This is a genomic window from Stieleria magnilauensis (assembly GCA_007753675.1).
GTDB classification, from domain to species: Bacteria; Planctomycetota; Planctomycetia; order Pirellulales; family Pirellulaceae; genus Stieleria; species Stieleria magnilauensis.
The window spans coordinates 9,453,052-9,683,737 of record CP036432.1; the positions used below are offsets into that span (position 1 = coordinate 9,453,052).

160 protein-coding genes (2 of these 160 running past the window's edge) are annotated in these 230,686 nt (G+C 59.4%); 101 read left to right on the plus strand and 59 right to left on the minus strand.

All coding sequences use genetic code 11. From position 1 onward, the window contains the following. From TBK1r_RS33935 to TBK1r_RS33945, 3 genes are all read left to right on the plus strand, one after another. A protein-coding gene (locus TBK1r_RS33935; protein ID WP_145220139.1) for a cadherin-like domain-containing protein crosses the window boundary here: on the plus strand, nt 1–1,593 show its 3' portion. The gene continues 2,724 nt to the left of window position 1, outside the view; only the last 1,593 of its 4,317 coding nucleotides appear in the window; its start codon lies off the left edge, out of view; the stop codon is at nt 1,591–1,593. A gap of 126 nt (nt 1,594–1,719) precedes the next feature. Next, complete coding sequence (locus tag TBK1r_RS33940; RefSeq protein ID WP_145220140.1) at nt 1,720–2,106, plus strand: hypothetical protein; 387 nt, start codon at nt 1,720–1,722, stop codon at nt 2,104–2,106. Nucleotides 2,107–2,254: 148 nt separating this feature from the next. Next, nucleotides 2,255–3,676, plus strand: a complete 1,422-nt coding sequence (locus TBK1r_RS33945; RefSeq protein WP_145220142.1) for a VWA domain-containing protein — start codon at nt 2,255–2,257, stop codon at nt 3,674–3,676. 125 nt (nt 3,677–3,801) lie between these two features. On the opposite strand, the gene TBK1r_RS33950 is transcribed toward TBK1r_RS33945, so the two are convergent. The 4 genes from TBK1r_RS33950 to TBK1r_RS33965 form a co-directional block, all read right to left on the minus strand. After that, nucleotides 3,802–4,839 (minus strand): hypothetical protein, encoded by a 1,038-nt coding sequence (locus TBK1r_RS33950; protein WP_145220144.1) that lies wholly within the window; start codon nt 4,837–4,839, stop codon nt 3,802–3,804. Beyond that, a complete protein-coding gene (locus TBK1r_RS33955) occupies nt 4,839–5,978 on the minus strand; it encodes a hypothetical protein (protein ID WP_145220147.1) in 1,140 nt (379 codons plus the stop codon). Before TBK1r_RS33955 ends, TBK1r_RS33950 begins: the two co-directional genes overlap by 1 nt. A 203-nt stretch (nt 5,979–6,181) precedes the next feature. Next, on the minus strand, nt 6,182–6,529 hold the full coding sequence (locus TBK1r_RS33960; protein ID WP_145220149.1) for a hypothetical protein: 348 nt from the start codon (nt 6,527–6,529) through the stop codon (nt 6,182–6,184). A 75-nt stretch (nt 6,530–6,604) separates the two neighbouring features. Next, nucleotides 6,605–7,654: a YheT family hydrolase gene (locus tag TBK1r_RS33965; protein ID WP_145220151.1), complete on the minus strand. Its 1,050-nt coding sequence runs from the start codon at nt 7,652–7,654 to the stop codon at nt 6,605–6,607. A gap of 33 nt (nt 7,655–7,687) precedes the next feature. On the opposite strand from TBK1r_RS33965, the gene thpR reads away from it, so the two are divergent. The 10 genes from thpR (at nt 7,688) to TBK1r_RS34015 (ending at nt 16,403) form a co-directional block, all read left to right on the plus strand. Further along, a complete protein-coding gene (thpR, locus tag TBK1r_RS33970; RefSeq protein WP_145220153.1) occupies nt 7,688–8,260 on the plus strand; it encodes an RNA 2',3'-cyclic phosphodiesterase in 573 nt (190 codons plus the stop codon). 43 nt (nt 8,261–8,303) lie between these two features. Further along, nucleotides 8,304–8,522 (plus strand): hypothetical protein, encoded by a 219-nt coding sequence (locus TBK1r_RS33975; protein ID WP_145220155.1) that lies wholly within the window; start codon nt 8,304–8,306, stop codon nt 8,520–8,522. A 115-nt stretch (nt 8,523–8,637) separates the two neighbouring features. Beyond that, entirely contained in the window at nt 8,638–10,638 is a 2,001-nt protein-coding gene (locus tag TBK1r_RS33980) for a LamG-like jellyroll fold domain-containing protein (RefSeq protein ID WP_145220157.1), read from the plus strand. A gap of 393 nt (nt 10,639–11,031) precedes the next feature. Further along, complete coding sequence (locus TBK1r_RS33985; RefSeq protein WP_145220159.1) at nt 11,032–11,973, plus strand: type II secretion system F family protein; 942 nt, start codon at nt 11,032–11,034, stop codon at nt 11,971–11,973. Next, nucleotides 11,970–13,040: a type II secretion system F family protein gene (locus TBK1r_RS33990; protein ID WP_145220161.1), complete on the plus strand. Its 1,071-nt coding sequence runs from the start codon at nt 11,970–11,972 to the stop codon at nt 13,038–13,040. The genes TBK1r_RS33985 and TBK1r_RS33990 overlap by 4 nt, the downstream gene beginning before the upstream one ends. A gap of 8 nt (nt 13,041–13,048) precedes the next feature. Continuing rightward, nucleotides 13,049–14,125, plus strand: a complete 1,077-nt coding sequence (locus tag TBK1r_RS33995; protein WP_145220162.1) for a type II secretion system F family protein — start codon at nt 13,049–13,051, stop codon at nt 14,123–14,125. Between the two features lie 13 nt (nt 14,126–14,138). Beyond that, on the plus strand, nt 14,139–14,657 hold the full coding sequence (locus TBK1r_RS34000) for a hypothetical protein (RefSeq protein WP_145220164.1): 519 nt from the start codon (nt 14,139–14,141) through the stop codon (nt 14,655–14,657). Next, nucleotides 14,654–15,187 (plus strand): PulJ/GspJ family protein, encoded by a 534-nt coding sequence (locus TBK1r_RS34005; RefSeq protein WP_145220166.1) that lies wholly within the window; start codon nt 14,654–14,656, stop codon nt 15,185–15,187. The genes TBK1r_RS34000 and TBK1r_RS34005 overlap by 4 nt, the downstream gene beginning before the upstream one ends. Beyond that, on the plus strand, nt 15,184–15,564 hold the full coding sequence (locus tag TBK1r_RS34010; protein WP_145220168.1) for a hypothetical protein: 381 nt from the start codon (nt 15,184–15,186) through the stop codon (nt 15,562–15,564). Before TBK1r_RS34005 ends, TBK1r_RS34010 begins: the two co-directional genes overlap by 4 nt. Further along, nucleotides 15,561–16,403: a DUF1559 domain-containing protein gene (locus TBK1r_RS34015; RefSeq protein WP_145220170.1), complete on the plus strand. Its 843-nt coding sequence runs from the start codon at nt 15,561–15,563 to the stop codon at nt 16,401–16,403. Before TBK1r_RS34010 ends, TBK1r_RS34015 begins: the two co-directional genes overlap by 4 nt. Here TBK1r_RS34015 and TBK1r_RS34020 read toward each other — a convergent pair. Together TBK1r_RS34020 and pyk are read right to left on the minus strand one after the other, a co-directional pair. Then, nucleotides 16,400–17,362: an oxidoreductase family protein gene (locus TBK1r_RS34020; protein ID WP_145220172.1), complete on the minus strand. Its 963-nt coding sequence runs from the start codon at nt 17,360–17,362 to the stop codon at nt 16,400–16,402. The two genes, TBK1r_RS34015 and TBK1r_RS34020, sit on opposite strands and share 4 nt — an antisense overlap. Further along, nucleotides 17,359–18,789, minus strand: coding sequence for a pyruvate kinase (gene pyk / locus TBK1r_RS34025; protein WP_145220174.1), 1,431 nt, complete (start codon nt 18,787–18,789; stop codon nt 17,359–17,361). The genes TBK1r_RS34020 and pyk overlap by 4 nt, the downstream gene beginning before the upstream one ends. Before the next feature lie 208 nt (nt 18,790–18,997). Between pyk and TBK1r_RS34030 the strand changes: the two genes are divergently transcribed. From TBK1r_RS34030 to xylA, 4 genes are all read left to right on the plus strand, one after another. Beyond that, a complete protein-coding gene (locus tag TBK1r_RS34030) occupies nt 18,998–19,822 on the plus strand; it encodes an SDR family NAD(P)-dependent oxidoreductase (protein ID WP_145220176.1) in 825 nt (274 codons plus the stop codon). 249 nt (nt 19,823–20,071) lie between these two features. After that, nucleotides 20,072–22,708, plus strand: coding sequence for a secretin N-terminal domain-containing protein (locus TBK1r_RS34035; protein WP_419580665.1), 2,637 nt, complete (start codon nt 20,072–20,074; stop codon nt 22,706–22,708). 35 nt (nt 22,709–22,743) lie between these two features. Next, nucleotides 22,744–24,693 (plus strand): proprotein convertase P-domain-containing protein, encoded by a 1,950-nt coding sequence (locus tag TBK1r_RS34040; RefSeq protein ID WP_419580666.1) that lies wholly within the window; start codon nt 22,744–22,746, stop codon nt 24,691–24,693. Between the two features lie 243 nt (nt 24,694–24,936). Next, nucleotides 24,937–26,256, plus strand: coding sequence for a xylose isomerase (gene xylA / locus TBK1r_RS34045; protein ID WP_145220178.1), 1,320 nt, complete (start codon nt 24,937–24,939; stop codon nt 26,254–26,256). Between the two features lie 48 nt (nt 26,257–26,304). Here xylA and TBK1r_RS34050 read toward each other — a convergent pair whose 3' ends face one another. Continuing rightward, nucleotides 26,305–27,285 carry an ROK family protein gene (locus tag TBK1r_RS34050; protein ID WP_145220180.1) on the minus strand — a complete coding sequence of 327 codons (981 nt, stop codon included), beginning with the start codon at nt 27,283–27,285 and terminating at the stop codon, nt 26,305–26,307. 201 nt (nt 27,286–27,486) lie between these two features. On the opposite strand from TBK1r_RS34050, the gene TBK1r_RS34055 reads away from it, so the two are divergent. The 5 genes from TBK1r_RS34055 to TBK1r_RS34075 are packed head-to-tail and all read left to right on the plus strand — an operon-like array spanning nt 27,487 to nt 33,641. Further along, nucleotides 27,487–28,086, plus strand: a complete 600-nt coding sequence (locus TBK1r_RS34055; RefSeq protein ID WP_145220182.1) for an RNA polymerase sigma factor — start codon at nt 27,487–27,489, stop codon at nt 28,084–28,086. Nucleotides 28,087–28,136: 50 nt separating this feature from the next. Continuing rightward, nucleotides 28,137–28,772, plus strand: coding sequence for a hypothetical protein (locus TBK1r_RS34060; RefSeq protein ID WP_145220184.1), 636 nt, complete (start codon nt 28,137–28,139; stop codon nt 28,770–28,772). Next, nucleotides 28,765–29,382 (plus strand): hypothetical protein, encoded by a 618-nt coding sequence (locus TBK1r_RS34065; RefSeq protein WP_145220186.1) that lies wholly within the window; start codon nt 28,765–28,767, stop codon nt 29,380–29,382. The genes TBK1r_RS34060 and TBK1r_RS34065 overlap by 8 nt, the downstream gene beginning before the upstream one ends. Nucleotides 29,383–29,427: 45 nt before the next feature. Further along, nucleotides 29,428–32,292 (plus strand): DUF1549 and DUF1553 domain-containing protein, encoded by a 2,865-nt coding sequence (locus TBK1r_RS34070; protein ID WP_145220188.1) that lies wholly within the window; start codon nt 29,428–29,430, stop codon nt 32,290–32,292. Between the two features lie 44 nt (nt 32,293–32,336). Then, a complete protein-coding gene (locus tag TBK1r_RS34075) occupies nt 32,337–33,641 on the plus strand; it encodes a DUF1501 domain-containing protein (RefSeq protein ID WP_145220190.1) in 1,305 nt (434 codons plus the stop codon). Nucleotides 33,642–33,937: 296 nt separating this feature from the next. Here the strand turns inward: TBK1r_RS34075 and TBK1r_RS34080 are convergent, their stop codons facing one another. The 4 genes from TBK1r_RS34080 to TBK1r_RS34095 form a co-directional block, all read right to left on the minus strand. After that, entirely contained in the window at nt 33,938–34,666 is a 729-nt protein-coding gene (locus TBK1r_RS34080) for a hypothetical protein (RefSeq protein ID WP_145220192.1), read from the minus strand. A 508-nt stretch (nt 34,667–35,174) separates the two neighbouring features. Next, nucleotides 35,175–37,826, minus strand: a complete 2,652-nt coding sequence (gene glnD, locus TBK1r_RS34085; RefSeq protein WP_419580667.1) for a [protein-PII] uridylyltransferase — start codon at nt 37,824–37,826, stop codon at nt 35,175–35,177. A gap of 158 nt (nt 37,827–37,984) precedes the next feature. Beyond that, on the minus strand, nt 37,985–38,323 hold the full coding sequence (locus tag TBK1r_RS34090; protein ID WP_095739105.1) for a P-II family nitrogen regulator: 339 nt from the start codon (nt 38,321–38,323) through the stop codon (nt 37,985–37,987). Between the two features lie 176 nt (nt 38,324–38,499). After that, on the minus strand, nt 38,500–39,060 hold the full coding sequence (locus TBK1r_RS34095) for a cob(I)yrinic acid a,c-diamide adenosyltransferase (RefSeq protein WP_095739104.1): 561 nt from the start codon (nt 39,058–39,060) through the stop codon (nt 38,500–38,502). A 104-nt stretch (nt 39,061–39,164) separates the two neighbouring features. Between TBK1r_RS34095 and TBK1r_RS34100 the strand changes: the two genes are divergently transcribed. Then, nucleotides 39,165–39,638: a bis(5'-nucleosyl)-tetraphosphatase gene (locus tag TBK1r_RS34100; RefSeq protein ID WP_145220197.1), complete on the plus strand. Its 474-nt coding sequence runs from the start codon at nt 39,165–39,167 to the stop codon at nt 39,636–39,638. Between the two features lie 102 nt (nt 39,639–39,740). Here TBK1r_RS34100 and TBK1r_RS34105 read toward each other — a convergent pair whose 3' ends face one another. Then, on the minus strand, nt 39,741–41,426 hold the full coding sequence (locus TBK1r_RS34105; RefSeq protein ID WP_145220199.1) for a transglutaminase-like domain-containing protein: 1,686 nt from the start codon (nt 41,424–41,426) through the stop codon (nt 39,741–39,743). A 371-nt stretch (nt 41,427–41,797) separates the two neighbouring features. Here TBK1r_RS34105 and TBK1r_RS34110 point away from each other — a divergent pair, with 371 nt between their 5' ends. Next, complete coding sequence (locus TBK1r_RS34110) at nt 41,798–42,502, plus strand: hypothetical protein (RefSeq protein ID WP_095739101.1); 705 nt, start codon at nt 41,798–41,800, stop codon at nt 42,500–42,502. 60 nt (nt 42,503–42,562) lie between these two features. Continuing rightward, nucleotides 42,563–43,090, plus strand: a complete 528-nt coding sequence (locus TBK1r_RS34115) for an NADPH-dependent FMN reductase (protein WP_145220201.1) — start codon at nt 42,563–42,565, stop codon at nt 43,088–43,090. 98 nt (nt 43,091–43,188) lie between these two features. Here TBK1r_RS34115 and nadD read toward each other — a convergent pair whose 3' ends face one another. Continuing rightward, the gene (gene nadD / locus TBK1r_RS34120) at nt 43,189–43,797 is read right to left on the minus strand and encodes a nicotinate (nicotinamide) nucleotide adenylyltransferase (protein ID WP_419580668.1); all 609 of its coding nucleotides are present in this window, start codon (nt 43,795–43,797) and stop codon (nt 43,189–43,191) included. 210 nt (nt 43,798–44,007) lie between these two features. On the opposite strand from nadD, the gene priA reads away from it, so the two are divergent. Further along, nucleotides 44,008–46,590, plus strand: a complete 2,583-nt coding sequence (priA, locus tag TBK1r_RS34125) for a replication restart helicase PriA (RefSeq protein ID WP_419580669.1) — start codon at nt 44,008–44,010, stop codon at nt 46,588–46,590. An 8-nt stretch (nt 46,591–46,598) separates the two neighbouring features. Here priA and TBK1r_RS34130 read toward each other — a convergent pair whose 3' ends face one another. Next, nucleotides 46,599–47,108, minus strand: coding sequence for an SET domain-containing protein (locus tag TBK1r_RS34130; protein WP_145220205.1), 510 nt, complete (start codon nt 47,106–47,108; stop codon nt 46,599–46,601). Between the two features lie 380 nt (nt 47,109–47,488). Between TBK1r_RS34130 and TBK1r_RS34135 the strand changes: the two genes are divergently transcribed. The 7 genes from TBK1r_RS34135 (at nt 47,489) to TBK1r_RS34165 (ending at nt 55,535) form a co-directional block, all read left to right on the plus strand. Further along, nucleotides 47,489–48,235, plus strand: coding sequence for an SDR family oxidoreductase (locus tag TBK1r_RS34135; protein ID WP_145220207.1), 747 nt, complete (start codon nt 47,489–47,491; stop codon nt 48,233–48,235). 118 nt (nt 48,236–48,353) lie between these two features. After that, entirely contained in the window at nt 48,354–49,295 is a 942-nt protein-coding gene (locus TBK1r_RS34140) for a PP2C family protein-serine/threonine phosphatase (protein ID WP_145220209.1), read from the plus strand. A 23-nt stretch (nt 49,296–49,318) separates the two neighbouring features. Beyond that, nucleotides 49,319–50,407 carry a DMT family transporter gene (locus TBK1r_RS34145; protein WP_145220211.1) on the plus strand — a complete coding sequence of 363 codons (1,089 nt, stop codon included), beginning with the start codon at nt 49,319–49,321 and terminating at the stop codon, nt 50,405–50,407. A 173-nt stretch (nt 50,408–50,580) separates the two neighbouring features. Further along, entirely contained in the window at nt 50,581–51,153 is a 573-nt protein-coding gene (locus tag TBK1r_RS34150) for a hypothetical protein (RefSeq protein ID WP_145220213.1), read from the plus strand. Nucleotides 51,154–51,588: 435 nt separating this feature from the next. Continuing rightward, nucleotides 51,589–52,167: a hypothetical protein gene (locus TBK1r_RS34155; protein ID WP_145220215.1), complete on the plus strand. Its 579-nt coding sequence runs from the start codon at nt 51,589–51,591 to the stop codon at nt 52,165–52,167. 255 nt (nt 52,168–52,422) lie between these two features. Then, nucleotides 52,423–53,679: a tetratricopeptide repeat protein gene (locus TBK1r_RS34160; protein ID WP_145220217.1), complete on the plus strand. Its 1,257-nt coding sequence runs from the start codon at nt 52,423–52,425 to the stop codon at nt 53,677–53,679. A 497-nt stretch (nt 53,680–54,176) separates the two neighbouring features. Then, nucleotides 54,177–55,535, plus strand: coding sequence for a S1C family serine protease (locus TBK1r_RS34165; RefSeq protein ID WP_145220219.1), 1,359 nt, complete (start codon nt 54,177–54,179; stop codon nt 55,533–55,535). Between the two features lie 308 nt (nt 55,536–55,843). Here the strand turns inward: TBK1r_RS34165 and TBK1r_RS34170 are convergent, their stop codons facing one another. Further along, nucleotides 55,844–57,187 (minus strand): outer membrane protein assembly factor BamB family protein, encoded by a 1,344-nt coding sequence (locus tag TBK1r_RS34170; protein ID WP_419580670.1) that lies wholly within the window; start codon nt 57,185–57,187, stop codon nt 55,844–55,846. Between the two features lie 330 nt (nt 57,188–57,517). Here TBK1r_RS34170 and TBK1r_RS34175 point away from each other — a divergent pair, with 330 nt between their 5' ends. After that, nucleotides 57,518–57,697, plus strand: coding sequence for a hypothetical protein (locus TBK1r_RS34175; protein ID WP_145220221.1), 180 nt, complete (start codon nt 57,518–57,520; stop codon nt 57,695–57,697). A 156-nt stretch (nt 57,698–57,853) separates the two neighbouring features. On the opposite strand, the gene TBK1r_RS34180 is transcribed toward TBK1r_RS34175, so the two are convergent. The 3 genes from TBK1r_RS34180 to TBK1r_RS34190 all read right to left on the minus strand — a co-directional run bounded on the left by TBK1r_RS34180 (nt 57,854) and on the right by TBK1r_RS34190 (nt 65,890). Further along, the gene (locus tag TBK1r_RS34180) at nt 57,854–59,140 is read right to left on the minus strand and encodes a DUF1559 domain-containing protein (protein ID WP_145220223.1); all 1,287 of its coding nucleotides are present in this window, start codon (nt 59,138–59,140) and stop codon (nt 57,854–57,856) included. 254 nt (nt 59,141–59,394) lie between these two features. Next, nucleotides 59,395–62,457: a CRTAC1 family protein gene (locus TBK1r_RS34185; RefSeq protein ID WP_145220225.1), complete on the minus strand. Its 3,063-nt coding sequence runs from the start codon at nt 62,455–62,457 to the stop codon at nt 59,395–59,397. A gap of 352 nt (nt 62,458–62,809) precedes the next feature. Further along, nucleotides 62,810–65,890 (minus strand): TolC family protein, encoded by a 3,081-nt coding sequence (locus TBK1r_RS34190; protein ID WP_419580671.1) that lies wholly within the window; start codon nt 65,888–65,890, stop codon nt 62,810–62,812. Nucleotides 65,891–66,318: 428 nt separating this feature from the next. On the opposite strand from TBK1r_RS34190, the gene nrfH reads away from it, so the two are divergent. From nrfH to TBK1r_RS34205, 3 genes are all read left to right on the plus strand, one after another. Next, complete coding sequence (nrfH, locus tag TBK1r_RS34195; protein WP_145220229.1) at nt 66,319–66,852, plus strand: cytochrome c nitrite reductase small subunit; 534 nt, start codon at nt 66,319–66,321, stop codon at nt 66,850–66,852. Nucleotides 66,853–66,907: 55 nt separating this feature from the next. After that, nucleotides 66,908–68,452, plus strand: coding sequence for an ammonia-forming cytochrome c nitrite reductase subunit c552 (locus tag TBK1r_RS34200; protein WP_145223294.1), 1,545 nt, complete (start codon nt 66,908–66,910; stop codon nt 68,450–68,452). 276 nt (nt 68,453–68,728) lie between these two features. After that, the gene (locus TBK1r_RS34205; protein ID WP_145220231.1) at nt 68,729–70,075 is read left to right on the plus strand and encodes a hypothetical protein; all 1,347 of its coding nucleotides are present in this window, start codon (nt 68,729–68,731) and stop codon (nt 70,073–70,075) included. A 101-nt stretch (nt 70,076–70,176) separates the two neighbouring features. Here the strand turns inward: TBK1r_RS34205 and TBK1r_RS34210 are convergent, their stop codons facing one another. From TBK1r_RS34210 to TBK1r_RS34225, 4 genes are all read right to left on the minus strand, one after another. Then, nucleotides 70,177–70,755, minus strand: coding sequence for a GDYXXLXY domain-containing protein (locus TBK1r_RS34210; protein WP_145220233.1), 579 nt, complete (start codon nt 70,753–70,755; stop codon nt 70,177–70,179). Beyond that, entirely contained in the window at nt 70,748–72,133 is a 1,386-nt protein-coding gene (locus TBK1r_RS34215; RefSeq protein WP_145220235.1) for a DUF2157 domain-containing protein, read from the minus strand. Before TBK1r_RS34215 ends, TBK1r_RS34210 begins: the two co-directional genes overlap by 8 nt. A gap of 978 nt (nt 72,134–73,111) precedes the next feature. Beyond that, nucleotides 73,112–74,434: an ABC transporter permease gene (locus TBK1r_RS34220; RefSeq protein ID WP_145220237.1), complete on the minus strand. Its 1,323-nt coding sequence runs from the start codon at nt 74,432–74,434 to the stop codon at nt 73,112–73,114. Beyond that, complete coding sequence (locus tag TBK1r_RS34225) at nt 74,434–76,185, minus strand: efflux RND transporter periplasmic adaptor subunit (RefSeq protein WP_419580672.1); 1,752 nt, start codon at nt 76,183–76,185, stop codon at nt 74,434–74,436. Before TBK1r_RS34225 ends, TBK1r_RS34220 begins: the two co-directional genes overlap by 1 nt. Before the next feature lie 609 nt (nt 76,186–76,794). On the opposite strand from TBK1r_RS34225, the gene TBK1r_RS34230 reads away from it, so the two are divergent. From TBK1r_RS34230 to TBK1r_RS34330, 21 genes are all read left to right on the plus strand, one after another. Beyond that, complete coding sequence (locus TBK1r_RS34230; RefSeq protein ID WP_145220241.1) at nt 76,795–77,691, plus strand: response regulator; 897 nt, start codon at nt 76,795–76,797, stop codon at nt 77,689–77,691. Nucleotides 77,692–77,701: 10 nt separating this feature from the next. Continuing rightward, nucleotides 77,702–80,725 (plus strand): response regulator, encoded by a 3,024-nt coding sequence (locus TBK1r_RS34235; protein ID WP_145220243.1) that lies wholly within the window; start codon nt 77,702–77,704, stop codon nt 80,723–80,725. A gap of 385 nt (nt 80,726–81,110) precedes the next feature. Then, nucleotides 81,111–82,523, plus strand: coding sequence for a serine/threonine-protein kinase (locus TBK1r_RS34240; RefSeq protein ID WP_419580673.1), 1,413 nt, complete (start codon nt 81,111–81,113; stop codon nt 82,521–82,523). Between the two features lie 273 nt (nt 82,524–82,796). Further along, nucleotides 82,797–84,494: a cation:proton antiporter domain-containing protein gene (locus TBK1r_RS34245; RefSeq protein ID WP_145220247.1), complete on the plus strand. Its 1,698-nt coding sequence runs from the start codon at nt 82,797–82,799 to the stop codon at nt 84,492–84,494. Between the two features lie 345 nt (nt 84,495–84,839). Further along, on the plus strand, nt 84,840–87,077 hold the full coding sequence (locus TBK1r_RS34250; RefSeq protein ID WP_145220249.1) for a DUF1549 and DUF1553 domain-containing protein: 2,238 nt from the start codon (nt 84,840–84,842) through the stop codon (nt 87,075–87,077). Between the two features lie 11 nt (nt 87,078–87,088). Beyond that, nucleotides 87,089–88,429 (plus strand): DUF1501 domain-containing protein, encoded by a 1,341-nt coding sequence (locus tag TBK1r_RS34255; protein WP_145220251.1) that lies wholly within the window; start codon nt 87,089–87,091, stop codon nt 88,427–88,429. 245 nt (nt 88,430–88,674) lie between these two features. Further along, nucleotides 88,675–90,420: a PPC domain-containing protein gene (locus TBK1r_RS34260; RefSeq protein WP_419580674.1), complete on the plus strand. Its 1,746-nt coding sequence runs from the start codon at nt 88,675–88,677 to the stop codon at nt 90,418–90,420. Next, nucleotides 90,417–93,395 carry a c-type cytochrome domain-containing protein gene (locus TBK1r_RS34265; protein WP_145220253.1) on the plus strand — a complete coding sequence of 993 codons (2,979 nt, stop codon included), beginning with the start codon at nt 90,417–90,419 and terminating at the stop codon, nt 93,393–93,395. The genes TBK1r_RS34260 and TBK1r_RS34265 overlap by 4 nt, the downstream gene beginning before the upstream one ends. 173 nt (nt 93,396–93,568) lie before the next feature. Continuing rightward, on the plus strand, nt 93,569–95,278 hold the full coding sequence (locus tag TBK1r_RS34270; protein WP_419580133.1) for an IS1182 family transposase: 1,710 nt from the start codon (nt 93,569–93,571) through the stop codon (nt 95,276–95,278). Between the two features lie 491 nt (nt 95,279–95,769). Continuing rightward, a complete protein-coding gene (locus tag TBK1r_RS34275) occupies nt 95,770–98,019 on the plus strand; it encodes a DUF1549 domain-containing protein (RefSeq protein WP_145220257.1) in 2,250 nt (749 codons plus the stop codon). A gap of 178 nt (nt 98,020–98,197) precedes the next feature. Next, nucleotides 98,198–100,237: a PPC domain-containing protein gene (locus TBK1r_RS34280; protein WP_145220259.1), complete on the plus strand. Its 2,040-nt coding sequence runs from the start codon at nt 98,198–98,200 to the stop codon at nt 100,235–100,237. Then, entirely contained in the window at nt 100,234–101,670 is a 1,437-nt protein-coding gene (locus TBK1r_RS34285) for a DUF1501 domain-containing protein (RefSeq protein ID WP_145220261.1), read from the plus strand. The genes TBK1r_RS34280 and TBK1r_RS34285 overlap by 4 nt, the downstream gene beginning before the upstream one ends. 45 nt (nt 101,671–101,715) lie before the next feature. Next, nucleotides 101,716–103,026, plus strand: coding sequence for a Gfo/Idh/MocA family protein (locus TBK1r_RS34290; protein ID WP_145220263.1), 1,311 nt, complete (start codon nt 101,716–101,718; stop codon nt 103,024–103,026). Continuing rightward, on the plus strand, nt 103,026–104,111 hold the full coding sequence (locus tag TBK1r_RS34295; protein WP_419580675.1) for a Gfo/Idh/MocA family protein: 1,086 nt from the start codon (nt 103,026–103,028) through the stop codon (nt 104,109–104,111). Before TBK1r_RS34290 ends, TBK1r_RS34295 begins: the two co-directional genes overlap by 1 nt. A gap of 91 nt (nt 104,112–104,202) precedes the next feature. Then, nucleotides 104,203–104,919, plus strand: a complete 717-nt coding sequence (locus TBK1r_RS34300) for a hypothetical protein (RefSeq protein WP_145220265.1) — start codon at nt 104,203–104,205, stop codon at nt 104,917–104,919. Nucleotides 104,920–105,117: 198 nt separating this feature from the next. After that, nucleotides 105,118–107,463, plus strand: coding sequence for an alpha/beta hydrolase family protein (locus TBK1r_RS34305; protein ID WP_419580676.1), 2,346 nt, complete (start codon nt 105,118–105,120; stop codon nt 107,461–107,463). Between the two features lie 168 nt (nt 107,464–107,631). Continuing rightward, nucleotides 107,632–109,008: a BNR-4 repeat-containing protein gene (locus TBK1r_RS34310; RefSeq protein WP_419580677.1), complete on the plus strand. Its 1,377-nt coding sequence runs from the start codon at nt 107,632–107,634 to the stop codon at nt 109,006–109,008. 781 nt (nt 109,009–109,789) lie between these two features. Further along, nucleotides 109,790–111,232, plus strand: coding sequence for an arylsulfatase (locus TBK1r_RS34315; RefSeq protein ID WP_419580678.1), 1,443 nt, complete (start codon nt 109,790–109,792; stop codon nt 111,230–111,232). Nucleotides 111,233–111,320: 88 nt separating this feature from the next. Continuing rightward, a complete protein-coding gene (locus TBK1r_RS34320; protein WP_145220271.1) occupies nt 111,321–112,874 on the plus strand; it encodes a N,N-dimethylformamidase beta subunit family domain-containing protein in 1,554 nt (517 codons plus the stop codon). A gap of 304 nt (nt 112,875–113,178) precedes the next feature. Continuing rightward, nucleotides 113,179–114,501: a TlpA family protein disulfide reductase gene (locus tag TBK1r_RS34325; RefSeq protein ID WP_145220273.1), complete on the plus strand. Its 1,323-nt coding sequence runs from the start codon at nt 113,179–113,181 to the stop codon at nt 114,499–114,501. A 46-nt stretch (nt 114,502–114,547) separates the two neighbouring features. Next, complete coding sequence (locus TBK1r_RS34330) at nt 114,548–115,714, plus strand: serine/threonine-protein kinase (RefSeq protein WP_419580679.1); 1,167 nt, start codon at nt 114,548–114,550, stop codon at nt 115,712–115,714. Nucleotides 115,715–115,778: 64 nt separating this feature from the next. On the opposite strand, the gene TBK1r_RS34335 is transcribed toward TBK1r_RS34330, so the two are convergent. Next, a complete protein-coding gene (locus TBK1r_RS34335; RefSeq protein ID WP_145220277.1) occupies nt 115,779–116,030 on the minus strand; it encodes a hypothetical protein in 252 nt (83 codons plus the stop codon). A gap of 378 nt (nt 116,031–116,408) precedes the next feature. Here TBK1r_RS34335 and TBK1r_RS34340 point away from each other — a divergent pair, with 378 nt between their 5' ends. Beyond that, nucleotides 116,409–117,623, plus strand: a complete 1,215-nt coding sequence (locus TBK1r_RS34340; protein ID WP_372897986.1) for a threonine/serine exporter family protein — start codon at nt 116,409–116,411, stop codon at nt 117,621–117,623. A 509-nt stretch (nt 117,624–118,132) separates the two neighbouring features. On the opposite strand, the gene TBK1r_RS34345 is transcribed toward TBK1r_RS34340, so the two are convergent. After that, nucleotides 118,133–119,044: a transposase gene (locus tag TBK1r_RS34345; RefSeq protein WP_419580680.1), complete on the minus strand. Its 912-nt coding sequence runs from the start codon at nt 119,042–119,044 to the stop codon at nt 118,133–118,135. 54 nt (nt 119,045–119,098) lie between these two features. Here TBK1r_RS34345 and TBK1r_RS34350 point away from each other — a divergent pair, with 54 nt between their 5' ends. Together TBK1r_RS34350 and TBK1r_RS34355 are read left to right on the plus strand one after the other, a co-directional pair. Then, complete coding sequence (locus tag TBK1r_RS34350; RefSeq protein WP_145220283.1) at nt 119,099–119,416, plus strand: transposase; 318 nt, start codon at nt 119,099–119,101, stop codon at nt 119,414–119,416. A gap of 47 nt (nt 119,417–119,463) precedes the next feature. Beyond that, nucleotides 119,464–120,384: an IS3 family transposase gene (locus TBK1r_RS34355; RefSeq protein WP_145220285.1), complete on the plus strand. Its 921-nt coding sequence runs from the start codon at nt 119,464–119,466 to the stop codon at nt 120,382–120,384. Between the two features lie 163 nt (nt 120,385–120,547). Here TBK1r_RS34355 and TBK1r_RS34360 read toward each other — a convergent pair whose 3' ends face one another. Then, entirely contained in the window at nt 120,548–121,291 is a 744-nt protein-coding gene (locus tag TBK1r_RS34360; protein WP_145220287.1) for an IS110 family transposase, read from the minus strand. A gap of 395 nt (nt 121,292–121,686) precedes the next feature. Next, nucleotides 121,687–125,118: a mechanosensitive ion channel domain-containing protein gene (locus TBK1r_RS34365; protein ID WP_145220289.1), complete on the minus strand. Its 3,432-nt coding sequence runs from the start codon at nt 125,116–125,118 to the stop codon at nt 121,687–121,689. Nucleotides 125,119–125,323: 205 nt separating this feature from the next. On the opposite strand from TBK1r_RS34365, the gene TBK1r_RS34370 reads away from it, so the two are divergent. From TBK1r_RS34370 to TBK1r_RS34400, 7 genes are all read left to right on the plus strand, one after another. Continuing rightward, the gene (locus tag TBK1r_RS34370; RefSeq protein ID WP_419580682.1) at nt 125,324–128,842 is read left to right on the plus strand and encodes a mechanosensitive ion channel domain-containing protein; all 3,519 of its coding nucleotides are present in this window, start codon (nt 125,324–125,326) and stop codon (nt 128,840–128,842) included. 338 nt (nt 128,843–129,180) lie between these two features. Continuing rightward, nucleotides 129,181–130,413: a protein phosphatase 2C domain-containing protein gene (locus TBK1r_RS34375; protein WP_145220293.1), complete on the plus strand. Its 1,233-nt coding sequence runs from the start codon at nt 129,181–129,183 to the stop codon at nt 130,411–130,413. Continuing rightward, on the plus strand, nt 130,410–131,513 hold the full coding sequence (locus TBK1r_RS34380) for a transporter substrate-binding domain-containing protein (RefSeq protein WP_145220295.1): 1,104 nt from the start codon (nt 130,410–130,412) through the stop codon (nt 131,511–131,513). The genes TBK1r_RS34375 and TBK1r_RS34380 overlap by 4 nt, the downstream gene beginning before the upstream one ends. Then, nucleotides 131,510–132,655, plus strand: coding sequence for a transporter substrate-binding domain-containing protein (locus tag TBK1r_RS34385; protein ID WP_145220297.1), 1,146 nt, complete (start codon nt 131,510–131,512; stop codon nt 132,653–132,655). Before TBK1r_RS34380 ends, TBK1r_RS34385 begins: the two co-directional genes overlap by 4 nt. 80 nt (nt 132,656–132,735) lie before the next feature. Further along, the gene (gene corA / locus TBK1r_RS34390) at nt 132,736–133,818 is read left to right on the plus strand and encodes a magnesium/cobalt transporter CorA (RefSeq protein WP_372897825.1); all 1,083 of its coding nucleotides are present in this window, start codon (nt 132,736–132,738) and stop codon (nt 133,816–133,818) included. Between the two features lie 163 nt (nt 133,819–133,981). Continuing rightward, the gene (mgtE, locus tag TBK1r_RS34395) at nt 133,982–135,409 is read left to right on the plus strand and encodes a magnesium transporter (protein WP_419580683.1); all 1,428 of its coding nucleotides are present in this window, start codon (nt 133,982–133,984) and stop codon (nt 135,407–135,409) included. 284 nt (nt 135,410–135,693) lie between these two features. Continuing rightward, a complete protein-coding gene (locus tag TBK1r_RS34400) occupies nt 135,694–135,867 on the plus strand; it encodes a GNAT family N-acetyltransferase (protein WP_145220301.1) in 174 nt (57 codons plus the stop codon). 53 nt (nt 135,868–135,920) lie between these two features. Here TBK1r_RS34400 and TBK1r_RS34405 read toward each other — a convergent pair whose 3' ends face one another. The 4 genes from TBK1r_RS34405 to TBK1r_RS34420 form a co-directional block, all read right to left on the minus strand. Then, entirely contained in the window at nt 135,921–139,169 is a 3,249-nt protein-coding gene (locus tag TBK1r_RS34405) for a serine/threonine-protein kinase (RefSeq protein WP_145220303.1), read from the minus strand. Beyond that, nucleotides 139,147–139,740, minus strand: a complete 594-nt coding sequence (locus TBK1r_RS34410) for an RNA polymerase sigma factor (protein ID WP_419580684.1) — start codon at nt 139,738–139,740, stop codon at nt 139,147–139,149. The genes TBK1r_RS34405 and TBK1r_RS34410 overlap by 23 nt, the downstream gene beginning before the upstream one ends. Before the next feature lie 101 nt (nt 139,741–139,841). After that, complete coding sequence (locus TBK1r_RS34415; protein ID WP_145220305.1) at nt 139,842–140,594, minus strand: PP2C family protein-serine/threonine phosphatase; 753 nt, start codon at nt 140,592–140,594, stop codon at nt 139,842–139,844. 99 nt (nt 140,595–140,693) lie between these two features. Further along, a complete protein-coding gene (locus TBK1r_RS34420) occupies nt 140,694–141,539 on the minus strand; it encodes a serine/threonine-protein kinase (protein WP_145220307.1) in 846 nt (281 codons plus the stop codon). Nucleotides 141,540–141,792: 253 nt separating this feature from the next. Here TBK1r_RS34420 and TBK1r_RS34425 point away from each other — a divergent pair, with 253 nt between their 5' ends. The 4 genes from TBK1r_RS34425 (at nt 141,793) to TBK1r_RS34440 (ending at nt 150,597) form a co-directional block, all read left to right on the plus strand. Then, complete coding sequence (locus tag TBK1r_RS34425) at nt 141,793–142,863, plus strand: succinylglutamate desuccinylase/aspartoacylase family protein (protein WP_145220309.1); 1,071 nt, start codon at nt 141,793–141,795, stop codon at nt 142,861–142,863. Between the two features lie 24 nt (nt 142,864–142,887). After that, complete coding sequence (rimK, locus tag TBK1r_RS34430) at nt 142,888–144,117, plus strand: 30S ribosomal protein S6--L-glutamate ligase (protein ID WP_145220311.1); 1,230 nt, start codon at nt 142,888–142,890, stop codon at nt 144,115–144,117. Nucleotides 144,118–144,627: 510 nt separating this feature from the next. After that, complete coding sequence (locus TBK1r_RS34435; RefSeq protein WP_145220313.1) at nt 144,628–148,995, plus strand: PVC-type heme-binding CxxCH protein; 4,368 nt, start codon at nt 144,628–144,630, stop codon at nt 148,993–148,995. Between the two features lie 189 nt (nt 148,996–149,184). Next, nucleotides 149,185–150,597 carry a sulfatase family protein gene (locus TBK1r_RS34440; protein WP_145220315.1) on the plus strand — a complete coding sequence of 471 codons (1,413 nt, stop codon included), beginning with the start codon at nt 149,185–149,187 and terminating at the stop codon, nt 150,595–150,597. Between the two features lie 79 nt (nt 150,598–150,676). Here the strand turns inward: TBK1r_RS34440 and TBK1r_RS34445 are convergent, their stop codons facing one another. The 4 genes from TBK1r_RS34445 to TBK1r_RS34460 form a co-directional block, all read right to left on the minus strand. Continuing rightward, the gene (locus TBK1r_RS34445; protein WP_145220317.1) at nt 150,677–152,014 is read right to left on the minus strand and encodes an amidohydrolase family protein; all 1,338 of its coding nucleotides are present in this window, start codon (nt 152,012–152,014) and stop codon (nt 150,677–150,679) included. Continuing rightward, complete coding sequence (locus TBK1r_RS34450) at nt 152,011–155,304, minus strand: amidohydrolase family protein (RefSeq protein ID WP_145220319.1); 3,294 nt, start codon at nt 155,302–155,304, stop codon at nt 152,011–152,013. The genes TBK1r_RS34445 and TBK1r_RS34450 overlap by 4 nt, the downstream gene beginning before the upstream one ends. A gap of 102 nt (nt 155,305–155,406) precedes the next feature. After that, a complete protein-coding gene (locus tag TBK1r_RS34455) occupies nt 155,407–156,684 on the minus strand; it encodes a transaldolase family protein (RefSeq protein WP_145220321.1) in 1,278 nt (425 codons plus the stop codon). A gap of 75 nt (nt 156,685–156,759) precedes the next feature. Then, a complete protein-coding gene (locus TBK1r_RS34460) occupies nt 156,760–157,374 on the minus strand; it encodes a DedA family protein (protein ID WP_145220323.1) in 615 nt (204 codons plus the stop codon). A gap of 440 nt (nt 157,375–157,814) precedes the next feature. On the opposite strand from TBK1r_RS34460, the gene TBK1r_RS34465 reads away from it, so the two are divergent. Together TBK1r_RS34465 and TBK1r_RS34470 are read left to right on the plus strand one after the other, a co-directional pair. Beyond that, nucleotides 157,815–158,765 carry a hypothetical protein gene (locus TBK1r_RS34465; RefSeq protein ID WP_372894400.1) on the plus strand — a complete coding sequence of 317 codons (951 nt, stop codon included), beginning with the start codon at nt 157,815–157,817 and terminating at the stop codon, nt 158,763–158,765. Between the two features lie 155 nt (nt 158,766–158,920). Next, nucleotides 158,921–161,065, plus strand: a complete 2,145-nt coding sequence (locus TBK1r_RS34470) for a WD40 repeat domain-containing protein (RefSeq protein WP_145220327.1) — start codon at nt 158,921–158,923, stop codon at nt 161,063–161,065. A gap of 42 nt (nt 161,066–161,107) precedes the next feature. Here the strand turns inward: TBK1r_RS34470 and TBK1r_RS34475 are convergent, their stop codons facing one another. After that, nucleotides 161,108–162,610, minus strand: coding sequence for a CoA-acylating methylmalonate-semialdehyde dehydrogenase (locus TBK1r_RS34475; RefSeq protein WP_145220329.1), 1,503 nt, complete (start codon nt 162,608–162,610; stop codon nt 161,108–161,110). Nucleotides 162,611–162,852: 242 nt separating this feature from the next. Between TBK1r_RS34475 and TBK1r_RS34480 the strand changes: the two genes are divergently transcribed. The 4 genes from TBK1r_RS34480 to preA all read left to right on the plus strand — a co-directional run bounded on the left by TBK1r_RS34480 (nt 162,853) and on the right by preA (nt 167,779). Next, nucleotides 162,853–163,725 carry a nitrilase-related carbon-nitrogen hydrolase gene (locus TBK1r_RS34480; RefSeq protein ID WP_145220331.1) on the plus strand — a complete coding sequence of 291 codons (873 nt, stop codon included), beginning with the start codon at nt 162,853–162,855 and terminating at the stop codon, nt 163,723–163,725. Between the two features lie 62 nt (nt 163,726–163,787). Next, nucleotides 163,788–165,197 carry a uracil-xanthine permease family protein gene (locus tag TBK1r_RS34485; RefSeq protein ID WP_145220333.1) on the plus strand — a complete coding sequence of 470 codons (1,410 nt, stop codon included), beginning with the start codon at nt 163,788–163,790 and terminating at the stop codon, nt 165,195–165,197. Beyond that, complete coding sequence (locus TBK1r_RS34490) at nt 165,197–166,579, plus strand: aspartate aminotransferase family protein (RefSeq protein ID WP_145220335.1); 1,383 nt, start codon at nt 165,197–165,199, stop codon at nt 166,577–166,579. The genes TBK1r_RS34485 and TBK1r_RS34490 overlap by 1 nt, the downstream gene beginning before the upstream one ends. Before the next feature lie 72 nt (nt 166,580–166,651). Beyond that, nucleotides 166,652–167,779, plus strand: coding sequence for an NAD-dependent dihydropyrimidine dehydrogenase subunit PreA (gene preA, locus TBK1r_RS34495; protein WP_145220337.1), 1,128 nt, complete (start codon nt 166,652–166,654; stop codon nt 167,777–167,779). Nucleotides 167,780–167,864: 85 nt separating this feature from the next. On the opposite strand, the gene TBK1r_RS34500 is transcribed toward preA, so the two are convergent. Further along, entirely contained in the window at nt 167,865–169,535 is a 1,671-nt protein-coding gene (locus TBK1r_RS34500) for a sigma-70 family RNA polymerase sigma factor (RefSeq protein ID WP_145220339.1), read from the minus strand. Between the two features lie 835 nt (nt 169,536–170,370). On the opposite strand from TBK1r_RS34500, the gene TBK1r_RS34505 reads away from it, so the two are divergent. Beyond that, the gene (locus TBK1r_RS34505) at nt 170,371–171,888 is read left to right on the plus strand and encodes a hypothetical protein (protein WP_145220341.1); all 1,518 of its coding nucleotides are present in this window, start codon (nt 170,371–170,373) and stop codon (nt 171,886–171,888) included. A 59-nt stretch (nt 171,889–171,947) separates the two neighbouring features. After that, nucleotides 171,948–172,997, plus strand: coding sequence for a hypothetical protein (locus TBK1r_RS34510; RefSeq protein ID WP_372897502.1), 1,050 nt, complete (start codon nt 171,948–171,950; stop codon nt 172,995–172,997). Here the strand turns inward: TBK1r_RS34510 and TBK1r_RS34515 are convergent. The 5 genes from TBK1r_RS34515 to TBK1r_RS34535 form a co-directional block, all read right to left on the minus strand. Beyond that, nucleotides 172,967–174,370, minus strand: a complete 1,404-nt coding sequence (locus tag TBK1r_RS34515) for a sulfatase (RefSeq protein WP_419580685.1) — start codon at nt 174,368–174,370, stop codon at nt 172,967–172,969. The genes TBK1r_RS34510 and TBK1r_RS34515 overlap by 31 nt on opposite strands. A gap of 120 nt (nt 174,371–174,490) precedes the next feature. Next, the gene (locus TBK1r_RS34520; protein WP_145220345.1) at nt 174,491–176,530 is read right to left on the minus strand and encodes a putative bifunctional diguanylate cyclase/phosphodiesterase; all 2,040 of its coding nucleotides are present in this window, start codon (nt 176,528–176,530) and stop codon (nt 174,491–174,493) included. Nucleotides 176,531–176,552: 22 nt separating this feature from the next. Further along, the gene (locus tag TBK1r_RS34525; RefSeq protein WP_145220347.1) at nt 176,553–178,835 is read right to left on the minus strand and encodes a sensor histidine kinase; all 2,283 of its coding nucleotides are present in this window, start codon (nt 178,833–178,835) and stop codon (nt 176,553–176,555) included. A 204-nt stretch (nt 178,836–179,039) separates the two neighbouring features. Further along, entirely contained in the window at nt 179,040–181,226 is a 2,187-nt protein-coding gene (locus TBK1r_RS34530) for a serine/threonine-protein kinase (RefSeq protein WP_145220349.1), read from the minus strand. Nucleotides 181,227–181,487: 261 nt separating this feature from the next. Then, a complete protein-coding gene (locus TBK1r_RS34535; protein WP_145220351.1) occupies nt 181,488–182,126 on the minus strand; it encodes a sigma-70 family RNA polymerase sigma factor in 639 nt (212 codons plus the stop codon). Nucleotides 182,127–182,273: 147 nt separating this feature from the next. On the opposite strand from TBK1r_RS34535, the gene TBK1r_RS34540 reads away from it, so the two are divergent. Beyond that, nucleotides 182,274–183,152, plus strand: a complete 879-nt coding sequence (locus tag TBK1r_RS34540; RefSeq protein WP_419580686.1) for a TlpA family protein disulfide reductase — start codon at nt 182,274–182,276, stop codon at nt 183,150–183,152. A gap of 56 nt (nt 183,153–183,208) precedes the next feature. Here TBK1r_RS34540 and TBK1r_RS34545 read toward each other — a convergent pair whose 3' ends face one another. Together TBK1r_RS34545 and TBK1r_RS34550 are read right to left on the minus strand one after the other, a co-directional pair. Beyond that, complete coding sequence (locus tag TBK1r_RS34545; protein WP_145220355.1) at nt 183,209–184,027, minus strand: hypothetical protein; 819 nt, start codon at nt 184,025–184,027, stop codon at nt 183,209–183,211. After that, the gene (locus TBK1r_RS34550; protein ID WP_145220357.1) at nt 184,024–186,219 is read right to left on the minus strand and encodes a vWA domain-containing protein; all 2,196 of its coding nucleotides are present in this window, start codon (nt 186,217–186,219) and stop codon (nt 184,024–184,026) included. The genes TBK1r_RS34545 and TBK1r_RS34550 overlap by 4 nt, the downstream gene beginning before the upstream one ends. Before the next feature lie 437 nt (nt 186,220–186,656). Here TBK1r_RS34550 and TBK1r_RS34555 point away from each other — a divergent pair, with 437 nt between their 5' ends. From TBK1r_RS34555 to TBK1r_RS34565, 3 genes are read left to right on the plus strand one after another with little or no spacing between them, the layout of a single operon-like run. Further along, complete coding sequence (locus tag TBK1r_RS34555) at nt 186,657–187,262, plus strand: RNA polymerase sigma factor (protein WP_145220359.1); 606 nt, start codon at nt 186,657–186,659, stop codon at nt 187,260–187,262. Next, a complete protein-coding gene (locus tag TBK1r_RS34560) occupies nt 187,259–188,752 on the plus strand; it encodes a protein kinase domain-containing protein (RefSeq protein WP_145220361.1) in 1,494 nt (497 codons plus the stop codon). Before TBK1r_RS34555 ends, TBK1r_RS34560 begins: the two co-directional genes overlap by 4 nt. Before the next feature lie 4 nt (nt 188,753–188,756). Next, entirely contained in the window at nt 188,757–190,286 is a 1,530-nt protein-coding gene (locus TBK1r_RS34565) for a tetratricopeptide repeat protein (protein ID WP_145220364.1), read from the plus strand. A 74-nt stretch (nt 190,287–190,360) separates the two neighbouring features. On the opposite strand, the gene TBK1r_RS34570 is transcribed toward TBK1r_RS34565, so the two are convergent. From TBK1r_RS34570 to TBK1r_RS34585, 4 genes are read right to left on the minus strand one after another with little or no spacing between them, the layout of a single operon-like run. Beyond that, the gene (locus tag TBK1r_RS34570) at nt 190,361–192,166 is read right to left on the minus strand and encodes an asparagine synthetase B family protein (RefSeq protein WP_145220365.1); all 1,806 of its coding nucleotides are present in this window, start codon (nt 192,164–192,166) and stop codon (nt 190,361–190,363) included. Nucleotides 192,167–192,170: 4 nt separating this feature from the next. Beyond that, a complete protein-coding gene (locus tag TBK1r_RS34575) occupies nt 192,171–192,629 on the minus strand; it encodes a tetratricopeptide repeat protein (RefSeq protein ID WP_145220367.1) in 459 nt (152 codons plus the stop codon). 6 nt (nt 192,630–192,635) lie between these two features. Then, nucleotides 192,636–193,607, minus strand: a complete 972-nt coding sequence (locus TBK1r_RS34580) for a hypothetical protein (protein WP_145220369.1) — start codon at nt 193,605–193,607, stop codon at nt 192,636–192,638. Next, nucleotides 193,604–194,338, minus strand: coding sequence for an AraC family ligand binding domain-containing protein (locus tag TBK1r_RS34585; RefSeq protein WP_145220371.1), 735 nt, complete (start codon nt 194,336–194,338; stop codon nt 193,604–193,606). Before TBK1r_RS34585 ends, TBK1r_RS34580 begins: the two co-directional genes overlap by 4 nt. 295 nt (nt 194,339–194,633) lie before the next feature. Between TBK1r_RS34585 and TBK1r_RS34590 the strand changes: the two genes are divergently transcribed. From TBK1r_RS34590 to TBK1r_RS34620, 7 genes are all read left to right on the plus strand, one after another. Beyond that, nucleotides 194,634–195,254 (plus strand): RedB, encoded by a 621-nt coding sequence (locus tag TBK1r_RS34590; RefSeq protein ID WP_145220373.1) that lies wholly within the window; start codon nt 194,634–194,636, stop codon nt 195,252–195,254. Then, nucleotides 195,251–197,254 carry an ATP-binding protein gene (locus TBK1r_RS34595; protein ID WP_419580687.1) on the plus strand — a complete coding sequence of 668 codons (2,004 nt, stop codon included), beginning with the start codon at nt 195,251–195,253 and terminating at the stop codon, nt 197,252–197,254. Before TBK1r_RS34590 ends, TBK1r_RS34595 begins: the two co-directional genes overlap by 4 nt. Further along, nucleotides 197,251–199,035, plus strand: a complete 1,785-nt coding sequence (locus TBK1r_RS34600) for a hybrid sensor histidine kinase/response regulator (RefSeq protein ID WP_145220377.1) — start codon at nt 197,251–197,253, stop codon at nt 199,033–199,035. The genes TBK1r_RS34595 and TBK1r_RS34600 overlap by 4 nt, the downstream gene beginning before the upstream one ends. Then, the gene (locus tag TBK1r_RS34605; protein WP_145220379.1) at nt 199,032–200,243 is read left to right on the plus strand and encodes a response regulator; all 1,212 of its coding nucleotides are present in this window, start codon (nt 199,032–199,034) and stop codon (nt 200,241–200,243) included. The genes TBK1r_RS34600 and TBK1r_RS34605 overlap by 4 nt, the downstream gene beginning before the upstream one ends. Continuing rightward, the gene (locus tag TBK1r_RS34610; RefSeq protein ID WP_145220381.1) at nt 200,240–201,460 is read left to right on the plus strand and encodes a response regulator; all 1,221 of its coding nucleotides are present in this window, start codon (nt 200,240–200,242) and stop codon (nt 201,458–201,460) included. Before TBK1r_RS34605 ends, TBK1r_RS34610 begins: the two co-directional genes overlap by 4 nt. Before the next feature lie 302 nt (nt 201,461–201,762). Next, nucleotides 201,763–203,973, plus strand: a complete 2,211-nt coding sequence (locus TBK1r_RS34615) for a PSD1 and planctomycete cytochrome C domain-containing protein (RefSeq protein WP_145220383.1) — start codon at nt 201,763–201,765, stop codon at nt 203,971–203,973. A gap of 2 nt (nt 203,974–203,975) precedes the next feature. Next, the gene (locus TBK1r_RS34620) at nt 203,976–205,397 is read left to right on the plus strand and encodes a DUF1501 domain-containing protein (RefSeq protein ID WP_145220385.1); all 1,422 of its coding nucleotides are present in this window, start codon (nt 203,976–203,978) and stop codon (nt 205,395–205,397) included. Between the two features lie 70 nt (nt 205,398–205,467). On the opposite strand, the gene TBK1r_RS34625 is transcribed toward TBK1r_RS34620, so the two are convergent. Both TBK1r_RS34625 and TBK1r_RS34630 read right to left on the minus strand, forming a co-directional pair. Then, nucleotides 205,468–205,944 (minus strand): 6-pyruvoyl trahydropterin synthase family protein, encoded by a 477-nt coding sequence (locus tag TBK1r_RS34625; protein ID WP_145220387.1) that lies wholly within the window; start codon nt 205,942–205,944, stop codon nt 205,468–205,470. A gap of 172 nt (nt 205,945–206,116) precedes the next feature. Further along, the gene (locus TBK1r_RS34630) at nt 206,117–207,646 is read right to left on the minus strand and encodes a Do family serine endopeptidase (RefSeq protein ID WP_372896170.1); all 1,530 of its coding nucleotides are present in this window, start codon (nt 207,644–207,646) and stop codon (nt 206,117–206,119) included. 485 nt (nt 207,647–208,131) lie between these two features. Between TBK1r_RS34630 and glgC the strand changes: the two genes are divergently transcribed. Continuing rightward, nucleotides 208,132–209,421, plus strand: a complete 1,290-nt coding sequence (gene glgC, locus TBK1r_RS34635; RefSeq protein WP_145223306.1) for a glucose-1-phosphate adenylyltransferase — start codon at nt 208,132–208,134, stop codon at nt 209,419–209,421. 177 nt (nt 209,422–209,598) lie between these two features. After that, entirely contained in the window at nt 209,599–211,020 is a 1,422-nt protein-coding gene (locus TBK1r_RS34640) for a POT family MFS transporter (RefSeq protein WP_372896168.1), read from the plus strand. A 150-nt stretch (nt 211,021–211,170) separates the two neighbouring features. Here TBK1r_RS34640 and TBK1r_RS34645 read toward each other — a convergent pair whose 3' ends face one another. Continuing rightward, complete coding sequence (locus TBK1r_RS34645) at nt 211,171–211,776, minus strand: carbon storage regulator (protein ID WP_145220389.1); 606 nt, start codon at nt 211,774–211,776, stop codon at nt 211,171–211,173. A gap of 207 nt (nt 211,777–211,983) precedes the next feature. On the opposite strand from TBK1r_RS34645, the gene TBK1r_RS34650 reads away from it, so the two are divergent. Beyond that, nucleotides 211,984–212,718, plus strand: a complete 735-nt coding sequence (locus tag TBK1r_RS34650) for a DUF2306 domain-containing protein (RefSeq protein WP_419580688.1) — start codon at nt 211,984–211,986, stop codon at nt 212,716–212,718. Then, nucleotides 212,715–213,905, plus strand: a complete 1,191-nt coding sequence (locus tag TBK1r_RS34655) for a DUF1559 domain-containing protein (protein WP_145220393.1) — start codon at nt 212,715–212,717, stop codon at nt 213,903–213,905. Before TBK1r_RS34650 ends, TBK1r_RS34655 begins: the two co-directional genes overlap by 4 nt. 36 nt (nt 213,906–213,941) lie before the next feature. On the opposite strand, the gene TBK1r_RS34660 is transcribed toward TBK1r_RS34655, so the two are convergent. Next, the gene (locus tag TBK1r_RS34660) at nt 213,942–214,778 is read right to left on the minus strand and encodes a hypothetical protein (protein ID WP_145220395.1); all 837 of its coding nucleotides are present in this window, start codon (nt 214,776–214,778) and stop codon (nt 213,942–213,944) included. 214 nt (nt 214,779–214,992) lie between these two features. Here TBK1r_RS34660 and TBK1r_RS34665 point away from each other — a divergent pair, with 214 nt between their 5' ends. Continuing rightward, on the plus strand, nt 214,993–216,900 hold the full coding sequence (locus TBK1r_RS34665) for a mucoidy inhibitor MuiA family protein (protein ID WP_419580689.1): 1,908 nt from the start codon (nt 214,993–214,995) through the stop codon (nt 216,898–216,900). Nucleotides 216,901–217,062: 162 nt separating this feature from the next. On the opposite strand, the gene TBK1r_RS34670 is transcribed toward TBK1r_RS34665, so the two are convergent. From TBK1r_RS34670 to TBK1r_RS34680, 3 genes are all read right to left on the minus strand, one after another. After that, nucleotides 217,063–218,181, minus strand: coding sequence for a carboxylate-amine ligase (locus TBK1r_RS34670; protein WP_145220399.1), 1,119 nt, complete (start codon nt 218,179–218,181; stop codon nt 217,063–217,065). Next, nucleotides 218,181–219,458 (minus strand): M20 metallopeptidase family protein, encoded by a 1,278-nt coding sequence (locus TBK1r_RS34675; RefSeq protein ID WP_145220401.1) that lies wholly within the window; start codon nt 219,456–219,458, stop codon nt 218,181–218,183. The genes TBK1r_RS34670 and TBK1r_RS34675 overlap by 1 nt, the downstream gene beginning before the upstream one ends. Before the next feature lie 196 nt (nt 219,459–219,654). Continuing rightward, nucleotides 219,655–220,983, minus strand: coding sequence for an NAD(P)/FAD-dependent oxidoreductase (locus TBK1r_RS34680; RefSeq protein ID WP_419580690.1), 1,329 nt, complete (start codon nt 220,981–220,983; stop codon nt 219,655–219,657). Nucleotides 220,984–221,211: 228 nt separating this feature from the next. Between TBK1r_RS34680 and TBK1r_RS34685 the strand changes: the two genes are divergently transcribed. From TBK1r_RS34685 to TBK1r_RS34705, 5 genes are all read left to right on the plus strand, one after another. Beyond that, nucleotides 221,212–222,270: an NAD-dependent epimerase/dehydratase family protein gene (locus TBK1r_RS34685; RefSeq protein WP_145220405.1), complete on the plus strand. Its 1,059-nt coding sequence runs from the start codon at nt 221,212–221,214 to the stop codon at nt 222,268–222,270. 199 nt (nt 222,271–222,469) lie between these two features. After that, entirely contained in the window at nt 222,470–222,907 is a 438-nt protein-coding gene (locus tag TBK1r_RS34690) for a PilZ domain-containing protein (protein ID WP_145220407.1), read from the plus strand. Between the two features lie 302 nt (nt 222,908–223,209). Then, a complete protein-coding gene (locus TBK1r_RS34695; protein WP_145220409.1) occupies nt 223,210–223,911 on the plus strand; it encodes a 3-keto-disaccharide hydrolase in 702 nt (233 codons plus the stop codon). A 47-nt stretch (nt 223,912–223,958) separates the two neighbouring features. Then, entirely contained in the window at nt 223,959–224,624 is a 666-nt protein-coding gene (locus TBK1r_RS34700; RefSeq protein WP_145220411.1) for a sigma-70 family RNA polymerase sigma factor, read from the plus strand. Further along, on the plus strand, nt 224,621–226,261 hold the full coding sequence (locus tag TBK1r_RS34705) for a serine/threonine-protein kinase (RefSeq protein ID WP_145220413.1): 1,641 nt from the start codon (nt 224,621–224,623) through the stop codon (nt 226,259–226,261). The genes TBK1r_RS34700 and TBK1r_RS34705 overlap by 4 nt, the downstream gene beginning before the upstream one ends. Nucleotides 226,262–226,371: 110 nt before the next feature. Here the strand turns inward: TBK1r_RS34705 and TBK1r_RS34710 are convergent, their stop codons facing one another. From TBK1r_RS34710 to TBK1r_RS34730, 5 genes are all read right to left on the minus strand, one after another. After that, nucleotides 226,372–227,058, minus strand: coding sequence for a DUF6174 domain-containing protein (locus TBK1r_RS34710; RefSeq protein WP_145220415.1), 687 nt, complete (start codon nt 227,056–227,058; stop codon nt 226,372–226,374). Nucleotides 227,059–227,259: 201 nt separating this feature from the next. Beyond that, on the minus strand, nt 227,260–228,315 hold the full coding sequence (locus TBK1r_RS34715) for an ABC transporter ATP-binding protein (protein WP_145220417.1): 1,056 nt from the start codon (nt 228,313–228,315) through the stop codon (nt 227,260–227,262). Then, entirely contained in the window at nt 228,308–229,297 is a 990-nt protein-coding gene (locus TBK1r_RS34720) for an ABC transporter ATP-binding protein (RefSeq protein ID WP_145220419.1), read from the minus strand. The genes TBK1r_RS34715 and TBK1r_RS34720 overlap by 8 nt, the downstream gene beginning before the upstream one ends. 4 nt (nt 229,298–229,301) lie before the next feature. Then, nucleotides 229,302–230,528: an ABC transporter permease gene (locus TBK1r_RS34725; protein WP_145220421.1), complete on the minus strand. Its 1,227-nt coding sequence runs from the start codon at nt 230,526–230,528 to the stop codon at nt 229,302–229,304. Next, nucleotides 230,525–230,686, minus strand: the final stretch of a protein-coding gene (locus tag TBK1r_RS34730; protein ID WP_145220423.1) for an ABC transporter permease. 768 nt of this gene lie beyond the right edge of the window; the window shows 162 of its 930 coding nt (coding positions 769–930); its start codon lies beyond the right edge, outside the window; the stop codon is at nt 230,525–230,527. The genes TBK1r_RS34725 and TBK1r_RS34730 overlap by 4 nt, the downstream gene beginning before the upstream one ends.

The following is a 230,686-nucleotide window of genomic DNA, read 5'->3' on the forward strand; positions in this document are numbered from 1 at the left end:
ACCGACACGCTGATCGCCCAAAGCTTGGTCTTCAGCAGCAATTCAACCGCCTTCACCCTGGTCAACGACACCTCGCTGACCTTTGATCCGAACTTCTTCAACGGATTGGGCGCAACGGAAAACGAAGTCGTGGTCGTCAACTACGACGTCGCTGATGGCAACGGTGGCACCGCCGCCCAAACGGTCACGGTTACGGTCACCGGCGTCAACGACGCACCGGTCGTCGCCGGGGCAATCGACGAGACGTTCTCCGAAGACGCCGGCACCCAATCGCTCTCGCTGCTGCTTGGTGCCAGCGACCCCGACACCAACGACGTGCTTTCGGTTGACAACGTCACGGTGTCCGGTGACGACAGCGGCATCACGCGAACCGGTGCCGACCTGAGCATCAACACCGCCGCCTACGGCAGCCTGGAAGAAGGCGAATCGGTGCAAATCCTGTTCACCTATCAGGTCACCGACGGAAACGCCAGCGTCAACCAAACGGCGACCATCACGATCACCGGCGGTGCCGACACGCCGGTTCCCGGCCCGGACATCAGCATCACGCTGGACGAAAACGCCCCCGGCCAATCGGTCAACCTGCTCGAAGGATCGACCGATCCCAACAATGACCCGCTGTTCATCATCGATGCCAATTTCCGCAGCGGTGATTCAAGAGGTGTGACGGTTGATGTCGCGACCAGTCGACTGCTGATCGATCCGTCTGCTTATGCCGACCTGGAAGACGGCGAGACCGAAGTCATCATCCTCGATTACCGTGTCAGCGATGACAACGGCAACTCGGCTCCCCGCGTCGCAACGGTGACAATCATCGGCCAGACGCTTGTGCCATCGTCGATCTCCGGCCAGCTGTTCATCGACCATCTCGAGAACCGCGAAGCCGTCCGCGGCGGTGCCGCGCCGATTTACAACGGGGTCAGAGACGCGGGCGAAAAAGCCCTGGCCGGCGTGACCATTCGACTGATCGAAGTCACCTCGTCGGGCGAAATGCAAATCGCGACGGTACTGACCGACATGCAGGGCGCGTACTCGTTCACCGGCGTGCTGCCGGGAACCTACTTCGTCGAATACGACATCCCGGACTCGGTCCATTTCAGCGGTAGCACGCGTGGCCAGGTCGTGATCAGCGAAGCCGGCGGCGAAACGGCGTCCGGCCCCGCACTCAACGCGACCGGCTTGATCGGTGTTCAACAACGTTTGGACTTGCTGGCCAAGAGCTACATCGATGCCGGCATCATCGACACCAGCAACCTGACCCAAGGCTTGGCCGGCGGCTCCGTCCAGCTCAACGCCGACGGCAGCATGCAGATGTTGGTCGCCGGTGAAGGCTTCGATCCCGAATTCGCCGAACTCGTCCTCAACGAAGCCCGTGACGCAGCTCTGCTGACGATCATCGACTCCGTGGACGGCAAAGTGAAGTCCGCGCGGTTGACCCTGGACCAATTCGTCGTCACCAGCGACGGACGCGGCGTGCGATTCTTCGGCACGGTAAACGACTTTGACTTCGTCGAGACCAGCGAAGAATTGGTCCAAGAGGAATTCGAAGATTATCGCAATGCGATCGACCGAGCGATGGCGACGGGCTTCTGACCCCAGGCCCCGACAACGTTCCAAAAACGAAACCGCTGGTGACAATTCACCAGCGGTTTTTTTATGCTTTCCTCTCGCTCTGGGATGTAATGCCTCCGCCCCCGATTTTCCGGTCACTTCTCCACCGTGCATACCATTCGCCTCCGCCGACCCTGGCTGCGCTCGGCCGACCCGCTATCTCCGCCTGACAAGGTGGATGTCCCCGACACCACACCACTGGCGGTGACCGGCGGCGACCGGGTGACCTATCGGCGCGTCTTCAACCGCCCGACCGGGTTGACGCCGACCGACGTGGTCTGGCTGTCGATTCCGCAATACGCGGCCGATTCGATCGAAGTCCGGATCAATGACACCCTGATCGTCCGATCGACCACCGGCGATCCGATTCGCGTCGATATCACCGCACAGCTGCAGACGTCCAATCAATTGGCCGTCACCCTGAAACCGAGCGGGTCGTCCCCCGCGGCACTGGACGGCCAGGTGACGCTGCAAATCGAATCGCCGCAATCCTAGCGCTGGTCGATGGGAAACGCGTTGCCCCAGGGAGCAGGTTCTGCTGCGCAGCCGCTTTGCCGTGGGGTGACCGGGGCGTTAGGATGGACACGTTCGCAGCGCGTCCTTTGTTTGCTTTTGGTAATCCTTTTCAACGGAGAACCTTGCCATGCCACCCGGTCCAGCGACTTCGATTCGCCCCACCGTGTGTCGCAGTGTGTGTCGCAGTGTGTCTCGGGCCGGCCTCTGGCCACTGGCCGTCATCGTTTTGCTGTCGGCGATGTTTGCGTCGTTTCCGCAGCCATCCGCCGCGGCCGATCGCAACGAGGCCCGCTTTCGTCGATTGCTGACCGGTCGTCATGACGAAGCGCGTGTCGCGGCGCTGCGGTCGGTCCCGAGCGACTTTCAAAGCCGCCTGTACGCGCTACCGATCGTCGTCGACGCCTTGGAAATCCTTTGCAAAGACGCCCGATTCGACCGGGCGGTCAAACAGGGCCAGCCGGAACTGCCCGGAGGCGTGCGATTGATGATCGACTTCATCGGAACGGTCGATCGCCCCGAGGCAACCGAAACGCTCGTCGACCTGCTCGATTGCAGTCGTCTGACCTGGGCGATGGCATCGATTCAAACCCTCTGCAAAAACCAACACCACGCCGCCATCGATGACGTCATCGGCCTGATCGGTTCAGAGGCCTTTGATGCCAGCTACGGATTCCGGTTCACACTCGCACGCGGACTGAAGGAGATGAAACATCCCGACGCGTGGGAGGGTCTCGCCAAACTCTTCGAACACGTCGATGGACAATTGGCACATCGGCTGGACCAAGAGTTTCAACACGTCACCAGCGAAGATTTCGATGGCGACGAGGAACGCTACCAGGCCTGGCGAGGTCTGGTCGGATTAACCCCCAAACCGGAGTCTTCCCAAGTAGACGCCTTGGCCAAGGCATCCGAGATTCTCCGCCAAGACGGGCAACCGGAGCTGTCGATCCCGCAGCAGATGGGATTGCAACCGGCCAAATCAGCCGCCTCCTACGCGCGGGAAAAACGATTGAAGCCGTCGCACTATTATGGAATCAACATTTATGCCAAGCGATTGCTGTTTTTGATCGATCGCAGCGGCAGCATGAAGACGGTGGTGGGCGGCCATGCCAGGATCCAACGCGCTAAAATGGAATTGATCACCGCGATCAATGGCCTGGACGAACAATGCCAGTTCGGCATCCTGGTGTTCGACAACGATGTCCGTGCTTGGCGCGAAGAATTGGTCGAAGCGAACGAGACGAACAAACGCAATGCGATCCGATTTGTCGAATACTTATCCGCCGGACGGAGCACCAACACCTATGCCGCGCTGCGTCGATCGCTCAGCTTTGACCCGCAACTCGAAGCCGTCTTCCTGCTGACCGACGGCGAACCGACGTACGGACCAATCGTGAATCCCTCGGCAATCCTGCTGGACATCCTTCGTCGCAATGAAGTCCACAACGTGACGATCAACACGATCGCGATCGCCGTCGAACCATTGATGGCGACGTTCCTGAGAAACCTGAGCGAACCGAGCAACGGGGAATTCCGAGAGGTCAGGTGAGGCGAGACGGCAGAAGAAGAAGCTAGAAGCCTATCCCACTTGTTTCTCGTTCCTTGCCCCCATCGTCTTGCCCCCATCGTCTTGCCCCCATCGTCTTGCCCCTCCGCCTCACCCAGCATTCCGCCTCACTTCTTCTCCACCACCGAACCCTCGATCGTCTCCGGCTCCTTCAACGTCGCGGCCGTCAGCAGTTTTTCTCGCTGATGGGTGTGCCACAATTTCAGTGACAGAAACAGGGTGGCGAAGGTGACGACAAACGCGATCACGGTCAGAAACAGCGGTTGCAGATAATTGACCGAGACGTGGGCGATGGCTTCACCCCCGGCCTTCATCGTCCGCCCGGCGATGCCGGCCTTGCTGACCACGATCGGGTTTCCCTCGGCATCGAAAACGATTTCATCCCCGCCGAGAATACGTTCCGACTCGGCCAGAATGATCGTGGTGGTCGCGGCGGTAAACAGCGTCTTGCCGGGATTGTCGGCGGCGAACCGCCCCATGAAGCCGACCATCCGCTCGGCATCATTTCGCAACAGCGACAACACGCCGTTGCGTGGCGTGGTCGGCAGCGCCGCCAGATCATCGGCATGTCGGCCGACGACGATGGCTTGATCGCTCGTCAGTTTGGTCGCCAGTTCCGCCCCGTCGTCACCCAACACGCGGGCCAGCATCCCTCCCACGCCCGGATGTTTCAATTCACTTCGCAGTGCCGAGACGCCCACGCGGCCGACGGTCTGGGCCAGTTCGCGCCCGGCGGGCCCGGCCGACAGACGTGCCAAGGCCGCCCGCACCTGGGACTCGGGCAATTCGTCCAGCGCGGCCAACAGCGGCGTTAACTCGGGGGCATTGTCCAGCGCCGTGAGCGCTTCGGGGCCATACTTGCTGGCCAACCGACCGACCTGTTCGGCCGTCTCTTGGCCGCCTTCACGTACGGCCGCGGCGCCGACGCGCTCGGCCATTTCACGTCCGCCTTGGCGAGCCAGAAATTCGGTCGCCTCCTCGGTGCCTTCTTTCCCAAAGTACTTCAGGATCGCGCGGGCAACCGACGTACCCGACAGGACGCCCAACGGTGATCCCGCCCGGGCGACGGGCGCGGGCTCGATCGCGACCAGGGCGGTCAGAATCCCGATCAACGCGAGTGTCAAACGGCGACTGGCATTCATCATCACAACGATTCTCCGTCGACAATTTGCTGATAGAAACGATCACGATAGGCGTCGCGCAATTGGCCACATAGTTTAGGCAGGGCATCCTGAAGACCGATTCCCGGCCGCGCGGCGCCGTCGGTTGCTTGGTTTGTCGTCGCATCGCCATTCAACACCCCACCGGAAATCAAGGTCGCCTCCAGATCGTTCAGGTAGATGTGCATCTGGCCGGTTAATTCCGTTTCAAACCGTTCGGTCATCCACCAGTCGATCACCAGACCGATCGCTAACCCGGCCCCGAAACCGACCACGGCACCGACCGGCCCCCCGATCGATCCGCCGCCGGCACCGGTCGCCGAAGCCCCCACCGTCGCGCTCGCACCGGCCGCCGAGCTGATCGCCACCGAGGGTGCGAAGCGGACCAGCAAGCCGGTGACGACCGATCGAGCGGCAAACGCACCGACCTCGCCGAGCACCAGGGCGCCGAGCATGTTTTCCACACTCGTCGTTCCCTGACCGGCCGCGTAACGGCCCAGCTCGGTCGACAATTCTCGGAAAAAGGCGTCGTGTTGTTCCAATTGCACTCCCGGCAAGTCGGACGTCGTCAGCGCCGCCTGGACGCGCGTCAGCATCAAGGTCTGATTGGCGTCGACATCACGACGAAATTGCAGCAGCGCGGTGGAGATGTCATCGAGCAGCGTTTCTTCGGAAAACAAATGCGATTCAAATTTGTCCTGCACGTACGCTTCGACGCGGCCGTCGCTCGTCCACCAGCCGCCGGGCATGCGTTTCAGCACGCCCAGTCGTGTGGAGATGCTGGTCATGTCTTCGACAAACGGCTCGACCCCGGCATGGTACCGCTTGAGTGTCCGATCGATCCGCTGCAGGCAACGATCGGCTGCCAACCGATTTTGGTCATCGATTTCGGCAATCAATGGGATGACTTCGGCGTCATAGAACCGCGCCCGCGCGACGCGTCGTGCCGTCTGCGAACTCAGTGCGGCATCCCGAGTCGATTCGGAGGAGTGCGGCATCGATTGCGGTGATGCCTGTGTCGCAAGTCGCTCCGCCTGGGGCTGAAGCGTCACGCCCAGTGTGATCAAGGCGACTGCGGTGGCGACCGTCAGCGGCACCTTCAAGGGCGTACGGCTGGGAAGCATCTGAGCTGCCGTTTCTGATCGTCGCCGAACCAACGTTTCATCTCCCCCGTTTCAAAACAGGTCCGCCAGACGGCCTGTCGGTTTCTTCGCTTGTTCCCCCATGGGGCGCGATCACACGAGTCTCCAGCCGACGCGGGTATCAACAATCCGAACAGGACGTTGGCCCATCCGCCCGCTGCGTCATGAGCGTCACGGACGCCAGCCTACGATGCCCAGAATTTCCACTTGGACCGCTTCGGGGTCGGCCGCTTGGGATGCACGCCCAAAACGCCCCACTGCTGCGTCTCGCCGACCTTGATATCGGCCACTCTCAACAACGACGCTTCCTTGAGTTTCCGGATCAATCGATTATTTCTGTCGGTCTGGACCACCTGAACACGATTTTTGAATTGAGCCATCGCCGACATGATCGCGGACAAAGCCTGCCTGGCAGATGTCGGTTCCCCGAAATCTTCGATCACAAACACCGACTCATTTTTGGGACGTCCCACGGTATCCGCGAAACGCCAGCGGTCGCCCTCCTGGTCCCAGCCGTGGTAATCACCAGCCATTGATTTGCCTCAGTCCCAAACGACCCGAAACTCAACTCTCTCAGTCAGTAGCTTACACGAAGAACGGCAGCACAATCAAAGTCGATTCAGCCAAGCAATCAAACAATCATCCATCCAATACGATCGCTGGCGGCCGACAAATCCCGCATGCCCCCCGGTTGCGGTCAGCAACACGCGTGTTCGATCGGGCCAGCGTGCATTGGTGAAACAATCCGCCGGGACGATCGGATCGTCCTTTGCCGCCAGAACCAAGGTTTTGACGGGATTGGACGCGGTCACATGCGTCGCCCCACACTGTCGGTAATACTCCAAAGCCCCCTGGAAACCACTCAGCGGAGCGGTCAGCCGATCATCCAGCTCGAGCAGCGTTTTGGGGCGACCGAGCGAAGCGATTTTCTGGAAATGCTCGCGCTCGCGGACCGCCGGCGCGATCCGTTCAAACAGGGTGCGAATGAAGTAGTAGTTGTACAACCGTCTGGAGAGCCGCTCCATGTTTTCGCTGCAGCGGACCAAATCAATGGGTGGGGCGACCACCGCGATTCGCTCCAGCCGATCAAACCACTCCGGCCGGGCGTCCAACCCCGCACCGACCCGACCGGCCAGACGCAGCAGCTGGTTCCCGCCCAATGAGACGCCCACCGCGGCCAGCGGTGAATCCGGATGCCGTCGTGCAACAAAATCCAGCGCGGCCAACACGTCTTCGCTGCGGCCGGCGTGACTCAAGCCCCGCGACAAATCCCGCGCCGCACCGCAACCGCGCATGTCCACGCGGTAAACCGTCCACCCCAACCGCACGAACCGGCCGGCCAAACGAATCATGTACGGGGAACCGTGACAACCGCTGAGCCCGTGGAACAACACCACGGTGCGACCGCCCAACGTGCGATCTGCCAACGGCCCCGTCCGACCGATATCCGATGCCGCCGATCGCCCACCATCGACCGCCCCACCATCGACCGCTGCGTTCTCATGCAGCACAATGGCGTCCCCGTCCGGCAACTCCACCACGTGGTTTGCGTCAGCGGCGATCTGTTGCCCAGGTGCCCGAAGCGATGCGAGCGTTTGCAAATGCCCGCCGCGGATCAACAGGTCGGGCTTAAACGGTGGGGGCACAAAGTTTTTCATTTCCCGATCAGTGTAAAGAAACGCGTTGGATTCATGCAAACGATCCGATCCTTCATCTCCATTCCGGTCCCCGCCGCCGTCACTTCCGCCGCCGGAAAGATCATGAAACGGCTCAAACCGCTCGACGACAGCTTCAAGTGGGTGCCGATCGAAAATTTTCACTTAACCCTGAAGTTCCTCGGCGAAGTCGACAACGTCGAAGTCCCCGCGGTTTGCAAAGCGATTCGTCGCGTGACCGACAAACTCGAACCCTTTGAATTAGGGTTTGCCGGGACCGGCGGTTTTCCCAATGCCGAAAAACCACGTATCGTCTTCATCGGGGTGGACGACCCGACCGGAAACCTGGTCCAACTGGTCGCCGGACTGGAAAAGCAACTCGCCGACCTGGGGTTCAAACCCGAACCACGCGATTACACACCGCACCTGACCCTCGGACGCACCCGCAGCAATTCCAGGCGGGGCGGCGATGCGTTGGTCGAGGCGATGAAGGATCTGGCCGACATCCAGATCGGCGAAATGGTGGTCGATGAAGTTCACCTGATGGCCAGCTTTCTCGACAAGTCTGGGCCGACGTATCAAGTCATGGACACGATCGAGTTGGAATAGCCGTCGTTTGCCGCCATCGGCCCGGCCAGACTAAACTGGTGGCATGAGCACCGTACCCGATCCCGATGCCTCGCCGCCGATCGCACCGCCGGCCGCCAACCGTGCCGGAGCAACTTCACCGGCCGCGCAAGCGTTAATCGCGCCGTCGTCACCGCCCCATCCGCCGCGGAATCTCACCGTCAGCGAACGCGTCGCCGACGTGCTGGCCGAAGTCTTTCAAGTGCTCAACGGACCCGATGAATCGAATGAAGGTTCCGTTTAGTTTCTGCCGTAGGCGTTTCCCTTGATCGGATTCGCGTTCTAATCCTCACTCGACTCCGACGCGCATCGGAGACGATTGCCCTCTCCGTGAACTCCCCCCTGTTTCGACCGAGTCCATGAATCTTGTAACCCGCCTTTCGCTGATCGTTGCCACGACACTGTTCCTTCCGTTGATCGCGTCGGCGCACGAAGGCGCCGCTGACCATCGCCACGACCACGATCGTCCGCCGAGTGTCTTGACGACCCGATCGGCGGCGAAAGTCATCGCGCCGTCGGTCGCCGAAGACGGGTTTCAATTCATCGTCTACGGCGACCGAACCGGAGGCGTTCCCGCCGGTTTGAAAGTCCTCGAGCAAGCCGTCGCCGATACCAATCTGCTGGACCCCGATCTGGTCATGACCGTCGGCGATCTGATCCAAGGTTACAACGAAACGCCCGAGTGGCTTGAGCAAGCCGACGAATACAAACAGATCATGAATCGTCTGAAGATGCGTTGGTTCCCGGTGGCGGGAAACCACGACATCTACTGGCGCGGCGACAACCCCGCACCTCCGGGACACCATGAATCCAACTACGAAAACCACTTCGGTCCGCTCTGGTATTCCTTTCGCCACAAGAACGCCGGCTTCATCGTGCTGTACAGCGACGAAGGCGACCCGGCGACCAACTTGAAAGCGTTCAACGCCGGGCGTCTGCAACAGATGAGCCAGCAACAACTCGACTTTCTCGATCAGGCGTTGAAGGATCTCTCCGGCCAGGATCACGTGTTCGTGTTCTTGCATCATCCGCGTTGGATCGGCGGCGGCTACACCGGATCCAACTGGGACACCGTCCATCAACGCTTGGCCGACGCGGGCAATGTTTCCGCCGTCTTCGCCGGACACATCCACAAGATGCGTTACGACGGCGTCAAGGACGGCATCGAGTACTACGCCTTGGCGACCACCGGCGGCCACATCCCCAACGATCTGCCGATCCCCGGCGCGGGCCATCTGCATCACTTCAACGTCGTCACCGTGCGTCCCAAACGCATCACCGTCTCGTCGCTGCCGGTCGGCGCGGTGTTTGACCCCAAGCAATTCACGCCAGAGTTTTTGAAAGAGATTGAACGGGCCCAATCGATTCGACCGAAACAACTTTCCGACGACGTGATGCTCTCGTTCGACGGATCGGCCAACGGAGTCGTCAAGCTGCAACTCGATAACCCCGCCGAGCACCCCGTCGAGTTGACGATCCTGATGGCTCGACAATCGCTGGAAAGCCAATGGTCATCGACGCTCGATCATCAACACCTGGCGCTGCAATCGGGTGAAACGAAGACCGTGGAATTCGTGATCCGTCGCGGTCCCAACGCCGGCGTCGCAACCAGCAACCCGGCGGTTACGATCGCCAAACGCTACCTCGGCGAGAACGTCGCGGTCGACTTGCCCGAGGCAGAGTTTCCGATCGGACTGCAATTGAGCGAGGTTCCGGCTGACTTTTTTGCCTCGTCGCCCAATCAATCGCTGCTGGTCAGCGACGAAGCCTCTGCGATCGCGATCCGCGACGATGCCTTCGAGCTGCCCTCCGGACCCTTCACAATCGAAACCTGGATCAAACCGACACGGCAAGACGGCTTTGACGCGATCATCGCAAAAACACAAAGCTCTGAGTACGCGTTTTTCTCCGACCACGGAATCGTCCAATTCGACGTGCACCTGGGCGGCCGCTACGTCTCGGCGATCAGCCAAGACGCCTTGCCGCTGAACCAGTGGTCGCACCTTGCCGGCGTTTACGACGGAAACAACGTGATCCTGTACATCAACGGCAAACGGGTTGCATCCAAGCCTGCCAAGGGGAAACGCAAACCGAACGCGCTGCCGTTGTTTCTCGGTGCCGATCCCGATCACGCCGGCAATCCGACTCGATCGTTTACCGGCCAACTGGACGAATTCCGACTGTCGACAGGGGTCCGCTATGATGACGATTTCACGCCAACGAAGCGACACGAGCCCGACGCAACGACCGTGCTGCTGCACCACTTCGATCGCACCGTCGGACCGTTCCTGCTCGATCACAGTGCGTCGGCCGCCAACGGATTGCTGGGCCAAACCAGCAAACTCGTCCCGGTGCAGTAGAACGCGTTCCAACCACCAAGTGGGGTAAGCATCCTGCTTGCCATCCCCGCCGGCTCTGCCGGCCGGCTCGGCTGGCGAGGAGTCGTAGGGCATGCTGTGCATGCCGAGGAGGCGTAGGGCATGCTGTGCATGCCGATTGCAATGAGACCGGATGAGCCCCAGCGAATCCGGGCGTAACCCCAGGCTCTGTTGTTGATGCCCTTCGGGCAAACGCTGCGGAATGATTTCTGCAGCATATGCCTCTGCGCCCGATCCTGCCCGGCAACAAGGTCTTGCCCACTCCAACGTCCGACCGACATTCACGATTTTCTTTCAATCGATCAGACAAATTCGCGACGCCGGCGCATCAGCCTTTTGCCCTGATGATCCCTTCCGCCGCCGCCAAGCCATTTCATGTCTGAATCAACCGCTGCGCGACTGCTCTCTCTCAACCAGCAAGCGATCGCCATTGTTGGCCTGAACATTCCGTTGGACTTTGGACTCGGGAGCGAGACGGCGGAACGGCTTCGTGAACTCAACGAACGGCTGCTCGTCGATGTCGGACGCGACCTTTCGCCCGACGCGTTGCTGGAAAAGCATGACGTGCCGGAGCGTTATCGGGCGATCGCGCGAATGTTGCTGGCGTCCGACGATCCGGTGCCGGTGTTCGAGTCGATCGCGATCCAACAGCTTGATCGTGAAGCGACGGCCGGCCCGCTCCGCCAAGCGATTAAAGAACCACTTGTCGTCGCCGGGCTCGCCTACCTCGGGATGATCATCTTCTGCACGCTTTCGGTTCCGTCGATCGAAACTCAATACACCCAACAAGGGCTGACCCCCAGCGGTGTGACAGGGTGGTTGATTGCGATCCGTGGTGCCATGCCGTATTGGATCATCGGCTTTCCGATCCTGATGATCGCCTGCTGGTGGATCTGGCGCAAACTGGTCAACGGCCCGCTGCTGTCACTCTTTCCCGGCGGTACCGCCTACTCGCGTTGGCTTGCGGCCGAATCACAATCGCGGCGATTGGCAGTGCTGATCACGTCGGGCGTCGACCAAGAAACGGCGCTCTCGCTGGCCAGCACCAGTGTTTCTCCGCAGCTCCCGATCCGACCGATCGCCGAAAACATCGTCCGCAACGGAGCCCCACAGTCTCAAGCGAGAGCGTTGAGCCGTCTGGCCGGGTTTTACCATTTTTTGGCCGGCGACCGTCGCCAAACCTTCGTGACAAAACTGCCCGCCTTTATCGGTTTGCTGTTCGCCGGATTGATCGTGCTCGGCTATGGCTTGGCCACGTTTCTGCCCTGGATCGCGATCTTGCAAACTGAGGGTGCCATGGAGGTGTTGAACCGATGAAGATTGAATCCAAAGGCGACGACCCACGCGGCGAAACGACATTGGTTCCGATGAAGTCGCTGTACGAGCGCATCGAACGGGTGCGAAACACCCGCAAGGACTTGCCGGCGCAACTGCGAAACATCGCCCAAGAGATCCCGAGTGCTTGGACACGCAACACACTGCGTCAGCTCGCCACCGCCCTCGACGAAGGCGCGACTCCCGCGCAGCTTGTCGCCCGGTTCCCGGAGCATTGTTGGCTGCTCACGCTCCAATCGTCGGCGGCGACGACCGATGCGTTGACCGCGATGCTCGAACAGTCCGCCTTCCAGCACAGCCTGCGGACCAAAAAGATCCGCACCATCGCCTATCCGCTGATCCTGATGCTGATCGCGATCGCCTTGCTGATGGCAGTGATCGTCTTCCTGGTCCCGACTTTTGATGAAATGTACCGGGAGTTCGGGTTGCGACTGCCGGCCCCGACCGAGGCGTTGATCAATCTCTCGCGAGGGATCGATGCCCATCCCCTGCTGGCCTTCATCCTGCTGTGCACGTTTCTGTCCGGTGTGGCGGGTCTGTTGTGGGTCTGGATCGGCGACACTTCCGTCAAACGAAAGCTGTTCGGCACGTCGGTGCACGGCCCGATGATGAGACAATCGCTGGCCAAGGTTGCATTGCAAGTCGCGGAACTGGTCGACGAAGGGATCGAACTGGACCGGGCGCTCAAGATCGCCGCCGAATCCAATGCCGACGTGGCAATGCGGAGCCTGATCGGCGACCTTGCGATCCAAGCCGGCCACGACGCAAGCCTGTTGCATCGGACCCGTTCCGCGTTGATCTTTCCGCCGAACTTTCTGTTTGCACTCAACCCCGCCCTTCCGTCCGCCCATCCCGTCCCCTCGCCGCCCAACACAACGATGCTTCGCGAACTGGCCGCCAGCTATCGTGACTTGTCGATGCGTCGCAAGGATTGGGTCGCGTTCATCCTCGGACAATTCACCGTCATCGGTGTCGGTCTGATGATCGGCTTTCTCGTCCTCGCGTTGTTTTCGCCAATGGTCAGTCTGGTCTCGTCTCTCTCCTCCTGATCGATCACATGTTCAATTTTCTCTCCGGACTGCTCCAATCGATGCTTCCCAGTGGGCTGGTCGGCAATTCGACGCGCAGCAAACAGAACGCACTGCTTCGAATTCTGGCACTGTCCCACTCGCAACGTTTGGATCCGAAAACGTTGATTCGGAATTTGGCGGCCGAGCATCCCGGTCGCTACGGCAAGAAGCTGATGATGCTTCAACGATGGATCGCCGCGGACAGTTCGATGAGCGCCGCACTGGCGCACACGCCGGGTGTCTTGGATGAAGACGACACGTTGGCCATTCAATGTGCGATCGAAACCCAGACGCTCAATGAAACGTTTGTGTTCCTGCTGGAACGTAGCGATGACGCTGGCCAAGCCGCGGCCGGTGAAATCATCCGCGGCATGCTCGGTTACGTCCTCGGCGTGCTCTGTTTTGCGATCCTGGTCGCTTCGTTCTTGATGATTTTCATCGTCCCCACCTTCGAGCAGATTTTCGAAGAATTTGCGATGGAATTGCCGCCGCTGATGCTCGCACTGGTCCATTTCAGCGACACCTTCGCGGCGGTGGTTCCGATCGCATTGCTGGTCGTCTTGGGTGCCTGCATCCTGATGCTCTTTGAAGACGTGCGGCGTGGAATTCGACTCTCACCCCTGGGACGACTGCTGCCGACGATCGCCGAACGACGATCCGCCGGTCTGCTGCGATTGCTGGCCGTGCCCACCCGACAAGGCACACCGATCGCGCCGACACTGACCGCCGCGGCCCAGTTTCACCCCGACCGCCGAACCCGAAAACGTCTGCTCCGCGCCCGCACCGATGCCCAGACCGATGCGGACATCTGGATTCAATTGGCCAACCAAGGTTTGATCCACAAGAACCAGGCCGACAAGATCAACAAAATCCAATCGCCGCCACTCCGCGGTTGGACTCTCGACACGTTGGCCGTCAAGCAACGCAGACATGCCTACCAAAAAGCCGAATCGATGGCCCGCGTGCTGCAACACATTCCGATCATTGTTCTAGGACTGTTTGTCGGTTGGATCACGATCGCCGTTATGCAAACCCTGACCAGCTTGGTCACTTCACTCGCCTAATCCACCCCTTTCCATGCTCCACCCACTCCACCCACGATTACGTGACCGACGCAACGCTCTCGTGTTGCTCGAAACGCTGATCGCCGCCGGCGTCACCCTGGTGATGCTCTCGGTCGCCGTCCCGATGGTGATCCGTTCGGCACGGATTTGGAAACAAACCCGCCACCAACAGCTTGCCGCCGATGAACTGTCCGGACAACTGGACCGACTGATCGCGATGCCGGCTGAACCCAGACGCCAAGCGATCGAACAGCTGACGGTGTCACCGGCAATCGCAGACGTTCTGCATGACGCGACGATCGAAGGAACCCTTGTCGACGACGACGACGGGAAACGCATCGAATTGTCGCTGCAGTGGACTCGCGCCGGTGAACCGCTGCCGGTCACCCTGGTCGCCTGGATCGATCCCCTGCCGACCAGCTCCGCGGAATCTTCCAGCCCCAACGAGGCAAACTCAGACGAGGCAAACTCTGACGAGGCTGAACGTGCCGACGCTGAACCTGCCGAGAACGATCAGGAGGCCGACCAATGAAGTCGCTGACCCGATCTCGAACCGCACGCCGCGGATTCACGCTCCGTGAGCTCAGCATCGCAATCGCCATCGGCAGCTCGGTGATGATGGTTGCCGTCGGCTTGGTCCACCAAGCGTTTGATTGGTCGACACTGGCGCGACATCGACGCTTGGACGACCAGACGTTTTTCCAGCTCAGCCGTCAACTCCGCAACGATCTGCACATCGCCAATCAAGCGGAGCTGGATTCCGGCGACACGGCCGGCCAGTCCCTGCGGCTTTCCGTCAACGAAAACGAGGTGGTTTACACCCTCACGGACGTTACCGTCACCCGCACCGAGCGTAGCGGTGATGACGTTGTTCGAAACGAAGTCTATCGATTCAAACGTCCGCGGACGCTCGTGTTGACGCGATCGGAAACGGACAACCAGATTCAACTGGACGTCAAAACGATCACGCCCTTCGCCGAGTCCGAAACTCCCCTTTGGCGATCGCTGCGGATGTCGATTGGCTTGCGACTACGCCATCAAAACGGAGACATCGCATCATGAGGATTCAGCCAAGACGGCGACGGCGTGGCGCGTTGATGATCTGTGTCCTCGCCTGCCTGATCGTGGTCGGGTCACTGATCGGCCTGATCGCCAAAGACGCATTGGCCGCCCGGCGTGAAACCCGAACCCGGCTGCAAATGCATCAAACCGAGCGATTGCTGGACGCCGGAATCCTGCGGGCGGCGATGCAATCGAAACGAAACCGCGATTACAGCGGCGAAACCTGGCAACCGCGGTTGTCGTTTGCCGGACGCGACGCCGCGGCAACGGTCACGATTGCTGTCGACGACGACCAGACAACCGTGACCGCCAAACTCGGAACCGCCCCCAACATCACCTCCCAATCCTACGTTTACTCATCGAGCGAAGTCCAATGAAACGAAACGCATTTACCCTGGTCGAATTACTGGTCGTGATCGCGATCATTGGCGTGCTGGTCGGCTTGCTGTTGCCGGCCGTCCAAGCCGCACGTGAAGCCGCACGGCGCATGTCCTGCTCCAACAACATGGTGCAAATCGCTCTTTCGGTCCATCATTACGAATTCTCGATGGAGCATCTGCCCGACGGCGTGACCGACGACCAGGGCCCGATTCGCAATGAAGAGAATGCCGGCAACCACATCGGATGGATGACACGCATCTTGCCCTACATCGAACAGCAAGCCGCGTTTACGAAACTGGATTTCAACAAGAGCGCCTACAGCCCTGAAAACGCTGAAGTGCGTAGCTACAGCATCCCCGCCTATCGATGCCCGTCCAATCCAATGGTTTTCGGCCGCGATAGGACGAACCCAGTCGGCACCTCGGACTACGCCGGCTGTTATCACGACGTCGAAGCCCCCATCGATGCCGACAACAACGGCATCTTTTTCCTCAACAGCGCTCTCCGCTTCGCCCAAATCACCGACGGGTCAAGCAACACGATCATGGTCGGCGAACACCTCGGCGACAAAGACGCCTTGGGCTGGATCACCGGAACACGTGCAACCTTGCGCAACACCGGGGAATTTGTTGACAGGACCTACAGCGACCTGATGGACCAAGAACTGGGCGCCTTGGAAGTCGGCGGCTTTGACAGCTACCACGCCGGCGGAGGAAACTTCGCCATGGCCGATGGTTCGGTCATCTTCCTGACTCACGGCATCGACGAACAGGTCTACCGCTACCTCGGCAACCGTTCCGATGGCGAGTTGATCGACGAAACCGATCGCTATTAACCCAAGACGCGTTCGACCATGCGTCGGCTGTAACCGGTCAGCTTGGGATGCGTCGCGCACCAGCCGCACAAAAACCGATGAAAGTCGGCCCAAGCCCAAGGGAACAGCGACCGCCATTCCCGCTCCAGGTCGTCGGCGGTCGATGCATCGAGCCGTGAATGCAACACGTCGAAATAGACGTCCAAACATTCCGCCTCGCGACGGTCACATTGCTCGTCGCTCAAACAGCTGCCCATCAGGTACGCCACGTCCTTCATCCCGCAACCGCCGCCGACGTATTGAAAGTCCACCGCGGCGACGCTGTCGTGAAGATCGCCGAAACAAAAGTTGGCGACTTTGGCGTCCCCGTGCACCAGGGTCTGGAAACGACACGCTGACAACCGGGCATCGATCTTGGCGGCCGCGTTCTTGAGCGGACCGGCTTGCATCGCAGACCATTCGTCCGGCCGGGTTTCCAAATGCCAGTACGTTCCGGTTTCCCACAACCCGCTCGGGACTCGCCCCAGGAACGTCGCGTGAAAATTCGCCAGCCAACCGAGACACGCATGGAGCTGCGCATCGGTCAGCCGCCCGCAACGACTCGGGAAACCGGCCGCGTCCAGATCTTCCAACACCAAGACTCGGCCGCCGGCGAACGACTCGATCGCGTAGCATGCCGGGACGCGACAGCGTGAATCGCACGCGCGACTCCAATCGCGATACCAATTCGTTTCGACTTCGTAAGACCGCAACTTTCGCGAGTGCGAAACATCACCGGACCAGCCCCGTGGATTGGCAACGCCGAAGCCCGGCGGGGCGATGTGTTTGACGATCACCGATGACGGCACGTCGTCGCCGCGCAGCGTCATCCGCAGGATTTGCCCATAGCCACTCCACAGCGACTGGATCGACTCGGTGGCACTCACGCCGTCGGCGCCCAACATCCGACAGACGAACGACTGAAGTTCCTGTTCGTTCATTCCACTGTATGAACGACAACAGAATTGTGCGCATTCTCGGTCACGCCGCTGCCGCTGACAAACACGATGCGATCACCGGTCTTGAGATAGCCCTTGCCTTTGGCCCAATCACACACCTCGGCGCGGATCATCGCGGGATGTTCCATCTGTGACACCTTACGCGGTTTGATGCCCCAAAACAGGTTGATCCGTCGCAGGGTTGCCGGACAGTCGCTGACGCCCAGGGTCGGAATCAAGCTGCGCGATTTACTTTTGACCCAGGCCGTCCCGCCGCTCTTGGTGGCGATGATGATCATCGCGGCACCGATCGCTTCGGCGATATTGGTCGCTGCGTAGGTAACCGCCGTGGTGATCGGATGCACGCGGTTGCTGATCGCGCGATCGGACATGTCATGCCGCAGCGATTTCTCGGTGAACTGCATGATGCGACTCATCATTTGCACCGCTTTGACTGGATGGTCCCCCACCGCCGTTTCACCGCTCAGCATGCACGCGTCGGCACCATCCAGAATCGCGTTGGCCACGTCGCTCGCTTCGGCACGCGTCGGTCGCGCGCTGTGGTGCATCGATTCCAACATCTGTGTCGCGACGATAACGGGTTTGATTTTCTCCTTGCAAACATCAATGATCCGCTTTTGCGCCAGCGGGGTTTCGGCGACATCGATTTCGACGCCCAAGTCACCGCGCGCGACCATGATCCCGTCGGCAGCATCGACGATCTCTTCCAGATTCTCCATCGCTTCGGGTTTTTCGATCTTGGCGATCACCAACGCCTCACAATCATGCGCCGACAAAACACTCTTGAGCGAGTAGACGTCTTCGGCGGTACGCACAAACGAAAGACTGATAAAATCGATCTCGTGATCCGCCGCCCAGATCGCGTTCTTGATGTCCTTGCGTTGCAGTGCCGAGACAGACAATTTGACACCGGGCAGGTTGATCCCCTGTCGGCTTCGAACTTCGCCGGCCGCCGTCACCCGACAGACCGCCCGCGAGCGGTCGACCGAAACAACCTCCAACGCCACCAATCCGTCGGCCAACATGACGCGATTGCCGGGACGCAATTCGTCGATCAGCTTGGGGTAGCTCGCCGTGACTTCGTGTGCCGCGGTGGGCTCGCCTTCACGGAGAAACGTCAGCTCCATCCCGACATCACACTGCAGGGGGTCACAGAACAATTCCCCCAAACGAATCTTGGGACCGGCCAGGTCCAACAAAATTCCAACGGGAGTCCCCGTTTGCTTGGACGCCTGCCGGATCGCCACGACTTTCTTCTCGTGATCGGCAATCTCCCCATGAGCGGTATTGATGCGAAAGACGTCCACGCCGGCGGTGATCAACTCGGCAAGCTGCTCGGGCGAATCACAGGCCGGGCCGACGGTGGCGACGATCTTGGTGCAGGACTGATGAAGCGTCGGACTGGGCATGGTCAATGTTGGTGCGTGAGTAGCGTTTCCGTCCCGGAGTGTGACATTTTGTAGCGTCCCAAGCCGCATCTGCAAAGAAAGCGCGCCGCGGGGTCACTGTCGATCACCGTTACTTTGCCTACAATGGGCCGATCACTCCCATACACCGAATGGCCGTGATCACGTCACGTTCTGGCCGCCCTTCCCTCCCCTGCCCTCCCCCGCCCTCTTGCCCGAATCACCCCCAATCGCTGACGTCTCGACCGTGCTCGTCACCGGCGGCTCGGCCGGTTTGGGACAGGTCATCGCGGCGACATTCGCCGACGCCGGATACCGGGTCATCCTCGTCGGGCGATCGAGCGAGCGACTCGATGCGGCAAAGCAACAACTGGACACGAAACCGGGGCGAAGCATTGTCACTCTGGCCGGTGACGTCAGCCTTCGCGATGACTGTGTACGAATCGCAACCACCATCGACGATCAATTCGGACGTCTCGACGTGCTGGTCAATTGCGTCGGTGCCAGTGACCGCGGACTCGCCGGCGAGCTGACGGCGGATCGCTTGCATGAGCTGATCGATCAAAACGTCGTCACCACCCTGCTCTGCTGCCAAGCGTTTGCCCCGCTGTTGGAATCATCACGCGGCAGCATCGTCAACATCGGATCGCTGGCCGGCAAAGTCGGCGCCCGATACCTGGGAGGCTACAACGCGGCCAAACACGCGTTGGCCGGGTTGACGCAACAATTGCGTCTGGAGTGGCGGGACAAGGGGATCCACGTCGCTTTGGTCAGCCCCGGTCCGATTCGCCGTGACGATGCCGGCACACGTTACCGCGATCGCACCGATGCAACGCTCCCGGCAAGTGCCGCCGCGCCCGGCGGGGGAACCAAAGTCAAAGGCTTGCCGCCCGAGACGGTTGCCCGCGCCGTGCTCGCCTGTGGCCAAAAACGGCGAACCGATGTCATCCTGCCGGGCTATCTGCGACTGTTGATCGTGTTGGGAAACGCCTTTCCGCGATTGGGAGACTGGCTGCTGCTCAAGTTCACAAGCTGAACCCCTGTATCAGTTTGTGTCGATTTGATCACGTCCATCGCTTCCGTTTTCGCGACTGCACGCGGGCACGACCAGTTCTCTCGCCTGCCGACCAGTTCAAGATTGACTTCGTCGGCAGCTTCACTACCCTTTATACTATCCCGCCTCTGCTGCGATCGGCCCCCACCGGTCCCCCGCCAGCATCCTGCCCCCCTCCATAACGCTCGACTCGCAAGACACGGGCGTTTCCTACGACTAACGAGTTGCCGAATGAATCGATCACGGCATGCCCGCTTGCTCCCCCCGGGCCAACGCGTCTTTCGCTTTGTCATGGCCGGCCTGCTCGCCAGCCCGCTCCTTTCGATGGCTTCGCTGTCTGCGCAGGAGCAGCCGGCACCGCAACCAGAACTGGCGGACACGCAACCGGTTAACGATCCACAGCCGACCTCGGCCGACGCCCCCGAGGCGGAAGTCCGGTTCGCCTTCGCGGGCGTTCCCTGGCGGGAAGTGATTGACTGGATCGCCGACGAAGCCGACCTGGCGTTACACATCGACGGCGTTCCCGCCGGCAGCTTCACCTACAGCGACCCTTCGTCGTTCACGCATCAAGAGGCGATCGATCGCATCAACTTGTTCCTGCTGCCCCAGGGTTACACCTTGGTGCGAAGTGGGAACCTGCTCTCGGTCATCAACCTCAGCGATCCGCGCAGTCTTCAACAGCTCGACGCGCTGGCGGAATTAATTCGCGCCGACGAGTTGCCTGAACGAAACAACCACGACGTCGTCAAATGCCTGTTCCCGCTCGGCGCCCTCTCGGCCGAGGAGGCGGTGGAAGAATTAGGCGCGATCAAGTTGATGATGACACCGGCGGTCTTCAAAAAGACCAATCAGTTGATGGTCACCGACACGGTCGCCAAGCTAAAAAATGTCAAAGCCATCCTGGATTCCTTTGAACCCTCCAAGCTGGACAACGGCACGATCGTCAAGAGCTTTCCGCTGCAGTACGTCGACGCGGAAGACGTCTTGTTGGTTGCTCGCCCCCACCTGGGGCTGGCTACCGGCGAAATGATCGGGATCGACGTCAGTCTGTCGGCGGACTTGGAAGGCAAGAACATCTTCGTGACCGGTATCGAAGACAAAGTCAAACTGATCGAAAAGCTGGTCGAATCGATCGACGTTCCAACGCCTTCGCTCACCGATTCGGAGACCGATGCAAAGTTCCAGACGCATGTCGTCGCCGGCGGAAATGTCGATCTGGCGTACGACGTGTTGCAAACCCTGCTGGCCGGCAAGGATGTCCGGATCTCCAAGGACAACACCGCCGGAACGATCGTCGCACTCGCACCGCCGTCGATTCAAGAAGAGATCGCGATGACGGTCCAGCAGATGGCCGCCGATGAAGCCCAGTTCGAGGTCATCCAGCTCAAGACCGTCGACCCCTACGTGGCGATCGCCCTGATCGAACAGATGCTCGACCTGACACTGGAATTGGATACCCGTGATCGTCGAGACCGCGATCGAGACGAACAGCCCGTGCAGCCACCGAAAATCGACGCCGACCCGGAGAACCGACGACTGTTTGTTCGCGGCCGCCCCGGACAAATCGCTGAGATCAAACAGATCGTCGAAGGTATCGATCAAAAACAAGACGCGATGGCGTCCAACGAAAGCATCCGCTTGCTCTCCCTGACCGGCAATCATGCCAAGCAATCCCTGATGCTGGCGGCTCGATTCTGGCGACTGCCCAATCCGATCGTCTTCTTTGAATCCGACGAATCGATGAACAACGCGCGGCGGGAACGAGTGGCCTTCGATGCCGACGACCGATCGCCGGACCAACGCGACGACTTTCTGGATGCCCTGGAAAGCAAAACGCCCGCCCAGTTCGTGTCGGTCTCCGATCGCGGTCGATTGCTGCAGACCCCGTCACCCGACGTCACCAAGGCGGCGATCGAATGCCAATTGACGACGCGTGGTCTGTTGATCCAATGCGACGACATCGACGTCCTGAACCAGTTCCAAGATCACCTGGAAACCCTCGCCGGGCCGGGCACCTCCATCCCCGCCGAACCGGTCGTGTTTTATCTGAAATTCACCCGCCCCGAAGATGCCATTCGGATGCTGGCCGAATTGCTCGATGGCGGCCAAGCCGTTGCCAGCAGCAGCGACACCCTGGTCAACGCATCGATCACCTCCCCGAGCAGCTCCTTTCTGGGCAGCCTGGTGACCAACCGCGAAGGCACGATCACGTTGATCGCGGGGACCGCGACGGTGGTCGCCGATTCACGACTGAATCGGTTGATCGTTCAAGGCACCGTGGAGGATGTCGAGCTGATCGAGAACTACCTGCAAATCATCGAAAAAGACAGCAGCATCACTTCGATCGAGACCTACGGCACCTCGCACATCATCGAGCTGGAAAACTCGAAAGCCGTCGAGGTCGAAGCGGCAATCCGGCAGGCGTTCGCCGGACGGGTCGCGGCGGCCACCGCAGCTCCCGGTGCCCCCGGCAGCGGCGCGTCCAGAGCCGACGCGGCTCGCAATGAACCACAGGAATCGGCCAAAGACAAAAAGTCCGACGCGAAGAAACCGGCCCCCAAACCCGCGGCACAACAGGCTCGCGACTTGGAGCCGAAAATGACACTGGCCGTTCACGAGCCCAGCAATTCGCTGATCGTGACCGCACCCGATCCGTTGTTCAAAGAAGTCGAAGCGTTGGTCAAGACAATCGACGTCCGCGGCGAACAAATGATCCAGGTCATCACGCCGAGTAACAGCGAAGTGCTGGAAACCGTGCTGCAAGAGATTTTCCTGGGCCAGTCCGATGGCCGATCCCGATCGACTTCGCGAACGGCACCACGGACGACTTCGTCCCGTTCGCCGTACTCGACCAACGGTAAAAACTAGTGACCCCGCAACGCCCTTCGTTGACGAGTCGAACGATGATCCGTTTCAGTTTCTTCCGCCGTTTCCAGGCCTGGTTCGGGCTCGACCAGACATCAGCCGGCTTGCGCCTGCTCGCACCTGCGATGTGCCTGGCCGTCGGGATGGTCGCTACAGGCTTCGGCACCACCACGGTGCTCGCCCAATCCGGTCTGCGGGAATCCCTGGACCTGCTCGACCGAAACGAGAATGGATACATCGAACCCGATGAGATCACAACGCTTTCCAGGCCTTACCTGGAACGCATCGCCGAAGCCCGACGGATGTCCCTGGACCGCCCCAATCGGATCGAAAATTGGCAGGAAGCCGCTCGCATTTACCACGCGCTGAAAAATGGCGTCGCGGGTGAACGGGTCCGCGCCAGCGACGATCGAGCAGTGAAAAGCTTTCGGCCGCGAGACGAAGATCCGGTCGTGCCGGAGTTCGGTCTGCCGCAAGTCAAGTATCCCTATCAATTTCGGGACCTTGAAGAAGCGGACGAAACCCTGGAACGCTACGACCGCGACCGCGACGGCTACCTGAGCCGTTACGAAGCCTCCCGCGCCCGCTGGACACACCGCGATCCCTTCAGCATGGACCTGAACAACGACGATCAACTCAGCCGGCTCGAACTCGCTCAACGGTACGCCCGGCGGCGAATGCTGAGCAACGATTCCAGCGAGTTGATCCAACAACGCCGCCGCACCGGCAGCGGCGTTCGCCCCAGCGAAAAAGAAAGCGAAGACGACCGGCGGCGGCGCGAACGTTCGGAATGGTGGAGAACCGGTGGCGACCGCTTTTGGCTGACCGCCGCCGTGCTGGGACGCTTCGACGACAATCGCAACGGTCGGTTGGAGATGGAAGAGACGGTCGAACTCGGGATTCCCGCCGGCGCCGTCGACGCCGATCAAAACGGCGAACTGTCACGCGACGAATTGTTCGCCTACTTCAGCAACCTGCAGGATCAAACCGGCGATCAAGTCGAAGGCCTGCCCGGCTGGTTCTACGAATTGGATACCAACCGCGACAAACAAGTCGACCTGACCGAGTTCGCAACCGAACTGACCGACGCCCGCGTTGCAGAGTTTGTTGCGTTGGACAGCAATCAAGACGGCCTGCTCGCTCCGCAGGAAGTGATGGCGTCGAAGTCGATGATGGGCGGCGTGTTTGAAAATACGGACGCCGACATTTTGCCACCCAAGAAAACCATCGTTTCAGAAATCGACATCACCGAAAACTTCCTGATCGCAGACCTGAACCTGCAACTGTCGCTGACGCACACCAACGTTTCCAGCTTGGACGGGTACCTGACCGGGCCCGACGGAACGCGGATCGAATTGTTCACCGAAATCGGCGGACGCGACGATCACTTCGACCGCACCGTCTTCGACGACCAGGCATCGACACCGATCGTCAAAGCCCGACCACCCTTCGAAGGCTCCTTCCAACCGGAAGGCTTGACCAAACGACAGCCCAGCCTCAGTGCCTTCAACGGCAAGACCATTCACGGCGTTTGGCAGCTGACCATCCGCTGCTCCCGCAGCGATCGCTTCGGCATGCTGCACCGCTGGTCGCTGATCGCCCGACCGGACGAAGAATCATTGCTCAATCGGCCGGAGCTGGCCGCTTCCCTCCCCGCCGCCCCGGCCGACGTAGCGGCCGATCCGGATTCCACACCCACGTCGGCTGCGCCGGCGTCTCGGCCGGATTCACCATCGACCGCCTACGCCGGAACCGAATTCTCCAAACAGGACTTTTCGATCGGCAAAGAATTTAAAAAGCCCGCCGCCGATTTCTGGACGCCCGAACGGAAAGCCGAGTATGCCCAAAAGCTCCGCAAGCCGTCGTCGGAAGAGTGGGAAAAGATGAGCGATGACGACAAACGCAAGTTCATGGCCACCCGCACCGAAGCGATCAAGCAATACAAGAACGCCCTCGGCAAGCCCGGCGGCGAAGCGAAAGATCGCTGACCCCAGCGGGACGCGCCAGCGACCGGCGCGTGTTGCCTCACGCGCAGCCATCGCGCGCCACCGGCTCACGCCACGTGCTAGAATGCCGGCGGGATTGAGATCCTTTCCCACCCGAATGAGTCTGCGTCTCAACTTCCGGGCTTATCGGCTTGTTTGGGAACGTCAAGGTTTCAAAACTGGGCGTTTCTCATTCCCGATCGTTCCCTGACGATTCTTTCCCAACACCCTACTCCCCCTAACGTCATGTCAGCGTTCCCCGACATCTCGACCGTTCAATACGAAGGCCCCCAGAGCGACAACCCCCTCGCGTTTCGTTGGTACAACCCCGAAGAGGTCGTGGAAGGCAAAACGATGAAGGACCACTTCCGGTTCTCGATCGTTTACTGGCACACGTTCCGCGGCACCGGCAGCGACCCGTTCGGCCCGGGCACGGCGGTTCGCCCCTGGGACGATGGCACCGAGTCGGTCGAAAACGCTCAGAACCGGGCACGTGTCGCATTCGAGTTGTTCGAAAAGCTGCAGGCCCCCTACTATGCGTTTCACGACCGCGATGTCGCCCCCGAAGGCGCTTCGCTGGCGGAGACCAATGCGAACTTTGACGCGGTTGCCGATGTGCTCGAAGAGGAGCAGGAGCGCAGCGGCGTGAAGCTGCTGTGGGGCACCGCGAACATGTTTTCCAACCCCCGCTTCATGCACGGTGCCGCGACGACCTGCAACGCCGACGTGTTCGCCTACGCCGCGGCACAAGTCAAGAAAGCGATGGAAGTCACGCATCGACTCGGCGGCGAAAACTATGTGTTCTGGGGCGGCCGAGAAGGTTATCAGAACCTTTACAACACCGACATGAAGCGTGAACTGGACCATCTGGCCAAGTTCTTTCACATAGCCGTCGACTACGCCAAGGAGATCGGCTTCACGGGACAATTCCTGATCGAGCCGAAACCGAAAGAGCCGACCAAGCATCAATACGACAGCGATGCGGCCGCCTGCATGAACTTCCTGCGTGCCTATGACCTGACCGATCACTTCAAGCTGAACCTGGAAACCAACCACGCGACGCTGGCCGGCCACACCATGATGCACGAAATCGATTATGCCGGTGCCCAAGGCGCCTTGGGCAGCATCGATGCGAACACCGGCGACCTGCTGCTCGGTTGGGACACCGACCAGTTCGCGACCGATTACTACCTGACGACCCAGATGATGTACTACATCCTCAAGCACGGCGGACTCGGTAGCGGCGGCGTGAACTTTGACGCCAAAGTCCGTCGCGAATCCTTTGAACCGATCGATCTGTTCTACGCCCACGTCGGCTCCATGGACGCCTACGCCAAGGGGCTCAAGATCGCCGCGGCCATCCGCGCCGACAACGCACTGGAAGGATTCATCAGCGAGCGTTACAGCAGTTTCGACAGCGGCATCGGAGCAAAGATCGAAGCCGGCGAAGTCACCTTCGCCGACTTGGAAACCTACATGCTGGAAAAAGGCGACGCAGAACCAAACGTCAGCGGACGCCAAGAATTGCTCGAAAGCGTCATCAACCGCTACATCGATCGCGTTTAAAACAGTTTCAGGTTTCAGGTTTCAGGTTTGAAACTTGAAACTTGAAACTTATTCCCCAACCTTCCGCCGAGCCCATGCGGCGGCGCCTTTCACTCCGGCGTCGTCGCCGAGTTTGGCGGCGACGACTTTGAAGCGATCTTTGTAGACGCTCATCACGTTTTTGCGCGCCGTCTTGGTGACCGTTCCGACGATCAGATCCTCCATCGCCTCGACCATTCCCCCACCGAGCACGATGGTGTCGGGACAGAGCAGGTGAATGATGTTGACGACGGAGATGCCGATCGACTCGGACGCGTCCTCGACGAGCCGCCGAATGACTTTGTCACCCGCTTCGATCGCATCGGCTAACGCGCCACTGCGGATATCGGACAGATCGGTGCCGACGTTTTTGGCCAGTGACGGCGCGTCTCCGCGGAACGCCGCCTTGGCCGCTTCGGCAGCGATCGACAATCGACTCGCTTCGGCTTCCAACGTCCCCGGCAATTCGTAGCCGCTGCTGCGCGTGCCGCTGCTGATGCGGGTGTGACCGATCTCCATGCAGCTGACCCCTGCCCCCTGCAAAATCGTGCCTTCGTACACGCACGCACCGCCGACGCCGGTCCCGGGAAAAATCCCCACGGCACAACGCGACCCGGTGGCAGCCCCAAACTGATACTCGCCGTACAAGCCGGCATCGACATCATTGAGCACGACCACGGGACAATCGAATTTCTTGTGCAGGAACTGCTCAATGTCGACGTCGTCCCAGCCCAAATTCGGTGTCGTCAGAATCCGGCCCTTGTCCAGATCAATCGGCCCGGGACATCCGATCCCGATCCCCCGAATCTGCTTGCTCTTCAAATCGTTTTCATCGATCAAACGCTCGATCGTCGATCCGATCCTGGCGATGCCGCTATCGCTGCCGTCACGACCTCGCGTTTTTCGGCGACGGCGGCCTAACACATTCCACCCGTCGTCGTAGGCGATCGCCAGCATTTTGGTGCCGCCAAGGTCAAATCCGATCCAGATGTCGTTTGATTTCTCTGCCATGATCACTCCAGCATGTCTCACTACGTTCGGCTAAGCTACATCTTCCCACCACGCACCGGATCGCGTCAGTAGGGCGGGCGAATTTTCTTTCCGGCATCGACCGATTTGGTGAGGAATTCGCCGAGAAAAAATCAAAATCCTGTCGAATCCGTGAAATAAATCGACAGCGGTGCGCAATGAAAGTCGCGGCAAGCGCAGAACATGAGCAACCTTCCCGCCGACGATGGAGACGCCTCCCCCGAATCCTCTCCCGATGCACCGGGAGCCTTGCAGCCCGGTGACGGTGCGACCGAGGGGGGCAGTCAACACGCCTGGCGTGAGGTGTTCAAGGAAGCCGAAGCGGGGTTGCGACGTTTCCTCGCCGGAAAGCTGCCCCAAGCGGCCGACGTCGAAGACTGCTTGCAGACCGTGATGGTCGCGATGCTCAGCAACGACTCCCAGATCCCACACGCGGCACGACGAGCCTGGTTGTTCCGGGTCGCCGCAAACGAAGCCGCCCGGTGGTGGCGAAACAAATCGACGACCGACCGAGTGCTGGAAAAGCACGCCCATGCGAGCTTTCGCATCGACACCGAACCCCCATCCGATCTTGAGACCCAAGAGACACTGCGACACGTTCATCAAGCGATCGAAAAACTGCCCGAACACACCCAGCAAGTGATCCGACTGCGGCTTGCCGAAGGAATGACCTTTCAAGCCATCGCCGATCGACTCGACCAACCCCTGGGAACCGTCCTGACGCGAATGCGTCGCGCGATGCAGCAATTGCGAAATGAACTCGATGACGATGCCGCCCCGTGATCCCAACCGTTCCATTGACCCTCGCAGCCCTGACCTGAAGGGCATTCTCCATGACATCCGACACGAAACCCTCCCCGCAAGAACCCCTGCTGCGTCAGCGCTGCGCGGATTACCTGTTGGGTGAGATGACGCCGCATCAAGCCGCCCGCTTCGAATCCGAATTTGATTCTCCAGCCGTGGCGCAAGCGTTGATCCGAGAAAGCGAACTCCTGTGCCTCCTCGCCCACGCCCAAGTCGCGCCAGCCGCGCACACGACCAGCGACATCGCCGGCCCGGCCCCACGATCACTTCCGCTTCCACTTCCCTCCCCCGCCACCGCACACCGGACCGCGACACTGCAACGAATCACCCTCGTGATCGCGGCGTTGGCGGCAACCATATTGGTGATTTCACTCGCTTCGATGCATCTCCGCGAGAATCAAGTCAATCGCAGTGCGACGGCGCTGATTTTGGAACCGGCAACGACCAACACTTCATTCGAGTTTGAATTGGCAAAAACCTGGGTCCAGCCGGCCGTCGACTGGGACACGGCCGGTTGGTCAGCCGGCGTGGTGGAATCAACTGATCCAATCGAAGAAGACAACTTGCCGGCCGAGTTCGGCGAAGCGGTCAACGACGAAACCTTTTCATGGATGGTGGTCGCCCTCGAAGCCGCCATCGGTGAGGAAGACCGCAACGATGGTTAGACCCCTTTCATTCCTGTCCGCACTGGGCCTGCTCGGCGTTCTTTGCATCGCTTTCTCCGCCGGCAGCGGGCACGTCGCCGCCGCCGATGATCCTTCCCTGTCAAAGGCCGCGAAAAAGGCGCCGCCACGCAAACTGGATCCAGAACAAGAGCGCGGCGTGCTGCAGATGGTCCATGATCACCTGCCCGAAATCAACGTCTTGCTCGATCAACTGCGTGAAAAAGAACCCCGCCAATATGACGCCGCCATCATGAACCTGGCCAAGTCGTCGCGGCGATTGCAGGCTGCCCAAAAACGCGGTGAGACCGCTTTTGAGCTGGAAGTCCAAGTCGTCCAAGCACAATCTGCGATCAATCTGTTGGTCGCCAAACTAAAAGTCCGCGACAACAAGGCCGATCGAGCGGCGTTGCGAGAGGCGACCAAACGCTTGGAACTGGCCGAATTCGCGCGTGCCAAACACGACGTCGATCAAATGCGATCGCGGCTCGACAAACTTCAAGAACAACTGCAAGTCGCCGAAAAACGACTCGGTGAAAAACAGTCCCAACAGGACAAGAACATTGAACGGGCATTCCAAATTTATTTGCGAAAGTCCGGTCGAAAAGAGTAACCCACAACCTCTCCCCACCCTCTCCCACCGACTTCCCAGAATCTTATGAAACAGCTTTCAACACGCCTGTTTGTTTGCTGCCTCGCAGCCGCCGCGATTCCCGTGGTCGGATTTCGCGTGGTGACGGCGGAGCCGATTGCACCCGTTCGTTCCGACCAAACCGCGGAGGCTGCCGCCATCCCGGCACCTTCGATCCAATCCCGTTTCTCTGACGAGGATATCGACGAAGTCCCCGATTTCCAAAAACACGTGATGCCCTTGCTGGGCCGACTGGGATGCAACGGCCGAGCCTGTCACGGCTCGTTCCAAGGCCGCGGTGATTTTCAGTTGTCGTTGTTCGGCTACGACTTTTCCGGTGACCACGAAGCGCTGATGGCCGAAAACACCGGCCGCGTCGATGTCGATGACGTGGAAGAAAGTCTGATCCTTGCCAAACCGACCGACGCCGACATGCACGAAGGTGGCAAGCGTTTTGAAAAAGGCCAGTGGCAGTATCGCGTGCTGCGGAACTGGATCGCCGACGGTGCACGATTCGACAAAGAATCCTTTCAACAACTCAAGAAACTGCAAATCGAACCGTCGGAAATTCGTTTCGGCGACACCGCAGAAAACGTCCAGCTGACCGCCATCGCCCACTGGGCCGACGGAACCGTCGAAGACGTCACCGCACTGTGCCGCTTCAGCAGCAACGACGATTCGATCGCAGCGATCGACGCCGAGGGTCACATCCAATCCGGCGACGCCGGCGACACCCACGTGGTCGTCTACTATGACAACGCCGTCGTGCCGGTTCCGGTGCTGCGTCCGATCTCGGCGCCGACGACCGACGCCGCCGAATCGATCGCGCAGCGCACACCGAATCGGGGCGAACCGACCCAACCGATCGATGTGCTCGTCAAGCAAAAGCTGGACAAACTCGGGATCGTTACTTCGGACCTCTGCACCGACGCGGAATTCATCCGCCGCGCGGCGCTGGACATCACCGGCGTCCTGCCTTCGGGAGAACGCGTCGAAGCCTTCCTGGCCGACGACACAGCCGATAAACGCCAGCGACTGGTCGAGGAACTGTTGCAATCGCCGGCCTACGGCGCCTGGTGGGCCACTCGACTGAGTGACTGGACCGGCAACAACGCCGAACAACTCAACAACGTCCTGCCGGTCCAGAACGTCGGCACCAAACTGTGGTTCAACTGGCTGCGAAAACGCCTTCAAGACAACATGCCCTATGATGAAATCATCGAAGGTATCGTCAGCGCCGAATCGCTCGAAGACGGCGAAAGCTATCTCGAGTACTGCCGCGAGATGACCGAAATCTGCGGCGGCGACTTCGACCGATACGCCGAGCGCGAAAGCATGCCGCTGTTTTGGGCACGCCGCAACTTTCAAAAACCCGAAGACCGAGCGATCGGATTCGCCTACACCTTCCTGGGCGTTCGGATCGAATGCGCCCAATGCCACAAACACCCCTTCGATCAGTGGTCCAAGCAAGACTTCGACGACTTCTCGACACTGTTCGGCGTGGTCCGAGCCGGAAACGCCAACCAAGTCTCTCCCGATTCCAAGAAGGCTCGCGAAGAGTTGATGGAAAAACTGACCGGCGGCGAAAAACTAAACGGCGGTGACTTGCGTCGCAAAATTCAACAGGCCGCCCGATCCGGTGAAGTCGTCCCGTTCGGTGAACTGTACATCACCGCCCGAGGCATGACCGACGGCCAAAAGAAACAACGGGCCGCCGCCAAGAAGAAAGGACGCAAGCTGCCGCCGGTTCGTGTCCCGACCGGAAAAATCCTCGGCGTCGAACAAAAAGTCGACCTCGACGAAGACCCGCGGCCGGCACTGATGCAATGGTTGCGTGATGAATCCAATCCGTACTTCGCCAAAGCGATCGTCAATCGCGTTTGGAGCAACTACTTTGGCATCGGCATCGTCGATCCGACCGACGACATGAACTTGGCCAATCCGCCCAGCAATGCCGCCCTGTTGGATCACCTGGCGAGCGAATTCATCGCCCACGATTTCGATCTGAAATGGTTGCATCGCGAGATCGTCACCAGCGACACCTACCAACGCAGTTCCGCGACAAATTCCACCAACGCCGCCGATCGCAAAAACTTTTCCCATCATCTTCCCCGACGCCTGCCCGCCGAAGTCGTTTACGACATGGTGGTCCTGGCAACCGGATCGACGCAGAAAGCAGATCAGATGCGCGGCGAGCTGGATCAAATGGCGATCGCCGATGGAAAAGCAAGACGGCGAAACAATTCCGATTTTGCGCTGGAAGTCTTCGGCCAATCGATCCGAGAGAGCAATTGCGACTGTGATCGCAGCGACGCGCCGAGCCTGTTGCAATCGATCTACTTGCGAAACGATGCGGAGATGTATGGCCGTATCGCCGCCCGCGACGGCTGGGTCGCCGAAGCCTGCAAGGAACTCGGAATCGCCGCGCCCCGTGCCGGCGCCGGTGCCGACCCCCGCGCCGCAGCAGCACAGCGTGCCGCCGATTCGATGCGGCGGCAAATCATCGACCGCATCCGGCAATTCAACAAGCTGCCCGAGGCTCGTCGTGAACAAACCCAAAAGCGGATCGTCCAGCAATACAACAGCGTCGCCAAAAAGTTGCGTAAGGACTACCACGTGCCCTCCTTCGAGGAACTGGTCGCCGCCCCGAATACTTGGACCGAGTTGACGCCGCCCGTTGCGACCGAAGGGTCCGACGGGGTGATCGAGTCGGACCGATCGCTCGAAAAAGTCGTCCGTCAGGCCTACCTGCGAACGCTCAGTCGTTACCCCGACGACGAGGAACAACAAGTTGCGATCGACTACATCAACGAGTCGGAAAACAAAACCAACGGGATCGAGGGCTTGATGTGGGCACTCGTGAACACCAAAGAATTCATCATCAGCCACTGACCCACCCCGCACCCAATCCCCCACTCACTCTCCGGATCCCAAACATGAAACTCCATAAAACCTGCGATGGCGTTCGACGACGCGATGTTCTGAAGATCGGCACCCTGTCGGTCGGCGGCCTGACGCTGGCCGGTTACAACCAACTGGCCGCCGCCGGCCAAGTCGCTCCCGGCCATGCCGATCGAGCGATCTTCATCGAGTTGCCCGGTGGCCCGTCGCACATGGACACCTTTGACTTGAAACCCAACGCACCGGACACGCATCGCGGTGCCTTCAAACCGATTTCGACCAACGTTCCCGGCATTCAAATCTCCGAGCACTTGCCGAAACTGGCCCAGTGCATGGACAAGTTCGCCATCCTTCGCGGCGTCAGCCACACCTTGGCCGCACACCGCCTCGGTCGCGAATACGTCAACACCGGCAGCAAACCGATTCCCGCGTTGGAATATCCCAGCTTTGCCGCCGTGATGTCCAAAGAACAACCCGCCGATCCCGATATCCCCAGCGCCGTCGCGGTCCCCAGAGCCAGCCAGGGTCCCGGCTTCCTGGGCATCCGCTATTCGGCGCTGGAAACCAATTCCTCGCCCAGCTTCGGAAGACCCTTCAACGTCCGCGGCATCTCGCTTCCCGGAGGCATCGGCGTCGACGAAGTGAAACGCCGGCAATCGCTGCTGCAGAAACTCGATCGACGCTTCGCCGACCTGGAAAAGAACGACCAACTGCTCGATGGGCTCGATCAGTTCGGCGATCAAGCGTACTCGATGATCACCTCCTCACGCGCCCGATCGGCATTTGACATCAGCAAGGAACCGGAAAGCTTTGCCCGCCAGTTCGGCGAAGACTCCTTCGGCCAAAGCTGCATGCTCGCGCTGCGGCTGGTCGAATCGGGCGTGCGGTTCGTCACCGTCCAACTGGGCGGCTGGGACACGCACACCGATAACTTCACCAAGCTCAAGACCCAGAACCTGCCGAAACTGGACGCCGGCCTGAGCGGGTTGCTGACCGGACTGGAACAACGCGGGTTGCTCGGCTCGACCGCCGTCTACGTGACCGGTGAATTCGGCCGGACCCCAAAGATCAACACGCGATCGGCCGAAGGCGGACGCGACCACTATCCCCGCTGCATGTTCATGCTGATGGCCGGTGGCGGCGTGCGGGGCGGCCAGGTGATCGGGGAAAGCGATGACACCGCCTCCGGGCCCCGGCACGAAGGCATCTCGCCCGATGACGTCGCGGCCAGCTTCTATCACAACCTGGGAATCGATCCCACATTGGAATACGACAGCACCACCGGTCGTCCGATCACCCTCGTCCGCGACGGTTCGATCATCCAGGACCTGTTCGCGTAAAAAAACAAGCCCGACGTGCGAACACGTCGGGCTTGCGGGTCGGGTGACTGGGCTGCATTGCTCCTCCGAACAAGATGACTCTTGCGGAAAGGAGAAGGGCCATGGTGAAGCCCTCCCTGCCTCACCATGGCCCATCAGTGCTGGAACGATGGCACCGATCGTTCCACCCTCCCAATCCATGGTACCTGGAGTATCGGCTAACGCACCGCGATTCCTGTAGCGGTTTCGCGGCGTCGTCCGATTTTTTTCTTTGTCCAGGTCAGGCGATTTGCTAGCAAACTAAATTCGGCCTGCCGTCACTGCGTGACGCCGCCGGACCATTCGGCCGGCACGGGGCCACAATCGGTCGGCGCCGCCGCGCAACCTCCGCTGCTGCAACCGTTGTCACAACCGCTGTTGCAGCCGTGCGACTTGCCGTGGATCGACAGATCGATGTGCGGCTTGCACTGGTTTCGAAAACCATTCCACACGTTGACGTTACAGGCGTTGGATCGCCAGTATTGGTAGAACGTCGACGTCGGCAATTGAGGCGTCATGTAGGGCTGACAAGCTCCGGGTTGGATAAAATCGCGGTGTTTCAAGCCGGCCAATCGGCAGTGCTTGCCACAGCTGGGGCTGCATTGGTGGCAGCATGCGCTGGCCTGGACTGCCGCGGCGGATGCCTGCTGGTCCACGATCGGCTCCGCAATCGGCTCTGCGATCGGCGGTGTCGGCAGCGGCTCCGAGTCGGCCGGCATTGCCAGCGCTTCGGCTGCGGGCGTCGTGGTCAATTCCGTCGCGTCGGCCACCGCGTCGCTCGATTCAGCGATCGCTTGGACGGTTTCGTCGACCAAGGTGGTCGCCACGTCTCGGATCGGGGCGGGCTGTGCCGCGGCGGGCAAGGCTGCGGCGGGAGCGTTGTCAAAGTTGACTTCGGCCAACAACGCGTCGAAGTCACTTTTCGCTTGGGCTTGTCCGGCCAACGAGAGGGACCCGGCAAGCATGGCGGTCAGGACGAACCGTCCTAAGGGGGTGCGAGTACGCATGAGAAACATCCATGTGATTGGTAGAGAGGGAGACGAACGACATGTCGCTCGCGGCGATCGCCGGCGCAGCATCCATGCCTCTGCGGTTCTATCACTGTAAGCTTTCCCGCGCTTCGGCCTGGACGCAAATCGTCAGCGAGAAAACTTTGGCAATCGCCTCCCCCCCGGGTCCTTCAACCGCATCGACTCGATCGCCTTTCGCAGTCGTTAAAGCAGCAACGGTGCGTCGGTGTTACCGGACCGTCAGAACCCCACCTGGCAACGCTGTGAAGCATTTTATAGCGGTAGGGCGCGAGCCCTCCGGTGTTTGGGAAACGTCGAGGGACCGGAGGGCTTGCGCCCTGCCGCTAACACCTCATTTTAAAGCGGTAGGGCGCAAGCCCTCCGGTGTTTCGGGAAACGATGAGGGACCGGAGGGCTTGCGTCCTGCCGCTAACACCTCGTCAAACGCAGGGAATCAATGCTCACAGCGTTGCCCACCTGGTCAACCGCCGAATCGACTGCACCTTCAGTGTTCCGGTGAATCGTTTTCATCCGGTGAGATCACCGCGAGCACGGCCGCTCGCACTTCGGCTTGACGCTCTTTGTTATCCACTTGATGGCCATCGGCTTCGGTCAAATAGAACACATCGGCGACCTGATCCAAGTGCGTATCGATCTTGGCGAAGTGCAACACCAGATTCAGGCCCGAAAGCGCCGAGGCGACGCGATAGAGCAAACCAGATTGGTCGTAGGCGAACAGCGACAAGATGGTGAACCGATCCAAGGTCTCGTTATCCAGGTCGACTTTGGTCGGCAGCACGTTGACCGTCTTTGAATCATCTTTCTTGCCGACCGACCACTTCCGCTTGCGTGGCGGCAGTGGTTTTTCCGGCGAATCGAGCAACTGTTTCACGCGCGAGGACACCGTCTGGATCCGTTTGGGCGGAGGCTGATCGGGGTACTCGGGATCGTCGACCCAGAACTCATCCCAGACGATGTTCTCCAACGTCACGATTTCAGCGCGGAGGATCCCGATCCCGCAGGACATGAATGCGCCCGCGACCCTGGCAAAGATGCCGACGCGAGTGTCGTCCTGGTGAAAGATGACGACGTACCGCATCGCCGAGGCGATCGGATCGTACTGGGCGAAGCAAAGTGTCCGTTCGCCCGCATCCAAGGCCGCGGCGACGTGAATCAGCTGTGTCGCCAGATCCTCGGGCTTTTCCCGACGCAGCATCGACAACGGGATCTGCTTGAGCAACGCTAAACTGGTCGCGGCGGAACGCTCGTCTCCCAAGTACTCGCGGACCTGGTGCCGAATCTCGTCAGTCATCTCCTCTTGATCGGCGTCCAGATCACCGGTCTCGAAATACCGCCGGGTGCGCAAATAGAGATCCTCGATCAGCTTCATCTTCCAATCGGTCAAGACACCCGGACCGACGGCCGCCAGATCGGCGACCGCATGGATGATCAGCAGTTCCAGTCGGCGGATCGATCCGACTTCCTTGGCAAAGGAGATGACAATTTCGGGATCGTTTAAATCGTGTCGGAATGCGACCGTGTTGACCGCCAGGTGCTTGAGGACCAGCCATTCCAGAATCTCGATGCTGCTGGCGTCCAAATCCAATCGCTCGCCGGTCTTTCGGGCGATCCTCGCACCGACGACGGAATGGTCTTCCTCGTATCCTTTTCCGATGTCGTGAATCAGCAACGCCAGGTGCAACAGCGTTTTGTCTTTCAATCGTCGATAGCGGCGTCCCATCGCGGTCGGGTCATCGGCAAAATCGGTCGCCGCTTCGACGGCGCGAATGCAATGCGCGTCGACGGTGTACTTGTGATAGGCGTTGAATTGCAACAACCCGCGTGTTCGCTTGAACTCCGGGATCAACTGATCCAGGATTCGTAACTCGTGCAATCGCTGCAGCAACGGCGCTAACCGCCCGCCGCGACTGAGCAGCGACAGGAAGGCGCCGATCGATTCGGCATCCGGAGCTGCCGGTTGACGTTCCTGCATGGCCTTGCGAATCGTTTGCCAGGTGTGGTGCCCGATCCGCCGATTGTTGTGATTGGCCAAACTCATGAAACGCAAGATCCGCGGCAGACTCAAGGCGAACTCTCGCAACTGAGACGCCTCGACCCAGATGTGCGTCGGCCCCATCAGGACGTCGGCCCCGATTCGCTTGGCCCGAATCCGTTCGATGATCTGACCGATCAGCGGACGGCTGCGGTTGTCATCGGCAAAGAACCGGGCGGCATAGCGGACATCCCGCGTGACATCAAAGTACTGCTGCATGAACGCTTCGACCGGCAGCACCCCTTCACGCCCCTTGTAACCCCACGCGTTGGCGATCACAACTTGCGTCGTCCGATCCAGCACGTCCTGCGCCCGGCCTTCACGAAAATGCAATTCGTTCCGCAACCGGATCAGAAAGTCATAGGCCCGCCGCAGCATGCGGTAATCTTCATCGGTCAGCGTCCCGAGTTTCAACAGCCGTTCCAAATCCACTTCGCCGTACCTGGCGAAGCCGATCCAGCGAATCATTTGGATGTCGCGCAACCCGCCGCGTGATTTCTTCAAATTCGGCGTCAACAGATAGTTGGTGTCACCCCACTTGTTGCGTTCTTCGCGTCGCGCTTCGATCAGATCGCGAACCAGACGTCCGCCGCGACGGACCGCTCCGTGTCGCAGCGATTGGAAGAAACGCTTGAACACCTTCAAGCTGCCGGCAAGGAATCGCGATTCGGTCAGCGAGGTAAAGATGACCGGGTCGGACCAGGACAACGAACAGGCTTCGCGGGGCGTCCGCAACGAGAACCCGACGTCCAGCCCGATGTCGACCAAATCGCGCGTCAGCGATTGGGCCAGCTTTTCGGCGACCGCGGTTGAGCGCCCGCGGACAATCAGCATCAGATCGGCATCCGAATACGGCGCCAGATCGCGACGGCCGAAACCACCGTGGGCGACCAACGCGACCCCCGCCGGCGTTTCTCCACCAAAATGATCGGCACAAGCCTGATTCCATACTTCCAGCACCAAGTCGTCATAGAGGTCGCTGACGAGCGTGGAAACCTGGGTGCCGCGGGACCCGGCGTCATGCTGACGGCGGCATCGCTCACGTCCCTCGCGTAGGATCGCGCGGCCGCGTAGAACAACATCCGAGAGCGAAGAACCAGCCATCACGAACACGCCGCCTAGGGTCCAAGAATGCCGGCGTCGGAGGGTTCGCCGAGATTGGGGTGAGCGAAATCAGTCCTCCCCAGGGCCGGCGACCCCGGCCACGGAGCTGGAACCCGAAATGCACCGCAGGAGAATCGCCTGGCAGGCCGCACCCGCGTTTAGAGTGCTTCTTCGCCCCGCTCACCGGTTCGGATACGGATCGAATCTTCCAGATTGGTGACGAAGATTTTGCCGTCACCGATTTGCCCGGTTTGGGCGGTTTGCAAAATCGTGTCGACGACCGTTTGCAGGTTCTCGTCGGTACAAACCACCTCGATCTTGACTTTGGGGACAAAATCGATCGCGTATTCCGTGCCCCGATAAATCTCCGTGTGGCCTTTTTGCCGACCGAATCCTCGTACCTCGCTGACCGTCATCCCGTGGATGCCCTGGTCCGTCAACGCGTTTTTGACATCTTCCAATTTGAAGTGCCGAACGATGCCTTCAACTTTTTTCACGTTTATGCCTCGGAGGATGCGGCTGGAAATCCAGTCCCATAGGGTGAACTGAGGTCGTACTCGTGCCGCCAAGTGAATCCCGGCAGCCTACTGTCGGTTGCATTGTACACTCGTCGGCCGAACTCCATCCAGCGGGTATCAACCCAGAGCCGGCATCACCCGATGCCGGCTGATCGTCAAACCGGCCGCTGCCAGGGCACGTCGGCGATCCCCGCCTGCGAATTCACTTCACGTGAGAGCACAAACAGATAATCGCTGAGCCGATTCAGGTAGACGATCACCGCATCAGAAATCTTGACCCCCTGCTGATCGCCCAGCGTCACCACGCGGCGTTCGGCGCGGCGACAGACCGCCCGGGCCAGATGCAACATCGATGCGGCCTGGGTCCCGCCCGGCAGAATAAACTGCTTCAGGGGACTCAGCCCGCTCTCGTGCTCGTCGATCCACGCTTCGATGCGGGCGACATGGGTCGTCCCGATCACCCGCAGGTCGTGCTCGTCGGGGTTCGGAGTCGCCAGCTCGGCTCCGATCGAGAACAGCTCCCGCTGAATCAGCTCCAGCTGCTCATCGACGCCTTCACTCACCCCGCCCTCGCCGAGCGAACGCACACAGCCCAACGCCGCATTGAGTTCGTCCACCGTTCCGTAGGCCTCGATCCGCGCATCGTCTTTGGAGACCCGAGGCCCCCCGAACAGACCCGTGCTCCCGGCGTCACCGGTTCGCGTATAGATTTTCATGTCCCACCCGCTCAAGTTCGTTCTAATCCTGTCGCCGTTCTTTTTAAGGCGATTCGCCCCGGCGACAAGTCCGCTGTGTCAAAGAAACCGCAAAACCGAAATCCATGACAGACCCCATCGCATCACCGACCAAACGGGCCGCCGGCATGTTGCTGGTCACGCGAGCTCAGCCGAGACAATTCTTGCTGATGCGTCATCACGACCGCTGGGACTTGCCCAAAGGACATTGCGATCCCGGTGAATCCGATCTGCAAACGGCGATCCGCGAAACCGAAGAAGAAACGGGGATCTCCACCGACTCCGTTCAGATCGACCCCGACTTCCGTTTCGAATTGAGCTATCCGGTTCAATACAAACGCCACGGCGACCAAGTCTTTCACAAGACCGTCGTCTACCTGCTCGGCTGGGTTGACGCGATCTTTACACCGACCCTGACCGAACACCCGGGATTTCAATGGTTCCCCTGGAACCCGCCCCACCGCATCCAAATCCAAACGATCGATCCGCTGCTGGAAGCCGTCGCAATCCATTTGGAGCAACAACAGCAGGACAATCCAAGCTTGAGTGGGGAGGGGTAGGAAAATTTTGGAGGTAGGAAGATTGGCCTCATCGAAGGGATGGTGCATCTCACCATTTTCTTCCCTCCGAAATCTTCTTACCTGTTTCCCGCGACGGCTCCGTCAGTCTCCGTAACTGGCACCGCGGATTTCGACGTTGATCTCACCCAGCCGGCGAAAGACCTGCGCGAGTACCACATTCAAATCGGCGTCCCCGGCCGGTCGGCTGAGAGACAATTGATCGGCGCGGTTGATCTGGGACGTCATCGGATCGATCGAAACCCATCGCCCTTCGATCGACGCCACCACCCAGGCGGCCAGATGCATCGTGACGCGATTCTCGGTGGAACTTTCCGTCGCTTCGGAACGCGAGAGTCCAAACACGACTCGGGCGGGGATTTGTCTGGCACGCAACAAGGCCGCAATCAACACGGCGTGATCCATCTGTCCGCCCTGACCGCTGCGAATGATCGCCGACGCCGGCCGCAGCTCTCCTTGGGGGATCAGCGACAAATCATTCTGCGCCAGACGCGCCAATTGCTCCGCCAAGTCCCGGATCGGTAACTCGCCGATCGCACCGGCCATGCGGGTCACCGACGGATGCCCGAGATCGATCCACTTCGTCGCGGCGGTATCGATCGGTTCGGCGACCGAACGGTCCGCGTCAAATCCCGTCGGCGTTTTCGCCCGCGTCGAAACCATCACCTGCACCACATCGCCGCTGCGTTTTACCGATTGCCCGGCAACGGCCGGCAGCGGCAACACGTTCGCTTGGTCAGCATCGGCTGGGCGGGTTTCGACAGAATCGTCCGCGGAGGTCGATCGCGATGGGTCGCTGACGACAAACGCAACCTCCGTGGGATCGGCATCCGCCCGTAGCGAGCCGGTCACACTGAACTGGACTCGCCGATCGTCAGGCCGACGGAAGAGTTCCTCGGCCGACGCCCGATCGGTCCGAAACGATTCCAGCCGCAATCCGAGGTGCAATGTTTTCTGGATCACGCCCTGCTCGTCGATCCAGACGACCAGCGAATCGACCGGTTGACCGTCCTGAAACGTCGACACATCCACTTCGCGAAGCGTTCGATAGGTGCCGTCGAACATCGGAACCGACGCGTCGCCGGTGCAATGCAATTCGATCACCCCGACCGATTGCAGCGCAGGCATCAGGACTGGCAAGCGGCGGGTCTGGCCCGTTTCGATCCCACGTCGCCGCAGCGTCTGTTCCAAGGCGAACAACCCCCGCGTCTCGGCCGGCCAATCGAGTTGACGTGTTTCCTGTCCCGAGCCGCTCGACAATTCAATTGCAAGCTTCTGCGGACCGCGTGTCCCGCGTGCGGTCGACGAGATCGGGCCGGCGTGAACTTCGCTTTGGAAACTTTCCAGCGCACCGTCAACCGACTCGACACTCGTCAGCGTGATTCGGCGAACAAAGGACGCCTTGCCGGTTCGAAACACCAAACGCTCGATGCGACTGTATTCCACTTCGGTCGCAGCGGCGAACTGCTCGCCGTCGATCCGCGCGGCCGCTTTGATTTCGCTCACGCCCACGACTTGGCTGCCGAATCGGTAGACGTACCACGCGTTCCAGTCCCCCTCGAACGACTCTTGCAAGGGTTGATCCTCGCTGGCGACCGCATCAGCATCCGACGCGACGGAGTCCTCCGGCTCGGCGGTCGGCGCAGCGGGTGGCCCGATCGGCGGCCGCGGCGGAATCAAGTCACCGCACCCCGAGGCGACGCACAGAGACGCGACGCACAGACAACCGAACAGACGGACCAACCAGGGCAAATTCAAGACACGTGTCATCGGATTTCACTGAAAAAGAACAGATCGCGACGAGTCATCGCTGCCCTGCACTATATCCGGCGATCGCTCCCTATGGCAAAGACGCAACATCAATTGCCCCGGGTCCACATCGAGCGCCTTGAAATGTTGCCTCTGGACAACGCCTTCCGCCCTTGCGAAGGAGTTCGATCGCAGGGGTCGATCCGGTTGATCCGCCTGATCCGAACATGCCTCAACGATTTCATGGGGCGGGATTTCCGGATTGGCGAAACGATGCGCCCGGTCCATCACATGACCTAGCGTTGGCTGTAGACCGAGCGGCAGCTTGCTTTCGCCCGATCTCCAACATTCCCGTGAACAATCCCCCCGCGCCAAGAACCGGACCGCCTGACATGGGCTTTTTGAAACGCATCCTCCGTAACAACACCGTCGAAGACACAGGGTCGATCTTCACACCGGGCAGCTTTGAAGCGTTGACGGAGGAGGAACTGCAAACGCATATGGGCATCGACACCTACGGTGCCTTTGACCTGACCGATGCGATTCGCCCCTCGTACGATCTGCAAGTCGTGCCACGCCAGGGATTCCGATTTGACGAATACGTCGACGACAACAGTCAAATCCGCACGCCGGTCATCATGGCGGCCGCGACGCGGCATCGAATCATGGACCTGTTCCTGGATCTGATCGACCGGCTCGGCCCCGTCGTCGATGTGGTGCTGGAAACCAGCCACCACTTCGCCCCGCATCAGCAAGATCTCTATCGCGAGCACATCGATGTGCCCGTCCTGAAAAGCATTCTGCTCGATCACGAAGACCTGCTGCTCAACGACGGTTGCACCGGAATCGCAGTGATCAACCCGGGACGACGGCAAGAGGTCCAACTGGACGAACACAAGTTGATGATCATCTACGGGCGACCACTGGAACAATTTGAACAAACGCTGATTTCGGCGGACGTCTATCCGGATGAAAACATCAAGTTCATCACCGAAGCGGAACATGTCCACAGCAGCAGCGAAGCCTATTTCGACAAGTTCAACACGCTGAAACACCGCCTGGGCATGGACAGCGACGACTTGTCGGGTTGCTGCTAGCGGCCTCCCTGAACTAGGATTCGCGAAGTCATCCGCCTCGCCCCCCAGGACTTCGCCATCATGATCTTGGTCTTGAGCGCCAGTTTGAACCCTGGCAGTCGCAGCCGTATTCTTGCCAACGCCTGCCGAGAGCGACTCGAAGCCGCTCATCGAGACGTCGCCTGGTTCGACCTCTCCGCAACGCCGCTGCCGTTCTGCGACGGTGCGGCCGCTTATGGTCATCCCAAAGTTGTGGATCTGGGACACCTGATCGAAACGGCCGATGCGATCTTCATCGCGTCCCCGGTGTACAACTTCGATGTCAATGCGGCGATCAAGAATGCCGTCGAGCTGACGGGGAAAAAATGGACCGGCAAGGTCGTCGCGATGATGCTGGCCGCCGGTGGCGCCGGCAGCTACATGAGCGCGATGGGGCTGGCCAACAGCTTGATGCTGGATTTCCGCTGCCACATCGTGCCCCGGTTCGTCTACGCGACCGGTGAATCCTTCGAAGGCGATCGACTGGCCGACGATGACATCCAGTCACGCGTCGAGTTGCTGGTCACCGAAACCCTGCGTCTGGCCGACGCCCTGGCGTCAAGCGAGTAGACGTCCCTCCAGTTGGTCTCCAGCCTTCAGACGCTCTCCACTCGCTGCTCCGCAGCGAGACCAAACGGCTCAAGCCTGCACACCAGCGCCGCTGCGACCTACTTCCGATAAACCCCGTTGGCCTCGATATAAACCTCGACCGGTCGGGGAACACGATGGCGAATGCTACTCCCCTGCCCTGCCCTGTTGCGAATCTCGCTGCTCGAGATTTCGATCAGCGGCATCTTGATCACACAGCGACGAAACCGCTCGATCCGGTCGTCACCGACCAGCCCTTCGAGCACGGAAAAATCGATCTCCCCTTCTCCACCGCGACGCACCACCGCCAACGTCACACGCGACAACAACTCCGCCGGCTGATGCCAGCGACGCATCGAAGCCAGTGAATCGCTACCGATGATCAAAAATAACTCCGCACCGACATGCTCACGTTCCAATTCCGCGATCGTGTCGACGGTGTAGCTGACCCCCGCACGGTGCAGTTCCCGCTGGTCCACGGCGTGCCCCGGACGCCCCGCGATGGCGAGACGCAGCATTTCCACCCGCTGCTCGTTCGTGGCGACTGGACCGCCGGGCTTCAACGGCTGGGTCGCCGTAGGGATCCACAGCAATCGATCCAAGTCCAGGGCTTCGGTCGCCGACTCGGCGATCCACAAATGACCCACGTGAACCGGATCGAATGAGCCGCCGAAAATTCCAATTCGCATCTCCGGGGTCCTGTGGATCATCGCCGACGGAAGTGTGTTCAAGGTGCTGAACCCTGGCTGTGGGATGGCGATGGAGCTCGGGCCGTATCCCTCACCGGCGAGGGAGGATTCAAAATTGTCGCGTTCGGATTCCCGTTTGACCACCCGTGTCAGCCCGTGGGAAACGATTCCTGAAAAGACCCGACGATCCAAAATCTTCAGGAATGCTCTATGCTGACAGGCGAAGCTTCACATCCCGACATCTCCGCCGGCCCGATCCCCATGCCGTCCGCCGTTCCACCCCAGCGACCTTCCGACACGCACCGGACCGACACACGCTCCTCCAATACCGACGCTGCCCAAACCGACGACGCCCAAACCGACGACGCCCAAACTGACGACGCCGCGGACGTCGCCGGCAGTTTGTCCGCGCCGGGGTTCTTTGACACCAGCGACGACGCGATCGACGACCTAACCAAGAGCGACGGCAAACGCGCTGGCAACCCCGATGCGCAGCACGTGACGCAAGGCCAGCTGTTTGAAACCGATCCCCCACCCTGGGAATTGACCGTCGACGAAGACGTGGCGGTGGCCAGCGTTGTCTTCCGTGATGCCCCCTACGGCCCCTACGACTACCGGATCCCGCCGGAACTGCGGGACCGATTGCATCCCGGGATGCGGGTCCACGTGCCGCTGGGCCGCCGAAAACGGCCGACAGTCGGTTGGTGCATCGAAACCAAAATGGGCAACAAGACCGGCAAGACACTCAGCGACGTCGCCGAAGTGCTCGACGATGCGCCGCTGTGCGATCGGCCGTTGGTGCGTTTGGTGACTTGGATGAGTCACTACTACCAGTCGCCGGCCGGACAGGTCTTCGACGCGTTGATCCCCTCCAGTGTTCGCGCCAGCGCGGGCACGCGCGAGCGGACCTACCTGTCGCCCTCCCCCGCCAGTGCCGACGAATCGGTCGTCGACGCCTTGCCGGCCAAACAGCAACGCGCGTTGCGGCTGTTGATCGCCGCGGGGAAACCGATGACGTCCTCGCAATTGATGGTCCACGCCGAATGCACCGCCGGGCCGATCAACGCGCTGCGCAAAAAAGGGCTGCTCGACGAAGACACACGCCGTGAGATGGCGACGTCGATGCCGACCCGCTGGCAAACGAGCGACGGAGAAAAAACCGAATCGCATGAACTGACCGACGACCAATCCAACGCGCTCGGGCGGATCACCGCGGCCCTCGATTCGGCCGCCGCCAAGACCCTGCTGTTGCACGGCGTGACCGGCAGCGGAAAAACCGAGGTCTACATCCGCGCGATCGAACATGTCGTCAAATTCGGCCGCGCGGCGATCGTGCTGGTGCCGGAAATCAGCCTGACACCGCAAACGCGGGGACGCTTCGAACGACGTTTCGCTTCGGTCGCCGTGCTGCACAGTCAAATGACGCCGGCCGAACGCCATTTCCAGTGGCAGCGCATTCGTCGTGGCGAAGTCCAAGTCGTGGTCGGCCCCCGCAGCGCCGTCTTTGCCCCGCTGCCGCGTCTGGGACTGATCATCTTGGACGAAGAACACGACGGGTCGTTCAAACAGGACAGCCAACCGCGTTACCACGCACGCAAAGTGGCCTATGCCCGCGCCCAATCCTTACAAATCCCGCTGTTGCTCGGCAGTGCAACACCCTCGTTGGAATCGTGGTACGCGACCCAGTCCGGTCACGCCGAACTGATCTCCATGCCGTCTCGCGTGGGCAATCGCCCCATGCCGGATGTCCAACTGGTTGACCTGCGCATCAAAGACGAACGCTCGCGGGGCGGCGCGATCAGCCGACAATTGCATCTGGCCGTCACCGAAACCCTGCGAGAAAAAGGGCAAGTCATCTTGCTGCTCAATCGCCGCGGCTTTGCGACGACGATCCAGTGCCCGTCTTGCGGACACGTCGTCGCCTGCCCCGATTGCGAAATGCCGCTAACCCATCACCGCGATGGAGGCAAAGCCGTCTGCCACTACTGCGATTACACGATCGCCACACCGCCCTGGTGCCCGGAGTGTCGGTTTGACGGAATCCGATACGGCGGACTGGGCACGCAAAAACTGGAAGTCGAAGTCAAGGCTCGGTTCCCCGAGGCTCGCGTCGCACGGATGGACAGCGACACGATGCGCCGTCCGGGCAGCCACCAAAAAGTCCTCTCCGCATTTCGCAGCGGCGAACTGGACCTGTTGCTCGGCACCCAGATGATCGCCAAGGGCTTGGACTTTCCCAACGTCCTGTTGGTCGGCGTGATCAACGCCGACGCCGCGTTGCACTTTCCCGATTTCCGCGCCGGCGAACGCACCTTTCAATTGGTGACCCAAGTCGCCGGTCGAACCGGACGCGGCAACCGCGGCGGACGCGTGATCGTGCAAACGTTTTCGCCCGAACACATGGCCATTCAAGCCGCCTCGCGTCACGATTACCTGCAATTCGCCCAGGCCGAGATCGCCAACCGGCGGAAATTCAATTACCCACCGCTGGGAAGCGTCGCCCGGATCATCATCCGCGGGGCCGTCGAAGACGTCACCGAAGCCACCGCCAACTCCTTGATGCTGCGATTGGAATCGGCGCGCGAACGGCTCGGCGCCGAAGTCCGCTTGCTCGGGCCGGCCCCCCCACCGATCGCCAAACTCCGCGGCAAGTATCGCTTTCACCTGCTGTTGCAATCACTCGACCCGTTGCAGTTGGGCGCGACGATTCGGATGGCGACCAAGACGTTCAAGATCCCCGAGAAAGATGACGTGCAATACGTGATCGACATCGACCCGATGGACATGCTGTAGCCGATCGACTACTTGGCCTTCTTCTTCCGCGCGGTCAATTTCTTCATCTTCTTCACCTCGTCCTTGCCGACGACCCAGCCACGACAATCCCGCGATCCGCATCGGCAGCGGGGAATCCAGTACTGGGCTTCCCACTGGTAATCGAAACAGATCTCGGTTCCCGGCTCGATGTTGCATCGAGCGATCAGCCCGTTGGTCGTGTCGGTGACCTGCACCATGTCACAATTGGGACTACAGGAGTGATTGATAAACGCCCCGGGGATGGTCGGTTCCAAATACCAATCATCCTCCAAGTGCATGGCGTAGGTTGATCCGTCGTATTCATCCGCCGGAATCAATTGCCCCTTGATCTCCATGACCAGCTCGCCGGGAAGAAACTGACGTGATGCGAACACGCCACAACCCAGTTTTCCGCCGTGGTCATACACGTACACATCACGGTCTTCGTATTGCCGATACCCGTAATCCTGATCGACAGCGAATTGAAGTTTCTTACGTCGCTTCTTTGACAGTTCCATCTCTCGTCCAAATCAAACCAATACAATCTTGAAAACCACGCAACTGGATTGCGTCGCAACCCTACTCCGTCGCGACAAGATACCGATTTGCTCGCCGCCGGGTGAGTCGTAAACCGCGAGGCCGCAGTGGAAAACCTTGCCGGTCGATAAAGCGGATCATTACGCCAACAACTAACTCTAGCACGCACTCTGGCAAGCGCATCGGCAAGTACATTGGTAAGCACGGTACGCGTTCATTCAGCCGACGGCGTCCGCGACGTGCGACCTTTTTTTGCCGGCCGATGTAAGACCCGCACAACGATCCGGTAGTCCCCTGTATTGACGACGACCGGCCATCGCAGACGACTTCTCAACCAATCACCGCCTTCTGGGAGACCCCCATGTCAATCGACGTTCGAAATCAAACCGTCTTGATTACCGGTGCCAATCGCGGCATCGGAAAAGTGATCTTGGAAACCGCGATCGAGCAGGGCGCCGAGAAAGTCTATGCGGCCGTGCGCGACGTCAACCCGGTCGCCGATCTGGTGGACAAACACGGCGACAAGGTTGTCCCGATCGTCATCGACCTGCAAGTGCCGCAAACGATTGCGGACGCCGCGAGTGTTGCGACCGACGTCACCATCGTGATCAACAACGCAGGGATTGCCCGGACCAATGATCTGCTCTCACCGCAAGCCTTCAGCGATTATGAAGCCGAACACAAGACCAACGTGCTCGGACTGCTGCACGTCGCTCAAGCGTTCGCGCCGGTGCTGAAATCCAACGGAGGCGGGGCGTTGGTGCAGCTCAACTCGGTCGCGTCGATCAAATCCTTCGCGGACTTTGCCACCTATTCGGCGTCCAAAGCGGCCAGTTATTCGCTGACCCAGGCGTTGCGTGAAAAGCTGGCCCTGCAACGGACCGCGGTGGTCAGCGTTCACCCGGGTCCGATCAAGACCGAGATGGCCGAGGCCGTCGGTCTGGCCGACGTCGCCGAATCACCCGCCCTGGTCGCCGAGGCCATTTTTGCGGCGCTCCGCGAGGACCAGTTCCATGTGTTTCCCGATTCGATGGCAAAACAATTCGAGTCCGGTTATGCAGGGTTTGCGAAAGCATTCGTCGAAGCCGAGTTGAGCGAACAAGCCTGATCGATGGTCGCGCTGGACACAGAAACTTAATTCTTGCCCGCCGAATCGCTTCCAATTGGGTCAACCTCGTTACAATTCTGGCTGTTGTCAACGTTCGTCCTCGGCGAAGGTCCTGGAGATGCTCGATTCGGAATTCGAATTCACTCAATCCGAGACATTCGGATTGACCGATGTCGGAAAGAAACGCACCGTCAATCAGGACCAGTTCTTGATCGCAGAGCTGAGCAAATCGATGCTCGTCTCCGCGTCGAGCCTGGCGGAGATCGATGTCGGTCGTTTTTTTGGCGGCATCCAAGGCCAGGTGTTGCTGGTCGCCGACGGCATGGGCGGGCACGCAGCCGGTGAAAAAGCCAGCAGCATCGTGCTGCAACACTTGATCGGTCGACTGCTCAACAGCGTCCACTGGTTCTTCCAGTCCGACACCGGGTCGGAAGAAGAGTTCGTCAATGGCTTGCGGAATCTGCTGCGTGACGCGCACAGCCGCGTCCTCGCTGAATCTCGCGAAAATCACGCGGCGGCCGGAATGGGGACCACGCTGACGATGGCCTACATCCACTGGCCCGCGATGTACGTCGTGCACGCCGGCGACAGTCGCTGTTACCTGATTCGTGACGGCGTCGCTCGGCAAATCACCACCGACCACACGCTGGCGCGACAAATGGTCGAGGCCGGCGGGATGAAGCCCGAAGACGAAGCGACCAGTCGCTGGAGTAACATCCTGTGGAACGTCGTCGGAGGCCACGCCCAACGAAGCCTGTTGGCCGAAGTGCATCGCGTCGATTTATGCGAAAACGATTCCATCGTCCTGTGCAGCGACGGTTTGTATCGCTACGTGGACGGCGATCAGATCTCGGCGATGCTCACCCAGCAACCCAACGCCTCCCTGCTGTGCAAACAATTGGTAGAGCTTGCCAACGACCGTGGCGGCGAAGATAACATCACCGTGGTGGTTTCCCATCCGACACCCAAGAAACGGTTGGCCGCCAACGGATCGCTGATCGCAGGCGACGCCGCCCAGAAAAAGACGATGCCCGTCGCCGAGAACGACCAGGACAGCTAAGGACCAATCCACTGCCTTCCGTTTTGCCTTCCCCCCGTCGGATTTCATGGCAGGGCCCCGTCTGTGGAATCGCCTCCGCCGTCCTCTACACCCTGACCAATATCGCGCTGCGGAATTGTGTCGACGTCGATGCCTACCTCGTCTCCGCCGTCAAAGCCGCACCGACCGTGGTCGTCCTGGGCCCACTCGTCGGATGGCTGTCGATTCGCCCGGCGTCAAACCGCCCGGCTCGAAACAACCCCGCGCCCGACCGCACCTCGGCGAACCACCCGTCACCTGCCACTCCCTCCCGATCGGCCTTCCGCCGGTTGCCCCAATTCATCCTGGCCTCCTTCCTGGCACAGTTCTTTGGCAACGCCGCGTTCCAAAAGGCGCTCGAGCGGATCGGGTTGGCCGCATCGGTCCCCATCACGCTCGGCGTGCTGATCGTCGGCGGGGCGATTCTCGGCGCGGTCTTGTTGAAAGAACCGGTCGGCCGACGCAAAGTGATCGCCATGCTCACCTTGATCGTCGCCGTCGTGGTGCTGTCCCTGCCCGATCGCCCCGTCAACGAACCGCTCAACGATTCCCTCAGCGCGAACACCGAAACGATCGCCGCGGCTGAGCCAGACCTGCCCGAGCCTGCCCTGCCCGAGCCAGACCTGCCCGAGCCGATCGATCTGGTCGTCGGATCGCTCTGGGCGGCGGTTTCTGGATTGGCCTACGCGTTCTTCGGCGTCACGATGCGGCAGACGCTGCAGACCGGAGTCCCGGCCCGAAATCTGATGCTGATCAGCGGGGTCACCGGCAGCGTGGCGCTGTGGGGGTTCTGTTTTGCGACCCTGGGTCCCGCGGCAATCTTGTCGACCAGTCCGTCACAATGGATGCTGATGGTCACCGCGGGATGCTTGAACTTTTCCGCCTTTGTCGCCATCACCACGTCGCTTCGCCTGCTGCCGGTCGTTGCGGTGAACTTGATCAATGCGTCTCAGGTTGCCATGGCGGGCGTGGCCGGCGTGATCCTTTTCGATGAACCGATCACGACCCGACTTGCCGTCGGCATCGCCCTGACCTTTGTCGGCCTGATCATCCTGGCCCGCCGCACGCGGGCCCCGATCGTGATCACCGATTAGCCACAAAAAAATGGCAATCCGCAGTACCTTGGACGGCGCGAACGGTTTAAGAGTCAGATCGCTCACCAGACATCCGTTTCGATCGGCAGGCCACAACACCTCCCGCTCGCCGTCGTGAACGCGATCTCCCCCCACTCCCCTTTCTCTTTGAATCCCCCACGAAAGAGTTTGCGATGAAGAAAACTGCGTTGAAGAAAACTGCGTTGAAGAACACACTGCTCGGTCTGACTTGCGCCCTCGTCTTGAGCACCGCCTCGATCGCCGAGGACGCACCTGAAAAGAAACGAAAAAACAACACCGCTGCCCGCAAAGCACCGGCCGCCAATGTTTTGAATCAACTCAAAGACGTCGGCCTGACCGAGGAGCAAACGACCGAAATTCAATCGCTGGCCAAGAAAACCGCCGCCGAAACGCAGGCCGCACTGAAAGAAGCCGGCATCACTCCGGAAATCATGAAAAAACGTGCCGCGGCGCAAAAAGAACTCAAAGAGAGTGGCAAGAAGCCCGCCGAAATTTCCGCGGCCATCAACGAGAAACTCGGCCTGACGAAGGACCAAATCGCCGTGCTGAAGAAGTCCAACGCCAGGCGCGCCTCGCTGCTCAAGAACGCCGTCGCCCTGCTGACCGAGGACCAAAAAGCAAAACTGCCCGAGCGTCTGGTCAAAATGGCGAGCCGTGGCGACGACGCCAGAGGAAAGGCTAAAGGAAAAGCCAAGAGCAAGAAAAAGAAGACCGAAGACAACTAACCCACCCGCGGTACCGCACGCTCAATCGCACTGCCGGGTTGGCACTGCCGGGCTGGCACTGCGGGGCTGGCACTGCGGGGCTGGCACTGCGGGGCTGCTCGGCAGAACCTGATTCAACCGACACGACAGCGGCCCTGCCAGGCAGGGTCGCCGTTTCGTTTTGCCGTCACGGCTGTTTTACGTCGAGATCCGTTCACCGGCCCGACCGACGTTCAAGCGAGCTGTACCGGTTATGCCGTCGCCGAATCGCCAGGCAAAGAGTGGTGCGTGGGGATGCCGATGAGATTGCTGCGAGCGAACGGTTTGTCGTTCCGGAAAATCATGGAACCGGTGTCCCGAACGATTGCGAGCCTTGATTTAAAACCCCCGCGGTCGGAAACGCACCGCCAACCGTCATTTGCAATCTCCCCAACCGGCGGAAGGAACTGCCTTATCATGCGATGCACTAGCTTTTATGGACGTTTGCTGATCGTTGCTGCCCTCATGTCGGTCACCACGACATCGGTCAGCGCGAAATGGAACGATCACTGGAACAGTTTTTGGCACAAGGTCGGTGTCGGGTACGAACGCAACAATGCGTGGCCCGATCCCTTCAATGAAATGGATGCCATGGCCGTGATCACCCCGTTCGAAGCGATGAAGCAGAACGGTTGGATCTTGCACAATACGATCGGGCCGCATCAATTCCGCGATGGAGACGGTGCCTTGAAGACGTCGGGGCAAGAGACCGTGGCCTGGATCGCCCGCCAAGCGCCCGCCTCACGCCGCCAGGTCTATGTCGTGCGCGCGGCGACGACCGAAGAAACCGAAGCACGGGTGGCGTCGGTGCGCGAAATCCTGTCGCAGTTTGAGGGCGTGGGCCCGCTGCCGACGGTCGCCGTCACCGACCGCGTCCCCCCGACCGCGTCGGGTGCCTGGGCGACGAAAGTCAACCGCGCCTGGTTGGAAGAACTCGCTCCGCCGAAACTGCCCTCCAGCAGCGCTGCGGGCACCTCTGCCGTCACACAACAGTAGGCAGCACCTCGCAGTCGCACGAGACTCGCTGTTGGGCAGCCACTGCCAACCGAGTTGACTCCCAATCGATACCCACTGGCGGTTTCCCCTCAAGGGAAACCGCCTTTTTTCGTCGAATCCGGCTTACACGGCGGACCGAATTGAAGTCAGTTTGACAATCGGTCGATCCCTACAATCGGTGCCATCGGACTCGCGTTGACACCGCCGCCGCTTCGCCCTACTCGTTGACTCCAGTGTCACGGGAGAAACTAAGACGTGACTGAACAAACCAAAACGCTTCGAAATCGACGCCGTCATCAACTTTCATCGGCGCTCGTCGCTTCACTGGTGATCGGCTGTGCCGCCACGACAACCGGGTGCTCCAGTTCCCTCGGCACCCGAGTCGCTTCCTTGAATCCGTTTTCGAGCACTCCGGCCAGTCCCAGCGTCGACGAGAGTGGATCGAGCTGGCTTAGCGGCCCCAAGACCGTTGGCACCTCGCTTGCCAGCGGTGCCAAAGGCGCCGCCTCCAAATCGCGCACAACGGTCGCAAGTTGGTTCGGACGCAGCGACAAGTCCGATCGCGATGTCACCGAAGGCGACGCCACCGACCCGACCAGCCTGACGCACAAAGCCGAAGTGACTCCGGAAGTCTTTGTCGCCAACGGACGACTGTGGGAATCGACCGGCAATTACGAGAAAGCCATGGAAAGCTATGCCAAGGCGCTCGAAAAACGACCCGACGACGCAGCCGCGTTGGCCAACATCGCGCGACTGCATTTCCGTCAGGAAAACCACCAGAAAGCCGCCGAATACTTCGGCAAGGCGATCGAACAGAATGGTAACGACGCCGGGCTGTACAACGATCTGGGACTAACGCTCAGCAAACTTGGCAACTACAGCGCCGCGGCGACCACCATCGAACAGGCACTCCGGCTCTCGCCCGGCTCCTCGCGATACGCCAACAACCTGGCGAGTGTGAAATTCCAGGCCGGCGATCCCGCAGGTGCCCTGGAAGTCCTCGTCCAAAACAATAAACCCGCCGTGGCCCACTTCAATATGGCCTACCTGCACTACAAGCATGGCCAGAAAGCCGAATCGACACGGCACCTCAATCAGGCGCTCGCTTACGAGCCCCAAGCCGCATCCGACGCGGCCACCAAACGCGCCGTCGAACGCTCGCGCGAACTGCTGGCCCAAATCGGAAACGTTCCCGGGGTCACCCCCGGAGTCGCGATGGCCACCGCCGCTCGACCCTCTGCAAACACGCCCGCGGACACCGCGGTCCAACAGGCGGCTCAAGGCTTCACACCCGGAACCGAAATCCCCGGTTTCCAAAATGCCGTCCAACCCGCTTCCACCGCCAATACCAACGTCAGTTTTGGGAACGCGTCGTACAAAACGCCCGCCCCCAACAACAACGTCAATCAGACGTCCGCCTCCGTCCCCGCAACGGCCACCACGCCGACGGCCGGCGGCCAAGGTTCGTCCGAAAAATTCGCTCTGCCGCCGAACTTCGCGATGCCCCAGTAACGCGATAACTCAGTAACGCGATCGCATCGCGTGTCTCGCCATCCCGCCATCTCGGCGGGATGCGTCGATGAACCACTCGGCGGCAAACCGCGACGTGTGTTCCTCGTCCGCCGTCTCGATCGAGTGCTCCGTGTCACCTTGTGTTTCGGGTAGGCGGTAGTGGACGAGGCGACGAGTCCTCTGCCAATACGCCCACTGCAGAGGACTCGTCGCCTCGTCCAGTACGGCAATACCTGTGCGTGGGACTCGTCGCCTCGTCCACTACGGCAATACCTGTGCGTGGGACTCGTCGCCTCGTCCACTACCTGAAAATTGAGCCGAGACGGAAGCCTCACGGTGACTCCGACCGGAGGGCTCGCGCCAGCGCGAGCGGCACCTCCGCTCGACTTGATCGATGCGGTCGATCCCGAGAGAATTGATCGGTGGCGAATTGCAACCCGGCGATCCTCTCGATCGCCCCTCACCGGTCCCTGGAATCAAATCGGAGTACTCTTCCCGTGAATCGAACACAGATGTCTGTCGTCATTGCGTTGGTCTTGGCGTTTCCCCTGGCATCGCGGTCCGCTGGACAATCGCTCGTCGATTTTCGCGACGCCGTCCGCACGAGCGAGCCTTCGTTGTTGACCGTGATCGTCGACTCGGCCGACGCCATTGCCGATCCCAACGCCGCCGATGACGTGGCCGAAGCCGCGCCGCCGAGGGGTCGGCGGATTGAGATCCTGCGTCCCGACGGCCAGCCGCTCAATCGGTTTCGCGATGGTCAAGCTCGAGGGTTGGTCAACGCCCGACCCGGCAAAACCACCAGTGCGGCCTTCGCCGTCGGTGACTCGATGGTCGTGGCCTTCGTCGGCGGCCCGGTGAATTCCGTGACCGTCCAAAACGCCGGCGGTGATGAATCCGAGGGCACCGTGGTGGCGCTGGACTACGTCACCGGGCTGGCTGCGATCAAAACCGAACTGGCACCCGAGTCCGGATTGATCGTCAGCGCCGCCGAAACCGAACCGGGCATGCCGGTCCTCGCCGCTTGGATCGCCGACCGAGGCCTGGTAACCGATTCGGGCATGGTCTCAACACGCGCCATACCAACCGGGTCGGGCGTGGGGACGACGCCGACCCTTGATTTCGGAGCGGGCCGACAAATGATCGGTGCCCCCGTGCTCGATGCGACCGGCATCGTCGTCGGTGTGCTCGTGCCCAGCCGCAACGGCGGTCTGGTTTGCGCACGCTCGACACATCTTCTCAGACTGGTCGAAGCGGCAAACGCCCCCGAACCACACGATCTGAAACGCGGCCTGATCGGCATCCAATTTGAAGGCAGCGGTCCGCTTGTGCAACAAGTCAGCCCGGGCTCAGCGGCTGAACAAGCCGGTATCGAAGCTGGCGACTTGATCCAACAGATCGACACGATGGCGATCCGCGACGCCGCTGAGGTTGTCGCCGCAGTCGCTGACGCTCGCGCCGGCGAGACACTGCAAATCGTCGTCCTTCGTGGCGATCAAACATTGACGCTGCCGGTCACGCTGACCGAACACCCCGATCAGCGGATCGCCCAAAACATCCCTGACGGCGGCGCGTTTCCGGCCCAACAGGCCTTTGAACTCCGAGACGGACAACTGTTCCCGTTGGACATTGCCCCCGGCGCCCCTCCGCTCCCACCGGCGATGCGACGGTTCAGGATGGACGAACTTTTCCGAGAGTTCCAAGCGCCCGACGGACCGCTGTGGAGAATCCCACGGCAAGGGGAAGCGGAGGGGGATGGATTCCAATCAGAACGCGGCGACGTCGAGGAAACGCTCAAAGAACTGCAACGTCAAATGGAACGGCTGAATCAAAAACTCGACCGGGAAAATGATTGAGCGGCGGATGATCCGCTTCCAGCCTTTGCCCATGACAAATGGCGTGTATATCAGTGTGATGAACGAAAGGGGGTAAGAAGATTTTGGAGGCAGGAAAATGACAAACCCGGTTGGTTCCTACCCTAAAAATCTTCCTACCTATCACGACTACAGCACCATCAACCGTGTTAGGCAACGCTGTGAAGCATTTTTTAGCCGTAGGGCGCGAGCCCTCCGGTGTTGCGGGAACGATGCGGGACCGGAGGGCTTGCACCCTACCGCTAACACCTCGTCAAACGCAGGAAACAAATGCTTCACAGCGTTGCGTGTTAGGGTTTCGCCTGCAGCGACGCACAAACCAGCTCCTTGTCATTGCGGGCATAGATCATGCCATCGGCGATCGCCGGATGCGACCAAACCACGCCGCCGCGACGCCTGAGTTGTTGCAGCGTCGGTGCGATCAATTGGGAACGTGATCGGATCTCGATCCCGTCGCGCGACAGCGTGGCGAACAGCAATTCGCCCTGGTCGTTCAGCATGATTTCGTCGTCACCATTGCGAATCGTGTGCACGGTCGCCCAGCGATTGATCGGAACCACCGACCGGTCTTCCCAAATTCGATCGCCGGTCTTCAGATCCAAACAACGAAACTCGCCATAACTGTCGGCCCCATAGATCGCATCGCCCTTGATGATCGGACCTGAAATCATCGCATGCAGGGCGTCGGTGTTTTTTTCATCTTGGCCGATGCGATGCCAGAGCTTCGTCGCGCTCGGGGCACTGAGATCCAGCTTGATCAGCATGGACCCGTCGTAGAACGACGACACGAACAGATGATCACCGCTGACGACCGGCGTGGGCACACCGATCGGCATGTTGCGCGGTTTCATATCAATCGACCAAAACGTTTCACCGCTGCGTGGATCAAGCCCGCTGACACTTTCGCCGGTCCAGCAGACGACGACGTCCTGGTCGCCTTGGCGGATCATGATCGGCGCGCTGTAGCCGGCTTTCTCATCCAAGGCTTTCCAGCGCTCTTTTCCGCTGGCCAGATCAAACGCGACCAAACAGGCGCCGTCGCGCCCGCCGGTCACCTGAATGACCAAGTCCTCGAACACCAACGGCGCCGCCGTGATGCCCCAATCCGGCATTCGAATCTGATAGTGCTGATCCAGATCGCGGCTCCAAATGACGTCGCCAGTTTTGGCATCGAGACAATTCAGTCGCCCCATGCCACCGACGACGATCGCTTTGGATCCGTGCACCGTCACTGCGGCCCGCGGCCCCGATGCTTCGTAACCGATTTTGTAGCGAACCGGATCGCTGTGCTGCCAAATCAGTTTGCCGGTGGCGGCATCAAAACACAGCACCCGCTCACGGACCTCGGGGGCTTCTCCCTGTCGATCGGTCAAGAAGACCGCCCCATCGCTGATCGTCGGGCCACTGTATCCAGGCCCAACCGGAACCGACCAACGCAGCGGCACCTGGCCGCCAGGCAATTGCCGCACCAGCGACGGGTCGTCAATCGTCGCATCACGCCCCACGCCACGCCACTGCGGCCAGTCCTCGCCGCATGCCGCCGGAGGGCAGACCGCCTGAGAGACGATCGCACACAACAGCAGGCAACACCAACCACCGACCCATCGTGTCCATCTCACCCAGCGCATCTTCATCGTCAGTTCCCGTGGTCTCTCAGTATGTTTCAGACGCTGATGATTGTAGCAGTTTGAAGTTGCAGGGAGACAAGGAGACAGGGAGACAGGGAGACAAGGAGATGGGGAGACAAGGGAGGGAGCTGGTGGCGGACCGATCGTTGAGGTTGGGAGGAGATTTGCGAATCCGCTTTGGCGTTGTGGTTTTGAAAACGATGCGAACTTGTTTGAACTAACGGCGTTGAGGATTCGTCCTGTGACCACCGCCAAGGCCTCGAATGTCAGCCCCCGACTTTGTATACTAATGGCTTGTGTTCGACGCAGAAACAGAACAATTAGCAAGGTTGGATTATGTTCAAAGCAATGGGTTTGGTGTTCACGTTCGCCGTGGCAATGTGCTTGGTCGGTTGTGGCGGTAGCGAAGGCGGTACCGTGACCGAAAACGCCGAGCTATCCGAGATCGAGGCCTATGAAGCTGCGATCGCTGCCGAAGAAGCAGCGATGAATGAGGATTTCGAAGAAACGGAATAGGGCGTTGCCGAGCCGTTCCTTCCCAAGTGCATGAGGTTCGGGACCGATCAACGGCATTCGGCCGGCATCGCGAGCAACGATCACGACACAAAAAAACTCGACTTCGCGCTTGCGAAGCCGAGTTTTTCTTTTGGTCGTCAGTCAACGTCCACCGAGCTACTGGTTCAGCTGCTCTTGGATCGTTTCACTACTCGCCCTGGTTCCCAGTGCGCCCCACAGCCCATACGGACTCTGTGCGCCGGGAACATTGTTGTTGGCCGGTGTTCCATTGAGATAGACCATCGGGTTTCTCGAATTCCCCGCTTCGACCGAGTCGGTCATAAAGATGACCGCCCCATCACCCATCAAGACGTGAGCACCGCCTTGGTGACGGCTCGACGCTGAGCCGATCAGCGTGTTGCCGGTATTGTTGATCCCGCAAATTTCCGAGTTGGGCGGCAAGATCGTCGACATACCCGAGAACATGATGCGGAAGTCCGCCCAACGATACCCCCGGCCGTTGCCGGCACCGGTATCAACGGGCGCGCTTGGATCCCAGAACTTGGGACGATCGGGGTCGATTTGACCCTGGTCTTCACACCACTTGGGGTTCTGCAGAATGACCGAGTTGCCATTGCCCGCCAAGTTGGCGTTCCGCGTTTGCCGGCCACGCTTATCGCGGTCCTGCAAATCCGTGATGATTTCACCCATCATGATGGTGTTGGAAAGACCATCCAGGATGTCACGAAATTTCGAATCCTTGTGCGGGACAAATGCACCGCGGTCACACGCCAGCGAGTTGCGCGCGTAGCCGTTGGTTTGCTTCGGCACCCAAAAGTCCGCACGGTTCTGACCGCGATCAAAGTCAATCGGTCCACGAACGGCCCAGTGAATCGAATCGCCCATGCACGCACCATAGTTGGTGCGTCCCAAAGCCGGCAGCCCGACGCCCGGATCGCTGGGACAGCGAAGCGTTGGAATTTCGGTGACCCAGGGTCGATACCGATTCAAGTGCGGCGCCGGTCCCATCGCCGGCCACGGAGTCGCAAACGGAGTCGTCGGGTCGGTCGCATTGATGCGGCTCGGCTGACTGATTTCATCCCAAATCGCTTGCTGCTCCATAAACGGCGTCAACCCGACCAGACAGCTCAACCGCCAAGCGTTGGCGTGCCCATAACCCGTCCACCAGTTCGTCGTCGGCGCGTTCGACCCTTGGTTGACAGGAAGTCCACCCACGCCGTCCGTCCCCGCACCCTGAACCGGCAACTGCTTGTAAGCGGCATGGTAATTGTGAATCGCAATTCCGAGCTGCTTGAAATTGTTGCTGCAGCTCATTCGACGAGCCGCTTCACGCGCGGCTTGCACCGCGGGCAGGAGCAACCCCACCAGAATGCCGATGATGGCAATGACGACCAGCAATTCCACAAGCGTGAAACCCTGGCGTCGACTCAGACGTTGATTCATGAAATCGTCTCACAAAGAAGTATAGAAGAGGAACAAAGAACAACACTTTGGATCAGATCCAGCCGCTATCGGACCGCATCGTGGCTTCAAGATACCAAGCTAGAATTGGTGTGTCCAACAATCACGACGAAAAAGTGACACATGAGCCACACCCAACAGAGGTATACCAGGCACGAAAACCTGACCGCACTTGCCCCCTGAACTTGCCCCCCCGGTCTCGAGCACGCGACAGCGGTGCGCCCTCCCCTGTCCCCTTATCGATCCAGCTCAAAGGCGTCGTTTTGAGACTGGACGATGACCAGACGACGGTCGGCGGCAAGGTTCGCGAACCGCTGGACTTCGCCATCAGGCCAACGAATCTCCAAACGCTCGACCGCCGCGTGCTCTCCGAGCCCGAAACTGAGGATCGCTTGGTTTCGGCACAGGTAGCCGTCGCCCGACTGCACCACTTTCGTCAACGTCTGATCTCCGATCGACAGCTTGACCGTTGCGCCGATGGCATCGCGTTCGGCCGTGGTCCCGACCAGCTGTAGCTGCATCCAATGGTGCGGCGTCTGCGTTCGGTTCTCCAGCAACGCCACCGGCTCGATCAGATCCGTCACAATAAAATCGACGCGTCCATCGTTGTTCCAATCGCAACTGGCAAGCGCCCGCGAAAGGTGCCCCGCATTCCAATACTCGGGATCGCCCGCCACGTCCTTGGCAACAAATCCCGTTTGCCCCATCGCAAACACCAAGGTCGGCATCTCAAACGCTCGGCCCTCGGCCGAGTAGTCTTCGACGTGCCCGTTGCCGATCACTAAATCGTCCCTGGTGTTGTTGTCATAGTCGAACGCTTGGACGCCGAACCCGAGTATCTTGTAGGTCGGTTGATCCAAACCGAACGCGACCACCAAATCATCAAAGAACCCGCTCTCGTCTTGCATGAACTGGTTGTTCCATTCCCGTTCAAAATTCGTGACATGCAAATCGGGCCGTCCGTTCAAATCAAAATCGGCGACGGCAATCCCCATGCATCCCTGTGGATTCCCATTGGCACCAAATGCCACGCCGCGCACCGCAGCCGTGTTTTGCCACTCCGTTTCCTCGCCGCCGCCCGCCACCCCGCGCTGCCACAAGTGATTCGCCAAACGGTCATTGGCAATGAAAATCTCGTTTCCAAGACCACCATCCAAATCGGTCAGCAAGACGCCCAGTCCTGTCGCCGGCGGAACTTGCCCGCTGGCATCGATCCACCGTCCGGCCACCGCCCCGTCACCGACAGAGAGAAACAGACGATCGCGGCCGGGACGATAGTCCAACGGAGCGGGTAGCCGAACCGGAGTTCCGTCGGGATGGTACTCGACCGGATCATAGACCGCTGGATCATCGACATAGTTGACTTCGACAAGGTCCGGCAGATGATCACCGTTGACATCGCCGATCGCCAAACTGGTCGTGTACATCGGTTGCTGCCACACGTGATCGCCCGGTTGCGAGGCGAACGTTCCGTCGCCTCGGTTGATCAACAACGTGTTTCGCATCAGATTGCCAATCACCAGATCGGGAAAACCGTCTTGGTTCCAATCCCCCGCCGTGACGCCGCACGTAAAACCTCGGTCATCACAATCTGCCAACTCGGTCACGCCGATAAAACGCTCTCCCAACGAGCGTGCCAACAGGTTCGGACGCGTGCCAGGACCATCCGGCGGGTCGCCGGAGGCCTGTCCCAGATAGACGTCAATGTTTCCGTCCAGGTCGTAATCGATGCACGCCACCCCCGCCCCCAGTTGTTCGTACAACCGCAGTTCGCGGCGTCGTTGGACCGGGGCGTTGTAGTACGTGAACTCCAACCCAACTTGCGACGCGATGTTGGCAAACACCGGTTGGATTGCGGGGTAGTCGGATGGCTTCGTCGGCTCGTCCATTGCCGGCACAACGGCGTTGTTGAATTCGGCCAGCTGAACATCACTGGGAAAACGTTCCAAGTCGACGCCACACAAGACCTTCTCCCGATTGTTGCGAATGAACAACTCGTCATCGGACATCGCCAGTGCTCGATCCAACTGCTCGAACGCACCGGCCGGCGACCCCATGTTCTCCAGCGCGATGCGATACCACGCCAACGCTTCCAACGGACGCCCCACTTCGGTCAACACTCGTGAGAGTTCGTCGACCGCAGCAGGCTTCATGCCGGCACCGGAAAACAGTTGGCGGGTGATCGTCATCATCCGATCGATCAACACGCCGCGGGCGCGAAACCGCTCGGCTTCCACCCCGTGTCCGCCGGCCGATAACGCCTGTCGGATCCGGTCGGTCGCCGCCAGATCACCCGGTTCACGCAACACCGCCTCGGCAAACTGCCCGACCGCAAGATCGAAGTCGCGGTGCCGCATCGCCCAGCCTCCCAGCGCCATCCAATAACCCGGATAACGCTGTGACCCCGATTCCACCCTCCCCAGCCAATCTTCAAACGCGTCAAACCGCTGTGATTCGATCAACAACTGGCCATAAAACGCCATCGCCGCGGGATTCCGTCGGGCAACCAATCGGCTCGTTTCCAACAACTGCGAGGCCGCTTTCACATCGCCTTCGCCGTACATCGCACGTGCGACGTTGAGCTCACCTAACAATCGATTCTGTTCCACGTTTTCCACGCTCGGCTTCTCGGTCAAACCGACAAACGATCGGGCGGGAAACATCAAACCGCGCAGTTCGTCCGCGTTGGCCTTGCCCCGTCGACACAACAGCCGAACGTGCTCGTTGGCATCAAATCGAAACCCACGTCGATTCAAGATCGCCACCAGCTCGTGACGGACGTTTTCCAAGTCCGGTTGCTCGTCGAGCAACGCTTCCAACCGCTCGATCGACTCCGACCAACGTCCCGCATCGGCCAACATCGACGCGGCCCGCTGCCGCCACTTCCAACCATCATCGGTTGACAACTCGGCAGCCGAATCCAGCATCGCGACCGCGTCGTCCACCTGCCCCTGTCGGTTGAACAGTCCCGACGCCAGCACCATGGCATTGGCGTCCTGGGGATGACGCAGCAAATGCGTCTGAACCGTCTGCATCGCACCGGCGTCATCACCGGAGGCGATCATCCGACGGATCTTCGAAAGATTCGCCAGCCGAGACTCTGCCGCACGTTTAGGCGATGCATCATCGATTTCCACCGAAGCAGCGCGTTGCGCGTCCTGAGTCGGTGTCGACTGATCGCGACCGCCACAGCCGACGGTCCAGGGAAGCGACAACACCAACACGACGGCGAAGGCGAACGCCATGCTTCGTTCACGACGATGCACGGCGTGACGATCTGTGCTCGAGAGTGGTGGCATGGTGAAGAATGGGCAAGCTTGATCGATGGGGCCACTCAAGTTTAACAGATCATGGCAAACACTTCGGCCTGAACGTGGGTGCCACGGAAAAGGGGTCAAGCTGTAACTTGCGGAACGATGACTGGGCCCACGGATGGCAGCGCGAACCCACGGATTTTTTGCATCCTGTTATCCGTGGGTTCGCGCTGCTATCCGTGGGCATCTTTTTCGGTGGACAGCTCCGTAAAATGCTGGAGTGCTTCGTCGAGATTGAATCTTAGGCCTGAAGCCCCCAAGGCTTTCGGCGGATCGCCCACGGAGCCGAGATGCTCGGCGAGTTCCGCTACCCAAAAAATGAAATGTGGCCCGAGTTCTAGTGATTCCGGCGCACTTCCTCACTGTAACGCACCCGCGGCGGCAGTCGGCCATAGGGGTTGGGGTTGGCGTCATAGAAGTCCGGCAGCGGGGGCAGCTCCAACGATTCGTCTTGCCCGCCCGACCAGTACCCGTTGGCGTCCAGTCGAATCGACTCGGTGTCGAAGAACAATTCGATGCGCCCGCGAATGAACGAAATGTGATCGCGTGCGACGGAGTTGAGTGCGGACGTGTACGCCTGCTGGGCTTCCAAAAAATCCCGTGCGACGACGTTCCCGACGGCCAGTTGCAACTGCAAACGCGTACTGACGACACGTTCGTACGCGAGGGCCGCCCGAGCCACTGAAATCTCATACTGGTTGCGTTGCAAACGAAGCTGCCGCAAGTCTTCGCGAACGGCAAGCTTGATTTGATCTTCCAATTCGATCAACGCGCGGCGTCCGGCTTGGTAATCGATCAGCGCGGCCCGATAGGTATTGCGTTCCAGACGGCGGTTCAGCGGCGTGTCCAGCGACAGACTCAGCGAGGTGACGCCACCGTCGCGACTAAAATCGAAGGGCGCGCTCGGATCGGAAAGCAACCGATTGGCCGTCAAGGTTTGCGTCGCTGAGACATCCAAAATCGCCCTCAAATCATCGGCGGCCAGTTTGATGTGACGTCGATCGTCGGCAAGTTCGCCTCGTCGATTCATCAGGTCATAGCGTTGATAAAGCGCCAATAGCATCGCCCTGTTTTCTTCCACCTCGACTTCATCCAGCCCGCCGACATCACTGGTCTCCACACGATCGACCAGCGCCACGGTATCGGCGACCGTCTGCACGATCACGTTCTCGAATTCGACGCTGTCGGCGGGCAACAGGTCGCCGACCAGTTTCGCCGTCAGGGTGTTCGTGGCCTCCAGCAACTCATTGGCCGCCTCGACCAATTCGGGCAACCGGTTCAGTTCCCGACTTTCGATCGCCGCATCCCATCGGCGACGCAGTTTTTGAAACCGCTCGTCCAAGGAATCGACTTCTACCGCGTCGGCGACGTCGCTGTGCAGACCCAGATTCTGTCGCAGCAACGCGGCCCGCTGGGCTTGCGACAATTTTGACTCGACCAGATCGATCGTGCGGGCAAATTGAATCAACGGCTCCCGCGGCAATTCCGACTTCAGTTCTCGCGATCGAATCGACTCCATCTGATCGCTTTGCAGCCGAGCTTCCAGCAACGCCAGCCGCAGTCCCAATTGCTCGGTTTCACGCTCGGCGTCGGATTCCTCGGTGATTCCTTCGATCTTGCGTCGGACGCGAAGGGTTTCTCGCAGCCGGTTGATCAGCACCGTCGCGCCGTTGACCGCGGCATCTCGATCACCCAGTCGAGTCTGTGCCGCGTCGAGCAAAGTCTGCCGCGTCCGCATCACCAACTGTCGCGTCACCGTGAGTTCGTCGCTGGTCGTCAGTGATTCGAGTTCTTCCAGATTTAGATTCAACGGCATCTCCGGCGGCAAACCGATCCGCAACTTCAACCGGTCGAGTGCACTTTCCAAACTGTTGCAATCGCCGACCAACGAGCTGCGGCTGCCCAGCGCATTTTGTTCAAACTGGTCCACTTGCACGCGCGGGATGCGACCGGCTTGCAAGTACTCTGCCCTGCCCTGCAAAAACGCGCGGAGATTGCTGAAGTAATCCTGTGAGCTGATCTCGATCGCGCGATAAGTCAACAACAGTTGGTAGTAGTCGGTCGCCAAATCGACAAACAGCGAACGCTGGGCACGGATCAGATCGCGCGCCACATAGATGACGTTCCGCTCGGCTTGTGTCAGCCCTTCAAAAACGACGTCGCGTTGAAAAATGGTCTGCTGAAAATCAAAGACCAAATCGGACCCGATGTTGGCGGCAAAGCCCTGCGGTCCGTTGAACGTAAACACGACACTGTTGGCGAAACTGGCCAGGAACTGTCCGGCCATCGCCGTGGTCGCCCGGACCCCGGTTTCGGTCGGAATCACCAAGCCGTTCCGCGTGGTGCTGTCCAGCCGAACGTGGGTGTAATTCACGGCCGAACCGTTCCCACGTCGTCTCGGACGAAGCACGTATTCGTAACGCTGTGCCGAAAGCACCAGCGCCGCCCGATACAAACGCTCCTTTTGCGTCTGGATCGCGCGATTGTTCAGCGTCGCCAGTTCGGTGATCATCGGCAACGTCAACCGCGGCGCGTCGCTGAGCAACCCCTTCAGCCCGTTGGACGTGACGTCGGGATACGACCGGCGAAACTCCTTGCGAACCGATTCGAACTCCAGCATCCGCGGCACGCAGGTCTCGGGAAGCTGCTCCCAGAACTGCTGCGGGATCGGGACAATCCTCAACTGCTCCGTGCCAGAACGGTCGTCCGTGGTCGGGTCCCAGTCGGATTCCCAATCGGATGCTTCGTCGGCTGTACCGGCAGCTCCATCCGCCGCGTCTTCGTTCTGTGCGTCTTCACGGATCAGTTGTGCCAAACGCACGACGGGTTCTACTGCGCTTGCGGGCTGGGGCATCACCAGGGCCATGTCGCTGATCGACGAAACGAGCTCCGTCGACGCCCCCGACGCCTCGTCGCTGGGTACGTCCAGCGAAACCGTGCGCGTTGCTCCCTCGCCGTCGCCGCTGGAGGATCGAGCGAAGTGACCGGCGGAACGTGTCTCGGTTTGCGATCGTGACTCCTTCCCCGAGCCCGCCAGCGGCCCCAACTCCAAACTCTCGACTTCCGGTGCCGGCAACTCTTCCACTGCTTCAGGCGTTTCAAGATCCGATCGCTGGGGTGTCTGACGGGGATCACCGGTCACGAGTTCGGGAAGTTCATAGCCGAACAGCTGGGGGACGGGCACCGGCAGAGCCGGGCAATCGTCCGGCGAAGGATCAAAGAATCGGGAGCGGGGATCAACATCGATGCCCGCCAGTGGGGGCAGCGTGCACGCCTCTTCGGCCCGCTTCTCTGCATAGATCAACGCAACGTCGCGATCCGCCTGGGTGCGGTAATACTTGCGCGAACAGCCGGTGACGACCGAAGCCGACACAGCGACCAGCAGCGTGAAACACAAGAGAGCAGGATTGCGAGACAAAACCGAAACACCCCGGCGAGAAAACGAGACAGCCTTTGGGAGCATCATCGTCACCGGGTTGTCGGCGATTTAACGGATTCCCCGGCTCTCCCGGTCCTGCCGACTGGGTAAACCTTGCCGGCAAGCGGGGTCGTCGCTGGGCAGTGTGTCGCCATCTCGCCGCCGCGATGAAAACACGCCCCCAAACACGTCCCGCCCTTCCATCCAAGGCCGAAACTCGCACATCACCACAGCGATTGGCAGAGACCGTGATATCGAATGTGTGACGGCTTTCGCGTGAACGGCTGGACATTCGGCCCAGGCCGTCACGCGAGACAAACCTTTCGGGTAAAATCCTCACCCGCAGCCATCTGGCATGCCGATGGAAGGCACGTCGAAGCACATCCGCAGCAGTCCGCACAGGACGCGCAAACGACCGGAATGGATCAATGACGGAGGAGACGCTCACCGAGCCCCCATCGGAACCGGAATCGAACGAGGCCGGTGAATCGTCGGTCGGTGCCCCCCTACCGCGTTTCCGAAAAAGCGTGGTCGCATTGGCATTGACGCTCGGCGTGCTGGCCGGCGTCGGCACCTTCACGTTCGGCTACGGCAAAGGGGGCAGCTACATGAGCAATAATCCGCAAGCGTGCGTGAATTGCCACGTGATGCAGGATCACCTTGATTCTTGGCAGCAGAGCAGCCACCACCACGTCGCCGTCTGCAATGATTGCCATCTGCCGCATGATGCGATCGGAAAATGGGTGGTCAAGGCGGACAACGGCTTTTTTCACTCGCTCGCCTTCACGTTCGGCGGCTTCGACGACCCGATTCAAATCAAGCCCCGCAATCGACGGGTGACGCAAAGCACCTGTGTCGATTGCCACAAAGACTTTGTCCACAGCTTGCTGCCGGCCACCGAAGGCGCCGACATGCTGTCATGCGTCCATTGCCATGCCGACGTCGGCCACGCCGGGCGTTAAATCCTTCCTACAGTCTACATTCACGGCTCGCCCCCCTCTTTTCCAACGCATGAACATGTCTTCAGAGACGAAACGCAGTTCCGGATGGATCGCGATCTTGACGGTCCTGACCACGCTAGTAACCGTCGGCGTGCTGATGCTGCTGGTCAGTATCTTTGAACACAAACAGGAAGCCCGAACGCCGTTTATCAAGGTGGTCGAGGTGACGGAACTCAGCAGCGACCCCAAACCCTGGGGACTGAACTTTCCGCAGCAATATGAAGACTATCTGAAAACCGTCAACGACGACTACACCGACTTCGGCGGCAATCACGCGTTGCCGCCCAGCAAGCTGGAAGAGCACCCGTGGCTGAAGCGATTGTTCGCCGGCTATGCGTTCAGCATCGATTACCGCGAGGCACGCGGCCACTCGCACATGCTGGCCGATCAAGAAGTCACCAAACGGGTCACCGATGTCCAACAAGCCGGTGCCTGCCTGCACTGTCACGCATCAATTATTCCAACCTATCGCCGCATCGGTCTGCAAGAGATGGGCAAAGACGCGTCGCCCGTGGCGCTCAGCAAAGACTTCAACATGGACGCAGTGATGGCGGGATTCAAAGCGGTCAGCCGCAAGAACTACGAAGAGGTCCACGCCGAACTCGAGAATACCGCGGACGGCATCGACGTCCCGACCGGCGATCCACACATGGGCGGCGCCCATCCCGTCTCCTGCGTCGATTGCCACGACCCGGACACCATGCAGATTCGTGTCACACGACCGGGATTCATCCTGGGAATCGACAAATTGGCCAAGAGCGACGATCCCGTGCCGCACCTGCCCAGCATCGGACAATGGCGCGACGACGGGGCCAAAGGAAACTACGACCCCAACACGATGGCCACCCGCCAGGAAATGCGGACGTTCGTCTGCGGACAGTGCCACGTCGAGTACTATTGCGCCAACAAAATGACGCTGACGTTCCCCTGGGGCAACGGACTGAAGATGGAAGACCTGGAAGCCGAATGGGACGCAACAACCTTCCCCGATGGCGGCGAATTCTACGATTACGTTCACAAGGAAACAGGCACCAAGGTCTACAAGGCCCAGCACCCCGAGTTCGAACTCTGGAGCCAGGGGATCCACGCTCGATCCGGTGTCAGTTGCAGCGATTGCCACATGCCCTTTGAAAAGAAAGGCGCAACGAAAGTGAGCAGCCACTGGGTCCGCAGCCCGATGACGAACATCAACAAGGCCTGCCAAACCTGTCACAACATCCCCGAGCAAGAAATCAAAGACCGGGTCGACATGATCCAGGATCGCACGCGAGCGTTGATCGATCGCGCCGCCGCTGCCGTGACTGACCTGTTCGACGCCATCATCGAAGTCCAAGCGGCCGGGGCGACCGACGAGCAACTTGCCCCGATTCGCAAGCTGCAACGCAAAGCGATGTGGCGACTCGATTACATCGCCAGCGAAAACAGCAAAGGCTTTCATGCCAGCCAAGAAGCCGCACGTATCCTCGGCGAATCGATCGACTACAGCCGACAAGCGATCGCACTCTGCTACAAACTGGATCTCAAAACCCCGCAAGCCACTGAAGCGGTGGCAGCGGAATAGGCCACATGAGATCAAGATGTCGCCCGCACCAAAACGCCAACGACTCACCACATCAACAACCTCAACTCGGTGACTGATGGTCACCCGCATGCACTGATCTGCCACCGAACTTGCGGGCGTTGCGACAGCTTCACAGTCTACTCTGCAACAGGCGTTTGGCTTTGTGTCTCATAAAACTTCTTGACGAGGCTCCGGTCACGAATTCCAATCGCGGCTCCACGTAGATCATCGAGGATCCGACTGATCTCCAGGTGGACGGGAATGGAGTTAGTAACAGTGAGAATTTTCATGTTGATGTCTGGCACCTTGCAGAAGTATTTGGCGATTCTGATTTTTCTATTTGTCCAAGGCCCCGCAGACGGTCAGATCATTACCGCAGTGCGCATTGACGGTCGCCCTGACACGCCAGGTTTTGACCCAATCATTGATGAATCCACGTTTACTGCGGTCGGCTCTTCTTCTCAAGCCAACGCCGGGTTTAATCAGTCTTCACTGCCGGCAGGCTCGACCAACATCAATGGTCCGTCTGTTATCCGTGTGCCCGATTGGATTCCCGCCGCCGATCGCGTCCACCCCGATGCGAAGTACTACTTGTACTTCGGGCACCACATTGGGCGCGACATCCGTATGGCGTGGTCTGATTCGCTCACCGGCACCTGGTCGCTCTTCAATTCAGGTGACGCCCCCGACCGATCCTGGGGAAACAGCGGCAACAACACGGGCGCGCAGACGCCCAGAAGTGGAGTGCTTTCGATGGTTCAATCGAGGCTTGATGCCCATCCAGGTAGTGAAGTCATCGCTACGAATCACATCGCATCACCAGAAGTTCATGTGGATCACCAGAACCAGCGGATCATCATGTATTTCCACGCAACGTCGCAATTAATCCCCGGGATCACCGGGCAACAGACTTTTGTTAGCACTTCCAGCTATGGGTTAAATTTCAACCCGACACACCTAGGAGGAGAGGTCGGTCAAGGGATGCGTGAAGTCCTACCGGTGGGAGCTTACGCAAGAATTTTCGAAGTCGGTGGTCAAACATTTGCATTTTCAAACGGAGGCAAACTTTGGAAAGCACCACGCACCAACGATGTGGGTGAGATCAACACGATTGCCAACGCCGATACGCCCGGCGGCTTGTGGAAGCCGAGCCCGGATGTAAGCATCACCGACGACAACTGGTGGGAATTGGTCGATCAAAGCGGCAATCCGATGCAGACACTTTACGCCCAAAATGGCGAAGGGACCGGCGAGATACGTCACTCAACCGCCTATACACGAACACACATCGACCCGAGTGACACCAACGTCTACTTGTTCTACTCTGCCAAAAACGACACTCCCGAACGCATCTTTTTATCGGTGATTGACACCAACAACGGCAGCACCGACACCGACCAATGGAAGGCAAACGGGCAACAACTCATCCTCCAAGCTGAACTTGACTGGGAAGGGGCTGACCTACCGGCAACGAAATCCGCCAACGGCGCACAGGTCAATGTCAACCAACTACGAGACCCGTTCATTTTCGAGGATGACGGCAAAGTCTATTTGTTCTATACCGGCGAAGGGGAAGAAGCGATCGGCTTTGCCGAACTACGAGGCTTCAGCAGCTCACCCTAGCTTGAGTCCAGCCCACTTTTGGCGCAGCGGCGTGAGACATCGACCGGCACACCCATTAACTCCGGCAAAGCGGTCAGTCGGGTGAGCCGACCGACGGATTGTCAGTTGATCACGAGCCGTTTCAGAACCGCTTTACCGGTCCGGTCCAAAGCGACCTCAGCAGAGAGTTTTTGGCTACGCACGGCGCGCTCGTAACTCAACCCCTCGCCTTCCTGGACAAAGTATGACTCGATGCCATACTCGATCCGATGCGAACGCGTCATTTGCCCCCGCAAGAATCTCCCACTTGTCGGCGGACGAAGACTAAACCTGTCCGCCCGCCAGTGCTTGCCATCCTCTTCGGGCACCAACGTGACGTACACCGTTTGCCCTCGGCCGTCGGTGGATTGAAGCCCCGGAATCCCTTGCGGTGGGACACGACTGAATTCATAGTTGAGGATGACATAGTCGCCTCGAAACAGATCGCGTGGATCCACCGGCACGACGCGTAGTAGGATTGTGTCGCCAGCGACCAGCGTCTGCAAAGGTGTTGCGATCATCGCCAATAGCACAACGACTTGGAACCCGACACCGACAATCACAACGGCTCGCTCCCGACGCTTGATCCAGCCGAGTCCGCGGTCTACCCATGCGAGCCCGGGCAACACTGAATTGCTTTGTTGATCCATCGTATCAGTCATGTTGCGGCCGCCTTCGCTGGCGCCAATAGAATGCCACGCCGAACAGAGCTCCTCCGCAGAGGAAAAACATCACCGCCGCACCTAACATACCACCAAAGTCGCCGAACAGGTCGACGTATCGTACGACGGCCCAGAGCAGAAAATACAGCACGCCGGCCGCAAATGGCTGGCCCCTGTCTTCTCGAAGCCCAACACCGACAAGCCAAACAGCGAGAAAGAGCATCGCGATATTCGCGACGATGGTTGGCAGTATTGGCTCGCCGATCAACAAGTGCCACAGCTGCAGCATGACCATTAGCAGCACCAATCCGATCGGCAGCCATTGCCGGCGGACAATCTGTCCAATCTGTGAAACGACGGAAAGTTTCTCCGGCGACTGATGGCGTTTGAACACGGCCGTCACGGAGATGATCGCCATCGAGAGCATTACAATCACAAGCGCCAGTACACCACTCCTCGCATCAAATGCTGAACGCTGAATCTCTTCGTTGAATTCATGGAAACTCATCGCCAAAAGGACGCCAGCGGCCAGCAGAACCCCGAACAGGCGGTAGGGAATGGCAAATGGAGCGCCGCTGGAATGGCTTTCCGCGATGACGAGCATCAGCCCGCCGACAGCGCCGATGAAATAGACCGTCTCCTCCTCCATATCCCAGGCGATGGGTTGCAGAATGATCCACCACGCCAATAGCGGAACGTACAGGGCGACCGTGGCGACGGAGCCCTTGCGATACGCCCACATCAGGCCGGGAAACGCCAGCAACGGAAGCGAGTATGCGCCGTTTGGGATCCCTCCCCAACGCCCAAAAAACCACAATCCAATCTCACCGAAACGGATGATCTCCATTCCGCACCAGATCGCCAGTAGAGCAACCAGCAACGTGTGAACCAACAGGGTGTCCAGGCAAAGTGCAAAGGGCAGAACCCCTACAGCCCACCACCAAACGCCGTCAGGATAATGGGCGTTGAGATGAAAGATCTGAGCCGTCAGAAAAATACCGGCACCGTAGAACAGGCAACCCAAGAAAAAAACGACTTCGGACAACAACGTCGCGTGACGATTAAAACGCAGGACGAAACCGGCACCCTGCGTTCCGACGATCATGCCGAAGATGAGAAGCAGCTTCAACACGTCGGGCATCGCGTTCCAGTTGTAGCCGATCAACAGCAGCGCCCCCAGCCCGACCAAAAGGGCAGCAACGCCCATTAGCGTAAGCAGCGCTGTGGATCGTTTGCGTTCGGACAGTTCGGCTTGCGTCTCGTAGAGATCGAGGATCCGATCGGCCTGATCCGCGGACAGTACACCTTGCAACTGCCAGTCATCGAGTTGCCCAACAAGCCAGACTCGCTGGTTTTCGGAAATGCAACGCTTGGCCATGCCTCAGGCTCCCGCCACCAAACGTGACGCTTCATCGGGTTCTCGTGCAATCACTCTTCGGCGCAGCTTGCTCTTCACGACGAGTCGGCCGATTGCGTGCTGTCCTCGCGGGTGATCGGAATGCCCATGGCGGAGAGGAGCATTTTACTAAGCAGAAACACAGCCCCTCCTGCGACAATTGCGATTGGAATGCCAGAACGTTGTCGCCCTTCAGGTGGGACGGCGATGGGGCTCGATTAGAACGGATCCTGGCAGTGCGTGCCAGCATTTACCAATCGTGCGCGACGCGAAGTGACCGCCACCACGGATTCCGCAGGCCCGGCGGGCTGACAGAGTGCTTGCCGGGTCCGTCAGGGCCCGGGCCGCAACCGCAACGTCAACGCAGGCCTGGAAGGCCGACACAGTGCGCACTGGTTACGTCGAGGCAGCATGGACTGTGTCGCCCTTCCAGGGCTCAGGCAATAAATAAATTCTTTCAGCCGGCGGCTCACCGGCCTGTCGATTGATTCCGATCGCACGTGGGATTAGCCGCGAGCGCGCGAGCGTACGGGCATTCATCATGTCGATTACTCACCGGCGCCCGTAGGCTCACGCCAAACGGCTGATTCAATCGACAGGCCGTCCACTTCACCAATCACCTGCACGCGGTTCATCGGCGTCGCGGCGTAGACCGCGTTTTGATCTCATGGGTGCACTTCAAACATCCAAAGGCACTCGACTCCCAAGGATCGGCGTGTCGTGCGTTCGGTCGGTTTCGTCTTTCAATAAAAGAAGAACGCCCTCTGACCACACGACGCGCGTCACAGGGAAGCCTTGCGTTTGCGGATCACACGATGGGCCACAAGAGGCCAAGACGGCGATGAGAGTGATGGCAGAAAGGCACCGGGCAGAGTGATTTCAGCCGGTCATCATTCTGCCCCGGATCATTCTGCCAAATTCTTTCTCGGCCGGTTGCCACGCGCAGCGTGACCGACGCGTCTATGTCTTTCGCAGGGCTTCGATGGGGTTCATCGAGGCGGCTTTGTAGGCCGGGTAGACTCCGAACACGATCCCGATCCCGACGGAGATGCCGAAGGCCAAGCCGATCGAGGAGAAGCTGGTGGCGGTTTTCATCCCCGCAAACACGGTCACGATGATCGGGATCGCGATCCCCAAGACAATCCCGAGCACTCCACCCATCGCGGACAACACCGTCGTCTCCAACAAGAACTGACGAATGATGTCTCGCTTCTTGGCCCCGATCGCGCGGCGGATCCCGATTTCCCGCGTCCGCTCGGTCACCGTCGCCAGCATGATGTTCATGATTCCGATTCCGCCGACCAGTAGCGAAATGCCTGCGATCGCGCCGAGCACCATGTTCCAGATCCGTTTTTCGTGTTCCGCCTGGGCCATCAACTCCAACGGCACCAGCACCTGGTAATCAGTCTTTGACGCGTGGCTCTTCTCCAACAGCCCACGCACCATGTTGGCGGTCGGAACGACACGATCGGACGCCTCCTTGCCGGCGTCACCGCTGGCCACAGCGAGGGTGATTTCGGTCAGTTCGACGCGGTCGTATTCACGACTTCCCTGCGAGCCGGCGCGGGACAGGAATCCGAATCGGCCGCGGCCTGTATCGAGCGGGATAAAGATGTCCTGGTTGGCATCGCCGCCTTCAGCCTGGCCGGCTCGGGCGACACCACTGTCACGTTCTTCCAAGACGCCGACCACTCGGAACGCCGTGCCACCGATCAAGATCGGTTGGCCGAGCGGATCGTTGAACCCGAATAACTTGCGTGCGGCGCCGTCGGCCAAGACGGCGACGTTGGACATCGATTCCAGGTCGTGTGATTGCAGAAAGCGACCGCGGGCGACTGAAATACTGCGGACGTCGCGCAGTTGCGGCGTGGTCGCCAGAACCCGAGCCTGGGCGATCCGATTGCGATGATGGGAGACCTCCTGCCGCTTCATCATCACCGGTACGACGCTTTCCCCGGTCGGCAATTGGCTCAGCGCCCGGAGGTCGGCGTACGTCAACCCGTAGGCGTTCACCTTGTAGCGGCTGGTGGTGACCATCGCCGGCTGGGTTCCACTGCCGCCCCCGGCGTCAGGTCCCGACGAGGGCTGGACCGTGCGGATGATGACGTTGTTGGCACCCAAACCGCGGATCCGATCCAGCGCGTCCTGCTTGCTGCCTTCGCCGATCGACAACATCGCGATCACCGAGGCGACACCCAGGATGGTCCCCAACAACGTCAACGAGCTGCGCATTTTGTGCAGCAGCAGGTTGCGGATCGCCAGTTTGAGAGTTGCCCACCACATCAGGAATCGCCGCTAAGAAGATCGTCGATGAATTGGCGTGGATTCAGGGCCACCTGATCACCCTCGGTCAGCCCGTCGATGATTTGCACGACCGAATCCGTTTGACGTCCCGTCTGGACCGCTCGGGTGACGAGTTGATTGTGATCCCGAACCAGCACCCACGTTTGCTTGTCTCGTTCGATCACCGCTTGGATCGGAACGGTCAGTGCGTCGTCGATTGAATCGATCATGATTTCCGTGACCGCGGTCATGCCGGGTTTGAGTTGATCGACGGTCTGATCGATCGTGACGGTCGTCGCGTAGACTTTCGTTTCGCTACCGCGCCATCCGTTTTGCTCCGGCAACACGGCGATCGATTGAACCGTCCCGATGTATTCGTTCTCGGGAAAGGCGTCGACGGTGATACGGGCCTTCATCCCGATGCGAATCTGTTCCAGATCCGATTCGTGAACCGCGGTCTGGACCTGCATCTTGTCGAGTGCCGGCAGCGACATCAGGTGTTGGCGAAAGCGGACCGGCATGCCTTCGCGGATTTCGTCGTTTCGATCTGAGGCATACGCGACCATCCCGGCTTCGGGTGCAAAAATCTTGCAGGCGGCGAGCTGTTCGGTGTAGCGTGCCAGACGCTCCTCTTCCTTCTTCAGCGATTCGGTCCGGGCGCGCAAGATCGCTTGCACCTGGGCCAGCCTGGCTTCGTTGTTCCGCAACGTCTGCTCCAGCCCTCGTTCGGCGGTCTGCAACTTTCCTCGCAAACGCAACAATTCCATTTCGCGTTCATAGTTTTCCTTTTTGCGGAGCGTTGCCAACGAAGTTTCGAGCTTGTTCAGTTGGGCGGCATACTTACCTTCGGCTTGCAGAAATGCGAGTTCGCTTTTGCGCAGCTCATTGCGGTTGGCGTACCCGAGCTTGTACAGCGAGTCGATCCCGCGGCGGTCGTCGCGTCGCAGTTCCAATGTCGCCTGGGCTTCAAGGATCTGGTTGTTGACCTCGTCGATGGAACGCTTGATTTCCTCGACCGCCAACTTCAGCGTTCCGCTTTCGTCGTCGGTGTACATTTCCAGCTCCAGTTTGGCGAGCTGGACTTGCAATTCGGCTTCCGCTTTATTGGTTTCGTTCTGAACGATCTGGTTGTTGTAATTGGCTTCGGCCTGAATCTGTGTCGAGCGGGCGTCTTCGGTTTCCAACATCTGCTCGTCGAGGGCTTCACGCATCGGAGCGGATTCCAGTTCGACCAACAAATCGCCCTCTTTGACACCGCTGCCGTTGGGGATGATCCACAGGATCGGGGTGCCGTTGATTCCGTCACGCTGGACGTCCTCGACCATGCAGTGGATTTCCCGGTTGGATTGACTTTGCAAATTCCCCCGTTCGATCACGGTAACCTGCAAGCGATCCCGTCCGACAGTGTGCAGAAGCACGTCCTCGTCGACCTGGCCGCCGCTGCCGAAAAACAGTGCCGAGAGGGAGAACCCGAGGATCGGAACCGCGATCAGAGCGGCCAACAGGGGCAGAAAGTGGACCACCCCGTGTCGCTGCCGAGGCGTGGTGGTGTGCCTGCGGCGCCCACCACCGCGACGGCCGGGCCGGCCAGCCGCGGTTCGGCCAGGCTTCGTTTGGTTCGCCGCCGCTGCCAGGCGGGCGCCGTCGAAACGGGCGGGGCCTCCGAGCCTGGTCGTCGCGACGTTGAGATCGTTTTCGGATCGAAACGCTGGTTCGGCCGAGGTCGGCCGAGGATCGATGCAGTTGGACATGGCGCGTCGGTGGGCTAGGTAGGTGGGAGGGAGGGATGCGGAACGCACCCGCCGCAGCCGTTGGACGCCGACCGGACCGACCATCGCGTCGGATACAGGTTGGCGGATCCTCTCAAGCGCGTGCGATGCGGTCACGTCGAATTGCGGGGCAATTCGTATGCCGGACCCCATCAAATCAGGGGTTTGGTCGACATTGCACGTCGATCGGCGCAGGCAGGGCTGCAGGTGGGCTTATGGTGGGTCGTGGCGGGACGTCTTGACGGCGGAGCGACACGGGGGGTGGGCTGGCCAGTCAAAACGCACACTTAGTGTAGTCGACCAACGAGCCCGTGTCTCCCTAGCCTATCGGAAGTTGGCAGGAGGTCCCGACCAGACGATCCAGGCAGATTAAACTGGATCTTTTACATTTTACGCAAGACATTTGTCCGGCCAAACTGACCAGCCCGGTCGACCGGGAGGACTGGAAAACTCGCCGCAAGATGGAAGTTCCCAAACTGCCGCCAGATTGTCAGTTCTGTCGGATCGTTGAACGCGAAAAACGTGTAGGATGGGGGGTGGTTCGGTCGCAGGACCACTGATCACGCTCACACCATTCGGAAATACGGCATCATGGCGAAGGTATTATTGGTCGAAGACAGTCCGACTCAGGCGGTTGAGATGCGGATGCTGCTGGAGGAAGGGAGTCACGATGTCCGACATGCGGCCAATGGACGTTTAGCGATTGAGATCTTGGCCAGCGAAACATTGGATATCGTCGTGACCGACCTGGAAATGCCGGAGGTCAACGGCCTGGAATTGGTGGAAATGATGCGGTCGGACTACGCACACATTCCGGCCATCCTGGTCACCGCCCGCGGATCGGAAGATTTGGCTGCCGAAGCGCTTCAAAAAGGGGCTGCCGGCTACGTGCCCAAGAATCACCTGCAATCGCTGCTCAACGACACGATCGTCGACGTGCTGGGGGTGATCCGGACCGACGCCAGCTTTGCCAAGCTGATCTCCAAGCTGACCAAGAACGTTTTTGAGTTCCAGCTGCCCAACGACAGTGACTTGATCTCACCGCTGGTCGGGCTGCTGATGCAAGTCGTCTCGGGGATGGAATTGATCAGCGGCGCGGAAATGAATCGATTGGGCGTGGCGATCGAACACGCGTTGATCAACGCCATGTATCGAGGCAACTTGCAACTCGGCCCGTCGGTAACCCCGGCCCATCACGCGATCATCTACGACGACGCGACCTCGGATTTGATCGAGCGGCGGAAACAAGAAGCCCCCTACAAGGATCGCCAGGTCTACGTCGAGGCCACGGCCGGCAAAGACGAAATCAAGATTGTGATCCGCGACGAGGGAAACGGATTTGATACTTCCAAAGTGCCTGAGAAAGTCGACGCGAACCTGTTTGCGGCCGAATCCGGCAAGGGGTTGGTGCTGATGAAAAGTTTTGCCGACGAGTTGCGTTTTAACGAAATCGGAAACGAGGTCACGATGATCAAGAAGTGTTGTTAGAACCAGACCGATGGCAGATCCGCATGGCATCGAAACGGACCCACCGGCCCCAGATGATTCGTCCTGGGATGATTCGGGCAGCGACGTGCTCGACTCCCTCGCGCCGCATCACTCGCTCGCCGCGTACGAGTCGCTGGTCAACACGTTACCGCTGAGTCTGTTGATCAAGGACATCGATGGTCGGCGGCTGTTTGCCAACGAGACATACTTGAAAACCCGCGGCTGCACACTCGACGAAGTGCTGGGCAAACGCGATGACGAACTCTTCCCGCCCGATATCGCCCAGGCCTACATGAAGGACGACCGGCAGGTCATCCGTACCGGCGAATCGCTGCACAGCGTCGAAGAGTCGATCGATAAATTCGGCCAACGCCGCTGGATCGAACGGATCAAAAGCCCCGTCCTGGACGCCCATCAACGCGTCATCGGTATCCAACTGATCTTCTGGGATGTCACCGACCGACATCTCGCCGAAAGCGAACTGAAATACGAACGCTATCTGCTCACCGCGCTGCTGGAAAACATTCCCGACAGCATCTATTTCAAAGATCCGGACAGTCGGTTCGTTCGGATCAGCGAAGCGATGGCGAAAAAGTTCGGTCTGGCCAGCGCCGAAGTGATCGGAAAAACCGACGCCGACATCTTCACCGAAACGCACGCCGCCGCGGCCCGCGAAGACGAATTGCAGATCATGCAATCCCGCGAACCCGTCGTCGATCTCGTCGAACGCGAAACCTGGCACGACCGGGACGACACCTGGTGCATGTCCACCAAAATGCCGTTGATGGAAGACGACGAGCGGGTGATCGGCACCTTCGGCATCTCACGTGACATCACCGAACTGATCAAGTACGAAGAAGCGCTTCGCAAAGCCCGCGACGAAGCCGACGCGGCCAACCGGGCCAAGAGCGACTTCCTGGCCAACATGAGCCACGAGATTCGGACGCCGATGAACGCCATCATCGGCATGTCCGAACTGCTGGCCCAAACGAAACTCAACAACGAACAACTCGACTACATCAATCTGGTGCGTGATTCGGCCGAATCGCTGCTGTTGTTGCTCAACGAGATCCTTGATTTTTCGAAAATCGAATCGCGGAAACTGCAACTGGAATCGATCCCGTTCTCGTTGCGCGATCTGATCCAGCGGACCAGCCAATCGCTGGCCATCCGTGCCGCCAAAAAGACCATCGAACTGGCCTGCCGCGTCGCACCGGATGTTCCCGATCGCTGGATGGGAGACCCCGGACGGTTGCGTCAGGTGATGATCAACTTGATCGGCAACGCCATCAAATTCACCGACGAAGGCGAGGTGTTGGTCGAAGTCTGTGCGGGAGATCCGTGCCCGAATGCACCTCCCAATCACCTGCCGCTGCGGTTCAGCGTCAAGGACACCGGAATCGGGATCCCGAAAGAAAAACACGCGTCGATCCTGGACCCGTTCACGCAAGCCGATGAATCGACCACGCGTCGGTTCGGCGGCACGGGGCTGGGGCTGGCGATCTCGAAAGAATTGGTCCAGTTGATGCATGGAGACTTGCAACTGGAAAGCCGCCCCGGCCAGGGCACGACGTTCTACTTCACGGCGTTCTTTCCGCTGGCGGAAGACCAAACCGTTGACCGAGAAGGCGACCTGGAAAGCCTGGCCGAGATGTCCGTGCTGGTCGTCGACGACAACGCGACAAACTTGCGAATCCTGAAAGAGATTCTGACCAACTGGCATTTGACCCCGACGCTGGCCGCCGGAGGCCCCAGCGCGCTGCAAGCGGTCACCGATGCGGCCCAACGCGGCCAGCCGTTTCAGCTGGCGATCCTGGATTGCATGATGCCGGAAATGGACGGGTTCGAACTCGCCACACAGCTCCGCAGCCAGTTCTCAAGCGAACAACTGAAACTGATCATGTTGTCGTCGTCGTCCAGCGGCGATGCGTTGCAGCGCTGCCAGGACATCGGCATCGCCCGCTACCTGACCAAACCCGCCGTGCAATCGGAATTGCTCGACACGATCCTGCAAGTCATGCAGCGAAAAACGGCCGCCAAGATCGATCCGCGTGCGAGCCTGCCGGAATGCTTGCCGATGCGTGTCTTGGTCGCCGAAGACGGCTTGGCCAACCAACACGTCGCCGTCGGCATGCTCCGCGCATCGGGCCATCAACCCGTCGTCGTCAGCGACGGACGCGAAGCGGTCGCGCGGTACGAATCCGAACCGTTTGACATGATCTTGATGGACATGCACATGCCCGTGATGGACGGCATCGACGCGACCAAGGCGATTCGTGCCCATGAGCGCGTCACCGGTCGGCACATCCCGATCATCGCGTTGACCGCCGCGGCGATGAAGGAGGATGCCGAGGCATGCGCCCGATCGGGCATGGACGGCTACCTGACCAAACCGATCCACCAGCGGCGGCTGCAAGAAATGATGGCCCAGTTCGCCCCCACGACGTCCGTGCTCGCCGCCTTCGGCCAATCAGGCCCCGGAAAAGCTGGCTCTGGAAAACCCGGCTCTGGACGGGCTGCAGTTGCCGCTCCAAACGAACCGGCGGCGATCGCCCCAGCCCAAGACCAGAGCGAAGTTTCCACCGCAGTCCAAGGCGGCGGCGCCACCGCCGCGTCTCCTTCGAATCCCGACCCCGATGCGACTGGCGCCAGCGACTCTGGCTCCAGCCATTCTGGCCCCGCTGAGTATCGGACGATCGATCTGCAAGCGGCGGCCAGCCGAATCCCCGGCGGATCACGCGGTCTTGCGCGGCTGGCCGAAGTGTTCATCGCCGAATGCACCGGCTTGCTGCAAGTCCTCAACGACTCCATCCCCCACGGCGATCCGGTCGTGGTCGCCCGCAGTGCACACACCTTAAAAGGGTCCGCCAGCCTGTTTTTTGCCGAGGCGGTGCGCGAAACGGCGCTGCGGATCGAATCGAAGGCCCGCGACAACGACTTGGCGGCAACGGTCGCCGATCTGGCTCAGCTGAACGTCGATGCCGGCGCCATGCTGGCCGAGCTGAACCAGCTTCTCCAGTCCCATCCCGAGTGAATGCCCCGGCTGACCGGACGGGCTGACCGGACGGCTGAACGCCCAACTGAACGCCCAACTGAACGGCCGGGCTGACCGGACGGGCAAAAACAACGCCGCTCGAAGGCCTGGGGGACTTTTAGCTACCATCCCCCTGGAATAAGGGGTATAATCGGCGGCAGCGGACACATGAGCAGATGCACAACGTTTCGACTCCACCGCGGGCGCGTCAGCCGCCCGCACCACCGGGAGGTTTGTGCAGCGTTGAAATCGTTGATCGTCGGCGAACCGAGCGAGGTTCTCCGGGGATCTCCTGCTGGAAAGGTCAATGAGGCGGTTCCAGCAGGTGTGGGGCAAACTGATCAATCAAGGCTGCGCGAGCTCTCGCAAGAAGAGTTTGCAATCGATGACCTTGATCCAAATTTGCCGCGATTTTGACCTGAAACCGAATCATGAGGATCCGGAATCCATGATCCCCAATCGCTCGTCGGCGCGCACCGCATCAATCTCGAAGGACCGTGCGGGAAGCGTGCCGGGGGGAGATTTCGATCACGACCATTGCGAGCCGCAACCGGTCGCCACGATGCAACGGTATGTGATCGACAGACAAATCGGCAAAGGCGGCATGGGCTTGGTCTATCACGCCTACGACAGCATCTTTGATCGGGAGGTCGCGATCAAAGTCTTGCTGAAGAACTATCAGGGGCGAGACGAAGCACGTCAGCGTTTCTTCCAAGAGGCTCGCACGACCGCGCGGCTGCAGCATCCGGGGATCGTCTCGGTCTACGACATGGGGATCAGCGACGACGGACAGCCCTTCTTTGCGATGAAACTGGTCGAGGGCAGGACGCTCAGTGAGTTGATGAAGACGGAAAACAAAACCCAGCTGCAGCATTCGCGTCTGCTGGATGTTTTCGCCCGAGTCTGCCAGACGATCGCCTATGCACACGCGCACCAGACCGTTCACCTGGATATCAAGCCGTCCAACGTGATGGTGGGCGCGTACGGCGAAGTCCACGTGATGGATTGGGGATTGAGTCGTCAAATGGGGAAGTCCCCGATTGAGCTCACTCCGATCAGCCCGGCTGCGGTGGAAAACATTTCCGACGAGCAGCTCTCGATGATCCTGTCCAACAGCAAGATCATCGGCACACCGAGCTACATGGCGCCGGAGCAGGCGCGCGGCCATCACATCAGCGTGCGTTCGGACGTCTTCGGCTTGGGCGCGCTGCTGTGCGAAATCCTGACGGGCAAGCCGCCTTATGAAGGATCGAGCTTTCGTCGGATCTATCGCCGCGCCGCCCGAGGCTCCATCCACAAAACGTACCAACGCCTAGACGCCTGCGACGCGGATCCGGCGATCATCGCGCTGGCCAAACGCTGCTTGGCCCCAAACGAACGCGACCGCCCGGCCGACGCGGGAACCATCGCGGCGCAAATCACGGCCTACGTGGAATCGTCGATGGAGCGTGCCCAACGCGACCTGTGCCGATTTTTCGAACTCAGCATGGATCTGTTCTGCATTGCCAGCTTGGATGGTTACTTCAAACGGGTCAATTCGAACTTTTCACGGGTATTGGGATACAGCGACAGCGAATTGATCTCCAAACCCTTCATCGAATTCATCCACCCCGACGACATCCGGCAAACGATCCAAGCGATCAGCACGCTGGCCCAAGGCGATTCGATCGCGGCGTTCTGCAATCGCTACCGTGACTCCGGCGGCAACTATCGCTGGTTCCAGTGGAACGCCAAATCGATTCCGCAAGACAACACGATCTTCGCCGTCGCCCGCGTGATCGACCCGCCGGATGATTGACCGCCGCAGAGAGGAGTGGTTGGGAATTGAACGCGTCAGAAAAGTCGCGGGCACGACCATTAACACGCCGTTACGCTTCTGCCTGGGATGAATCCGCTCGCTTAAAAACCATCCGCAGCGATTGCCGGGCGGTCCCCACGATCGCCCAAGACAGGAACGGGCCGGTTCGGCTAAACTTGGGCCTCGGCAAACAAAGGGTGACCGACAAGACCACGTCTCACCGCACTTGACACTCTTTGTGGATTTTCCAACTGTGTCCACGGGCGACCTTTCATGGCAATCCTCATGGGTGAATTCCATCTGCACATCACCAGCACGATTGGATTGCTTCTGGCCGTTTGCCTGGCCGCCGGTGTTTTAGCCGATTTCGTTCATTTGCCGAAAGTCACGGCGTTTCTGTTGGTGGGGCTGCTGGTCGGCCCGAGCGCCCTGGACTGGGTCCCGACCGAGCACGTCGAGCTGTTCGAACCGCTGCTCAAACTGGCGATGGCGCTGGTGCTGTTCAATCTCGGCTGCGAGTTCACGTTTTCCAAGGTCCGGCGTGTCGCGGCGCACTGCATGGCGCTCTCGATCGCCGAAATCACGGCGACCTTGGTGCTGGTCACGATCGGCTTGGCCCTGTTCGGGTGCACCGGCAGCATGGCGTTGTTGCTGGGATGCTTGGCCGTTGCGACCGCGCCGGCGACCACGATCCTGGTCCTGAAAGAATTCCGCTCCGAAGGCCCGGTGACCGAAAGCACGGGCTTCTTGGTCGCGATGAATAATTTTGCTTGCATCATCCTGTTCGAGTTTGCGTTCCTAGGCATCGAATGGTCCCAGGGCAACCTGCAAGTCTCCTTCAGCCGCCAGATGTTCGGCGTGTTGCTGAACGTCGCCGGTTCGATGGGTCTAGGGATCGTGGGCGGGTTGGTGGTCAGCTATGGCTGCGGATTTCTGAACATGAAACGCTGGCTGGTGCTGTTGGTCGCCGCCGTCACGTTCCTGCTGGGCGTCGACGAATCGTTCGAGATTCCGTACATGCTGTCCTTTCTGATGATGGGCGTGACGGTTGCCAACACATCGGATTACAAACAGAAGATCGTCGACGAACTCGATCACTTGTCGGGCTTGCTGGCGGTGTTGTTCTTCGTCGCCCACGGCACCGAACTCGATGCCGGAGCGTTCATCGCCGCGGGCAAACTGGGCATCGTCTACATCGCCTTTCGGATCGTCGGCAAATGGCTGGGCGTGTACGTCGCGGCCAAAGCCACCCGGCAACCGCCGGAAGTGCGCAACTGGGGCGGCTCGTGCCTGTTCGCGCAAGCCGGAGCCGCGATCGCTCTGTCCACCATTGCCGTCAACCGGAATCCGGAATTGGGCAAACCGATCCAAGATATCATCTTGGGATCGGTCGTCCTGTTCGAAATCATCGGCCCGCTGTTCATCCGACACTCGTTGATCCAAACCGGCGAAGTCCCGCTGGCCCAAGCGATCCACCACACCAGCCGGACGCCGCTGGAACAGCTGCGCGAAGTCGTCGACCGGTTCCGTGCGGCGGTCAACGGCACCGCCCCCGCCGCGGCGGTGATCGGCAAAGTCAAGGTCAGCGATCTGTTGCGGAAAACCAAAGGCATCCATCAATCAGCCGACTTCGATCAAGTCGTCGCGCATATCGAACACAGCCACGACAACACCTACCCGGTCGTCGACGACCGAATGCGCGTCGTCGGCGTGATTCGCTATCCGCTGCTCAGCGACGTTCTGTTCGATCACAGCGCCGCGAAACTGGTGCGTGCCGAAGACCTCGTCAGCGACATCGACTCTTGCCTGCACGAAGACGACCCGGCGGCGCGAGCGTTCGAGTTGTTTCAAGGCGAGACGGACGATTGCATCCCCGTCATCCAACGCGCCAGCCCCCACGAATTGCTGGGAGTGGTCCGTCGCAGCGACGTCATGCACGCCTTGATCACCCAGCGGCGAAAAAACAAGTGACGCCACTCGGACCGACGAAGTGACCACCGCGATTCACAGTTGGACCTCCCCTCGCTGCGTTCGACCCCATACGCACACGGGAGGTTTGCATCTTAACTTGATGCGTATGCCCCCATCGTCCTGCCCCATCGTCCAGCCCCATTTTTTGACCATCCCATTTTTTGACCACCCTCTCTCCCGCTCCACCCACAACCCACCGCTTGCCGCACGACGACGGCCTTCCCACCCATTGCCGAATCGCATTTTTGGCGGTTTTAAATTCCTGGTGCCAACAACGGTTGGCCAACGGTTATACTGACAGGCCCTCCCTCCCCTGCCCTCCCCCTCCCTGCCCGCCCTCCTGCCATGCCCGATCGCCTTGATACGAGGTTGTCGCACTGTCGCGTCGTGATGTCGGCGTTGATGTTGGTCGCGTTCTGTAGCGTCGTATCGCATGGCGAAGATCTGCCACACCAGAACGCTGCGGCGGGCGATGCCATCAGTTTTGAACTCGACGTGCAACCGATCTTAGCCGCACAGGGTTGCAACGCCGGAGCCTGTCACGGCAAGCAACGCGGGCAAAATGGTTTCCAGCTCTCACTGCTCGGCTTTGATTCCGATTTCGACCACGATGCGATCGCCCGTCAAGCGCGGGGGCGGCGGCTGAGCATCGCCTCACCCGAATCGAGTCTGTTGCTCCAGAAAGCGACGGCGGAGTTGCCACACGGCGGCGGTCGAAAAATCGAAGTCGGCTCGGACGCCTATCACACGCTCCTCGCGTGGATCCGCCAAGGCGCGCCCCGTCGGCTGGCGGACGAACCCGTGCTGGAATCGGTCGAGTTGAAACAGACCGAATTTGCGCTGACACCCTCGGGCACCGCCGAGCTGTCGACCGTCGCGACCTACAGCGACGCGACGACGCGTGACGTCACCAAGATGACCAGTTACTTGTCCAACGATGCCGCCATCGTGCAAGTCGATTCGACTGGCCGATTGAAGGCCGGTCCGGTCCCGGGCGAGACCGCGGTGATGGCGCGCTACATGAATCACATTCGCGTGGCCAACGTCAGCATCCCGCGGACCGAAGCGTTGCCCGATGGATTTTACGACGACCTGCCGCGCGCGAACTTCATCGATGACTTGGTGTACGAAAAACTGAGTCAACTGCAGATCCGAGTCTCCGAGCCGGCAAGCGACGCCATCTTCTTACGCCGCGTTTACACCGATGTCATCGGCCGCTTGCCCTCGGCACAGGAAGCTCAACTGTTTCTCGACAGCCAAGACAGCAACAAACGCGAGCAACTGGTCGACCACTTACTGGAACAACCCGAATACGTCGATCACTGGGCGAACCAATGGGCGGATCTGTTGCGTCCGAATCCCTATCGGGTCGGCATCAAGGCGGTACTCAATTATGACAACTGGATTCGGCAGCAATTCCGTGAAAACGTTTCGCATGACGAATTCGCTCGTCGATTGATCACCGCCAAGGGCAGCACTTGGCACAACGGTGCCGCCACGTTGTTTCGTGACCGCCGCAGCCCTGATGAAGTCGCCACGCTGGTCAGCCAGCTTTTCCTCGGTGTGCGGCTGGACTGTGCGAAATGTCATCATCATCCCTTTGAGAAGTGGAGCCAACACGACTTCTATTCCTTCGCCGCGTTCTTCGGAAAAGTCGGCCGCAAGGGCACGGGGCTTTCGCCGCCGATCTCCGGTGGTGAAGAGATCGTGTACGTTTCCACCAAGGGAGACGTCCGGCATCCGGTGACCGAAGAAGTCCTCCCGCCGGCTCCGCTGTTCGGGACGATCGACCTGGCCGAAGACGACGACCCGCGCGAAGCCCTGGTCGACTGGATGGTCTCCGCCGACAACCCGTATTTTGCCGCCGTCCAAGTCAATCGCGTTTGGGCTCAACTGATGGGACGCGGAATCGTCGATCCGGTCGATGATCTCCGCAGCACCAATCCGCCCAGCAATCCCGCGTTGCTCGATGCATTGGCCGAACACTTTCAACAATCCGGCTACGATCAGAAGCAGCTGATCAAGACGATCGTGCTTTCCAACGTGTACGCGACCCGTTCAACGCCCAACGAATCCAACGCCGGCGATCGGCTGAACTACTCGCGTCACTACCGGCATCGTTTGCGTGCCGAAGTCCTGGCCGAAGCGGTCGCCAACGCCACCGAGACGAGCGAATCGTTTTCCGCATTGGCTCCCCAGTCGCGTTCCAATCAAGTTTGGACGCACCGCATCGAATCGGTTTTCCTGGACACGTTCGGCCGTCCGGATCCGAACCAGGACCCTCCCTGCGAACGGATCGCGGACTCCTCGGTCACGCAAACCTTGCACCTGATGAACTCGCGTGAGATCGACGGACGCATTCGCAGCGACTCCGGTCGCGCCGCACGGCTGGCCGGCAGCGAGTTGTCGGCCGCAGAGATCGTGACGGAACTGTACCTGGCGATTTTTTCTCGTCGGCCGACCGCCGACGAGCAACGATACTGCGAATCGCTGATCACCGCCGCGGGCGAACAACGACGCGGCGCGATCGAAGACTTGATGTGGGCGATGATGAACGCTCCCGAATTCATTATTCAAAATTGAGATCAACCACGATGGCTAAAAGCTGGACGAATTGCGAAGGCCTGACCCGCCGCGATGGATTGAAACTGGGGTTGGGTGGGCTGATCGCCGGAGGCCTTTCGGGCGCCCTGAGCGCCCGCGCTCGAGCCTCTTCGGCAGCGGATCCGAAACACCGCACCGCACAAGCCGACGCTTGCATCTTGGTGTGGCAAGACGGTGGTCCGAGTCACTATGAGACGTTTGACCCCAAGCCCGACGCACCGGTCGAGATTCGCGGGGCGTATCAGCCGATCGCCACCCAAACACCCGGCGTGCAATTCGCACAGCCGATGAAGAAACTGGCGGCGATCAGCAATGACTTGGCAATCGTCCGCTCGATTCGCCATGACCAGGGCAACCATGGCGCCGGCAACCATTACATGATGACCGGCGCACCGCCGCGGATCCCGGTCGGTTGTGGTGCCTTCGTCAGTTTCCACCCCAGCCTGGGCAGCGTGGTGGCCAAGGAAATCGGCGCGCCCCACGGCATCCCCGCCTATTTCTCGCTGCCCCGCATGTCACGCTCCGGGGGCCCCAATTTCTTGGGCAGCAAGTACGCGCCGTTCGTCGTGCCCGACAGCCCCAACAGTTCCAGCTTTCGCGTCCGTGACGTCACCATCCCCAGCGGATTGACCGGCGACCGGTTCACATCCCGACAACAGATTCGCAAACACATCGACACGATGCTTCGATTCAACGACGCGTCGGTCGCCGATCCGACCTTGGCCGTCGATGAGTTTTATGGCCAGGGGATGCAGATCATCAGTAGCAAGGAAGCCCAAGCGGCCTTCGACATCCATCAGGAATCGGACGAAGTCCGCGATGCCTATGGCCGCAACACCTTCGGCCAGCAAGCCTTGTTGGCCAGGCGACTGGTCGGTGCGGGCGTTCCCTTCGTGACGCTTTATCATGGCGGCTGGGACCACCACACCAATATCTTCAAGTCACTGGACGACAAACTGCCTCCGTTCGAAGCGACGATCGCTGCCTTGATTTCGGACCTGAAACAACAGGGCATGCTCGAGCGAACCCTGGTGGTCGTGCTGGGCGAATTCGGGCGGACGCCGAAGATCAACAAGGACGGCGGACGCGACCACTGGTCCAACGCGATGAGCGTGATGTTCGCCGGCGGACAGACCCCCGGTGGCCAAGTCGTCGGAGCCACCGACCGACAAGGCTACGCCGCCATCGAACGTGTGCTGTCGCCTGAAAACTTCGTCTCGACGATCTACCAAAAACTCGGAATCGATCCCGGCCAAATGATGTACACGCCGGAAGGACGCCCGACCCACTTGGTCAGCGACGCCACCCCGATCGACGAGTTGATGGGTTAGTGATGATGCCGTTGTTTCAACACCGTTCGGGAAGTTCGGTTGTCGCAGTGGCCTCGCATGAGATCGAGCGGCAATGGATTGGTCCAGCACGTGGCACCGGCCGGTATCGCGTGCCGATCTCGAATCGTTTGTTTCCGGTGCTTTGCAAGGTTTTAGCGGCAGGGCGGAAGCCCAATGCCATTTACTCTGGCATCGACGGTGTTAGCGGAACGGCGCGAGCCGTCCGGTTTCGGTGCGAAAACACCTTGAAAGACCGGAGGGCTCGCGCCCTACCGCTAAAAAGTGCTTCACAGCGTCGCCCGCTGGGATGGATCACTCGCGCCGCTCGCTTACGCGTCCCGCTGGGGTGGATCATCGTTGCTTGCGTGTTTTCGGTTTGCGTGCTTTCGCCTCGGACCGCTCAGGCACAACTCAAGCTCGATCGAGTCTTTCCCGCGGCGGTTGCCACGGGCAGCGAAACGGAGATCACGGCGGAAGGGAAGTTTCCCAAGTGGCCGCCGGCGGTCGCTTGCGATCGAGACGACGTTGAAATCACGCCCGCGAAGGACTCGGGCAAGTTCACCGTCAAGATCCCGCCGACCGCGCCGCCGGGCGTGGCCTGGATCCGGCTACACGACGAGCAATCGGCCACGCAGCTCCATCCGCTGATCATCGCGCCGATCGCCGTGACCAATGAAGTCGAACCCAATGACAAACGCGACGATGCCCATCGAGTGACCCTGCCGGCGGTGGTTGCCGGACGATTGGCCAAGAGTGGTGATAGCGATGCCTATCGCGTCTCGCTCAAATCCGGTGAGCAACTCGTCGCTTCGGTCACCGCAAACCAATTGCTTCAATCACCGATGGATGCCGTCTTGCAGCTGACGGATCTTCGCGGCAACGTGCTGGCACAGGTGGACGACGCCCGCGGGCTGGACCCTCAACTGGTCTATCGATGCGAGGCCGACCAGGACGTGCTGGTCCGCATCTTTGCGTTTCCCGAAACGCCCAACAGCACCGTCGGCTTCGGCGGATCGAGCAGCTTTGTTTATGTCTGCGACATCACAACGGGTCCGTTCTTAGACCATCTGGCCATCCGCGGCGACGCTGCCCTGCCCTTCGGCCACAACCTTCCCGAATCATGCCCCGTCGTTCTGTCTCCCGCAACCCGTGTGGCACCGTCGACGGCGTCGGTGCCGGACGGACTCGGTTGGTTCTGGGTGGCACGCCAGGACGATGACGCGGTGCATTTGCATCACGGCGACGAATTCGACGGATCGCTCCCCGCGGTTCTCGCTGGATGCATCACCGAACCCAAAGAAACACACACGTATTCGTTTGCCGCGGTCAAAGGCAAAACGTATCGCGTCGAAGTGCGATCGAAAGCCGATGGTTTTTTGCTCGATTCAAAATTGACGATCAGCGATCAGAAGGCGGGCGGTGTGCTGGCCAGCAACGATGACCTCTCACGGGGCAACTACGACGCCGGCGTCGACTTCACGGCGAAAGAAGACGGCCAGGTTGACGTGACGGTGTCCGACATGATCGACGGATACGGCCCGCGGCATTTCTACCAGCTGACGATCCGCGAGCGGCGTCCGGAATGCCAGCTGACCCTCGCCGACAACCATTTTGTGCTGCCGCGTGATAAACCCCTGGAGATCCCCGTCACGATCACTCGCACGGCGGGCTTCGGCGAAAAAGTCCAAATCACGGCAATCGGATGTCCGCCTGGCGTGACGGTCGAAAGTGTCATTTCAGAACCCAAGGGCGACACATCGAAATCCGTCAAATTAAAGTTGACCGCTGGTGAAGCTGCCGCCGGTCACGCGACGTTCCAAATCACCGGCACGTTCTTGGACGCCGACGGCAATCCGACCGAAGGGAAATCCCAGGCAACCTACCAGCTGCGTCCCCTGCTCCCGCTGACAGAGTTTTGGTTGACGATCCCACCGGCACCGAACGACGACACCTCGACCGACAACGCTTCGACCCCACCGGCAACGCCATGATTCATCGCCCATCCCGCTCCCAACCGAGTCCGCGTCGCGGTGTCGCGGTGATGCTTGTGTTGGCCATCGCATCGGGCCTGTCGACCGAGGTGTCGGCGGACACCCGCGAGATCGCGGAACTGCCCAAAGACCGCAAGGTCCTCTACAGCCGCGACGTCGCTCCCGCGCTGACCAAAAATTGCGTCGCCTGTCACAATGCCAGCAGCGAAGAAGGCGGCGTCAATTTGGAAACGGTCGAAAAGATGAAGGCATCCGATGTCGAGGATGTCCTGGTCCCCGGCAATGCCCAACAGAGCCGTTTGTTCCTGCTGGCCTCCCATGCCGAAGACCCGGTGATGCCGCCCGACGACAACGACGTCTCGGCCGCGGCACTGAATCCGATCGAACTGGCACTGCTGCGACGCTGGATCGATTCAGGCGCGAAAGTCGACCAGGCGAGCGGCACACCGACGCCGCGGCAATGGCAACCGCTGCCGAATAGTCTGCAAACGGTTTATGGATCCGACATGACGTCCGACGGTCGGCTATCGGTCGTCGGATTCGGGAACCAAATCCGCTTGTTCGGATCAAAGTCTTCCGAACCGATCGACTCACTCGAGCGACACGTGGGAGACCAAACCCGACCCGCCCACGACGACTTTGTTCAAGACTTAAGATTCGATTCCGATGGCGGGCGCGTCCTCTCCAGCGGCTATCGAAACGTCAAACTGTGGCAGATGGCTCCGTTCGAACCGACATCGATTCCAAATATCAATCGCGATGAAACCCTGGCCATCGCGATGAACCCCAGCGGCCGTCACGTCGCGGCGTTGTCCCCCAGGGGCGAACTGAGTGTGGCCGCGATCGGCATGAATCGCTGGCGATGGATGAAAGGGTTTGACGTCCCGGCCGAATTCCAATCGGATCAACCTCCGCTCGTCCGCGTCGCCGTCGGCCCGCAAGGCGATTGCGTGTCGATCGCATGGGACAAAACCATCCGAGTTGTCCGCATCGACGGCAGAGAACCCGAGACGATGGAAGCCGCCCATCCGATCACGTCCATGGTCTGGCTGGATCGCGATCATCTGGTCATCGGCGATGCGACGGGCAAGGTGAATCGATGGCACCGAGAAAACGAGACGTGGACCGGCAGCGAGTTAGCGGTTTCGGATCAACCGATCGCCTTCCTATGCGCGGCGACACGTGACGACGCGCCGCTGGTCGCGATCGATGGCTCGGGTAAAGTCGCACAGTTCGACGCGGCGAACAACCAATTCGTCGAACTCGGAAAGCTTCCAGCCGCACCCGCTTCGGCTGCTCTTTCCGGACCAAACAATCTGCTCTGGGTGACGACGCAATCCGGCGCACTGGGGACGTTCCATCTGGCGGACAAGACGTTCGTCGAAGTCGCCAAATCGGATCCCCTTGCCGCCGCACAACACGCGTCAGACCAGTGGGAAACGCAGGTGGGCGAACGATTGATTGCGGCCCACGACGCGTCGGTCAAACAGGCCGAATCCAACCTGGACGCGGAAAAGAAGAGCTTGGAAAAAATCGCGGCCGACATCACCGCCAAGTCGACGGCGGTCACTGAGAAACAGAAAAGTGTTGCCGACGCGAAGAAAGCCGCCGAAGCCGCGCAGGCGAAATTGGCTCAGGCCCGTAGCGAAGAAGAATCGGCGACGAAAATGAGAACCGAACTCACCGCAACGGTCAGTCAATTAGATACTTCGATTGCAAAATTGACCGAGCAACTAGAAGCACTGAAAAAAGAAAAAGCAGACGCCGAACAGAAGCTCGCCGCGGTGCCCGACGCCAAGAAGTTGGCCGACACGACCAAGACGCTCAGCGAAGCGTCCGAAAAAGCCGCCAAAGAACTCGCGACGAAGAACAGCGAACTCGCGGACCAACAAAACGCGTTGCAATTGGCCGAAGAAACGAAAGCCCGCGGCGAACGGCGACTGAAAGGACTCGACGAAGAACATCAACGTCGCCAGCAGGCACTCGAAAACATCAAGGCCGAACAAGAAGCAAAGCAAGCGAAGGCTGCGGAGTCCAAAACACGCGTGGATCAATCGACGGCAACCGACCAACCCGTTACCCTGACCGCTGCAGGCACACGGATTCTGACGCGTTCGAAAACATCGGGAACCTGGAGCCTTTGGACCGGCGCCGGCGACTGGTTGGGACCATTACCCGAACTTCCCGCAGGCGGCCAGTTGGTCTCCGCCGGTGACAGCGGTGTGGTGATCCAGGCAGCCGACGGACAGCTCCACGCGCTGCAAGCGTCCGAGCACGTTTGGAAGCACCAGCGAACGATCGGCTCGGCGACCGCGGACAGTCCGTTTGCCGATCGAGTGTTGAGCGTCGATGTCGATCCGTCGGGACAATGGCTGGCCACCGGAGGCGGAGAACCGTCGCGGGCGGGCGAGCTGATGATTTGGAATCTGTCGGACGGCTCCCTGGTCCGCCGCATCGAATCGCCGCACAGCGACACGGTGCTGTGCGTCCGGTTCTCACCCGATGGCAAGACCTTGGCCAGCGGAGGCGCGGACCGAATGATCAAATTGTGGGACGTCGCGACGGGAACCTTGATCAAGACACTCGAAGGCCATACCCATCACGTCAGCGCGCTCGCCTGGAACGTCAACCAACGTGAACTCGCCAGCGGTTCAGCCGATGAGACCGTCAAGATCTGGAACATCGATTCCGGGAAATCGACGCGGACGATCAGCGGACTGAAATCGGAAATCACGCGATTGGTCTACGTGGGGCGCGACGACCGCATCGGCATCACGTCTGGCGATGGCTACTTCCGCGTCTATCGCACCGATAACGGCGGCCGAGAAACCAATGCGAAACTCCCCGGCGGTTACCTCTATGCACTCGGGGCCAACCGCGATGGGACGCAGTTCATCGTCGGCGGCGCCGACGGCGTCGCAACAAGAGTCGACAAGTCCGGAAAGCAGTTGCAAGAACTCGTCGCCGGCGAGTGACGTCATTATCCCGAAGGGATTGCAGCGAGGTGTTAGCGGCAGGGCGCAAGCGGCCTGTCGGTTTAGTGTATCCACAAAACGAGGGGAGGTGGCTTAGTAGGCATCGTCACGATGTTTGCTATTCTTGGCGGATCGTCGTCGCGATTCACTTCTCACGCAGGGAGGCTTGCCCAGTGAGCCAGAGACAACCCAAGACCAGCTATTGGCAGGAAGCTCCTACACCACGCGGGCAACTGGTCCTCATTCCCACCGCCCTGGAGGAACTCATCCCTCAGGATCATCCCGTTCGCTTGGTCGACGAGATTCTCGATCAGATGGACTGGACTGATTGGGAGGCGGCCTACAACGGCGGATTCGGTCAGCCGCCGATCCATCCCAGCGTAATGGCAAAGATCCTGCTGTTTGCCATGATTCGGCGAATCCGATCCAGCCGGAACATTGAATACGAACTCAAGCATTCGATCGATTTTATCTGGCTTAGCAGCGGTCGCCGCATCGATCACAGCACGATCAGCGACTTCCGCCGAAACAATAGTGATGCAGTCAAAGGCATCTTCAAACAAATGGTCAAGCTGGCGATCAACCTGGGGATCGCCAATCTCTCGGAACTGTGCATCGACGGCACACGCATCCTGGCTGACGCCAACAAATACAAGACTTGGACGGCCAAACGATTAGCCAAAGCACTCGAAGAACTTGACGCGCAAATTGATGAGGCCCTGGAAACCTTCGAAGTCAACGACGCATGCGACGAAGATCTCATCGGCCAGGACGTTTCGGCGGACCGCCTCCCCGCCGCCGTCGCCAACTTGAAGTCACGCCGCTCACAACTGGCCGCTCATCTGGAGACGGTCAATGCGATGGACGAAGTCCGCAGGAAAAATGGGACGAAGGGCCCCGCCCAGTTACCCAAGACTGACACGGACAGTCGCATTCTTCCCAATAAGGAGGGTGGTTACGCAGCCAACTTTACTCCGATGGCGACGACCGAAACGCAGAGCGGCCTGATCGTTGCGGCGGACGTCTTGATCGGCAACGTCGAACACCACGAATTTGCCACCATCGTCGACTGTGTGGCCAACGACTTTGGAATTGACATTAAGCGAGTCATGGCTGACTCGGCTTACACGACGGGCAAAAACCTCACTGCGGCTGAGGAAAAACAGATCGAACTGATTGGCCCGCTTGCCGAAACCAATCGCGAGAACAACCCTGCCGAGCGTTCGGATTTGACTGAGCCCGTTGCCGCCGATCAGATTGATCAGTTGCCGGTTAATCCACAAACCAAACGATTTGACAAAGCAGCGTTTGTGTACGACGAAGCGAACGACTGCTATTACTGCCCGGCAGGCAAAGTGCTTTCACATCGGACGACCGAGAACACGACGCATGGCGACGGCTCTCCGGTGCAGCGAAAGGTTTACACCTGTTTTGAATGCGAGGGCTGCACGCTGGCTGGGCGTTGTCGCAAGAACGTGAAGCCAAAAGACGAGGCAAGCAGCAGCGAGGCATCGTCCCAGGAGTCCAGCGAAGCGACCTCGTCGGACAAGCGAGCGGGCAAGCGACGTGGTCGCAAGCCTGGCCCGCCACGTGGTCGCGAGACGATGCATGATGAGCATGAAGGAGCGCGACGTCGGCAGCGTGCGCGAATGGAAACGCCTGCAGCCAAAGAGGCTTACTCTCGTCGTCAGCATTTCGGTGAAACGCCTTTCGCCGTGATCAAGAGCACGCTTGATATGCGGCGATTCCTGCTTCGAGGTATCGCAGGTGTGAATCAAGAATGGCGCTGGGCGGCGACCGGATTCAATCTGAAGAAAATCATGAGTTACTTGGCGAAGCTGCGCGCCGCCGCGGCGACACAATCGCTCGGAACAGCAAACTAGGGGAGATAGGGGGCATTTCGAACGAAATCCGCCACAAGCGAACGCCACGATCCCGTCAACACGCTTACCAACGACTCTGGATGCCCCGCATAGCACCATAAAAGCCTCGTCCGGAACCAAAATCGAATCAACCGTCCCCAGGAACTAAATCGACAGGCCGCAAGCCCGATACCGCTTAATCGACATTGGTGGGCGCCGCTCGCGCTGGCGCGAACCGGCTGATATCAATTGATGATCAGCCGTTTGACGCGAGCCTACGGGCGCCGGTGAGTAATCGACATGATGAATGCCCGTACGCTTGCGCGCTCGCGGCTAATCCCACGTGCGATCGGATTAAATCGACAGGCCGCTCGCGCCCGACCGCTAAAAAATGCTTCACGGCGTTACCCGCTGGGGAATCAGAATTGGACGTGGCGATCCGAATACGGTAAACTGATGTCCCCTCCCACTTCGACAACGCGCCGTTGTCCCACCCTGCCGCTGCTCGGCCCATGACAAACGTGTCCACTCACGAACGAATCCATCGATGGCTGCTGCCGTCTTGCATGATGTTCGGGTTGTGTATCATCCATCCCGCCACGCCCTGTGACGCGGATACGCCACGCGACGACATCAGCTTCGTCAACGATGTGGTGCCGGTGTTGACCAAGGCCGGCTGCAACGCCGGTGTCTGCCATGCGAAAGCCGGCGGCGGACAGAATGGATTCGAATTGTCGCTGCTCGGGTTTGAGCCCTTGGAGGACTACCAGCACTTGGTCCATGAAGGTCGCGGCCGACGTCTATTTCCGCTCGATCCGGCCCGCAGCCTGTTGCTTGCCAAAGCGGCCGGCGAAGTGCCACACGGCGGCGGGGTTCGCATTGAAAAAGGTTCACCGAACTACAACACGTTGCTCCGTTGGATCCAAGCCGGATCGCCGTATCGATCGGACGACGATCCCGAATTGGTTTCGATTCGCGTCGAGCCGCCGGCCGGAACGCTTCAGCCGGGTGAAAGTCTGACGCTGCGATCGATCGCCACGTTTTCCGACGGTTCGACCCGTGACGTCACGGCGACATCGCTGTTTGAATCCAACGACTCGGCCATGGCGACGGTCAGCGAATCGGGTCACGTGACGGCGATGGATTCGCCGGGAAAAGTCTCCGTGATGGTGCGTCACCAAGATCGTGTCGCGGTCTACAACGCGTCGATTCCGCTGGGCCAACCGGTCGACACACTTCCGACACCGAACAACATTATCGACGAACTCGTCTTCGCCAATTTAGAACAACTCGGGATCCCGCCGTCGGATCTGTGTGACGATGCCACGTTCCTGCGCCGCGTCTCGTTGGACATCGGCGGACGGGTGCCGACCGAACGTGAAGCACAAGCGTTCGCGGCGGACGATTCACCCGACAAGCGTGCCAAGGCGGTCGAGCGCTTGTTACGTAGCCCCGACTACGCCGATTACTTTGCCAACAAGTGGACGGCGCTGTTGAAGAACCGTCGTGACGACGCCAGCGACATCACGTCCAATTTTGCGTTCCACGCCTGGGTCCGCGACAACCTGCTGGCCGGAACCCCGTACGATCAATTGGTCCGCGAATTACTGGCCGCCACCGGCACCGTGATCGCCAATCCTCCGGTCGCCTGGTACAAGCGTGTCAAGGAACCGAAACAACAGATCGAAGACGTCGCCCAATTGTTCCTCGGCGTCCGTCTGCAGTGTGCCCAGTGTCACCATCATCCCTTCGAACGCTGGAGCCAAACGGATTATTATTCGCTGGCCGCGTTCTTCAGCCGCATCGGTCGAAAGCCGACCGATACCGCAGGCGAAGATCTGATCTTTCACCAACGCGGTACCGCTCAAGCGGTCAACATGAAGACCGGCGAAAATGTGCCTCCGGCGGCGCTCGGTGATTCGGTCGGTGAAATCCCGGCGGACGAAGACCCGCGGTTGCGTCTGGCCGATTGGATGGCCAGTCCCAGCAATCCGTTCTTTGCCAAGTCACTGGTCAATCGCTACTGGAAACACTTCTTTCGCCGAGGCTTGATCGAACCGGAAGACGACATCCGCGACACCAACCCGCCGACCAATCCCGAGTTGCTCACCGCACTCGAACAACACTTCGTCGAAAGCGGATTCGATCTGCGGTCGCTCATTCGCGTGATCACGACGTCTAAAGCATATCAGTTGAGCGCGATTCCTAACGATCACAACCTCGTCGATTCGCAGAACTACTCACGTTACTATCCCAAGCGATTGCAAGCCGAAGTCATGCTCGATGCGATCGATCAAGTTGCCGGCACCCAAACTTCGTTCGCCAATCTGCCGATCGGCACACGCGCGGTGGCGCTGCCGGACAACAGCTACAACAAAGCGTCGCCGTTCCTGCGTGTGTTTGGCCGCCCCGAAGCGACCAGCGTGTGTGAGTGCGAGCGGGTGCAATCGGGCAGCCTTGCCCAAAGTCTGCACCTGATGAATGCCGGTGACATCAAATCAAAACTTGCCGCCGGCGGTGGACGCATCAACCGACTGGTGGGTGAGAAAACGTCCGCCGATGAAAAAGTCACCGAATTGTATTTCGCCGCCTTTTCGCGAACACCAAGCGATGCCGAATTGGCGACCGCACTTCAGTACCTCAATGAACCGCGAATCGACGCGAACGGCAAACCGCTCGACGCGACAAAAGCCGAACGCGAAAACCTGCAGGACCTGACTTGGGCGCTGCTAAACACCAAAGAATTTTTGTTTAACCATTAGTCGTCCCTCAAGAGTGTTGGTGTGCAGGCTTTAGCCGCCCACTGCCGCTGCGGAGCAGCGACACGGAATCGCCTAAAGGCTAGACGCCAACGGTGATAGGCTTCCGGCCTGTCAAATCCAGCCCATGACATGCTGGAAGCCTATCCCACTTTTTACGACCATCGATTGGAATTTTCACATGACCTCTCCCCTGCCCTTCCGACCGGTCGCGTGCGTGTGCGTTCTCGCATCGCTAGCGCTACCCGCCATCCTGCATGCCCAATCGGTCTGTCTGCCGGCTCCAAGACTGCTGACGACGATGCCGATGGGAGGCCAAGCGGGAACGGAATTGGAAGTCACCATCACCGGGCAATCGCTCGAAGGCACCGAACAATTGATCTTTTCGAACCCTTCGATCAGCGCGACGCCCAAGTTGAAAGACGACGGCACGGTCGTGGTCAATCAGTTTCTCGTTCGCATCGCCGCTGACTGCGCACCGGGCGTTTACGACGCGCGGATCATGGCGGGGCTGGGCATCTCCTCGGCACGCGCGTTTTCGGTCAGCAACGTCCCCGAAGTCACCCAAACCCAACCCAGCACGTCGCTCGACACGGCGCTGGAGATCGCTGTCGGCTCGATCGTCAACGCCACGTTGGTGGACCGCTCGGTGAACTTTTATGCCTTCGATGCCAAACAAGGCCAGCGGATCATTGTCGATTGCGTCGCCAAGGGTATCGATTCGAAGATGAATCCGGTGTTGGTCGTCGCCGATGCCTCGGGCAGTGATTTGATCGTCGAGCGGCGCGGCGGAATCATCGACTTCACCGCGCCGGCCGAGGGTCGCTATGTGGTCAAGGTCCACGATCTGACATTCAAAGGTGGACCGTATTATTTCTTTCGCCTGGCGTTGACCGAAGCAGCCGAGGACGCCATTCCGTCACGCTTGCCCACCACCCAAAGCGTCACGTCTTTCTCGTGGCCGCCGCCCGGATTGGATCAGATTCCCGCGGCTGAAGAAACGCAACTGACCAGCGATGACGACGACGCGATTGGGATTTCGCTGCCTTGTGATATCAGTGGCAGCTTTTATCCCGCCGCGGACGTGGACACCTATCAGTTCGCGGCCAAGAAAGGCGAAACGTGGTGGGTCGAGATCGCGTCGGAACGTCTCGGTCACCCGACCGATCCGTCGGTCGTCGTGCAACGTGTGGTCGAGGGGGGCGACGTCGTTGATGTCGCGGAACTGGCCGACGTGCCGAGCCCGGTCAAACGTTCCTCCAACGGCTACTCCTATGACGGACCGCCCTACAACGCCGGTTCCTCCGATGCGATGGGCAAATTCGAGGTCCCACAAGACGGCACCTACCGAATTCGCGTGACTGATCTGTTCGGGGGAACACGCAACGATCCCACCAATCGCTATCGGATGATCGTCCGCAAGGCGACGCCGGATTTTGCATTGGTCGGCTGGGCTCTGCACATGGGGCTCCGCAACGGCGACCGCAACGCGCTCAGCAAACCGATCGCCCTGCGTGGCGGTGCCGTCATGCCGCTTGAAATCGTCGTCGTCCGACGCGACGGCTTTGACGGCGAGATCGACCTGTTCATGGAGAACCTTCCCGAAGGCGTCACGGCGACGGGACTGAAGATCGCCGCCGGAGCAACACGCGGGATCATGTTGGTCTCCGCTGCCGACAACGCGCCGCGCGGATTGCAAATGGCCAGCCTGTTCGGCCGGGCCAGCATCGACGGACAAGACGTCGTCCGGCACTGCAGTTGGGCATCGATGAAATGGCCCGTGACAAATGCAAAGAGCGAAATCCCCGACCCCAGATTGGTCGACCAGATTCCCGTTTCGGTCGGCGGGATCGAACAGGCCGGACTGTCGATCGAACCGGCCGAAGACAAGGTTTGGCAGGTCACGGCCGGAGAAAAACTGACGATTCCGTTGCGATTGATTCGCCGTGGAGAGTTCTCGGGAAAAACCATGTCGCTGCGAACCTTCGGCGCCGGATTTGACCGCAACGCGGCGCTGGAGTTGTCGCTGACCGAAGATCAATCCGAAGCGGTTCTCGATCTGGCGCGATTGAAGCCCTCGCCGGGCGAGTACACGATCGCGTTCTATGGCGGTGCCGTCGCCAAATACGCTTACGGCGACGCCAAACCCAAAGACATTGTTGACATTTACGTTTCTAAACCGATCTCGATTCACGTGGTCCCCGCTGAGGCGACAAAATGATCCATCACGACTGTGACGATTGCGGATCCCCAGAGTTCGGCTTGCCGCAAGGCCGTCGTAGCTTCATGCGACTGGGGCTGGCCGGAATGGCCAGCGTCAGTCTTCCCGGTATCCTGCGACTGCGGGCCGCCAGCGCGACCGAATCGGTCGACCAGGATCCGAAACAGCGATCCGCCGTGATCATGGTGTGGAAGCCCGGCGGCTGTTCCCACATCGACACCTACGATCCGAAACCGTTGGCCACCAGCGAATACCGCGGACCGTTCGGCACGCTCCCCACCAAAGTCCCCGGCATGCAGTTCACCGAATTGCTGCCACGACAAGCGGCGATCGCCGACAAGTTCACGGTGTTGCGGAGCATGTATCAAGGCGCCGGCGGACACCCGGCCGGATCGATGCAGTTGCTCTCCGGAGACAGCGACACCCGGGACAAACCCAAGCCACGGTTGCCAGACTGGATGTCGGTCGCCAACTACCTCCGTTCGCTGGAAGGCCCGCGGACGAACCCGTTGCCGGCCTACGTCGGCATCAACCCGCCGACGACTTACAACGGCCCCGCATACCTGGGCGATGCGTACTCGCCGTTCTCGGTGACCGGCGATCCCAACGCGCCGAACTTTGTCGTCCCCAACATCGGCTTGAGCGACAAAAGCGAAGTCGAACGTTTGAAACGTCGCACGACGCTGCGGCAGAATCTCGACACGCTACACCGAGCCTTTGATACCTACGGCGAACTCGGGGCACTCGATCAATTCGAAGCCCAAGCACTGACGTTGTTGACCAACCCGAAAACCAAAGAAGCGTTCGATCTGACGCGTGAAGACGACAAGACCCGAGACCGGTACGGCAGAAACACGTGGGGGCAACAATTGCTGCTCGCCCGTCGCCTGGTCGAAGCCGGCGTCGATGTGTTGACGACCAGCTTGCGAGGCCCGTTGTGCGGACGCGTCAACAACTGGGACGACCACGCGGTCAACCATCACGTCTTCGACGCACTGCGGTTTCGCGCCCAGGCCTACGACCAGGCGGTTTCTGCGCTGATCGAAGACATCCATGAGCGTGGTTTAGACAAACGCGTTCTGGTCGTGGTGACCGGAGAGTTCGGCCGCACGCCCAAGATCAATTACCAACCCAGCACCGGCGCCGGGAACGCGAGCGCCCCCTCGGGTACCAAACAGCCCGGACGCGACCACTGGCCGCGAGCCTTTTCCAACCTTTGGGCCGGCGGCGGGATCGAGACAGGTCGCTTCATCGGCGCGACCGACAAACGCGGCGAAGACGCCATCGATCGACGCTGTGGACCGGGCGACTTTTTGTCCACGATCTACCACCACCTCGGAATCGACGCCTCCAAAGTCATGATCAAAGACTTTAACGGACGCCCGACACCGATCGTCGACCACGGCAAACCCATCCCCGAGTTGATCGCCTGAACGATCCCACTGTCCTTTTACCTCTCCCACACCGGACCGAATTGAATGAAAGACATTGAGACCCTGGATCGAGACCGCCGCCTGTTTTTAAAAACCGGCGTCGCCTCGATGACCGCCCTCGGCCTGAGCAACACGCTGCGTGCCCAAGAGACGCCCGCCGCAGCGGCGCCATCGGAAAAACTCTCGATCGGCGTGATGGGCGTCAATGGCCGCGGCGGCGCGATCGTCAAAGGCATGATGGCCAGCGGACAGGTCGACATCGCGTACATCTGTGACGTCGATGAGCGGGCGGCCGAACGGGTGACCAAGATTGTCAACGAGAAACAGTCGACGAAGACTCAATCGGTCAAAGACTTTCGCCGCATCCTGGACGACAAATCGGTCGACGCCCTGATCTGCGCCGCACCGAACCATTGGCACGCCCCGGCGACCATCATGGCCTGCGGCGCGGGCAAACACGTGTACGTCGAAAAACCTTGCAGCTACACGCCGGCCGAAGGCGAGATGGCGGTCGCGGCGGCGCGCAAAAACGATCGCGTCGTGCAGATGGGCACCCAGCGTCGCAGCTGGCCCGGGATCGTCGAAGCGGTCGAAAAGATTCACGGCGGGGCGATCGGAAAAACCCTGTATTGCCGAACCTGGTACAACAACCGGCGCGGTCCGATCGGCTTCGGAAAGCCGGCGGAGGTCCCCGCCTGGTTGGACTGGCGGTTGTGGCAAGGCCCGGCGCCGGATCGCCCCTTCAAAGACAACCTCGTCCACTACAACTGGCACTGGCATTGGCACTGGGGCAACGGCGAACTGGGCAACAACGGCGTCCATGGTCTGGACGTCGCCCGCTGGGGCATGCAAGTCGACTTCCCCAATCGTGTCACCGCCGGCGGTGGAAAGTATCGCCATGAAGACGACCAGGAAACTCCCGACACGATGATGGTCACCTATGACTTTGCCGACGGCAAAACCATCACCTGGGAAGGCCTCAGCTGGTCGCCGCTGGGACCGCACGATTCGGGATTCGGCGTCAGTTTCCACGGCACCGAGGGATCGATCGTGATCCGCGGTTCGGGATACACCCAGTACGACATCCGAAACAAGGAAGTCGCTAGCGGCACCGGCGCCGGCGGCGACAAAGATCACTTCGACGATTTCATCAGCGCGGTTCGCGACGGACACCGCACCAACGCGGACATCGAAAAAGCGCATCGCAGTACCCTGCTCTGTCACCTGGGCAACATCGCCTACCGGACCGGCAGCGTGTTGCACACCGACCCGTCCGACGGCCGTCCGCAAAACAACGACGCCGCAAATCAATTATGGTCACGAGAGTACGCCAAGGGATGGGAGCCGACCGTCTAATGAATACCAAACACACATCCATTTATCGTTACATTCGTCAGAGCGTGGTCGCCCTGCGCGTGATCACTTTGTGCGCCGTCACTCTGGCGATCGCGTCCGCCGCCACCGGCCAAGAGGCCGCCGAAGACAGTCCGTCAGCCCAAACAACACTCCGCATCGGCGTGATCGGGCTGGACACCTCGCACGTCCCGGCATTCACCAAGTCCTTCAACGCGGAACCGGCGAATCCCGAAATGCAAAACTGCCGTGTCGTCGCGGCCTATCCCTACGGTAGCCGCACGATCGAATCCAGCTACAGCCGGATTCCAAAGTACACCGAGCAGATGCGTTCGATGGGCATCGAGATCGTCGATTCGATCGACCAGCTTCTCGATCGAGTCGACTGCGTGCTGTTGGAAACCAACGACGGCAAGCCGCACTTGCAGCAGGCGTTGCAAGTTTTCAAAGCCGGAAAGCCCGTATTCATCGACAAACCGGTAGCATCGAATCTGGCCGAAGTCGTCGCGATCTATCGCGCGGCGGCACACTATGACGTCCCGATGTTTTCCAGTTCATCACTCCGCTACAGCGAAGGTGCCCAGGCCATCCGTGACGGCAAGGTCGGTGCCGTGTTGGGTTGCAACGCCTACAGCCCGGCGTCGACCGAACCCTCCCACACCGATCTATTTTGGTATGGCATCCACGGCGTCGAATCGTTGTACACGTGCATGGGAACGGGGTGCCAGTCGGTCCGGCAGACCGCGACCGATGGCCGCGAAGTCGTCGTCGGTGTCTGGTCGGGCGGACGCATCGGAACCTACCACGGCCTGCGCGAGGGAAAGACAGGTTACGGCGGAACGGCATTCGGCGAAAAAGGCATCGCACCGATCGGAGACTACGGCGGTTATCGACCGTTGGTCGTCCAGATCGCCAAGTTCTTCCGCACGCGTGAGTTGCCGATCGATCCGCAGGAAACGATCGAGTTGTACGCGTTCATGGAAGCCGCCGCCGAAAGCAGAAAGCGCGACGGCCAAACCGTGACGATCGCCGAAGTGATCAAAGCGGCCGAACAGGCAGCCGACGAATTGTTGGCCGGACAACTCTGAACGATCGCACGGTCGTTGCCCGTCGATCGCAAAATGCCCCGTAGCGGGCGTGGAGATTCAAATCCATCGTCAACCGGAGAGTTAGAACATCATGAGACGTTTCAGTTTGCTTCTGTTTTCTTACCTGTTGATTCATCTCAGCGTCGACGCGTCTGGCGCCACGGTGACCTACACGCTCACCGGATCGGTGACCAACATCGCGGCGACGGATCTCGCGGGCAATGATGACACAGCGAGTTTTCTAAGCATCTTGCCGTTCAACGTCGGGGCTCCCGTCACGGCAAGTTTCAGTTACGACTCGAACAATCAAGACGATCGTGATGGCCGACCGCAATACGGTTCCTACGATGGACTCTCCATGTCGGTCTCGGTCGGATCAACGACCTTTGATTCGTACGGATCACTGTCGCTGATTGACTTTGGATCACATGACGAGATCCGGGCGCGGGGATTACAACTTTACAATGCTCCCGGATGGAGCATCACCGGATTGGGCGGAGGTTATTCCGGCCTGAACACCATCACCTTGATCAATGGAGGCACCTCGCTCTGGGACGGAACGCTTCCTCCGACAGACCCTTTTGACGCATCCGACTTTTCGACGCTCAACTGGCAAATGCAAGACACAGGTTTTTCCGGCGGCAATCGTGTCACCACGCCGCTGGGCAGTCACACCGGAATGACGCGATCGATCGAGGCGGTCTTCAATACGGTCACCGTGACCGCCATCCCCGAACCGAGCAGCAGCGCGTTCTGCGCACTGGCCCTGGGTATGTGTTGGATCCGACGTCGGCGAACCAGGCACTGAATGCCCATCATTCTGCCTCCCCATCATTCTGCCTCCCCATCATTCTGCCTCCCCATCATTCTGCCTCCCCATCATTCTGCCTCCCCATCATTCTGCCTTCCCCATCATTCTGCCTTCCCCATCATTCTGCCTTCCCCATCATTCTGCCTTCCCCATCGTCTTGCCCCCATCGTCTTGCCCCCATCGTCTTGCCACTTCATGCCCATCCGCCTCGCACAATCCCCGCTATCGATCATCCTCTCCAGTCTGCTCCTGATCACCCTTGCCAGCGCCAACGATCTCTCCTTCACGATCGAGCGATCGACGGCCCAGCGTGGGTTTGACGGGCAGACGTGCTGGGTCCATGCCCGCGCCGGAGCGATTCCCGCAGGCGTGAAAGGGAATGAATCGGATCAGCCATTGGTCGTGATGACGACGCAGAAGTTGCTGCTGACCGGTTCGGATGTTTTTTACCGACTGCATCAAACCACTTCGAACGACTTGGCCGCGACATGGACGGATTTAGCACCGATCGACGCGTTCGCCCGCGAGCGGGTCGGCGGAGCGTCAGACGCTCTGCCGACGGGTGCATCGATCGCACCCCATCTGCTTCAACCGGGCGACGAAACCACCGTTTGCGATTTCCAACCGCAGTGGCATGCGGCCAGCCAACGCTTGCTCGGCATCGGCCAATCGGTGTGGTATCGCAACAACCGTGTGATGCATGTCCGCCCACGAGGCATCGCCTACGCCGTCTACGAACCGTCGGCCAAACAATGGTCGAAATGGAAGACCGTCGACCTGCCCGGCGAACCCCGATTCCAAGATGCCGGATCGGGTAGTGTCCAGCGCGTCGATCTGCCCGGCGGCGATGTGCTGGTGCCGTTCTACTTCAAAGAACCGAACACCAAGCAATACTCCGCTGCGGTTTGCCGCTGCCGGTTCGACGGCCAGACCCTGCACTTCATCAAAGTCGGCAACGCGTTGACCGTCCCGATCAAGCGGGGTCTGTACGAACCTTCGCTGACACGATTCGGTGGGCGTTTCAATTTGACCCTGCGAAACGACGATCGGGGCTACGTCAGCGTCAGCGATGACGGGTTGAACTTTGACCCGCCGCGAGCCTGGACCTTCGACGACGGCAGCGACCTGGGCAGCTACAACACCCAGCAACACTGGGTGACGCACAGCGACGGATTGTTTTTGGTCTACACGCGGCGCGGCGCGGACAACGATCATGTGTTTCGTCACCGCGCACCGTTGTTCATCGCCCGTGTCGACCCGGAAAGGCTGTGCGTCGTCCGTGACAGTGAACAGGTCTTGGTGCCCGAGCGTGGCGCGCGGCTGGGCAATTTCGGCGTCGTCGACGTTTCACCGAACGAAACCTGGGTGACGGTGACCGAGTGGATGCAGCCGTTGGGCGTCGAAAAGCACGGCAGCGACAACAGCATCTTCGTTGCCAAGCTGAAATGGGATCGGCCCAATCGTCGCGAGATTGTTTCATCGGAACATCGCCGGCCGAACGACGAGTTACTCCCCTACACCGATCCTCCGAAAACCTATCAAGACGACTTCGGTGACTTTCGATCGCCGCTGGTGTTCGCCGATGGTTCCAAGGTCCAGACCGCCGAAGACTGGCAGCGCCGTCGCGCGGAAATCCTGTCGACCTGGCAAGACGTGCTCGGCAAGTGGCCGCCGCTGATCACGGAACCTGAAGTGGAAATGCTGGACTCTCGACAGCGCGAAACCTTCACCCAGCATCGAGTGCGTTTTCAGTGGACGCCGAATGAAAAGACGACCGGCTATCTGCTGGTGCCCGACGGCAAGGGCCCGTTCCCCGCAGCGGTCACGGTCTACTACGAACCGGAAACCGCGATCGGTGAAGGCAATCCGTATCGTGACTTTGCGTTACAACTCACACGTCGCGGCTTCGTCACCCTGTCGATCGGCACCAGTGATGCCACCGCGGCCAAGACGTATTCGCTCTATCATCCATCGATCGACGATGCAGAGGTCCAACCGCTATCGATGCTCGGCTACGCGGCGGCCAATGCGTGGCATGTGCTGGCCAGTCGTCCGGAAGTGGATTCCAAACGGATCGGCATCGTCGGCCATTCGTTCGGCGGCAAGTGGGCGATGTTTGCGTCCTGCCTGTTCGACAAGTTCGCTTGTGCCGCCTGGTCCGACCCGGGAATTGTCTTCGACGAATCACGGCCGAGTGTGAATTACTGGGAACCATGGTATCTGGGGTATCACCCCAAGCCATGGCGAAACCGCGGCTTGATCACGGAACAGAACCCGGCACGCGGTTTGTATCCGCAGTTGGTCAGCGACGGCCATGATTTGCATGAACTACACGCCTTGATGGCTCCCAGACCGTTCCTGGTCTCCGGCGGTTCCGAAGATCCGATCAGCCGCTGGCAAGCGTTGAATCACTCCGTCGCGGTCAACCGAATTTTCGGTCACACCGATCGCGTGATGATGACCAATCGGCCCGATCATTCCCCGAACGCCGATTCCAACGAAATGATCTACCGGTTCTTCGAGCACTGGTTGAGACGCTAGTGCTTCGATGTTGACGATGAGCGTCTCTCTGATGGTTTGGCCGCCGCCAGCCAAACACCTCAAGCGGGTAGGATGGACGTTAGTCGTCGGCACCGTGGCCAGTGCCGTCTGGATGATCATTGTTGTTTGACGAAACAAATCGTGAGTGATGCGATGTGTGCAAAATTAATGTCAGGATCGAAAACGAACGTCTTTTTCTGCTTCTTCTTTTCGTTGCTTTGGGCCGGATCACTTCACGCGGCTGAACCGATCGTGGTGAAGGAGAATGGCGGATGGTGTTGGTTCCAGGGACAACGTGCGATCGGGTGGGGTGGCAACGTATTCTTCACGTCCATTTCCGGCGACGACCATGGCGATTGGGACGCCGGAGACCTGGTCGTGACAAAGTTGGATCCTTCGAGCGGTGAAACCACGCATTTCCGTCTGCATGCAAAACTTCAACGTGACGATCATGCCGTCGCGGGACTTTGCCTGTTAGCCGACGGGCGATTGCTTGCCGTCTATGGAAAACATGGCAACGATCATTTTCAACGGTCACGGATCACGCTTCGTCCGGGCGATCTCAGCGAGTGGACTCAGGAGCAACAGTTCGATGTCGGAGCGGGCTACACGTACTCGAACGTTTACCGGTTGCCCGACGAGAACGATCGCATTTTCAATTTCCATCGCGGACGCGGTTTCAACCCCAACTGCAACTTCTCCGATGACGGCGGTGCGACCTGGAACTACGGTTGGCGACTGATGCAGCGAACCTCCGCTGACCTAAACGATGACCCGAGGTACACGGGCATGGACGGCCGGCGACCCTATGTTTGTTATGCGAGTAACGGCCGTGACGAGATCCACTTTATCGCGACAGATGATCATCCCAGGGCGTATGACAACAGTCTCTATCACGGTTACTACAAGGCAGGCAAGTTATTTGCGTCCGACGGCTCTGGCTTGGCGACCCCCACTGCCACCGGCGAACCACTGAAACCGCGTGACTTTACCGAAGTGTTCGCCGGAGCGGCGGATCGAGTTGCCTGGGCCAGTGATGTCGAAATCGACACGCTCGGCAACCCCTACGTCGCGTTCTCCGTCCAGGTGGATGGTGCCGCGGTGCGCAAACGCCGGGGAGCAGGCGGGTCGGATCACCGTTATTTCTATGGTCGCTGGGATGGGACGCGATGGCGCGAGCACGAAATGGCTCATGCAGGAACCAAGCTCTATTCCGGCGAAGACGACTACACCGGGTTGGTGGCACTTGATCCACAAGACCCCAACTACGTCGTCATCTCCACAAACGCTGACCCGGTCTCCGGAACACCGCTTGTGAGCAACGCTGACGGACAAAGGCATTGGGAACTCTTCGCGGGCACAACCACCGACGCGGGCAAAACCTGGACGTGGACCGCTGTGACGAAAGATTCCACCCAAGACCAGCTGCGACCGGTCATTGCCAACGGCGTTCCGGAGACACGCGTGATCTTGTGGACTCGAGGAACGTTGAAATCTTATACCGATTATCACCTCGACATCATCGCGCTCGCCTCGCCGCGCTAAACCGCTCGCAACCTCCATCCACAGCAGCGGGCGCAGATAGTGGAGCGATCGCTGCGTAATTGCGATCATGGCGTTTGGCAAACGGCATCCATTCGGCATGTCCGTGCTGGCCGACATCCGTGGGTTCGCGCTGCTATCCGTGGGCCAACTCTTTTCGCCGATCTGATAATGGGTTGCTGGCGTTCGGTTGGTGGGAAGAGAGTGGACCACGAAATACACGAATGACACGAACAAGAGCGCCCGATCGGAAACACGATTTAACTTATTGTTCTTGATTCGTGTTATTCGTGTCTTTCGTGGTTGCATCTCCACAGCGTTTTTGATGGCGACAGTCGAGCTTGCCGTCGGATCGGCGTGACACGGCGGATGACATCCGTGGGTCCGCGCTGCTATCCGTGGGCCAACTCTTTTCGCCGGTCTGATAGTGGCTTGCTGGCGTTCGGTTGGTGAGAAGAGAGTGGACCACGAAACACACGAATGACACGAACAAGAGCGGTCGATCGGAAACACAATTTAACTGGTTGTTCTTGATTCGTGTCATTCGTGTCTTTCGTGGTTGCATCTCCACAGCATTTCAAATGGCGACCGTCAAGCTTGCCGTCGCTACCGACGGCAAACTGGACGACGCGCGGGGGTAAGAAGATTTTGGAGGTAAGAAAGTCTGCGGGATGCAATTTTCTTACCTTCAAAATTTTCCTACCCAAACCGCACACGCCGACCAAGGTATACTCTGTCCCCAAAACCAATCATTCTTATGGACCGATCTTTGCGAGCGCACGCCATGATTCGATTTACCAATCCCATCCTCGCTGCCTGTTGCCTAGTGTTGATCGGGAGTGCCAATTGGCCAGCCAGGACGTCCAAAGCGGCAACACCCAACATCGTTTTCATCCTGGTCGACGACTTGGGCTACGGCGACCTGGGTTGCTATGGCCAGAAACTGATCCAAACGCCGCGGCTGGATCAGATGGCCGCCGAGGGGATGCGGTTCACGGATTTTTACGCCGGCAGCACGGTCTGCGCGCCCTCACGCAGCGTCTTGATGACCGGGCAACACATGGGACACACCCACGTCCGCGGCAACGCCGGCGGCCCCGACATGTCGAAACAGTCGCTGCGCAGCGAAGACGTGACGGTGGCGGAAGTCTTGAAAGACGCGGGCTATCAGACGGCGCTGTGCGGAAAGTGGGGACTCGGTGATGACACACTCGGTGGACGCGAGGGGTTGCCGCGACGGCAGGGTTTCGATTTCTTCTATGGCTATCTGAATCAGGTTCACGCCCACAACTATTACCCCGAATTCCTGTGGCGCAACGAGACCAAATCGCCGCTGCGCAACGTCGTCCAGCGAAACGATAAATCGTACGGTGGATTCACCGGCGGGTGGGCCACCAAGAAAGTCGACTACAGTCACGATTTGATCGCCGACGAAGCATTGGGGTTCATCAAGCGGAGTGCGGAAAACAAAGACAAACCCTTTTTTCTGTACCTGTCATTGACGATCCCGCATGCCAACAACGAAGGCACACGCGGCACCGGAGACGGTCAAGAAGTCCCCGACTATGGGCCGTACGCGGACAAGGACTGGAGCAATCCGGACAAGGGACAGGCGGCGATGATCACGCGCATGGACGCTGACGTGGGCCGGCTGTTGGACCTGCTGGACGAATTGCAGATTTCCAAAGACACCGTGGTAATGTTTTCCAGCGACAACGGCCCACACGACGAGGGCGGCCACAACACCGAACGCTTTGACCCCGCCGGACCGCTACAAGGCATGAAACGGGATCTGTTTGAAGGCGGCATTCGCGTGCCGTTCATCGTCCGCTGGCCCGGCACCACGCCGGCCGGAACGACGTCCAGCCACATCGGCTACTTCGGTGACCTGATGGCTAGCGCCGCCGAGTTGGCCGGCGTTCGCTGCCCCGAGAAAACCGATTCGGCCAGCTTCGTTCCGACGATCACCGGCAACGCTGCCGAGCAGGCCAAGCACGATTACCTGTACTGGGAATTTTACGAACGCGGCGGCAAGCAAGCCGTTCGTGCCGGCAATTGGAAAGCGATCCGAATACCGATGCGAACCGGAAAGACACAGCTTTACGATCTCAGCCAAGACATCGGCGAAACCGAGAATCTGGCCGACAAGCACCCCGACATCGTCAAACGCATGGAAGCGATGATGACGGAGGCTCATACGCCGCACCCGAACTGGCAAGCGCGTTGAAGAATTCAGTACTGATGTTTTTTGGATGACGCGGAGGACCCATTGAATTGGGTTCTGAGCTTGTCCGCTCGTTACTCGCCGTGATGCCATGACCAAGCCGAACCGACCCGATCTCAGCCGGCGTGACGTCCTCAAGGGCGTCTCGGCCATGTCCGCGTTAGGTGCGCTGTCGTCGAACGCCATGGCGGATGACCGTGGCGCCGCCGAGCACTCGGGTGCCTCGCTGATTCGTCGGGAGAACGCGAAACCGGGGTCACGCGACTGGCAACTGACGCGGGTCCGTCTGGATTCACGCGACGGGGTGCGAGCGTCGAAGATCGAAGGGTATTGTTCGCGGCAAAGTGTGGCGGCCGGGGAATCGATCGACATCATGGTCTCGACCGACCCGGCACAAGCATTCGTGGTTGAAATCTTTCGCACCGGATATTACGGCGGTCGCGGTGCCCGGTTGATGACGAAACTCGGCCCCTTTGACGGTTCGGTGCAGCCATTGCCGGAAGTCGGTGAAAAGCGGCTGCGCGAGTGTCGGTGGACGCCCTCGGTGACGCTGACGATTCCCGATGATTGGCCCAGCGGCGTGTACTTGGGTCGTCTTTCAACACTGACCGATGCGACCGGATTCGGTTACTGGCAAAACTACGTCGTCTTCATCGTTCGGGACGACCGCCCCGCAGACATCTTATTGCAGTGCAGCGACAACACCTGGCAAGCGTACAACCAGTGGCCCGACGACTACTCCGTCTACACTCATCCCAAAGGCAACCAGGGTCCCTGGGCCGACGTCAGTTTCGATCGCCCCTACGGGATGTATCCCCAGATCTTTGAGAATCCGCAAACGATCGGGTCCGGGGAGTGGTTGTGTTTTGAGTATCCGCTGGCCTATTGGCTGGAAAAACATGGCTACGATGTGACGTATTGTTCCAACAGCGACATGCTGGCGCCGGATCGAGGCTTGAAGTGCAAGGCATTCATCAGCAATGGACACGATGAATACTGGGACATTCGGCAATACAACAGCGTCGTCAAGATGCGTGACGAAGGCGTCAGTTTGTTGTTCCTGTCGGGAAACTCCGTGTGCTGGGTCAGCCCGTTTCGCGAAAGCGTGGACGGCCGGGCAAACCGGATTTTGTTTCGCGGGGGACCGTACGGCGGTGATTACCGATGGGCCAAACTCCGTGAGCAACAACACGGTCCGTTTCCGCATCGCGGCCCCGACGAAGGTTATTTGATGGGCTCGCGAAACATTGATCCGGTCAACGGAGGCGGCGATTGGGTTTGTGCCCGACCGGATCACTGGATGTTTGAGGGGACGGGCATGAAGCGGGGCGAAGCGATTCCCGGCCTGATCGGCTGGGAGTATCACGGCGATCCGCCGGCGGACATCCCCGGTCTAGAAATCGTCGGCAAAGGGACGGCGCTGCAAGGCGGCGTGAATCCTCAGGCATGGACGTCGACGATCTATCCCGGAGCGAAAGGCAATTTTGTCTTCAACGCGTCGACGATCTGGTGGTGCCAAGACCTGGCCAGTCCGCCGGGGCACTGGATCCCCTGGTCCCATTGGAGTCGCCCGCATGGGCCGGACGACCGTGTACAGCGAATCACCCACAACCTGCTGCGTCGGGCGATCGACAACGTGGCGTAAGCGTCCCGCTTGCGATCCGTCACGCCAACCCCTTCCGCCGTTGTTAGCGGCAGGGCGCGAGCCCTCCGGTCCTGTATCGCGCGTTCGAGCCGAAACCGGACGGCTCGCGCCGTTCCGCACTCTCCTGAAGATCCGGGTGGCGGCCCAGCGCCCCGGTGGCGCCGGAGATCGCTAGAATAGATTTTCATCGCCCGGTGAACGGAAACGCTCGTGATCAACTCCACGGTGCAGGGACCGCAACGCCAGTGCTTCGTTTGCACGGGTCTGATCCATCCAGTCATCTCGACCTCACGGAATCCCTTCAATGACTTCTTTTCATCGTCCGCGTCTCGCGGTGATTGTGCCCGCTCTTCTCTGCTGCTCGGTCTTTTTCTGCGGTGGCGAGTCGGACGTCCAAGCCCAAACGCTCAAAGCCGACTTTGTTTCCAGTGGCATCGCGCGAAAGGTCGGCGGCTATCGTCCGATCCAATCCCAGATGGACCAGGAAGCCGACATCGTCGAGGTGGCACCGGAAGACCTGCAAGCACCCCGCTACGGATTCTTCAAAGTCGGCGATCAGAAGTGGGCCTACATCTTGGATGAGCCCGAAGAGGGCGACTCGAAACTGTACATCGACACCAACGACGATGGTGACTTGACCAACGACCCCGAACCGAAGTGGAAGTCCACCACGCAAGGGGAAAACACGATGTACAGCGGAAGCGGAGAAATCGACTTGGGGGATGGCAAGCTCGGCACGATCAATTTCTATCGCTTCGATCCGAACGACGAGCGCCGCCAATCACTCAAAGACACGATCCTGTTCTATACCGATTTTGGTTACGAATACACGTATGAATTGGACGGACAAGAATTCAGCACGTTCGTCAGCGGGGCGCCATCACCGACGACGCGACTTCCCGTCGATCGTGACGGAAATGGAAAAATCAGTCGTCGATTCGAAATGGCTTCCGTCGGCACTCCCTTCAACTTTACGGGCACAACCTATGTCTTCGAATTGAAAGACGGAGCACTCACGCTGAACGAAGCCGCCGAAGAACTGGAGCAAATGCAGATGCCACCAGATCTGACGGTCGGCAAACCCGCATTGACGTTCACCGCGACAACGATGGACGGCAAAGAGATCAACTTCCCCGATTCCTATGCGGGCAAGATCGTGATGTTGGATTTCTGGGCAACCTGGTGCGGTCCCTGTATCCGCGAGATCCCACACATGAAAAAGGCTTACGCGAACTGGCACGAAAACGGATTCGAGATCCTCGGCATCAGTTTTGATCGCGCCGACATGGAAGAGAAGATCCTGGCCTTTCTGGAAAAAAACGAACAACCGTGGCCACAGATTTACGAGGGTAAGTTGTGGGACACGACGCTCGGCAACATGCACGACGTCAGCGGCATTCCCTTTGTCCTGCTCGTCGACGGCGACAGCGGCGAAATCCTGGCCACCGCCAGACAACTGCGGGGACCGGGCCTGAGCGATTTCATCAAAGCCCAACTGGAACGGAAATTCGATATCGAACTCGAAGACAAACCGGACGAAGCCGAGCAGAGTGACAACGACAAGGACGACGACAAGGATGAGAAGGATGGAGAGGACAAGGATGGTGATGAAGACGGAGATTCATAAACGAAGTCTCTGATCCGTAACCTTGCACCGAGGCGATGGGATGACCATGCAAGGGCCGAACGATCGTGATGCTCCACCGCAGGACGACGAACCGACCGTGGCCTTCGATGCGACGAAGGGCGATGCGTCACGAACGGTGTCCGACGCAAACACTCATTCAACCGCCGACGCACCACACTCCTTCGAATCGGAACACGTGGGAGACTATCGCTTGGTCGACGTGATCGGCGTCGGCGGGATGGGGATCGTTTATCGGGCCGAAGACCCGCGACTGCGTCGAACGGTCGCGCTGAAGGTCATGAAACCGGATGTTGCGGCCAACGAGATGGCCCGAAAACGATTTCTCCGCGAAGCCGAATCCGCAGCCCGAATCGATCACGAGAACATCGTGACGATCTATCAGGTCGGGGAGTACGAGGGCGTCCCGTTCATCGCGATGGGGCACTTGGTCGGGGAATCATTGCGACAGAAACTGAAACGCGAAGGCCGTATCGATCCGCGTGTCGTCGCCAACATCGGACGGCAGGTGGCGACCGGACTGGCCGCCGCTCATCAACTTGACTTGATCCATCGCGACATCAAACCGGAAAACCTCTGGCTGGAAGCGGAGACGGGACGCGTCAAGATTCTGGATTTCGGACTTGCCCGCAGTCAAACGTCCGACGTGCGACTGACTCAATCGGGCGTCGTGCTGGGGACACCCAAGTACATGTCGCCGGAACAAGCGACAGCAAAAACGGTCGATCATCGCAGCGATCTGTTTAGCCTGGGAAGCGTGCTCTACCATTTGCTCAGTGGCCACGAACCGTTCGGAGGGACCGACTCCGCATCCACGTTGATCAACGTCACACAAGCGGAATTTGATCCAGTCGAAAAGGTTTGCCCGCACTTGCATCCGGGTCTGGCCCGCATCATCAATCGGCTGCTAGCGAAACATCCCTCCAAACGCCCGCAAACGGCCCGCGAGGTTGCGATGACGCTGGCGGAAATCGAACAGCAACTCGAAGTCGAGTACCAGGAGAACGCGAGGCGTCAAAGTCTGACCGAAACGGCCGAACTGCCGGCGCCGGCTACCTCGTCACCTGCGTTGGGCCCCGTTCCAATCAACGTGTCACCCGCCGCCGGCAAACCTCCCCTGCTCTCCCTCGTGCTGCTCGGCCTGGGGATCCTTCTCATCGGACTGTTACTCGCTGCATTCTTGTGGGGAAACTAACTGGCAAGGTTTCCCCCATCGGGGTCCGACGATCGTTGGAGTCCAGGCTTTAGGCGTTTCGATTTCAAAACCAATAGACTGACAGAATCAGCTGCCACAGCAGGCCGAGCGCGATCAAGGCGGCGCCGAATTGGATCCCAAGCGTCGCGTCCACTCTCCACGGCCCCTGTTTGAGTTGCGAGCCGATTCGCTCGTCGTCCATTCCTTTGTGGACCGCAATAAAATCCTCGGATGCCGTCGAATGCCGCGACTGCAGAATCGAAATCAGAACACAAATTGCCCCCGTCACGATCAGTGTGATTGACCAGAAACTCATGATGGATGGATTAACTCGCGGTTGGCATGCGACGATCCGCCTCGCGAGGACAACCGATCAACGAGACCGATCGTGTTGGAAGCACGAGCAATGTGACCCAGAAACGAGGGGAACGGAGCGATCATGACACGTGTCGTTACCCCCGAGTTGGAACGTCGCAATGTTTGTGTTCAACAGGGCTCGTGTTGATTGAGCTTCGGGCGCGTTTTATTTTTGCGAGAGAGAAAAGGATTCAGGCCTGCACGCGTTGGCGAAGAGCCATGCAACTGCCGGAGGTTGGCGCCGTTCGCACTGGCGTGAACCGGCTGATGTCAAACGATGATTAGCCGTTGGGCGAAGCCTAGACACCAACGGGTGTGGCGGATTAAAACCCTGCGGATGGAAAACTCGCAGAAAACGCCTCCGACACAGGCATTCTTGATCGAAGCGGCGATCATGTTGCATCGCTACGGCACGCCGTCGCACCGCTTGGAACGCGTGATGGGTCGAGTGGCCGACGCGTTGAGCATCCACGGCGAGTTCTTGTACACCCCGACGGCGCTGGTGATTTCGCTGCGTGACCGGTCGGGCGATGAAATGACCGTGGTCCGACGTGTCGACAGTGGCCCGGTGAACGTCGACAAACTGATTCGGTTTGACCAACTGCTCAGCCGAGTGGATCGTCTGGAGATTGGCACCGACGTGGCGATGGCGGAATTAAAACGGATCGACGAGGCGACGCCCTTGTATCGCCGCCCGGTCTACATTTCTGCCTGCGCGGTCGCCTGTGCCGCCGTCGCCGTTTTCTTCGGCGGAACGCCTTGGGAAATCGCCGCGGCCGGGCTGATCGGGGCGCTCGTCGCGGGGATCGAGTTGCTGCACGAGTATTGGCGATGGGAATCGGGGCTGTTGGAACCGCTGGCCGGTGTCGCGGCGGCGACCAGTTCCTTGCTGGTCGCGGCCTATCTGGTTCCGATCGATGATCGCCTGGTCACGCTGGCCGGTCTGATCATCTTGATTCCGGGTCTGCGTCTGACGGTCGCGTTGACGGAGTTGGCCGTCGGGCATTTGTCGGCCGGAGTGGCTCGATTGTCCGGGGCGTTGGTTTCGTTGGCGACGTTGGTCGTGGGCGTGTTTCTGGTCTGGCGTCTGCTGGATCGTCTTCATCCGCAACTGGGACCGCGCCCGTTGCCCGAGCCCTATTGGCAATGGATCGCCCTGGCGCTGGCGCCGATCGCGTTTGCGATCGTGTTTCGTGCCCGCTGGCGACAATGGCCGATCATCTCCTTGGTGTCGACCCTGGGCGTCCTGGCCAGCTGGGGAATCGGGCCGCAATTCGGCATCGAAGTCGGTTCGTTTTGCGGAGCCTTGTCGGTCGGATGTGTCAGCAATCTGTACGCCAGAATCCGCGACATCCCGGCGTTGGTCCCGCTGACACCGGGCATGCTGATCCTGGTCCCGGGTTCGTTCGGCTACCGGTCCCTGTCGGCGCTGTGGCAGCACCAGACCCTCGAAGGGGTTCAGTTCGGGTTTGAAATGATGCTGGTCGGCGCAAGCCTGGTCGGCGGCCTCCTGGTATCCAACGTGATCATTCCACCGAAGCGGATTCTCTGACTGCCGGTTCGAGGGTCCCGGCGTGTTTTTCGATTAAATCCAATCGGTGAAGGAGATCGCGTCAGCGCATCGAGTCTCCCGGGGGGATTTCGATTTAGTTTCTGACGGATATGACACCCTTCTCCCCCACAAATCGTTAACAAGCTTGCTTGTCGATTTGTGGGGGAGAAGCACTGTCATGGCCGAACTTGATTTAGCTCGCATTGGCGAGGTGCGCGCGAACGCCTAGCGGCATTACCTTACGGTAACTTTTTTTAGTCTTAAAGTCCAATGGCTTGTCGGCTTGCTGAGCACGTCTCAGTCAGCATGAATGGTTCAGTCTCGCCACCCTGGTAGATATCCGAAGCTTAGGAGCCTCACACTGTCTTATCCGGCGTTTGAACCGCTGACAGAGCATCACACTTCTTCCACGGGCTTGTTGACTGCAGCTTCGAGAAGCCGCGTCTGCCCTCGGGCTGTAGACGATGTTATCAGTGTGCAAGTGAAAGCACGACAAGTCAACGCGGGCCCTAAGCTTCGGACGAGTTTGATTCTACCTTAGATGCCTGACGAACTCCAAGTCGAACCAGAAGAGGAATGAGCAGATCGCCGATCGATACGGCTCCGCGGCGTTTTTTATTTGCCAGCTTGGCGAAGGGTTTTGCTTCTTCGCTATAGACCGACTTGGGAAGCCACTTGAGAGCTTCATTCATATCAGCAACCGTTTGATCAAGCGGCGTGCCGTGTTCGATATAAAACTTCCATAGCTTTTTCAGCAGGCACTCCCGGTCGACGTGCTTACCTCGCCACACTTGGCGTCCGCTGACGATCTGGAAAACCATTCGGTTAGCTCGGTTAGCCATTCGACACTGGCGATCGAGCGTGCAGATATCTTTGCTCTTCCACAAAGCAGCCAAGCCACGGTAGTACGGATGGCATTTGATCAAGTTCTTTGCAACGAGAATGCAAGCGGAACGCAGTCGACGATTGCAGTTTTTGGCGACGGAACCGCTTCGGTCAATTTCATCACTTTGGTATCGAGCAGGGTAAAGCCCGGCGCGTCCGTTGATCGCAATGGCAGTTGCATAGTGCTCGATCGGTCCAGCTTCGCCCGCATACTCACCTGCGGAAACAACGTTGATCCCAGTGACAGAGAGAAGCAATATATATGGCGTTTTCACGAGAAAATGCGCCGTTTCTTGTTCAATCTGGCTGATCTGTTCGTTGAGCAATTCGCGTATCTCATTTAGCTGTTTCCATTGCTTGGTCAACAACGGGTACAACGGATCGGGTTGAACTGCCTGAGCACTCCACGCAAAGATCTTGTCGAGTGTTGTTTTTTGAACTCGAGTCTTGTTCTTGCGAAGGTACTTTGCCATGCCGGTTTGCTTCGCTTTTTTGATCGCCTCGTCAGACGGGAATTGTTTTGTCTTGCCTCCCATGGAATTGGAATTTTGTCTCCGGTGAGTTAATTTCACCACCTGAGGAGAATTCTGATGTCTCGAAAGAAACGACGTACCTTCACCGACACGCAAAAAGCCGATGCTGTTCGAAGGCATCTGAAGGACCGAGTGCCGGTCTCGGAGATCGCCAACGAGCTCGATGTGCAACCTACGATGATCCACAACTGGGTCAACGCAGTACTACAGAGAGCCGAGCAGGCTTTCAGCTCGCCACGGTCAGCTAAGGCCGAGTCCGCAAAGCAAGACGCGAAACTTCAAAAGCTTCGCGAAAAGCTGGACTCCAAAAACGAAGTGATCGCGGAGCTCATGGAGGAGAACATCCGAGCAAAAAAAGAAAATGGGGAGCTCTAACCGGTCGCTGGGTTCCTCACGACACACGAGACCAGATCGTTGATTACATCAACTACTGGAAAGACCGCGCCGAACTCACCGCCAAGCAGTTGCTTGGATGGATCGATTTACCGGCGAACAAATTTCACACATGGAAGAAACGCTACGGCCAAGCCAACGAGCATAACGGAAAGATCCCTCGGGATTGGTGGCTCGAAGGCTGGGAGCGTCAGGCGATCATCGACTTCCACGACAAGAACCCGCTGGAAGGGTATCGCCGTTTGACGTTTATGATGCTTGATGACGACATCGTTGCGGTAAGCCCGTCAACGGTGTATCGCGTCTTGAAAAAAGCAGGACGGTTGGACCGGAAGTCCACGTCTGGATCTACCAAAGGAACAGGCTTCAAACACCCGGAAAAACCGCATCAGCATTGGCATGTGGACATTTCCTACATCAATGTCGGAGGCACTTTTTACTATCTGATTACGGTTCTCGACGGCTACAGTCGCTACGTGGTGCACTTCGATCTTCGCGAGTCGATGACCGAAGTGGATGTGGAGATCGTTTGCCAAGCGGCGCTCGAAAAACACCCTGGCGTCACGCCGCGAATGATCAGCGATAACGGCCCACAGTTTATCGCGAAGGACTTCAAGGCGTTCGTCAAATTTCACTCGATGACGCACGTGACAACGAGCCCGTATTACCCGCAGAGCAACGGGAAGCTGGAGCGTTTTCACGGCACGATCAAGAAGGAATGTATCCGCCCAAATTGCCCTCGCAATCGGGAAGAGGCCATGAAACAAATTTCGGCGTACATGGTGCATTACAATACCGTGAGGCTACACAGCGCGATTGGTTACATCACGCCTGCTGATTGCTTAAGCGGCTTGGCTGATGAGATTCAGGCCGAGCGTGATCGCAAACTCGAGGAAGCGCGTTTGCGACGCCGAGAAACATCCACCGAATCACTTGCAATGGCGAGTTGATGTGAGAGACTGAAACGACTTGGTCGGAGGATAGAGCTCTGGTGAGGACCAACTCAAGCGCCGTGCCAAGTCAAACGTCGAAGGGTGGCGGTATCACTTGGTGCGGTCCTCTTCCCTTCGATGTTTGCTCAATGCGAAAAAACTTCGGGCACGATGCCCGATCTTACCGGCCGGATGCCGCCACCCTGTTCAACTCACTGGACCGCAAATTCCAATTTCCGTTGAACCAAGACAGTTTCGCGATGATCATCGCAATCGATCCGTTGAAGAGTTTGTCATCATCCCAAAGATCCGCGTAGCCAGGCATGGATTGATGCAATAACGCTCGCAACTGTACTTGCACCCGTGCGCGTTGCTTGACCAAATTGCGACGCTGCCGACAAAGACGTTGCAGTGACAGGTGGGTTTCATCAACGGGCAAGATCGCCAATCCGTATCCGTTGATGGCGGCGTGAAAAATCGCTTCGAGATCGTTAGGGTCAGTCTTATTGTTGGGGTGAAGCGTCTCTCGATAGTGCGAAGACGCGAAGGGGTGAACCGTCCTTGTGTCGTACCCCGCTTTGCGAAACGCTTGCTGCACGGGTTTGTGGTAGACACCGGTCATCTCGACGGCGACAATGGAGTCGAGGATCCCTTCGGCTTGACAAGCTGCATCAACGAGTTGGACCATTGCTGCGAGAGCGCCAGCACTGTGCTCGACCGAAGTTGGTTCGACAATGACACGACCAAAGAAGTCACAGAGCATCCAGATCGACCGTCGCTTGGCACAGTCCACCGAAACGATACCGAATTTCTGAGGGCCTGCCTGTTGGACTCGTTCCTGGATGACACCGGATGGCTTTCCGATGTAGCGTCGCTTGGTAGCCTTGCAGGCGGATTTTCGACTAGATTTTTTCGTAACGGCCATTTGAGTTCTCTACAAATTGGAAGTGTTGAAAAGTTCTTCCAATTGAGCACTCGAATGGTCTTTGTCTAGATTTTTCACGATCTAGGGGCATACCAGGGCTGGGGATGAGGGGGCTTGGGATCGATTCAGTAGCCATCTCACCAGGCTCAGAACAGATGGTTGGGCGGTTGTACTTGATAGCGTTGCGGCCTCTATGTTGTGCCCCTCACCCCCAGCCCCTCTCCCCAAAAAACGCTCGACGCTTTGCGTCTTTGGCGTTTTGTGGGGAGAGGGGAGCCAGTGTATTTAATAGAGATCCGGCACTCATGAAATCGACATCCCGGAGGGATGTCAGCGAAACACCGGAGGGCTCGCGCCCTACCGCTAAAAAATACTTCACGGCGTAGCCTCAAAGGTCAATCGTTTCCGCGGCGGATGGACAGCGGCAACGCGTTGCCGTCGCCAAGGACGTCCACGTGCACGTCTCTCTGGGGGAACGGAATCGTGATACCGGCTTTGGCAAAGGCGTCCGCGATCGCGGTGTTGATCTGGTGCGTCACTTCGATCCGGTTGTCCAGTTTTTCGAGAAAGAACCGGACGGCAAAGTTCAACGAGCTGTCACCGAACGTGTCGAAATTGATCAAGGGCGGCGGATCGGTGAGCACCTGAGGATGGGACCGCACGACTTTGTAGAGCAGTTCGCGGACCTGATCGGGATCGCTGCCGTACTCCACACCGACTTCGATGGTCAACCGGTTGATGACGTTGGTGAGCGACCAGTTGAGCAACTTTTGCGTGATCAGATCTTTGTTCGGAATCACCAACTCTTTGCGGTCCCAGTTGGTGACCGTCGTGGCGCGCATTTGAATGCGAGATACGATTCCGGTGGTGCCATCGATCGTGACCACATCGCCGACGCGGACGGGGCGTTCGAGCAGCAAGATGATTCCCGAGACGAAGTTCGCTACGATTTCCTGCAACCCGAATCCGAGACCGACCGATGCGGCTGCCAGCAGCCAACCGAGTTGGTTGTAGGGCACGCTCAGGAGGCTCAAAATAATAAAACTGCCCACGACAACGATCACGTAGCGCATCAAGGTGGCGATCGCGTAGCGTGCTCCGCCGTCGAGCGAGGTTCTGCCACGGACCATCAATTCGAACACGCGTGGGACGACGCCCGTCGCATAGACCATCAACGCCAGGCCGAGCAAACTGTACAGCACGTCGAGCAGGCTGACCGTTTCGATGTTCTCGCCGGTCCCGACGTTCCAGATCGTCACGTCGTCAAAATACGCCAGCGCGGGGACCAAATCACTCCAGATCCATCCGAGTCCGACCAGCACCATCAGCGACGCCAGGACGAAGACGGTTTGTCGCCCCTGTTCGTCCAGGGTATCCAGGTCACCGACTTCTTCCTCTTCCAAGACGATGCCGACCGAGTTGGCCACCGGTTGGGATTCCGAGTTCTCCATTTCCTTGAGTTTTCGCTGCCGCAATTCCATCGCTTTTCGCCGTGCCAAATCGCGCCGCCGCAGCATCAACCAACGCGTCAGCAGCCCGTACACCAGAACCGTGGCCACCAGCAACAAGAATGTCATCTGAAGCGAATGGCCTAACCGAAAGGTCGTTTCCAGATAGCCGGCCAATGCCATCATCGCGAACAAGACCGGCAGCAAGACGGCGATGGCCCACAGCACCTTTCGCATTCGATACACCAAGGACTTGGGATGATCGAGAACGAGTTGCACGTGCAGCGGACTGCGTTGGCGGAGCATCAAATGGTGAAAGACTGCGGTGACCAGAAACAGTGCCGTCGACAGGACCCGAATCGCAAAGATCCGAACACTGGGCTCGGGATGCTCAGAAAAAAGGCCCATCGGAAAGACGATCAATCCGCCCAGCCAGGTGTACCAACGCAGGTGTCGCCGCAGATGCTTGCGCAATGCTTCCGTCCATCCGAAATGGCACTCGGCAACGCCGTGGTCGCGACACACTTTCGCCAGCAGTTCGCGCGAGGCGACGTAGAGTGCGGACATGGCCAGGGCGAACCCGAGCCCGCGGACGAAGGGATCGGGTGGTGAGGTTTTTAGAATCAGATAAGCGAACGTCCCCAGGCAAACGGGCCAGACCATCGCGACGATAAACGTTGCCGCCAAGGCCCGCAGGGTGGACTCGAAACCGACATTGATTTTCGTCGCCTCGTCGCCTTCATACTTGATCCGTCGCCGCGCCCAAGCACGACCAAAGAGCACCGCAAAGGCGAGCACCACCAACGCCAGCGATGGCAACGGTTTGAGAGTGACCGTCAGCACCATCTGCTCGACGGCCTTGGCCCAGGACGCCGGCGAACTGACCCACTGGAGCAACTCCGGAGCGACCGTCAATTCTTCGAGCGAAATCGTCGGCGCGTCTTTGGTCCAGAATAAATGGACGTCGATGGTATTGGTGAACTGATCGATCAACAGAATCAATTCGTGCCGCTGTGTGTCGCTGGTCAACATTGACTGCAGGACCGCGTTTTGAGATTGCAGCGTTTCCTCGATCAATTGGCGGCGTTTTCGAACCAACACCCATTCCGCCTCGGCGCTGCTCAACTCGCTCCAAGCGATCTCCGTTGTATCCCAGTCGACCGACGGAGCTTCGCGTTGATCAAGCCACTGGTTGATATCGGTAAGTTCGTCTTCCAGGCGAAACGAACTGAGTTGGTATTCTTCGACCTTCTTGTTCAGATCGTCGCGGGGGCGAAACTTGTTCCTCAGCGTTTTCGCCTCTTCCCGCTGCTGACGAAGGATCACGCCCAAGGCATCGGTCAGCCCGACCGCATCGATTCGTTCTTGGGATGACTTTTGATCGGCCTTGACTTCGTCAATCGCGGCTTGCACCGCCACCAAGTTCTGTTGCGTTTGGGCGGCTTGCTCGATCAACTGCTTTTGGATGTCAGCAAGTTCAACGTTTTCCTCGGCTAAACTCTTCAGACTTTTGGGCACGGCGTTGACCGTTTGTTCCAAATTCGCGGCGGTCGCCTGGACCTGGTCTTTTTGCATTTCCAAAACCGCCGCCTGTAGCATTTCGGTCTGGCGACGCAGTTGTGCGACGTTAGCTTCGGCCAGTTTTCGCTCCAGCGGCAACAGATCGACCGTCGCGGTGTAGGCCGCCTGCTCGTTTTGAAGCGACTCGATCCGGGTGGACAGTTCTTCGGCCCGGGTGGCCAACAACGTTTTCCGCGTCTGGGACTCGATCGCAGATTCATTGACCGGCGCCGGCTGGGATTGCTGTTTGGAGACCTCGGTGCGTTCGCGTTCGGCATCGGTCAACTGGCTGGGAATTTCCGTCAGCCGCGTCCGCCGGCGCACCGATTCGGCCGTCAGGTCCGTCACCTGTTTGCTGGCGGCGGCAAGTTCGGCTTTCAGTGTGGCCAAATTTTGCGTCGCATCGGCGAGGCTTAAATTGGGATCGATTTTGGGTTCACTGCTCGCCAAGGCATCCAGTTTTGCTTGTATCTCGGCTCGACGCGTCGCCACACCGCCAATCATCTGCGCGTACTGTTTGGCCAATTCCTGCTGGCTTTGCCCCTGCTGCAACGTTTTTTTGGCCTGTTGCAACATTGCCGCCAGCCGAGCTTTGGTTGCATCGTCCAGATCCGTCTTCAGTTCAAGTGCCGCCAAATCGGCATCAATCGAATCGGCGGTGGGACCGTTCGAAGCGACGACCGGCGAGACAGGAGTTGTTGGGGTTGCATCCTGGCCGTTACACGCCCATGACAAAACCAGGACCAACAGAAGGGTCATGCATTGCAAGCAAAGCGGACGACGGGTCGGTGGGGCAAGCGGCATTTCGGCGGACGTCATGGGGGATCTGGGAGTCAAAACAGCGTGCTTGATTCAGCGTTTCGCGACAGTCCACGCATCATAGCGACAGCGTCCAGGATTCGAAGTGCGTCAGTGGCTCACGAAACGACTTGCCGCGATCTGCCTTCCTGACGTAGTGTCACCGCTGCGGTTTGGCAGACCGCCGCGCGTTCCTCATCACGATTCAGGCAGGAGGCCTGCTTTGTTGTCTCATTCGATCAAGTGTCGGGTTTTGTTTGCGTTGACGCTCAGCTGTGTAGTGGCCGTAGCGCTCGATGTGCCGGCGGCCGACGGCAGCACCCCGGTTGGTCCACTGCAGGCCGAATCGCGTCCGCAGTCCCCCACGTTGACGGTGGAGCAGATCAACCAGCGGCTGCAAACGGTTGACCAAGACGCGACGCTCCCCCCCGACGTCCGGAACTCCGTCTTGGAATCGTATCGAGCCGCGTTGGCGGACTTGAAAGCGGCCCAAGAATTAACCCGCCAGCGAGAAGAGTTTGCCGCCGAAGCGGAAGCCGCCGGCGCGAAAGCCGAGCGCATTCGCGGAAAACTGGAGGAATTAAAAACCAAGCAACCGGCCATCGACCCCCAGCTAAAATTGGTCGAACTGGAACAGCAACTGGCACAGCTGGAGGTTCAGCTGGCGACGCAAAAACAAAACCGACTGACCGCCGAATCGGAATCCCAGACCCGATCGCAGCGGCGCAAAGAAATTCGATCTCGGTTGGTGCAGTTGCAACAGAAACTCGAAGAGACGCGACGCAACCGGCTCCCCGAGGCCACCACCGAGCCGACGGCGTTGACCACGCCGCTGACCACGGCCCGACAAGTCCGCGCCGAGACCAGCCAGCATGTCCTGGAAATGGAGATCCCGACGCTCGAAGCGGAACTGGCCAAGTATGACGCCGAAGAAGCGCTCGGCATCGTCCAGCTGCGATCGGATTTGGCAGCCAAGCAGGTGATGTTTACCGAAAAGAGTCTCGAGGCGTTGGGGGTTCGCATCAAGGCGGCACGCGAGCTCGCCGCGGCCGAATCGGTCCGCAAGGCAAAGCTCGAAGCAATCGAAGCGGCACCCTCGCTGCGGGCGTTTGCCCAGCAGAACCAGGCGTTGGCCGAAAGTGCCAAGCGGGTCGCCGACTCACTGGCGACGGCCGAACAGGACCTGAAAGCGTCCACCGAAGTCCACGAGCGATTGGCCAAGCAATTCAAGACCACGAAGAACAAGGTGGAGTTGGTGGGTTTGACCAGCTCGGTGGGCGCCTTGCTCCGCAAACAACGCTCCACCTTGCCCGACGTTCGACAGCGAAAGACCGCAGTGGCCAACCGCCAGACGTTGATCAATGACGCCCAGTACGAACTGTTTGAATACGACGACGAACGTCAAGCGATCGCGGACACCGAATCCTGCATCGCCGAGATGATCAAGCACCCGACCAGCGGTCGAGATATCACGGTGCTCAAGTCGGCCGCCCAAGAACTGCTGGCCCGAAAACAGGAATACCTGGACGCATTGATCCGGACCAGCAACCAGTACTTCGACGCACTCGTGGAGCTGGATTTCGAAGACCGCCAGATCATCACATTGACCGCCGAGTACGAAAACTACATTGACGAACGCGTGCTGTGGATCCGTAGTGCACGATTCCTCTCCGATGACTTCGCGATCGAAACGACCGACAAGCAGCTGCTGGACGGCAAAGCATGGTTGGGTCTGGGAACCCACCTGGCCACCGATGCGCGCAAGAGTTTCCCCTTGTACCTGTTGGCCGCAGCGGTGATGGGCGTGCTGACGGTACGCCGCAAACGCATGCGGGGGCGGATCAAGCATGCCGGCGAGATTGCGTTCAAGGCGAATTGCCAATCGATGGTTCCGACGGTGCTGACCTTGGGGCTGACGATCGTCATTTCCGCGGCCGGTCCCTTGCTGTGTGTGTTTCTCGGCTGGCGGCTGAATGCTTCCCACGGCGGCGACCTGTTCATCAAGGGAGTCTCGCGCGGGCTATTCGGAGTCGCCGCGATCTGGTTGGCGCTGGAATGTCTGCGCCAGGTCTGTCGGCCGTTGGGGTTGGCGGAAAACCATTTTCGCTGGAGCCGCAGTGTGACGACCACGGTCCGCCGGGAACTCCGCCAGCTGATGGGTTTCGCGTTGCCGATCATGTTTGTCACCGGGTTATTGTCGGTGACCGATTCGTCGCACGGTCGCAATTCGGTCGAGCGACTGGCCTACATCGCTGGCATGATCGTGTTGGCGGTGTTCCTGTATCGCATCCTCAGTCCCGGCGGCGTGCTGCGTGATTACCTGACGACCCACAAATCTGAATGGGCCAGCCGGCTTCGGTACGTCTGGGGGATTTCGGCGGCGAGCGTTCCCGTGACGTTGGGGCTATTGGCAACGTTTGGTTATTACTACACGGCCGAGGTACTGTTCTGGCGTGTTTTTGCGACCGCCCTGTTCGTCTCCGTCTTGTTGGTGTTGCGTTCGATGTTTCTGAGAATGTTGATGCTTCGTCGGCGTTCGCTGAGCATCGCCCAATCACGTCAACGTGCCGCGGCGGCCTCGTCGGGGACAGACGACGAGGGGCGTCAATCGGTTGCCGGCATCGTGACCACGACGCCGGAAAGCGACATCTCGACCCACAGTCTGCAAACACAACGATTGGTCAACAGCGCGTTGATCGCTGCATCGGTCATCGGCCTGTGGTGCATTTGGGTGCAGGTCTTGCCTGCCCTTGGGATGCTGGACAAATACGAATTGTGGGGCGGATCGAAGACACCGACCGTCGCCGCAGCGGCAGTTCCGGCGGTCGGACTGGTCCCCGGGCAAGACGCGTTGGAAAGCTCCGCGAAAACCGTGGACGCGACCGGCGAGTCCACCGACGTCGTCACGGCGTCGGACTTGGCATTGGCCATCCTGCTCGCCTTTGTCACGTTCGTGTTGGCCAAAAACGGTCCGGGCTTGCTGGAAATCTCGGTGCTTCAGCAACTGCCAGTCGATCAATCGGTGCGTTATGCGATCACCACCCTGGTCAGCTATGCGATCGTGCTGGCGGGGACGATCGCGACCTGTTCGACGATCGGCCTGCAGTGGTCACAAATCCAATGGCTGGCGACGGCATTGACCTTCGGATTGGCGTTCGGGTTGCAGGAGATGTTTGCGAATTTCGTGGCGGGTTTGATCATCTTGCTGGAACGTCCGATCCGCGTGGGCGATGTGGTGACGGTCGATGATGTCACCGGCGTGGTCTCCAAGATCCGCATCCGAGCCACCTCGATCACCAACTGGGACCGCAAGGAATACGTCGTTCCCAACAAGGAATTCATCACCGGTCGGTTGCTCAACTGGACGCTGTCGGACAAGGTCAATCGAATCGTGATCGAGGTCGGTCTGGCGTATGGATCCGACACCGAACGGGCCCGCGAGATCCTGCTCAAAACGGCCAACGACCACCCGCTGATTCTCGACGATCCGCCTTCGATCGCGACGTTTGAAGGGTTCGGCGACAACGCATTGAACCTCTCGTTGCGGACCTACCTTCCGACCCTGGACAATCGGCTCGAAGTGATTCATCAGCTGCACACCCAGATCGATCAAGCGTTCCGCCGGGCGGGAATCGAAGTCGCCTTCCCGCAACGCGATCTGCACATTCGCACCATGCCGGCGGCGGCCGCCTTGGGGCTGGAGGGAGATCGTCAGCAGTCCAAGTCGATCAGCGAAGCGGCGTAGGGCTCTACCGCAGCTCAACATTCGGGTAGTGGACGAGGCGACGAGTCCGCTGTAGACGAGCCCGCTGTAGTCGGCAGATTGGCCAGGACTCGTCGCCTCGTCCACTACCGCCGACCCAAAAACCAAGGTGCGGATCACCCTTCGGGCCGTTTGGATTTTGGTACCTGCCTCCTTTTCCGCTCGCGCTTCGTTTGGACGGTTGCGGTGTCAACCGGCCGTTGAACCCGCTATAGTGGAGTGGTCGTGCGATATGCGATCCGGGCGAATTTCCCGGCGGGATCGTGGTCTTTGCGACCACAACCTCCTGCCCTCAAGCTGCTGACCACAAGTCTGTTCTCATGGTGATCGTCGCAACGGCAATCAGTGACAAGGGATTGAAACGCGACGGAAACGAAGATCAGTACCTGATCGACGAGAGCCTGGGGTTGTACGTCGTTTGCGACGGGATGGGCGGCCATGCGGCCGGCGAAGTGGCGGCCGAGCGGGCGATCGAGTTTGCGTCGGAACATCTGTCCAAAAACCGCGATCTGATCCATTCGGCCGGCGAGTCGCCCGACGGGGTGTTCCGAGTGTTGAAGGTCGTCGAAGAAGCCGTCCAGCAGGCGAGCCAGGGGCTCAATCAACTGGCCCGGGCCACCCCGGACTATGCCGGCATGGGGACCACGCTGACCCTGTTGGTCGTCGTCGAGGACAAAGGGGTGATGGCCCACGTCGGCGACTCGCGGCTGTATTTATTTCGACAAACCGAAGTCCATCAACTCAGCAGCGACCACACGTTGGCCAATGAGCTGTTTCTATCCGGGGACCTGACCCGAGAAGAAGCCTGCAACAGCCGCTATCGACACGTCCTGACCCGCAGCATCGGTCCGCACGAATACGTCGACGTGGATACCTTGCTGTTTGATTTGATTCCCGGCGACCGCCTGTTGCTCTGCTCCGACGGGCTGAGCAACTATTTCGAGAACACGTCGTGCGTCGCCGAATTCATGTCCGAACCGGACATCATCACGCAACCCGACAAGCTGGTGGAGTTTGCCAAGGAATCCGGCGGTGCCGACAACATCACCGCGATCGTGGTCGAAGTCCAAGGCGAGGCAACCGATCACCCGGCCGCGGATGTTCAAAAGAAGATTGAATGCCTGCAGAGCCTGTTCTTGTGCAAGAAGCTTTCCGTTCGCCGCCTGATGCACCTGGCTTCGATCACCAAGACGATCCAGTGCGCCGCGGGCAAAGAGTTGATTTCCATGGATGCCGGCGTGCCCGGTCTGTACGTCGTCCTGGACGGTGGATTTCGCGTGATCGACGACGATGTGATCGAAGGGGAACTTGGACCGGGCGACTATTTTGGTGAAGCGTCCTTGTTGACCGAGGTCCGGTCATCGGCATCGCTTGTCGCCATCGAACCGTCGCGGGTGCTCGTGATCAGCCGCAAGGAATTCGGAAAGCTGACGCGTCGGCTGCCACGGTTAGGCAACGTGATGCTGCGTAACCTTGGAAAGCTGCTCGCCAAACAAATCATCAAAAAACAAACCCGACCGCTGAACCTGGATGACACGGGACCACTGGCATGAATCACTTCGGCCGCATCTGCATCGTCCAACTGTTGGTCCTGGGCACGCTGTGTTGCGTGAGCGATCTGGCATCCGGCCAACAAGCATCCGAGCAGCAAGCACCCGAGCAGCCGATCATCGTCGGGACCAAGCACAGTCCCCCGTTTGCGATCAAGAATGACGACGGGACCTGGAGCGGCATCAGCATCGAATTGTGGAAGAACCTCTGTGGCGAATTGGATCTGGAATATGAATTCCGTGAACTGACGCTGGAGCAAATGTTGCGAGGGCTGGAGCGTGGTGAGATCGATGCGGGCGTGGCAGCGATCAGCGTCACGGCGGATCGTCACCACCGGATGGAGTTCTGTCATCCCCACTATTCAACCGGGCTGGGGATCGCGGTTTCGAGACAGCATCGCGCCAGTCTCTGGGCGTCGATCCGTCAGGTTTTCTCTTTTCGGTTAGTCCTGTTTGTCCTCAGCATGACCTGCATCGTTGCGATGTGCGGCTGGTTGTTCTGGTTGTTTGAACGCAAACGCAATGAAACGGTATTCGGCAGCGGACGGCGACAGGGGGTGTCGATGGGCATCTGGTGGTCGATCGTGGTGCTGCTGGGCCACAAGGGGATCAGTCCGGTCAGCATTTGGGGCAGGGTGTTGGCGACGATTTCGATGCTGGCCAGTATCGCGGTCATCAGCCTGATCACCGGCGTCGTTGCATCGGCATTGACGGTCCGAGAATTGGACATCGGAATCGGGCACCCCAGCGATCTGCGGGATGTCCGAGTCGCCACGGTGTCGTCCAGCACCAGCGCCGAGTATCTCCGCAATCGACGCATCGCCTTTCGCACGTACCCCACACCCGAAGAAGCCATTCAGGCGGTCGATGAAGGCAAAGCGGACGCGGTGGTGTATGACCGAGCGATCCTGAGGTACCTGGCGATGCTGAAGTTCAACGACCGCATCGACGTGTTGCCCGTTTCGTTTAACCTGCAAGAGTACGCGATCGCCCTGAAACCCGGCAGCGACCTGAGGCGACCGCTCAATGAGGAATTGCTGCGGTATCGTGCAACGGACGCCTGGAGCGATCTGCTGTATCGCTATTTGGGAGACACCCAATGATCCGTCTGCGCGTTGTCCCGCTGTTCCTCTGGCTGCTCGTCCTACTCTGCTGCGTGGCCTCAAGCGGCAGCCACAGCTTCGCTCAATCGACCGATCCGCCGGAAACGCTGGCGATTCCCGATCAGCTGGTCGTCGCCACGCGCGACGTTCCGCCTTTCGCGATGCAGAACGAAAACGGCGGTTGGGACGGCATCAGCATCGACCTGATGCGTTCCATCAAAGCGGACCTGGAAGAGGAATCCAAGCACGAGATCCAGCTTCGCTTTGAATCCTATCCGCTCGACGAGATGCTCGACGCGGTCGCGGCCGGACGGATTGATATCGCCGTCGCCGCGCTGACCGTCAATGCGGAGCGTGAGCGGCGGATGGATTTCACGCACGCGTTCTTCAGCTCCGGACTGGGGATCGCCGTCGGGGCGGCGCAGCGGAAATCGGGCTGGTCGGGAATCGTCGACGCCGTCCTCTCGCCCACGTTTCTGCGTATTTTGTCCGGCTTGCTGGCCGCGATGTTGATCAGCGCGGTCGCGGTGTACTTTTTTGAACGGAAGCACCACGGCAGCGATTTCAAATACGGGATCGTGCGGGGGATCGGTGTCGGGCTGTGGTGGGCGGCAGTCACACTGACCACCGTCGGCTACGGTGATAAAGTTCCCAAGACGTTGCCGGGTCGGCTGATCGGATTGATCTGGATGTTTTCGGGGCTGTTCATCATCGCCAGTTTCACCGCGGCGGTCACGTCGGCATTGACCGTCAACCAGCTGCGATCACGGGTCGCCGGGCCGGCGGACCTGCCGCGCGTCAAGGTTGCGACGGTGGCCGGTTCGACGTCGGCCGACTACCTGCGCTCGCGTCACATCCGCTTTCGTTCCTTCGAGACCGTCGAATTGGCGCTGCAATGCCTCGCCGAAGAACGCTGCGACGCGGTGGTCTATGACGCGCCCATTCTTCGGCACCTTGTCTTCCAAGCCGAGGCGGGTGATCTTTTCGTTTTGCCGGTGACCTTCGAACGCCAGAGTTACGCGTTTGCGCTCCCCAGCAATAGTCCGTTACGCGAGCCGATCAATCAAAGCCTGCTGCATCGAACCTCGTCGCCTGCCTGGGAAGACACGCTACAAAGCTATCTCGGGAACGCTGTTGAATGAGACGACGGTTTGATCGCAGGCATTTCGACAATTTTTAACGACCACGTTTGCGGTCGGCATCCAACGCCAGGAATGGGTCAGTGAGTCAGAAAATATTCAAGAAACGGCACACCCGAATTGGCGCCCGCCCCGGCACCCTTGTGATCTCGAAACAGTCGCCGCGGCCGGTCGTTCGCGGCATCTTCTATAATCCAGAAAGCTTCGAAGACGAGCCCATCGAAGATCTGGATCGGTTACAAAAAGCCTTCAAAAAGGAGACGATCGCCTGGATCGACGTGCAGGGATTCGGCGACCGGTCGGTGATGAATAAAGTCGGGTCGGTCTTCGGATTGCACCCGCTGCTTCTGGAAGATGTCGTCAACGTTCCGCAGCGGCCCAAGACCGAACTGTACGACGACCAGCTTCTGATCGTCGTTCGAATGGTCCGCTTGAAAGATCCCGACGATCAGTCTCGCTATCGTGTCGACATGGAACAGGTCAGCATCGTCTTGGCGGAGAACTACGTGATCACGTTCCAAGAACGCTATGGAGACATCCTTGACCCGGTCCGGAAACGGATCAAGGGCGGCAAGGGCATCATTCGACATCGCGGGTCGGACTACCTTGCCTATGCGATCGCCGACACGATCGTGGACGGCTATTACCCGGTGCTCGAAGGCGTCGGCAACGATTTGGAGGCGATGGAAGACGAAGTGATTCGCAACCCTTCGCCGGAAGTCCTGGGCGAGCTGAACACGCTGAAAAATCAGCTGATCAATCTTCGGCGTGCGGTCTGGCCGCAACGCGAAGCGGTCAATTCATTGGTCAGGGGGGATTACGCCCTGATCGGCGAAGACGTTCGCGTCTACCTGCGCGACACCCACGATCACTGCATCCAGACGTCGGAGGTCGCCGAAATGTATCGCGAGATGGCGACGGGATTGATGAACACCTACCTGTCCTCGGTCGCCAACCGGACCAACGAGGTCATGAAGGTGCTGACCATCATGGCCAGTCTGTTCATTCCGTTGACGTTCATGGCCGGAATCTACGGCATGAATTTTGAACACATGCCTGAACTGCACTACCGCTATTCCTATCCCATGCTGTGGCTGGTGATGACGCTGACCGGTGTCGCGATGCTGTACTTTTTCTGGCGCAAAGGCTGGATCGGGCGCGGCTAATGCCTCGGCTGCATTTAGTTTTGGGGTAGCGGAATTCGCCAAGAGTTTCGGCTCCGATAGCGATCCGCCGACAGCCTAACCCTTTTTCTGCTCGGCTTGCCAAGACACGAAACGGCGTCAGACTGAAGCAGCTCTCGATCGATTCAAATGAAAGGTTTCCGTTTTGACGACACCCGACGAACCCACCGTGCGCGACTCGACCGGCGAACTTGACTCGCTCTCCGGCGACGTTGCCGTGTCCGACCGCCCCTGGGAAGAACTCTCCCGCTTGGCCGAACAGGGTGACGCCGAGCGGCTGGAAGAATTTCTTTCGGAACTTTCGACGACCGATCAGGCGCTGGCGCTGAGTCGGTTGGATGAAATCCATCGTGTTCAGGTGTTGGAGGGGTTGGACGCCGAAGACGCCGCGGATTTGATCGCGGCGCTGCCCGAAGTCCAGGCCGCCGAGGCGATCGCGTCACTGGAACCGGACACCGCCGCGGCGATCGTCCACGAGTTGCCCAGCGACGAACAGGCAGACGTCCTGGGCGATTTGAGCGACCGACAGGCAGCGGCCATTCTGGACGTCTTGCCCGACACCGAGGCCGACGCGGCCCGCCAATTGGCGGCCTACGAAGACGACGTCGCCGGCGGAATGATGGTGCTGGAGATGCTTCGCTTTACCCCCGACATGACCGTCGCGGACGTCATCGCCGAGCTGAATTCCAACGCCGAGATCTACAGCGATTTTGATGTCCGCTACGCCTACGTCTGTGAACACGACGGTTCGCTGGTCGGTGTGCTGCCGATGCAAAACCTGTTGTTCGTCAAACGCGGATCCAAACTGGCCGATCTGATGATCACCGATCCGATCTCGGTGCTCGACACCACGCCGCTGGATGACCTGATCGAACTGTTCGACGCCCATCACTTTCTGGGCGTTCCGGTGGTCGACCACGACGGACGCCTGAAAGGAGTCCTGCACCGTGAAGCGGTCAATTACGAAGAAACCCGCGCGGCCGAAAGCGACTACCTGAAAAGCCAGGGGATCGTGGGCGGCGAGGAACTGCGTTCGATGCCGCTGTGGCTTCGTGCCCGCCGACGACTGAGTTGGTTGAGTATCAACATCTTGCTCAATATCGGTGCCGCCGCAGTGATCGCCTACTTTCAAGAAACCCTGCAGGCGGTGATCGCGCTGGCCGTCTTTCTGCCGATCATCAGCGACATGAGCGGCTGCAGCGGCAACCAGGCGGTCGCGGTCAGCATGCGTGAACTGTCGCTCGGTTTGGTGCGTCCCTCGGAAGTCTTTCGCGTTTGGTGGAAAGAGGTTTCGGTGGGGTTGATCAACGGCGCGGTCTTGGGGTTACTGGTCGCCATCTGTGCCGTGATCTTTGACGGCAACGGCTACCTGGGGCTGGTCGTCGGGGTCGCGTTATTCGCCAACACGATCGTCGCGGTTTCCATCGGCGGCGTGGTGCCGCTGGTGCTGAAACGATTCGGGTTTGACCCCGCGGTCGCCAGCGGACCGTTGCTGACCACGGTGACCGACATGTGCGGCTTCTTCTTCGTGTTGGGTTTAGCCACACTGCTGCTCTCACGCCTCGTCAGCTGACAAAGTGGCCCAAGCATTCCGAGTGGCCTAAGCTTCCAGAGTGGCGTAAGCTTCCAGCTTGCGTCCCGGCAAGCGAAGCTTGCCCCCGTGCAACACGCCAAGCGAAGTTTATCGTAGAGTGGAGTTTTCCCACGCGAAGGTACAACCCATGTCAACTCAAATTTCAGCGAACATTTCACCAGAAACTCGCGAGTTGCTGGAACGTTACGTGGCGACACACGGCGTGAAAAAGTCTCACTTGATCGAGACGGCTGTTGCGAGCAACCTTCGATCTCGCCCGCGAAATGGCAGAGCGAACCGGATGCGTCGGGGTGGTGGTCGATGCCAAACCGGATGCGACTGAATTTTACGAGCGATATGGCTTCGAAACACTCGATGTGCTTTGCGGGAAACTCGGCGATCGCCCGGCTCCTCAGCCGATGTTCCTCACGCTCGGTTCGATTCCGAAACGCTCGTAGATAACGGACTCGTTACGAAACGGCGAGAGATTCGAGTCCTGGAGTCTTTGCCTTTACTGTCCTGCGACCTCGAAGACCACTTCGCCCGCCTGCAATTCACCGCCATCAAGATCGCTGACCACATAAGTCAAGAAACACTCAAGTCCGTCGGTGACGGTGAGATTGGTCTCCGCTGGATGTCCTTTGCCGATATCAAAACCCCAAACCGGCGTGATGTATCCGAGGGCCAGCGGCTTTCCACGCTTGACTGTTGGAGTTTCGCCGATGCTGGTCGCCACTGCGCCGCCGATCGTTTTTTCACCGACTTCGACAACGTCCAAGACGTTACCGTCTGCATCCTTCGCGATGAGCTTTTGATGCGAGAAGATGTTTGAAATTGTTGCGTCAATCGGTTTACCAGAAATACTTCGATAGACGAACTCCGTCTTGATCGGCTGACCGACTTGATAGGTTCGCTGACCTGGGATCAACCGAACACCCGCTTGCAAGCCCACATCATTTGGCTGGCCCCAATGGACCACACCGTCCGTCGCCGAGTCGACCGAAACGTGCTGCTGGCGTACTAAGAACGCGTACGTGTGGCCAGGCTTTGCAACTTGGGGCATCACGATTCTCACCGACCAAATCCTGAAGGTGTCACCGTCTAGGCTCCCGAAACTCGGAATCACTTCCAGTTTCGCCCCGTCTGGAATTTGGTGAGTCAGTGCGATCTCTTGAAAGTCCGCGAAAGTTTTGTTGTCAACCGAAGCTTCATTGCGTCGCGAGTTCCAATCCACAATCGCGGCCAGCACTTCATTGATAGTAAGCGGCGGCTGACGCTTGCCATCGACGGAATGATGCATCGCGTTGAACTCGGTGATCGCAGCGGCCAACGGCGTTGCCCGCTCAATCGCGGCGGGCTGTCTGGGAGCCTGGAAGTTCACGGGTGGGGCACGGTATCGTTTGCGAACGAGAACCTTTGAGTGTGTGTAACGGTTAACCAATTCAATGGTGTAAATCTTGATCTCTCCATCATCCGCCACGACCTCCGATTGGCCTCCTTCGATCGTCCATTGCGCTGGCAAAGAGCGTCCGATTCCGAGGTTAGTTAGCAAATCTTTGACTTCGGCGGAAAGCTCGCCATCGGTCTGCAGTTTCCAATGGCTTAGCGAAAGCAATTCGTCGACGGTGAGCCGAGGCTGGTGATCGTCGCCATTGGCTGCGACCATGATATGATTGAACGTTTCGACTTTGCCAGTCAATGTAATGGAGTCCGCAAACGCACCTGCCGCTTGGAATTCGCCGTCACCACGAAGATTGGATGCTGCGTTGCGAATCAAATGAAAATGCCTGTGGTCGATGTAGACCACTTTGATTGCATCGCGCTGGCGAATTGAATGGGGGATCGGATAATCGACTGCTTGTTTTTCGTCGAAATAGACCGTGCATTTGTAATGCGCGTGGTGCAGTTGTGCTGGACCAATCAGAGGATACACGCGAGGAGGATCGATGTAGTCTGCGATTTCCTCTTTCGTTATTCGCACATTCTTTCGCTGCGTTTTCCATAGCGATGAAATGTTGCCCTTGGCAATGTGTTCCGACTCTAGAACCCGGATGATTTCCTGAGCGCTGGGGGGATCCAGGGCAATTGCATTGCCGCCTTGCGTGGTTGGGCCAAGTACTGGCACGAACTTGGCGGGGGGACGCTTTTTGCTGGGAAACGTTTTTTCTGGCTCGTGAACCGCTGTCGATGGGGCAAACTCATCCAGATTATGTCGATCGCCGAAACCGTGCACGCCCAATTCATGCACCTTGTCCGGTGCCAAGCGGACATTGATCTTCGCCAACCAAGTCTCGCCGCGTTTCAATGTCACGCGGTCGCCCGAGAGATGAACGTCGGTTGCTTCGCCATCGACTTCGATGCGGTAATTGCCCGCACTCAGCCGCGTCGTGGCTCCGCCGAGAGCAACGGTGAGTTTGTCGACGATTTCTTCGCCTTGAATGATCCGAATCGGCACGTCAGCCTGTGAATTACTTTCGATACGAATGATGCCTTTGTTCGTTTCAAGAATGATCACGGTTGCGAGGACCACAAAAAACGCAAATGCGGCGGTGGCAATCAGCCATTTTGCGAATCGGCCTCGTGAACCGTTGGCGCTAGCCTTGAAAGTCGACGTGTTGGTTGGAAGACCCGCGGCTAGCCCCGTCGGCTCAGGCGGACGGACCAAGCTGTCAGGTTGTTGCAAATGGACATGCCAGTTTTTCAAAATCTCGGCTACTTCGGCGGCCGCTTGAAAACGCTCGTCAGGCGATTTGGCGAGCAACTTCATAACGATTTGCCCTAACCACTCGGGGACGTCGGCGTTGATGGACCGAATACCGCGGGGTTCGTCGTTGCCGATCCGATTAAGAACGCCCATCGTCGTCTCGGCGCGGAAGGGGCTGCGGCCGGCAAGCATGAAGTAGATCAAGCTGCCGAGTGAAAACAGATCGCTGCGGTGGTCGATCGTGTCGCCGTGAGCTTGTTCAGGGGACATGTATTGCGGTGTGCCGGCGATCACGCCCGAGCGCGTCATGCTGGCGTCGTCGACGGCGCGGGCCAAACCGAAGTCGGTGATTTGCACGCGTTCGACGCCGTTTTCCAGCAACACGTTGGCTGGCTTGATGTCGCGGTGGACGAGTCCCTGGTCATGGGCGGCGGCAAGCCCTTCGGCGACTTGGGAGGCGATGCGGACGGTTTCGATGACCGACAACGGGCCGTCCGCGTCGACTCGCTGTTGTAGACTTTGGCCTTCGACAACCGGCATCACCAAGTACGGCAGCCCGTTGTATTCATCGACGGTTTGAATCGGGACGACATGCGGGTGCACGACGGCGGCGGCACTTCTGGCTTCGCGAGAAAACCGCCGGCGGGCAGCGGCACTGCTGGCCAGTTCGGGGGCCAGGACTTTCACGGCACAATGTCGACCGAGTGACGTATCAAGAGCCTGCATCACAATTCCCATGCCTCCACGACCGAGAATGCGTTCGATTTCGTAGCGGGCGAATCGACCGATCGAGCCAGGATGGTCAGACGGTTGAAGGAATGCGGGGTAAGCTTCCAGCTTGCCGCGTTCCTGCTCCGCAAGCTGGAAGCTTACCCCACCACGCAGCAACTCACCCGCCTTGTCCATCGTCAATCCAACCTGCATCAGCGATTCTAGCGCCGACTGACACTCGCCGCACTCTTGGACGTGCGACGCGATCTCAGCCGTTTCGGAGCCAGCCTCTTCATCCAAAAAGCGAGTCAGCGTTTTGCGGTCATAATGAAAACGGGCAATCATCGTCCTGTACCTCTTTTCGTAGTCTTGCCAACACGCGGCAACGGGCCACGCGAACGCCTCCTTCGGTCTTTCCCAGTTTCTTGGCGGCTTCCGCGATCGAAATCCCCTCGACGGCCGTCATCCAGAACGCATCCCAAATGGGTTGGCTGATCGAACCTCGCATACGTTCGGCGGCCCTCGCCAACAGGGCGCGCTGGTGCTCAATCCGCAGCATGGTCAGTGTTTCGTCGCGTGCCGGTTGCGCCCCCAGCATCGCTTGCACGTCCGAATCACCGCTGCCGACTTCACGAGGGCCGCGCGTCAGTTTGTTGACGACCTGGTCGCGGGTGATCTTCAACAACCAGCCACGAAACGAACCGCATCGTCCAAAATCGAACTCACCAACCTTGCGGCCAACGGTGGCGAAAACATCCTGCGCTAAATCTTCGGCGTCGGCATGTTGCAGCCCACGCCCGCGAGCGACCCGATAGACGACCGGTTGGTACAAATCGATAAACTCCGTCCAGGCATCGTGTGACGCCGGATCATGTAGCTGGCCGATCAGCGACGGTCGTGTTTCGGGATCCTGCAAAATTTGTCTCCACGAGCTACCCACATCCCGGTGTCAATTGTTACAGGAAAAAGGTCGCTTCCCGCGGGTGTCCGATGGCAAGCAGGATGCTTACCCCACCGCTAGGGCGTCAGCATGACGATACTCAAGTCGTCCGGCTTGCCGTGCTCGGAGTGCATCCGCTGGGTCGACTGATCGACCAGCGAGCGCATGCGTTTGATCGGCGGACCGACCCTGGCGAGCGCGCAAACCTCGTCCAGATGCAAGTTATCGAACAGCCCATCGCTTGCCAGCAGGATCGTATCGAGTGCGGCCAGGCGAACGGCCGGTCCGATTTCGATGTGCATGCTCTTGGAACCGACCAGATTGGAGACGTAGTGGCGTTCGTCGTGGTGCATCGCTTCGTCTTCGCCCATCATGCCGGACTGGATGGCATAGCCTACCGGTGAATGGGACGTCGATTTCCACTTGATCAAACCACGTTGGCCGACGACGAGCGCCATGGAGTCACCGACTTGGTAGCCGCGGGCGACGCGATCCTGAACTTCGATCACGGTCAGCGTGGTCGCCGCGCCGATCGCGAGTTCCAGGATTTCGGAATTGGCCCGCTCGATCCCGTCGAGAATCAACGGCCGGAGATCACCGCTGGCGGTTTGGGACGCCACGCTGTCGCGCAGACATTGCATGGCGATGGCCGACGCCTTGTGCCCGACCGGAGCCCCCCCGACACCGTCGGCGACGGCCAACACCAACCCGCCATCCAAGGTTCCGATGACCGCAGCACTGTCGTCATTGGGGTCCTGCTTGCCCGGGCAGGTGCGGGCAAACGCCAGCACACGACCTTGGTCATGGCTGAGGACCTCAGGTTCGTCCATCGCGCTTTCGAGATAGAGTCGCGTCGGTGAGGGAGAGTTGTCGGGGAGCAAACGTGAGCCCTGCGGCGTCGGTGTGGAAACAAAGTGCCCGGAAACGATTTAACTCGATTTTCGTTTACGAATGGCGTGGCGAATCGCCTTCATCCGTGATTTCTCCCAATCCTGGGCCATTTTACCGGCATCGGCGTACCGATCGCGCGGTTTGACGGCAACGGATTTACGGATGATGCCGATCAGGTCCGGATGAACGCGTTTGCGAATCGTCGCCGCGCCGGGAAAAGGCCAGTCGAAGGGATACTCCGGCCATTTGCTGGAAAACAGGCGATAGGCGATCAAGCCGAGCGAAAACACATCGCTGCGGGTCGACGGTTTTCCCATCGCCTGCTCCGGGGGCATGTAGCCGAGTGTTCCGGTCCCGGAACCGTTGATCGTTTGCTGAGCGACCTTGGCGATCCCGAAATCAGCCAGCCGCAACCAGTCGTCATCAAACAGCAGGACGTTTTCGGGCTTGATGTCGCAGTGAATCACGCCCATCGAATGGGCATAAGAGACCGCTTCGAGCAATTGCGACATCAATTCGAAGCCGAGTTCGAAACGCATGCGTTTGGTCAACCGATCATTGAGCGTTCGTTTGGCCAGCGGAGACACGATGACAAAATGCCCGTCAATGAACCGGGCGTCGCGGATCGGCAGGATATTGGGGTGATCCAATTCGATCGTCAACTTGACCTCGCGGCGAAACTCATCGATCAGCTCGGGCGTGACCCATCGTGAATTCGGGATTTTCAGTGCCACCTTGGTCGAAAGCAGGGTATCGGTGGCGGCGTAGACGTCGGCGAATCCTCCCTGTCCGATCCGTCGGTTGAGCCGATATTTTCCCAGACGGCTTCCGACTCGAAGTCGCGGGGCATCGCTGGAGATGGGGTAGTCAGTTCGTTTTGCCATGCCTTTGTCGTCAACACCTGATGACCAGGGGACCCGTTTGTCGTCGCTCGTCGTTTTCGCTCCGCATCACTTTAGCGTCCATCCGGCGACTGCTGCGAGCGGTCGACTGCTGCGAGCGGTCGACTGCTGCGAGCGGTCGACTGCTGCGACGCAGAGAATCGCCCGCTGCAAAGAACGCACCACTTTCCCTATAATAGGAGACGATTTGCCCAATACTCATTGAAAGCTGCGCGCTTTGCGATCGTCTTTTCCCATGGTCCCAGGTTCTTCTCATTCTTCCAGCCAAACTTGGTTCGGCAAGTCCGTCGCTCCCGGCGAATCGGTCAACTCGGAATTGTTGATCACCGAAAGCTACAGCAGTCGGGATGTTGGGATTTCCTTGCGGGTGATTCGGGGGCTTCGCGACGGACCCACGGTTTTCGTCTCCGGCGCGCTCCACGGCGATGAAATCAACGGCACCGGTGCGATCCGGTCCCTGATCGCCGACAACGACTTACAACTCACCGCGGGCACGGTCGTCCTGATTCCGGTGTTGAACGTGCTGGGGTTCGAGCGGCACTCACGCTATTTGCCCGACCGCCGAGATCTGAATCGTTGCTTTCCCGGCAACGCCAGCGGCAGCATGGCGACACGGATGGCCAAGGTGATCTTTGATGCCATCGTACGCCGCTGTGATTACGGAGTCGACCTCCACACCGCCGCGGTGCGGCGGACGAATTACCCGAACGTCCGAGCCGACTTTCGCAATCCCGACTGCATGCGACTGGCCGAAGCCTTCGGAGCCGGCGTGATCCTCGATGGCAAAGGCCCCAAAGGCTCGCTGCGCCGCGAAGCCACCCTGGCGGACTGCCCGACGATCGTGGTCGAAGGCGGCGAAGTCTGGAAGGTCGAACCGTCGATCGTCGAATGCATGAGACGCGGCGTCCTGAACGTGCTGAAAAAACTGGAGATGATGGAGGGTGATCCTGAACTGCCGATCGGGCAGGTCAAGATCAGGCAAACCAAGTGGATTCGCGCCGAACGTGGCGGATTCATGGACTTGCACGTCTCCCCGGGCAGCACCGTCACCGCCGGGCAGCCGATCGCGACCAATAGCACGTTGGTGCACCAAGACCAGAACCAACTGCTCGCCCCCTTTGACGGGATCGTGATCGGGATGTCAACCCTGCCCGCGGTCCAGCCCGGCGAGCCCGTCGTCCATCTGGGACGACTAGCCGGAGCCAAAAGCGCGCGCCGTGTGGAAAAGCACTCACAAGCCGACGAAGTGCAACGGACCGCCCAGGAACATCTCTCGACCAACATCCAAATCGTCGATCCGAATTAACCCCCAACCCTTGACCGCAACGCCATGAAACTCGGAATCCTCTCGCGAAGCATCCGCTGCTACAGCACCCGCCGACTGCGCGAGGCCGCCATCCAACGCGGTCATCAGGTGAAAGTCCTGGACACGTTGAAATTTGCCATCGACCTGAAACCCGCCGAACCGGATCTGTTCTTTCGCGGCAGGCACCTGTCCCATTACGACGCCGTGCTGCCTCGAATCGGAGCCTCCATCACCCAGTTCGGTACCGCGGTGGTCCGGCAGTTCGAACAGATGGATATCTTCACCACCAACTCCTCGGCCGGCATCTCCAATTCCCGCGACAAGCTTCGCAGTCTGCAGATCCTCAGTCGACACCAGATCGGGATCCCCGAAACGACCTTCGTTCGCGACAAACGGGACGTGCTGCCGGCCATCGAACGCGTCGGCGGCTCCCCGGTCATCATCAAACTGCTGGAAGGCACCCAGGGCATCGGCGTGCTGTTGGCTGAATCGGTCAAGGCCGCCGAAGCGATCGTGGAGCTGCTGCAAAGTCAGAAGCAAAACGTGCTGATCCAAAAGTTTGTCGCCGAAAGCAAGGGCAAAGACATTCGTGCGTTCGTCGTCGGAGACCAGGTCGTCGGCGCCATGCGGCGCGTCGCTCAAGGCCAAGAGTTTCGTAGCAATGTGCACCGGGGTGGCGTGACCGAACCGGTCGATCTGCCCGATGACTATCGCGAGGCCGCCGTCCGGACCACCCAAATCATGGGACTGAGAGTCGCCGGCGTCGACATGCTCGAAGGCAAAGACGGCCCCCAGATCATGGAGGTCAATTCCTCCCCGGGACTGGAAGGGATTGAGCACTGCACGCAATTGGACATCGCCGGGTCCATCATCGACTACATCGCCGCCCAAGTCGATTTCCCCGAAATCGATTTGCGGCAACGGCTGACCGTCAGCCGCGGTTACGGTGTGGCCGAAATCCATATCCCCGAAGGATCCGAGTTCGTCAACAAGACCGTTCAGTCATCGGGACTGCGCGAAAAAGACATCAACGCGCTGACACTCTACCGGGGTTCAACCGTCATCCCCAACCCACGCTCGGATCGCGAATTGATGGCCGGCGATCGACTGCTGTGCTTCGGCAAACTGGAACTGATGCGAGGTTTGATTCCCAAGAAGACGCGGCGCATTCGCAAGCCCAAAGTGCTCCACCTGCCCGACCTGCCCGTCGCCCACGAAGCCATGACCAGCGATCCCGAAGAGTCGAGTTCGTAAGTGGTCAATCGCGGTCGATCGCCCCATCGATGCCATGCATGAACCCGGCAAGGAACGCTGGGATGCATTTGTTAGCGGCAGGGCGCGAGCCCTCCGGTCGTGTACCGCGTTTTCAACGCCGGATACCGCACGGCTCGCGCCGTTCCGCTAAAAGATCGACTCGCTGCAATCCCTTCAGGGAAATGGAATCGCTTGCGTTTTCCGTTAACGACAAACCGAGCGTTTTCTGTTAGCGGCAGGGCGCGAGCCCTCCGGTCTTGCACCGCGTTTCCAGGCAGATACCGGACGGCTCGCGCCGTTCCGCTAACAGCTGCCGTTTTCTTATTAGCGACAGAACGCAAGCCGATCCCACCCGCACGCCCCCCTGCGTGAAATATCACAGGGCCAGTGCGCAATAATACATACCCTCCGCGGCGGCGATGCCTACACTGTAGGGACACCACGGACCGCTCTCCTCACGCCTCCCAATCGAGTCACTGCGAATTCCCCAAGCAGGTTGACCCATAGCCCATGAAAACCCTGACGTCCTTCTTCAGTCTTCTGATCGCCGGCGTGATCCTCTTGCCGGGCCAGTCGTCCCACGGCGACGACATCCAGGTGTTGTTTCTTGGTGACAACGGACACCATCAACCCGGCATCCGGTTCCGCGAACTCGAACCGGTCTTGCGGACCCGCGGCATCGCGATGACGTACACCGACCAGATGTCGGATTTGACGTCGTCGAAGCTGGAGCAATACGACGTCTTGGCGGTCTATGCCAACATTGACGAAATCGCACCCGACCAGGCCGACGCCATCCTGGAATACGTCCGCGGGGGCGGTGGGTTTGTGCCGTTGCACTGTGCGACGTACTGCTTTCGCAATGCCCCCGAAATCGTCGCCTTGATGGGCGCCCAATTTCAACGCCACGGCACCGGCGTTTTCCGATCCGAAGTCGCCGCGCCCGACCACGAACTGATGAAGGGATACGGTGGGTTCCAGAGCTGGGATGAGACCTACGTGCATCATTTGCACAACGACACCAACCGCACCGTTTTGGAGTACCGCACCGACCAGGAGGGCCGCGAACCGTGGACGTGGATTCGGACCGAGGGACAAGGCCGCGTTTTCTATACCGCTTGGGGACACGACTCGCGGACTTGGACGAACCCCGGATTCCAGAATCTGGTCGAACGCGGGATCCGCTGGGCGGCGAAACAGGATCCATCGGCCGCCGGCACCTACCTGGCCGATCAAGCCTTTCCCGTTCCCGCGATGACCAAGATCCCCAGCGACGCAGCGGCATTTGAATACGTCGACGTCGGTGGCCAGATCCCCAACTACACGCCATCGAAGCAATGGGGCGTTCAGGGCAAACCGCTGAACCTGATGCAAAAACCGCTCGCGCCCGAAGCGTCGATGCAACACCTGGTGGTCCCCGAAGGCTTTCATGTCGAACTGTTCGTCTCCGAGCCGACGCTCGGCGGCAAGCCGATCTGCATGGCATGGGATGAGCGTGGACGGTTGTGGGTCGCCGAGACCATGGACTATCCCAACGAACTGCAACCGCCTGGCACGGGGCGCGATCGCATCCGCATCTGCGAAGACAGCGACGGCGACGGCCGGGCCGATACGTTCACGGTGTTCGCCGAGAACCTCAGCATCCCGACCAGCATCGCGTTTTCTCGCGGTGGCGTGATCGTCCAGAACGCGGTCGAGACGCTTTACCTGAAAGACACCGACGGAGACGATCGGGCGGACGAACGTCGCGTGTTGGTTTCCGGATGGGATCTCGGCGACACCCACGGCGGTGTCAGCAACTTCCAATACGGTCTGGACAATTGGATCTGGGCGATGCAGGGGTACAACAATTCTCAGCCCGTCGCGGGTGGTCAGACCGAGCGATTTCGGATGGGATTCTTTCGCATGCGTCCCGACGGAAGCGAAATCGAGTTCATCCGCTCGACCAACAACAACACGTGGGGACTGGGGATCAGCGAAGAGGGCTTGATTTTCGGATCGACGGCCAACGGATGCCCGAGTGTGTTCATGCCGATCCCCAACCGGTACTACGAACGCGTCCGCGGCTGGACACCGTCGCTGACGCTGCAGTCGATCGCCGACACCAATGATTTTCAACCGATCACCGACAAGGTGCGGCAGGTCGATCATCACGGCGGATACACCGCCGGCGCCGGCCACGCCCTCTACACCGCCCGCGAGTATCCTCGCGAATACTGGAATCGAGTCGCCTTCGTCAACGGTCCGACCGGACACCTGGTCGGCACGTTCGTGTTGCGTAGCGAGGGCAGTGATTTCCAATCGACCAGCCCCTTCAATCTGCTGGCCAGCGACGACGAATGGACCGCGCCGATCATGGCCGAAGTCGGCCCCGATGGGCATGTCTGGGTGATCGACTGGTACAACTACATCGTGCAGCACAACCCGACGCCGGAAGGTTTCAAAACCGGCAAGGGTCGTGCGTATGAGACGGAACTGAGAGACAAAAAGCACGGTCGTATTTACCGCGTCGTTCCGGATGGTTCTGCGGGAGCCGCCGTGCCTGATCTGCCCAAAGCCGATGCGGCCGGACTCGTTGCCGCGCTGACCCACCCGACCATGCTGGTTCGCAAACACGCCCAGCGGTTGTTGGTCGAACGCGGCCAGCGCGATGTCGCCGACGCCTTGATCGAATTGGTGAGCGACCGTCAGGTGGATGAGATTGGTTTGAATGTCGCCGCGATCCATGCCCTTTGGACGATGCACGGCCTGGGCGTATTCAACGGTGATCACGCAGCGGCCGACCAAGCGGTTGTTTCCGCGCTCCGGCACCCGTCGGCCGGAGTTCGCCGCAACGCCGTCGCCGTGCTGCCCCCGTCGGTCGACTCGACCCAAGCGATCCTGGACTCCAACTTGCTCGCCGATCGAGACGCCCATGTGCGGGTCGCAGCGTTGCTGGCCCTGTCCGATTTACCGACCCAATCCAATGCGGCAACGGCGCTGACGGCGGTGCTCACCCATCCGGTCTCGATGGCTGACCGCTGGACACGCGATGCGCTGACCAGCGCCGCGGCCAACAGCAGCGGTCCGTTTCTGAAATCGTTGGCGTTCGTCGCCGAGGTGTCCGATCAAGCCATCGAACTGATCACGATCGTCAGCGAACACCACGCCCGCGGCGGTGACAACGACGATGCAGCCGAATTGCTCGCCGCGCTCCACGCCGCCCACCCCGCCGTCGTCGAAGCGGTGTTGCAAGGATTCAGTCAGGGCTGGAAACCCGGACAAACGGTCACGCTCGACGACACCGTCGAGGCCAACTTGGAGAAATTGGTCGAACGCGTTTCGCCGGGGTCCAAGGGCTTGCTGGTGCGACTGGCAACCCGCTGGGGCAGCAAACGATTCTCTCGCTACGGCAAAGAGATCGCCGACGGATTGTTGACCGTCGTTCGTGATCCGCAAGCCGAGGAAGCAGACCGAGTCGCCGCCGCGTCTCAGCTGGTCGAATTCATGCAGGATGACGGCGACGTCGTGATGGACTTGCTCGACGAAGTGACTCCGCAAACACCGCCGTCGGTTTCGCTAGGAATCATCGCGGCCTTGGAAAAGAGTCGTTGGGAAGACGTCGGTGTCGAACTGGTCGATCGTCTCGCCACCATGACGCCGGCGCTCAAAAAGGCGACGTTCTCGCAATTGCTCAAGCGACCCACGTCGACCGCCGCGCTGCTGGACGCCGCCGAATCGGGTGATGTGTCATTGGATGAATTGGCACTCGATCAAAAACAATCGCTCGCGGCGCACCCGGACCGTCGACTTCAACGCCGCGCCCAGAAACTGTTTGAACAAGGCGGATCGCTGCCCAACGCCGATCGACAACAGGTCCTGGACAAATACCTGGTGACGACCGATCGGAGCGGCGACGCGGACAAGGGACTGGCGGTCTTCAAAGAACATTGCTCCAAGTGCCATGTTCACGGTGACATCGGCGTCGCAATCGGCCCCAATCTGACCGGGATGGCGGTTCACCCCAAGAAGGAATTGCTCACGCACATCCTCGACCCCAGCCGAAATGTCGAAGGCAACTTCAGGGCGTACAGCCTGCTGAGCGTCGATGGGATCGTGCTGACGGGGATGCTGGCGTCCGAATCGCGGACGGCCGTCGAGTTGATCGACACCGAAGGCAAGAAGAAGAGCGTGCTGCGCGAAGACATCGAACAATTGCGGATGTCGACCAAATCGATCATGCCCGAAGGATTCGAGAAATCAATCTCCATCGAATCGATGACCGACTTGTTGGAATTCCTTACCCAGCGGGGCCAGTTCGTTCCGCTGCCCCTGGATAAATTCGCCACCGCGGTCAGCACCAAGGGGCTGTTCAGCATGTCCGACAACGGCCCGGATCGAATGGTCTTCTCGGATTGGAAACCAAAAACGTTCAAAGACGTTCCGTTCCTGCTGACCGATCCGCTGGGTCAGACCAAGCCGAACATCATCTTGCTGCACGGCCCCAACGGCCCCTTGCCGCCCAAGATGCCCAAGTCGGTTTCGCTCCCGTGCAACAGCCCCGCCAAAGCGATCCACTTGCTGAGCGGAGTCGGCGGTTGGAGTTTTCCCTACGATCGCAGCAAGACCGTGTCGATGATCGTGCGACTGCATTACGCGGGCGGTGAAACCGAAGACCATGAATTGGTCAACGGTGTCCACTTTGCCGATTACATTCGACGCGTCGATGTTCCGGAGAGCGAATTCGCGTTTGCCCTTGGCGGACAGCAGATCCGCTATCTGGCCGTGATGCCGAAGCGGCACGACGTGATCGACACGATCGAACTGGTCAAAGGCCCCGACAACACCGCACCGATCGTGATGGCCGTGACGGTCGAGTCGCTGGACGCAAAACATTGACGGCGCCTGCGAAGGATGGTGCGGAAATGCAACCGTTGGTGTTTAGCCTTGGGGCGATTCCCGGTCGCTGCGACGCAGCGATCGGATTCTCCCACGATGCTCGCGATTTCGTTTATCCTGGTTGATCCTATGACGTGCACCCCGAATCGAAGGTGCGCCATCCAACCTCCCGCCCTCCAAGAACGAACCATGCTCCGTGTCACCGCGATCCGCTTTGCGCTGATTTGCTTTGCCTTGTTCCTGCCGCGTTGTCTCTCTGCGGCGGACGCCAAACCGAACTTTGTGATCATCTTCGCCGACGACCAGGGCTACGGCGACCTGGGCTGTTTCGGATCGACCAAAATCAAAACGCCGAACATCGATCGGATGGCCGCCGAAGGCCGACGATTCACCAATTTCATGGTCGCCTCCCCGGTCTGCACTCCGTCTCGGGCCGCCCTGCTGACCGGGTGCTATCCGAAACGCGTCGGGATGCACCAGCACGTCTTGTTCCCCGCGTCGACCAAGGGACTCAATCCGACCGAGCACACCATCGCCGATCATCTGAAAGCCCAAGGCTATGCAACGGCCTGCTTCGGCAAATGGCACTTGGGGCATCATCCCGAAACGCTGCCACAACAAAACGGGTTCGACACGTACTTGGGGATCCCCTACTCCAACGACATGAACCATCCCGACAACAAGGGCAAGCCCAGGGTGCCGTCGGACGAGTTGTGGAAGAACCAGGAAAGCGCGATCACGCTGTGGAACACGCCGCTGATGGAAAACGAAAAGATCGTCGAGTTGCCGGTCGATCAACGCACCGTCACCCGACGTTACACCGACCGAGCGGTCGAGTTCATCAAAGCGAATCAAGACAGTCCGTTCTTCGTGTACCTGCCGCATTCGATGCCGCACATCCCGTTGTACGTCCCCGAAGACGCGTATGACCCCGATCCGCAAAACGCGTACACCTGCGTGATCGAGCACATCGACGCCGAAGTCGGACGGGTGATGGACACGATTCGCGAACTCGACTTGGCCGACAACACGTACGTGATCTACACGTCCGACAACGGTCCCTGGTTGCAATTCAAGAACCACGGCGGTTCGGCCGGTCCGTTGCGGGCCGGCAAAGGCACGACGTTCGAAGGCGGCCAACGGGTGCCCTGCGTGATGTGGGGTCCCGGTCGCATCCCCGCCGGAACCGAGTGCGACGAGCTTGTCGGCACCATCGACTTGCTGCCCACGATCGCCGCGATCACCGAATCGCCACTTGCCAAAGACCGCAAGATCGATGGCATGGACGTCTCGGGGCTGCTGACCGGAACCTGGGATCAAACGCCGCGTGAGGAGTACCTGTACTACACGTCGCAAGGCGCGATCGAAGGCCTGCGGAAAGGCAAATGGAAACTGTTGGTCAAAAAGAATCGTCCACCCCGCAATCGGCCGAACGCCAAAGTTCCGCCGCCGGAGATTCTGTTGTTCGATTTGTCGCAAGACATCGGCGAACAGACCAACCTGGCTTCGGAAAAACCAGAACTCGTCGCTTCGATGCGTTCCCGAATGGAAGAGTTGGACGCCGAGATCACCGCCAACGCGAGAGAACCCTGGCAAAAGTAGCAAGAGTAGGTCACGCTGTGCGTGACGGAACGTAGGTCACGCTGTGCGTGACAGTTGTATGCACAGCATGCCCTACGGTTCACGGACTCTCGTACTTCCGGCGATACTTCTCCGCCAGCGTCTTGTGCTTGCTGCCCAGGTCCACTTCCGCACCGGCGACGTAGGCGGCGGTGACGTTGGATTCGGTCTGCAAGACATCGCCATCGACGACGATCAACGTGGCGTCTTTGCCGACGGTAATCGAACCGACGCGATCGCCCACCCCCATGATCTCCGCCGGTGACAACGTGATCGCTCGGAGAGCTTGATCGGCCGGCAAACCGTATGCCACCGCGACGGCGGCATGGTACGGCAAGTTCCTGGCCGCCGCTCCGCCACCGGGACTGCCCGCCCCCGCACCACCGATCGCGAAACGGATCCCTGCGTCCATCAACCGGCGTGGCAGCGTGTAGGGGTGGTCATAGGGATCGTGGCGTCGCAGTGGCAATCGATACGTCGCGTGGACGATGACCGGCACATCGTATTTCTTCAACATCGCCGCACACAGCGGTGCGTCATAGCCGCCATAGATGATCGGCCGGATCCCGCGTGCAACGCAAAACGAAACGGCCGCCTCGATTTCACGCCGCGAATCGGCGTCGATGATCATCGGCGTCGTGCCTTCCAGGACCGGCACCAACGCTTCGAGTCGCAGATCCGTCGGTGTCGCATCGGGGCGTGCCTGTCGGGCGATGGCATAACGAGCCGCAGTCTCCAAACGATCCGAAAGTCGTTTCAATCGTTCATCGCGTTCTTTGGCACGATCCGCTTCGTTGCTTTTGCGCGAATCATAACCGCGCCAGTCGACCACCAACCCGGTATCGCCCTTGAGCAGCATGTCTTTGTAGGTCCAGCCGTCCAACTGAATCACGCCCGACTGACCACGGATGTCTCCGCGTTTGGGTGCGATCGACGCCAGCAGCACGCCTCCGGCCCGGGCGACCGGGATCCATTCGCTGTCGGCATTGACCGCGACCCAGGGTCGGAGGTTTCCGTTTTCGTGTCCGACCTCATCGGTATCGATCGTGGAACGCACCGCGTTGACTTCGGCCAGACCGATGTTGGACAGCGATTCCATCAGCCCGGGATAGACGTGTTTGCCGGCGACGTCGACTCTCTGGCATCCCTTCGGCAACGCCACCTTTTTCCCCACCGCCGTCACCGTGCCTTGATCAAAGACGACGGTGCCGTTTTCGATTTGACGGCCATCGACGGGATGAATCGTCCCGCCGACGAGTGCGATCGGTTTGGATTGCGGCGTCCCCGGAATCTGGTCGTGCGCGGCGGCGGTGCAGGCGAGGCCAATCATCATCGCAGCGACCGTCGCAACAGCCAGCGCGGCGAGGGACTCTTTCGTCAAACTGTTTCGCATCTTCATCGTTGCACTCCACCGTGGTTGTGTCCGGCGTGTTGGTCTTGTTCGTCGTGGTGGTCGTGCCCATGACAATACTCGTCATATCTCAACCAGCGATCTTCTTCTGCGACCTCCCCTTCTTCGCGACTCGATGCGCCGAAGTCTTTGTCGAGTATTTTTCCGATCAGCAAGGATCGCCACCGCGCATCCCGCTGACGACGCTGGCGATCCTGATCGATTGAAAACATCATCCGGCCGTCAACCCAAGTCTGTTCGCAGCGGGAAAGTGTCGACAGCGGCTGTCCGCTCCAGACGACCAGGTCGGCGTCTTTGCCGATTTCGATGGAACCCACTCGGTCGTCGATCCGCAACTGTTTGGCCGGATTGAGCGTCACAAACTTCAGCGCCTCTTGCGGTGGCACACCGCCGTATTTGACCGCTTTGGCGGCTTCGGTGTTCAAATGCCGCGCCAGTTCGCGATCGTCACTGTTGAACGAAACGACGATGCCGACGTCATGCATGATCGCGCCGTTGTAAGGGATCGCGTCGTAGACTTCGAATTTGTACGCCCACCAGTCCGAGAACGCCGACGCCATCGCACCGTGCTGCTTCATACGGTCGGCGACCTTGTAACCTTCCAAAATGTGTTGCAATGTTCCGATCGTGACATCAAACGTGTCCAGCAAATCCAACAGCGCCACGATCTCGTCCTGCCGATAACTGTGGCAATGGATCCAACGTTCGCCGCGGAGGATTTCCGCCACCGCTTCGAGTTCGTTGTCCACGCGCGGTGGCAACCCGTCTCGCAGCCCGCTGCGCCAACGCCGATGTTGTTCGTCGTATTCTTTGGCGGCCAGAAACCGATCGCGAAACAACTGCTCGACACCCATCCGGCTGGAAGGGTAGCGTGTCGGTGACTCGGAACGATTGCTGCGTTTGACGTTTTCTCCGAGCGCGAACTTGATGCCCGACGGGGCCTCGGCGAACTTCATCGCCTGCATGCCATCGCCCCAGCGCAACTTGATCACTTGGTTTTGCCCGCCGATCGGATTGGCCGATCCGTGCAAGATGTTGGACGTCGTCAATCCTCCGGCGAGTTGACGATAGATGTTGATGTCGCTGTTGTCGATAAAGTCGCCGACGCGAACTTCTGCCGTCACCGCTTGCCCCGATTCGTTGACACCGCCGTCGGTGGCCATGTGCGAGTGGCAATCGATCAACCCCGGCGACAGGTGCTTGCCACGGGCGTCCACAATCACGCACCCTTGGGGCGGTTCCAGCGAAACGCCGATGGCAGTGATCTTGCCCTCGACGACCAACACGTCCGTGTTTTCAAGCACGCCGAGGTCACCACAGGTCCAAACGGTCGCGCCGCGAAACAGAACCGCGGCTGCAACAGGTACGGGCTCGGTCACGCCGAGCCCACCGAGCGGATGCGTGATGGCGATTTCATTCAGAATCGAATCGTCCGTTTGATCCGCATCGGATTTCACCTCGTCGGAATCATCGCTCGCAGCGTCCTCCTGATTGTCCTCCTGATTGTCTTCGTCCGACTTCGCGGCATCCGTATCAGGCGATTCGGCACGTTGCCAGTCCAATGTTTGCGACGTTCCGTCGGGCAGCGTCAGGGTCGAAAACACGGTCAACGCATCCGCATCAGCGACACTGACGATGGTGATCCGTGTCGGTCCGTCGGGCAGTCGATCGTCGGTACCGCCCAGGTCAGCCCAAGCGGTCAAGCGATCGACCGCACGGGTGACCTTGTTCAGCTTCGCCGAAGCCTCATTTTCTTTCTCTTCGTTTTTCTTTTCGTCTTCTTTCTCGTTTTTCTTTGCGTCAGAGTCTTTCTTTTTCTTCGATGCATTGCCGGCCGATTGCGTTGGGGGTGGATTCTCGCTGACCACCTTGCCGGACCACTTTTTCTTTTCCCGTTTCAATTCCAGACGTACTGGGATCCGTTTTCCATCGATCCTGATGTTTGTTTTCCAGTGGCCGACCAGCGCATCGGGATCCGGGTCGGACGAAGCGTCGTGTTCGAATCGTTTTCCCGCCACCCAGGTCTCCAAGACCTTGCCGTCTTTGTCGAACAGGTCTCCCTCGGTCACGACCAGGTTGGCGAGCGAACCGACGCGTACTTGACCGACCAGATCCTCGACGCCGAACAACCGCGCGGGTGTGGTCGTGACTGCGGCCAAGGCGACATCGGGCGACAAGCCGCGATCGACCGCCGCACGGATGTTCTTAAGAAACGTCTTGGGGTCGTCCAACCCGTCGGACGTCAAACAAAACGTCGCACCGGCCGCGGCGAGCAAGGCGGGGTTTTCGGGGGCAAAATGCCAGTGCATCAATTCCAGCGACGTCACATCGTCGGCGGCGGCTTCGGAGCTGACATCCGGTGCGTCGGGAAAATCGACGGGAACCAACAGCGGTCGGCCGGCGTCGGTGATCGCGTCCAAGTCGCGATACTCCCGCCCCGATCCGCGGATCACCAGATCGAGCGAAAACTCATCGGCGAGTTGATCGGCTCGCAGTGCCATCCGTTCGTTCGGGGCATCAATGATAAACAGACCACCGGTTCGGTCGTCGGCCAGACGGGTCAGGTCGTCATTCCGGGTCGGTCGCGGCAATTCGGGTTTGGCGTTGTACGCTTGCCAGGCACGCGTGTACCACTCTGCGTCGGCCAGCGTTTGACGCAGTAGCGCGATCGCGCCCATCGGCGAATTCGGATAGCTGTCGCGGCGTTTGTCGCGTGGCACGGTCAGTTGTATGTGCTGCGCGACGTCACGATCAACCAGACTGACGCGACTGGTTCCATCGAGCAATACCAAACAACTCGAACCCTTGACGATCGCGCCCTGGGGCGCAATCAACCGCATCGTCACACCCTGCGTTCTCGATGCCGCGACATTCGAAACCGACTCGATGGCCGCTGCGGCGGCGCGTCGCGGCAGGACGTTCCCGTTCCAGTGGCCGGTGCCTCCGGTCGGCGGTTCCGGCGTGTCCACTTCGCCATAACCATCAATCAGTCCGGCGTAGATCGTTTTGCCGGTGCAGTCGATGACGAGTGCACCGGCTGGAGGCGTGATGTCGATACCCACGGCGACGATCGACGTGCCCTGAATCGAGACCGACGCCGATTCCAATACTTGACCGGGCTGAACGACAACGCGGGCGTCCTTCAAAAACACACGATCCGGGGGATTCTCTCGGAGCCCCACGACGGGTCGGGCGTCTCCGGGATCTTGCGCGACCGCAGCTGAAATGGCGAACAGGGTCAGTAAACAGCCGAGTAGGCATTTGCGTTGGCGCAGCATCGGGATCACACAGTCGGCGGGTCGAGTGGGTAGGCAGCGGCCTATTGTAGCTCGACTCTCGCGGCAGTCGTGTCTTCACAAATCGATTTCCCTTGCGTCAGATCAACGCAGATGCTCTGAAATCCGCTGATCGAGGTTTGCCTGGGCGTCGGTAAACGACGCCAGCCCCGCCAATGTCATCAGACTGTCAATCGCGAGGTCGCCGCGGACGATCCGATCTTGCCAGCGTTGGTGGTTGGGGATCTTTCCGTCTTCGGCAATCGTGCTCAGTTGCTCGTCCGCCATCACCGGGAACAGGTCCTCAAGATCGTAATCGGCGGCCATCTCTCGCAACTGGTCACCATCGGTTGGGGGTGAGAGAATCGCCTTTTGCACGAAGGACCGCTCGATCTTTCGCACCGCCCACAATTTTTCCAAGTGCACCGTTTCAGGATCAATCTTGTCGAAGAGATGAACGTCGTAGGTGTCGTGAAGTTGAGATTGCCAGGGATCCTGCAGTGTCTCTTCCGCCTGGCGCGCGACTTTCAGAGGCATCGTGATCACATCGACACCGGCCAGACGCGGCAATTGCGAAGCCTCGCGGAGGCTGGCGGCGATCTGTCGCGTGTCGGTCCTTGACAATCCGCGGGTGAACGTCGCGACTTCGCCTTGGCTGGCCAACGTCGTTTTCTCTCCGACCAGATTTCCGTCGCCCAACTGATTCTCAGCGACGTATGAATTCAATCGCCCCAGAAACACATTCACGAACGAGGGCCGTGAGAGTGCCGTGGCGACGTAGTTCTGCCGGGCGCTGAACCCGAGCGTACAATTGACGCGAATGTCTTCATCACGGAGTTGCTTGATCGCGATCAGGCCGGCAGGAGTCAGCGGCACCTTGACGATGAAAAACTCGGGACAGATCTGATGACAGCGTCTCGCGTAAGCCAAAGTCGCTTCGGTGTCATTGGCGACATCGGTGTGAAGTTCGACACTCACATCGCAACGGAACCGCTCGACCAACCGCAACGCATGCCTGACATTCAGGATGAATGCGATCTCACGCAGCAACGCTTGTCCACGCAGGTTGCCAACCAAGTCTTGAGCCGACGGGATGAGGTCGTCATAGATTCCGTTTTGAATCTCGCGGTTCAACAACGTGTTATTGGTCGTCAGCCCACTGAACTGTTCGTTCCAGAGCGAATCGATCGACTCGATATCACCGCTATCGATCCACAGCGACGTTTCGGCACCGTTGATCCGCTGCCAGAACGAACTCGGCTGGACCTCACGTGGTGGCGAATCCAGGTCGATGCCATCGTGGACAAAGGCAGCAATGCGTTCGACCTGCGGAGAATCGGGGGAGATGATTTCAATTGATTTGGCGGTGTCTAGGTTTGACATGTTCGCTTACTCCTATCGTTGAATTGTTTCAGATTGAGAGTTTTGGATCTGTAAGGTTGCGGGCAAAGCGTTTCGTCACGGTTTGGCCGCGTGCTGGATCCATCCGGCTTTGACGAATCGAATGAGCCACCACACAAACAGGCTCGCAACAACGGCAGTGCTCACCCAACTCAGTGGCGTCACCAATTGCGAGTAGTGATCAGCCAACCACCAACCCAAGGAGGCGAGTAGTGCCGTCCAAAGTACTGTTCCAAACGCGGTGTACAGACAGAACTTCCCGATCGGCATGGCGGCGAATCCCGCCGGCACGCTGATCAGCGTCCGCAACCCTGGAATCATGCGGCAACTGAACACCGCCCAATGCCCCCATCGCTCGAACCACTTGTCCATCCGCTCGATATCGGAACGAGAAAGGGTCAACCACCAACCGTGTCGTTGCACCCACGCGGTCAATCGTTCTTGCCCCAACCATTTCGCAAAGAGATACCACAGCAGGGCGCCGATGAACGAACCAACGCTACCCGCCGTGACCACGCCCACGAAGGACAGGTCACCTTGACTGACGGCGTAGCCAGCCCATGGCATGACGACTTCCGACGGGATGGGGGGAAAAATGTTCTCGGCCAGCATCATCAGACCGACACCGACAAGCCCGAACTGATCAAGAATGTCGTGAATCCAGTCGCTCATACCCGTTGTTCCTCGAAAGAGACCAAAACCGTAGGCGTTGCAAATGAAATGCCGATCCGGAGTCGCGGTCTGGCGCGAGCGCGGCATTGGAAAGCCCTAGACCGCTACGCGAAGCGTCATTTCGTCGGGTTGAAGCCCGTAAGGCTCGCGACAAACGGCTGATCGTCGTTTGAGATCAGCCGGTTCGCGCCAGCGTCCGGGCGTCCCCTATTGATGCCCACTCAGCGGTATTGCCCGAAAGCGTGGAAACTGGAATCGCGTCACACAGATCGCCACAAAGCCCGGGGGCATGGTCGATTTCGGAGCACCCGTTGGCCGGTGACGCACCCCATTGACCGGCTCGACACCTGATCGACAAACGGATCTTCCACTCTCGACGCTCGATTTGGTATGGGCTCGATTGCAGTCGCTTCGCCACCAACCGCCTCGCCATGGAAGAAATGATGTCCCCCACCCGGATTGCTAGCTTTGCGTGTGTTGTCGTCCTCGGAGTTTGCACGGCGGCGGGTGCGGATCCGCCGGTCACCGGCTCGGGACCGTTCGCCGACGGCAAGGTGATTCACGCGGTCGGCAGCGGGACGGTTGCTTCGCGGGCGTTGCAGAAAACGTCGTTCACCGTCCCCAAGGGTCAAATCAAGTTTGAGGTTCAAATCCTGTCGGTGGATTCGGAAACGCGCGACAAGATTTACGCCGAACTGGGTGACGAAAAAGTCCAGACGCAGATCACGCAGGTGACCGATCCGTCCGCCGAAATGATCGCCGATGAGGAACTGGACCTTGGCAGCCGACACACCGTGACGACCAGCAGCATTGTCTCCACCGCCGTGATCAGTGCCGATCAAGTCGAGCGACTGTATGTGCTGGCGCAAGAGAGCGACAACAGCAAGGTGCTCGCGCGTCCGAACATCATCGCCGGCGACGGACAAGCCGCCTCGCTGCAACAGCAAGTGCAACGGCCGTTTCTGTCGGATCTGCAGGAGGTCGAGCACGAAGGACAGGTCGCGGTGCAAACTGGCATCCACGTACTCAGCGAAGGCACCGACGTGACGGTCCTGGGCGAGGTCGACGGCGAAGCATTGAAGGTGCGGACCAAGATCCAACATTCACGAGTGGCCGATGTCAGGCAGCACCACATCTACGGTGTCGGCGAAGGGCAAAAGACGATCCAGGTGCCCAGCCATGAAGTGCGACAGGCGACCGCGACGGCAAGGTTGTTGCCCAAGCAAACGCTGTTGCTCGATCCTTATTTTCAGTCCACCGATCGACCCGAGGCCGTCACGGGTACACCGATCCTGTCGAACCTTCCCTACCTGCAAAAGACGTTCAAGCAAGCCGAACCGAAAGCCGTTACGATGAACACGATCGTGCTGCTCAAAGCGAAACAGTTGTAGCAGAGACAAAGGGGTCAGCAGAGACAAAGGGGTCAGGCCTCTTTGTTGAGCGAATTGCATCAAAGAGGCCTGACCCCTTTTTCGGAATTGAGCGAATTGCATCAAAGAGGCCTGACCCCTTTTTCGGAACTGACCCCTTTTTCGGAAACCACGTCATGTCGCGCGTCGGGAAACTCTTGATCTTGTTGGTGAGTTTGCTCGTTGCGTTTCCTTTTGCGTATCCGCTGTGCCGTTCGTACTTCCGCGGTGATGTCGCGACGATGCAACCGCGTGCCGGTGCGACCAATCGCGTGTCTCCGGCTGGACCGGCCACGGGGAATCCTCCCGTCGCCGACTCGCCGTCGACCGTGCCAGATCTACCGAGCCCCGATTTGGTTGCTCCATCGACCGAAGTCTCTCAATCGGGTGGGCAACAAAACTGGCGACTGATGTTGCAAACGCCGGGGGCAGAGCTGAAACCGTTTCGATTGCTTGTGGCTGCCAGTGGTCGATCGTCTGTCCATCCGAACAAGCCGATTCTCGCCAGCCCACGCGGACGCAACGTTCAGTACTGGGACTTGGAAACCGCATCGCTGATCGAAACACGGCGTATCGATCCATCGGCCGACCACACGTTGTTCACCAGCGCAACCTATTCTCCCGATGGTCAGCTGCTCGCATTCGGTTCTCCCTACGGCCCGATGAAATTGCTGCGACTGGCTGACGACACTCTGGTGCCGATCCCCACCGATCGCAGCATCAACGCGGATCGGATCGCATTCCATCCCGACGGCCAGCGATTCGTGGCGGTCGGTGAACGCACCCCGGAGGGACGCAACATTCCCAACGCTCATTGGGTCGATTTACGCAGCGAACAGTCGCATCCATTGGTGTCCGATGAAGTCAAAGTGGTCGATGCAAACGTCAGTGACGACGGAGCATTCATAGCCATCGCGGAAACGCAAGCGATTTCGATTTACGAAACCTCGTCACTGCAACAGCGAGTGCGATTTCCGCTTGCCGAGGAACCGACGCTCGTCACCCCCAGCCCAGACGGAAATTGGATCATCGGATTGACCGACGGAACCGTGCGAACCTGGTCCGCCCGAACCGGTGAGTTTGTGGAAAACGGGAATCTTCAATTCGGCCCCCGACGTGTGATCGCCATGGACCGATTCGACGACAGCAATCGATTCTGTGTCTTGACGGGCGAGGAAGAGATACTGATCTGGGACCGTGACACGGGGACGACTCGTGTCATCGGGCACCACGAGACCGCGCACTGCATCAGCGCCCTTGGCGGGCAGAAGGGCGTCATCACGGTCGGATACAACAACGGAACACGCACTTGGCACCTACCTAGCGAGGACGCCATCGGTTCGGGGTCTGGTCGCGAGTCTTCTGCCGATTCGGTCTTGGCTTGGTCACTGGTCACCACTTCGTCAGACGGTTCAAGAATCGCGGCCGTCGGCAAGCACGTTCACGTCTGGAATGTCGGCGACGGGAAATGCATCACAGCATTCGAGCCTAAAACGCGTTGGATTCATGACGTTCACTTGTCGCCCGATGGATCGTTGATCGCGCTGGTCGGTCAGGGATTGACGACGGAGGTCTGGTCGGTGAACGACGGCCGTCCGCTTGCCGACTATGCCGATCCCGCGGGGGAATCTCGATGGCCGACCAATATTGATCGTCGATCCCGATGTGTCCGTTTTTCTGAGAATGGCCAACAACTTTTGGTGGCCGAACAGGATGCACTTCGAATCTACAATGTTCGTTCGCGAGAGCGGGTGGTCGAATTGGCCGAAGTCGCACGACGAACCGGCAACGTCCGAATCTCGATGATCCAAGCCATCGACATCGACGAGCGAATCGGGCGAATCGCACTGGCACAAACCGACCGAATCGTGATCTGGGACCCTGAAGAAGAACGTGTATTGAAAACAGTGCAAACCCGAGGTTCGCTCGATTCGGAACACCCGGGTGTGTTCTTCTCGGTCGACGGAAAACGCTTGGTCGTCGGCCATTTATTCCGCGTTGTGGTCTACGACATCGCCTCCGGACGCAACATTGACGAATTGAGATCACACTGGGTGCACGGCAGACTGGGTGATGATTGGCTGGTCAGCGATCGTGGCGGCCAGCTGTCACGGTGGTCACCGGCGACCGAATTCGTTCCCGTTTACGAGCGCAGACAGCGCGGCGAGAACTTGCAGCCCCTGATGAAAGTGCGCGGCCAGTTGAAGGCCATTGCGTTGACAGGGGATCGACAGATGGTGCTGATCGACCAGGACGAGAAGCCCCTGCTGTATCGCAGGTGAAACAAGTCGTCACAGGCAGTGTCCACTGCGCTCGGCCGCGGGCTACTTCGATTTCCAGACCGGGTCGTGATGGGACTCGCTGGACGATTCGAACCAGCGGGTGAGTGTCATCTTTTGGCGGGTATAAAAGTGGACGCCTTCGGTGCCTTGAATGTGCAGGTCCCCAAAGAACGATTGATTCCAACCGGTAAACGGCAGCCATGCCATCGGCGCGGGCACGCCGACGTTGATGCCGATCATGCCGGCATTGAAGTGACGTTTGAATTCGCGTGCCGCGTACCCGTCACTGGTGAAGATCGAGGCGCCGTTTCCGAACGGACAGGACTTGCCGATCGCCAGCGCCTCTTGCAACGAATCTGCGCGCACGACCGACAACACCGGACCAAAGATTTCTTCTTTCCACAGCGGCATGTCCGTGGTGACTTGATCGACGACGCTGGGACCGAGCAGAAAGGCGTCACCGGCATCCACTTGGCGTCCGTCCAAAACGACCTTGGCCCCCGCTCGCTCGGCCGTTGCTAAATAACCTGCCACACGATCGCGATGGTCGGCGCTGATCACCGGTCCCATCTCGGCTGCGTCATTGTTGTCGGTCGGTGCGACTTTTAGATTGCCCGCGAAACCGACCAATTGATCGAGCAACGGTTCCGCGGCTGAACCGACGGCGATCGCGACCGAACCGGCCATGCATCGTTGACCGGCACAGCCGAATGCCGATGCGGCGAGCGCCTTGGAAGACTGGTCCACGTCGGCGTCGGGCATGATGATCAAATGGTTTTTGGCTCCGCCGGCAGCCTGCACCCGCTTCCCGGCCGCGGTTCCGACTTGGTACACATGTTTGGCGACCGATGTCGAACCGACGAACGACACCGCTGCGACGCCGCGATGTTGCAGCAGCGCGTCGACGACTTCTTTGCCGCCGTGGATCAGATTGAGCACCCCGTCGGGAAGTCCCGCCTGGATCAATAACTCGACCAATCGGATCGCACTCAGCGGCACCTTCTCGCTGGGTTTGAGCACGAACGTGTTTCCGCACGTGATCGCGATCGGAAACATCCACAGCGGAACCATGTGGGGAAAATTGTAGGGCGTGATTCCCACACAGACGCCGACGGGATGTCGATTCGTTTCACCATCAACACTCTCGGCGATTTGCGGAAACGTGTCGCCGGAGAGCATCACGGGAACGCTGCAGGCGAATTCGACCATTTCCAGTCCGCGTTGGACTTCCGCACGGGCTTCCCCGTAGGTCTTGCCGTGTTCGCGAGTGACCAGCCGGGCCAATTCCTCGAAGTGACGGGCGATCAGTTCGCGATAGGCGAACATCACGCGAGCCCGCTCGACAACCGGGGTTTCAGCCCACTCGGGCAGGGCATCCCCGGCCGCGGCGACAGCGGCATCGACGTCGGAGACCGAGCCGACCGGAGTTTTTGCGATGATTTCGCCGGTCGACGGATTGAACACCGGGGTCGAAGCGTTAGCAGCTCCGCTGTCCATCCATTTCGATCCGATCCGCAGCTTCGCCGTCGGTGTCTCTGTACTCATCACGCATTCCGTTGAGCTGGCGTTCGCTTGAATTTGGGAGTGAAATCGGCTGGCGATTACCTGCCGATTCAAGTCGTATCACGAAAATGACCCGATGTTGTTAAGCTTAGCGTTGACGTGATTGAAGTGGGATAGGCTTTCAGGCTGTCGTCCAGGCAATGGCAAGCTGGAAGCGTTACCCCACTTTAGACGCGGCAAGCTGGAAGCTTACTCCACTTTTAGACAACTAGGAAATTTGACCGATGGCACGAATCGTCCGAGGGGCTTTGATCCAGGCAAAGCTTTGTGAACCCGCGACATCGCCGGTGGACAAGATCAAGGCGTCGATGATCGACTTGCACGTCGATCTGATCGCCCAGGCGGCCGACCAAGGTGCACAGGTCTGCTGTTTGCAAGAACTGTTTTACGGCCCGTACTTTTGCGCCGAACAAGACGCCAAGTGGTACGAGATGACCGAGCGGGTCCCCGATGGCCCCACGACGAAATTGATGATGGAACTGGCCAAGAAGCATCAAATGGTGATGATCGTGCCGGTCTACGAGGAAGACCTGACGGGGGTTTATTACAACGCGGCCGCGGTGATCGATGCCGACGGCTCGTACCTGGGCAAGTTTCGCAAGATCCATATCCCGCACTGCAGCCCCGGGTTTTGGGAGAAGTTTTACTTCCGCCCCGGCAACCTCGGCTATCCGGTCTTCGACACGCGGATCGGAAAAGTCGGCGTCTACATTTGTTACGACAGACACTTCCCCGACGGGGCGCGTTGCCTGGGGCTCGGCGGGGCAGAGATCGTGTTCAACCCCAGTGCGACCGTCGCCGGCCTGAGCGAATACTTGTGGAAACTCGAGCAACCGGCTCACGCCGTCGCCAATCAGTACTTCGTCGGTGCGATCAATCGCCCCGGCACCGAAGCCCCCTGGAACATCGGCCAGTTCTACGGCCAAAGTTATTTCTGTGACCCACGCGGCCAGCTGTTCGCCCAGAGTGAGAAACGCGACGAAACGGACATCGTGATCGGAGAGATGGACTTCGACATGATCCGCGAAGTCCGCAACACCTGGCAATTTTTCCGCGATCGACGCCCGGAGACGTACGGGGCGATCACGGAGCTGTAGGTCACGCTGTGCGTGACGTTCGGCATGCACAGCATGCCCTACGATCTCTCCCACTCTTTTTCATGCAAAACAAAGTCATCTACGGACTAGACGATCGGCCGCCGCTTGGGAAAGCGGTGGTGCTGGCGATGCAACATGTGCTGACCATGTTCGGTTCGACCGTGGCGGTTCCCTTGTTACTCGGTCCGGCGATGGGCATGGACACCGCGGCGATTGCGTTGTTGATTTCCAGCGTGATGCTTTGCTCGGGGATCGCGACGCTGATCCAAACGACGTTCGGCTCTCGATTGCCGATCATCCAAGGGGTCAGTTTTTCGTTCCTCGCGGCGTTCTTCATGATCATCGCGACGATCCACCCCGAAGGCGAAACCGTCACGCCGGGCGCCGCGATGCCGTACATCGCCGGTGCGATCCTCGTCGGCGCCGTTTTCGAGATCGTGGTCGGTTTCAGCGGGCTGATGGGCCAAATTCGCAAAGTGCTCTCGCCGGTCGTCGTCGGCCCGGTGATCATGCTGATCGGATTGGCGCTGTACTCTGCCGGCGCCCCGATCGCCGCGTCCCACTGGCCGATCTCCATTTTGACGATGGTGTTGATCACCACGTTTTCGTTTATCTGGGCGCGTCACCATTTGATTTTCCAAATGTTTCCAATGCTGTTGGCGATTGTCGGTGCGGTCTCGGTTTGCGCCCTCTGTTCATTGCTTGGCATCTTTGGTCCCGGGCATCCGGCGCGGCCGAATTTGGACGCCTTCGAGCAGGCGTCTTGGTTTCGCCTCAACGATGTCGTGTTGCCCTGGGGCATGCCCAAGTTTCAACTGGGATTCATCGTCGCGGTGATCGCCGGATACTTGGCGTCGATGATCGAAAGTTTTGGCGACTACCACGCCTGCAAGCAGATGGCCGGTGGTGGTGATCCGACGCCGGAAGAAATCTCCCGGGGGATCGGCTGCGAAGGCATCGGTTGCGCGCTGACGGGGATCTTTGGCGGTTTCAGTTCGACGTCCTATTCGGAAAACGTCGGGCTAATCGGATTGACCAAAGTCGGCTCGCGCTATGTCGTTCAGCTCGGGGCCGTGATCCTGATCCTGCTGGGATTATTCGGAAAATTCGGAGCCCTGGCTGCCGCGATCCCGCAACCGGTCGTCGGCGGGTTGTATTGTGTGATGTTCGGGTTGATCTCTGCGGTCGGCATTCGACAGTTCGCCAGGGCCGAATTGTCCAGTGACCGCAACCTGTTTATCGGAGGATTCGCATTGTTCATGGGAATCAGTGTCCCCTACTATTTCGCCAACGGCGGCTCCGAAGCAGTCCAAGCGACGTTCATTGATGGCTTGGACGATGTGATCAACGCGATCGGACAAACGGGAATGGCGGTCGCGGCAATCCTCGGGATCACGCTGGACAATCTCATTCCAGGAACACGTCGAGAACGCGGCCTGGAGCCGCAGGAACCTTTCACGGAGCCATCGTGATGCCACCTGTCGATCTGCCCCAAGCCCAATTGCCGCCCTGTCGCCATACCCCAGAACCCTACGACGGCCCTTCGCGTGATGAAGTGCTGGCGATGCGCCACCAATACGTCAATCCGGGCGTGCTGACGTATTATCGCGAACCGCTGATGATCGTCGAAGGGAACATGCAGTACCTGTGGGACGAGACCGGCAAACGCTACCTGGATGCATTCGCGGGGATCGTCACCGTCAGTGTCGGGCACTGTCATCCCCACGTGGCCCAAGCGGTCCAATCACAAGCCGGCCGGCTGCAGCACACCACCACGATCTACCTGCACCCGACGATCGCCCAATTTGCCGCCAAGCTGGCGTCCAAAATGCCGTCCGACCCCGCCGGTGTTCCGCTGGACCGAACCTATTTCACCAACTCGGGCAGCGAAGCCAATGAGATCGCGGTGCTGATGTCGCGCGAGTTCACGGGAAATCAAGACGTCGTCGCGCTCCGCAACGGCTATCACGGCGGCACCACCACCGCGATGGGCATGACGGCGCACGGCACCTGGAAATTTCCCAGCAACCCGCAACCCAACATCACCCACAGCGTGCCCGGTTACTGCTATCGCTGCCCGCTGGGCCTGCAGTATCCCAGTTGTGAACTGAAATGTGCCCACGACATCAAGAATGTGATCGAGTACCAGACACCGGGCCAAATCGCTTGCTTCATCGGTGAACCGATCCAAGGTGTCGGCGGAGCGGTTGTGCCGCCGCCGGAATTCTTTTCCATCGTGTATGACATCGTGCGTCAGCACGGCGGGCTGTGCATCGCCGACGAAGTTCAAGGGGGATTCGGACGCACCGGAAAACACTACTGGTCGCACCAGAACTGGGGCGTCAGACCCGACATCATCACGATGGCCAAAGGGATCGGCAACGGCGCGCCGCTGGCCGCCGTGACCGCCACCGGGCCCGTGGCGTCAACGATGACCCACCGAGTCCACTTCAACACCTTTGGCGGAAACCCCGTTTCGATGGCGTCGGGATTGGCGACCATGGAAGTGATCGACGCCGAGGGAATCCAAGAGAACGCGGCCGTGATCGGCGAGTTTCTCCTCGATGGTCTGATGCAGCTGAAAGAGAAACATTCGCTGATCGGAGACGTCCGCGGCATGGGACTGATGCTGGGCGTCGAACTGGTCAAAGATCGAACGTCCAAAGAACCGGCGTCGGCCGAAGCCGCGGAACTGATGGAACAGACGAAACGCCGCGGCTTGATCCTCGGCAAAGGCGGTTTGTTCGGCAATACCATGCGGATCAAACCGCCAATGTGTCTCACCAAAGATGACGCCCAATTCATGCTGGCGACGATCGATGAATGTTTAAAAGAGATTCATACCGTGGGATAGGCAAGCTGGAAGCGTACCCCACGACTGCACTGGCAAGCTGGAAGCTTACCCCACTACTGAAAGACGACTGAGATGCCGACGCTCGAAACGACTGTCCATGGAATCAAATTTCCCAATCCGTTCGTGATCGGATCGGGACCACCGGGAACCAACGCGCGGGTGATCTGCCGTTCCTTTGCCGACGGTTGGGGCGCGTCGTGCGCGAAAACGGTCAGCCTGGATGCCTCCAAGGTCATCAACGTTGCTCCACGCTATGGACGACTGAAAGACAACTCCGGCGAACCCTACGGCTGGGAGAACATCGAGCTGATTTCGACGATGTCGTTCGACCAGTGGATCGATGAATACAAACGGGTCAAAGACGCCTATCCCGACAATGTCTTGATCGCATCGATCATGGAAGAGTTCAACAAAGACGCCTGGTTCGAGATCATCGAGCGTTGCGAGGCCGCGGGCGTGGACATGTTCGAGTGCAACTTCTCTTGCCCCCACGGATTGCCCGAACGCAAGATGGGCGCGGCAATGGGCGAAAATCCAGACATCCTGAGCGAGGTGTGTACTTGGGTGCGGGCCGCGACGACCAAGCCGGTGTGGGCCAAGATGACGCCGAACATCACACGGATCGAAGACCCCTCACGGGCCTGCCTCGCTGCGGGCCTGGACGGCATCACCGCGATCAATACCATCCGAAGCGTCATCGGCGTCGACTTGGAAACACTGCGGCCGATGCCCACGGTCGAAGGCTACACGACACCGGGCGGTTATTCCTGCAAGGCGGTCAAACCGATCGCGCTGCGGATGAACATGGAGATCGCCACGTTGATCCGTGACGAATTCCCGGGACGCACCCTTTCAGGCCTGGGAGGGATTGAGACCGGTGAGGACGCCGCAGAATTCTTCCTGCTGGGCGCCGACACGGTTCAAGTCTGCACCGGCGTGATGAAGCACGGCTACAAGCTGGTGGAAACCATGAAGGAACAGTTGCTCGCGTTCATGGACAAGCACGGCTTCGAAACCCTGGATGATTTCAAAGGCAAAGCCCTGCCCTATTTCACGACCCACGCGGATCTGGTCCGGCGTCAGACGGAGGCGAAAGCGGAAAAGGCGGAAGCCAAGGCCAAGCGGGCCGCCGGGATCACGACCGACGAAAACTGGGACGGAGACGAGTTCGTCAAGCAGTCGGACGATTTGGTCGGATAGCGATGGTGTTCCCAGGCAGAGCCTGGGAACATGAATTGGTACGTCACGCGGTGCGTCACGGACGGCAAGCTGGAAGCTTACCCCACTATTGCTCGAAATCGATTTCGATGTTGTTTTCGCTGGCGGCGGTTCGAAGTTTCGCCAACGCCCGTGCTTCGAGCTGTCGAACGCGTTCTTTGGTCACGCCCATTTCTTCACCGACTTCCTTGAGCGTCAGCGGTTCACTGCCGCGCTCAAGTCCGAAACGTGCAGAGATGATTTTCTGCTCGCGTTCGTCCAATCGATTGAGGATTCGGGACAGTTCGCGTTTGCGGGTGCGTTGAGCGGATTCTTCCACGTAGGGATCGACCCGTTCGTCTTGTCGCGCCAGGAACAACTCTTCCGTCGTTGTTCGGAACCGATCGCGGTGCTTGAATTCGTTCGGGATCGTGCGGGCGAAGTTTTTCATGATCGCCCACGACGCATACGTGCTGAATTTGTTGCCCCGCGAGTAGTCGAATTTCTCCACCGCGCGGATCAACGACATGTTACCGTCGCTGACCAAGGAGAAGAAATCGTCGGTGCCGGCCAAGTGGCGTTTGGCGATCGACACGACCAGACGCAGGTTGGCCTGGACGATCCGGTTCTTGACCTTGACCGCTTGCTCGTACAACGACTCGATCTCGTTCATCACCGCGGACTTCCCGGCAGCCTCGGTTCCGATCGTCTCCCGCAAGCGACTGGCTTTGTGCTTGAGGTAGTTCATCTTTCGGAACAGATGGTACTCCTGTTCGCGGGTCAGCAGCGGAACGTCGTACAGCGATGCGAGATAGCTGGGCAAATCGTTCGGCACACGGACTTTCCGCGGCGCGCTGGCCGGTTCCGGCTCGACGCCCAGGTACTCCGCTTCGCGTGAGACCGCTTCGAAGTCTTCGTTGTAGATGTAGTCCAATGGCAGCTCCATGATCCGTTGACGTCTCATTTCGACCAGGATCCGTTGGATGCTGTTACGGGTTCGCTTGAAGCGTCGGCACAGCTGCGGAACGGATACGCCGCCGAGGTATTGATTGAAGATCGAGCGTTTGTCGTCGTCGGACAGGATGCCGCGATGGTTGGGGAAAATCGCGATCGACCTGTTGTCGGCGTCGAAGTTCTTGAGCGTGTAACGGATCGTTTCCGCGCTCCGTCCCATCTGTTCGGACAACAGGCGAGTCACATCGGCCAGGGCCGCCCCGCCTTCGACCAACTGTCTGGCCCGTTCGATGATTTCGCTTTTCTCATCTTCGGTCAGCTGGCTGAAGCGTTCTCCGCGCTGGATCTTGGCCTTGTTGCGGGCAACGAACTGCTCCACGCTGCTGTTGAGGAATCCGACGCGTTTGCGACCGCCGAAGAGCAACCGACGACTGACCAAGCCGGCTTCGCGCCAACGGCTGATCGTCTTGGTCGACACGTTGAATTGTCGACTGAGGTCTTGAACGGTGTGAACCTGTTCGGCGATTTCCTCGACCGACAAATCCGCCAACTCGCTGAGATCTTCGATCAGCAAGCGCAAGTCATGAGCCAAATCGGCCGAGGCAATGTTGTGCCGCCCGGGTCGATCGGAGCGATAATTGGTGATTCGATAGCACAAAAAGTCGTAGGCGTATTCTCGATCGTCTTCGATTTCGCTCAGTAGTGTTTCTGCAGCGGCAGCCTGCTCAATCAATTTTGTTTTTTGATTGAAGCGAAGCTGATCGCGCAGGTCTTTGATTTTTATGTCGCGGTAATTGTCGTGCATCACTGTGGTCTCCCAGCGCTATTGGCGTAGACTGGCCAAACGTCCTTGCAATCCCGGCGGATCGCCCAGTCCAATCGCCTCGGTTGCCCGGGGTCACCTGTCTCCTCCAGGTGATATTGGTCGCTTGGCCTAGGGTTCAATGTCGAGCCGTGGCACGACACGTCTGGTCAAACCGGATGGTTTGACCCCCAGAACAAGTTCCCTGCCGACTCCATGTCGACCGAAATGACAGTCGCAGGACAACAGTCGTTAAAAACGGTGCTGTCCACAAATGCGGATGCCTGTAGGACGAGAGCCTCCGCCGCTCGGTTCACCTCGATTGAATGAGTTTCTAAAAAACCACTCGTTGCTTGGGGATGAAACCCGACACTTTGAGTCGATTTTTTTTCCACTATTCCAACTCGATGAGCTTGGCAGCGGTTGCCTGCGTCCAGGACACCTACTAGGAAATTTGGGGCCAATTCTGAAGCGATTTGTCACAAATTTCCAGAATTTTCACCGCAACCCGTTGACTGACAACAACTTAGAAACCCCAAAACCTTTTCGGGGTCTCGACGATTTTTGCGCCACTGCCTGTTTTGAGTGTAAAAATTTCAGACAGGCTGCACAAAAGGCAGTCTCGCATTGCGACCCGCTGTCTAAGAATCGACTTTACCGAACACGACGGCTACACACGTTTGGGGCCCGGGAACTGCCCCCGGAATCGTCTCGAGCGGGGCAATTCGGCTGAACCGCCCCGCGGCGGACGGTCGATCATTGCGAGACAGGCGATCCCCCAAGCCGCCGCGCCGCGTGCCGCGAGGGTCGATCCGCCGTTTCCGGACTGCCCACCGAAATGGACTTTCAGATGCCCAGCCACGACGCCATCGCCAATCGTCGCTCTTTTCTCGCCAGCTCCCTCGCATTCGCATCGGCCTCGCTTGCGTCCCCCAGTCGGGCGGCGATCGTTTCGACCGGATCGGCAACCATCGCCGCGGCGCCCCAGGAACTGATGCGGGTGCGGATCGAGATGGATGTCAAAGGAAACGTCAGGGTTTCCGACAATGCGATCGCATCCAAAGAGACGCGTCAAACGTTCCCGATCACGTCCCAGGCGGTGCTGGACTACGAAGAGCGTTATCGGCGGCCCGCCGATGCGGCCGCGTCGTCCGAGGTGGTTGCCGCCGAGCGGTATTACCACACCGCGTCCAACAAGAGCGTATTGAACAAGACATCCAGCGAGCAGGATCTGCGAAAATCGATGCGACACGCGATCGTGCGCCGCGAATCGCTGCCCGAAACGATCTATTCGCCGGACAATTTCTTCACCCACGGCGAGCTTTCGCTGCTCAAATCACCCGTCTCCAGCGTCTCGGTCGACCGTTTCTTGCCAGGCGAAAGCGTGATCGAAGGAGACCGCTATGAGATCAATGCGGACGCCTTGTGCTCCGTTTTGAATCTGACGTCGGTCGACAGCGGCCGGGTGGAAAGCACGGTCGTCGGGGTTGCCGAGGACGCGGTGCGTTTCAAACTCGAAGGCGACATCGAGGGTTCGATCGACGGCGTCGGCACCCGGCTTCGTCTGATCGGCAAAATGACGTTCGATCGCAACGCAAACACCTGCACCTGGCTGGCGCTTGCGATCCACGAGACCCGCGAAATCAGCCGCGCCGAACCCGGATTCGACGTCTCGGCCACCATCCGAATGGTGCGTCGCCCGATGGCCCAACCGGTGGCACTGCCGGCCGAGCGGGCGATGATTGAATTTGACCAGCCGCTTCCTGCGGAGCGGATGTACGTCGAGCTGCAAAGTCGGCAGCTGGAGGTCGGGACGATGATGGACCGCAAATGGCGGATGATCAGTGACGCCCCCGGTTCGGCGGTGATGCGAATGATCGACCATGATCTTAGTATCGCCCAGTGCAATCTACGCCCACTGGTCAAGTTGCCCGAAGGCAAACCGTGGACGTTGGAGGCATTTGAGGCGGCCGTCCGCCAGACGCTCGGCGAAAAGCTGACACGGCTGGTGGAGGGGGATCAGCGAGTCAGTGCGCAAGGATTACAGGTTTTGCGCGTCGTCGTTGACGGAGAAACCCAAGGCGTCCCGATTCGATGGATTATGATGCACTTCTCCGATGACGAGGGGCGACGCGTTCAAGCAACGTTCACACTGTCGGCCGACAAGCTGGAAGCGTTTGCCGGCAATGACGCCCAACTCGCCGATTCCCTGCGATTTCTCGACCCCTCGGAAATCCACGACGGAAAGCCGGCTGACGAAAAATCGATTGCCGGAGCGCCCGGGGCCGACCGGGAGATCGCCAGTCGCCCCCCGACCGATGACACCGAAACCCTCAGTTCCAGTGATTTGAAGTAGGCCGACGCCGGCCGCCGAAGATCGATCCGCTCATCCAAATCTTTGACCGAGTTCCTGACATGACCCTTGCTGAAAATCAATTCACGCCCGTGCGGCTGACTCCGCACCGCGCTACGGTGCTGTTGGGATCGATGCTGGTTTGTCTGGCGGCGGTTCGCTGCCCCCACGCAAACGCCCAAGCATCCGGTCAACCCCAAGACGCCACGATGGAGCAGGCGACCCAATTCGCCCCCGGCGTGGTGACGATCGTCCCCGGGGATGCCAGCCCCGAAGAAACCTTTGACGGCCCGCTGACGCTGAAGACGTTTCTCAGCGCCCACCCCGAACTGGAGTGGAAAGCGCCGACCTTCGAAAACGGCGCGCCGCATTTCGATCCCCGCTCGCGCACGCTGGTCGAAATGGCCAAGCAGGTCGTCTTGCGCCGCGAAATCTATTGCTTGGAATTTTCGTTCAAACCGCTCCGTCAAATGTATGTCGACGTGCCCGTCGGCAGCGGCAAACTGCAACGCAAACTGATCTGGTACATGGTCTATCGGGTGCGGTACCGGGGCGGCGATCTGCGCCCGGCGGCCGATGAAGTGGGCGGTTCCAAACTGTATCAACGGCTCGAATCGGTCTCCTATGACTCGCGACGTTTCTTTCCTCTGGTCACCCTGAAAGATCATGTCAGCGGCCAAGAGTACCTGGACCGGATCATCCCCAGCGCCAAGGAAATGATCGCCGCACGAGAACAGATCACCGCGCCGCTGTACAACAGCGTCGAAATCACTCGCCAACGGATTCCGCTTTCCAGCGACGAGAGCGCCCCGGGTGTCTGGGGCATTCTGACCTGGATGGATGTCAATCCGAATGTCGATTACGTCTCGCTGTACGTCTCAGGACTGACCAACGCGTTCCAGCAAGACGGCGAAGGCGATGACGCACCGTACCGCCGCAAAGCGTTGCAATTGAATTTCTTTCGGCCCGGCGACGCGATGAGTCAGACCGAAGACACCATCCGATTCGGAATGCCTTCGTTCGAAGACTCCGAAGAGCAAGCGTACATTCTGGACAAGTACAACATGTCCGAACCCCTCAACTATCGCTGGGTCTTTCGCTCGGTGAAGTGATCGGTTCGCTCGCGCAACCGTTCCCGCAACCCCTTGAGCACCTCGGCGTATTGAGATTGATTCGCCAGGTTGGTCGTTTCACCGGGGTCGTTGTGCATGTCATAAAGCTCTTCGCTGTCGTCGTTGTAACGCATCATGTGCCAGCGGTCGGTGCGAATCGACGTTCCGTTTTGAAACGAGAGCGCTTCGGATTTGACGCTGGCGGTCGAGTCGGCAAGCACCGGCATCAGGCTCGTTCCCTCGGCGGCCGCTGCGATTGGTACACCGACCAAGTCACAGATCGTCGGGTACAGATCCACCAACTCGGCGAGCGAATCGGTTTGCCCGGATGGCATGCCCGGGGCGTCGATCAGCAACGGAACGCGAATCACTTCTTCGTGCAGATTGCTTTTCTGCCAGAACCCATGCTCCCCGAGATGGTAACCGTGATCGCTGGTGAAGATCACGGCCGTCTGATCGCGGTGGGGTGAATCCTCAAGGGCGTCCAGGATTCGACCGACCTGATGATCCATGAAGGTCACGCTGGCGTAGTAGGCCGCCCACATGCGTTTCTGGTTGTCGGGATACTTTCCGATCGAGTTCTTCCGGTTGTTGGTCTTGGCGATCCCCAGTTTCGGAATGTCATCGGTGTCGTCGTGCCAGTTGGCCGGCATTTTGATGCGCTCAATGCCATACGGCTCAAAATACTCGCTCGGGGCAACCATCGGGTAATGCGGTCGCACCAACCCGACGGCGAGAAAGAACGGGCGTTCGGGCGACTGTTTCAACAGCTCAATCGCTTTGCTGGCCGATTTATAATCCGGTTGCTCGGTTCCATCGGCGTCGCCTTTGACCGAAACGAACATGCGGTGGGGCATTCGCGTCGATTGCCGATTCTGCAAATCACGCGTCACGATGTTCAGATTCAAACACGCGTACTCACCCGGCGTGTGGGCCTCCGGTCCGGGCGAATTGAATCGCGCCGACCAACACTCCGGATGGTCCTGGCCGTCGGTCCCGGCGATGATGTCGCCCGGGACACGCATGTGAAAGATCTTGCCGACACGCGTGCTGCTGAATCCGTGTGTTTGTAAATGTTGTCCCAGCGAAACATTCTCTTTGTCGCGATAGCGGCCGAACATGAAAGAGATTCGCGACGGCAAACACCACGTGCCCTGACAGTAAGCGCGTTGGAAAACCATTCCGTTGCGGGCCAGGCGGTCCAGGTTGGGTGTCGCACAGACCTCGTCGCCATAACACCCCAGCACACTCGCCTTGAGATCGTCCGCAACGATCATCACGACGTTTTTGATTTCACGCGGCGGCTGGGCGGCAGCGATGCCTGGCGCGAAAGTGAATGCGGCCAGGCAAGCAAACAGCAATCTTGGGATCATCGTCGTGGTTGTTGCGGGGGTGGAGCGATACAGATCGATCATCCCGCGATTGTAACCCAAGACGTGTCCGGCATGCTGTGCAAGCCGATGGTCATGCACGGCGCGACCGACAGCGTTTGTTCACCGGCTGGGCAGTTGAATCCCGCCGGTCGGACCGCCGGTCGGACTGCCGGGCATCGTCACAGGGGCCGGAACCGTGGACTTTAGAATCTTGATCCCGTCGCTTTCACCGGGTGTGATCAGCAATCGTTCCAGCTGGACGATATCCAGCGGCGGCGCGAAGATATAGCCTTGGGCGAGGTCACATCCCCACTGTTGCAGCAAATTCAATTGCTGAGCCGACTCGACGCCCTGGCAGACGATGTTTGCCATCAGGTGGTGCGCGAGTTGAACGATGGCTTGGGTGATGATCGCATGCCCATGGTCAATGGTGATCGACGCGGTGAACGTGCGATCGATCTTCACGGTTTCGATCGGATAGTCGTGAAAGCAGGTCAGTGACGAATTGCCTTTGCCGAAATCGTCGATATGAATCCCGACGCCGCTTTGGTGCAGATCCAACATCGTTTGAAGTGACCGTTCGTTGTGACGGGTGTCACCGTTTTCCGACATTTCCAGTTTCAACGACCACTTGAACCGCGTACGATCGATGATGGCTTGCAGTCGATCAATGAAAAAGGGATCGGCGAGCTGACGTCGCGAGATATTGACGCCCAGATAGACTTGCGGTCGCTGTGCATCCTCAAACGACGCCATCATGGCGCTGAATTCACGCATCGATCGTTCCAGCACCCATTCGCCGAAGTGGTTGATCAATCCGATCTCTTCGGCCACGGGCACAAATTCGCTCGGGGGCACGTATTCTCCATCGTCACCGCGCCAACGCGACAAGACTTCGACGCCTTGAATCTGGCAGGTTTTCAGATTCACGATCGGCTGGTATCGCAGTTCAAATTTTTCTTCCCGCAGTGCGACGCGAAGCTGTGCTTCCAACTCATGCCGGGCGACGACCGCGTCGTGCATGGTTTGGTCGAACACCGCGATTTGGCCTTTGCCGGAGTTTTTGGCCTGATACATCGCCGTGTCGGCGTTGCGCAGGGCTTCGTGGCCGTCGGCCAGGGAGTCATCGATGAAGGCGACTCCCACACTGGTGCCGACGGTGACCAGTCGATCACCGAGCGAAAACGGTTCACAGATTCGCTGGACGATACGGCGGGCGACCAACAAGGCGTCATCGCGATGGGCCAACCGTTCCAGCAGCACGACGAACTCATCGCCCCCCAAACGGATCGTTTCATCGCCGGCCGCATCGTTGCTGGTATCAACCGAATCGCTGCAGCGGGAGGCGGTATCGTGATCGCGGACGCATTCTTGAAGCCGGACGGCGACCTGATTGAGCAAGTCGTCACCGGCCTCGTGCCCGAGGCTGTCGTTGATGATTTTAAAGTTATCCAGATCGAGAAACAGCAGCGCGTCATGGGAGCGCCGTCGCGGTCCTTGATTGGCGAGAACTTGTTCCAGTTTTTCGATCAAGAACGGGCGGTTGGGAAGCGCGGTGAGCGCATCCCGATGCGCCATGTCTCTCAGTTCCGATTCCGCTTTGCGGCGCCGATTCACTTCGCTCTTGAGCAGTTCCAGTTTCTCTTCCTGGCGGATCGAGAGTCGGTATTTCTCACTGAGCGCCAACGCCAATTGGCGGGCTTCGTCATGTTCAAACGGTTTGCGAAGCAGCAACAACTTGTCGCTATAGCCGAGGCTGCGAACGATGTCGTCCCAGGTGTGATCGCTGTAGGCGGTACAGATCACGACTTGCAAATCGGAATCGATCCGCCACAGCCGACGGATGGTCGCCAATCCGTCCATTCCCCGAGGCATCCGCATGTCGACAAAGGCGACCGAAAATCGCTCTCCCGCGTCGACGGATTTCTGGACTTCATAGACGCCTTCTTCGCCACTGTAGGCGTGCGTCAGCGCAAAGACCGGTGCACTGGACGCCTGGCGTTCTTGCGGTTCGGAATCATCCAACAGGAACCGCGCTTCGAAATCATCCAATTCATGTTCACTGCGGTGATCGCACTGAAAAATTCGCGCAAACGTTTCGTGAATCTGTGATTGGTCATCAATGATCAGAACGCGGCGTTCCGTTTCAAAGTCTGTCATCTATTCTCTCCGTGATTTCCCTTCATCGATGGCTGCCGGTCGATCCGGTGGCGGTACCGACCAGATCGGGGTCTTGGCTGGAATGCCCGGGGTCACTTTCGTCGGATGGTTTGACGACCGGCACTTCAAGAATGAAGGTAGCCCCCCGGTCGGGACCGTCGCTTTCGGCGTGAATGGCGCCACCGATTCGTTTCATTGCGATCGCGCAGAAATGCAACCCCAGTCCGCTTCCCGACTGGCGGGTCGTGAAGTGGGCATCAAAGACGCGGGCCAGGGTCGCTTCGTCCATCCCGCAACCGTTGTCGCGGAATTGAAGCTGGACGGTCGATTGATTGCGGATCAGATCAATCGTGAGCGTCGGCTGGCGGTGACGAATGTCCTGTGTGGCGTTGCCGGCGTTGGTGATGATGTTGATCAGAATTTGCAGCAACAGCGATCGATCGGTCCAGATGTGAACCACATCCTCTCGCTTGAAGTCGACCGAGACGTTGTCCTTTTCCAACCGAGCCTGACTGCACCGGACCGCCTCGGCGATCACACCGTTGACATCCAGGTGGGCCCATTTGATCGGCTGATTGGCATGCCGCCGCTGGTCACGAATCACTTGGTGAATGTGCTGGATGTTGTCATTGAGCGTTTGCAGCAGCGCAGCCAAATCGTCTTTGTCGTCTTCCAAGGTCGCGCTCAAACGCTGCAGATAATCCGGCGTCGCGCGTTGCAGGGCGACGTCGACGTCGTCCTGTCGCAACCGGGAGGCGAGCTTTTCGAGCGGTTCGATCCGCAGGCTTTCCACACGCCGCGTCGCGGTTTCGATCAGGCTGTTAACGTTCGTCAGCACATTCCCGACGTTGTGAATCACCGTGTCGGCCACCAGACTCATTCCCGCCGCGTGCGATGCGTCGGAAAGACGTCGCTGGGCATCGCCCAATCGCGTCCGCATCCGATCGAAGGACTGGGCCAACTGGCCGATCTCGTCGTGACCGGCGACTCGCAAAACCGGCGCGCTGGTCGCTTCGGAAATGATCCCGGTGCGTGCAATCTGTTCGGTGTGCTCACGAATCCTTTCGATTCGCCCGATGACGATCCGCTGCAACAACAGCAACAACAGCAGCAGCGAGGCACACGCCCCGCACAGTGAAAGGTAGCGTGCAAAGGCGGTGGTCCGGTTGCTGCGACTGGTGACCTCACGTGGCAAATGGACGGTCAGTTCAGCCAACGGGTTGCCGGACGGGCTCAACAGCGGCCATTGGACACACAGCAGCGAACTGTCGGTCGGTTCCACCTCAATGGACTGTTTCAACGTCGCATCGTGCAACAGGGGGCGAACGGAAAACAGAACGCTGGTTCGTTGCTGAAGATCCGTCATCACCGCATCACCGAACTGGCGGCCGACGACGTAGAACGACGCCGGCGCCTGCCAATCCGCCTTTCCGCGGGTGTTTCGAAGCGACGATCCGTTGGTGTGATGGTGCAGTGGAACGGCGGCGAACAAGTACAACTGGCCGTCACTGCCGCGAGTCATGCCGCGAACCGTGTCCGCATCGTCCGAGCCGCTCGGTTCGTCTCGCTGAGCCGCAATCCGCTCCGCGATCCCCGGGAACACGAGGTCGGCCACGTCGGGCCGTGTTGATGGCGCCTGGTCGGCCGAGTCGGGCGGAGTCGTCGCCAGCCACGTCCAACGCCCGTCGGGACGGGTGATCGCAGCCCACTCGACGCGTTTGCCCTGCCCGAGCATCCCGAGTGGCAACGCGGTGGCAAGCTGTTCGGCAGGATCACCTCCGTTCTGTGCCCGCAGATGGAGATCGATTCGGATCGCGTCTTGGGCCGCCGTTTCGGACAGGAATTCGACTTCGGTGTTGATCGCCGAGAGGACTCGATTGGTGTCCTTGAGTGCGGCGACGCGTTCCAGGTTGGCGAATTCCGGCGCGATGACTTTTTGCCGAACAATTTCATCGATGCTGACCACCACGCCCAACATCAGCGCGAGCGCCAAGACCAATTTGCTGCGAAGTGACTGTGAATGCTCGCTTTCAAATTGACTCGCCGAAAGCGTCGGGATCGACTCGTCTCGATCGCCCGACGTGCCGTCTCGTTCGGGCGAATCCCGCGCTGAGCGTTTGGTTTGTTTCGTCGCCGCGGTCTCGTCCGAACCCACACCCGGTTCCCGACGCCCGTCTTTGAGACGTCCGGGGGATGCCTCACCGGTGGCTTCACGGATTGTCTCACCGGCCCCATCCGAAGCGGCACCCGTTGAGGGCTCGTCGGCTGTGGGGGGATCGTGTGAGAAAGGTGATCGCGTCGACATGCGGTGGGTTCCTGGGGGCCGAAGACTCAGGCAACCCTAGGTTTCGCAATTTGAAACTGGCCCCGCACGATTCGACGAACCAGACCGGAGGGGAATAGCGGGGACCGATCCTGTCGACTGGACCGATCATGACGCTCGCCCGCCGAGCCGCTTGCCTTCAGACGGCTCCGGTGAGAGCAGACAAGGAGGGGGGCTGCGAGCCCCTTACCGCGATTCGATGTCGAGCGATTCGAAGTAGCCTCGCGCGGCATGATGGAGATCCAATCCCTGCCATTCGGCGGCACGTTCTCTGGGGATCAGGTCGACGAACAGACGCGGAGATTGGTAGAGCAGTTCCAGCGTGGTTTGCACCAGGGCCGAGGGAGCATCCCGGCGGGTGACCAAGAAGGCGGTGGTGCCGACCGTCGCCAGCCCTCCCTCGGGGATGCCGGCGGTCGGGTAATCCGTTGGGTCGATCGTGATCGTCCGCAAGGTCGGGTGTTGCATGGAAATCGTGATGCCTTGCGGAATCGCAACCAACCGCCAGTCGCGCCGCAGCAATTGGGAAACCAGCTCACTGCCTCGCCCGACACAGATCAGTGCGACATCGGGCGCGTCGGTTGATTGCAGCCGGTCCCAGGGGATGACTTCACGCGGCGTGGCGTCGGCGGGAAGTTTTAGCGAGTCGAGAATCATGTCCGCGGCGCGGCGCGATCCGCTGCCGATCGGACCGACCGCGATCCGTTGTCCGGCCAGAAACTGCAAGCCGAAGGAATCTTGGTGTTCCAACAGTTCGGGGGCGCGGACAAGCAGATGCGCCGCTTCATAAAACAACGGTGCGATAACACACAGCTCGTCGCCGCTGATCGCCGAGGCCTGCATCGGTGCCAGCTGGACCTCTCGGGCGATCAACCGTTGGCGGTTGTCCAGCGAGCCACCGCTGGCGACGACACGTGTCGCCACTCCGGCGGATTGTTCCAACCGATCGGCGAGCGCCTGCGAGACGCGATTGTAGGTGCCTTGATCCAGCCCGCCGGCGAGCGTCACCGATTGCGGCATCGCTTCGATATGGTGACTCCACAGCATCGCCCCGATGACAAACAGGAATGGCGACAGGGCCAACAGCAACAGCATCGCGGCTTGGAAACGGCGGTGTCCCGGTGAGGTCCGCACGATCTTGCGACCGATCAGGGCGCCGACCAAGGGGACGCCCGCCACCCAGTGCCACATTTTCAGCAACCGCCCGCGGGGCCGCGCCAGAATCGGCCGGCCCTCCATGAACGCATCCAGATCTTCGGCGAGGTCTCGGGCTGACTGATAGCGTTTGCGTGGTTCCTTTTCCAGACACTTGGCAACAATCGTCTCCAAATCCGTCGGCACGTTGCTGCGAAACGAACGCATCGCCGGCGGCGGCTCGTGCACGACCTGCATCAATGTCTCCACGACCGAGTCGCCGACCAGCGGTGGCCGCCCGGTGACACAGGCAAACAGAATCGCGCCGAGGGAATACACGTCACTTTGCCGCGTGGCACGATCACTGTGCCCGCCGGCCTGCTCGGGTGCCATGTAATTGGGCGTGCCGACAGCCGCCCCGCTGCCGGTCACGCTGCTGTCGGTGCTCAGATTCTTGGCCAAGCCAAAGTCGGTGATGTGAACCCGATCCTTTTGATCGATCAGAATGTTGGCGGGCTTCATGTCGCGATGCAGCAAGTCGTTCTGATGGGCATGTTCCAATGCCCGCGCCACGTCGCGAACGTATCTGGCGGCATCTTCGATCGGCAGCTCGCCGTCGTTGATCTTGCGTTGCAGATCGGTCCCTTCGATCAACGCCATCGAAAAGAAGTGATGGCCGGCTTCGTGACCGAATTGATAGACGGGCACGATTCCCGGATGGTGCAACCGGGCGGCGGCCTGGGCTTCGGTGTAAAACCGCCGCACATCGTTCTCACAGGCCAACATGCCGCCGCGAATCATTTTCACCGCCACGGTTCGATTGAGCATCCGTTGGGTCGCCCGATACACGACGCCCATCCCACCGCGGCCGATCACCTCCAACAATTCATAGTCGCCGAGCGTGTACGGCAGCGTCGGTCCCGGATCCCCTTTGGGGCGATGTGCCTCGGGAAGGGTCGCGGCGGGGTCGTCGCCGGAATCGTCGGGGCCGGCGACCATCACATCGACGGTGTCCGCGGCGGCGGCGGCTTGAGCGACTTCGCCCGAGTCCGGGACGCTCGCCCCGGTGAATCGATGAATCGCGTCGGCCGCGTCCATCAAACTCTTCAGTTCCTCGGCCATCTCGGGAAACTGTGCCAAGAACTCTTCTCGCGAACCGACGGATCCTTCATCGCACGAACGCAGATAGGCTGCGAATGCTTCGTCGATCGGATCGTCGGCTTCGGACGGAACGGGCATGGAAACGTCAGCGGAAGAATCGGAGGAAGGGGTGGCGTCTTCGCATCGACCACCATCAGGGGCCGCAACGGAGGTGGCATGGGGCGCGCGCCCCATGCTACTTACTTTGGCGCCAAACGGGGGACTTTTGTTAGCGGCAGGGCGCGAGCCCTCCGGTCTTTCAACGTCAAACCGGACGGCTCGCGCCGTTCCGCTAGCTCCTTCGGTATTTGTTAGCGGCAGGGCGCGAGAGTGGTCTGCCGCCCCGGCCTGCTTTTGAACCTACATGTACGGATTGTTCTTCGGATCAATGATCGTTCGCAACTTTTGCAGACCTCGTTTTAACAAGCCGGCGACGGCGGTGTCGGATTTTCCCATCCGCTCGACGATCATTGCCAGCGGTAAACCTTCCATGTAACGCAATCGGATCGCTTCGGCCTGCGTTTCGGGCAATTGGTGCAAGGCTTCCAGTAAGGCGATGGCGGTTTCTTCTTTGATCACCACACCGGATGGGCTGGTGGTGCTGCCTGGCAACTGGGCGATCCAGGGTGCACCGCCGGAATCGTTTCCCGCCTTCGCATCGGCATTGACTTCACGTCGAATACTCCGCTTTTGCGTCATCACGTGACGCGTCACGGCGGTGGCGACGTTGTTTTTCAGCATTCCGCGCAACCACGCGGCGAACTCTCCCGGTGAATCCCCGCGAAACGAATGCAGGTCGCGTTTTGCTTCCAAAAAAGTGATTTGAACGATGTCTCCCGGATCGACCCGGCGGCGAAGCTGTTCGGACAAATTGCGATGCGCCAACATCAACAAGTACCCGCGATACTGTTCCAGCAATTGCCCCAACGCCGAATTGTCGCCGGCTTTGGACGCGACCACTAATTCGGTCGTCGACATGTCTCCATCAGTTGCGGTCATCAATCAAATTCTGGACAATGTTGGTGCTCGGCGGATGCGAGACAGTTTATCTCATGAATGGTGGTCCCAAAGCCAACGGAGCCTGTTCGTCGCCGATTTTTCGCCTCTTCACCGTCCTTCCCTCCCCAACTTCGGCAGACTTCAACGATGTCCATGCGTCACACCGATCAAAGGCCTTTCCGACAACGGGCTCGGAAGCTGTCCCGTGTTCTGGTCGTCTTGGCAGCCGCCCTCGTCATCGGCTGCGGCGGCGCGCCGAGCGACAGCCCGCCGCCCGAACCGGCCGCGGTCGACGCCGGCGATTCGGCGGTCAGCGAGAACGCCGGCGAATCAACCACCCCCACGGCACCGGCGATATCCGCGTCCCAGACGCCGGCGGTGCCGGCTGCCGGCACCGGGATACAGCTTCCCGATCAAGCCGTCGAAATCGACAATCAAACCGACGCCCCCTCGACTCAAGGACAGCCTGAACCCGGCGGACCGACCCAACCGGGGGCCGGCGGCATTGAAATGCCCGATCTCGCCCCCGCCCCCCCGTCGGACGAATCGGCTGCCAATGCCGGACCAAGCGACGGCGGCGTGGACTTGCAATTCGCAGCCTGGCCGGCGATCGAATCCCACGCAAAATCGACCGGAAAAATCACCGTCGTCGACCTCTGGTCCACCGTTTGCGAACCCTGCATCAAGGAATTCCCCGGCCTCGTCCGGCTCAGCCAATCCATGTCCGACGACGTGGTCTGCATCGGCGTGTCGGTTGACTACGACGGACGAAAATCGCGTCCGCCGGAATACTATTCGGAAAAGGTCACCGCGTTCCTGCGTGCGATGGGCGCCGACTTTGAAAACTACCTGTGCAACACGCCGAGCGATGACGTCTTTGCAACCGTCGGTCTGCCATCGATTCCCGCCGTGCTGATTTTTGACGCCGATGGAAAACTGGTCAAACAGTTTGTCGATGCCGGTGACACGGTGGGTTTCTCCTATGAAGCCGACATCATTCCGTTTGTCGAAAAATTGGCCGGATAGTGTCGAGCTGGCGCTGATCCTCTGAGCCCGACTGCCGAAACGCTCCACGCGGTGCGTTAGGCCAACCGTCCGGGCAGCCGATCCAAGATCACCCACGTGACCGTGGCGCACGTGACGTGAGCGACCAAGAACACGATGACCGGCATGGACTCGGAAGCGCCATCTAGCCCCGCCCAGACAGCCCCCGCGTGCAATGCGAATCCCAACAAAGGCACCGACACGACAAGCACCGCCAGCCGCTTGGCTACCACAAGCCGTTTCCGTGACGCCGACGCAAACACCCCCATCAGCGCGGTCAGGCCGACCATCAGCCCGACCGCGACCATCATGACACATTCCTTCACCTCAAGTGAATCGGTCAACCACCACCCGCGCCGCCGACCAAAATCGATGACCGAAAATCCGATCGCAGCCATCGTCGTCAGCAGGATCAGTGATCGGATCGGAAACTGCAGCGGACTCGTCTCGGTTTTGGCGCCGACGTCCACCGCAATCTTGGCCTGCTTCCAATGCTGTTCCAACACCTTTGCGCCCGCGATGCAAACAATCGTCTGCACCGTAATCGCGATGGCCCACCACGTTGCCCCGGCTTCGCCAAGTCCCCAGTAAAAAATCTGTGATATCCCGTACCAACTCGCAAATGCGGCCATCCATGGCATCGCAATTCGTACCGATTTGACTTCCCGAACCGTCGTGGACAAGATCACAACCAGCGAACACTGACCGAGCACGACCCCGACCGCAATCACCCGCCGAAGCTCGCCGAAGTACTGCAACTTAAAAACCACCAGCCAATAGACGACCGCGTGGATCAACAGGACGCCGCCAAGAACGATTCGCCGAACCCGACGCCTGCGCTGCGGAGATTCGCTCATCGGCGTCGCGTGTCGTCCATCTTCCGAATCAACTCCGCTTCCTGTTTTTCCACGGCGGCTTCCCATGAGGGCAGTTGATCCAATTGAGCCTTCGCCTGGCGGGTGGCGAGCGCATCGGGATAGCGTTGGACGATGGCTTCGAGCTGCTGTCGTTTGATCTTCAGTCCCGCGTAGGCGTTCTCGCTGCCGACTTGCAACAGCATCCGCCGGGCGTTTAGTTCACAACTGATGCGTTCTTTGCGCAACCGATCGAGCAGCGGATCGCCACCGAACCCCAACTCCAACTGCGCGTTGATCTCATCCTTCAGTTCGCGATCACGCCGCATCGATGCGTCCCGTGCCGCGACCAATTGTTTCATCGTCAAATCACGCAGTGCGGCATCAGTGAGCGATCGCAGGGTCGGATCCGGTTGCCCCGTCCTCGCCTCGCGTAGCTTTCGAATCGCCGCCGCCACGTCACCGCGTTGGAGCATCACGTTGGACTCTCCGATGATCTGATCACGGATCTGATCGCACATCATCTGGCACACCGCGACGGCCTTGGAACGCGGATGGATTCGCTGGACCAATTGCAATCGCGCAAAGGCTTTTTCGGGGACCTTTTCGGGGGAGTCTCGGTTCAGGGTGCCCAGGTGATCGGCCACCCGGTCCAACACGCTTGTCGCCGCAACCGAACCCCGCCAACGCAAGATGGCATCACAGGTGGATTCGACCTGGGACGTGTCGGCCTCGTGTAATCGTCGCGAGAGTTCCCCGGCGACCTTGTCCTGCAAGGACGCAATCGCGAGACGGCGGGGATCGGTATGGACCAATGCTTCGAGCAACCCGAACAATTCATCCAGGGGAGGAACACTGACGATCGACTCCGATTGTCCGATGACACCATAGGTCTTCTCGAATTCGTCGACCAACAACTCGGCGTAGGTCCGTTTGGCGCTGCCGGACACCTGATGCGATCCGAATTGGTGGCTCAATTGCCGCTGGCGCCCCGCCCTCGCCTTGCCCTGCGGCTGACCGACCATCGTCTTGGCGTCGGCGATCAACTGGGCCTGCGTCCTGCCGGAGGCGTTGACAAAACGGTACTCACCGCCGGTCAGCTCGGCCAGACGTTTCATGTTCTTGCAACTGCGCGGATCTTCAAAGGCGATTGCGTGGATCGGGATCGAACTGCCGGAGGCTTGGACGATCGAATAGGCGTCTCCGCCGGCGTTCAATAGACTGCCCCGCTTCTGCGTCTTCGTTTCAGTGAATTCTCCGTCGGACAGCATGAACACCGCACTCGGCTTCATCCTCAGCGCGGTCCGCAGCGAGGAATTGGGATTGGTCCCGCCGCCGGCGCCGATCGTCGCCAACCAAGCCTCCAGTTTGTCCTTGTTCTCCGCAGTCGCCTCCATCATCGCCATCGGTCGAGACCCTTGAAACATCGGCGTGCTGGAACTGCTAAAGAGCACCACAAAGAATTTTTGGTCCTCCCGCAGCTCACGAACCGATCGCTTCAATTCTTCGATCGCGCGTCGATAGCGGACCCCGTTCATGCTTCCCGACCGATCGACGATATAAACAAACTCTTGTCCGACCGCTTCGATGCCGAAAAATGAACCGCGCGATCCGCCACTGACATTGCCGACGGATTGACCGGGTTTGGTTTTCAAACCGGAAAGTTTGATGACCGGACGAGCCACGTACATCGAAACATCAACCGGCTCAAGCATCTCCGCTTCCGGCTCCAGCTCGCTCAGCAACGAGGAGTCATCGGTCGCCGTTTCATCGACCAACATCATCGGAATCGGAATCTCCGGTTGATCGTCGTTGAGCGTCATCACCAAGACTTGCGTCCTATCGCCCCCGAAATCCGCCGGGACGATCAGAAAGGCGATCAGCAGCACGATCACCGCGTGAACGAAGATCGAGCCGAACCAGCCGGCCGACTTTTGCCGACTCCCGGCCTCCGCCGTCCGCCGCGCGGTTTGAATCTGAGCCAACGTCGGAAACAGGCGGACGCTGTCACCGTCGCCGTCGTGGGTGTGTGAAACCATGCAAGCAACCGGCGGTGAGCCGCGGTAGATCACCGAATCGGCCGCGGCGCGTCGTTCGCCAGGAATCGGGGGCGGAAAATCGATCGGCAAGGATTCACGGTCATCCAAGCCGAGATCAAGTCCGTCGGTCAGCCATCGTTTCCGAGCTGAAGCCATTTCGGGTGCCTCGATCCGGTCCTTTGAACAATCAGCAACGTGAGAGAATTCAATCCAGCAATCAGCCCACCGCGCCAAACCGACAGCGCCGTGATCCGTCCTTCGGCAGACGAGTGATAAGATGAATAAGAGATGACGTCACGCCCGCCTACGTGCGTTAGCGTGGCGAATTCAAGTGGCGTTGTCAAATCTTAGCTGCCAAACCCGACGTGTCGGTCGTCACACGGAGGTCAACATAGCAAATCGCCGGACCTTTATTTTTGTACACTCATTTGGCTTTTCCCGTTCCCTCACCGACCGGCCGGTAAACCCAATAAAAAGTCAAAAAATTGCCTGACCGGCTGACAGATTTGCTCGCCCGGCGTGTGTAGGAATCCAGAAGACGTTCCGAATTGGCCGGCTGATCGTGTCGATCTTCCATGCAACCTCCCTGTCGAATGCCTGTTCCCGAAACACGACCGAGCCTGCTGATGCGAATCCGCGATCCGCGTGATCGCCAAGCGTGGGATGAGTTTTCAGACCTGTATCGTCCCGTCGTCTGCCGAATGGCACGCCATCGGGGCATGCAACCGGCCGACGCGGATGATTTGGCACAGCAAGTCTTGCTGGCCATTTCGCGAGCGATCGAAGGATTTACCCCAGACCATGGACAGGCAAAATTTCGGACTTGGCTCAAAACGATCGCCCGCCGCGCGATCATCAATGCCCTCTCCCGCAGCGCGCCCGATCTCGCGATCGGAGGAAGTGATGTCCTGGATTTGCTGAATCAACAGCCCGCCGCCGATGAGCAAACGCAAACGCTGCTGCTGCAGTACCGGCGAGAAATTTTTCTCGTTGCCGCCTCACAAATCCGCGAGGAATTCCGTGGCGAGACCTGGCAAGCGTTCTGGTCCAGCGTGGTGCTCGGTCAAGACGTTCAACAGGTCGCCGAATCGTTGAATCGCTCCCCTGGAAGTGTCTACACCGCCCGTAGCCGCGTCATGAAACGCCTGAAAGACAAGGTCCAGGAACTCGATCTGCGGCGGGAGCACGACGAACCATGAAAGCATCAAGCCCCCCCTGTCGATTCGATCAATTGGATGCGTTTCTGGCCGGTGAGCTTTCCGCCGCGCAAGTGGAACAACTCGAACGACATCTGGATGCCTGCCCACACTGTGACAAAGAACTGACGCTGCGGACCGCCGACGATTCGTTCTGGGACGATGCCAAAACCTTTCTCAGCTCGGCAGAGGACCTGCCATTGGACCACGACACCGATCACCATCCGCTGCCCACGACGCCGGATCAGAATCGGTGCAACCCGCCGGACCAAGACAATCAGCTTGGACAACTGAGCTTTTTGGATCCCACCGACGACCCGCACCGACTGGGACGTTTCGGCGGCTACGAGATCTCGGGCATCATCGGCCAAGGCGGCATGGGCGTGGTGATGAAGGGCTGGGATGTCTCGCTTGATCGCTTCGTCGCGATCAAGGTGCTCAGCCCCGCGTACGCCGGCCACTCGGCGGCACGGAAACGATTTGCCCGTGAAGCACAAGCCGCCGCGGCGATTCTTCACGACAACGTGATCGCCATCTATGGCGTCGATCATTGGAAGGAAATGCCCTATCTGGTCATGCCCTACATCAAGGGCGAATCGCTGCAGCATCGCATCGACCGCTCCGCTCCGCTGTCACTGGAAAACATCCTCGAGATCTCGCTACAAATCGCGCGGGGCTTGGCGGCCGCTCATGATCAAGGCCTGATACACCGCGACATCAAACCGGCAAACATCTTGATGCCCGCGAGCGTTTCGCGGGTGATCATCACCGACTTTGGTCTGGCACGCACCGCCGATGATGCGAGCTTGACACGCAGCGGCGTGCTGGCCGGAACTCCCCAGTACATGTCGCCCGAACAAGCCAAGGGTGAATCGATCGACGGCCGCACCGATCTGTTCAGTCTCGGCAGTGTCATGTACGCGATGGCGTGCGGCCGACCGCCGTTCCGCGCCGAAACACCCTACGGCGTGCTTCGTAAAATCACCGACCAACCGCATCGCCCTCTTTCGCAGCTTCGTGAAGATCTGCCCCCATGGCTGGAAACCATCGTCGGCCGACTGCTACAAAAAGATCCCTCCAAGCGATTTGATGACGCCCATCAACTGGCTGACTATCTCGAAGATTGCCTCGCGCATCTGCGTCAGCCGACGACGACACTCCTGCCCAAAATCGAAGCACCGACGAAACGACTGCGACCAGCAATCCCGCTCGTCTTATCGTTCGCCGCTCTGCTCCTGGTCGGAGGGTGGTTCGCGATCGATCGATTCACCACTCGCAATCGAAACGCCCCGCCATCGGCTTTCGATCCGGGCGACGCCTCCGCTGCGCCGCGTTCCCCGGATCCTGATCCCTCGCCTTCGGACCCACCGCCGACTCACTTGGAATGGGAGTTCGATGCGACACCACTGGATCAATTGGAAACCGAACTCGATCTGCTGCTGAACGAAACCGTCACCGATCCATTCGCCGATCCGTCACCCACATCGGAGTAACACGATGAAACGTATGCATTTCAAAACACTCGCGTTCGCGCTGCTAGGCATCCTGGCGATGCAGCTCAGCGTGACGCCCCGCGCGACCGCCGAACTGTTGCCGGCGGACCAACTCGCATCGTGCCAATTGCACGTCATCGGCATCTACGCGCCCGAGGACCACAACACCGACGACCGCGTGTTCGTCGACGTGCAGCCCACCGGCAAACCGATCGTGCTGGCGTTAACCGGCTACTATGGTGCCCAATGGAACGTGAAGATTTCAGCTGACGCGGACGTCCGTCAAGTGATTGTCGCCGGCTACTTCGAACACTCCGTGCGTGGACTCCCGGAAAGCGTTCCCACGGAAATGCTCACGTATTTTCCCGACGCAGACAAAACGCGTAAGGATTTCTTTTGGGCCTATTCATGGCATACCAAGAATGGTCGTGACCTGCGTTTGCGTCTCAAAGAACTCACCGGACTGGACATCAGCACCTTTCAGGGCCAGTATTCGGCAAAGCGGTTCGTCGTGGACGGAAAGAATGGCGACGTTGCAGCATTTCTCGCTGCGGATCCGCCAAAATCCAAACCGACGGCCAACGCAACTGGCCTCGAGAAACAATTGCGTGACCATGGACTGGCCGCCAAGCTGAAACTGCTTCAGCTGTCCAATCAATTCAGTCAGAATCACCCTGCGGTCAAGCAACTTGAGCGAAGCATTGAACTGATCGACACGGAACTGAAACGGTTGGGCGCCGCCCCACTCGAACCGGCAACTGAGCAACCGGCAGCTGAGCAACTGGCGACATCAACACCACCGACAGAAACCGATTCGCACAAGGTGATCGAAGCGTTGGTGCGACAATCATTCGAGCTGCAGATGCAGCTACAAACGGCCCGCGTGGAAAAAGCCGAAGCCGACCTGCAACGCATCAAGCTTCAATTGCAGCAACGCGTCGACTCGGCCGAAGACATCATCGCCGCTCGCGTGAAGGAATTGATCCGTCGTGACGTGGCCAAGTCAAAGACGGGGGAACAGCCGGAGGAAGAGGTCCCCGCCTCCGTCCTCACCGACGAGGGCTGGAAGGCGTGGCGATCTCGCGATACACGCAACGCCCTGAAAAGCTTTCTTTCGGCACTGAAATCCGAACCGGAGAATGAATCGGCACGCAACGGTTTGGGATGGACCTACGTGCATCTGGGGGAATACGGCAAAGCGATCACGGAATTCAAAAAGATCGACAAAGACTCCCCGGTTCAATCCGCAGCCCTCAATGGGATCGGCCAAAGCCTGCTCGCGTTGGGAAAACTGGATGAAGCCGAAAAGGTGTTGCTCGACGCGACCGAAGAGATGATTGCCAAATCCGGAGAAGCCCAAGCGGCCAAGATGGGACTGGCCGCCTGGTATGGTCTGGTCCGCACCTACCTGCAACAGAAAAACTACGAGCAGGCCAAACAGTGGAGTCAGCGTTACCTCAAGCACAAGCCCGATGACAAACTGATGAAGGACATGCTGGAGCAAGCGGAATCGGAAACCGAAGTGAATCAGTAGTGCGACTTCGTTTGACACCAAACGGAGTAGTTTTGGGTAGCGGTAGGGCGCAAGCCCTTTGGCACCACGTCCCGTCACCGCACGACGCCCGTCATGTCGCGGTCGACGACGACGCGGCGCCACAGTTCGAACGTCATCAGCATCCACAGCCGCATGCCGTAGCGACCGGCACCTTCTTCGATGTCGTAGCGCAACAGCTGTCGGATCCGATCGGGATCAAACAACTCGGCCTCCCGGACGTGCCACGATGCCAGCGTCTTTTTGGCCATCCGCCGCATTTCACCGCGAAACCAATAATGGACCGGGACCCGCATCCCGCTCTTGGGCCGCGCGATCACTTCGCGCGGCAAGTCGTCTTCGTAGGCTCGTTTGAGCACCCATTTCTCGTCACCGCTGCGGAGCTTCATGCGCGGCGGCATTTGGAAACTCAACCGAATTAATTCCTCGTCGAACAACGGTGCCAGCGGTGTCAGGCCCGACGCGGCCAACATCCGTTCGACTTTGGGCAGAATGAGATGGGCCCCCTTGAGACGAATATTGATTGCCATCAGCTTGTTCAAGAACGAACGCACCGATGTCTGTTCAAAGAACGGTGCCAGAATCGATACGAGATCGCGTTCGGGGTCAATCTGGTCTCGAATCCGCGGGTGCAACACACGAGACCATTCCTCATACGCCCGTCGATAGGACGCCAGGTACGCCTTTTCGCGGAAGCCCGGTTCTCGTGGAACACCGTACCAGTGCTGCATCATCATCGGCAAATTTTTGGGGCCGCCGAACAGCGGGTCGCCCCCTTCGCCGTTGAACACATACCGCACGTCTTGGCTGACGCGTCGGGCGAGTTCAAAATTCGGCTGCGTGATCGGATCGCCGATCGGATCGTCTAGATGCCAAATCATCTGACGCAGTCGCGGCGCAAATTGCCTGGGATTGACCATGACTTCATGGTGGTCGGTCCCCAGTCGGTCTGCGACGCTGCGGGCAAATCCCAACTCGTTGGGATAGTGTTTACCGAAGTGAATCGCATAGGTCAGCACGCGATGGCTGTGCTGACGGGCGACTTCGGCGGCGACGATGCTGGAGTCCAAACCGCCGGACAAAAAGATGCCGACGGGCTCGCCCGACGGCAAACGCCGCGCGACGGCATCACTGATCACACGCCGTGACTCGGCCACCCAGTGTCGATGATCCTCGCCGTCACCCAGGCCGTCCCATTCGTCCTCTTCAAACGGAAACAGATTCGTCAGCGTGCTGGACGCATCACTGCCAAGCGTGACCGCATGCCCGGCGGGCAATTCGTAAACATCCTTCAGCATCGTGCCGCTACCGGGTACGAAACTGAAGGCCAAATACTGCGCGATCGCCGCCGGTCTAATCTCCGCGGCATACTCCGGTGCCGAAGTGATCGCCTTGGGCTCCGACGCGACCAGCCAACGCGACATCGCGGCTGACGTGTCGGTGTATCGTCCGTAAAAAACCGTCCGCACTCCGGCGCCGATTCTCGCAACATGCAGTGCGCCGGCGGTCTCGTCAGAAATCGCCACGATCGCCGCCCCCTGTAATCGCGACATTGCGGCCACCCCGCGTGCCCGATAATCCGCGGTCAAGCCGGACAGCGAGACCGATCCGCCGACAGATTCATTTCCGTCTCGGGTCAGGAAGCCACAGACCAGCAACGTCACATCGTCGTCGATCAACCAACGCCGATCCAAACGCAGACCGACGGCGTGGTCGTCGCTCAGTTGCAACCTGGCCAACGATGCGGTGCTCGACTGCAGAAGCCGATCGCCGGACGTCGTCCCTCGATGTGTGAGCGTCGCGACCATCGACCGCAACAACGCCTCTGCCGGCGGCCCCGTCAATCCGACCAGTGCATCCATGAATTCACTCGGCCCGTTGCCCAGCCAGCATCGCTCGCACCGCCGTCGCCTCGGCCAGGTAGATGCTGCGCGACTGTTTCACGATGTCTTGCAATTGCTGCTCCGCCTGCTGGTTGTTGCCATCGATCAGCTCAATGAAAGCCAGTTTGTAGCGTGCCTTGTCGGCTTCGTCCGACTCGGGAAACTGGTCGATGGTTTGTTGAAACAATTGCCGCGCTTGTGGCAGATCCCCCGCGCCCAGCTTGGCTTTGGCACGCAAAAACCGCGTCCGACTCAAGAGCACGTGACCGGGGTGTTGTTTTTCGAATGCAGCAAGTGCGGATTCCGCCGCATCGAACTGTCCCTTGATTACCAGATCACGTCCGCGGTGAAAGGCTTCACTGGACCGTTGACCGTCACATCCGGTCGTGTAAACGACGATCAACAACAGGGACGCGGTGAGAACGCCTGACCTTGTTTTCATTCCGGATTATCCAAAGCTGGATGTGGAGGACGCGACGGCCTGTTCTCGCGCATGTTCTTCCAACAAAGCACTCATCGTCATTTCGCTTGCGAAACAGGCGGCCAGTCCGGTGGACAGGAACGGCAGCGCCAACACATCGACTGGTAAAGTCCGCTTGCGGTTCTTGGGATCAATCTGCTTCGCGCGTTTCAACCGTTTGAAATCCTCGGCGGCAAACCCCAAATCGATCACCGTGCGACCTGCCAACGGCAAACCGAGCTTCGGAAGCTGCGATTGCATCTTCTGTCCCGCCGCGTCGGCATCATGAAGCAGATGCACCGGCAAATCGGGCTGCTCCTCGAGGACGCGTTTGGCATGTCCGAGCAGATAATGGGGGTAGCCGTTGAGGGACAAGACCAGCATGGACTGTTCGGCATGAAGATTGTTGAGGACAAACAGATCCACCAATTCGTCGCGTTGAACGATCAACAATCGCTGAACTCCGTAGTCGTACAAGTCCGACTCGGGTGATTGCGGCGGCGGTGACGTCAGCGACGGCGACACGATCAGCTTGTCCAGTGGCTTGCCGTCGCTCGTCCACTGCTCGATCAGTCGCAGGAATCGGTCTCGCGGCAAAATCGACGGACGAATCAGCTGCGTTGCCAGAAAGATGATCGTCGAGATGGACCAGGTCAGCGCTACGGCGGGGATGTTATGGGCGGCAGCCGCCAGTGCCCCGAAGATGAAGAACAATGTTCCTACCAGCAATCCGGGAACCTTCGACACCTTTTGCCGCCGACAATACGTTCCGTAGAGCTGGTTGCGAGTGAAAAATGCCGTGTCGTTTTGGCTCGCCGCGCGGACCGCCGCGAGAAAACGTCCGTCGGTCAATCCCTTGGATCGCGTCGCTTGGGGATTGAAGCTGAATCGATAACCGCAGGACGCGCACTTCATTCCCGACTTGACCGATTGGTTGTGCGGGCACTTTGGACATTTCATGATCGAGAGTCCGCCGGCGTGCAGAAGGCCTCGCGATTCCGCTGTCGCTGGGCCGCCGATACGCCGTCGATCACAGTGCGGTTGATCATCGGATGATCCCCGTGCGTTGGACCACAATCGCTGTCGGGATGCCAGGCGATGACGAGCAACGGATCATGCGTGGTGTTGAAGCTGTGGATGCCTTCGGGACGAATCGAAAAAATCATTCCGGGCTGCAGTGCCAATGCTTGATTCGGCGACCGGCAGACGCCTTGGCCGCCCACGATCATCCCGAAACGAACCGTCGGATGGGTATGGGCAGTCTGTTGCGTGTGCGGTGGAATATGCAGCAGATTCAAACAGGGGTCGCCCTTGACGGCCGGACCGATCAACAAGGTATCGCTGCAGCCATCGATGTACCGCAAGCGGCCCGTCGATTCAATCGGACCGCCCAGTTGAAACAGCCCGCGATAACCGATTCGCGAAGCGACGAACCCGCTGCCGGATCCCTCGATTCGGCATTCTCCCGGCGCACCGAAGTACATTCCGGCGGTCAATCGAAACTCGTGTCCGCCCCATTTCAATGACACACTGCCGCGTTGCACAAACCCGTAGTGCGTCGCGTCCGATCCCAGCGACAGCGATTCATCATCCCAGCCGTAGAGCACCGAGGGGAAGGACGAATCCGACAAATCACAAAGCGGTCGCGTCTGTGCGGCAAACAGGGAAACGGCGTCAGTCTGTTGATCCATCGGTCTCGGCTTGCGTGGGTGGAGAGAAGGGATCGCAAACGGCCTTCAAGGATAACGGAACTCACCGGGGGTGACGAGGCACGCACCGAATCGACGATGCGGAGGATCAGACGAGTGCGTTATCTGGACAAAACACGAGGGGCATGACCGCCCCAAACGATCTGAGCCGACTCGCTCCGCCCCGCCGGGCGCCCCGCTTTCGGGATTCCCCTCAACCCGGTGCCAATCGGTTGCCATCAGCCAAGCGACGACCAACAGCTTCTATTAACACGGGGCAATACCGAGGAATAGCGGGATGAATTCACGGCCGATTCTACTGATGACGTTTGTCGCATTGTTTTCGATGTCGGCGATCGGCTTCATTCAGTTGACCGACTATTCCAGCCGTCCCGGCCGGGCAGGACAGGCCCCGCGTCAACTGACCAGCCTGGCAAGTTTCGATGCGTCGTGGACGGCCGATGTCCCGGCGGGCGACATGCCAACGTTGCTGGTTTTCTACCACCCGAAATGCCCCTGCACGGCGGCCACGGTACGGGTCCTGGAACGACTGCACCCGCGTTTTCAACCCACGCTACGGATCATCGCTGTCGCATATTGCCCGCCAGAGCAGGACGACGCGTGGATCGAGTCTCGCACCACGACGGCACTAACCAGTCTGACCGGCACGCAGACCGTGATCGACCGGGGTGGCAAGCTGAGTGAACGATTCGGTGCCCTCGTCTCCGGGCATCTGCTGCTTTATGACGCCGGTGGCCGGTTGACCTTCAGTGGCGGAATCACCCCCTACCGCGGACACGAAGGCGACAGCCCCTCGTCGCTGGACCTGCTGCGTCGCATCAATGACCAGCCGGACGGCTGCGGACAATGGCCCGTCTTCGGATGTTCGATCGTCTTCGACCGGGAGCCGCAACGGTGAGCGAGATCCGGCGGACGATCGACAGTACCGACACGCTATTCAAAGCGCGTTACCAGAAGGAATGCTTACGCGTCAACGGATTCATCCAATGGCTGATGGTCGCCCAATGGTTGGCCGGAATCGCGTTCGCCGCGTTCTATTCCCCACTGACCTGGATCGGCAATCATTTCGAACTGCACGTGCATGTCTGGGCGTCGATCCTGATCGGCGGCTCGCTATCGGGTTTCGCGATCCTGTGGCTGCGAACCTATCCCACCGCCGCCCACTCGCGACACGTGGTGGCGACGACGCAAATGTTGTGGTCGGCGTTGCTGATTCATCTGTCCGGCGGCCGCATTGAAACCCATTTCCATGTGTTTGCATCGCTGGCCATCCTGAGCATCTATCGGGACTGGACGATCTTGATCACCGCGACCGCCGTCATCGCGGTCGACCACTTTGTTCGCGGCGTCTTTTATCCGCTATCGGCCTTCGGGATCGTGACCGAAAGCCCCTACCGCTGGATCGAACACGCACTGTGGGTGCTGTTCGAAGTCGCGTTTCTGGCGCCCGGCTGCCGGCGATTGCGAAACGACATCCGCGAGCTTTGCGCGCGTCAAACGGAAATCGAGGATGCCAAACGGTCGGTCGATCTGAAAGTCGAAGAACGAACCAAGGACCTGGTCAAGGCAAACCTGCTGTTGGCGATCAAGACGGCCGAATCGGAGAAACTGGCTTTGGTCGCCAAGTACACCGACAACGCCGTTGCGATCACCGACGGCGATGCGAATGTCGAATGGGTCAACGAAGGCTACACGCGGATCACGGGCTTCGAATCCGACGAGATCATCGGTGCTCCACAATCTGGATTTCGATCCGGCGAACAAACCTGCCCCCAGGCGTTGTCGGCCATGCGTCGAGCCATCGAGACGAGACAGGCATTCAACACAGAAATCATCAGTTACCGCAAAGACGGAACGCCGTTCTGGTTGGCGATCGAATTGCGTCCGATTCCCGGCGACAACGACACCACGCAGCGTTTCATCAGCATCCAGAGTGACATCACCGATCGCGTCGAAGCCGAGCGGCAAAACAAAGTCCTGCAACAGGAAATCGTCGACGCCTCTCGCCAAGCCGGAATGGCCGAGGTCGCCACCGGGGTACTTCATAACGTCGGCAATATCCTCAACAGCGTGAACGTTTCCGCGTCGATCATCAGAAAACAGTTCAGCAACAGCGCGCTACAGAATCTGGAAAAGGCGACCGACCTGATTTCCGAATACGAATCGTCGTTCGCGGAATTTGTCCAGAACGACTCCCGTGGTCAGAAGCTTCCCAAATACCTGGTCGTCGTCTCTCAATCGCTGCGGCACGAGCAATCGTCCATCGATCGAGAACTCAGCGACCTGACCAAAAACATCGAACACATCAAAGAGATCATCGCCGTGCAACAAACCATGGCGAAAACCTCCGGACTGCAACAAGAACTCTACGCCAGAGACCTGATTCGAGACGTCTTGACGGCCAACAAGGAATCGTTGAACAAGCACGCGATCGAGGTCATCGAAGATTTTGCGGACCCCGATCCGACGATGGTCTCGGACAAACATCGGATCCTGCAAATCCTGATCAACCTGGTGTGCAACGCCAAGGATTCCCTGTTGGAAGCGGGCGTCCCCGAGCCGACCATTCTGCTGCGAACGTGGACCGAACTCGATCACGTCTGCTTTGAAGTGGCCGACAACGGCGTCGGAATCCAAACCGACAACCTCAGCAAAATCTTTCAACACGGGTTCACCACCAAGGTCCACGGCCACGGCTTCGGTCTGCACAGCAGCGCCAACGCGGCAACCGAAGTCGGCGGACGTCTTTCGGCAACCAGTGCGGGAATCGGAACGGGCGCTCAATTCGTCTTGCGGGTTCCCATCAAAGGCCGCACGCAGTGCGACAAACGCGACCACCAGGAACGTGATGCCGATCCGACAACATTGATTCATTCCGAATCCGGAGAAACCGCATGAGTGCCGCAGACACGAGCGTCGAACATCTGCTGGTGATCGACGACAACGAAGCGATCCACAACGACTTCAGGAAAATCTTTACGACGTCGTCTGCCCACGACGACTTGATGGCGCTGGACGCAGAGTTGTTCGGCGAGGAATCGGAGCCCCAGGCCCCCTCACCAAGCTATGCGCTCAGCTTTGCCAACCAAGGCCGCCAGGGATGCCAGATCGTCCAAGAGGCGAAACAACGGGGCGTCCATTTTGGCACCGCCTTCGTCGACATGCGAATGCCGCCGGGATGGGATGGCGTTCAAACCATTCAGCGACTCTGGGAAATCGACCCCGATCTGCAAGTCGTGATCTGCACCGCTTTTTCAGATCACAGTTGGAGCGAAATCGCCCGGCGCCTCGGTCGCACCGACAAGCTGTTGGTCTTGAAAAAACCCTTTGATGAAATCGAGGCGGTTCAACTGGCGACATCACTTTGCGAAAAACGTCGACTGTTGGATCAGCATCAACACGCTTTGAGCGAGTTGACCCAAACGGTCGCATCACAACAGTCCAAACTCGAGTCGGCCCACCAGAACGCCGAAGTGCTGATCGACTCAATCTCCAGCATCCTGGTCTGCCTGGACCGAGACCATCGTATCACGCGTTGGAATCCGCATGCCGAAAACACATTCGACATCACGGCCGACGACGCGATCGGACGCACGCTGGCAGAACTGCCCATCGCCTGGGCCGACGCTGCCAAGCTGGAAATCCTGTTGCAAGCCGATTCCTCGCAAAACCCTCAGCACGACGAGATCCAATTCGTTGACCGCTGTGGTGGAAAACGCACGCTCGACATTCGCATTTCTCCGCTCTGTGATACCGCATCGGCCGCGATGTTGGTCGTCGCGACCGATGTCACCCGCCAACGATTCATCCAGGCACAGCTGGACCAGTCACGGCGATTGGAGTCGGTCGGACAACTCGCCGCCGGCGTCGCACACGAAATCAATACGCCGATGCAGTACATCGGCGACAATGTCCGCTACGTCGCCAAAACCATCGACCGGCTGTCCCAATTACTTGATTGCCTGCCGGCGTTTGTCGATCAATCCGTCTCCGACGCGGAATTGATTGAACTTCGCAAGTCTCTCGACGGATTCGACAACGCCCACAAAGTCCGCACGGCAATTGAGCAGATGCCCGACGCCCTGGTCGATTCGATCGATGGTGTCGAAGCGGTATCCAAGATCGTTTCGGCGATGAAAGAGTTGTCGCACCCGGGGACCGGAAAGCGAAGCCAACTTTGTATCAACCACGTGTTGCAATCGACCATCGCGGTCGCCAGGAACGAATGGAAGTACGTCGCTGAAATCCAAACCGACCTCGACGACCAGTTGCTGCCGATCGACGGCTTGCCGAGCGAATTGAACCAGGCGTTTCTGAACATCATCATCAACGCATCACACGCGATCGGCGAGCGCGCCGAACGCCACGAACTGGACAAAGGCGTGATCACGATCGGCACCCGCGATCTCGGCGACGCCGTCCAGGTCACGATCTCGGACAACGGCGGAGGCATCCCGGCCGCGATCCGCAAGCGAGTCTTTGAACCGTTCTTCACGACCAAGGATGTCGGCAAGGGAACCGGTCAAGGCCTGGCGATCGCGCATTCGGTGATCGTCCAAAAACATCACGGCAAACTTTGGTTTGACGTCGATGACGGGGTCGGCACGACGTTCACGATCCAGATCCCTCGCTGCCCACAGCCAGCCACGATGGCCGAATCGACCGGAGCGATGCCATGAAAATTCTGCTCGTCGATGATGAAGAACGTGCCGTCCGTGGCGTCTCGCGATGGATCGCCGGTGAGATCGGGCAATGGGAGGTCGTCACCGCAGCCTCCGGCGCCGATGCGCTGCGTCTGTTGGAATCCGGTGATTTCAACGTGATTGTCAGCGAGATGCGAATGACGGGCATGGACGGTGCCGAGTTGCTAAGCCTGGTCGAGCAGCGACACCCGGACGTGTTCCGAGTCGTCTTGTCGGGCCAGGCAGACCGCGACACCGTGCTCAGTGCGGTCCAGCCGATGCACCAGTTTCTGTCCAAGCCCTGCGACCTGAACGTCTTGATCGAGGTGATCAAGCGGGCGGAGACCTTTCAAGCCACCATCGCCTCGGCAGCGGTCTTGGATGCGATCGGCCAAGCGAACGGATTGCCGTCGGTTCCGGGGATCGTCAGCGAGATCAACGAGGCCTTGGCGAGCGAGAATTGGAACACGCAATCGATCGCCAACATTATCAAGAAAGATCCATTGCTGAGCGCCCGAATTCTGCAGGTCGCCAATTCGGCGATCTTCGCGCTGCCGCACCCTGTACTGGACGTGGTGCAAGGCGTGTCCCTGGTCGGTGCGGAAGTGATCCAGGGTCTTGCCATGTCTCAAGCGATTCAATTACGCAACGTCAAAGACTCCGCACTGCTGTCGACCAACGCTCTGTTCGATCATTCGTTTCAGGTTGCCGTGCTGGCGAAGACCTTCACCCGACACGTGCTCCAAGGCGACGACACCTGCGCCTCGGTGTTCAGCGGTGCCCTGCTGCACGACATCGGAAAACTGATCCTGCTGGATGCCTTTCCCGACCAATACTCAAGACTCTTGTCGATCGCCGCCGCGGAAAACCGTCCGTTATGGGAATTGGAGTTCGACCAACTCGGCGCGACGCATCAGGGCGTCGGTGCGTACCTGCTGGCGCTCTGGGGCGTACCGGCCGCGATCGTCGAAATCGTTGCGTCCCACCATAGTTTCGAGGTCTGTTCGCGGCGAAACCTCCCCTGCCAAGTCGTCTACGCCGCCAATTGGCTGTGCAACGGCGGCGATGAAGCCCTGATTGAGCGGGAACTGGAATCGGCAAATCACACCGAACAGGCCGACCTGTTTGCGAAGCACTTGCTGAGTTGGAAGAGCGACGCCCTTGAACACGCCGACATGGCATCACCAACACGGAATAACCGATGAGCAATCAAAAGATCCTGTTCGTTGACGACGATGAAAAGCTGCTCGGCGGTATCATGCGCCAACAGGGCGACGATTTTGATCTGACCACCGCGCTCGGTGGCGAAGAAGCGCTTAAATTGATCGAACGTGACGGCCCCTTCGCCGTGGTCGTCTCCGACATGCGGATGCCGGCGATGAACGGCATCGAATTACTCAAACGCATCCGCGAACGGTCCCCCGACACCGTCCGAATCATGTTCACCGGTTTCGCCGAACTGGATTCGACCATCGAAGCGATCAACGAAGGCCACATCTTTCGTTTTCTGGCCAAGCCCTGCAGTGAGCGAGACTTGGCCGCGGCGCTCAAAGCCGGGCTTCGACAACACGCCCTGATCCAGGCCGAACGCGAATTGGTCGAAGGCACGCTGCACGGAAGTGTCAAGGTTCTCAGTGAAGTGCTGGCGTTGGTCAGCCCGCTGGCATTCGGCCAATCCACGCGTGTTCGTGCGATCATCGACGGGATCTTGAAACGGGTACCGATCGAAGACCAATGGCAATTGGAAATCGCCGCGATGCTGTCGTCGCTCGGCTGTGTCACCGTCCCGACCGATGTGCTGGAAGCGATCTTTGACGGCGCAACCGTCTCGACCGACGAAGAGAAACAGTTTGCCAAACATCCCAAGCTGGCTGCCGACCTGATCAAGACGATTCCGCGAATGGAACACGTTTCCAAAATCATCCGTCTGCAAAACGTCGATCACGGCGTGCCCGCGGTCGATGGCGTCCCGGTCCCGATGGAAAGCCGGGTCTTGAAACTGGCGATCGACTTTGACCTGAAAGAACGCTTCTGCGAAAGCCCACTCCACGCACTCAACGAACTCAGGGAAAACCGAAGTGCCTACGAGCCGAAATTCTTCGCGGCGCTGGAGGACTACGTCAAACGCGAACGGAATTTCAAACATGTCAAACTGAACGTCTATGAAGTCGTCCAGGGCATGGTGCTGGCCGAAGACATTCGCAACCAGACCGGGACCTTGCTGATGAGCAAAGGTCATCGTTTGTCCGGCTCGGCGATCCGTCTGTTGGAAAACTACTACAAGAAAAAAATCCTCAGCGGACCGCTCAAGGTGATCGTGCGAAGCGAGCCGGACGAGTTGGACCACGAATCCCCGCGGGCGACCGAAATCGCCCCGCAAATTCCTCTGCCGCCCGTCGACGTCACGTTCGCAGACGGCTGATCTCAATCCATCATCAGCCGCTTAACCGCCAGCCTGCGGGCCATGCACCGTTGACACCAACCGGGGTGTTCATTGTTAGCGGCAGGGCGCGAGCCCTCCGGTTTTTCAAATTGGCACCGGACGGCTCGCGCCGTACCGCTACCGCCTTCAGTGGCATGGGACTCGCGCCGTTCCGCTAACGTCCATCGAAAACGCGACAAATTCCGGGAAACCAAAACGCCGGAGCGAGCCGGTTGCGGATGCGTTACAATGAACGCCCCGCCTCCGCTTCATCCCGCCCCCGATGACTTGGTGCAACCATCGTGCCTTGCTCCAGCCTCTACCGTGCATTCGTCTTGACGAGCACCGTCGTGACCTTGGCCTGTTTCATCAACGCCAACAGTCCGGCTGCAGAGAAAGACATCAAATCGATCGAGTTCTTTGAACGCAAGATCCGTCCGGTCCTGGTCGCACGCTGCTACGAATGCCATTCCTCCGATGCCGACTTGGTCCAAGGCGGACTGCGTGTCGATGATCCCCAGGCGATGCTCCGTGGCGGCGATTCGGGGACCGCGATCTCGCCCGGCCAACCCGCCGCCAGTTTGCTGCTTGCCGCGTTGCGTTACGACGGAATGGAAATGCCGCCGGACGAGCCGTTGCCGGAAAACGTGATCCGCGATTTCGAACAATGGATCGAGTGGGGCGCCGTGATGCCGGAGGCTTCCGCGACAGACGACCCGCACGCCGAGGCGGCCGACGAACCGGAAATCGACTGGGAACGGGCCAGACAGTTTTGGGCGTTCCAACCACCCGCCCTGCATCAACCCAGTGAAATCGCCGGTCACGAGGGCGCCGGATCGTCCTGGGCGGCGAACAAACTGGATCGGTTCGTCTTCGCCAGACTTTCGCAGCACGGGCTGTCACCCAATCCGCCGGCATCCAAACGGACCTGGTTGCGGCGTGTCAGTTTTGATCTGACCGGGTTGCCGCCGACGATCGAAGAGGTCGAAGCATTCCAGGCCGACAATAGCCCCCAAGCCAAACTCCGTGTCGTCGATCGATTTTTGGCTTCACCCCAACACGGTGAACGATGGGCTCGCATCTGGCTGGACGTCGCACGTTATGCCGAAGACCAGGCGCACATCGTCGGCAACAACGATTCACTGACCTATCCGAACGCCTACCTGTACCGTGATTGGGTCATCCATGCGTTGGCAGGCGACATGCCGTACGACGATTTTGTCAGGGATCAAGTGGCGGCCGATCTGCTTCATCCCGGTGCCCCAGAACGCCATGTGGCACTCGGTTTCCTCGGACTCGGCCCCAAGTACTACCGTCGCAACGACCCGGAGGTGATGGCCGACGAATGGGAAGATCGCATCGACACCGTTTCACGTGGCTTGCTGGGGCTGACCGTCGCCTGTGCACGCTGTCACGACCACAAATACGATCCCGTCCCGACTGCGGACTACTACGCCTTGGCCGGTGTGTTCGCCAGCACCGAAATGTTCAATCGGCCACTTGATGAGTCCGTCGAAACCAACGGCCCGCAAGCGAAAAAACCACAAGACGCCGTGCACATCGTCCGCGAAGGCAAACCACAAGATTTAAAGGTGATGATCCGTGGGGACGCCAAACGTCTCGGCGAAACCGTCCCGCGCGGTTTCTTGACCGTGCTCACACCTTCCCAGACCGAGCCTGCCGCTGCCGACGGATTCGCCGGCGGATTCAGCAACGGCAGCGGCCGAGCGGCGCTGGCCGACGCGGTCGTCCATTCATCCAACCCGCTGACCGCCCGCGTGATCGTCAATCGGGTCTGGCACCAGTTGATGGGCGCGCCGATCGTCGCAACACCGAGCAACTTTGGTTCACTCGGCGGGCGCCCCTCCCACCCGTTGCTGCTGGATGACTTGGCGGTTCGATTCATGAACGCAGGCTGGTCGCTGAAGTGGTTGCAGCGGGAAATCGTTCTGTCGGCCACCTACGGCCAAAGCAGCGAAATCGATCCGGTTCAATCCGAGACCGATCCGGACAATCAATGGCGTTGGCGGATGCCGCGACGACGGTTGAGCCTGGAAGCTTATCGCGACGCCATCCTGTCCGCCTCGGGTGGACTCGACACCCAAATCGGCGGCCGCTCGATCGATCCCCAACAGACCTCGACCGGGCGCCGAACCGTTTACAGCGAGGTCAGCCGATTGGACCTGAGCCCCATGCTGGCGCGGTTCGATTTCCCCGACCCCAATGCGCACAGCCCCGGCCGCCACGAAACCACCACTCCCTTGCAGAAACTGTTTCTGCTCAACAGCCCGTTCCTGATTCACCACGCGTCGATGCTGGCCGAACGAATCCGAACTGCCCGCCCGACCGATCCCCAGCGGATCACGTTGGCCTGGCAATTGGTCTACGGAAGAACGCCCAGTGACGAAGAACGCGAGCTTGCCGAACGCTATGTCGCCGACGGCAGCCGAGAGCGCTGGAACGGCCTCGCACAGACGCTGTTGATCAGCAACGAAATGTTCATGTTGGATTGATCATGCACGATACCTTCTCTCGCCGAAATCTCTTCCGTCGCAGCGGCGCCGGCTTCGGGTCGGTCGGCTTGATGTCGGCCCTGGCGTCAAGCCAGATCCTTGCCGACGATCGCTCTTCCAGCGATAGCTCTGTGGCCGACGGGCTGCACCACCGGGCGCGGGCCAAGCGGGTGATATTCCTGTTCATGAACGGTGCACCGTCACACGTCGACACCTTTGACCCCAAACCGTTGCTGGCCAAACACGCGGGCCAATCGCCGAATGACCATTCGATCGACAAGAAGAACCGCGCCGGCGGTTACATGCCGTCACCGTTCAAGTTCAGCGCCCATGGCGAGAGCGGCGTCGTGATGAGCGAGCTGTTTCCCAAGCTGGCCGATCATGCCGACGACTTGTGCGTCGTTCGTTCGATGCACACCGATGTCCCCAATCACGAACCGGGCTTGCTGCTGATGCAATCGGGGCATCAACAACCGACGCGTCCCAGCATGGGGTCGTGGTTGTCCTACGGCTTGGGCAGTGCAAACGCGAACCTGCCGTCGTTCGTCGCACTCTCGCCGGGGCTGCCCGTCGTCGGCCCACAACTGTGGTCCAACGCGTTTCTGCCCGGTCAACACCAGGGCATCGAGATCGACACCAATCATTCCGATGTCGAAAAACTGATCCACAACATTCGGCACCCGCACCTGTCGCGTTCCGATCAACGCGAGCAATTGGATTTGCTGCAACAATTCAACCGGATTCATCGACAACAACGCCCCGGCGAAGCCGCGTTGGAAACGCACATTCGATCGATGGAGTTGGCCTTTGAGATGCAGCGTGAAGCGTCCGAAGCGTTTGATCTGCAGCGTGAGAGCCAACGGACGCGACAGGCCTACGGCGATTCAGAATTCGGCCGCAGCTGCTTGCTGGGCCGACGCCTACTGGAGCGTGGTGTCCGCGTGGTCCAAGTGTTCTATGTCAAAAAGAACAGCAAGCAACCTTGGGACACCCACCGCAACAACAACTCCGGCCACGAAACACTCTGCGCCGACGCCGATCGAGTCACCGCGGCGCTATTGTCGGACTTGAAACGCCGCGGGATGCTGGACGACACACTGGTGATCTGGGGCGGTGAATTCGGACGCACCCCCTACGCCCAGGTCGACAAAGACAAAGATCCCAAGAAAGCGGGACGCGACCATCATCACACCGGATTTTCGATGTGGCTGGCCGGAGGCGGGGTGCGCGGCGGATACACGCACGGGGCGACCGATGATTTCGGGATGCACGCGGTGGAAAATCGAGTCCACGTCCACGACTTGCACGCAACCGTATTGCACCTGATGGGGATCGATCACACCCGGCTGACCTATCGCTATTCCGGACGCGATTTCCGTCTCACCGACGTCCACGGCCGTGTCGTTGACGACTGGTTCGCGTGAGACTGGTTCGCGAGAGTCTGACCAGTGATGCCGCAGCGAAGAGCCAGTTGCGGCAGACGACTCGGCTGGTTTATTCGCCGACCGCCATCGCGGAATAGGTCACCGCCTCACCGCCGGTGGGGTCCAACGATGCTTCGGCATACGATTCGTCGGTTTCCCAGATCCGGACCTGACAGGCCCGCGCCCCGGTTCCTTCCAATACTTCGGGGCACATCTCCTCGAGCAAGTACTTGGCCATGTTCTCCGCTGTCGGGTTGTACGGCATCACAAAGAATCGGCAGGGTTTGACCAATTCCAGTGCCTGACGGGCGTTGGCGTCGTCCTGGTGGATCAGGAAACTGTGATCCCAATGCTCATCGATCCATCCCTTGACGCGCTGCTTGAGCACCGAAAAGTCGAGAATCCGGCCGACCTCGTCCTGGACATCCCCTTGGACGAAAAAATCCGCGACGTAGTTGTGGCCGTGGAAGTGCTCGCATTTTCCGCCGTGGCCGAACAGGCGGTGTCCGGCACAGAATTTGATGCGACGCATGATGGTCAAAGCCATGGAAAAACTCGCGTGTTGGAAAGTCGAGGGATGCGGACCGTTTAAAGCTAACCCGACAGGAAAGTCTTGCAAGGCGTCAACCGCGACGTTTCCGAGGCTGCGTTAGTGCGACAGGTGAGCCGCCGGCGCGTGAGCGAGGGGCGCCGCGCGGCCCCTCGCCAACGCATGCGGGCTATTCCCGCACGACCATCAACAGCATTTGATTGCCGCGACGGATGGTCACGCGACAGGGCTGATTCTGGCGTTTGTACTCGTCCAGGATCACCTCCAATTGGCGGGCCGAGGTCAGCGGCAATCCTCCCGCCGTCTGGATGACATCGCCGACTTCCAGCCCGTCGCGTTCGGCGATGCTGTTGTCCTTGATGCCGGTGATGATCAATCCCGATTCCAGGTTCCGGTAGCCATATTTCTGGGCGGTCGCCGGGGTGACCGGCACCAATTCGGCACCCATCACTTCGCCGGATCCGAATTGGGCCATCACCTCTTCGGTGCGCTCCTTCAGATCGACGCGGACTTGCAGCGGCTTGCCGTCACGATCAAGCTCCAGCTGCATTTGTGCTCCCGGCGGACGACTGGCGACATAGTTCCGCATCTGCGCGTGGGTTCTCATCGGGCGGCCGTCGATCGCCACGACGACGTCGCCGGGCTGGATCCCCGCCTGGTCGGCCGGCATCCCTTCGAGCACCGATTCGATCAGCACACCCCGCTTGGCCTTCAACTGGTAGCCTTCGATCGTTTCCTCATTGACCGGTCCCAAGCTGGCGCCCAAGAAGCCGCGCCGTACGGTTCCGTTTTCGATAATGGAATTCAAAACCGGAGCGGCCAGTGAGACCGGAATGGCGAAACCGATCCCCGCGCTCGATCCGCTGCGGGACATGATGGCGGTATTGATCCCGACCAGTTCGCCGCGCAAGTTGACCAGCGGGCCGCCGGAGTTTCCGGGGTTGATCGCCGCGTCGGTCTGCAGGAAGTCTTCAAACCCGGCTCCGTCGCCGATGATGCCGCGGATCCGGTTTTTCCCGCTGATGATTCCCGCCGTGACGGTTTGATCGAGTCCGAAGGGGCTGCCGATCGCGACCACCCAATCGCCGACTTGGATCGCGTCGGAGTTGCCCAGCGAAGCGGCTTTGAGATCCGTGCGGTCCACCTTGACGACGGCCAGATCGGTTTGGGGGTCGGTGCCGATGATCCGCCCGGGGGCTTTCTTTCCGTCAGAAAACTCGACCTCCAGTTCATCGGCGCCTTCGACCACGTGATTGTTGGTCAAGATGTAGCCGTCGCTACGAACGATCACGCCACTTCCCATTCCGCTCTCTTCGCGACGTTGCGGCTGGCCTTCGGGCAGATTGAAAAACTGTTCAAAACCCGGCGGCAGCCCTGGCGGAACCCGTTGCCCGCGAATGATCTGAGTCGCCTTGGTGTTGATGCTGACGACGCTCGGCCGCATCAAATTGGCAACGTTGCGAAACGCCGTCGACAAATCCTGCGCGGCTCCCAGGTTCTGCCCCGGCAGCGGCGACGCTTGGCCGACCGGCCCCGCGACGGCAGCCGACTGCGTCGCAACCACGTCTTGGGCGCCCGGGTCATTACGCATGAATCCCGGTACGGTCATCACTGCGCCGGTGACGAGCGATCCCAAGATCATCGCACCGAGGGCACCACTGATCGGTTTCCAGGATGGGGACATTACCGTATTGGGCATCGTTGAGACTCCCTTATGCTTTGGTTGTAAAAACTTCGTTCTCTGCTGACATTTTTTCACGCCACAGCCGGCGATCGATCCGATCGCCGCAAGCGATGGATCATGTCCAGTTCGACGCTGACACCGCCACTTTTTCGCCGTCCGCGGGGTGACGTCATCGTAGCGCGCCCGTCCACCGCTCGCACCGTCGGCTGACAACTTGGCACGACCCGTCAGGCGGTAGCAAACAGCAGGCCAAACCCGATCCACGGCAGATATTCCGTCGATATTCGGTTTTTTGGGTAGATTTCACGCCGTTTATGGCTGCGGCGGGTCTTGAAATTCTGGTACGCTATTCCGTATTGCTGTTTAGAGCTTGGGGTGCCGGCAGCGAACCTGGTGGCCCCCGTGGGACGATCGATTGCGACCAAAATCGATTCCGACCCAAATTGATTCGCAACGATATTACTGGGTGGTCCGTCCAGGATTGGGCGACGCACCTGACCATGGAACGGGTGGCTCGAATGCGTGACACATTGACGGTGATTTTGGCAGGCGGTCGGGGTTCGCGATTGGAACCCCTGACACGCGACCGCGCGAAACCCGCGGTGCCCTTTGGTGGTCTCTACCGGATCATCGATTTTGTGCTCAGTAATTGTCTCAACAGCGACATGCGGCGGCTGTTGTTGTTGACTCAGTACAAAGCCCAATCGTTGGACCGACACATCAATATGGCGTGGCGGAATTACTTCTGTCGCGAACTCGGTGAGTTCATCGACGTCGTTCCGCCCCAGCAGCGAATCGCGGGCAATTGGTATTCCGGGACCGCCGATGCGGTCTACCAGAACATCTACGCGATCGAGCGGGAACAGCCCGAGCACATCGTCATCCTGGCGGGCGACCACATCTACAAAATGAACTACGGGCCGATGGTCGATCACCATCGCAAGCTCGATGCCGACATCACGATCGGTGCGCTGCGCGTGCGGGTCGACGAGGCACGGCAATTCGGCGTCATGCAAACCGATCTGGACGGCCGCGTCATCGGATTTCAAGAGAAGCCCGAGAACCCGATTGCGACGCCCGAGGACCCCGAGTTCTGCTTGGCGTCGATGGGGATCTATGTCTTCAATGCCCGGTTCCTGTACGAGCAGCTGTGCGCCGACGCCACGCGGATGGACAGCGATCACGATTTCGGCAAGAACATCATCCCCCAGGCGATCGATTCGCACTTGGTCTGCGCGTTTCCGTTCTTGGACGAAAACCGCAAGTCGGACGCGTATTGGCGGGACGTCGGGACGATCGACGCGTACTACGAAGCGACGATGGACCTGATCAGCATCGATCCGCAGTTGAACTTGTACGACAAGCATTGGCCGGTGCGTGCGTTCCAGCCGATGTTGCCGCCGCCGAAGTTTGTTTTCGGCAGCGAAGGCATCTCGACGCGTCGGGGGACGGCGATGGATTCGCTGGTTTGCCAGGGCGCGATCATCAGTGGCGGCAGTGTCGCCCGCAGCGTCATCGGGCCCGGCGTGCGAATCAACAGTTATTCCTCGGTCGAGGACAGCATCTTGTTTGACGAGGTGAACGTCGGGCGGCGCAGCCGGCTGCGCCGCGTGATCGTCGACAAGGGGGTTTCGATCCCGCCGGAAACCGAGATCGGTTTCGACCCGATCGCCGATGCCGAACGTGGATTCAAGGTCACCGAAAGCGGACTGGTCGTGATCAGCCGAGGCGAGTTGATCACACCCCATTGCCCGGCCGAGCCGGCGACGGTGGGACAAGCCGGCGTTTGATTGCAGCCGGCATGTTATCGGCAAGGCGCCACGCAACGCCCCTCGCTCACCTCTTCGGGCAACCAGCGAATGAAAAGACCGGGGAGGGTTCTAAACCTCCGTTGTCCCGATGGGGCCAGTCGGGCATGATGTGCGTCGAAGCGAACGATTCCTTTCACGCAACCATGGCGAAGCATCGTGCCCTATACACCGCCCAGCGAAACGTCGGATTCGAACACGCCCCCGGAAAACAACCAGGGCTGGCAAACCACGCCGTATCCCATCACGACGATGCCGCCGGGGATTCCCTACATCGTCGGCAACGAGGCGGCCGAGCGGTTCAGCTTCTACGGCATGAAGGCGATCCTGACCGTCTTCATGACCCAATACCTGATCGGCAACAGCGGCGACGTCGACCCGATGAGCGACAACGACGCCAAGTTCTGGGTCCACACCTTCGTGATGGCCGCCTACTTCACTCCGCTGCTGGGTGCGTTCCTGGCCGACTGGCTGTTCGGAAAATACAAAACCATTCTCTACCTCTCGGTGCTCTACTGTTTCGGGCACCTGGCGCTGGCGCTCGACGAAACCCGTTTGGGGCTGGCCATCGGACTGAGCCTGATCGCGCTGGGCACCGGTGCCATCAAGCCCTGTGTTTCCGCCCACGTCGGTGACCAATTCGGCACCAAGAATTCTCATCTGCTCAGCAAGGTATTCGGCTGGTTCTACGTCGCGATCAATCTGGGCGCGTTTGCCTCCACCGTGCTGACGCCCTGGCTGCTGGATCGATACGGACCCCAAATCGCGTTCGGTGTGCCAGGCATCTTGATGGCGATCGCGACCTTGTTGTTCTGGATGGGACGCAACAAGTTCGTTCACATTCCCCCCCGCGGCCCCCAAGTCTTTCGCGAGGCATTCACCGGCGAAGGCGGCCAAGCGCTGCTTCGACTGGCCCCGATCTACATCCTCGTCGCGGTGTTTTGGAGCCTGTTTGATCAGACGGCCAGCGCCTGGGTCTTGCAGGCCGAAAACATGGACCGCACGGTGATGGGGGTGGAATTATTATCCAGCCAGATCCAAGCGGCCAATCCGTTCCTGATCCTGATCCTGGTGCCGCTGTTCAGCTACGCCGTCTATCCCGCGATCAGCAAATTCTTTCCGCTCACCCCGCTCCGCAAAATCACGATCGGGATGTTTGTCACCGTCTTTGCGTTCTCGATCAGCGCCTTGATTGAAACGTCGATTCAGAACGGAGGCACACCGAGTATTTCGTGGCAGGTGTTGGCCTACATTCTGTTGACCGCTGCCGAAGTCATGGTCTCCATCACGTGCTTGGAATTCAGTTACACGCAGGCACCCAACAGCATGAAAAGTATCGTGATGAGCTTTTACCTGCTGTCGGTCTCCCTGGGCAACTTCATCACCGCCGGCGTCAATGCCGTGATCAGCAACGCCGACGGTACGTCCAAGTTGCCGGGGGCGTCGTATTACTGGTTCTTCACCGGACTGATGCTGGTCGCCGCCGTGATCTTTATCGCCGTCGCGGTGACCTATCGCGGAAAGCAGTACATCCAAGAATCCGAAGTCGACGCGGAAGCCGAAGCCGAAGGAACCGCATAGGTTCGCAACGGCGTGTTGCTGCGATCCCGTCGGGATCGGTGGGGCGCGGGGGCGCGTCCGGCACCGGAGGTGGCGCTGCGCTGACCTCCGGCTAATCGCTGCGATCGCTGCGGATCGGTGGGGCACGGGAACGCGTCGGACAGCCGAGCGTTAGCTCAGCGCGAAGACAACAACCGTCACGGCATCCGGATCTGACAGGAGTTCGTCTCCTGCTGCCGCCCACTCGGTCGCCAACGCATCGTCGGGCGATTGAGCGACCACCACGGTGCCGGTCGGATCGGAAACCTCTCCGGCGGCTGAATTGGCATACCCGACCGACGACTCGGCGACACCGCCGGCGACCGTCCAATCATCGGCGAACGCCGTTTCACAGCGTTCTTCGAAGCGATCGGACTGAAGGCTGGACGCTTCGCTGCGCAATACCTCCAGTCTCGCCAACGCCTCGTCCAAGGCCGTCAACGCGTCGTCACGATCACCGGCCAACAGCTTTTCTTGAGCAAGCTTTAGCTTCATCGTGGTTGCGTTGATCTCGGTTTGGATCATCGACATCACTTCGCGGCGGACCACGGCACAAAACGCTTCGCGGGCCGCTGCCTCATTCCCGACAGGTCGCAGTTCATGCCTGACGACTCGAATATGCCGGGGTGCTTTGATGGCAAGGGTGGCGCGCGAACGCGTCAGACGAACCACCTCGATCGAAACTCCCAATCCAAGAAAATCGATGCGGTCATTTTCACGACGAGAGAGCAACAACATGGATCACTCCATTCACGTTGACACCGCGAAAACGATCCTTTCGTCGCCGCAGTGGAGCAATGATGAAGCAGTCATGCTTCGGTTTCCCCAAAACATAACGCAACGGTTAAAATGCGAAAACACCAGAATCTGAACCAGATTCGTCCGGCAGCGTAGAACCTAAGTCTTCTCTCGCATCCACCATCAATCGGCAGCCCCGGGGATCACGTGGAACAGAACGCACACCCCAACCGATCTGGGCGACTGATCAGGGTCCTGTTTTGGGGCGGCGTGATCGTTTCGATCAAGGTGTTTCTGGCGATTCTGTACCAATATCGGTGGTACTTTCCAGCCGATTTCGATGCGTCGCCGTTTCTCGCCGGACGCCGATTCAGCTTCGTCGGACTCTATCGCTGGGCATTCTATTTGCACCTGTTCGCCGGACCGGCCGCGTTGATCCTCGGCACGTTCCTGCTCTTCAGCGGCGGAAAGCCGCGTTGGCGGCGTGTCCATCGCACACTCGGCAAGACACAGTGCGCCCTGATCGGGTTGATGGTCGTCCCCAGCGGTTTGGTGATGTCGCTGCAAGCATACGCCGGACCGATCGCCCAACTCGGCTTCATCGTCCAGTCGATCTTGACCGGTGCGACGATTCTCGTTGCGGTGTCATTTGTCCGCGCCGGCAACCTCGCGGCCCACCGTCGCTGGGCAACGCGTTGTTACCTGTTGCTTTGGTCACCGCTGTTGCTGCGCGTCGTGGCGGGATTGATGATCGTTTCGAATCTGGAATCGGAATGGACGTACCGCTTGAACGCGTGGCTCAGCTGGCTCGTGCCGTTGGCGGTGTATGAATGGGTTTTGATTTCATCCCGGGCGGAGATGCGATCAAAAAATGCGGTCCTCCGCTTTCTCTTCGCAGACGCGAAAATTCCAACACAAGCCGAAAACAGGAGCACCGCATGAATCAACGAACAAAACCCTCCGGAATGACGTTGATCGAGTTGCTGGTCGTGATTGCGGTCATCGGCGTCTTGGTCGGGCTGATGTTGCCCACCGTGCGCACCTCGCGAGAAGCGGCGCGACGGATGAGCTGTTCCAACAACATCAAACAAGTCGGCCTGGCGTTTCACAACTATCACTCGGCCAACGAGCAACTTCCCATGCAGATGGGCGGTACTTTTGACCCGTGTTCCGATTCCGGAGGCACGTCCGCACCGGGCAACAACCGGTACCGCTTGAGCGCGCTGGTCGGGTTGCTGCCGTTCCTCGAACAGCAAACAACCTGGCAAGCGATTGCCGACGGAGAATCATCGTCTAACGACACCACGTATGCGCCGATGGGGCCGGCACCTTGGACGCGTGGATTCCATCCATGGCAAACGGAGTTCCCTGTCTTTCGTTGCCCTTCCGATCCAGGCCTCGGCTTGCCCGCGCACGGTCGCGCCAATCTGGCTGTCTGCTTGGGCGACGCGACCGCGGGGATGAACACCGGTCCGATCCGATGGAGCCAAGACGCACAAGCCTGGGTCACCGATCGCAGCGATGAAGTGGCGGCGTCCGGTCGCGGGGCGTTCGTTCCCCGGCGAGCGACGCGATGGCGGGACATTCACGACGGATTGAGCAACACGATCTTGGCTGGAGAAATCTCCACCGACCTGGAGGACGGTGACATTCGAACCTCTGGATCGTTGCTGAATGATTGGGCCATGATTCACGATGTCCCTAAACTTTGCGAAAACCAAATCGATCCCCAACGGCCGATGTTCTGGTCCCGCACGGATGACCACCCCAATCGCTTCGGTAGCGAGGACCAGAAACGCGGCTTTCGTTGGGCCGACGGAGCGGCGTTGTACACCGGGTTCAATACGATCCTGCCGCCGAACCGAGAGGTTTGTCTGGCCGGGGGTGATTCCGGCATCGGCATGCTGCCTCCATCAAGTCGTCACCAGGGCGGCGTGCACGTGTTGATGGCTGACGGAGCGGTGATCTTTATGACCGATTCGGTCGACAGCGGAGATCCGAACATCGGTACCGTCGTCCTAGGCGGAACCGGCCCGCGTGCCCCCGGCAGTCACAGCCCCTACGGATTGTGGGGTGCACTGGGAACACGAGCCCAAGGCGAAATGATTGAGGAGCAGCTGAATCAGTAGGCTGGCCTTGTCAGATCGTCACGGACCGCTACCGGATCATTGATTCAGCCGATCGAGCAACCGCTGCAATTTCCAGTGCGTCATCGAAGTGGTGGAAACCACAATCCATTGACGGTCTCGAATCGTCGAAGCGATGATCGTCGAGTTCCCACCGAGCCGTTCCCACGTATCAGGGTCGATGCTGGTTTCAATCATGTCCATCAGGGATTCGAAATCGGGAGAGGTCTCACCGATCCCAGTTGATCGCGAAACGGAGTCCCAAGGGGCACGCGGTCTCATGCTGATCAATGGCGTCACATCATAGATCCTCGTCGCCAAGTCGTCTTCGGCGGCTTCGATCGTGGTGAGGATCACCTGACCGCGAACGATCATCAGTGTCAAATGCAAGTCTCTCACACGATTCAAGACATCATCGATCAAACTGGGACGCCCCTCCATCACCGCGACTTCATCCTGCTGCCACCATTTCGCCCGCTCCGCGTGTCGTCGCTGTGAACGCGTCTGCTCATGCGTCATCACTCCCGCGCCGATTGGAGAATCCGGATCGATTCCGATTTCCTCCAATGCCCTCTGATCCAGGAACACCGGAACCTGTTCACTGAGTTCCGCCGCCATCTGGCTCAGTGGCAAACCGGGAACCCAATGAAACGGCGACGGCTTCATCAACGCAACGGTCAGCAACCGCTCCTGCTTCACACTCATCAGCGGATCACAAGGAAAGGAAACCACCGGCCCACCGGCTTTCGTCACCGCTGAACTCGAAATGTCATCACTCAGGCCCGGGCTGAGCCAATGACGAGAAACTGCGGTCGTTTGCGCCGACACCAGACCTGGCGACAGGAAGAGCAGAAACGACAAGGCGATGAATCTCATGAACGTGGTGCTCCTCTTGTGGGGTCCGCATCATGCTTGCCGATCAAGTCATCGGGAATCGCAAGCTGGAAGCTTACGTCACTGCACTTGGCATGCCGAATGCATCTTCACCGTCGGGCACGCAACGTTCAGACATCAACGTTTGATTTTGCGTCGCAGTCAATCATGCGACTGTAGCGTTTTGCTACAGCAGACCACTCAACGAGGTTGGAACATGCAAGCGATCATCGGAATTGTCAAAGACGCCGCCTTCTTTCGTAGGATCGTGTTTGCATCGACCGCGGCGTTGCTACTTTCCTGTGGCTGCGTTTCCGCGCAGGAGCCGAAGACCGCGCAGGATCCGAAGGCCGTGGTCGACGTGGACAGTCCTATCACGGCGGTCACCGTCTTTCGACGTCAAGCCAACGTCGTGCGAGAAATCAATGTTGCACCGTCCGCTGAAGGTCAAATGATCCGCGTCACGGGGTTACCGAAAACCATCCGCGATCAATCGGTTCGCTGGGAATCCGACGCCGAAATCACGGTCCGTTCGTTGCGTGTCACGCCGCATCAAATCCCGCCGGACGATGCAAGAAGACGACAGCGGGAAGAAGAACGAACGGTGCAAAACCAAGCCCTGCAAGACGCGGCACATGAAGTCGCGGTCATTGAACAAGACCTCGAAACGATTGAGGATCTGGTGACGTTTTCGTCCGCGCAGACCAACGACGATCTCAGGCAATCCGAACTGAAAGTCGACTCGGTCACGGCGATTGCGGATTTCGTCATGCAGCGCCGGCGAGCGCTCGCCAAAGAACTGCACGTGGCGCGACGGGAGTTACAGACGCTACAGAATCAAATGGAAGAATCGATGCGTCAAAGTCAAAACGAAACCGATTCAAAACCCGCAGCGACCTTTGATGCGACGTTGATGATCGACGCGCCGAGCGGCGGGTTGCTGCGGTTGAGCTATTGGGTGGACGAGGTTTCTTGGGAGCCGCAGTACACCATTCACGCAACGGCCCGCCAGCAAGGTGCCGATGAGTTTGTCGTTCAACTGGACGGGACCGTCATGCAACACAGTGGTGAAGATTGGCGAGGCGTTCGGTTGGCATTCTGTACCGGTGTGCCCAACTTGCAAGCCGCCACACCGCTGTTGGTACCGCTAAGAGTCTCGGTCAACCAGAAGGCGGGCGATCAAACCGATCCGATGGCCGGCTATGCCAAGTCTTCGCAGTCGGCGGGCACCCCGCCGGCCTGGGAGGACCCGGCGTTGTGGCAACGCAACCTTGCATTGAACACCGAAGCGGCGGGCCGTCAGGTATACGAAATCAATCGGCGGCAAAGTGTGCAGCGGGAAATGGCCGATGACGCGAACACCAACCTGACCGACGAAACCTATCGCGTAGCCGAACGGATCGATGTGGCCGACCAGACCGCCGACCAGGCGATCACGATTCTGCGTTGGGCCATTAAAAGCCCGATCTATCGTGTCGTCACGCCGTTGCTGAGCAGTTTCGCCTATCGCGAGGCCGCGTTGGAAAACGAAACCGGCCAAAGTCTGGTCGGCGGCGACGCCACCGTCTTTCTGGATGGACGATTCGTCGGACGCACCACGCTGCCACCGACCGCCGCAGGTGGCGAGTTTGCCGTCGGATTGGGAGCCGACCGACAAGTCCGCACGCGACGCGAATTACTCGCCCGCGAAGAATCCATTCAAGGTGGCAACCGACTCTCCAAACTCGAATACCGACTCGTCATTTCCAACTACCATCCTGAAGAGATTGAGATTCAGTTGTATGACCGAATTCCGATCACCAGCGATTCAGGAACGGTCAACGTCGTGACAGATTCCGCTTCATTGGGAAACCTGTCCGCCGACGCCAAGTACCTGCGGATGCAGCGTCCGACAGGCATCCTGCGTTGGGATTTGACGATCCCCGCCAAACGCTTCGGAAGCAACGCGTATGATCATCACTACGTCTACACGATCGAAATGGACCGGACTCAATCGATCGTCAGCAACGACGTCGAACAGCAGATGCGCAGCGACCTGCGATTCAATCGATCCGGCGGAGGCGGGATGGGGGGAGGTTTTGGCGGAGCCATGGGAGGCGGGATGGGAGGAGGCGGTTCGTTTTAAGGGCGTGCAGAACACTGTCCACGAAAGCGATGGCCAGCGGCGTGTGTCACGATCACAACCTCGCGCCACGTGCTGGGACCATCGGGCGACGGCGCTCCATGGGGGACACCGCAGATTGTCCACGAATCACACGAATGCCAAGGGGAGGCAAGAAAGCTGGGCTCACTGAATCCTCGACTGCTGAATCAACTGTTTGACGATCTCTTCTCGCGTGCCGGCCTTTTGCAAGATCAGACGCTGGCGGTCGGCCCAATCGATTCGGCCGGCGATCTCTCGGACCATCAACAATTCCGATTCGCAATTCAGGTCTTGCGCGACGCCGCGCAATTTGCCGAGCAAGCGTTCGACGATCTCGGCCACGGTTTTCTCGGAATAGTCAAAGGTGTCGACCAGCGTCGCGGCTACTCCGTAACGCGCCGCCCGCCATTTGTTTTGCCGCACCATCATCGGGTGGCAGTCGAACTGGTACGTCCCCTCATCGATCCGATCGCTGAGGTACTTGACCAGGCACTGGATCAACGCCGCCAGGGCACAAACGTGATCGATGTTCCCCGGCATGTCACACATCCTGACTTCGACGGTGCCGAAATTGTGGTGTGGACGCACATCCCACCAGATCTCACGGATCGTGTTGATGAACCCGGTCTCTTCCATGTGGTTGACCAGCCACACGTATTCACTCCAGTTGCGCATCAGCGTTGGCAAGCCCGCCGTCGGCAGCCCTTCCATGACTTTGCTGCGATGCGAGTGCAGCCCCGTGTCACGGTCTTCCCAATAGGGGCTACTCGCCGACAGTGCCAGCAGCAACGGCAGGTGCTGCATGATTCGATCGCAGATCATGACAGCTTTGTCGCCCGAATCGACGCCGACGTGGACGTGCAACCCGAACGTGATCAGCCGCCGCGCCATCTCTTGCAGCAATCGGACCAGTCCGCGATAGCGTTCGTCATCGGTGACGACTTGGTCCTGCCAGTGGCTGAAGGGATGCGTCGCGCCCCACCAGAGCCCGAGTCCTAGATTGTCGGCGGAATGTTGCAGGGACCTCAGTTTTCCGGACAGATCCACGCGGGCTTCGGACACCGTGGTGCAGACGCCGCTGATGACTTCGACGCAGGACTGCATCAATTCGTGCTTGCACGATTCAGAGATGTCGTCGGGCAGGGTCGCCAACAGTTCGCTGCTGCGGTTGGACAGCGCCATCGAATCAGTGTCGACGATCCCGAGTTCCAATTCGACCCCGACAGTTTGCGACGTGTTCGAATGAAACTGGAACTTGCTCATCACCGGTCCGGGTCAAAGTAGTTGATGATCGACGCTGCGAATAGTTTAGCGGCGTGGGCGATGGCATGCTCATCGACATCAAAATTTCCGGTGTGCAGCGGCGCCCCGCCGACCTGATCGCCCGCGACACCCAAGCGGAACATCGCGCCGGGAACGTGTTCCAAATAAAACGAAAAATCTTCGCTGCCCATACTCGGTTCGTCGATCCAATCGACCGACGCCGGGTTCAGGACTTGGATCGCCGAATCGTGCAGCAATCGAATCAGCGCCGGGTCGTTCATCACACCCGGGGCGGAGGAACCGAGTCGCAGCCGGACCTCGCATCCCGTTTCGCGCGCCGTCGCTTCGCCAACGTCTTCGAGCACCTCCAGAGTCCGTCGACGTGCTTCGACGCTCAGTGATCGAAGCGTCCCTTTGATCGTCGCGGTGTCCGGGATGACGTTGGGGCTGTGTCCCGCGTCGATCATTCCGATCGATAGCACGACGGTATCGTGGGCGTTGATGGCCCGGTGGACACGCCGATAAGCGGACTGAATCCACCGGGTGCAGGCATCGATCGGGTCGTTGGTCAAGTGCGGCCGTGCGGCGTGGCCTCCCGAACCGATGAATCTGACCTCCAACATGTCACAGGCCGCGGTGAAGGCGTGTTCTCGCAACCCCACACAGCCGACCTGGCGGGTGGGATCGACGTGCAACGCCAAGACGGCACCGACGTCGGCGAGGGCATGATGATGAATCATGTGCAAGGCGCCTTCGGCGGTTTCCTCGGCCGGCTGCAAGATCGCCCGCGCCGCGATCGGCCAGGGTAACCTGCCGGTGTGTTGCAACTGCGAGAGCAGCTGCATGGCGGCGACGATCACGGTCGCATGAACGTCGTGTCCGCAGGCATGCATCACCCCGTCGACCGTGCTGTGGTAGGCGACGGATTTTTCGTCTTGAATCGGCAACGCGTCGATGTCGCCGCGGATCGCGATGCGGGGGTGATTCGCCAAAGCTTTGTCGGTCACCATGTCGGCGATCAATCCACGACCGTCACCGGCGACACGAATCGGCAGATCCAACTTGGCGAGCAGCGTTTTCAGGTACTGAGTCGTCAGCGTTTCGTGGCCGGAAAGTTCCGGGTGCTGGTGCAGATAGCGACGCAGTGCAATCCAGCCGCCCCCGAGTTCCTTCGCGGCATCGTTGATCGCTTCGATCCAAGCCTCAGAGTGGGATGCGTCTGATCGGGAAGTCTCCGATCCGAACGTGTCAGAGCCCGCAGTTTCAGGATCGGCCATGTCTAGCTCTCCGAGCACAGATTCGGAGACAAATGAGCTGGCTGCTGATGCAGGTGCATCGAGTGATCCCTGGCTGGAAGCATGGTGAGGAGAACGGTCAGAGCGGGCCGCCAACCTGCCAGCGACGACCTCGTCAGGCAGGAGCGACAGAATAACCACTGCAGTGATTCCGAGCAAACCGAGGGCGGATCCGCTTTCAAACCGATTTCGCGTCGAGGATCTCCGCCGCCACACGCAGCCCGCTGTTCATGGCACCTTGAATGCTGGGGGTTTCCCGGTAGTCGCCACAGACGTAGAGATTCGCCGGAGCATGGAGCCCATCGATCTGATCAGCGCGAACGGGCTGGACGACGGGATCCAGATTCAACTCGGGCAATCCGTACGGGACGCGGATGGTTTGCACCAGATCCCATTGATCGACGTCGTCGCCGAACCAGCGCCGTGCCTGGTCACGAACCGAATCTTCCAACGCATCGGCCGGTTGCTCGGTCTGAGCATCCGAGATGCTGACCGAAATCAGTGATCGGCCGCCGGAAGCATATTCGGGCGCGACATCGCTGAGCACGACGGCGGTCTGGATCGGCCCCGTTTCATCACCCCGCAACATCAACAGCTTGCCGGTGTTGGGCGAGCGGTCGGCGACGAAGTACATCGTGGTGGCATCGTTCCAGCGGGTTGCCAGGTCGGGCGCATCGAGCAATCTCGCCGCGGCGTTGCTTTCGGTCGCGACAACGACGGATGCCGCGTCGAGGTGGCTGCCATCGGTCAGATGAATCCGATGGTGTGGGTCAACGTGCTCGATCGATGCGACCGTGGTGTTCAACCGCAACGTTCCGCGCGGAAGGCGTTCGGCCAGCTGTCGCGGAATGGCAGCCATGCCATCGGCGGGAATGGCGATGTTGCCGGCGGCAAACATGCGAAAAACAAATTCGAACATTCGGCTGGACGTCGAAAGCGATTCGTCCAGAAAAACGCCGCCGAGAAATGGCCGAAAGAACTCATCGATCATCGCTTTGGAAAAACCGAGCTGCCCCAGTCGCTGCTCGGTCGACTCGCCGTCGCGATGATACAAGTCGTGCAGCGATCCCCGTCCGGCCAGAAACCGGGCCTTGGCGATCCGCAATTTGTCCATCAGGGACCCGACCGGGCTGGTCGCGGTGGCCAACGCCTGCCCCGGTCGACGCCAGGGATCGCCGAGGCGGGCGAACCGACCGCGTTTGCGCACCAACGCCCCGGGCTCGAATGCTCGTAGACGCAGGCCTTCGTAATCGAGCAACTCGCGGCAAGCCGGGTAGGCGGTCAGCAAGACCTGAAAACCGTGATCCAGTTTCAACCCGTCGACCACGTCCGTCCGGACACGCCCGCCGACGCGATCGCTGGCCTCCAGCAACGTGACCGGATGACCGCCCTCGGCAAGCCGCTTGGCACAGGACAGCCCCGCCAGCCCCCCGCCGATGATCACCGTGTTGGCGGGCGAATCGGGGGGATTCGAATTCGTTCCACTGTCAGATTGGATTGCGTTCACGGTTGTTCCGATAGAGTGAAAATCGACGAGCGGGACACCCAGGACGCCCGGTGCCGTGGGCATGGCTGCGAACGGCGATTTCGTTCCATCGACGACTGCCCAGGTGGACAGCCCCCCGTTATTGTCTTAAATAGCACCGAGCCCGAGCAGCGTGTTGAATGACCGACGTCGGATTCTAGCGATCCTTTCCCTTCTCTTCGACCTTCATTCTTTATTGGCCATCGATTCATGCGTGTCATCGTTACCGGATCCAGCGGATTGATCGGGTCAGCCGCGGTGCGTCATTGGGACGCAGCGGGCGATCAAGTCATCGGCATCGACAACGACATGCGTTCGACTTTTTTTGGGCCCGACGGCAGCACCCAGTGGAATCAAACGCAGCTGGAAGCAGAAACCCAGAATTTCCGCACCGAGTCCATCGACATTCGTGACCGCGACGCAATCCTGGACTTGTTCAAGAACGAAACGCCCGATCTGATCATTCACTGCGCCGCACAGCCCTCGCACGACAAAGCGGCCGCGATCCCGTTTCTGGATTTCGAAGTCAACGCGGTCGGAACGTTGAACCTGTTGGAAGCCACCCGCCGCCATGCGCCCGATGCCGTGTTCTGTCACATGAGCACGAACAAAGTTTACGGCGACGCCCCCAATGAACTGCCATTGCGAGAACACCCGACCCGCTGGGACTACGCGCGCGAAGAAGACTACCACGGGATCGACGAAACCTGTCGCATCGACCAGACCATGCATTCACTGTTCGGCGCCAGTAAAACCGCCGCCGATGTGCTGGCGCAGGAATACGGAAAGTACTTCGGATTGAAGACGGGAATCTTTCGCGGCGGATGTTTGACCGGGGCAAGCCACAGCGGAGTGGAATTGCACGGTTTCCTCAGCTATCTGGTCCACGTCGCCGTGACGGGAAAACCCTACACGATCTTTGGCTACAAGGGAAAACAGGTCCGCGACCAAATCGAGTGCTCCGATGTCGTCGGCGCCTTCGAAGCCTTTGCCAATAACCCTCGCCCCGGCGAGGTCTACAACATCGGGGGCGGACGTGAAAACGCAGCCAGCGTGCTCGAGTGTATCGCGTTGATCGAAGAAATCAGCGGACACCGAATCGAGTACTCAATCGGCGATGAAAATCGCAAGGGCGATCACATCTGCTACATCAGCGATCTGAGCAAGTTGCGCCGCGACTATCCCGACTGGGACATCCGCGTTTCGCTTCGAGAGATCGTCACACAAATGATCGCCAGTGCCGAAGTGCGCCAGGGCAAGACGGCGTAGGTTCCGGCCGCTCACCGGCCGCCACTCTCGATCTGAGGGCAATCGGACAAATGCAAGACGGTGCGACACGTGCGTGTTTTTCGACATAGGTTTGGTGTGGTCCGTCATCGGTTTACGAAATGGCCGCCCACCTGAGGCAGCCGTTCTGTGCCAGCCGCCCTGAGTCGGACAGTCGAAACGAATCGCCCACCTGTCAATCATGAACTCAGCGCCAAACACTGCGATCGACACTTCGGAAACGCCCCCCGTCGCGGAGCAAGTTGGATTGGGTGTCCCCACCGGCGACGATGAAATCCATTGCCTGATCCCGTCGGCCGACGGCTACACAGGGCCCGAACGTCGTGCCAGCCGTCGGATCCCGCGAACGCTCGAGATTTCGGTTCAACCCATGGATCTCCAGATGAAGGAGACGGGCCGGTCGTTCTTCGCCATCACGCGTGACATCAGCCAAGGCGGGCTGGCTTTTTTGAGCTCCCAGAAATCCGACTTTGAAAAAGCGGTCGTGTCGCTCAACGATGGCGTCGCGCCGGGAATCGTCTGTCGGATCTGCCACAGCTCATTGGTTCACAGCAGCGGGCCCGAAGAAGTCTGGTTGACGAACGTCGAGTACTTGCACCTCCATCGACCTCGCAAGTAGCCCAGATCGCCTCCTTGGCCCCCGCCGGGCAACGCTGTGAATTATTTTTCAGCGGTAGGGCGCGAGCCCTCCGGTGTTTCGGGAACGATGAGGGACCGGAGGGCTCGCGCCCTGCCGCTAACACCTCGTCAAACGCAGGGAATCAATGCTTCACAGCGTTGCCCGCTGGTCCCCTGAGCGGACTTCCACGGGTGGTCCGTCTCGACGAGCGGCAGGATTGATTACAATTCCTGCATTCGCAGCCGGCGCCACCAATCGCAGAAACGGGCGTTCGGCGTTCCTCCCAGACACCCAGAGCTGATATGCCCCGCTTCGCTACCGCGCTCGCCGCGCTCGCCCTTCTGGCCTCCACCGGTTTTTGCCAAGACGATTCGACCACGCCCCCCGAATCCGTCTCCTTGTTCAACGGCAAGGATCTTTCCGGGTGGATCGGGCGTGCCGATTTGTGGTCGGTCGAAGACGGCCAGATTGTCGGCCGAACCGTCGCCGAAAAACCGCTGCAACAAAACACGTTTTTGATCTACACCGGCAGCGAACCGAGCGACTTTGAATTGACGTTCCAATTCAAGATCGAAAACACGAACTCCGGCGTGCAATATCGCAGCAAGATCCTGGACAAGGAAAAATTTGTCGTCGGAGGTTACCAGGCGGACATCGATTTTTCGAACCGCTACGCCGGGATTCTGTACGAAGAAAAAGGCCGCGGCATCTTGGCCGAACGCGGTCAGTCGGTCACGATCGACGAGCAGGGCAAGAAAACCCGCAAGACCTTTGCCGACGGAACCAAACTCGGCAACGGCATTCACCCCGGCCAGTGGAACGAGTATCGCATCGTCGCCAAAGGCAACCACCTGCAGCACTTCATCAACGAAACGATGACGGCCGAAGTGTTCGACAACCAGCCCGGCAAATCCGCTTCATCGGGCGTGATCGCGTTTCAATTGCACCGGGGCGATCCGATGGTCGTGCGGTTCAAAAACATCGTGCTGCACCCGGCCGAGTAACCGCGGGACGGCTTCCCGATCGACTATGATCCCCCTAGGAGCATCTCATGACAAAGTCGATTTGGGCCGGTGACGATCAAACGGAAACCCTGCTGGCCGCTGCGCGGTCGGGCGATTCCGACGCGGTCAACCGTTTGCTGGAAAAGCACCGGGCGCCGATCCGGCGGCTGATCGAATTGCGTCTGGACCGCAAGGTCCAACGCCGCGTGGACGTCAGCGATGTCGTTCAAGACGTGATGATCGAAGCCAGCGGTCGGCTCGACAAATACCTGTCCGACCCGGCGATGGCGTTCCACCTTTGGTTGCGCCAAATCGCTTGGGATCGGATCATCGATACCTATCGGCGGCATCGCGTCAGCGCAAAGCGGAACATGGACCGCGAGCAACCGATGACCTCCCCGGGCGGTCCCGACCAGTCGACGATGGAGTTGGCCGTCCAACTGTGTGATCCCGGTTTGACACCCGCGACGGCCGCCACGCAACGCGAGATTGCCGCCAAGGTCGAAGCGGCGATCGAAAAGTTGAATGACCAGGATCGCGAAATCATCCTGATGCGGCACTACGAGCACCTTTCCAACTTGGAAATCGCCGAGGTGCTGGGGCTCAATCCGCCCGCGGCAAGCATGCGGTACCTCCGCGCCGTGCGTCGATTGCGTGAGGTGCTTCAAGAGGACGACCAGTCGTCATCGACCAGTGATGAGTTTCGCCGGTGAGCGACCTGTCGGCCCGCGACGAGCAGCGGTTGGCGGACTTGTTGGCCGAGCTGACCGATGCGATCTGCCGCGACCAACCGATCGATTTTGATCGCGTCTGCCGCGAGAACCCAGACCTGGCCGACGAACTCCGCAAACTATGGGGCGCCGTGTTGGTGACCGACACCGCGGGGATCGCCGCCGATCAGCGGCCGCCGACACCTGCCGGGGACGACAATCGCTGGCGACGTCTCAAGCTGCCCACCACGATCGGTGACTATGAACTGATCGAAGAGGTCGGACGCGGCGGCATGGGCGTCGTCTTCCGCGCCCGTCAGATCAGCCTGGACCGTGAAGTCGCGGTCAAGATGATTCTGCGAGGCCGGTTGGCCAGCGACGTCGACCTGGAACGCTTTTTGGCCGAAGCGGCGGCAACGGCTCGGCTGGTCCATCCAGGCATCGTTCCCGTCTACGAAGTCGGCGACATCGACGGTCGCCCGTTCTTCAGCATGCAGTACATCAAGGGAGAAACGCTCGCCGATCGGACCGCCCGGGGGCCGCTGCCGCAGCGTGAAGCCGCCCGAATCATCGCCGACGTCGCCCGCGCCGTGCAATTCGCCCACGACCAAGGTTTCGTTCATCGCGACTTAAAACCCAGCAACATCCTGCTCACCAAGGAAGGCCAAACGCTGATCACCGACTTTGGGTTGGCCAAAGAATCGGGCGCCAACGTCAATCTGACCCGCAGCGGCATGCTGGTCGGAACGCCGGCCTACATGTCGCCCGAGCAAGCCGGCGGCAGACGTGAGTTGCTCGGGCCGGCGACCGACATCTACAGCCTGGGTTCGATGCTCTACTTCACCCTGACCGGCCGACCACCGTTCGTCGCAGAAACGCCCGTGGAGATGGTGATGCTGGTGATCGAACAAGACCCCAGTCCCCCGCGGGCACTCCGCCCGGGACTGGACCGCGATCTGGAGATGATCGTGATTCGCTGTCTGCAAAAACCGATCGATCTGCGTTACGCCACGGCCGGCGATCTGGCGAAGGATCTGGAGGCCTTTCTGGCCGATGAAGTCGTGGCGGCCCGCAGCGGACGGTTTGCACAAGTGATCGCCAGGATTTTTCGCGAAACGCACCACGCCGCCGTGCTGGAAAACTGGGGCACGCTTTGGATGTGGCATTCCCTGGTGCTCTTGGTGGCGTGTTATTTGACCTGGCAGCTCGAATTCTTAGGTTACGAAAATCGATTCATCTACATGGGGCTGTGGACGCTCGGATTGGGCGCGTGGGCGGCCGTGTTTTGGAAATTCCGGCAACGGATGGGACCGGTAACGTTTATCGAACGCCAGATCGCGCACGTCTGGGGCGGCAGCATGATCGCGATCGGCATGTTGTTTCCGATCGAGTGGCTGCTCGGACTCGACGTGCTGGTGCTCTCGCCACTGCTGGGCGTGATCAGCGCGATCGTGTTTGTGGTCAAAGCGGGCATGTTGACCGGCGCGTTTTACTTTCAAGCGATCGCACTGTTCGCCGCGTCGCTACTGATGGCCGTCGCACCGCGATGGGCGCATCTGATCTTCGGGATCGTCTCGGCGCTCTGCTTCTTCATCCCCGGATATCAATACTGGCGCAAGAGACAACGACAAGGCGGCTGAGGCAGATTTCCATGGCTCAGCCAAAATCGTCCAAGGACGTCGGTGAACGCCTGCCGGATAACCGCTGATCGAGCATTCCTGCCCGTCAGACATCTCCCGACGAGCGAACATTAGGCAAGCGCTATGAACGAGTTGACGATGAAAAGAGATTCATCATCGGCCGCCCATTCCATCGGATCGGAGTAAACCCGTGTCGGCCGACCGGTTTCGGGATCGTAACTGATTTCGATACGAAAGTGGCCTTGGTCAAGTTCCTGCTCGATCAGGTCGAAGACGGCTTCCACAGTCAGACCGGCGTCGAAAGAACCGCCGTGGGACTTTTCATTTCCATTTTCATCCACCGCCGTTGCAATCACGCCGGCTCGGACCGTTGTCGTCACTTCAGGGATGAAGGCCGAATACCCCCATTGATGAACCATGACGTAATCGCTCGGCCCGTTTCGGGACCAAGTCTCTCGGGCCGCTGACAATTCCTGTCGCTGTTGGTGGTTTTGCTGTAACCAGTTTATGACCGAAAGCACATCGGCGGGCGAAAGCATTCCATCGCCGTTGACATCCACCGCCAACGTGTCGACGTGACACTGTGGCGGATCTCCCTGAGACTCGTTTCCCGCCAACTCGCCGTGCACTTGCAGCGCGTTGATGACCACCAATACATCACGCGGTCCGACAACCTGATCTCCGTTGGTGTCGCGTGGGTTGAAAAAACTGTGGTGTCCAGCGCAGGCGATCGCCCCGGCATTCATCGTCAATCGGGATTCTAGCGATTGTACGGTCAGGGGGCGTCGACGATTCATGGGAACCCGGTTTCTCTTCACTGGTGGTGTATCTACAGCTCAATGACAAACTTGTTCACAGGCTCGGGGCGTCGACTCAATCATCGTCCCGAGAATGGGAACGAGTCACGAACGATCCATTCTAATTGGCCCGCTATCAATCACGGCCGATTTTGATCCGAAACGTCACACTTCATTTGATCAGATTCTGAAATTTCAGGATCAGCCCCGTTCCCAACACGCCACCGTATGAACTTTTTCGCTGCCGGAAATCTGCCGGTGCACCGGGCGATCGAAGCGACATTTGTCGACGACCAAGGGGCAGCGATCGGCGAATGAGCATCCCACGTGTTCCCGATCCGGCGTCGGGACTTCACCTTCCAAACGAATCCGCTGACGTGAGGCGGCCTTGGACGGGTCCGGAACGGGCACCGCCGACAACAACGCTTCGGTGTACGGGTGCGTGGGATGCGAGTACACCGATTCGGCCTCGCCCAATTCGACCAACCGCCCCAAGTACATCACACCGACACGCGTGGCGATGTGACGAACCACGCTCAAGTCGTGCGCGATGAACAAGTACGACAGCCCCAGTCGCTGCTGCAGATCCATCAGCAGATTGATGATTTGGGCTTGAATCGACACATCGAGCGCACTGACCGGTTCGTCGCACAAAATCAATTTCGGCTGGACCGCCAAGGCTCTGGCGATGCCGATCCGCTGTCGCTGTCCGCCGCTGAATTCGTGCGGATAGCGATTCAAAAATCTCGGGTTCAAACCCACCAAATCCATCAACCGCAACACTTCCAGCTTGCGATCTTTGCCCGAGGCCAATCCGTGCACGGCCAATGGCTCACCGATGATGCTGCCGACGGTCATGCGTGGATTCAGCGACGCGAACGGGTCTTGGAAAACCATTTGCACGACACGTCGATACGGCATCATTTCACGGTCGCCCAGCCGCGTGATGTCGACACCTTCCAGCCGCACCGATCCGCTGGTGGGATGCACCAGATTGATGATCGCCCGCGCGGTGGTTGATTTGCCGCACCCCGACTCGCCCACCAGTGCCAGCGTTTCGCCCTTGTTGATGTCAAACGACAGTCCATCGACGGCGCGGATCACGCCGCGCTGAGGACTGAGGAACGAGCCGCGGCTGAAGGGAAATTGAACGCGAAGGTCCTCAACGGACAGCAACGGCGCGGCGGGCGATGCCCCCGGCACAGACGTCGGCGCGACAGTCGGCGACTGGATCGGCGATGGGTTGGTTTCAGACATCAACAGCCTCCTGCGCAACCAAGCACGCGACTTCATGCCGACCGTCCAAGTTCATCAATTCGGGATCCCGCGATTGGCACGCATCGACGGCCAGCGGACAGCGAGGCCGAAACGAACACCCGCCGGGCAGGTTGCCCAAATCGGGCGGTTGCCCCGGGATCGCTTCCAACGTGTCGGACGATTGGTCAAACCGTGGCAGCGAGCGAAGCAGGCCCTGCGTGTAGGGGTGTTTCGGATCGGCGAACAAGGTCTGGGCGTCGGCCTTTTCGACGACACGTCCGGCGTACATCACCAACACGCGATGACAGATCTCCGCTACGACACCCAGGTCATGGGTGATCATGATGATGCTGGTACCGCGACGCTGTTGCAAATCGCGGAGCAGATCCAAGATCTGTGCCTGGATCGTCACATCCAACGCGGTGGTCGGTTCATCGGCGATCAACAAATCGGGTTCGCACGACAAAGCCATTGCGATCATCACGCGTTGCCGCATCCCGCCGCTGAATTGGTGCGGGTAATCGCGCAGTCGCTTCTCGGCGCCGCTGATCCCGACCAACTCCAACATCTCGGCCGCTTGACGATGGGCTTCCTTGCGACCGAGACCGAGGTGCAAACGCGTCATCTCGGTCAATTGCTGCCCGACGGTCATCAACGGATTGAGCGCCGTCATGGGATCTTGAAAGATCATCGCGATGCGGCGACCGCGGATCGATTGCATTTGCCGATCATTTAATTTCAGCAGGTCTTGCCCTTGATAGTGAACCTGTCCGCCGTCGATACGGCCCGGCGGCTTGGGCACCAATCCCATCAGCGCCAGATTCGTCACGCTCTTTCCGCTGCCGCTTTCGCCGACCAATCCGACGGTTTCACCGGGATAGACCTCGAACGACACGCCGCGCACGGCGCGGACCTGGGATTCATCCGTCTTGAAACTGACTTGCAAGTCTTCGACTTTCAGCAGCGGCGTTGATTCAACCATGTTGTCAATCTCGGTTCTTCATTCTCGGGTCGAGCGCATCACGAATGCCGTCGCCGAGAAAGTTGAGTGCGAAGAGGGTTGCCGCCAAGGCACCGCCGGGGAAGACCACGACCCACCAAAACACCTTGATGATCGACAACGCTTCCACGCCATCGTTGAGCAGCAGTCCCCACGAAACGTCGGGCGGCGAAACACCCAGCCCCAGGAAGGACAAAAACGCTTCGAACAGCATCACGCTGGGAATCGTCAGTGTCAGGTAGACGATCACCACACCCAGCACGTTCGGCACCAGGTGTCGAAACACGATCCTCCATGACGAAGCGCCGACGGTCCGCGCCGCTTCGATAAACTGCTCGTGACGCAGTGACATGACTTGGCCGCGGACGACACGCGACATGGTCAACCAGTAAATCGCACCAATCACGATGTAGAAGATCGTGATCTGGTCGATGCCGACCGAATCCAGTTTCTTTTTGACCGAATCTTCGCCGAGAAACGTGACCAGAAAGATGACGACGAAGATGAACGGAATGGAGTACAGCATGTCGACCAATCGCATCATCGCCGCGTCGATGTTACCGCCAAAATAGCCCGCGATCGCGCCATAGCTGACTCCGATGATCAGACTGACCAGCGTCGCCACGATGCCCACGATCAAAGAAACACGTGCGCCCCAAAAGACGCGCGCCAGCAGGTCGCGACCGAGTTTGTCGGTGCCGAACAGGCTGGGGATCGCATAGTCGCCAAAAACGGTGACGCGGATTTCTGTCATCCACCAGGCGACCGGACCGAGTTCATTCCACATCTGATTAAAGGGATGCTCCACGTCGATGCGGTCGGCGATCGTGGCTTCGATCAGCGGACGTTTTTTGGGCCCGGCCGAAGCAAGCTCGGCACGCAGCTGTTCGATCGATCGATTGAACTCCGCCAATTCGCCGGTCAGTGTTCCACCGGCAAACTTCAATCCGGGACGGCTGCCCATCACGACCGAATGGAAACCCGGCGGCAGGAATTTGCGGTTGTCCAGATCCTTGTCGATCGGACTTTGCAGTGGCAACAGCGGCGTCAACAGCGCCAGCACCGACAACGTCAGCAGGCACCACAGCGAAATCATCGCGGTGCGGTTGCGCCGCAAACGTTTCCAGGCGTCCTGCCAAAGCGACACGCCACGGATCTCGCGTGATTCGGCGAGAATGCGTTCCAAGGTTTCGCGATCCGCTTCCGATTTCACTGTAGCTTGACCCTCGGATCGATGATGGCGTAAGCGAGGTCGACCAGGGTGTTCATCACAAACAGAATCACGGTGTAGGTCAGCACCATGCCCATCGCGAGCGTGTAATCACGCTGCGTGGCGGCGTTGATGAAGTGACTTCCCATCCCCGGCAACGC

What these genes read in the sequence shown, in the direction of transcription:
- TBK1r_RS33985 (WP_145220159.1), top strand. Translation starts at nt 11,032, where the DNA reads ATGTCTGAATCAACCGCTGCGCGACTGCTCTCTCTCAACCAGCAAGCG.
- TBK1r_RS34605 (WP_145220379.1), top strand. Translation starts at nt 199,032, where the DNA reads ATGAAAATTCTGCTCGTCGATGATGAAGAACGTGCCGTCCGTGGCGTC.
- TBK1r_RS34050 (WP_145220180.1), bottom strand. Translation starts at nt 27,285, where the DNA reads ATGGCAGAGAAATCAAACGACATCTGGATCGGATTTGACCTTGGCGGC.
- TBK1r_RS34610 (WP_145220381.1), top strand. Translation starts at nt 200,240, where the DNA reads ATGAGCAATCAAAAGATCCTGTTCGTTGACGACGATGAAAAGCTGCTC.
- TBK1r_RS34565 (WP_145220364.1), top strand. Translation starts at nt 188,757, where the DNA reads ATGAAACGTATGCATTTCAAAACACTCGCGTTCGCGCTGCTAGGCATC.
- TBK1r_RS34655 (WP_145220393.1), top strand. Translation starts at nt 212,715, where the DNA reads ATGAATCAACGAACAAAACCCTCCGGAATGACGTTGATCGAGTTGCTG.
- TBK1r_RS34570 (WP_145220365.1), bottom strand. Translation starts at nt 192,166, where the DNA reads ATGGATGCACTGGTCGGATTGACGGGGCCGCCGGCAGAGGCGTTGTTG.
- TBK1r_RS34485 (WP_145220333.1), top strand. Translation starts at nt 163,788, where the DNA reads ATGCAAAACAAAGTCATCTACGGACTAGACGATCGGCCGCCGCTTGGG.
- priA (WP_419580669.1), top strand. Translation starts at nt 44,008, where the DNA reads ATGCTGACAGGCGAAGCTTCACATCCCGACATCTCCGCCGGCCCGATC.
- TBK1r_RS34280 (WP_145220259.1), top strand. Translation starts at nt 98,198, where the DNA reads ATGACCTCTCCCCTGCCCTTCCGACCGGTCGCGTGCGTGTGCGTTCTC.
- TBK1r_RS34400 (WP_145220301.1), top strand. Translation starts at nt 135,694, where the DNA reads ATGGCAGAGCGAACCGGATGCGTCGGGGTGGTGGTCGATGCCAAACCG.
- TBK1r_RS34000 (WP_145220164.1), top strand. Translation starts at nt 14,139, where the DNA reads ATGCTCCACCCACTCCACCCACGATTACGTGACCGACGCAACGCTCTC.
- TBK1r_RS34645 (WP_145220389.1), bottom strand. Translation starts at nt 211,776, where the DNA reads ATGTTGTTGCTCTCTCGTCGTGAAAATGACCGCATCGATTTTCTTGGA.
- nadD (WP_419580668.1), bottom strand. Translation starts at nt 43,797, where the DNA reads ATGCGAATTGGAATTTTCGGCGGCTCATTCGATCCGGTTCACGTGGGT.
- TBK1r_RS34330 (WP_419580679.1), top strand. Translation starts at nt 114,548, where the DNA reads ATGCAAGGGCCGAACGATCGTGATGCTCCACCGCAGGACGACGAACCG.
- TBK1r_RS34480 (WP_145220331.1), top strand. Translation starts at nt 162,853, where the DNA reads ATGGCACGAATCGTCCGAGGGGCTTTGATCCAGGCAAAGCTTTGTGAA.
- TBK1r_RS34065 (WP_145220186.1), top strand. Translation starts at nt 28,765, where the DNA reads ATGGTTAGACCCCTTTCATTCCTGTCCGCACTGGGCCTGCTCGGCGTT.
- TBK1r_RS34215 (WP_145220235.1), bottom strand. Translation starts at nt 72,133, where the DNA reads ATGGCCAAGCGTTGCATTTCCGAAAACCAGCGAGTCTGGCTTGTTGGG.
- TBK1r_RS34020 (WP_145220172.1), bottom strand. Translation starts at nt 17,362, where the DNA reads ATGAACGAACAGGAACTTCAGTCGTTCGTCTGTCGGATGTTGGGCGCC.
- TBK1r_RS34265 (WP_145220253.1), top strand. Translation starts at nt 90,417, where the DNA reads ATGATTCATCGCCCATCCCGCTCCCAACCGAGTCCGCGTCGCGGTGTC.
- TBK1r_RS34075 (WP_145220190.1), top strand. Translation starts at nt 32,337, where the DNA reads ATGAAACTCCATAAAACCTGCGATGGCGTTCGACGACGCGATGTTCTG.
- TBK1r_RS33965 (WP_145220151.1), bottom strand. Translation starts at nt 7,654, where the DNA reads ATGAAAAACTTTGTGCCCCCACCGTTTAAGCCCGACCTGTTGATCCGC.
- TBK1r_RS34300 (WP_145220265.1), top strand. Translation starts at nt 104,203, where the DNA reads ATGAGACGTTTCAGTTTGCTTCTGTTTTCTTACCTGTTGATTCATCTC.
- TBK1r_RS34375 (WP_145220293.1), top strand. Translation starts at nt 129,181, where the DNA reads ATGGTGATCGTCGCAACGGCAATCAGTGACAAGGGATTGAAACGCGAC.
- TBK1r_RS34420 (WP_145220307.1), bottom strand. Translation starts at nt 141,539, where the DNA reads ATGGCAAAACGAACTGACTACCCCATCTCCAGCGATGCCCCGCGACTT.
- TBK1r_RS34320 (WP_145220271.1), top strand. Translation starts at nt 111,321, where the DNA reads ATGACCAAGCCGAACCGACCCGATCTCAGCCGGCGTGACGTCCTCAAG.
- TBK1r_RS33990 (WP_145220161.1), top strand. Translation starts at nt 11,970, where the DNA reads ATGAAGATTGAATCCAAAGGCGACGACCCACGCGGCGAAACGACATTG.
- TBK1r_RS34575 (WP_145220367.1), bottom strand. Translation starts at nt 192,629, where the DNA reads ATGAAAACAAGGTCAGGCGTTCTCACCGCGTCCCTGTTGTTGATCGTC.
- TBK1r_RS34585 (WP_145220371.1), bottom strand. Translation starts at nt 194,338, where the DNA reads ATGGATCAACAGACTGACGCCGTTTCCCTGTTTGCCGCACAGACGCGA.
- TBK1r_RS34665 (WP_419580689.1), top strand. Translation starts at nt 214,993, where the DNA reads ATGCAAGCGATCATCGGAATTGTCAAAGACGCCGCCTTCTTTCGTAGG.
- TBK1r_RS34545 (WP_145220355.1), bottom strand. Translation starts at nt 184,027, where the DNA reads ATGAGCGAATCTCCGCAGCGCAGGCGTCGGGTTCGGCGAATCGTTCTT.
- xylA (WP_145220178.1), top strand. Translation starts at nt 24,937, where the DNA reads ATGTCAGCGTTCCCCGACATCTCGACCGTTCAATACGAAGGCCCCCAG.
- TBK1r_RS34715 (WP_145220417.1), bottom strand. Translation starts at nt 228,315, where the DNA reads ATGTCTGAAACCAACCCATCGCCGATCCAGTCGCCGACTGTCGCGCCG.
- TBK1r_RS34135 (WP_145220207.1), top strand. Translation starts at nt 47,489, where the DNA reads ATGTCAATCGACGTTCGAAATCAAACCGTCTTGATTACCGGTGCCAAT.
- TBK1r_RS34275 (WP_145220257.1), top strand. Translation starts at nt 95,770, where the DNA reads ATGACAAACGTGTCCACTCACGAACGAATCCATCGATGGCTGCTGCCG.
- TBK1r_RS34095 (WP_095739104.1), bottom strand. Translation starts at nt 39,060, where the DNA reads ATGAAAATCTATACGCGAACCGGTGACGCCGGGAGCACGGGTCTGTTC.
- TBK1r_RS34015 (WP_145220170.1), top strand. Translation starts at nt 15,561, where the DNA reads ATGAAACGAAACGCATTTACCCTGGTCGAATTACTGGTCGTGATCGCG.
- TBK1r_RS34710 (WP_145220415.1), bottom strand. Translation starts at nt 227,058, where the DNA reads ATGAATCGTCGACGCCCCCTGACCGTACAATCGCTAGAATCCCGATTG.
- TBK1r_RS34080 (WP_145220192.1), bottom strand. Translation starts at nt 34,666, where the DNA reads ATGCGTACTCGCACCCCCTTAGGACGGTTCGTCCTGACCGCCATGCTT.
- TBK1r_RS34535 (WP_145220351.1), bottom strand. Translation starts at nt 182,126, where the DNA reads ATGACCGCAACTGATGGAGACATGTCGACGACCGAATTAGTGGTCGCG.
- TBK1r_RS33960 (WP_145220149.1), bottom strand. Translation starts at nt 6,529, where the DNA reads ATGGCTGGTGATTACCACGGCTGGGACCAGGAGGGCGACCGCTGGCGT.
- TBK1r_RS34245 (WP_145220247.1), top strand. Translation starts at nt 82,797, where the DNA reads ATGGCAATCCTCATGGGTGAATTCCATCTGCACATCACCAGCACGATT.
- TBK1r_RS34445 (WP_145220317.1), bottom strand. Translation starts at nt 152,014, where the DNA reads ATGAAGATGCGAAACAGTTTGACGAAAGAGTCCCTCGCCGCGCTGGCT.
- TBK1r_RS34510 (WP_372897502.1), top strand. Translation starts at nt 171,948, where the DNA reads ATGACCCTTGCTGAAAATCAATTCACGCCCGTGCGGCTGACTCCGCAC.
- TBK1r_RS34550 (WP_145220357.1), bottom strand. Translation starts at nt 186,219, where the DNA reads ATGGCTTCAGCTCGGAAACGATGGCTGACCGACGGACTTGATCTCGGC.
- TBK1r_RS34695 (WP_145220409.1), top strand. Translation starts at nt 223,210, where the DNA reads ATGCCCCGCTTCGCTACCGCGCTCGCCGCGCTCGCCCTTCTGGCCTCC.
- TBK1r_RS34555 (WP_145220359.1), top strand. Translation starts at nt 186,657, where the DNA reads ATGCCTGTTCCCGAAACACGACCGAGCCTGCTGATGCGAATCCGCGAT.
- TBK1r_RS34310 (WP_419580677.1), top strand. Translation starts at nt 107,632, where the DNA reads ATGTCAGGATCGAAAACGAACGTCTTTTTCTGCTTCTTCTTTTCGTTG.
- TBK1r_RS34475 (WP_145220329.1), bottom strand. Translation starts at nt 162,610, where the DNA reads ATGAGTACAGAGACACCGACGGCGAAGCTGCGGATCGGATCGAAATGG.
- TBK1r_RS34005 (WP_145220166.1), top strand. Translation starts at nt 14,654, where the DNA reads ATGAAGTCGCTGACCCGATCTCGAACCGCACGCCGCGGATTCACGCTC.
- pyk (WP_145220174.1), bottom strand. Translation starts at nt 18,789, where the DNA reads ATGCCCAGTCCGACGCTTCATCAGTCCTGCACCAAGATCGTCGCCACC.
- TBK1r_RS34155 (WP_145220215.1), top strand. Translation starts at nt 51,589, where the DNA reads ATGCGATGCACTAGCTTTTATGGACGTTTGCTGATCGTTGCTGCCCTC.
- TBK1r_RS34235 (WP_145220243.1), top strand. Translation starts at nt 77,702, where the DNA reads ATGGCAGATCCGCATGGCATCGAAACGGACCCACCGGCCCCAGATGAT.
- TBK1r_RS34520 (WP_145220345.1), bottom strand. Translation starts at nt 176,530, where the DNA reads ATGACAGACTTTGAAACGGAACGCCGCGTTCTGATCATTGATGACCAA.
- TBK1r_RS34500 (WP_145220339.1), bottom strand. Translation starts at nt 169,535, where the DNA reads ATGCACGACAATTACCGCGACATAAAAATCAAAGACCTGCGCGATCAG.
- TBK1r_RS34185 (WP_145220225.1), bottom strand. Translation starts at nt 62,457, where the DNA reads ATGCCACCACTCTCGAGCACAGATCGTCACGCCGTGCATCGTCGTGAA.
- TBK1r_RS34290 (WP_145220263.1), top strand. Translation starts at nt 101,716, where the DNA reads ATGAAAGACATTGAGACCCTGGATCGAGACCGCCGCCTGTTTTTAAAA.
- TBK1r_RS34285 (WP_145220261.1), top strand. Translation starts at nt 100,234, where the DNA reads ATGATCCATCACGACTGTGACGATTGCGGATCCCCAGAGTTCGGCTTG.
- TBK1r_RS34150 (WP_145220213.1), top strand. Translation starts at nt 50,581, where the DNA reads ATGAAGAAAACTGCGTTGAAGAAAACTGCGTTGAAGAACACACTGCTC.
- TBK1r_RS34180 (WP_145220223.1), bottom strand. Translation starts at nt 59,140, where the DNA reads ATGAATCAACGTCTGAGTCGACGCCAGGGTTTCACGCTTGTGGAATTG.
- glnD (WP_419580667.1), bottom strand. Translation starts at nt 37,826, where the DNA reads ATGGCTGGTTCTTCGCTCTCGGATGTTGTTCTACGCGGCCGCGCGATC.
- TBK1r_RS34210 (WP_145220233.1), bottom strand. Translation starts at nt 70,755, where the DNA reads ATGACTGATACGATGGATCAACAAAGCAATTCAGTGTTGCCCGGGCTC.
- TBK1r_RS34525 (WP_145220347.1), bottom strand. Translation starts at nt 178,835, where the DNA reads ATGTCGACGCGATCACCTTTCTCACACGATCCCCCCACAGCCGACGAG.
- TBK1r_RS34505 (WP_145220341.1), top strand. Translation starts at nt 170,371, where the DNA reads ATGGACTTTCAGATGCCCAGCCACGACGCCATCGCCAATCGTCGCTCT.
- TBK1r_RS34170 (WP_419580670.1), bottom strand. Translation starts at nt 57,187, where the DNA reads ATGAAGATGCGCTGGGTGAGATGGACACGATGGGTCGGTGGTTGGTGT.
- TBK1r_RS34620 (WP_145220385.1), top strand. Translation starts at nt 203,976, where the DNA reads ATGCACGATACCTTCTCTCGCCGAAATCTCTTCCGTCGCAGCGGCGCC.
- TBK1r_RS34530 (WP_145220349.1), bottom strand. Translation starts at nt 181,226, where the DNA reads ATGCCCGTTCCGTCCGAAGCCGACGATCCGATCGACGAAGCATTCGCA.
- TBK1r_RS34255 (WP_145220251.1), top strand. Translation starts at nt 87,089, where the DNA reads ATGGCTAAAAGCTGGACGAATTGCGAAGGCCTGACCCGCCGCGATGGA.
- glgC (WP_145223306.1), top strand. Translation starts at nt 208,132, where the DNA reads ATGGAACGGGTGGCTCGAATGCGTGACACATTGACGGTGATTTTGGCA.
- TBK1r_RS34720 (WP_145220419.1), bottom strand. Translation starts at nt 229,297, where the DNA reads ATGGTTGAATCAACGCCGCTGCTGAAAGTCGAAGACTTGCAAGTCAGT.
- TBK1r_RS34365 (WP_145220289.1), bottom strand. Translation starts at nt 125,118, where the DNA reads ATGACGTCCGCCGAAATGCCGCTTGCCCCACCGACCCGTCGTCCGCTT.
- TBK1r_RS34490 (WP_145220335.1), top strand. Translation starts at nt 165,197, where the DNA reads ATGCCACCTGTCGATCTGCCCCAAGCCCAATTGCCGCCCTGTCGCCAT.
- TBK1r_RS34105 (WP_145220199.1), bottom strand. Translation starts at nt 41,426, where the DNA reads ATGACACGTGTCTTGAATTTGCCCTGGTTGGTCCGTCTGTTCGGTTGT.
- TBK1r_RS34140 (WP_145220209.1), top strand. Translation starts at nt 48,354, where the DNA reads ATGCTCGATTCGGAATTCGAATTCACTCAATCCGAGACATTCGGATTG.
- TBK1r_RS34230 (WP_145220241.1), top strand. Translation starts at nt 76,795, where the DNA reads ATGGCGAAGGTATTATTGGTCGAAGACAGTCCGACTCAGGCGGTTGAG.
- TBK1r_RS34200 (WP_145223294.1), top strand. Translation starts at nt 66,908, where the DNA reads ATGTCTTCAGAGACGAAACGCAGTTCCGGATGGATCGCGATCTTGACG.
- TBK1r_RS34600 (WP_145220377.1), top strand. Translation starts at nt 197,251, where the DNA reads ATGAGTGCCGCAGACACGAGCGTCGAACATCTGCTGGTGATCGACGAC.
- TBK1r_RS34100 (WP_145220197.1), top strand. Translation starts at nt 39,165, where the DNA reads ATGACAGACCCCATCGCATCACCGACCAAACGGGCCGCCGGCATGTTG.
- TBK1r_RS34590 (WP_145220373.1), top strand. Translation starts at nt 194,634, where the DNA reads ATGAATTCACGGCCGATTCTACTGATGACGTTTGTCGCATTGTTTTCG.
- TBK1r_RS34360 (WP_145220287.1), bottom strand. Translation starts at nt 121,291, where the DNA reads ATGGCCGTTACGAAAAAATCTAGTCGAAAATCCGCCTGCAAGGCTACC.
- TBK1r_RS34460 (WP_145220323.1), bottom strand. Translation starts at nt 157,374, where the DNA reads ATGAGCGACTGGATTCACGACATTCTTGATCAGTTCGGGCTTGTCGGT.
- TBK1r_RS34415 (WP_145220305.1), bottom strand. Translation starts at nt 140,594, where the DNA reads ATGGACGAACCTGAGGTCCTCAGCCATGACCAAGGTCGTGTGCTGGCG.
- TBK1r_RS34115 (WP_145220201.1), top strand. Translation starts at nt 42,563, where the DNA reads ATGATCTTGGTCTTGAGCGCCAGTTTGAACCCTGGCAGTCGCAGCCGT.
- TBK1r_RS34385 (WP_145220297.1), top strand. Translation starts at nt 131,510, where the DNA reads ATGATCCGTCTGCGCGTTGTCCCGCTGTTCCTCTGGCTGCTCGTCCTA.
- TBK1r_RS34240 (WP_419580673.1), top strand. Translation starts at nt 81,111, where the DNA reads ATGACCTTGATCCAAATTTGCCGCGATTTTGACCTGAAACCGAATCAT.
- TBK1r_RS34070 (WP_145220188.1), top strand. Translation starts at nt 29,428, where the DNA reads ATGAAACAGCTTTCAACACGCCTGTTTGTTTGCTGCCTCGCAGCCGCC.
- TBK1r_RS34305 (WP_419580676.1), top strand. Translation starts at nt 105,118, where the DNA reads ATGCCCATCCGCCTCGCACAATCCCCGCTATCGATCATCCTCTCCAGT.
- TBK1r_RS34295 (WP_419580675.1), top strand. Translation starts at nt 103,026, where the DNA reads ATGAATACCAAACACACATCCATTTATCGTTACATTCGTCAGAGCGTG.
- TBK1r_RS34440 (WP_145220315.1), top strand. Translation starts at nt 149,185, where the DNA reads ATGCTCCGTGTCACCGCGATCCGCTTTGCGCTGATTTGCTTTGCCTTG.
- TBK1r_RS34560 (WP_145220361.1), top strand. Translation starts at nt 187,259, where the DNA reads ATGAAAGCATCAAGCCCCCCCTGTCGATTCGATCAATTGGATGCGTTT.
- TBK1r_RS34250 (WP_145220249.1), top strand. Translation starts at nt 84,840, where the DNA reads ATGCCCGATCGCCTTGATACGAGGTTGTCGCACTGTCGCGTCGTGATG.
- preA (WP_145220337.1), top strand. Translation starts at nt 166,652, where the DNA reads ATGCCGACGCTCGAAACGACTGTCCATGGAATCAAATTTCCCAATCCG.
- TBK1r_RS34175 (WP_145220221.1), top strand. Translation starts at nt 57,518, where the DNA reads ATGTTCAAAGCAATGGGTTTGGTGTTCACGTTCGCCGTGGCAATGTGC.
- nrfH (WP_145220229.1), top strand. Translation starts at nt 66,319, where the DNA reads ATGACGGAGGAGACGCTCACCGAGCCCCCATCGGAACCGGAATCGAAC.
- TBK1r_RS34335 (WP_145220277.1), bottom strand. Translation starts at nt 116,030, where the DNA reads ATGAGTTTCTGGTCAATCACACTGATCGTGACGGGGGCAATTTGTGTT.
- TBK1r_RS34315 (WP_419580678.1), top strand. Translation starts at nt 109,790, where the DNA reads ATGATTCGATTTACCAATCCCATCCTCGCTGCCTGTTGCCTAGTGTTG.
- TBK1r_RS34470 (WP_145220327.1), top strand. Translation starts at nt 158,921, where the DNA reads ATGTCGCGCGTCGGGAAACTCTTGATCTTGTTGGTGAGTTTGCTCGTT.
- TBK1r_RS33975 (WP_145220155.1), top strand. Translation starts at nt 8,304, where the DNA reads ATGAGCACCGTACCCGATCCCGATGCCTCGCCGCCGATCGCACCGCCG.
- TBK1r_RS34225 (WP_419580672.1), bottom strand. Translation starts at nt 76,185, where the DNA reads ATGTCCAACTGCATCGATCCTCGGCCGACCTCGGCCGAACCAGCGTTT.
- TBK1r_RS34380 (WP_145220295.1), top strand. Translation starts at nt 130,410, where the DNA reads ATGAATCACTTCGGCCGCATCTGCATCGTCCAACTGTTGGTCCTGGGC.
- TBK1r_RS34350 (WP_145220283.1), top strand. Translation starts at nt 119,099, where the DNA reads ATGTCTCGAAAGAAACGACGTACCTTCACCGACACGCAAAAAGCCGAT.
- TBK1r_RS34675 (WP_145220401.1), bottom strand. Translation starts at nt 219,458, where the DNA reads ATGGCCGATCCTGAAACTGCGGGCTCTGACACGTTCGGATCGGAGACT.
- TBK1r_RS34435 (WP_145220313.1), top strand. Translation starts at nt 144,628, where the DNA reads ATGAAAACCCTGACGTCCTTCTTCAGTCTTCTGATCGCCGGCGTGATC.
- TBK1r_RS34580 (WP_145220369.1), bottom strand. Translation starts at nt 193,607, where the DNA reads ATGAAATGTCCAAAGTGCCCGCACAACCAATCGGTCAAGTCGGGAATG.
- TBK1r_RS34325 (WP_145220273.1), top strand. Translation starts at nt 113,179, where the DNA reads ATGACTTCTTTTCATCGTCCGCGTCTCGCGGTGATTGTGCCCGCTCTT.
- TBK1r_RS34540 (WP_419580686.1), top strand. Translation starts at nt 182,274, where the DNA reads ATGTCCATGCGTCACACCGATCAAAGGCCTTTCCGACAACGGGCTCGG.
- TBK1r_RS34670 (WP_145220399.1), bottom strand. Translation starts at nt 218,181, where the DNA reads ATGAGCAAGTTCCAGTTTCATTCGAACACGTCGCAAACTGTCGGGGTC.
- TBK1r_RS33955 (WP_145220147.1), bottom strand. Translation starts at nt 5,978, where the DNA reads ATGCTTCCCAGCCGTACGCCCTTGAAGGTGCCGCTGACGGTCGCCACC.
- TBK1r_RS34055 (WP_145220182.1), top strand. Translation starts at nt 27,487, where the DNA reads ATGAGCAACCTTCCCGCCGACGATGGAGACGCCTCCCCCGAATCCTCT.
- TBK1r_RS34060 (WP_145220184.1), top strand. Translation starts at nt 28,137, where the DNA reads ATGACATCCGACACGAAACCCTCCCCGCAAGAACCCCTGCTGCGTCAG.
- TBK1r_RS34035 (WP_419580665.1), top strand. Translation starts at nt 20,072, where the DNA reads ATGAATCGATCACGGCATGCCCGCTTGCTCCCCCCGGGCCAACGCGTC.
- TBK1r_RS34405 (WP_145220303.1), bottom strand. Translation starts at nt 139,169, where the DNA reads ATGATTGCCCGTTTTCATTATGACCGCAAAACGCTGACTCGCTTTTTG.
- TBK1r_RS34455 (WP_145220321.1), bottom strand. Translation starts at nt 156,684, where the DNA reads ATGTCAAACCTAGACACCGCCAAATCAATTGAAATCATCTCCCCCGAT.
- TBK1r_RS34625 (WP_145220387.1), bottom strand. Translation starts at nt 205,944, where the DNA reads ATGGCTTTGACCATCATGCGTCGCATCAAATTCTGTGCCGGACACCGC.
- TBK1r_RS33945 (WP_145220142.1), top strand. Translation starts at nt 2,255, where the DNA reads ATGCCACCCGGTCCAGCGACTTCGATTCGCCCCACCGTGTGTCGCAGT.
- TBK1r_RS34340 (WP_372897986.1), top strand. Translation starts at nt 116,409, where the DNA reads ATGGAAAACTCGCAGAAAACGCCTCCGACACAGGCATTCTTGATCGAA.
- rimK (WP_145220311.1), top strand. Translation starts at nt 142,888, where the DNA reads ATGAAACTCGGAATCCTCTCGCGAAGCATCCGCTGCTACAGCACCCGC.
- TBK1r_RS33950 (WP_145220144.1), bottom strand. Translation starts at nt 4,839, where the DNA reads ATGATGAATGCCAGTCGCCGTTTGACACTCGCGTTGATCGGGATTCTG.
- TBK1r_RS34660 (WP_145220395.1), bottom strand. Translation starts at nt 214,778, where the DNA reads ATGAGATTCATCGCCTTGTCGTTTCTGCTCTTCCTGTCGCCAGGTCTG.
- TBK1r_RS34425 (WP_145220309.1), top strand. Translation starts at nt 141,793, where the DNA reads ATGGTCCCAGGTTCTTCTCATTCTTCCAGCCAAACTTGGTTCGGCAAG.
- TBK1r_RS34450 (WP_145220319.1), bottom strand. Translation starts at nt 155,304, where the DNA reads ATGCTGCGCCAACGCAAATGCCTACTCGGCTGTTTACTGACCCTGTTC.
- TBK1r_RS34465 (WP_372894400.1), top strand. Translation starts at nt 157,815, where the DNA reads ATGATGTCCCCCACCCGGATTGCTAGCTTTGCGTGTGTTGTCGTCCTC.
- TBK1r_RS33995 (WP_145220162.1), top strand. Translation starts at nt 13,049, where the DNA reads ATGTTCAATTTTCTCTCCGGACTGCTCCAATCGATGCTTCCCAGTGGG.
- TBK1r_RS34630 (WP_372896170.1), bottom strand. Translation starts at nt 207,646, where the DNA reads ATGCCCAATACGGTAATGTCCCCATCCTGGAAACCGATCAGTGGTGCC.
- TBK1r_RS34345 (WP_419580680.1), bottom strand. Translation starts at nt 119,044, where the DNA reads ATGGGAGGCAAGACAAAACAATTCCCGTCTGACGAGGCGATCAAAAAA.
- TBK1r_RS34130 (WP_145220205.1), bottom strand. Translation starts at nt 47,108, where the DNA reads ATGGAACTGTCAAAGAAGCGACGTAAGAAACTTCAATTCGCTGTCGAT.
- TBK1r_RS34110 (WP_095739101.1), top strand. Translation starts at nt 41,798, where the DNA reads ATGGGCTTTTTGAAACGCATCCTCCGTAACAACACCGTCGAAGACACA.
- TBK1r_RS34515 (WP_419580685.1), bottom strand. Translation starts at nt 174,370, where the DNA reads ATGATCCCAAGATTGCTGTTTGCTTGCCTGGCCGCATTCACTTTCGCG.
- TBK1r_RS34690 (WP_145220407.1), top strand. Translation starts at nt 222,470, where the DNA reads ATGAACTCAGCGCCAAACACTGCGATCGACACTTCGGAAACGCCCCCC.
- TBK1r_RS34220 (WP_145220237.1), bottom strand. Translation starts at nt 74,434, where the DNA reads ATGTGGTGGGCAACTCTCAAACTGGCGATCCGCAACCTGCTGCTGCAC.
- thpR (WP_145220153.1), top strand. Translation starts at nt 7,688, where the DNA reads ATGCAAACGATCCGATCCTTCATCTCCATTCCGGTCCCCGCCGCCGTC.
- TBK1r_RS34685 (WP_145220405.1), top strand. Translation starts at nt 221,212, where the DNA reads ATGCGTGTCATCGTTACCGGATCCAGCGGATTGATCGGGTCAGCCGCG.
- TBK1r_RS34040 (WP_419580666.1), top strand. Translation starts at nt 22,744, where the DNA reads ATGATCCGTTTCAGTTTCTTCCGCCGTTTCCAGGCCTGGTTCGGGCTC.
- TBK1r_RS33980 (WP_145220157.1), top strand. Translation starts at nt 8,638, where the DNA reads ATGAATCTTGTAACCCGCCTTTCGCTGATCGTTGCCACGACACTGTTC.
- TBK1r_RS34010 (WP_145220168.1), top strand. Translation starts at nt 15,184, where the DNA reads ATGAGGATTCAGCCAAGACGGCGACGGCGTGGCGCGTTGATGATCTGT.
- TBK1r_RS34700 (WP_145220411.1), top strand. Translation starts at nt 223,959, where the DNA reads ATGACAAAGTCGATTTGGGCCGGTGACGATCAAACGGAAACCCTGCTG.